Source organism: Rhodococcus sp. MEB041 (genome assembly GCF_030208955.1).
Lineage (GTDB): Bacteria > Actinomycetota > Actinomycetes > Mycobacteriales > Mycobacteriaceae > Rhodococcoides.
Genome location: NZ_JARVSZ010000002.1, coordinates 861,455 through 1,092,140, shown reverse-complemented (window position 1 = coordinate 1,092,140; position 230,686 = coordinate 861,455). Strand labels below are relative to the sequence as shown.

Annotated in this window: 209 protein-coding genes, 7 tRNA genes and 1 pseudogene (2 of these 217 cut by a window edge); 125 read left to right on the top strand and 92 right to left on the bottom strand. The window is 68.9% G+C overall.

What is annotated here, in order from left to right:
• Nucleotides 1-768, bottom strand: partial view of an LLM class flavin-dependent oxidoreductase gene (locus QRN16_RS09110; protein ID WP_285185751.1) — the 5' portion only. 258 nt of this gene lie to the left of the window's left edge; only the first 768 of its 1,026 coding nucleotides appear in the window; it begins with the start codon at nucleotides 766-768; its stop codon lies beyond the left edge, outside the window.
• Between the two features lie 82 nt (nucleotides 769-850).
• Here QRN16_RS09110 and QRN16_RS09105 point away from each other — a divergent pair, with 82 nt between their 5' ends.
• A complete protein-coding gene (locus QRN16_RS09105) occupies nucleotides 851-1,513 on the top strand; it encodes a GNAT family N-acetyltransferase (RefSeq protein ID WP_027505591.1) in 663 nt (220 codons plus the stop codon).
• Between the two features lie 19 nt (nucleotides 1,514-1,532).
• On the opposite strand, the gene QRN16_RS09100 is transcribed toward QRN16_RS09105, so the two are convergent.
• The 3 genes from QRN16_RS09100 to QRN16_RS09090 are packed head-to-tail and all read right to left on the bottom strand — an operon-like array spanning nucleotide 1,533 to nucleotide 4,399.
• Nucleotides 1,533-2,405: a sugar phosphate isomerase/epimerase family protein gene (locus QRN16_RS09100; RefSeq protein WP_056448610.1), complete on the bottom strand. Its 873-nt coding sequence runs from the start codon at nucleotides 2,403-2,405 to the stop codon at nucleotides 1,533-1,535.
• A 1-nt stretch (nucleotide 2,406) separates the two neighbouring features.
• Nucleotides 2,407-3,441: a Gfo/Idh/MocA family protein gene (locus QRN16_RS09095; RefSeq protein WP_027505593.1), complete on the bottom strand. Its 1,035-nt coding sequence runs from the start codon at nucleotides 3,439-3,441 to the stop codon at nucleotides 2,407-2,409.
• A 34-nt stretch (nucleotides 3,442-3,475) separates the two neighbouring features.
• Entirely contained in the window at nucleotides 3,476-4,399 is a 924-nt protein-coding gene (locus tag QRN16_RS09090; protein ID WP_285185746.1) for a sugar phosphate isomerase/epimerase family protein, read from the bottom strand.
• A gap of 161 nt (nucleotides 4,400-4,560) precedes the next feature.
• Here QRN16_RS09090 and QRN16_RS09085 point away from each other — a divergent pair, with 161 nt between their 5' ends.
• The gene (locus QRN16_RS09085) at nucleotides 4,561-5,562 is read left to right on the top strand and encodes a LacI family DNA-binding transcriptional regulator (protein WP_037185774.1); all 1,002 of its coding nucleotides are present in this window, start codon (nucleotides 4,561-4,563) and stop codon (nucleotides 5,560-5,562) included.
• Here QRN16_RS09085 and QRN16_RS09080 read toward each other — a convergent pair.
• Nucleotides 5,541-5,810 carry a WhiB family transcriptional regulator gene (locus QRN16_RS09080; RefSeq protein WP_027505596.1) on the bottom strand — a complete coding sequence of 90 codons (270 nt, stop codon included), beginning with the start codon at nucleotides 5,808-5,810 and terminating at the stop codon, nucleotides 5,541-5,543. The genes QRN16_RS09085 and QRN16_RS09080 overlap by 22 nt on opposite strands.
• A gap of 114 nt (nucleotides 5,811-5,924) precedes the next feature.
• Here QRN16_RS09080 and QRN16_RS09075 point away from each other — a divergent pair, with 114 nt between their 5' ends.
• A complete protein-coding gene (locus QRN16_RS09075; protein ID WP_285185744.1) occupies nucleotides 5,925-6,845 on the top strand; it encodes an MSMEG_6728 family protein in 921 nt (306 codons plus the stop codon).
• A gap of 3 nt (nucleotides 6,846-6,848) precedes the next feature.
• Here the strand turns inward: QRN16_RS09075 and QRN16_RS09070 are convergent, their stop codons facing one another.
• The 3 genes from QRN16_RS09070 to QRN16_RS09060 are packed head-to-tail and all read right to left on the bottom strand — an operon-like array spanning nucleotide 6,849 to nucleotide 10,715.
• On the bottom strand, nucleotides 6,849-8,600 hold the full coding sequence (locus QRN16_RS09070; RefSeq protein ID WP_285185740.1) for an ABC transporter ATP-binding protein: 1,752 nt from the start codon (nucleotides 8,598-8,600) through the stop codon (nucleotides 6,849-6,851).
• Nucleotides 8,597-10,300: an ABC transporter transmembrane domain-containing protein gene (locus QRN16_RS09065; protein ID WP_222638482.1), complete on the bottom strand. Its 1,704-nt coding sequence runs from the start codon at nucleotides 10,298-10,300 to the stop codon at nucleotides 8,597-8,599. Before QRN16_RS09065 ends, QRN16_RS09070 begins: the two co-directional genes overlap by 4 nt.
• 49 nt (nucleotides 10,301-10,349) lie before the next feature.
• On the bottom strand, nucleotides 10,350-10,715 hold the full coding sequence (locus tag QRN16_RS09060) for a PLD nuclease N-terminal domain-containing protein (protein ID WP_027505600.1): 366 nt from the start codon (nucleotides 10,713-10,715) through the stop codon (nucleotides 10,350-10,352).
• Between the two features lie 213 nt (nucleotides 10,716-10,928).
• Here QRN16_RS09060 and QRN16_RS09055 point away from each other — a divergent pair, with 213 nt between their 5' ends.
• Together QRN16_RS09055 and QRN16_RS09050 are read left to right on the top strand one after the other, a co-directional pair.
• Nucleotides 10,929-11,225 (top strand): hypothetical protein, encoded by a 297-nt coding sequence (locus QRN16_RS09055; protein WP_027505601.1) that lies wholly within the window; start codon nucleotides 10,929-10,931, stop codon nucleotides 11,223-11,225.
• Nucleotides 11,226-11,235: 10 nt separating this feature from the next.
• Nucleotides 11,236-11,961, top strand: coding sequence for a CDP-alcohol phosphatidyltransferase family protein (locus tag QRN16_RS09050; protein WP_222630079.1), 726 nt, complete (start codon nucleotides 11,236-11,238; stop codon nucleotides 11,959-11,961).
• Here QRN16_RS09050 and QRN16_RS09045 read toward each other — a convergent pair.
• Nucleotides 11,894-12,757, bottom strand: a complete 864-nt coding sequence (locus QRN16_RS09045) for a YhjD/YihY/BrkB family envelope integrity protein (RefSeq protein ID WP_285185733.1) — start codon at nucleotides 12,755-12,757, stop codon at nucleotides 11,894-11,896. The two genes, QRN16_RS09050 and QRN16_RS09045, sit on opposite strands and share 68 nt — an antisense overlap.
• Before the next feature lie 150 nt (nucleotides 12,758-12,907).
• Here QRN16_RS09045 and glgX point away from each other — a divergent pair, with 150 nt between their 5' ends.
• Entirely contained in the window at nucleotides 12,908-14,962 is a 2,055-nt protein-coding gene (gene glgX, locus QRN16_RS09040; RefSeq protein ID WP_285185732.1) for a glycogen debranching protein GlgX, read from the top strand.
• A gap of 36 nt (nucleotides 14,963-14,998) precedes the next feature.
• Here the strand turns inward: glgX and QRN16_RS09035 are convergent, their stop codons facing one another.
• From QRN16_RS09035 to QRN16_RS09020, 4 genes are read right to left on the bottom strand one after another with little or no spacing between them, the layout of a single operon-like run.
• On the bottom strand, nucleotides 14,999-16,126 hold the full coding sequence (locus QRN16_RS09035) for a TetR/AcrR family transcriptional regulator (protein WP_285185731.1): 1,128 nt from the start codon (nucleotides 16,124-16,126) through the stop codon (nucleotides 14,999-15,001).
• The gene (locus QRN16_RS09030) at nucleotides 16,123-17,232 is read right to left on the bottom strand and encodes a sulfate/molybdate ABC transporter ATP-binding protein (protein WP_285185730.1); all 1,110 of its coding nucleotides are present in this window, start codon (nucleotides 17,230-17,232) and stop codon (nucleotides 16,123-16,125) included. The genes QRN16_RS09035 and QRN16_RS09030 overlap by 4 nt, the downstream gene beginning before the upstream one ends.
• Nucleotides 17,229-18,050 carry an ABC transporter permease gene (locus QRN16_RS09025; protein ID WP_374198290.1) on the bottom strand — a complete coding sequence of 274 codons (822 nt, stop codon included), beginning with the start codon at nucleotides 18,048-18,050 and terminating at the stop codon, nucleotides 17,229-17,231. Before QRN16_RS09025 ends, QRN16_RS09030 begins: the two co-directional genes overlap by 4 nt.
• The gene (locus tag QRN16_RS09020; RefSeq protein WP_027505607.1) at nucleotides 18,047-18,439 is read right to left on the bottom strand and encodes a TOBE domain-containing protein; all 393 of its coding nucleotides are present in this window, start codon (nucleotides 18,437-18,439) and stop codon (nucleotides 18,047-18,049) included. Before QRN16_RS09020 ends, QRN16_RS09025 begins: the two co-directional genes overlap by 4 nt.
• Before the next feature lie 481 nt (nucleotides 18,440-18,920).
• On the opposite strand from QRN16_RS09020, the gene QRN16_RS09015 reads away from it, so the two are divergent.
• On the top strand, nucleotides 18,921-20,135 hold the full coding sequence (locus QRN16_RS09015; RefSeq protein WP_261769329.1) for a L,D-transpeptidase: 1,215 nt from the start codon (nucleotides 18,921-18,923) through the stop codon (nucleotides 20,133-20,135).
• A 4-nt stretch (nucleotides 20,136-20,139) separates the two neighbouring features.
• On the opposite strand, the gene QRN16_RS09010 is transcribed toward QRN16_RS09015, so the two are convergent.
• Nucleotides 20,140-20,889 (bottom strand): M23 family metallopeptidase, encoded by a 750-nt coding sequence (locus QRN16_RS09010; RefSeq protein ID WP_231476309.1) that lies wholly within the window; start codon nucleotides 20,887-20,889, stop codon nucleotides 20,140-20,142.
• Between the two features lie 515 nt (nucleotides 20,890-21,404).
• On the opposite strand from QRN16_RS09010, the gene QRN16_RS09005 reads away from it, so the two are divergent.
• Complete coding sequence (locus QRN16_RS09005; protein WP_285185729.1) at nucleotides 21,405-22,628, top strand: glycoside hydrolase family 183 protein; 1,224 nt, start codon at nucleotides 21,405-21,407, stop codon at nucleotides 22,626-22,628.
• A gap of 54 nt (nucleotides 22,629-22,682) precedes the next feature.
• On the opposite strand, the gene QRN16_RS09000 is transcribed toward QRN16_RS09005, so the two are convergent.
• Nucleotides 22,683-22,755 (bottom strand) — tRNA-His (locus QRN16_RS09000).
• Nucleotides 22,756-22,835: 80 nt separating this feature from the next.
• Entirely contained in the window at nucleotides 22,836-23,438 is a 603-nt protein-coding gene (gene orn / locus QRN16_RS08995) for an oligoribonuclease (protein ID WP_222630093.1), read from the bottom strand.
• 123 nt (nucleotides 23,439-23,561) lie between these two features.
• On the opposite strand from orn, the gene QRN16_RS08990 reads away from it, so the two are divergent.
• Nucleotides 23,562-25,136, top strand: a complete 1,575-nt coding sequence (locus tag QRN16_RS08990; protein WP_051613380.1) for a helicase HerA-like domain-containing protein — start codon at nucleotides 23,562-23,564, stop codon at nucleotides 25,134-25,136.
• A 4-nt stretch (nucleotides 25,137-25,140) separates the two neighbouring features.
• Here the strand turns inward: QRN16_RS08990 and cmrA are convergent, their stop codons facing one another.
• Both cmrA and QRN16_RS08980 read right to left on the bottom strand, forming a co-directional pair.
• Nucleotides 25,141-25,947, bottom strand: coding sequence for a mycolate reductase (gene cmrA, locus QRN16_RS08985; protein ID WP_222649391.1), 807 nt, complete (start codon nucleotides 25,945-25,947; stop codon nucleotides 25,141-25,143).
• Nucleotides 25,948-25,986: 39 nt separating this feature from the next.
• Nucleotides 25,987-27,999: an NADPH-dependent 2,4-dienoyl-CoA reductase gene (locus QRN16_RS08980; RefSeq protein WP_222649390.1), complete on the bottom strand. Its 2,013-nt coding sequence runs from the start codon at nucleotides 27,997-27,999 to the stop codon at nucleotides 25,987-25,989.
• 23 nt (nucleotides 28,000-28,022) lie between these two features.
• Here QRN16_RS08980 and QRN16_RS08975 point away from each other — a divergent pair, with 23 nt between their 5' ends.
• Both QRN16_RS08975 and QRN16_RS08970 read left to right on the top strand, forming a co-directional pair.
• On the top strand, nucleotides 28,023-29,354 hold the full coding sequence (locus QRN16_RS08975; protein ID WP_235578968.1) for an MFS transporter: 1,332 nt from the start codon (nucleotides 28,023-28,025) through the stop codon (nucleotides 29,352-29,354).
• Entirely contained in the window at nucleotides 29,351-29,947 is a 597-nt protein-coding gene (locus QRN16_RS08970) for a GyrI-like domain-containing protein (RefSeq protein WP_285185728.1), read from the top strand. The genes QRN16_RS08975 and QRN16_RS08970 overlap by 4 nt, the downstream gene beginning before the upstream one ends.
• Here the strand turns inward: QRN16_RS08970 and QRN16_RS08965 are convergent.
• Together QRN16_RS08965 and QRN16_RS08960 are read right to left on the bottom strand one after the other, a co-directional pair.
• A complete protein-coding gene (locus tag QRN16_RS08965; protein ID WP_285185727.1) occupies nucleotides 29,944-30,753 on the bottom strand; it encodes an alpha/beta fold hydrolase in 810 nt (269 codons plus the stop codon). The two genes, QRN16_RS08970 and QRN16_RS08965, sit on opposite strands and share 4 nt — an antisense overlap.
• Before the next feature lie 20 nt (nucleotides 30,754-30,773).
• Nucleotides 30,774-31,451, bottom strand: coding sequence for a TetR family transcriptional regulator (locus tag QRN16_RS08960; protein WP_056446144.1), 678 nt, complete (start codon nucleotides 31,449-31,451; stop codon nucleotides 30,774-30,776).
• 202 nt (nucleotides 31,452-31,653) lie between these two features.
• Here QRN16_RS08960 and QRN16_RS08955 point away from each other — a divergent pair, with 202 nt between their 5' ends.
• The 4 genes from QRN16_RS08955 (at nucleotide 31,654) to QRN16_RS08940 (ending at nucleotide 35,667) form a co-directional block, all read left to right on the top strand.
• On the top strand, nucleotides 31,654-32,775 hold the full coding sequence (locus tag QRN16_RS08955) for a ferredoxin reductase (protein WP_285185726.1): 1,122 nt from the start codon (nucleotides 31,654-31,656) through the stop codon (nucleotides 32,773-32,775).
• Between the two features lie 30 nt (nucleotides 32,776-32,805).
• The gene (locus QRN16_RS08950) at nucleotides 32,806-34,017 is read left to right on the top strand and encodes a fatty acid desaturase family protein (RefSeq protein ID WP_027505619.1); all 1,212 of its coding nucleotides are present in this window, start codon (nucleotides 32,806-32,808) and stop codon (nucleotides 34,015-34,017) included.
• 11 nt (nucleotides 34,018-34,028) lie between these two features.
• On the top strand, nucleotides 34,029-34,277 hold the full coding sequence (locus tag QRN16_RS08945) for a hypothetical protein (RefSeq protein ID WP_027505620.1): 249 nt from the start codon (nucleotides 34,029-34,031) through the stop codon (nucleotides 34,275-34,277).
• A 211-nt stretch (nucleotides 34,278-34,488) separates the two neighbouring features.
• The gene (locus QRN16_RS08940) at nucleotides 34,489-35,667 is read left to right on the top strand and encodes a winged helix DNA-binding domain-containing protein (protein WP_285185725.1); all 1,179 of its coding nucleotides are present in this window, start codon (nucleotides 34,489-34,491) and stop codon (nucleotides 35,665-35,667) included.
• Here QRN16_RS08940 and QRN16_RS08935 read toward each other — a convergent pair.
• Nucleotides 35,656-36,432 (bottom strand): helix-turn-helix transcriptional regulator, encoded by a 777-nt coding sequence (locus tag QRN16_RS08935; protein ID WP_027505622.1) that lies wholly within the window; start codon nucleotides 36,430-36,432, stop codon nucleotides 35,656-35,658. The genes QRN16_RS08940 and QRN16_RS08935 overlap by 12 nt on opposite strands.
• A gap of 66 nt (nucleotides 36,433-36,498) precedes the next feature.
• On the opposite strand from QRN16_RS08935, the gene QRN16_RS08930 reads away from it, so the two are divergent.
• Entirely contained in the window at nucleotides 36,499-38,064 is a 1,566-nt protein-coding gene (locus QRN16_RS08930; protein ID WP_285185724.1) for an AMP-binding protein, read from the top strand.
• Here the strand turns inward: QRN16_RS08930 and QRN16_RS08925 are convergent.
• On the bottom strand, nucleotides 38,028-38,447 hold the full coding sequence (locus QRN16_RS08925) for a DUF732 domain-containing protein (protein ID WP_285185723.1): 420 nt from the start codon (nucleotides 38,445-38,447) through the stop codon (nucleotides 38,028-38,030). The two genes, QRN16_RS08930 and QRN16_RS08925, sit on opposite strands and share 37 nt — an antisense overlap.
• Nucleotides 38,448-38,487: 40 nt before the next feature.
• Between QRN16_RS08925 and QRN16_RS08920 the strand changes: the two genes are divergently transcribed.
• Complete coding sequence (locus QRN16_RS08920) at nucleotides 38,488-39,126, top strand: YoaK family protein (RefSeq protein ID WP_027505624.1); 639 nt, start codon at nucleotides 38,488-38,490, stop codon at nucleotides 39,124-39,126.
• Between the two features lie 6 nt (nucleotides 39,127-39,132).
• On the opposite strand, the gene QRN16_RS08915 is transcribed toward QRN16_RS08920, so the two are convergent.
• Nucleotides 39,133-39,208, bottom strand: a tRNA-Arg gene (locus QRN16_RS08915).
• Between the two features lie 114 nt (nucleotides 39,209-39,322).
• Between QRN16_RS08915 and QRN16_RS08910 the strand changes: the two genes are divergently transcribed.
• The gene (locus tag QRN16_RS08910; RefSeq protein WP_261781470.1) at nucleotides 39,323-40,414 is read left to right on the top strand and encodes an XdhC family protein; all 1,092 of its coding nucleotides are present in this window, start codon (nucleotides 39,323-39,325) and stop codon (nucleotides 40,412-40,414) included.
• 146 nt (nucleotides 40,415-40,560) lie between these two features.
• Nucleotides 40,561-42,597: a bifunctional copper resistance protein CopD/cytochrome c oxidase assembly protein gene (locus QRN16_RS08905; RefSeq protein ID WP_285185722.1), complete on the top strand. Its 2,037-nt coding sequence runs from the start codon at nucleotides 40,561-40,563 to the stop codon at nucleotides 42,595-42,597.
• On the opposite strand, the gene QRN16_RS08900 is transcribed toward QRN16_RS08905, so the two are convergent.
• Together QRN16_RS08900 and QRN16_RS08895 are read right to left on the bottom strand one after the other, a co-directional pair.
• Nucleotides 42,594-42,995 (bottom strand): GtrA family protein, encoded by a 402-nt coding sequence (locus QRN16_RS08900; RefSeq protein ID WP_155957030.1) that lies wholly within the window; start codon nucleotides 42,993-42,995, stop codon nucleotides 42,594-42,596. The genes QRN16_RS08905 and QRN16_RS08900 overlap by 4 nt on opposite strands.
• Nucleotides 42,996-43,042: 47 nt before the next feature.
• Nucleotides 43,043-43,705, bottom strand: coding sequence for a TetR/AcrR family transcriptional regulator (locus QRN16_RS08895; RefSeq protein WP_222630196.1), 663 nt, complete (start codon nucleotides 43,703-43,705; stop codon nucleotides 43,043-43,045).
• Nucleotides 43,706-43,830: 125 nt separating this feature from the next.
• Between QRN16_RS08895 and QRN16_RS08890 the strand changes: the two genes are divergently transcribed.
• Nucleotides 43,831-45,369: an MFS transporter gene (locus tag QRN16_RS08890; protein ID WP_056445939.1), complete on the top strand. Its 1,539-nt coding sequence runs from the start codon at nucleotides 43,831-43,833 to the stop codon at nucleotides 45,367-45,369.
• Nucleotides 45,370-45,405: 36 nt separating this feature from the next.
• Here the strand turns inward: QRN16_RS08890 and QRN16_RS08885 are convergent, their stop codons facing one another.
• Complete coding sequence (locus QRN16_RS08885) at nucleotides 45,406-45,846, bottom strand: MarR family winged helix-turn-helix transcriptional regulator (RefSeq protein WP_027505630.1); 441 nt, start codon at nucleotides 45,844-45,846, stop codon at nucleotides 45,406-45,408.
• A gap of 73 nt (nucleotides 45,847-45,919) precedes the next feature.
• On the opposite strand from QRN16_RS08885, the gene QRN16_RS08880 reads away from it, so the two are divergent.
• The 6 genes from QRN16_RS08880 to QRN16_RS08855 all read left to right on the top strand — a co-directional run bounded on the left by QRN16_RS08880 (nucleotide 45,920) and on the right by QRN16_RS08855 (nucleotide 56,322).
• Nucleotides 45,920-47,734, top strand: coding sequence for an ABC transporter ATP-binding protein (locus QRN16_RS08880; protein ID WP_502943987.1), 1,815 nt, complete (start codon nucleotides 45,920-45,922; stop codon nucleotides 47,732-47,734).
• 137 nt (nucleotides 47,735-47,871) lie between these two features.
• Complete coding sequence (ssb, locus tag QRN16_RS08875) at nucleotides 47,872-48,318, top strand: single-stranded DNA-binding protein (protein WP_051613327.1); 447 nt, start codon at nucleotides 47,872-47,874, stop codon at nucleotides 48,316-48,318.
• Between the two features lie 142 nt (nucleotides 48,319-48,460).
• Nucleotides 48,461-50,140, top strand: a complete 1,680-nt coding sequence (gene ettA, locus QRN16_RS08870) for an energy-dependent translational throttle protein EttA (protein WP_027505632.1) — start codon at nucleotides 48,461-48,463, stop codon at nucleotides 50,138-50,140.
• A 154-nt stretch (nucleotides 50,141-50,294) separates the two neighbouring features.
• Nucleotides 50,295-55,160 carry an NAD-glutamate dehydrogenase gene (locus tag QRN16_RS08865; protein ID WP_285185720.1) on the top strand — a complete coding sequence of 1,622 codons (4,866 nt, stop codon included), beginning with the start codon at nucleotides 50,295-50,297 and terminating at the stop codon, nucleotides 55,158-55,160.
• Between the two features lie 62 nt (nucleotides 55,161-55,222).
• Nucleotides 55,223-55,654, top strand: a complete 432-nt coding sequence (locus QRN16_RS08860; protein ID WP_027505634.1) for an acyl-CoA thioesterase — start codon at nucleotides 55,223-55,225, stop codon at nucleotides 55,652-55,654.
• Nucleotides 55,651-56,322: a DUF8010 domain-containing protein gene (locus QRN16_RS08855; RefSeq protein ID WP_502943986.1), complete on the top strand. Its 672-nt coding sequence runs from the start codon at nucleotides 55,651-55,653 to the stop codon at nucleotides 56,320-56,322. Before QRN16_RS08860 ends, QRN16_RS08855 begins: the two co-directional genes overlap by 4 nt.
• Before the next feature lie 21 nt (nucleotides 56,323-56,343).
• Here the strand turns inward: QRN16_RS08855 and QRN16_RS08850 are convergent, their stop codons facing one another.
• Nucleotides 56,344-57,957 (bottom strand): glycoside hydrolase family 13 protein, encoded by a 1,614-nt coding sequence (locus QRN16_RS08850; protein WP_502943985.1) that lies wholly within the window; start codon nucleotides 57,955-57,957, stop codon nucleotides 56,344-56,346.
• 247 nt (nucleotides 57,958-58,204) lie between these two features.
• On the opposite strand from QRN16_RS08850, the gene QRN16_RS08845 reads away from it, so the two are divergent.
• A complete protein-coding gene (locus tag QRN16_RS08845; protein ID WP_222630235.1) occupies nucleotides 58,205-58,636 on the top strand; it encodes a cupin domain-containing protein in 432 nt (143 codons plus the stop codon).
• 10 nt (nucleotides 58,637-58,646) lie between these two features.
• Here the strand turns inward: QRN16_RS08845 and QRN16_RS08840 are convergent, their stop codons facing one another.
• Both QRN16_RS08840 and QRN16_RS08835 read right to left on the bottom strand, forming a co-directional pair.
• The gene (locus tag QRN16_RS08840; protein ID WP_285185719.1) at nucleotides 58,647-59,042 is read right to left on the bottom strand and encodes a globin; all 396 of its coding nucleotides are present in this window, start codon (nucleotides 59,040-59,042) and stop codon (nucleotides 58,647-58,649) included.
• 20 nt (nucleotides 59,043-59,062) lie between these two features.
• Nucleotides 59,063-60,016, bottom strand: coding sequence for a mechanosensitive ion channel family protein (locus QRN16_RS08835; protein WP_027505639.1), 954 nt, complete (start codon nucleotides 60,014-60,016; stop codon nucleotides 59,063-59,065).
• A gap of 236 nt (nucleotides 60,017-60,252) precedes the next feature.
• On the opposite strand from QRN16_RS08835, the gene QRN16_RS08830 reads away from it, so the two are divergent.
• Genes QRN16_RS08830 through QRN16_RS08820 form a run of 3 tightly spaced genes read left to right on the top strand, consistent with a single transcriptional unit; the run spans nucleotide 60,253 to nucleotide 61,738 of the window.
• Entirely contained in the window at nucleotides 60,253-60,975 is a 723-nt protein-coding gene (locus tag QRN16_RS08830) for an HNH endonuclease (RefSeq protein ID WP_285185718.1), read from the top strand.
• Between the two features lie 24 nt (nucleotides 60,976-60,999).
• The gene (ctaJ, locus tag QRN16_RS08825) at nucleotides 61,000-61,269 is read left to right on the top strand and encodes an aa3-type cytochrome oxidase subunit CtaJ (protein ID WP_027505641.1); all 270 of its coding nucleotides are present in this window, start codon (nucleotides 61,000-61,002) and stop codon (nucleotides 61,267-61,269) included.
• On the top strand, nucleotides 61,256-61,738 hold the full coding sequence (locus QRN16_RS08820; protein ID WP_222630258.1) for a DUF5130 family protein: 483 nt from the start codon (nucleotides 61,256-61,258) through the stop codon (nucleotides 61,736-61,738). Before ctaJ ends, QRN16_RS08820 begins: the two co-directional genes overlap by 14 nt.
• Before the next feature lie 82 nt (nucleotides 61,739-61,820).
• Here QRN16_RS08820 and pepN read toward each other — a convergent pair whose 3' ends face one another.
• Nucleotides 61,821-64,403: an aminopeptidase N gene (gene pepN, locus QRN16_RS08815; RefSeq protein WP_285185715.1), complete on the bottom strand. Its 2,583-nt coding sequence runs from the start codon at nucleotides 64,401-64,403 to the stop codon at nucleotides 61,821-61,823.
• 188 nt (nucleotides 64,404-64,591) lie between these two features.
• On the opposite strand from pepN, the gene QRN16_RS08810 reads away from it, so the two are divergent.
• Nucleotides 64,592-65,203 (top strand): DsbA family protein, encoded by a 612-nt coding sequence (locus tag QRN16_RS08810; RefSeq protein ID WP_027505644.1) that lies wholly within the window; start codon nucleotides 64,592-64,594, stop codon nucleotides 65,201-65,203.
• 39 nt (nucleotides 65,204-65,242) lie between these two features.
• On the opposite strand, the gene QRN16_RS08805 is transcribed toward QRN16_RS08810, so the two are convergent.
• Nucleotides 65,243-65,953 carry a DUF429 domain-containing protein gene (locus QRN16_RS08805; RefSeq protein ID WP_285185712.1) on the bottom strand — a complete coding sequence of 237 codons (711 nt, stop codon included), beginning with the start codon at nucleotides 65,951-65,953 and terminating at the stop codon, nucleotides 65,243-65,245.
• Nucleotides 65,954-65,969: 16 nt separating this feature from the next.
• Between QRN16_RS08805 and QRN16_RS08800 the strand changes: the two genes are divergently transcribed.
• Both QRN16_RS08800 and QRN16_RS08795 read left to right on the top strand, forming a co-directional pair.
• Nucleotides 65,970-66,467 (top strand): ribose-5-phosphate isomerase, encoded by a 498-nt coding sequence (locus QRN16_RS08800; RefSeq protein WP_027505646.1) that lies wholly within the window; start codon nucleotides 65,970-65,972, stop codon nucleotides 66,465-66,467.
• A gap of 39 nt (nucleotides 66,468-66,506) precedes the next feature.
• Nucleotides 66,507-67,304, top strand: coding sequence for an Fpg/Nei family DNA glycosylase (locus tag QRN16_RS08795; RefSeq protein WP_027505647.1), 798 nt, complete (start codon nucleotides 66,507-66,509; stop codon nucleotides 67,302-67,304).
• 112 nt (nucleotides 67,305-67,416) lie between these two features.
• On the opposite strand, the gene QRN16_RS08790 is transcribed toward QRN16_RS08795, so the two are convergent.
• The 4 genes from QRN16_RS08790 to QRN16_RS08775 form a co-directional block, all read right to left on the bottom strand.
• Nucleotides 67,417-68,232 (bottom strand): DUF1542 domain-containing protein, encoded by an 816-nt coding sequence (locus tag QRN16_RS08790; protein ID WP_285185707.1) that lies wholly within the window; start codon nucleotides 68,230-68,232, stop codon nucleotides 67,417-67,419.
• A gap of 37 nt (nucleotides 68,233-68,269) precedes the next feature.
• Nucleotides 68,270-69,286 carry an iron-containing redox enzyme family protein gene (locus QRN16_RS08785; protein ID WP_285185705.1) on the bottom strand — a complete coding sequence of 339 codons (1,017 nt, stop codon included), beginning with the start codon at nucleotides 69,284-69,286 and terminating at the stop codon, nucleotides 68,270-68,272.
• Between the two features lie 18 nt (nucleotides 69,287-69,304).
• Nucleotides 69,305-70,639, bottom strand: coding sequence for an EAL domain-containing protein (locus QRN16_RS08780; RefSeq protein ID WP_285185704.1), 1,335 nt, complete (start codon nucleotides 70,637-70,639; stop codon nucleotides 69,305-69,307).
• An 88-nt stretch (nucleotides 70,640-70,727) separates the two neighbouring features.
• The gene (locus tag QRN16_RS08775; protein ID WP_222649364.1) at nucleotides 70,728-71,561 is read right to left on the bottom strand and encodes a universal stress protein; all 834 of its coding nucleotides are present in this window, start codon (nucleotides 71,559-71,561) and stop codon (nucleotides 70,728-70,730) included.
• A 229-nt stretch (nucleotides 71,562-71,790) separates the two neighbouring features.
• On the opposite strand from QRN16_RS08775, the gene QRN16_RS08770 reads away from it, so the two are divergent.
• The gene (locus QRN16_RS08770) at nucleotides 71,791-72,207 is read left to right on the top strand and encodes an STAS domain-containing protein (protein WP_285185700.1); all 417 of its coding nucleotides are present in this window, start codon (nucleotides 71,791-71,793) and stop codon (nucleotides 72,205-72,207) included.
• Between the two features lie 55 nt (nucleotides 72,208-72,262).
• Here QRN16_RS08770 and QRN16_RS08765 read toward each other — a convergent pair.
• Nucleotides 72,263-72,336, bottom strand: a tRNA-Gly gene (locus tag QRN16_RS08765).
• A 192-nt stretch (nucleotides 72,337-72,528) separates the two neighbouring features.
• Here QRN16_RS08765 and QRN16_RS08760 point away from each other — a divergent pair.
• From QRN16_RS08760 to QRN16_RS08735, 6 genes are all read left to right on the top strand, one after another.
• A tRNA-Pro gene (locus tag QRN16_RS08760) sits at nucleotides 72,529-72,602 on the top strand.
• 115 nt (nucleotides 72,603-72,717) lie between these two features.
• Nucleotides 72,718-74,121 (top strand): trigger factor, encoded by a 1,404-nt coding sequence (gene tig / locus QRN16_RS08755; RefSeq protein ID WP_285185698.1) that lies wholly within the window; start codon nucleotides 72,718-72,720, stop codon nucleotides 74,119-74,121.
• A gap of 241 nt (nucleotides 74,122-74,362) precedes the next feature.
• Nucleotides 74,363-74,959 carry an ATP-dependent Clp protease proteolytic subunit gene (locus QRN16_RS08750; protein WP_051613384.1) on the top strand — a complete coding sequence of 199 codons (597 nt, stop codon included), beginning with the start codon at nucleotides 74,363-74,365 and terminating at the stop codon, nucleotides 74,957-74,959.
• A 79-nt stretch (nucleotides 74,960-75,038) separates the two neighbouring features.
• Nucleotides 75,039-75,704: an ATP-dependent Clp protease proteolytic subunit gene (locus QRN16_RS08745; RefSeq protein WP_027505653.1), complete on the top strand. Its 666-nt coding sequence runs from the start codon at nucleotides 75,039-75,041 to the stop codon at nucleotides 75,702-75,704.
• Between the two features lie 225 nt (nucleotides 75,705-75,929).
• A complete protein-coding gene (gene clpX, locus QRN16_RS08740) occupies nucleotides 75,930-77,210 on the top strand; it encodes an ATP-dependent Clp protease ATP-binding subunit ClpX (RefSeq protein ID WP_027505654.1) in 1,281 nt (426 codons plus the stop codon).
• Between the two features lie 108 nt (nucleotides 77,211-77,318).
• The gene (locus QRN16_RS08735) at nucleotides 77,319-77,588 is read left to right on the top strand and encodes an Rdx family protein (RefSeq protein ID WP_027505655.1); all 270 of its coding nucleotides are present in this window, start codon (nucleotides 77,319-77,321) and stop codon (nucleotides 77,586-77,588) included.
• Here QRN16_RS08735 and QRN16_RS08730 read toward each other — a convergent pair.
• Nucleotides 77,585-78,793, bottom strand: coding sequence for an acetyl-CoA C-acetyltransferase (locus QRN16_RS08730; protein WP_285185697.1), 1,209 nt, complete (start codon nucleotides 78,791-78,793; stop codon nucleotides 77,585-77,587). The genes QRN16_RS08735 and QRN16_RS08730 overlap by 4 nt on opposite strands.
• 45 nt (nucleotides 78,794-78,838) lie before the next feature.
• Nucleotides 78,839-79,660 (bottom strand): IclR family transcriptional regulator domain-containing protein, encoded by an 822-nt coding sequence (locus QRN16_RS08725; RefSeq protein WP_285185696.1) that lies wholly within the window; start codon nucleotides 79,658-79,660, stop codon nucleotides 78,839-78,841.
• Nucleotides 79,661-79,767: 107 nt separating this feature from the next.
• On the opposite strand from QRN16_RS08725, the gene QRN16_RS08720 reads away from it, so the two are divergent.
• Genes QRN16_RS08720 through QRN16_RS08710 form a run of 3 tightly spaced genes read left to right on the top strand, consistent with a single transcriptional unit; the run spans nucleotide 79,768 to nucleotide 82,562 of the window.
• A complete protein-coding gene (locus tag QRN16_RS08720; protein ID WP_285186138.1) occupies nucleotides 79,768-80,514 on the top strand; it encodes a CoA transferase subunit A in 747 nt (248 codons plus the stop codon).
• Nucleotides 80,511-81,155, top strand: a complete 645-nt coding sequence (locus QRN16_RS08715) for a CoA transferase subunit B (protein WP_027505659.1) — start codon at nucleotides 80,511-80,513, stop codon at nucleotides 81,153-81,155. Before QRN16_RS08720 ends, QRN16_RS08715 begins: the two co-directional genes overlap by 4 nt.
• Before the next feature lie 18 nt (nucleotides 81,156-81,173).
• A complete protein-coding gene (locus tag QRN16_RS08710) occupies nucleotides 81,174-82,562 on the top strand; it encodes an amino acid permease (protein WP_285185695.1) in 1,389 nt (462 codons plus the stop codon).
• On the opposite strand, the gene fdhD is transcribed toward QRN16_RS08710, so the two are convergent.
• Nucleotides 82,531-83,379, bottom strand: coding sequence for a formate dehydrogenase accessory sulfurtransferase FdhD (gene fdhD / locus QRN16_RS08705; RefSeq protein WP_285185694.1), 849 nt, complete (start codon nucleotides 83,377-83,379; stop codon nucleotides 82,531-82,533). The two genes, QRN16_RS08710 and fdhD, sit on opposite strands and share 32 nt — an antisense overlap.
• Before the next feature lie 164 nt (nucleotides 83,380-83,543).
• Here fdhD and QRN16_RS08700 point away from each other — a divergent pair, with 164 nt between their 5' ends.
• The 14 genes from QRN16_RS08700 to proB all read left to right on the top strand — a co-directional run bounded on the left by QRN16_RS08700 (nucleotide 83,544) and on the right by proB (nucleotide 101,381).
• Nucleotides 83,544-84,533, top strand: coding sequence for an iron-siderophore ABC transporter substrate-binding protein (locus QRN16_RS08700; RefSeq protein WP_222631375.1), 990 nt, complete (start codon nucleotides 83,544-83,546; stop codon nucleotides 84,531-84,533).
• A 40-nt stretch (nucleotides 84,534-84,573) separates the two neighbouring features.
• Nucleotides 84,574-84,954, top strand: a complete 381-nt coding sequence (locus QRN16_RS08695) for a dimethylamine monooxygenase subunit DmmA family protein (RefSeq protein ID WP_285185693.1) — start codon at nucleotides 84,574-84,576, stop codon at nucleotides 84,952-84,954.
• Complete coding sequence (locus QRN16_RS08690) at nucleotides 84,951-85,871, top strand: PDR/VanB family oxidoreductase (protein ID WP_222649359.1); 921 nt, start codon at nucleotides 84,951-84,953, stop codon at nucleotides 85,869-85,871. Before QRN16_RS08695 ends, QRN16_RS08690 begins: the two co-directional genes overlap by 4 nt.
• Nucleotides 85,868-86,839 (top strand): heme-dependent oxidative N-demethylase family protein, encoded by a 972-nt coding sequence (locus QRN16_RS08685; protein WP_285185692.1) that lies wholly within the window; start codon nucleotides 85,868-85,870, stop codon nucleotides 86,837-86,839. The genes QRN16_RS08690 and QRN16_RS08685 overlap by 4 nt, the downstream gene beginning before the upstream one ends.
• Before the next feature lie 18 nt (nucleotides 86,840-86,857).
• Nucleotides 86,858-88,912, top strand: a complete 2,055-nt coding sequence (locus QRN16_RS08680) for a S9 family peptidase (RefSeq protein WP_285185691.1) — start codon at nucleotides 86,858-86,860, stop codon at nucleotides 88,910-88,912.
• Between the two features lie 9 nt (nucleotides 88,913-88,921).
• Nucleotides 88,922-91,573 carry a valine--tRNA ligase gene (locus QRN16_RS08675; RefSeq protein ID WP_285185689.1) on the top strand — a complete coding sequence of 884 codons (2,652 nt, stop codon included), beginning with the start codon at nucleotides 88,922-88,924 and terminating at the stop codon, nucleotides 91,571-91,573.
• On the top strand, nucleotides 91,570-93,006 hold the full coding sequence (gene folC / locus QRN16_RS08670; protein ID WP_222647173.1) for a bifunctional tetrahydrofolate synthase/dihydrofolate synthase: 1,437 nt from the start codon (nucleotides 91,570-91,572) through the stop codon (nucleotides 93,004-93,006). The genes QRN16_RS08675 and folC overlap by 4 nt, the downstream gene beginning before the upstream one ends.
• On the top strand, nucleotides 93,003-93,401 hold the full coding sequence (locus QRN16_RS08665; RefSeq protein ID WP_027505665.1) for a DUF4233 domain-containing protein: 399 nt from the start codon (nucleotides 93,003-93,005) through the stop codon (nucleotides 93,399-93,401). The genes folC and QRN16_RS08665 overlap by 4 nt, the downstream gene beginning before the upstream one ends.
• A 46-nt stretch (nucleotides 93,402-93,447) precedes the next feature.
• A complete protein-coding gene (gene ndk / locus QRN16_RS08660) occupies nucleotides 93,448-93,861 on the top strand; it encodes a nucleoside-diphosphate kinase (RefSeq protein WP_056445877.1) in 414 nt (137 codons plus the stop codon).
• 433 nt (nucleotides 93,862-94,294) lie between these two features.
• Nucleotides 94,295-97,696: a translation initiation factor IF-2 N-terminal domain-containing protein gene (locus tag QRN16_RS08655; RefSeq protein ID WP_285185688.1), complete on the top strand. Its 3,402-nt coding sequence runs from the start codon at nucleotides 94,295-94,297 to the stop codon at nucleotides 97,694-97,696.
• A gap of 247 nt (nucleotides 97,697-97,943) precedes the next feature.
• Complete coding sequence (gene rplU / locus QRN16_RS08650) at nucleotides 97,944-98,255, top strand: 50S ribosomal protein L21 (protein WP_027505669.1); 312 nt, start codon at nucleotides 97,944-97,946, stop codon at nucleotides 98,253-98,255.
• A 104-nt stretch (nucleotides 98,256-98,359) separates the two neighbouring features.
• Nucleotides 98,360-98,623: a 50S ribosomal protein L27 gene (rpmA, locus tag QRN16_RS08645; RefSeq protein ID WP_027505670.1), complete on the top strand. Its 264-nt coding sequence runs from the start codon at nucleotides 98,360-98,362 to the stop codon at nucleotides 98,621-98,623.
• A gap of 188 nt (nucleotides 98,624-98,811) precedes the next feature.
• A complete protein-coding gene (gene obgE / locus QRN16_RS08640; RefSeq protein WP_027505671.1) occupies nucleotides 98,812-100,263 on the top strand; it encodes a GTPase ObgE in 1,452 nt (483 codons plus the stop codon).
• Nucleotides 100,260-101,381: a glutamate 5-kinase gene (gene proB, locus QRN16_RS08635; RefSeq protein ID WP_285185686.1), complete on the top strand. Its 1,122-nt coding sequence runs from the start codon at nucleotides 100,260-100,262 to the stop codon at nucleotides 101,379-101,381. The genes obgE and proB overlap by 4 nt, the downstream gene beginning before the upstream one ends.
• An 8-nt stretch (nucleotides 101,382-101,389) precedes the next feature.
• Here proB and QRN16_RS08630 read toward each other — a convergent pair whose 3' ends face one another.
• From QRN16_RS08630 to ectA, 5 genes and pseudogenes are all read right to left on the bottom strand, one after another.
• Nucleotides 101,390-102,568 carry an MFS transporter gene (locus tag QRN16_RS08630; protein WP_285185685.1) on the bottom strand — a complete coding sequence of 393 codons (1,179 nt, stop codon included), beginning with the start codon at nucleotides 102,566-102,568 and terminating at the stop codon, nucleotides 101,390-101,392.
• The gene (locus tag QRN16_RS08625) at nucleotides 102,565-103,344 is read right to left on the bottom strand and encodes a Sir2 family NAD-dependent protein deacetylase (RefSeq protein ID WP_027505673.1); all 780 of its coding nucleotides are present in this window, start codon (nucleotides 103,342-103,344) and stop codon (nucleotides 102,565-102,567) included. The genes QRN16_RS08630 and QRN16_RS08625 overlap by 4 nt, the downstream gene beginning before the upstream one ends.
• 136 nt (nucleotides 103,345-103,480) lie before the next feature.
• Nucleotides 103,481-103,879: an ectoine synthase gene (locus tag QRN16_RS08620; protein WP_027505674.1), complete on the bottom strand. Its 399-nt coding sequence runs from the start codon at nucleotides 103,877-103,879 to the stop codon at nucleotides 103,481-103,483.
• 43 nt (nucleotides 103,880-103,922) lie between these two features.
• Nucleotides 103,923-105,200, bottom strand: a complete 1,278-nt coding sequence (gene ectB, locus QRN16_RS08615; RefSeq protein ID WP_027505675.1) for a diaminobutyrate--2-oxoglutarate transaminase — start codon at nucleotides 105,198-105,200, stop codon at nucleotides 103,923-103,925.
• Between the two features lie 60 nt (nucleotides 105,201-105,260).
• A pseudogene (ectA, locus tag QRN16_RS08610) lies at nucleotides 105,261-105,764 on the bottom strand (diaminobutyrate acetyltransferase); the annotation flags it as partial.
• A gap of 320 nt (nucleotides 105,765-106,084) precedes the next feature.
• Between ectA and QRN16_RS08605 the strand changes: the two are divergent.
• Both QRN16_RS08605 and QRN16_RS08600 read left to right on the top strand, forming a co-directional pair.
• Complete coding sequence (locus QRN16_RS08605; RefSeq protein WP_285185684.1) at nucleotides 106,085-107,626, top strand: hypothetical protein; 1,542 nt, start codon at nucleotides 106,085-106,087, stop codon at nucleotides 107,624-107,626.
• Nucleotides 107,627-107,692: 66 nt separating this feature from the next.
• Entirely contained in the window at nucleotides 107,693-108,337 is a 645-nt protein-coding gene (locus QRN16_RS08600) for an SDR family NAD(P)-dependent oxidoreductase (protein ID WP_222649350.1), read from the top strand.
• Here the strand turns inward: QRN16_RS08600 and QRN16_RS08595 are convergent.
• The 4 genes from QRN16_RS08595 to QRN16_RS08580 form a co-directional block, all read right to left on the bottom strand.
• Nucleotides 108,320-110,068 carry an ABC transporter ATP-binding protein gene (locus QRN16_RS08595; RefSeq protein ID WP_027505676.1) on the bottom strand — a complete coding sequence of 583 codons (1,749 nt, stop codon included), beginning with the start codon at nucleotides 110,066-110,068 and terminating at the stop codon, nucleotides 108,320-108,322. The two genes, QRN16_RS08600 and QRN16_RS08595, sit on opposite strands and share 18 nt — an antisense overlap.
• A gap of 102 nt (nucleotides 110,069-110,170) precedes the next feature.
• On the bottom strand, nucleotides 110,171-112,258 hold the full coding sequence (locus QRN16_RS08590; RefSeq protein WP_285185683.1) for a RecQ family ATP-dependent DNA helicase: 2,088 nt from the start codon (nucleotides 112,256-112,258) through the stop codon (nucleotides 110,171-110,173).
• Entirely contained in the window at nucleotides 112,255-113,148 is an 894-nt protein-coding gene (locus QRN16_RS08585) for a PfkB family carbohydrate kinase (protein ID WP_222649347.1), read from the bottom strand. The genes QRN16_RS08590 and QRN16_RS08585 overlap by 4 nt, the downstream gene beginning before the upstream one ends.
• 11 nt (nucleotides 113,149-113,159) lie before the next feature.
• Nucleotides 113,160-113,912 (bottom strand): aspartate/glutamate racemase family protein, encoded by a 753-nt coding sequence (locus QRN16_RS08580; RefSeq protein WP_027505679.1) that lies wholly within the window; start codon nucleotides 113,910-113,912, stop codon nucleotides 113,160-113,162.
• Nucleotides 113,913-114,051: 139 nt separating this feature from the next.
• On the opposite strand from QRN16_RS08580, the gene QRN16_RS08575 reads away from it, so the two are divergent.
• The 10 genes from QRN16_RS08575 (at nucleotide 114,052) to QRN16_RS08530 (ending at nucleotide 125,077) form a co-directional block, all read left to right on the top strand.
• Nucleotides 114,052-114,465 carry an allophanate hydrolase-related protein gene (locus QRN16_RS08575; protein WP_027505680.1) on the top strand — a complete coding sequence of 138 codons (414 nt, stop codon included), beginning with the start codon at nucleotides 114,052-114,054 and terminating at the stop codon, nucleotides 114,463-114,465.
• 3 nt (nucleotides 114,466-114,468) lie between these two features.
• On the top strand, nucleotides 114,469-115,530 hold the full coding sequence (gene alc / locus QRN16_RS08570; protein ID WP_056445855.1) for an allantoicase: 1,062 nt from the start codon (nucleotides 114,469-114,471) through the stop codon (nucleotides 115,528-115,530).
• A complete protein-coding gene (gene allB, locus QRN16_RS08565) occupies nucleotides 115,527-116,876 on the top strand; it encodes an allantoinase AllB (RefSeq protein WP_285185682.1) in 1,350 nt (449 codons plus the stop codon). The genes alc and allB overlap by 4 nt, the downstream gene beginning before the upstream one ends.
• Before the next feature lie 45 nt (nucleotides 116,877-116,921).
• Nucleotides 116,922-118,238, top strand: coding sequence for an aspartate aminotransferase family protein (locus QRN16_RS08560; RefSeq protein WP_285185681.1), 1,317 nt, complete (start codon nucleotides 116,922-116,924; stop codon nucleotides 118,236-118,238).
• Complete coding sequence (locus QRN16_RS08555; RefSeq protein ID WP_051613385.1) at nucleotides 118,235-119,713, top strand: NAD-dependent succinate-semialdehyde dehydrogenase; 1,479 nt, start codon at nucleotides 118,235-118,237, stop codon at nucleotides 119,711-119,713. Before QRN16_RS08560 ends, QRN16_RS08555 begins: the two co-directional genes overlap by 4 nt.
• Nucleotides 119,710-120,396, top strand: coding sequence for a GntR family transcriptional regulator (locus tag QRN16_RS08550; RefSeq protein WP_231476313.1), 687 nt, complete (start codon nucleotides 119,710-119,712; stop codon nucleotides 120,394-120,396). The genes QRN16_RS08555 and QRN16_RS08550 overlap by 4 nt, the downstream gene beginning before the upstream one ends.
• Nucleotides 120,397-120,478: 82 nt before the next feature.
• Entirely contained in the window at nucleotides 120,479-121,663 is a 1,185-nt protein-coding gene (locus tag QRN16_RS08545) for a M24 family metallopeptidase (RefSeq protein WP_285185680.1), read from the top strand.
• Nucleotides 121,664-121,668: 5 nt separating this feature from the next.
• Nucleotides 121,669-122,895, top strand: a complete 1,227-nt coding sequence (locus tag QRN16_RS08540; RefSeq protein WP_027505687.1) for an aminotransferase-like domain-containing protein — start codon at nucleotides 121,669-121,671, stop codon at nucleotides 122,893-122,895.
• On the top strand, nucleotides 122,892-124,094 hold the full coding sequence (locus QRN16_RS08535) for a M20 family metallopeptidase (RefSeq protein WP_285185679.1): 1,203 nt from the start codon (nucleotides 122,892-122,894) through the stop codon (nucleotides 124,092-124,094). The genes QRN16_RS08540 and QRN16_RS08535 overlap by 4 nt, the downstream gene beginning before the upstream one ends.
• A complete protein-coding gene (locus QRN16_RS08530; protein WP_285185678.1) occupies nucleotides 124,091-125,077 on the top strand; it encodes a D-2-hydroxyacid dehydrogenase in 987 nt (328 codons plus the stop codon). The genes QRN16_RS08535 and QRN16_RS08530 overlap by 4 nt, the downstream gene beginning before the upstream one ends.
• On the opposite strand, the gene QRN16_RS08525 is transcribed toward QRN16_RS08530, so the two are convergent.
• On the bottom strand, nucleotides 125,012-126,358 hold the full coding sequence (locus tag QRN16_RS08525; RefSeq protein WP_285185677.1) for a YhgE/Pip domain-containing protein: 1,347 nt from the start codon (nucleotides 126,356-126,358) through the stop codon (nucleotides 125,012-125,014). The two genes, QRN16_RS08530 and QRN16_RS08525, sit on opposite strands and share 66 nt — an antisense overlap.
• 74 nt (nucleotides 126,359-126,432) lie before the next feature.
• On the opposite strand from QRN16_RS08525, the gene QRN16_RS08520 reads away from it, so the two are divergent.
• A complete protein-coding gene (locus QRN16_RS08520) occupies nucleotides 126,433-127,083 on the top strand; it encodes a TetR/AcrR family transcriptional regulator (protein ID WP_082544536.1) in 651 nt (216 codons plus the stop codon).
• Between the two features lies 1 nt (nucleotide 127,084).
• Here the strand turns inward: QRN16_RS08520 and QRN16_RS08515 are convergent, their stop codons facing one another.
• Nucleotides 127,085-128,188, bottom strand: coding sequence for an NADH:flavin oxidoreductase/NADH oxidase (locus QRN16_RS08515; RefSeq protein ID WP_285185676.1), 1,104 nt, complete (start codon nucleotides 128,186-128,188; stop codon nucleotides 127,085-127,087).
• Nucleotides 128,189-128,344: 156 nt separating this feature from the next.
• Here QRN16_RS08515 and QRN16_RS08510 point away from each other — a divergent pair, with 156 nt between their 5' ends.
• The 10 genes from QRN16_RS08510 to holA all read left to right on the top strand — a co-directional run bounded on the left by QRN16_RS08510 (nucleotide 128,345) and on the right by holA (nucleotide 137,928).
• Nucleotides 128,345-129,622 (top strand): glutamate-5-semialdehyde dehydrogenase, encoded by a 1,278-nt coding sequence (locus QRN16_RS08510; RefSeq protein ID WP_222638430.1) that lies wholly within the window; start codon nucleotides 128,345-128,347, stop codon nucleotides 129,620-129,622.
• Between the two features lie 19 nt (nucleotides 129,623-129,641).
• The gene (locus tag QRN16_RS08505; RefSeq protein WP_285186131.1) at nucleotides 129,642-130,559 is read left to right on the top strand and encodes an AAA family ATPase; all 918 of its coding nucleotides are present in this window, start codon (nucleotides 129,642-129,644) and stop codon (nucleotides 130,557-130,559) included.
• Nucleotides 130,560-130,562: 3 nt separating this feature from the next.
• Nucleotides 130,563-132,005 carry a vWA domain-containing protein gene (locus tag QRN16_RS08500; RefSeq protein ID WP_285185673.1) on the top strand — a complete coding sequence of 481 codons (1,443 nt, stop codon included), beginning with the start codon at nucleotides 130,563-130,565 and terminating at the stop codon, nucleotides 132,003-132,005.
• A gap of 58 nt (nucleotides 132,006-132,063) precedes the next feature.
• Entirely contained in the window at nucleotides 132,064-132,810 is a 747-nt protein-coding gene (gene nadD / locus QRN16_RS08495) for a nicotinate-nucleotide adenylyltransferase (protein ID WP_268788579.1), read from the top strand.
• A complete protein-coding gene (gene rsfS, locus QRN16_RS08490; protein ID WP_051613344.1) occupies nucleotides 132,807-133,262 on the top strand; it encodes a ribosome silencing factor in 456 nt (151 codons plus the stop codon). Before nadD ends, rsfS begins: the two co-directional genes overlap by 4 nt.
• On the top strand, nucleotides 133,259-133,900 hold the full coding sequence (locus QRN16_RS08485) for a histidine phosphatase family protein (RefSeq protein ID WP_056445828.1): 642 nt from the start codon (nucleotides 133,259-133,261) through the stop codon (nucleotides 133,898-133,900). Before rsfS ends, QRN16_RS08485 begins: the two co-directional genes overlap by 4 nt.
• Entirely contained in the window at nucleotides 133,900-134,622 is a 723-nt protein-coding gene (gene octT, locus QRN16_RS08480; protein WP_056445825.1) for a diglucosylglycerate octanoyltransferase, read from the top strand. The genes QRN16_RS08485 and octT overlap by 1 nt, the downstream gene beginning before the upstream one ends.
• A gap of 77 nt (nucleotides 134,623-134,699) precedes the next feature.
• Nucleotides 134,700-135,419 (top strand): ComEA family DNA-binding protein, encoded by a 720-nt coding sequence (locus tag QRN16_RS08475; protein WP_285185664.1) that lies wholly within the window; start codon nucleotides 134,700-134,702, stop codon nucleotides 135,417-135,419.
• A complete protein-coding gene (locus QRN16_RS08470) occupies nucleotides 135,416-136,942 on the top strand; it encodes a ComEC/Rec2 family competence protein (protein WP_285185661.1) in 1,527 nt (508 codons plus the stop codon). Before QRN16_RS08475 ends, QRN16_RS08470 begins: the two co-directional genes overlap by 4 nt.
• Nucleotides 136,939-137,928: a DNA polymerase III subunit delta gene (holA, locus tag QRN16_RS08465; protein ID WP_027505699.1), complete on the top strand. Its 990-nt coding sequence runs from the start codon at nucleotides 136,939-136,941 to the stop codon at nucleotides 137,926-137,928. Before QRN16_RS08470 ends, holA begins: the two co-directional genes overlap by 4 nt.
• A 137-nt stretch (nucleotides 137,929-138,065) precedes the next feature.
• On the opposite strand, the gene rpsT is transcribed toward holA, so the two are convergent.
• On the bottom strand, nucleotides 138,066-138,326 hold the full coding sequence (gene rpsT / locus QRN16_RS08460; protein ID WP_027505700.1) for a 30S ribosomal protein S20: 261 nt from the start codon (nucleotides 138,324-138,326) through the stop codon (nucleotides 138,066-138,068).
• 266 nt (nucleotides 138,327-138,592) lie between these two features.
• Here rpsT and QRN16_RS08455 point away from each other — a divergent pair, with 266 nt between their 5' ends.
• From QRN16_RS08455 to QRN16_RS08445, 3 genes are read left to right on the top strand one after another with little or no spacing between them, the layout of a single operon-like run.
• Nucleotides 138,593-140,257, top strand: a complete 1,665-nt coding sequence (locus QRN16_RS08455; RefSeq protein WP_197027785.1) for a circularly permuted type 2 ATP-grasp protein — start codon at nucleotides 138,593-138,595, stop codon at nucleotides 140,255-140,257.
• Nucleotides 140,257-141,228: an alpha-E domain-containing protein gene (locus QRN16_RS08450; RefSeq protein WP_027505702.1), complete on the top strand. Its 972-nt coding sequence runs from the start codon at nucleotides 140,257-140,259 to the stop codon at nucleotides 141,226-141,228. Before QRN16_RS08455 ends, QRN16_RS08450 begins: the two co-directional genes overlap by 1 nt.
• Before the next feature lie 8 nt (nucleotides 141,229-141,236).
• Nucleotides 141,237-142,067, top strand: coding sequence for a transglutaminase family protein (locus QRN16_RS08445; RefSeq protein ID WP_082544533.1), 831 nt, complete (start codon nucleotides 141,237-141,239; stop codon nucleotides 142,065-142,067).
• On the opposite strand, the gene QRN16_RS08440 is transcribed toward QRN16_RS08445, so the two are convergent.
• A complete protein-coding gene (locus QRN16_RS08440) occupies nucleotides 142,051-143,484 on the bottom strand; it encodes an AAA family ATPase (RefSeq protein ID WP_285185657.1) in 1,434 nt (477 codons plus the stop codon). The two genes, QRN16_RS08445 and QRN16_RS08440, sit on opposite strands and share 17 nt — an antisense overlap.
• A 191-nt stretch (nucleotides 143,485-143,675) precedes the next feature.
• Here QRN16_RS08440 and QRN16_RS08435 point away from each other — a divergent pair, with 191 nt between their 5' ends.
• Nucleotides 143,676-144,095: a hypothetical protein gene (locus QRN16_RS08435; protein WP_285185654.1), complete on the top strand. Its 420-nt coding sequence runs from the start codon at nucleotides 143,676-143,678 to the stop codon at nucleotides 144,093-144,095.
• Nucleotides 144,096-144,102: 7 nt separating this feature from the next.
• Here the strand turns inward: QRN16_RS08435 and QRN16_RS08430 are convergent, their stop codons facing one another.
• Nucleotides 144,103-144,684, bottom strand: coding sequence for a type II toxin-antitoxin system PemK/MazF family toxin (locus tag QRN16_RS08430; protein ID WP_222631571.1), 582 nt, complete (start codon nucleotides 144,682-144,684; stop codon nucleotides 144,103-144,105).
• Nucleotides 144,685-144,813: 129 nt separating this feature from the next.
• On the opposite strand from QRN16_RS08430, the gene QRN16_RS08425 reads away from it, so the two are divergent.
• From QRN16_RS08425 to QRN16_RS08415, 3 genes are all read left to right on the top strand, one after another.
• Nucleotides 144,814-145,818: an iron-siderophore ABC transporter substrate-binding protein gene (locus tag QRN16_RS08425; RefSeq protein ID WP_051613348.1), complete on the top strand. Its 1,005-nt coding sequence runs from the start codon at nucleotides 144,814-144,816 to the stop codon at nucleotides 145,816-145,818.
• Nucleotides 145,819-145,887: 69 nt separating this feature from the next.
• On the top strand, nucleotides 145,888-147,774 hold the full coding sequence (lepA, locus tag QRN16_RS08420) for a translation elongation factor 4 (RefSeq protein WP_285185649.1): 1,887 nt from the start codon (nucleotides 145,888-145,890) through the stop codon (nucleotides 147,772-147,774).
• Between the two features lie 28 nt (nucleotides 147,775-147,802).
• On the top strand, nucleotides 147,803-148,495 hold the full coding sequence (locus tag QRN16_RS08415; RefSeq protein ID WP_051613349.1) for a TetR/AcrR family transcriptional regulator: 693 nt from the start codon (nucleotides 147,803-147,805) through the stop codon (nucleotides 148,493-148,495).
• Between the two features lie 3 nt (nucleotides 148,496-148,498).
• Here the strand turns inward: QRN16_RS08415 and QRN16_RS08410 are convergent, their stop codons facing one another.
• Nucleotides 148,499-150,547 (bottom strand): glycoside hydrolase family 15 protein, encoded by a 2,049-nt coding sequence (locus QRN16_RS08410; RefSeq protein ID WP_027505707.1) that lies wholly within the window; start codon nucleotides 150,545-150,547, stop codon nucleotides 148,499-148,501.
• Between the two features lie 67 nt (nucleotides 150,548-150,614).
• Here QRN16_RS08410 and QRN16_RS08405 point away from each other — a divergent pair, with 67 nt between their 5' ends.
• The 6 genes from QRN16_RS08405 to QRN16_RS08385 all read left to right on the top strand — a co-directional run bounded on the left by QRN16_RS08405 (nucleotide 150,615) and on the right by QRN16_RS08385 (nucleotide 154,949).
• Nucleotides 150,615-150,854, top strand: coding sequence for a hypothetical protein (locus QRN16_RS08405; protein ID WP_037185709.1), 240 nt, complete (start codon nucleotides 150,615-150,617; stop codon nucleotides 150,852-150,854).
• Between the two features lie 117 nt (nucleotides 150,855-150,971).
• Nucleotides 150,972-151,061, top strand: coding sequence for an Ms4533A family Cys-rich leader peptide (locus QRN16_RS21805; protein ID WP_321163718.1), 90 nt, complete (start codon nucleotides 150,972-150,974; stop codon nucleotides 151,059-151,061).
• Nucleotides 151,062-151,181: 120 nt separating this feature from the next.
• A complete protein-coding gene (locus QRN16_RS08400) occupies nucleotides 151,182-152,201 on the top strand; it encodes a sulfate ABC transporter substrate-binding protein (RefSeq protein WP_285185645.1) in 1,020 nt (339 codons plus the stop codon).
• Nucleotides 152,202-152,203: 2 nt separating this feature from the next.
• Complete coding sequence (gene cysT, locus QRN16_RS08395; RefSeq protein ID WP_285185642.1) at nucleotides 152,204-153,106, top strand: sulfate ABC transporter permease subunit CysT; 903 nt, start codon at nucleotides 152,204-152,206, stop codon at nucleotides 153,104-153,106.
• On the top strand, nucleotides 153,103-153,906 hold the full coding sequence (gene cysW / locus QRN16_RS08390; protein WP_027505710.1) for a sulfate ABC transporter permease subunit CysW: 804 nt from the start codon (nucleotides 153,103-153,105) through the stop codon (nucleotides 153,904-153,906). The genes cysT and cysW overlap by 4 nt, the downstream gene beginning before the upstream one ends.
• Nucleotides 153,903-154,949 (top strand): sulfate/molybdate ABC transporter ATP-binding protein, encoded by a 1,047-nt coding sequence (locus tag QRN16_RS08385; RefSeq protein ID WP_051613350.1) that lies wholly within the window; start codon nucleotides 153,903-153,905, stop codon nucleotides 154,947-154,949. The genes cysW and QRN16_RS08385 overlap by 4 nt, the downstream gene beginning before the upstream one ends.
• A 1-nt stretch (nucleotide 154,950) precedes the next feature.
• Here QRN16_RS08385 and QRN16_RS08380 read toward each other — a convergent pair whose 3' ends face one another.
• From QRN16_RS08380 to QRN16_RS08360, 5 genes are all read right to left on the bottom strand, one after another.
• Nucleotides 154,951-155,433: a hypothetical protein gene (locus QRN16_RS08380; protein WP_222649326.1), complete on the bottom strand. Its 483-nt coding sequence runs from the start codon at nucleotides 155,431-155,433 to the stop codon at nucleotides 154,951-154,953.
• A 73-nt stretch (nucleotides 155,434-155,506) separates the two neighbouring features.
• Nucleotides 155,507-157,264 (bottom strand): GTP-binding protein, encoded by a 1,758-nt coding sequence (locus tag QRN16_RS08375; RefSeq protein WP_222630393.1) that lies wholly within the window; start codon nucleotides 157,262-157,264, stop codon nucleotides 155,507-155,509.
• Nucleotides 157,264-158,190 (bottom strand): sulfate adenylyltransferase subunit CysD, encoded by a 927-nt coding sequence (gene cysD, locus QRN16_RS08370; protein WP_222630395.1) that lies wholly within the window; start codon nucleotides 158,188-158,190, stop codon nucleotides 157,264-157,266. Before cysD ends, QRN16_RS08375 begins: the two co-directional genes overlap by 1 nt.
• Nucleotides 158,187-158,918: a phosphoadenylyl-sulfate reductase gene (locus tag QRN16_RS08365; protein WP_027505713.1), complete on the bottom strand. Its 732-nt coding sequence runs from the start codon at nucleotides 158,916-158,918 to the stop codon at nucleotides 158,187-158,189. Before QRN16_RS08365 ends, cysD begins: the two co-directional genes overlap by 4 nt.
• 70 nt (nucleotides 158,919-158,988) lie before the next feature.
• Complete coding sequence (locus tag QRN16_RS08360) at nucleotides 158,989-160,689, bottom strand: nitrite/sulfite reductase (RefSeq protein WP_056445789.1); 1,701 nt, start codon at nucleotides 160,687-160,689, stop codon at nucleotides 158,989-158,991.
• Nucleotides 160,690-160,987: 298 nt separating this feature from the next.
• Here QRN16_RS08360 and hemW point away from each other — a divergent pair, with 298 nt between their 5' ends.
• Entirely contained in the window at nucleotides 160,988-162,163 is a 1,176-nt protein-coding gene (gene hemW / locus QRN16_RS08355; RefSeq protein WP_056446332.1) for a radical SAM family heme chaperone HemW, read from the top strand.
• 7 nt (nucleotides 162,164-162,170) lie between these two features.
• Here hemW and QRN16_RS08350 read toward each other — a convergent pair whose 3' ends face one another.
• Nucleotides 162,171-162,476 (bottom strand): type II toxin-antitoxin system VapB family antitoxin, encoded by a 306-nt coding sequence (locus tag QRN16_RS08350; RefSeq protein WP_027505715.1) that lies wholly within the window; start codon nucleotides 162,474-162,476, stop codon nucleotides 162,171-162,173.
• A 107-nt stretch (nucleotides 162,477-162,583) separates the two neighbouring features.
• On the opposite strand from QRN16_RS08350, the gene hrcA reads away from it, so the two are divergent.
• The 7 genes from hrcA (at nucleotide 162,584) to era (ending at nucleotide 169,832) form a co-directional block, all read left to right on the top strand.
• Entirely contained in the window at nucleotides 162,584-163,627 is a 1,044-nt protein-coding gene (gene hrcA, locus QRN16_RS08345) for a heat-inducible transcriptional repressor HrcA (RefSeq protein ID WP_027505716.1), read from the top strand.
• A 73-nt stretch (nucleotides 163,628-163,700) separates the two neighbouring features.
• On the top strand, nucleotides 163,701-164,852 hold the full coding sequence (dnaJ, locus tag QRN16_RS08340) for a molecular chaperone DnaJ (RefSeq protein ID WP_027505717.1): 1,152 nt from the start codon (nucleotides 163,701-163,703) through the stop codon (nucleotides 164,850-164,852).
• An 18-nt stretch (nucleotides 164,853-164,870) separates the two neighbouring features.
• Nucleotides 164,871-165,632, top strand: coding sequence for a 16S rRNA (uracil(1498)-N(3))-methyltransferase (locus QRN16_RS08335; RefSeq protein WP_027505718.1), 762 nt, complete (start codon nucleotides 164,871-164,873; stop codon nucleotides 165,630-165,632).
• A 335-nt stretch (nucleotides 165,633-165,967) separates the two neighbouring features.
• Complete coding sequence (locus tag QRN16_RS08330) at nucleotides 165,968-166,987, top strand: PhoH family protein (protein WP_285186125.1); 1,020 nt, start codon at nucleotides 165,968-165,970, stop codon at nucleotides 166,985-166,987.
• Nucleotides 166,988-167,039: 52 nt separating this feature from the next.
• Complete coding sequence (gene ybeY / locus QRN16_RS08325; RefSeq protein ID WP_027505720.1) at nucleotides 167,040-167,603, top strand: rRNA maturation RNase YbeY; 564 nt, start codon at nucleotides 167,040-167,042, stop codon at nucleotides 167,601-167,603.
• On the top strand, nucleotides 167,600-168,937 hold the full coding sequence (locus tag QRN16_RS08320; protein ID WP_285185629.1) for a hemolysin family protein: 1,338 nt from the start codon (nucleotides 167,600-167,602) through the stop codon (nucleotides 168,935-168,937). The genes ybeY and QRN16_RS08320 overlap by 4 nt, the downstream gene beginning before the upstream one ends.
• Nucleotides 168,924-169,832, top strand: a complete 909-nt coding sequence (era, locus tag QRN16_RS08315; RefSeq protein WP_285185627.1) for a GTPase Era — start codon at nucleotides 168,924-168,926, stop codon at nucleotides 169,830-169,832. The genes QRN16_RS08320 and era overlap by 14 nt, the downstream gene beginning before the upstream one ends.
• 54 nt (nucleotides 169,833-169,886) lie before the next feature.
• Here the strand turns inward: era and QRN16_RS08310 are convergent, their stop codons facing one another.
• On the bottom strand, nucleotides 169,887-172,256 hold the full coding sequence (locus QRN16_RS08310) for an FdhF/YdeP family oxidoreductase (RefSeq protein ID WP_027505723.1): 2,370 nt from the start codon (nucleotides 172,254-172,256) through the stop codon (nucleotides 169,887-169,889).
• Nucleotides 172,257-172,395: 139 nt separating this feature from the next.
• On the opposite strand from QRN16_RS08310, the gene QRN16_RS08305 reads away from it, so the two are divergent.
• The 4 genes from QRN16_RS08305 to QRN16_RS08290 are packed head-to-tail and all read left to right on the top strand — an operon-like array spanning nucleotide 172,396 to nucleotide 174,946.
• Nucleotides 172,396-172,896, top strand: a complete 501-nt coding sequence (locus QRN16_RS08305; protein ID WP_056445781.1) for an SRPBCC family protein — start codon at nucleotides 172,396-172,398, stop codon at nucleotides 172,894-172,896.
• Nucleotides 172,897-172,954: 58 nt separating this feature from the next.
• Nucleotides 172,955-173,788: a DNA repair protein RecO gene (recO, locus tag QRN16_RS08300; protein ID WP_027505725.1), complete on the top strand. Its 834-nt coding sequence runs from the start codon at nucleotides 172,955-172,957 to the stop codon at nucleotides 173,786-173,788.
• The gene (locus QRN16_RS08295; protein WP_027505726.1) at nucleotides 173,739-174,545 is read left to right on the top strand and encodes an isoprenyl transferase; all 807 of its coding nucleotides are present in this window, start codon (nucleotides 173,739-173,741) and stop codon (nucleotides 174,543-174,545) included. Before recO ends, QRN16_RS08295 begins: the two co-directional genes overlap by 50 nt.
• A complete protein-coding gene (locus QRN16_RS08290) occupies nucleotides 174,542-174,946 on the top strand; it encodes a hypothetical protein (protein ID WP_027505727.1) in 405 nt (134 codons plus the stop codon). The genes QRN16_RS08295 and QRN16_RS08290 overlap by 4 nt, the downstream gene beginning before the upstream one ends.
• Before the next feature lies 1 nt (nucleotide 174,947).
• Here the strand turns inward: QRN16_RS08290 and QRN16_RS08285 are convergent, their stop codons facing one another.
• Entirely contained in the window at nucleotides 174,948-175,352 is a 405-nt protein-coding gene (locus QRN16_RS08285; protein ID WP_027505728.1) for a Fur family transcriptional regulator, read from the bottom strand.
• Nucleotides 175,349-175,696 (bottom strand): ArsR/SmtB family transcription factor, encoded by a 348-nt coding sequence (locus tag QRN16_RS08280; protein ID WP_027505729.1) that lies wholly within the window; start codon nucleotides 175,694-175,696, stop codon nucleotides 175,349-175,351. The genes QRN16_RS08285 and QRN16_RS08280 overlap by 4 nt, the downstream gene beginning before the upstream one ends.
• Nucleotides 175,697-175,898: 202 nt before the next feature.
• Between QRN16_RS08280 and QRN16_RS08275 the strand changes: the two genes are divergently transcribed.
• Nucleotides 175,899-177,284 (top strand): glycine--tRNA ligase, encoded by a 1,386-nt coding sequence (locus QRN16_RS08275; RefSeq protein WP_027505730.1) that lies wholly within the window; start codon nucleotides 175,899-175,901, stop codon nucleotides 177,282-177,284.
• A 3-nt stretch (nucleotides 177,285-177,287) separates the two neighbouring features.
• Here QRN16_RS08275 and QRN16_RS08270 read toward each other — a convergent pair whose 3' ends face one another.
• The 3 genes from QRN16_RS08270 to QRN16_RS08260 form a co-directional block, all read right to left on the bottom strand.
• A complete protein-coding gene (locus QRN16_RS08270) occupies nucleotides 177,288-177,719 on the bottom strand; it encodes an SRPBCC family protein (protein ID WP_027505731.1) in 432 nt (143 codons plus the stop codon).
• A 74-nt stretch (nucleotides 177,720-177,793) separates the two neighbouring features.
• On the bottom strand, nucleotides 177,794-178,516 hold the full coding sequence (locus QRN16_RS08265; RefSeq protein ID WP_285185618.1) for a hypothetical protein: 723 nt from the start codon (nucleotides 178,514-178,516) through the stop codon (nucleotides 177,794-177,796).
• Between the two features lie 88 nt (nucleotides 178,517-178,604).
• Complete coding sequence (locus tag QRN16_RS08260; RefSeq protein WP_285185616.1) at nucleotides 178,605-180,626, bottom strand: TPM domain-containing protein; 2,022 nt, start codon at nucleotides 180,624-180,626, stop codon at nucleotides 178,605-178,607.
• A 127-nt stretch (nucleotides 180,627-180,753) separates the two neighbouring features.
• Here QRN16_RS08260 and QRN16_RS08255 point away from each other — a divergent pair, with 127 nt between their 5' ends.
• From QRN16_RS08255 to dnaG, 7 genes are read left to right on the top strand one after another with little or no spacing between them, the layout of a single operon-like run.
• Entirely contained in the window at nucleotides 180,754-181,668 is a 915-nt protein-coding gene (locus QRN16_RS08255) for an ABC transporter ATP-binding protein (RefSeq protein WP_056445775.1), read from the top strand.
• Complete coding sequence (locus QRN16_RS08250) at nucleotides 181,665-182,456, top strand: ABC transporter permease (RefSeq protein ID WP_056445772.1); 792 nt, start codon at nucleotides 181,665-181,667, stop codon at nucleotides 182,454-182,456. The genes QRN16_RS08255 and QRN16_RS08250 overlap by 4 nt, the downstream gene beginning before the upstream one ends.
• Before the next feature lie 35 nt (nucleotides 182,457-182,491).
• Nucleotides 182,492-183,691, top strand: a complete 1,200-nt coding sequence (locus QRN16_RS08245) for a sensor histidine kinase (RefSeq protein ID WP_162246772.1) — start codon at nucleotides 182,492-182,494, stop codon at nucleotides 183,689-183,691.
• A complete protein-coding gene (locus QRN16_RS08240; protein WP_027505737.1) occupies nucleotides 183,688-184,296 on the top strand; it encodes a response regulator transcription factor in 609 nt (202 codons plus the stop codon). Before QRN16_RS08245 ends, QRN16_RS08240 begins: the two co-directional genes overlap by 4 nt.
• Before the next feature lie 46 nt (nucleotides 184,297-184,342).
• The gene (locus QRN16_RS08235; RefSeq protein WP_027505738.1) at nucleotides 184,343-185,032 is read left to right on the top strand and encodes a YdcF family protein; all 690 of its coding nucleotides are present in this window, start codon (nucleotides 184,343-184,345) and stop codon (nucleotides 185,030-185,032) included.
• Nucleotides 185,029-186,300 (top strand): deoxyguanosinetriphosphate triphosphohydrolase, encoded by a 1,272-nt coding sequence (locus QRN16_RS08230; RefSeq protein ID WP_222630427.1) that lies wholly within the window; start codon nucleotides 185,029-185,031, stop codon nucleotides 186,298-186,300. The genes QRN16_RS08235 and QRN16_RS08230 overlap by 4 nt, the downstream gene beginning before the upstream one ends.
• A 57-nt stretch (nucleotides 186,301-186,357) precedes the next feature.
• Nucleotides 186,358-188,283, top strand: a complete 1,926-nt coding sequence (gene dnaG, locus QRN16_RS08225) for a DNA primase (protein ID WP_056445766.1) — start codon at nucleotides 186,358-186,360, stop codon at nucleotides 188,281-188,283.
• Here the strand turns inward: dnaG and QRN16_RS08220 are convergent.
• Together QRN16_RS08220 and QRN16_RS08215 are read right to left on the bottom strand one after the other, a co-directional pair.
• Complete coding sequence (locus QRN16_RS08220) at nucleotides 188,280-188,516, bottom strand: hypothetical protein (protein WP_027505741.1); 237 nt, start codon at nucleotides 188,514-188,516, stop codon at nucleotides 188,280-188,282. The two genes, dnaG and QRN16_RS08220, sit on opposite strands and share 4 nt — an antisense overlap.
• 129 nt (nucleotides 188,517-188,645) lie before the next feature.
• Nucleotides 188,646-188,718, bottom strand: a tRNA-Asn gene (locus QRN16_RS08215).
• Nucleotides 188,719-188,885: 167 nt separating this feature from the next.
• On the opposite strand from QRN16_RS08215, the gene QRN16_RS08210 reads away from it, so the two are divergent.
• Nucleotides 188,886-189,779: a siderophore-interacting protein gene (locus tag QRN16_RS08210; protein ID WP_285185609.1), complete on the top strand. Its 894-nt coding sequence runs from the start codon at nucleotides 188,886-188,888 to the stop codon at nucleotides 189,777-189,779.
• Here the strand turns inward: QRN16_RS08210 and QRN16_RS08205 are convergent.
• The 8 genes from QRN16_RS08205 to treS all read right to left on the bottom strand — a co-directional run bounded on the left by QRN16_RS08205 (nucleotide 189,746) and on the right by treS (nucleotide 199,142).
• Nucleotides 189,746-190,300: a hypothetical protein gene (locus QRN16_RS08205; RefSeq protein WP_285185607.1), complete on the bottom strand. Its 555-nt coding sequence runs from the start codon at nucleotides 190,298-190,300 to the stop codon at nucleotides 189,746-189,748. The genes QRN16_RS08210 and QRN16_RS08205 overlap by 34 nt on opposite strands.
• Nucleotides 190,301-190,304: 4 nt before the next feature.
• Nucleotides 190,305-191,237, bottom strand: coding sequence for an SDR family NAD(P)-dependent oxidoreductase (locus QRN16_RS08200; RefSeq protein WP_051613353.1), 933 nt, complete (start codon nucleotides 191,235-191,237; stop codon nucleotides 190,305-190,307).
• Nucleotides 191,238-191,407: 170 nt separating this feature from the next.
• Nucleotides 191,408-192,514, bottom strand: a complete 1,107-nt coding sequence (locus tag QRN16_RS08195; RefSeq protein WP_222649315.1) for a GGDEF domain-containing protein — start codon at nucleotides 192,512-192,514, stop codon at nucleotides 191,408-191,410.
• Nucleotides 192,515-192,565: 51 nt separating this feature from the next.
• The gene (locus QRN16_RS08190; protein WP_056445758.1) at nucleotides 192,566-193,630 is read right to left on the bottom strand and encodes a YihY/virulence factor BrkB family protein; all 1,065 of its coding nucleotides are present in this window, start codon (nucleotides 193,628-193,630) and stop codon (nucleotides 192,566-192,568) included.
• 45 nt (nucleotides 193,631-193,675) lie between these two features.
• A complete protein-coding gene (locus tag QRN16_RS08185; protein WP_222649314.1) occupies nucleotides 193,676-194,710 on the bottom strand; it encodes an NAD-dependent epimerase/dehydratase family protein in 1,035 nt (344 codons plus the stop codon).
• A gap of 59 nt (nucleotides 194,711-194,769) precedes the next feature.
• Nucleotides 194,770-195,870, bottom strand: a complete 1,101-nt coding sequence (locus tag QRN16_RS08180; protein WP_285185601.1) for a GGDEF domain-containing protein — start codon at nucleotides 195,868-195,870, stop codon at nucleotides 194,770-194,772.
• Nucleotides 195,871-195,973: 103 nt separating this feature from the next.
• Nucleotides 195,974-196,921 (bottom strand): methionyl-tRNA formyltransferase, encoded by a 948-nt coding sequence (locus QRN16_RS08175; protein ID WP_285185599.1) that lies wholly within the window; start codon nucleotides 196,919-196,921, stop codon nucleotides 195,974-195,976.
• Between the two features lie 37 nt (nucleotides 196,922-196,958).
• Entirely contained in the window at nucleotides 196,959-199,142 is a 2,184-nt protein-coding gene (gene treS, locus QRN16_RS08170) for a maltose alpha-D-glucosyltransferase (RefSeq protein WP_285185597.1), read from the bottom strand.
• A 197-nt stretch (nucleotides 199,143-199,339) separates the two neighbouring features.
• Here treS and QRN16_RS08165 point away from each other — a divergent pair, with 197 nt between their 5' ends.
• Entirely contained in the window at nucleotides 199,340-200,080 is a 741-nt protein-coding gene (locus QRN16_RS08165; RefSeq protein WP_051613355.1) for a GAF and ANTAR domain-containing protein, read from the top strand.
• Between the two features lie 3 nt (nucleotides 200,081-200,083).
• Here QRN16_RS08165 and QRN16_RS08160 read toward each other — a convergent pair whose 3' ends face one another.
• Nucleotides 200,084-202,402 (bottom strand): sensor domain-containing protein, encoded by a 2,319-nt coding sequence (locus tag QRN16_RS08160; protein ID WP_285185593.1) that lies wholly within the window; start codon nucleotides 202,400-202,402, stop codon nucleotides 200,084-200,086.
• A gap of 223 nt (nucleotides 202,403-202,625) precedes the next feature.
• Nucleotides 202,626-202,699: transfer RNA gene (locus QRN16_RS08155), tRNA-Ile, on the bottom strand.
• A 67-nt stretch (nucleotides 202,700-202,766) separates the two neighbouring features.
• On the opposite strand from QRN16_RS08155, the gene QRN16_RS08150 reads away from it, so the two are divergent.
• The gene (locus QRN16_RS08150) at nucleotides 202,767-202,913 is read left to right on the top strand and encodes a hypothetical protein (RefSeq protein WP_197027787.1); all 147 of its coding nucleotides are present in this window, start codon (nucleotides 202,767-202,769) and stop codon (nucleotides 202,911-202,913) included.
• Between the two features lie 3 nt (nucleotides 202,914-202,916).
• Here QRN16_RS08150 and QRN16_RS08145 read toward each other — a convergent pair whose 3' ends face one another.
• The 4 genes from QRN16_RS08145 to QRN16_RS08130 all read right to left on the bottom strand — a co-directional run bounded on the left by QRN16_RS08145 (nucleotide 202,917) and on the right by QRN16_RS08130 (nucleotide 208,147).
• Nucleotides 202,917-204,746: a putative bifunctional diguanylate cyclase/phosphodiesterase gene (locus tag QRN16_RS08145; RefSeq protein ID WP_027505748.1), complete on the bottom strand. Its 1,830-nt coding sequence runs from the start codon at nucleotides 204,744-204,746 to the stop codon at nucleotides 202,917-202,919.
• 73 nt (nucleotides 204,747-204,819) lie between these two features.
• Complete coding sequence (locus tag QRN16_RS08140; RefSeq protein WP_285185591.1) at nucleotides 204,820-206,925, bottom strand: Rv1355c family protein; 2,106 nt, start codon at nucleotides 206,923-206,925, stop codon at nucleotides 204,820-204,822.
• Between the two features lie 22 nt (nucleotides 206,926-206,947).
• Nucleotides 206,948-207,670 carry a hypothetical protein gene (locus QRN16_RS08135; protein WP_051613357.1) on the bottom strand — a complete coding sequence of 241 codons (723 nt, stop codon included), beginning with the start codon at nucleotides 207,668-207,670 and terminating at the stop codon, nucleotides 206,948-206,950.
• A 69-nt stretch (nucleotides 207,671-207,739) separates the two neighbouring features.
• Nucleotides 207,740-208,147: a PAS domain S-box protein gene (locus QRN16_RS08130; protein ID WP_197027788.1), complete on the bottom strand. Its 408-nt coding sequence runs from the start codon at nucleotides 208,145-208,147 to the stop codon at nucleotides 207,740-207,742.
• Nucleotides 208,148-208,388: 241 nt separating this feature from the next.
• On the opposite strand from QRN16_RS08130, the gene QRN16_RS08125 reads away from it, so the two are divergent.
• Nucleotides 208,389-210,233 (top strand): putative bifunctional diguanylate cyclase/phosphodiesterase, encoded by a 1,845-nt coding sequence (locus QRN16_RS08125; RefSeq protein ID WP_285185588.1) that lies wholly within the window; start codon nucleotides 208,389-208,391, stop codon nucleotides 210,231-210,233.
• On the opposite strand, the gene QRN16_RS08120 is transcribed toward QRN16_RS08125, so the two are convergent.
• Complete coding sequence (locus QRN16_RS08120) at nucleotides 210,152-212,392, bottom strand: molybdopterin-dependent oxidoreductase (RefSeq protein WP_285185585.1); 2,241 nt, start codon at nucleotides 212,390-212,392, stop codon at nucleotides 210,152-210,154. The two genes, QRN16_RS08125 and QRN16_RS08120, sit on opposite strands and share 82 nt — an antisense overlap.
• Nucleotides 212,393-212,463: 71 nt before the next feature.
• Between QRN16_RS08120 and QRN16_RS08115 the strand changes: the two genes are divergently transcribed.
• Nucleotides 212,464-213,291, top strand: a complete 828-nt coding sequence (locus tag QRN16_RS08115; RefSeq protein WP_285185583.1) for a serine hydrolase domain-containing protein — start codon at nucleotides 212,464-212,466, stop codon at nucleotides 213,289-213,291.
• A 147-nt stretch (nucleotides 213,292-213,438) separates the two neighbouring features.
• A complete protein-coding gene (locus QRN16_RS08110; RefSeq protein ID WP_027505753.1) occupies nucleotides 213,439-213,942 on the top strand; it encodes a DUF3145 domain-containing protein in 504 nt (167 codons plus the stop codon).
• 68 nt (nucleotides 213,943-214,010) lie between these two features.
• On the opposite strand, the gene QRN16_RS08105 is transcribed toward QRN16_RS08110, so the two are convergent.
• The 6 genes from QRN16_RS08105 to aceE form a co-directional block, all read right to left on the bottom strand.
• Nucleotides 214,011-215,444: an acyl-CoA carboxylase subunit beta gene (locus tag QRN16_RS08105; RefSeq protein WP_222630462.1), complete on the bottom strand. Its 1,434-nt coding sequence runs from the start codon at nucleotides 215,442-215,444 to the stop codon at nucleotides 214,011-214,013.
• Between the two features lie 130 nt (nucleotides 215,445-215,574).
• Nucleotides 215,575-216,825: a KasA/KasB family beta-ketoacyl-ACP synthase gene (locus QRN16_RS08100; protein ID WP_027505755.1), complete on the bottom strand. Its 1,251-nt coding sequence runs from the start codon at nucleotides 216,823-216,825 to the stop codon at nucleotides 215,575-215,577.
• 8 nt (nucleotides 216,826-216,833) lie between these two features.
• Nucleotides 216,834-217,145, bottom strand: coding sequence for a meromycolate extension acyl carrier protein AcpM (gene acpM / locus QRN16_RS08095; RefSeq protein WP_027505756.1), 312 nt, complete (start codon nucleotides 217,143-217,145; stop codon nucleotides 216,834-216,836).
• Between the two features lie 191 nt (nucleotides 217,146-217,336).
• A complete protein-coding gene (locus tag QRN16_RS08090; protein WP_222647294.1) occupies nucleotides 217,337-218,254 on the bottom strand; it encodes an ACP S-malonyltransferase in 918 nt (305 codons plus the stop codon).
• Nucleotides 218,255-218,382: 128 nt separating this feature from the next.
• A complete protein-coding gene (locus tag QRN16_RS08085; RefSeq protein WP_081821256.1) occupies nucleotides 218,383-219,747 on the bottom strand; it encodes a PucR family transcriptional regulator in 1,365 nt (454 codons plus the stop codon).
• Nucleotides 219,748-219,782: 35 nt separating this feature from the next.
• Nucleotides 219,783-222,569, bottom strand: a complete 2,787-nt coding sequence (aceE, locus tag QRN16_RS08080) for a pyruvate dehydrogenase (acetyl-transferring), homodimeric type (protein WP_239533026.1) — start codon at nucleotides 222,567-222,569, stop codon at nucleotides 219,783-219,785.
• 370 nt (nucleotides 222,570-222,939) lie between these two features.
• On the opposite strand from aceE, the gene QRN16_RS08075 reads away from it, so the two are divergent.
• From QRN16_RS08075 to QRN16_RS21800, 4 genes are all read left to right on the top strand, one after another.
• On the top strand, nucleotides 222,940-223,362 hold the full coding sequence (locus tag QRN16_RS08075) for a DUF3052 domain-containing protein (RefSeq protein ID WP_027505760.1): 423 nt from the start codon (nucleotides 222,940-222,942) through the stop codon (nucleotides 223,360-223,362).
• A complete protein-coding gene (locus QRN16_RS08070; protein ID WP_204868236.1) occupies nucleotides 223,362-223,826 on the top strand; it encodes a peroxiredoxin in 465 nt (154 codons plus the stop codon). Before QRN16_RS08075 ends, QRN16_RS08070 begins: the two co-directional genes overlap by 1 nt.
• Nucleotides 223,827-223,857: 31 nt before the next feature.
• Nucleotides 223,858-223,929: transfer RNA gene (locus QRN16_RS08065), tRNA-Val, on the top strand.
• Nucleotides 223,930-223,933: 4 nt separating this feature from the next.
• Nucleotides 223,934-224,236 carry a DUF1272 domain-containing protein gene (locus QRN16_RS21800; protein WP_350310203.1) on the top strand — a complete coding sequence of 101 codons (303 nt, stop codon included), beginning with the start codon at nucleotides 223,934-223,936 and terminating at the stop codon, nucleotides 224,234-224,236.
• Nucleotides 224,237-224,305: 69 nt separating this feature from the next.
• Here the strand turns inward: QRN16_RS21800 and QRN16_RS08060 are convergent, their stop codons facing one another.
• Both QRN16_RS08060 and QRN16_RS08055 read right to left on the bottom strand, forming a co-directional pair.
• Nucleotides 224,306-225,463, bottom strand: a complete 1,158-nt coding sequence (locus QRN16_RS08060; protein WP_222630469.1) for an iron-containing alcohol dehydrogenase — start codon at nucleotides 225,461-225,463, stop codon at nucleotides 224,306-224,308.
• A gap of 106 nt (nucleotides 225,464-225,569) precedes the next feature.
• Entirely contained in the window at nucleotides 225,570-227,060 is a 1,491-nt protein-coding gene (locus QRN16_RS08055) for a CoA-acylating methylmalonate-semialdehyde dehydrogenase (protein ID WP_042575241.1), read from the bottom strand.
• 120 nt (nucleotides 227,061-227,180) lie between these two features.
• Between QRN16_RS08055 and QRN16_RS08050 the strand changes: the two genes are divergently transcribed.
• Nucleotides 227,181-228,086 carry a LysR family transcriptional regulator gene (locus tag QRN16_RS08050; RefSeq protein ID WP_285185569.1) on the top strand — a complete coding sequence of 302 codons (906 nt, stop codon included), beginning with the start codon at nucleotides 227,181-227,183 and terminating at the stop codon, nucleotides 228,084-228,086.
• Here QRN16_RS08050 and QRN16_RS08045 read toward each other — a convergent pair.
• Nucleotides 228,080-229,549, bottom strand: a complete 1,470-nt coding sequence (locus QRN16_RS08045; protein WP_027505769.1) for an MFS transporter — start codon at nucleotides 229,547-229,549, stop codon at nucleotides 228,080-228,082. The two genes, QRN16_RS08050 and QRN16_RS08045, sit on opposite strands and share 7 nt — an antisense overlap.
• A gap of 189 nt (nucleotides 229,550-229,738) precedes the next feature.
• On the opposite strand from QRN16_RS08045, the gene QRN16_RS08040 reads away from it, so the two are divergent.
• A protein-coding gene (locus QRN16_RS08040) for an amidase (protein ID WP_285185567.1) crosses the window boundary here: on the top strand, nucleotides 229,739-230,686 show its 5' portion. 432 nt of this gene lie beyond the right edge of the window; the window shows 948 of its 1,380 coding nt (coding positions 1-948); it begins with the start codon at nucleotides 229,739-229,741; its stop codon lies off the right edge, out of view.

The following is a 230,686-nucleotide window of genomic DNA, read 5'->3' as shown; positions in this document are numbered from 1 at the left end:
CTCCTGGTAGCGGGCACGCTGGCTCGGTGTGGCCGAGTCGGTCGGAATCACCACCAAGCCCTGCGAGACCCGACCACCGTTCCCCGCCGAGTGTGCCGAGCGGAAAGCCTCGATGTGGGAGAGCTGGATGCGGTCGAAGTCGTCGTCCTCCTCGGCCTTCACGACGCTGCTCGTCAGGAAGTTCATACCGTTCGCGCCGGCCCAGCGAGCCGACCCGAGCGACGCGCCGCCGTACCACATCCGGGACGCGAGACCGGGCGAATGAGGCTGTGCGCGTGAGGAATGCACCTCGATGCCGTCCATCCCCTCGAAGTCCGTCAGACGATCGCCTCGGATCGCGGCGAGGAGCCGCTCGACCCGGGCGTAGCTGAAGTCCTCCCGATCGGCGGTGTCGGGGTACAGCGCATCCCTGAGCCGGTCGAAGTTCATCGGCGGGCCCACGCTGACCCCGGGATTCAGGCGCCCGCCGGACAGGATGTCGACGGTGGCGAGGTCCTCGGCCAGCCGCACCGGGTTCTCCCACCCCAGCGGAGTCACGGCGGTGCCGAACTCGATCCGCGAGGTCCGCTGCGATGCGGCGGCCAGCACGGCGACGGGGGAGGAGATGCCGTACTGCAGGTGGCGATGCCGCAACCAGGCGCTGTCGAAGCCGAGACGTTCGCCCAGCTCGATGATCGCGAGCGTCGACTCGTGCCCGGCCGCGGGGTCGTCCCCGTCGAACAGTCCGATCGTGAGAAAACCCATCCTGCGCAGCGGTCTCGGGTGCATGGGTCCATGATCCCCCCGTGAGCCTTTCGCGCATCCCCGAGTACGCAAACCGCGCACGGGGGCGAAGCCCTATGATCACGCGATGACCGATCACGATCATGTTGCCGCTCGCCGAGAGATCACGTCCGCCCTACTGGCGGCCTTCGAACGTCGTCACGAGGTGCTCGACGTCATCGTCGAGGCCGAGACCCGGCCCGACGCCGTGGAGGCGATCGCCACCCTGCTCGGCACGTCACGGTTGGGCGGCGAGGCCGTCATGGGCATGTCGTTCGCCAGCCTCACCAAAGACGCCCGCCGGAGCAACGCCGCCGAGCTCGAGGACCTGGACAGTCGCCTGAACTTCACGTTGGCCGAGCGTCCCGCCAGCGCGGGAGAGACCCTGGTGCTGGAAGCGTTCTCGGACGACGACCGCGACCTGTTCGCCGCCCGCCTCGCGGACGTCGGTTCCGCGGGTGACGGATCCGGCGGAGCAGCCGGTGATCTGGACACCGAGCTGGCGGCGGCACGGGACCGCCTCGACTCCGAGCAGGCCGCGTGGTTCGTCGCACGCGAGGGCGCGGAGAAGGTGGGCATCGTCTTCGGCGAGCTCGCCGGTGGCGACATCGATCTCCGGGTGTGGATCCACCCCGGACACCGGAAGAAGGGCTACGGCACTGCGGCGCTGCGGAAGTCGCGCGCCGAGATGGCGGCGGTGTTCCCGGGGGTGCCCATGATCGTGCGCACCCCCGGGGTCCAGCCGTCCTGACACTTCTCGTGAGAGGCGATCAGGCCCGGTACTTCTCGACGTACCGGGTCATCGTCTCGAGCTGGTAGCGGGAGACGTCGTGGGCGTTCTCGTTCTCGGCGAACACACTCGACACCATGACGGTGTCGTTGTCGTAGAACCCGAGTGAGCCCAGGCCGCCGAAGAACTGGTCCCAGTCGACGTCTCCGTCGCCGATCTTCAGGTGCTGGTGCACCCGCACCGCGTTGCCGGGTGGGTTGGTGATGTACCGCAACCCGTGCGAACGGTGATGATCCATCGTGTCCGCCACGTGCACCAGACGCACCATGTCCCCGGCGGCGGCCATGATCGCCGGCAGGTCACCACCCATGTGGAACTGGTGGCACGCCACGATCACCATCCCGATGTTCGGGGAGTTGATCCCGCGGATGGTGCGGATCGCGGCGAGCCCGTCCTCGACGAAATCGTCCGGATGCGGATCGATCAGGACGTCGAGACCCTCGCGCTCGATGATGGGGACCAGTTCCTCCATCGACCGGTAGAACGCCCGCTCGGACTCCTCCGGCTTCTCCGGTCGACCGGAGAACTCGGTGTTCATCGTCGACACCCCGAGGTCGACGGTGATCTGGATGGCGCGTTTCCAGTAGCGGACGGCCGCCTCGCGGGCGTCCTCGTCGGGACCGGACCAGCGCAGCACCGGCAACACCGAGGCGATGCCGACGCCGGCGTCCGAGCAGGCCTTGCGGAACTTCGCGACCAATCCGTCGTCGGCCTTGGGATGGTTGAAGAACGGGATCATGTCCACGTGCGGCGTCAGCTGCAACCACTCGTACCCCAGATCGGCGACCACGGCGGGCAGCTCGAGCAGCGAATGCGAGTGATGAAACGGCGTCGGATCGAGCGCGATCTTCATCTCAGGCTCCGACGATGGACGAGCGCTGCACCATCTCGACGGCGACCGGGGCACCGGACTCGAGCGACTTCACGCCGGCCTCGCACACCGCGGCTGCAGCGTATCCGTCCCACGCTCCGGGGCCGTCGACGTAGTTGCCCGTCTCGGCGCCGGCCTTCACCGCGTCGACCCAGCGCTGGATCTCGGTGTCGTAGGCCTGGCCGAAGCGCTGCACGAAGCCGGGAGTGATGGTGCCGCCCCAGGTTCCGGGAGCGGACTTGCGGACGAGGCCGACGTCGAGACCGATCATCGCGCTGCCGTGCTCGGCCACGACCTCGGTGCGCACCTCGTAGGCGACGCCGGTGGTGACGAACACCTCGGCGTCGACGTGTCGACCGGACTCCGTGGTGAAGATGGCGATCTGCGGATCCCGCAGGCCCTGCGGTGCCGACGGATTGGCCGACGGGCTGATGATCTGCACCGACGTGATCTCCTCGTCGAGGAGGAAGCGCGTGACGTCCACCTCGTGCACCAGCGAGTCGCGCACGATCATCGCGCTGTCGAAGTGCGGCGGCACGGCGGGGTTACGGTGTGCGCAGTGCACCACCAGCGGACGGCCGAGCTCGCCGGAATCGATGAGTGCCTTGAGCTGGTCGTACTCGGTGTCGAAGCGGCGCATGAATCCGACCTGGATGAGCTTCTTGCCCAGCGCGGCCTCGGCTTCCACGACGGCGAGGGACGTGGCCACATCGGTGGTCAGCGGCTTCTCGCACATGACGGGCTTGCCGTGCTCGAGACACGCGAGAAGCTGCTTCTCGTGGGTCGGGCCGGGAGTGGCCAGGACGACGGCGTCGACCTCGGGGTCGGCGATCGCGTCGAGGGGATCCTCGACGACGCGGCAGCCGGGGATGGTCGCGGCGAGCTCGTGGGCCTTCGCGCTGACGTAGTCGTTGATCACGGCGACGCGGGCGCCGGTGATCTTCGAGGTGATGCGGGCGACGTGATCGGCACCCATCATGCCGACACCCAGGACCGCGATGCGGAGTTCGGTGGTCATCGTGTCAATCCGTTTCTGTAGGTGCGAAGTGTGGTCAGGCGAACGTGACGGCGGGAATGCCGCAGGAGCCCAGGTACTTCCGGGTGCGCTGCGCGATGGGCAGGGGAGCGTCGACGGCGCACGGGTACATGTCCTGCTCGACGATCGCGAAGATGTCCGCGGTGAGCTTGCCGTCGTCCGCGAGGCGCTCGATGGTCTTCAGGAGCGGGGGCATGTCCGGGATGCCGAGCGGCGGTTCCGTCATGGCGCCGAGCTTGACGGCCTCGCCGAACGGCAGATCCTCCGCTGCGACCCTGGCGCGGACCTCCTCGTTCACCTGCTTGAGGTGGAGGTACCCGATGCGCTCGGGTGCCCGCTCGATGATCGCGATGTTGTCACCGCCGCAGTAGCTGATGTGGCCGGTGTCGAGGCACAGGTTCACGAACTCGCTCGAGGTGCCGTCGAGGAAGCGGTACACGTTCTCCTCGGTGTCGACGTGGCTGTCGGCGTGCGGGTGGTACTGCGCCATGACGCCGTACTGCTCGAACATGCGCTTACCGAGCTCGTTCATGCCCTCGGTCTTCTTGCGCCACTGGTCCGCCGTGAGGTCGCGGTCCTCGAGCACCGCGCCGGTGGAGGGGTCACGCCACATCTCGGGGATGACGACGACGTGCTTGCCGCCGGCGGCGGCGGTCAGCTTGGCGACGTCCTCGATCTGAGTCCACACCGCGTCCCACGCGTCGTCCTGGTGGAGGTGTTCGAACACCGTGCCCGCCGACAGCTTGAGACCCCGAGAGCCCAACTCCGACAGCAGCTTCTGCGGATCAGTGGGCAGGTAGCCGTACGGGCCCAGTTCGATCCACTCGTAGCCCGACGCCGACACCTCGTCGAGGAAGCGGCCGTACGGGGTCTGCTGAGGATCCTCGGGGAACCACACTCCCCAGGAGTCGGGGGCGGATCCGACGCGAATCGTGCTCATGTCTCGGGGGTTCCTCTCGAAGAATGTCCGGCGCTCGTGCTGTGGCACTAACGCGCTTAAGTAACGCGCTTAAGCTACTATGAGGTGGATCACGCTTCCGTGTCAAGCCCCGTCCCAGAGGAGTGCCGGTGTCCACGCCGCCCCGCAGCCGCAAGACGACGATGAGTGACGTCGCCGCTCTGGCGGGAGTGTCCCGGACCCTGGTGTCGTTCGTCCTCAGTGGCAAACCGGGTGCGAGTGACGACACTCGCGACCGTGTCCTGGCCGCTGCGCGCGAACTCGACTATCGACCCGACAACGCCGCGCGACTCCTCGCGCGCGGGCGGAGCAGGACGTTGGGGGTCGTGATCGACGTGCGACAGCCGTTCCAGGCCGATCTCGTGACCCACATCTATCCCGTGGCCGAGGCGGCCGGGTACGAGGTGTTGCTGTCCGCGAGCGCGCCCGGCCGGGACGAGACGAAGGCGATCGAGGCGCTGCTCAGCCATCGCTGCGAAGGCGTGATCCTGCTCGGTCCGTCGTCCTCACCCGAGTACGTCGCGCATCTCGAGGAGCGGGCGGTGGTGGTCATGATCGGACGGGCCCTGCCCGCCACCGACTTCGACATCGTGCGCAGCGCCGACGACCACGGAGTGCGTCAGGCGGTCGACCACCTCGTCGGTCTCGGGCACGTGGACATCCACCACGTCGACGGTGGTACCGACTCCGGTGCGACCGAGCGTCGCGCCGCCTTCCGTGCCGCGATGGACGAGCGCGGTCTTCCCGCCGTGGTGTGGCCGGGTGCGCACACCGAGGAGGCGGGCAGTGCCGCCGGAACGCGCATGGTCGCCGAGCGGCGGGTGCCCACCGCGGTGATGGCCGGCAACGATCTGTGCGCGGTCGGACTGATGGACGCGTTCCACCGTGCCGGAATCGCTGTGCCCGATGATGTCTCGGTAGTGGGATACGACGACAGCGAGCTGGCGCACCTCTCGCGCATCGATCTCACGACCGTCCGGCAGGACGCCGAGGGTCTGGCCGCGACGGCGGTGCGGTTCGCCATCGCCCGCCTCGAGGACGAGAGCCTCGCGCCCGCCGAGCTGGTGGTCGAGCCGTCACTCGTCGTGCGCGGGAGTACCGGGCCCGTGCGCACGGTCGCGCGTCAGACGGCCCGGCGCACCTGACGCCGTTCGCGGGCGGTCAACCCGCCCCACACTCCGTACGGTTCGGCGGACTCGAGAGCCACTTCGCGGCACCGAGCGATCACCGGGCAGTGTGCGCACAGCCTCTTCGCGATCTCCTCGCGTTCGCGGGCAGCTCGTCGTCCCTCTCCGGCGGGGGAGAAGAACAGGTCGCTGCGCTCGCCGCGGCACACCGCGGCGAGACGCCACTGCCCGGAGTCGGTGGAGCTCGTCTCGACGGAGATCGTCATGACACACGATGCTGTCGCAGTGAGAGGGGTCGGCACAGGGTTCGACTCGAGCAGGTCGCAACTCCGCAGAGGCACCCTCGTTTCGACGCGGCCCTCGTCGGTCACCCTCTCGGGATGCAGACGTTCCTCCCCGATCCCGGCTTCGCCCGCAGCGCACAGCTGCTCGACGACAAGCGGCTCGGGAAGCAACGCGTCGAGACCTTCCAGATCCTGCGCGCCCTGGTGTGGCCCTCCTACGGGTGGAAGAACCACCCGGCGGTGGTGATGTGGCGGGGATTCACCCCGGCGCTCGTGGCCTACGGGATCGCGACCTGCCGGGAGTGGGCGGCCCGCGGGCGGGCGGAGGCCCTGGAGGCACGGCTCCTCGACTACAGCGACGGGCGTGCGTGGACGTACGACGAGTTGCGCGACGACGGCCGACTGCCGCCCTGGCTCGGTGACGACTCGGTGCACGCGAGCCATCGTCGCGCCCTGGCCGCGAAGGCGCCGCAGGCGTACCCGGCCGACTGGGCGGGGGCGATCGGGTACGTCTGGCCCGGATCCCTCTTCCCGCGCTGGCCCCTGACGGTCGGCGACACCACGCCCAGTGCCGTGGTGTCCTCGATGATCGAGATGGGCGCGCCCGCAGAGCTGTTCGACCCGGGTACGGAGGAGTGGTCCGCCCTGCGGGCCCTGCACCGTGGCCGATCCGCGCAGGTGCGGACGACGAGCCCCCGTCTGCTGACGGTCGCTGCAGCGCTGGTGCGGCCGGGCCGCACGGCTCTCCTGCTGGACACCGACCCGCTCGCTCCCGACCTCCCGCTGCCCGAACCGTCCGCCGAGCCGGGCGGCACGGTGTCGGCGTCCGTCGCGCGCGAGCCGACCCCCGAGGACGTCGAGGCGATGCGGGCAGAGGGCCGCGATCCCGGGCGTCTGCGCGTGTTCCGCCGTGGCGCGACCGTGCGCGATGCCGGGGAGTACGCGCTGGTGGTCACGTCCGGTGCCGCGGTGCCGGGCGAGCTCGCGGCTGTTCCGTCGCTCCGTCTGACGACGTGAGGACTAGCGCCCTCGCCACGCGGACCAGAGTTCGGAGTACCGGCCGCCGGCCTCCACCAGGTCCCGGTGCGGCCCCTGCTCGACGATGCGGCCGTGCTCGAGCACCACGACGCTGTCGGCGCTCGCCGCCTGGGTGAGGCGGTGGGCGACGACGATAGTCGTCCGTCCGCGAGTGGCGGCCCGGGCGGCCTCCTCGAGGTCGCGCGCGCCGGCGCTGCCGGCCTCGGCGGTGGCTTCGTCGAGGACGGCGACCGCCGGATCGGCCAGGACGATGCGGGCCAGTGCGATCTGTTGCGCGCGAGACGGAGTCAGCTCGACGCCGCCCTCGCCGACCACCGTGTCGAGACCGTCCTCGAGGGTGCTCACCCACGAGTGCGCGCCGACCGTCCGCAGCGCGTGTTCGACCGTCTCCCGATCCGCGTCCGGTGCCGCGAGCCGCAGATCGTCGATGAGCGGTCCGGCGAACACGTGCACCTCCTGGCTGACGATCGCGACGTGCCGGCGCAGTCGATCGGAGCCGATGTCGTCGAGCGACACCCCGCCCACCCGAACCGATCCGGAGTCCGCTCGCATCGAGCCCGCCACGAGCGCGGCGATGGTGGACTTGCCGGCGCCGGTCGAGCCGACCAGCGCCACCGTCGTGCCGTCGTCGATCCGCAGATCGATCCCGTGCAGGACGTCGTCGACCCCGTCGTAGGAGTGGCGGAGGTTCGTCACGACGACGGTGCCGTCCGCGGGCTCCGCCTCGGTCCCGGGGGAGCGGTCGTCGGGCAGATCGATGACGCCCACCAGTCGTGCGAGGGAGGCCCCGGCCGACTGTATGTCGTCGAACGAGTACAGCAGCATGCCGATCGGGTTGAAGAGTCGGTGGAACAGCAGTGCCGCCGCGGTGGTCTGACCGACGGTGACGGCGTCCTCGCGCACCAGGAGGAAGCCGACGGTGAGGATGGCCGAGAGGCCGACGCACTCGGCCCGGTTGCTGCGCGAGCCGAACCGGGTGAAGAGACGGAAGACGGTGACGGCGATGTCGCGAGCCTTGCCGGACGATGCGTCGATGCGCGCGAGGTGCTCACCCTCCATGCCGTACGCCCGCACGGTGCGGGCCCCCTGCATGCTGCTGACCAGAGACTGGGCGCGCTCGCCCATCGCGACGCGCTCGGCGGCGTACATCGGGGCGGACCGCGGCAGATACCAGTGCAGGGCCATCACGTACATCGGGATCGCGACCATGCCCGCGAGTCCCAGACGCCAGTCGAGCCCGAGCATCGTGATCAGACTGAGCAGGACCAGCAGCACGGCGGCGAGGATGTTCGGCACCACTTCGCCGAGCGATTTCGCCATCACCGCGATGTCGTCCCCGACGCGGGAGAGCAGGTCTCCCTTGCCGACTCGCTCCAGTGTGCTCACCGGGAGGTGGAGTGCGCGACCGAGGACGCGCTCGCGCAGCGAGGCCAACATCTTCTCGCCGAGCAGACTGACGGTGTAGGCGCCGATCCCGGTGAAGACACCGCCCGCGACCGCCGCGGCGCCGATGACCGTCACGACACCGACGATCGTGGACGTCGGTGCGCCCTCGGTCACCCGATCGACGAGCATGCCGAAGACGTACACGGGAATCAGCGCCATCGCCGCCGCGACCACGCCGATGGCGACGGTGAGCGCGACCGATCCCCGCCGCGCACGGAGTTCGCCGCGAAGGAACGTCCAGCATCGCCGTCCACTCGCGATGGGCAGCAGTGCGGTCGGTTCGGTCATCGCAGAACCGCCTCTCGGTAGCGCTCGTCCGTCTCCGCCAACCCGTGGTGGGTGCCGACGGTCGCGACGCGCCCCTCGTCGAGCACGACGACGCGGTCGGTGACCGCGAGGAGCGCGGGGCTGGTGGTGATGAGCACCGTCGTCTGGGTGCGGGCGTCGCCGTCGTGACGCAGTCCCGCGATGCCGGTGGCGATGGCGTGTTCGGTCACCGCGTCGACGGCGGTGGTCGGATCGTGGAGGACGAGTACCGGTGGCTGCGCCGCGAGTGCGCGGGCGAGGGCGACTCGTTGGCGTTGCCCACCGGACAGGCTGGCACCGCGGTCGGTCACCGGATGGTCGAGACCGCCGTCGTGCATGGCGACGATGTCGGTGACGGCGGAGGCGGTCACCGCGGCGTCGAGGTCGCTCCCGCGGTCCAGGGCGATGTTGGACCGCACCGTGCCGGCGAACAGATCCGACGTGTGCGGTTCCACCAGCACGGTGCGGCGGACCTCGGGGAGCGCGAGCTCGGTCACGTCGACGCCGCCGACCGTCAGCCGTCCGGTGACGTCGTCGGGCGACACCTGCCCGGAGAGGACGGCGGCCAATGCATCGGCGTCCTGCGGCCGGTAGGCGACGACGCCGACGATCTCACCGCGCTCGAGATGGAGGTCGAGATGCGTCAAGGTCCCGTAGGACAGGTCGTCGAGTCCGACGGACGAGGTGTCGGGGGACCGCGTACCGGTGGAGGTGACCACCGGGTCGGCGCCGAGAACCAATGCCAACCGGTCCGCTGATCCGCGGATGACCGCGAGGAAGCCGGGAAGTCGGGAGAGCGAACTCAGCGGCTCGATGAGGAACTGCGCCAGTCCGACGACAGTGATCAGCTCGGCGACGGAGATCCGGCCCTCGAGAGCGAGGAACCCGGCCGTGCCGGCCACGGCGGCGGACAGCAGCGCGCCCACCGTCGCCGAGACACCGAGATACACGCTGTTGCCACGGGCCAGACGCATCGTCGCGGCCAGTGCACGTCGGCTCGACTGCACGAACCGCCGGGACGCGACGTCCTCGGCGCCGATACCGCGAAGGGGCCGTACGCCGCTGACGAGATCGGTGGCGAGACCTGAGACGCGGGCCACCTCCGCCTGCTGATCGGTCGCGGCGCGGGTGAGGAACGGCGCACACAACTGGAGGAGAAGGAGAAGGACAGGCGTGCCGATGACGACGGCCAGCCCGAGCGGCACATCGATGACGAGAAGTGCCACCGCCGTGACGACGAGGGCGGTGACAGCGGCGGCGACCCGGGCGATGGCGTCGAGCGCCCACGAGGTCTTCTCGGCGTCCGAGGTGCTGACCGTCAACAGCTCGCCGGGGCCGAGATCGACCTGGACGCCGCGCGGGTCGAGCACGCGTCCCGCGACCTCCACGCGTAGCAGGTGTGCTTCCCGCTCGATCGCGACGACGATGATGCGGGCGCCGATGCGGTACGCGTAGGAGAGGACGACGAACAGGCCCGCCAGCCCCAGCAACGAGACGATCATCGCGGTGACGTCGCCGGTCTCGACCGCGCGGCCGATGATGAGACCGATGGCGACCGGCACCATCGTCTCGCAGAACTGGTGCACACAGAACAGGGCCGACGAACCGACGAGTCGCACACGGTGGCGCCGGGTGGTGCGGCGCAGGATGGCCCCGCCGGTCGACGGAGGTGCGTCATGCATTAGCCGACCCTAACCCACGTGGCCGACCGGTCGGGACGACGCGTACGCGTCAGTCGTGCTCGGGATTCCTGGTGCGACGGGCGGCGTCGCGCTGCTGCTGAGCGCGTTCCCGGCACCGACGCAGGAACTCCTCGTCGGACTCGGAGTTCGTCGCGACAGCGCGGCCGGGACGGACGTCGTACTCGGGGAAACGGGTCGCCCTCGGTCGGCGTCCCGCGTCGGGACCGCCCCAGATGCCGCCGCCGACGGGCCGGCCCGCCACGAGCCAGGCCACGGACCCGGCGAGAGGAAGGAACACGACGAGCAGGAGCCAGACCGTCTTCGGGAGGTGACGGATGCCACCTTCGTCGGCCGTGATGACGTCGATGAGGCAGAAGATCCAGAGCACGGCGACGATCAGGCCGAGATAGGGCACGGGCGCGTCCTCACGTAGAGCGGTTCACGTCCCGATTCACGAACCGCATGGTCTGTTGACGCGCTCACCCTAGCGCCCGACGTCGCCCTCGTCACTCCGTACGAGCCGTCGCGGGGGTAGGTGGTTCCGAATGCCCTCTGTGAGCGCCCACCGACCGGGTTTCCCCCGGCGGTCCGACGGGCATGCACGGATGTATCGACGAAAGGACAAGTCGTGGTCGCGCAGAACGAGAACGAGCAGCCGCAGGATTTCGCACGCACCACGCGTGCGCACGCCGGTGAGGCCATCACCGACAGCCGCGCATGGCCGGGCTACTTCCTGATGGCGCTGGGCTTCGTCGCGCTCGGACTGGGCCTGACCGCAGCGGGCGGCGGCTTCGAGGGATGGGTGCTGGTCGCCGGCATCGCCTGCCCGGTTCTCCTGCTCGCCGGCCTCGCCGTGGTCCTGCTCGAGCGCAAGCGCGTCAAGGCGGCCGAGGGCAAGTCCCTCACCGATCCCGGTGGTCACTGACCACGATCACGTGACGGGTTCCGATGCGTCGGAACCCGTCGTCACCGTGCCGAGAACTCGCACGCAGTACTTCCGTGCGTGGTCCGAGCTGCACGGAGGGTACGACGTGCACTCGTCGGCACTGGTGCACGGCTGGCTGACCATCACGTACGTTCTGGCCCGTCCGCTCGCTCGGGCGCGCGTCGCCCCCACCGCGGTCACCGCTGTGGGGGTTCTGTTCGCTGTCCTCGCTCTCGCCGTCGCGGGTTCCGGTCCGTGGGGCGCCGGCGCGGCGGCACTGCTTCTCGTCCTGTCGGCGCTGGTGGACAGCCTCGACGGCGCCGTCGCACTGCTCCGCGGTCGATCGACGGCATTCGGCTACGTTGCCGACTCGGTGGCCGATCGACTCTCGGACATGCTCGTCTTCGCGGTTCTCCTCGTGCTGGGAGCGCCCGCACCCCTGGTGGTCGCGGTCGCGCTGCTCACCCTGTTGCACGAGACGGCGCGGGCACGCGCGGTGTCCGCGGGGATGGCGTCGATCGGAGTCGTGACGGTGTGGGAGCGCCCGTCCCGCGTGATCGCCGTCGTGGTGACTCTCCTGGGAGCCTCGGTGGTGGACACCGGTCCGCTGTTCGGCACCATCGGTGCCGCCGTGTCCCTGATCCTCGCCGTCGTCGGCTTCAGTCAGATCAGCGTGTCGATCCATCACGCTCTGAGTGCGCTTCCCGCTCCGCGACCCGGTCGCACTCGAGAGTGAACACCCAGCCGATCAGCACGATGATGTGCAGCAGGAACAGCCACAGCACCGTGGCGACGGCCGCTCCGACGGGTTCGAGGCCGCCGAACGGGCCCGACCAGTCGATGGGTATCGCGAGGAACAGCACGTAGCCCTGCAGGAATCCCGAGACGAAGGACGCGGTGGTCAAGGCACCGATCGCGACGGCCGTACGCGAGAGGGTGGTCGGCGCGACCACCCGGTACGTCCATCCGATGGGTACGGCGAGCACCAGCCAGACGGTGACGAATCCGAGCCAGACGCGGAACGCTCCCGCGCCGATGCCGCCGTTCACCGAGGCGAGTGCGTTGCCCACCACGAGAACGGGGATGGTGAGCAGTGGCGTGACGATCAGGACCGGGAGCGCCGACGCGCGACCGCGCCAGCCGACGAACGATTCGCGCACGGGCTCGTAGACGAGCAGGGCCCGTCGCATGCCCTCGCCGTAGAAGGTGGCGGGCAGGATCGCGACCAGGCCGCCCAGCCACCCGAGGTGGGTCCCGGCGTCGAACAGGGTCCGCACCGCACCCGGGGCGCCCGCTGCGCCCGGCAGCTGTCCGGCGATGGCGTCTCCGTACCCGACGACGGTCTCCTCGCCCAGCAGCAGCGTGGTGAGGCGCAGACCCAACAGCAACATCGGCACGACGGCGATGCCGCCGTAGAACGTGATGCCCGCCGCCACCAGGGCCGTGTCGCGCGCCGCCAGCCGACGTCGCATTCCCGCCGCGACGGCCGTTCGTTCACGCACGATGCGTCGAGTCGTGCGGACGCCCGTCATGGGGCATGTCTACCCGGTGGCCCGTGCGCTCAACCTGCACCGTTTCGTCCGGGCGGTGCGCGGGTAAGAACGCTGGGACCCGCACGACTTCCGTGGGTGACTTCCGGTCCCTCCACGAGCTGGACCTACGACAGAGAACTGGTGCCATCAGTGACACGACAGCCTTCCACCCCCTACCCCCCGGGTGTCAGTCTTCGACCCGACGGGAGCGCGAACGTCGCGGTCTACACCGAGACGGCCGAGTCGGTGACCGTCGTCACGTACGACGAGAACGGTACCGAACTGTCGTCGACGACACTGCCGGAGTACACCGGCCACGTGTTCCACGGCATCGTCGAGAACATGTCCGTCGGAACGCGTTACGGATTCCGGGTCGACGGCCCGTGGGATCCGGCCGCCGGGTTGCGCCACAACGCCGCCAAGCTCCTCCTCGACCCCTACGCGAAAGCCGTTGCGGGGTCCGTGGAATGGGACGAAGCGGTGTTCTCCCACCATCACGACGAGCCCGAGACCCGCAACGACGCAGATTCCGCGCCCTTCATGCCGCGGTCCGTGGTCGTCGACGACTCGTTCGACTGGGGAGACGACGCCGCGCCGCGAATCCCGTTGTCCGAGTCCGTCGTCTACGAGGTGCACGTGAAGGGCTTCACCCAGCTCGACGAGAACGTGGACGAGGCCGTCCGCGGGACCTACGCGGGTCTCGCGCATCCGTCCGCCATCGAGCACCTGACACGGCTGGGCATCACCGCCGTCGAACTGCTGCCCACGCATCAGTTCGTCCAGGACTCGCACCTGCTCGAGGAGGGTCGCCGGAACTACTGGGGATACAACTCGATCGGCTTTCTCGCGCCGCACAACGAGTACAGCAGTGCGGGCGACACGGGTGGGCAGGTCACCGAGTTCAAGTCGATGGTCAAGGCGCTGCACGCGGCCGGCCTCGAGGTGATCCTCGACGTGGTCTACAACCACACCGCCGAGGGCAACCACCTCGGACCCACCCTGTCCCTCAAGGGAATCGACAACGCGTCCTACTACCGGCTGGTCCCCGAGGACCACAGCTCGTACTACGACACGACGGGAACGGGCAACAGCCTGAACGTCGGCCATCCCGCCGCACTCGCCCTCATCATGGACTCGTTGCGCTACTGGGTCACCGAGATGCACGTCGACGGCTTCCGCTTCGACCTCGCGAGCACCCTGACCCGTCAGGACGAGGACCTCGACCGACACAGCGCGTTCCTCGACATGGTGCATCAGGATCCGGTGCTCGCCCCGGTGAAGCTGATCGCCGAGCCGTGGGACACCGCCGGCTATCAGGTCGGCGGCTTCCCGGCGCGCTGGTCGGAGTGGAACGGTAAGTTCCGCGACGACGTCCGCGACTTCTGGCGCGGCGAGGAGGGTAGCCTTCCCGCTCTGGCGCAACGTATCTCGGGTAGCCCCGACGTCTACGAGAACGATCGCCGGCCCACCCTCGCGAGTGTCAACTTCATCACCGCGCACGACGGCTTCACTCTCGCCGACCTCACGATGTACGACGAGAAGCACAACGAGGAGAACGGCGAGGACAGCCAGGACGGGGAGTCCGACAACCGGTCGTGGGGATGCGGCGCGGAGGGTCCGACGGACGATGCGGACGTCAACGCGCTGCGCGATCGCCAGCGCCGCAACTTCCTCGGCACGCTGCTTCTCTCGGCCGGCGTTCCGATGCTCCTGGGAGGCGACGAACTCGCGCGCTCGCAGGGCGGCAACAACAACGCCTACTGCCAGGACAACGAGATCTCGTGGTTCGACTGGGCGGTCGCCGACGACGCACTCGTCGAGTTCACCACGGCGCTGATCACACTCCGCCGCGAGCATCCGGCGCTGCGTCCGGTGTGGTTCCGCCACGGCGAGGACGACACCACCACCGACACGAGCGGCGGTCGACCCGACACGATCGACTTCCAGCGCGCGGACGGCGTCGCGATGGGTGACGACGACTGGACCACCGGATCGAACAAGTCGATCGCCGTGCTGTTCAAGTCGTCGGCCGAGGACACCGTGTTCCTGTGGCTGATGAACGCCTCCGACACCCCGGTCGAGTTCACCCTGCGCGACGAGACGTGGTCGCTCACGATCTCGAGCGACCCCGAGCAGCAGGTGGGCGAGGACCCGACGTCATTGCTGGTACGAGACAGGTCGTTCACGCTGCTGCAGGCTCAGTAGCCGGTCGCGGCACGGCAGATCCGACGCGGGCCCCGATCACCGATGTGGTGATCGGGGCCCGCCGTCGTCCACACCCAGCATCGCGGTGATCACCGCGGCGAGCCGACGCTCGTCGACGTGCCGTGACAGGTCGTTCACCACGGTGAACGCTGCTTCGACGAGAACCGACGACTGTGCCCGCGAGCGTCCCGGCATCGTCGACGCGAGGAGGTGCACCCACTCTCCGCGCTCCTGGCGAGCCATCACGGTGAGCTCGCGTGCCGTCGCCGGACCGGTCGAGAGGCCGTGGCGCCGGAGTACCCGCAGTGCCGGCGCCCGCGTCGCGAGGGCCACGCGCCGCCGCGCCAGTCCGGCCAGCGCCTGGTGCGGCGTGTCCGACCGGGCGAGCACACGCGCCGTCTCGTCTGCCGCCCGGCGCGCGGCGCCGAGGCACACCTCGTCCAGCACCACGGTCTTGCCGCCGAACCAGCGGTACGTGCTCGATGCCGCGATGCCCACCGAGGAGGCGATGGCCGCCATCGTCACGTCGGCGGGCTCGTTCTCGTCGAACAGCGCCGCGGCCGAGCGCAGGAGTGCGTCCCGTCGCCCGACGGGCGGGACGCCGCGCGGGAGATCCGGATCGTCGACGGCGTCCGGCAGGTCCGCCGAGAGGACCGCGGCGCACGCGGAGTCGAGAACCTCGAGCACCGCGGCGGCGGGGACGGCGAGGCGGTGCGTCCCGATGCTGGAGAGGGTGGACAGCACCGCCCGAGTCGTGACGTCGGAGTCGCGAGAGGGCCGAAGGATCGGATCGGCACGACGTGCTGCCGCGGTGACGGCATCGAGAACCGTGGTCACCGAACCGATGTCGGGGTCGTGCAGATGCGGGCGGTCGCGGCGCAGCGTGCCGAGCGAGCGGCGCACGGTGAGGGCGCCGAGAGCGAGCGCGTGGTGATCGGCGGGAGCGCCCTCCCGAGCGATGCGCCGTTCGAGGCGTTCGACCGCGGTCAGATGCAGCGTGCGGAGCAGGTCGTACTTCGAGTCGAACCACCGATACACCGACGGCCCCGAGACGCCCGCGGCCGCCGCGACGTCGTCGATGCCGACGGCCGCGTAGCCGCGGGCGCCGAACAGATCCGCTGCCGCGTCGAGCAGTCGCCGCGGCCGTGGCGACCCACCGGTCACCGCGGTGTGGGCGCGCCGGGAGCCGCGGCGTGCAGTGCCACCTCGCCGGCCTTGACGACGAAGTGGACGCGACGGCCGGGCACGAGGTCGAGTTCGGTGGCCGCCGCGACGGTGACGTCGGCGTGCAGCGCGGGCAGACCCGCGGCCGCGGTGGACGTGATGCGGACCGACGAGCCGGTGGACTCCACGTGGCCGATCTGCACGGGCAGCACGTTGCGGGGGCTGCCCCGCGGTGGGTCGACGAAGACGGAGACGGCGGTGGGATGCAGCAGGGCCACCGCCGATGAGCCCGCGTCGAGAGGATCCGGGGCGCGGCCCTGCACGGCGACACCCGACGCGGTCGTGAGCGTGTCCGGAGCGGTGATGGTGCCCTCGATCGAGTTCACTCCGACGAGGGCGGCCGCGAACCGGGTACGCGGAGCCGTCAGAACGTCGCGGACGGTGCCGTGTTCGACCACTCGGCCGGCGTCGACGACGGCCACCTCACCGGCGAGCGTCAGGGCGTCGACCCGGTCGTGGGTCACCAGCAGGGTGGTGCGCGAGGTCTCGGCGAGTACCTCGCGGAGCACGCGGCGCATGGCCGGTGCGGACTCGGCGTCGAGCGCCGCGAACGGCTCGTCGAGCAGGAGCACGTCGGGGTCCGCCGCGAGTGCGCGGGCGAGGGCGACGCGTTGGGCCTGTCCGCCGGACAGTGCGCGCGGCCGCCGATCGGCGAGGTCTGCCGCGTCGACGGCCTCGAGCCATCGGCGCGCGAGTCGCTCGGACTCGGCTCGTCCGGCACCTCGTGCGCGGGGCGCGAAGGCGACGTTCGCCAGCGCGGACAGGTGTGGGAACAGCAGCGCGTCCTGGGCGAGGAGAGCCACCCGTCGGCGATGCGGCGGGACGTCGATGCGCTGCGCGCTGTCGGTGAGGGTGCGCGCTCCGATGCGGACCACGCCGTCGTCGGGCCGGACGAGTCCGGCCACCATCGACAGCAGCGTCGACTTCCCGGCACCGTTGGGCCCGAGGATCGCCACCACACCGCCCGACGGCACCGTGAGCGTGAGGTCGGCGCCGCGTGCTCGGTGACGGACGTCGAGTACGACCGAAGTGTCGGTGGGTGTCACAGCACGCCTGCCGGACGCCGACTGCGAGTGAGGATCACGATGACGATCGCGACGACGATGAGGACCAGCGAGAGGGCCACCGCCGCATCGGGATCCGTCTCGCGCTGGAGGTATATCTCGAGCGGGAGGGTGCGGGTGACGCCCTGGAGCGACCCGGCGAACGTGAGGGTGGCGCCGAACTCGCCGAGCGCGCGGGCGAAGGAGAGCACCGCACCCGACGCCAGCCCGGGCAGGACCAGGGGAAGGGTGACCCGCAGCAGGACGGTGCCGGGTGAGGCTCCGAGGGTCGCGGCGACGACCTCGTACCGCGTGCCCGCCGTGCGCAGTGCGCCCTCGAGACTGATCACGAGGAAGGGGAGGGCGACGAACGTCTGCGCGAGGACCACCGCGGTGGTGGTGAAGGCGATGTCGATGCCCCATGCCCGCAGGTGTTCACCCAGCAGTCCCTGCCTGCCGAACGCGTAGAGCAGGGCGAGCCCACCCACCACCGGGGGCAGGACGAGGGGAAGCAGGACGAGTGCGCGCACGACGGCGACGATCCGCCCGGTCGACCGCGCGAGGACCAGGGCCATCGGCACCCCCAGCAGGATGCAGAGGACAGTGCTGGCGGCCGCCGTGCGCAGGCTGAGCAGCAGCGCGGCCCGGGACGACTCCGAGGTGACGAGCGGAACGAAGCGAGCCACGTCGACCGAGAGCAGCATCGCCACGAGAGGGAGCACGACGAGCGCCGTGCCGAGTCCGGCCGGCACGAGGATCCAGGCGGGCGGACGCACCGCGTCGCGGTGGCCGCGCGTCCCGCCCGCGAGGCCGGAGATCACGGTGTCTCGACGATGACGGTGGTCGCCTTGACCACCGCGACGGCGACGCTGCCGGGTTCCAGTCCGAGTGTCCGCACCGATTCTGCGCTCATCAGCGACGTCACGGTGAACGCCCCGCACTGCATCTGTACCTCGGCCATCACCGTGTCGACGACCACCGAGGTGACGAGTCCGGCCAGACGGTTGCGCGCGGAGCTGACCGTGCCGCTCGGATCCGGCGGTGCGGCGGCGCGGGCCCGAGCGTGCGCCGCGAGCGAGGCGCCGTTCACGACGGTGCGTCCGGCCGAGTCCTTCGACGTCTCGACGACACCACTCTCGATCCACCGGCGGACGGTGTCGTCGCTGACACCGACCAGGGCGGCGGCGTCTCGGACACGCAGATCACTCATCGGGTCGCACGCCGGAACGAGACGGGGCGCGGCGCAGATGCGGACGACGTGGGACCGAGGGCGCGCATCCACGTGATGCTAGCGGCCGGGAACAGACTCGGGGGTGTCGGCGTTGCACAGCTCGACGGAGTCGGATCCATGCCCCGGGTACCACCCCTTTCGCCGCTACGAGCGGCCTTCTGCCGAGAGGCGCACGGCCGACCCCGTCCTCGATGCCGCCGAGTTCACGCTCGGCGGCATCGTGCTGTGCGGGGTCGCTTGTGACGCACACCAACAGCACCCGCGATCATCGAAACGGGACGCCCGGTCCGCATTCCCGCTGGCAGAGGCTCCGGACCGCTGGTGGGGAGCCGGGTCGATGCTCGATCGGTACTCGACCGTGACCGTGTTCCCCAGCTCCGGAGTGGTGAGAAATCCCAGGTGGATGGCATCATGTGCGTGATAGCTGATGGTTCGGGCGCAGGTGAGTGGAGTCGAGAGAATGACGATGTCGTGGGGTAGGACCCGTCGCGGGCGCTCGACTCTGGTGGCCGCGATGACGGTGCTCGCACTCTCCGCGGCCGGGTGCACGGCGGGGTCGGGTCAGACACCGACGGCGGCTCCCGCGCCGATCGACTCCAACCCGCTGTCGGAGCTCATGAAGCCGAAGGTGTCGTTGCCGGCGCCCGACGCGTCCGTCGGATTCTCCCCGAGTGCTCCGGTCGCGGTGACCGTGGCGGACGGCACCCTGTCCGAGGTGACGCTCACCGACGACGCCGGCACCCCTGTCCCCGGAGCCCTGTCCGAGGATCGGTCGTCCTGGACGAACAGCGAGGTGCTCGACTACAACGGCACCTACACGTTGCGTACGCGGGCCTACGGTCTGGGCGGTGAGGCGTCGTCCGTCTCGTCCTTCACCACCAGTTCGCCGGACAACGTCACCAAGCCGTACCTGCTGCCGTCCGAGAACGAGATCGTGGGCATCGGCCAACCGGTCGCCGTGCAGTTCGACGAGCCGATCCCCGACAAGATCGCCGCGCAGAACGCGATCACCGTCGTGACGGACCCGCCGGTCGAGGGTGCCTTCTACTGGGTCAACCAGAAAGAGGTGCGGTGGCGCCCGCAGAACTACTGGGCTCCCGGCACCCGCGTCACCGTGACGGTGGACGTCTTCGGTCGCGACCTCGGCGAGGGACTCTTCGGCCAGGAGAACGCGTCGTCGTCCTTCTCGATCGGTGACGCCGTCATCGCCACCGCGGACGACGCCACCAAGCAGGTGACGTTCTCCGTCAACGGAGTCGACGTCAAGACCATGCCGACGTCGATGGGCAAGGACAGCTCGCCCACCGACAACGGGGTCTACATCATCGGTGACAAGTTCGCGTCCATGGTCATGGACTCGTCGACCTACGGCGTCGCCGTGGACTCCGCGCAGGGCTACCGCACTCCGGTCGACTGGGCGACGCGAATGTCGTACAGCGGCATCTTCTTCCACTCGGCGCCGTGGTCCGTCGGATCACAGGGCTATTCGAACGTCAGCCATGGTTGCCTGAACCTGAGCCCGTCGAACGCGAAGTGGGTCTACGACAACACCAAGCGTGGTGACATCACCGTCGTGAAGAACACCGTGGGTGGAACGCTGTCGGGTACCGACGGACTGGGCGACTGGAACATCCCGTGGGACGAGTGGAAAGCCGGCAACGCCCAGTCCGTCTGAGCCGCTAGACCTTCAGGCCCAGAGCGGTGAGGTAACCGACCGGGTCCACGGCCTCGCCGCCGCGTCGCACCTCGAAGTGCAGGTGCGGGCCGTTGGAGTCGCCGGTACTGCCGACCGCGCCGATGGCCTGACCGGGAGCGATGGTGTCACCCACGGCGACATCGATGCGACTCTGGTGTCCGTAGAGGACCTCCGTGTCGCCCTTCTGGATCTTCACCAGGTTGCCGTACCCGTCGCCCGCGTCACCGGCCTGCGTGACGGTGCCGCCGGTGACCGCGTAGATCGTGGTGCCCTGCGCGGCTCCGAGGTCGATGCCCTCGTGGTTCTGCCGTCCGCCGCCGGTCGGGTTGTTGCGCCCGCCGTAACCGGACGTGACCTCGAAGGTGCCGGGCGTCAAGGGGAGTCGTGATCCGCCGACGCCCAGCGGGGCCGCCTGGAAGGGCGACGTGGCGTCCGGCGCGGCGTCGGGAGTCACCGGGGTGAGGGTGATGTCGCCGAGAACGAGCCCCGCGACCTCCTGCACCAGCACGCCCGTCGCGTCGAAGACGGCGGCGAGGATCGCCGCCTGCTGCTTGGCGCTCAGCGGAACACCGGGAATCTGGAACGCGGGCAGAGCGGGGAGCGGCGGAAGCGCGGGTGCTGCTGCGGCCGTGGGTGTCCCGGCGAAGAGCAGAGCTCCGGTGGCCGCGACGCCCACCATGGCGGCGGATCCCCAGCGACCACGGCGGCGCACCGGTGACGGCGATGCGTCCACGGTGTCCTGTGATGCGGTGTTCGAGTGTGATGTTCGGTGCACGAGCTACCTCCGTATGCGCCCACGGGCGTCGCCATTCGGTTGGCGCCGACCCGGGGGAGGAGTCCCGTCGCTGCTGCGCTGTCCACGGCGGTACGGCCGTCGACGTCCCTCTGTCCCGTACCGGTCTCACCGACCGGTACCGGACGAGCAGTCGCCCACGGCGCACCGCTCGGCGAAGTCGAATGCCCTTCCCTTGGCATTCACGTCCGTCGAGCGAACAACACGAGTAACACACGGCGCACCTTCCCCAAGAGCGCCACGGGTCACTCTACGGGACAGCAGTATCGCTCGGTAACACGAATGCTCAATTACACCAACGTAATTCGGTTGTGCCGGCCTACCTGCGAAAACACATACGTGTAATTCGGCGGTGGGGCCGTCCCGGTGCGGAGATCGGACCGTGTCCGGACTGGTACCTTGCGTTCGGGGGCGGGTTACTGCCGCGTGTGGCGCGACTGTGGGGGATGTTCTGTATGCGACGACAACGGGCGATGGCGGCTGCGCTGGCACTGGCACTGGTGGGGGGAGTGAGCCTGGTGCTCGCGCCCGTGGCGGCGGCCGAACCGTGTGGAGGACTGCCCGGTACCGGGATCGACGGAACAGGTTTTCCCGGTCAGCCACCTGCGGGACGGCAGGGTCCGGTGCCCGCCTACAACGGGCCGTCGACGTCCACCGTGGGGTGGGTGACCGGTCAGGAGAGTGTGAACCGGACGTTCGATCGTTTCGGAATCTCGGGGACCGATCTCGGCATCAGTTGGGACAACGGAGCCGGTCAGACCCTCATGGCGTTCGGCGACACCTTCGGGAACTGCGCGGTCCCGGGCGGGCAGTGGCGGCACAATGTTCTGTTGCGCAGCAACGACACCGACCTGTCGGACGGCATCACGTTCGCCGACGGTGTGCCCGGTGACGTGAACTCCGGTGCGGTGGTGGCCGGGAACGATCCGCGATTCGCGACCCAACTGCTCTCGGCTCTCGGGCTCTCACCTGTCGAGTACACGATCGTTCCCACGTCGGCGATCGCCGTGAACGGCGTGCAGTATCTGCACTTCATGTCGGTCCGCGAGTGGAGCGGCTCGGTGTGGTCGACGAACTACGCGGGAATCGCGACGTCGCGCGACAACGGGCAGACGTGGTTCCCCGAGCCCGGCACGATCCGGTTCAACAGCGGCGTGGCCGTCCCCGGTACGGAGCAGTTGGACGCCCGCTTCCAGCAGGCGGCGTTCGTCCGCGGCCAGGACGGGTTCGTGTACCAGTACGGGACACCGAACGGCCGTCTCGGTGCGGCCTACCTGGCCCGCGTCGCACCCGACGCGATGCTGGACCTCACCCGGTACGAGTACTGGAACGGTGGGTCCTGGACCTCCGACCTGGCCGCCGCCGCTCCTGTGGTCGGCCAGCCGGTCGGGGAGATGTCCGTCGCGTGGAATGCGTATCTCGGTCGCTACATCATGCTGTACGGCAACGACGTCGAGGGCCGCATCATGGCGCGGACCGCGTCGGCACCCGAGGGGCCGTGGAGCGCTCCCACCGCGCTGGTGGTGAACAACGACATCGGCAACTACCCGGGCGGTGGCCTCTACGCGCCCTACATCCACCCGAGGTCGGCCGGTGACTCGCTGTACTTCACGGCGTCGCAGTACTCGTCCTACAACGTCATCCTCATGCGGACGGACCTCGACGCGCTGCCCCGCTGAGCCCCACGCACGACGAAGGCCCCCGACTCGCGAGTCGGGGGCCTTCGTGTTCGGGGTGGACGACGGGACTCGAACCCGCGACAGCCAGGATCACAACCTGGTGCTCTACCAACTGAACTACGCCCACCATTGCTGCACACCCTGCGGCGATGCAGCGCGTTCGATACTAGCGTGACCGATACGCGGGAAGCCAATCGGTTCCCTGTGTCACGCGTCGCCACCGGTCAGCGTCGTCACGACAGCGCCGATCTCCTCGGTGGTCGGTCCCGGAGCCGCCACGAAGGCCGTCTGCCGGTAGTACTTGAGCTCCCGGATCGACTCCTCGATGTCCGCGAGTGCCCGGTGCGCGAGGCCCTTGGGAGGCTGACCGAAGTAGATGCGTGGGTACCACCGGCGGCACAACTCCTTGATGGAGCTGACGTCGATCATCCGGTAGTGCAGGTAGTCGTTCAGTTCCGGCATGTCCCGCGCGATGAAGCCGCGGTCGGTGCCGATCGAGTTGCCGGCGAGCGGCGCGGTGCCGGCGGGAACGTGCTGCCGGATGTACTCGAGCACCTTCTCCTGCGCCTGCTCCATCGTGACCGTCGACGCACGGACCTCCTCGGTGAGCCCCGACTTGGCGTGCATCTCGGTGACCACGTCCGGCATCGAGGCCAGTGCGTCGTCGTCGCAGTGGATCACGATGTCCACGCCGTCGCCGAGAACGTTGAGGTCGCTGTCGGTGACCAGGGCCGCGATCTCGATGAGCTTGTCCGAGCCCAGCTCGAGGCCCGTCATCTCGCAGTCGATCCAGACCAGTTTGTCGTTCACGCACATCCTCGGTATCCGTCGTGTCCATCGGTACCGCTGCCACAGTAGACCCGCACGTGTCGGTACCGGCGATAGAGTTCAGCCCGTACCGCCGGCGACACGAGAACGGGAGCACGAGTGACGATGACGGAACCGACGGAGGGTGGCCGCGCGGCCGCGATCGCAGCGGGGTACGCCACGGAAGGTCCCGCCATCGAACTCGGCAGTGTGGTGCTGGACGGCGTCGCGGATCCGACCGCACGGGTCCGGTTACCGCTGAAGATGGTGAACCGTCACGGCCTCGTGGCCGGCGCCACGGGAACCGGCAAGACGAAGACCGTGCAGGTGATCGCCGAACAGCTCTCCGCGGCCGGTGTTCCGGTGGTGCTGGCCGACGTCAAGGGCGACCTCTCGGGACTGTCCGCTCCGGGCGCCGACTCGGACGGCCTGCGCGGCCGGGCCGGCGAGACCGGCGCGGACGGGTGGGCGCCCACGGGATTCCCGGTCGAGTTCCTCTCCCTCGGTACCGAGGGTGGCGCGGTGCCGGTACGCGCGACCATCACGGCGTTCGGCCCGATCCTGCTCAGCAAGGTATTGCAGCTCAACGCGACTCAGGAGTCGACCCTCGGACTGATCTTCCACTGGGCGGACACGCAGGGGCTCGCGCTGCTCGACCTGAAGGATCTGCGTGCCGTCATCACGCACCTCACGAGCGACGAGGGCAAGGCCGACCTGAAGGGCATCGGCGGCGTCTCGTCGTCCACCGCCGGTGTCATCCTGCGGGCACTGGTGAACCTGGAGGCCGACGGCGGCGACACGTTCTTCGGTGAGCCGGAGATGCGGACGGAGGACCTGATCCGCACCGCACCGGACGGACGCGGCATCGTCACCCTCTTCGAACTCGGCGCTCTCGCAGCGCGTCCCGTCATGTTCTCCACGTTCCTGATGTGGGTGCTGGCCGATCTCTTCCAGACCCTGCCGGAGGAGGGGGACCTCGACGCACCGAAGCTGGTGTTCGTGTTCGACGAGGCACATCTGCTCTTCGCCGACGCGTCGAAGGCGTTCCTCCAGCAGGTCGAGCAGACCGTGAAACTGATCCGCTCCAAGGGCGTCGGCATCTTCTTCTGCACGCAGCTGCCGTCGGACGTTCCCGGGCCGGTGCTCTCCCAGCTCGGCGCGCGGGTGCAGCACGCGCTGCGCGCCTTCACCCCGGACGACCAGAAGGCGCTGACCAAGACGGTACGGACCTATCCCAAGAGTGCGGACTACGACCTGGAGGAGGCACTCACCACCCTCGGGACCGGCGAGGCGATCGTCACGGTGCTGTCCGAGCGGGGCGCGCCGACTCCCGTGGCCTGGACCAGGATTCGTCCGCCGCAGTCGCTGATGGACACCATCGGAACGGACGCGATCACGGCCGCCGCGACCGCCAGTCCGTTGTACGCGACGTACGGCACCACCGTCGACGGCGAGTCCGCGTACGAGTTGCTGAACGCACGGATGGCCCCCGAACCGACGCCGCAGCAGCCGGAGTTCCCGCCGCTGCCGCAGACCTACGACCTGCCGCCGCTGCCCGCGCCGGAGCCGGAAGGACCGTCGGCCGCAGAACGCATCATGGCCAACCCCGCCGTGAAGAGCTTCCTGCGGTCGGCAGCCAGTGCGGCCGGTCGCGAGATCTCACGGAGCATCTTCGGAACCGGACGCCGCCGTCGGAGGTAGAAGGTCAGGAACCGCCGAGCTTCTTGTAGAAGCTGCCGATGATCGGAGCGCTGATCGAGCGCGGACTGTACTGGCCCGCAACGGACATGCCCTTGCTGAGGATTCCGGGAACGATGCGCATCTTGTTCTTCTCGAGCCCGTCGAGAGACAGCCGTGCCGTGTACGCGCTGTCGATCCACAGGAAGTCCGGCACCAGCTTGTCGACGATGGAGGCGTCCGCGGGATCGGGCGTCTCGGTGCGGACCGGGCCGGGTGCGAGGAGCGTGCAGTGCACGCCGGTGCCGGCGAGCTCCGATCGCAACGACTCGGAGAACGTGTTCACGAACGCCTTGGTGGCGGCGTAGGTCGCATTGTTGGGGATGGCCATGTTGCCCGCGGCCGAGCCGGTGACGAGGATGCCGCCGGCGCCACGCTCGATCATGCCGGGCAGGACCGCCAGCGTGAGATCGTGCACCGCAACAGCATTGAGCTGCACCTGGGCGCGCTCGTAGGCGGGATCCAGCCCCGACACCGGACCGAAGGTGGCAATGCCGGCGTTGTTGCAGAGCACCGAGATGTCGCGGCCGGCCAGTTCGTCCGCCAGGGTCTGGCGTTGAACGGGATCAGACAGATCGTTCACGCGGACCTCGACGGTGACGCCGTGCGCGGCGGTCAGCTTCGCCGCCAACGCCTCGAGCAACTCGGCTCGACGGGCGACGACGATCAGCGAATGACCACGGGCGGCGAGTTCGGTGGCGAGTGCTTCTCCGATGCCGGACGACGCTCCGGTGACGACGGCACGGGACTCTGCGGTGGGTGCGGGGAGGCTCACGGTCACCGAGGCTAGCGTGACCCTTCGGAGCACGCGACGTCAGAGGGCGGCCGCGAGGCGGGTCCCTTGTTCGATCGCCCGCTTCGCGTCCACCTCCGCCGCCACGTCGGCGCCGCCGATGACGTCGACTACTGTTCCCGCAGCTGTGAGATCGTCCAGAAGATCGCGCACCGACTCCTGGCCGGCGCACACGACGATGGTGTCGACCTCCAGTGCGCGTGTCCGTCCGTCGACGGTGATGTGAAGTCCGTCGTCGTCGATCCGGTCGTACCGCACCCCCGACAACTGCGTCACGTTCCTGCTTCGCAGGGCAGCGCGATGCACCCAGCCGCTGGTCTTGCCGAGTCGCGTCCCGATCCGTCCCGCCGTCCGCTGCAGCAGGTACACCTCGCGAGCCGCGGGGGGAGCGACAGCGGTGGCCACGGCACCCGCGGCCGCCGGATCGTCGGTGACTCCCCATTCCCGACGCCACTCCGCGGTGTCCAGAGTCGAGGAGTGTTCCGTGGTGAGGAACTCGCAGACGTCGACACCGATGCCGCCGGCCCCGATGACGGCCACGCGCCTGCCGACGTCGCGGTGGCCGAGCACCGCCTCGGCGTACGTGACGACGCTGGGGTGATCGATGCCGGGAATGGACGGGATGCGCGGCGCCACACCCGTGGCCAGGACGACGCGATCGAAGTGCACGAGGTCCGCGGCGCCGGCCGTCGTGCCGAGCCGAACGTCGACCGTCGCTGCGGCGAGTGCGTGGGTGAAGTAGCGGACCGTCTCGGCGAACTCCTCCTTGCCGGGGATGCGCTGCGCGATCGCGAACTGGCCGCCGATCTCGTCGCGCGCCTCGAAGAGGGTGACGCGATGACCACGCTGCCCCAGTGCGACCGCGGTGGCGAGTCCCGCCGGGCCGGCGCCGACGACGGCGACCGTTCTCGCGGAGCGTGTCGGGGACAGCACGAGTTCGGTCTCCCGCCCGGCCCGCGGATTGAGCAGGCAGGACGCCTTGCGGTGGACGAAGACGTGGTCGAGACAGGCCTGGTTGCAGGCGATGCACGTGTTGATCTCGTCCCGTCGGCCGTTCCTCGCCTTGAGCAGCCAGTCGGGATCCGCCAGCATCGGGCGAGCCAGCGACACCAGGTGCGCGCTGCCGTCGGCGAGCAGGCGTTCGGCGACCTCCGGCATGTTGATCCGGTTCGCCGCCGCCACCGGCACCGTCACCACCTCGGTGAGGCGGCGGGTGAAGTCGATGAACGCGGCCCTCGGTACGGACGTCACGATGGTGGGCACGCGCGACTCGTGCCAGCCGAAGTCGGAGTCGAACAGATCGATCCCGGCTCCTTCGAGTTCGGTGGCGAGTGCCACGATCTCGTCCCACGTCTGACCGTTCTCGACCAGATCGGCCAGCGAGATCCGGAACGAGAGCAGGAAGTCCGGTCCGACCGCTGCTCTGATGCGACGCACGATCTCCACCGGAAGGCGGCGCCGGTTCTCGGCGGACCCGCCCCATCGATCGGTGCGACGGTTCGTCCTCGGTGCGAGGAACTGGTTGAGGAAGTAGCCCTCGCCGCCCATGATCTCGACGCCGTCGTAGCCTGCGCGCTGCGCCAGGCGCGCGCACCGGACGTAGTGGCTGATCTGCCGTTCCACGCCCCGATCGGTGAGGCCGCGGGCGCGGAACGGGGTGATCGGCGACTTCCCACCCGACGCACTCACCGAGAGCGGATGGTAGGAGTAGCGGCCCGCGTGCAGGATCTGCAGCACGATCCGACCACCCTCGCGGTGCACGGCATCGGTCACGTGTCGGTGGCGACGGGCCTCGAGACGGTTGGTCAATTTGGCCGCGAACGGCAGCAGCCAGCCGGTGCGATTGGGGGAGTAGCCCCCGGTGACGACGAGTCCCACACCACCTCGGGCGCGCTCGGCGAAGTACGCGGCGAGCTTCTCGACGTCCTTCGCCCGATCCTCGAGTCCAGTGTGGATCGAGCCCATCATCACCCGGTTGGGCAACGTCGTACGACCGACCGTGATCGGCGACAGCAGAACAGGGAAGTCGGTCATCTCGGCACCCTATGCTGCGAGACATGGTGGTCGTGGGCGCGCCCGGTGTCGTGACGAAGAAGCAGGTGCTGGCGTGGGGTTTCTGGGACTGGGGCGGCGCCGCCTTCCAGGCCGTGATCCTCACGTTCGTGTTCTCGGTGTACCTGACCGACTCGGTGGGTGCCGATCTGCCCGGCGGAGTGTCCGCCACGTCGTGGTTGGGGTGGTCGCTCGGCATCGCCGGAGTTCTGGTCGCGGTCCTGGCTCCCGTCTCCGGTCAGCGCAGCGATGCCAGAGGTCGCCGCAAACGGCTCCTCTTCGTACTGTCGACCGCGACCGTCGTGTGCATGGCGGCACTGTTCTTCGTGAAGGACGACTACCACTACCTGTGGCTGGGCCTGATCCTGCTGTCCGTCGCCTCGGTGCTCTTCGAGGTGGCGCAGGTGCCCTACACCGCGATGCTGCGTCAGGTCTCGACGCCCGACAATCTGGGTCGGGTGTCCGGATTCGGCTGGGCGATGGGCTATTTCGGTGGCATCGTCCTGCTGTTGATGTGCTATTTCGGGTTCATCGCCGGCGACGGTGACGAGCGCGGCCTGCTGGGCATCACCACCGAGGACGGCCTCAACATCCGGCTCGTGGCGCTGCTCGCGGCGGTGTGGTTCCTCGTGTTCTCGCTTCCCGTGCTCTTCGCGGTTCCCGAACTCCCCGTCACCGACCCCGAGGCGGCGGCCGCGCGAGCCGGCTACCTCGAGTCGTACCGCGTGCTGTGGCGCGACGTGTCCGAGCTGTGGCGCACCGACCGCCGCACCGTGTGGTTCCTCGTCGCGAGCGCTCTGTTCCGTGACGGTCTGGCCGGGGTCTTCACCTTCGGAGCGGTGTTGGCCGTCACCGTGTACGGCATCTCCAGTGCCGACGTGCTGCTCTTCGGGGTCGCCGCCAACGTCGTCGCCGCACTCGGCGCCGTCGTCGCGGGGCGTGTCGACGACGTGCTGGGGCCCAAGCTCGTCATCGTCGTCTCGCTCGTGTCGATGATCGTCGCCGGGCTGGTCCTGCTCGCCGTCTCGGGTCCCCTGATGTTCTGGATCTTCGGACTGATCCTGTGCCTGTTCGTCGGACCCGCGCAGTCGGCGTCGCGCACCTTCCTGACCCGCATAGTCCCGCCCGGCCGGGAAGGCCAGATGTTCGGCCTCTACGCCACGACGGGACGCGCGGTCTCGTTCCTCGCTCCGAGCCTCTTCGGACTCTTCGTCTTCCTCTTCGACGCGGATCGGGCCGGCATCATCGGCATCGTGCTGGTGCTGGCGGCCGGGCTACTGGCCCTGCTCCGCGTCGCGGCACCCGAGGGTGATCGGGGGAGGGACGCGGCGGCGTGAAGGTCGACCACAAGAAGGAGATCGCGACGTACAGTGCTCGACTCGGGGTGTTCGACGTGGTCGAGGTGCCGCCCCTGCAGTACCTCACGATCGACGGGGACGGTGATCCGAACACGACCGCCTGGACCGACGCGGTGTCGTCTCTGTATCCGCTCGCGTACGGCCTGAAGTTCCTCGGCAAGCGTGAACTCGGCAGAGACCACGTGGTGATGCCGCTCGAAGCGCTGTGGTGGGCGGACGACTGGGCGTCGTTCACCCGCGAGCGGGACCCGTCGCGATGGCGATGGACCGCGATGATCATGACCCCCGACTGGATCACGGCCGAGCATCTGGAGACCGTCCGCGAACAGAAGGCGGGCCCGCGGACAGGCGACGTGCGCCTGAGACGTCTCGACGAGGGGCTGTGCGTGCAGACGCTGCACGTCGGGTCCTACGAGGACGAGGCGCCGGTGCTCGCGCACATGCACGACGTCGTCGTCCCGGCGCACTCGCTCCGGATGACGGGACGTCATCACGAGATCTATCTCGGCGACCCACGGCGTGTGGTGGCCGACAAACTGAGAACGATTCTGCGACAACCGGTCACGCGCTAACGCGCGAGGATCTCGTCCGCCAGTCGGTCCGGATCGTCCTCGGGCACCCAGTGGCTGACACTCAACTCGACGAACTCGTACGGGCCGGTGACGTGCTGGGCACACCGCTCGGCGGCGGCGCGGCCGACCGCCGTGTCCTGGTTACCCCACACGTAGGTGGTCGGCACCTCGACGGACGGGAGATCCGCGAAGTCGCGCGTCATGGCGCGGTACCACTCCAGCGCGGCGGTGAGCGTGTCACGTCGGCCGACCACCGGAAGATGCTGCGAGACGATCGTCGGATCGGCGGCACCGGAGAACATGGCGATCAACCGGCGGGCGTCGTCCTCGAGCAGCAGGTCCTCCGCCTTGCCGGGCCGGCGGAAGAGAGTCATGTACTCGCTGCGCTCCTTCTGGTCCTCGTCTTCGCGGATCGCCCACCCGAAGGCGGCCGGGTGCGGGACGGACACTGCGGTGAGGGTGCGCACGCGATCCGGATGCAGCGCCGCGACGTACCAGGCGACGATCGACCCCCAGTCGTGCCCCACGAGATCGACTGCCGCGAAGCCCAGTTCGTCGAGCATTCCGATGACGTCGGCGACCAGCAGATCGATGCGGTAAGCGTCGGTACCGATCGGACGGGCACCGGGGGAGTACCCGCGCTGGTTCGGCACGACGACGTCGCGGCCCGCGTCCGCCATGCGGATCGCCACGTCGCGCCAACTCGCGGACGTCTCGGGAAAACCGTGCAGGAGAAGGGCCGGGCGGTCGCCGGGGGTTCCGTAGCGGTCCGCGTCGAAGGTCAGGTCACCGACTGAGATCTGCATGGGGAAAGGCTATCGGGTCCTCACGCTCCGAGGGCGGCTGCCGACGTCCGTGCGCCGCGGACGTTCCGAGGCTGCCACTGGCCCATTCCCAGCATGATCACGCGCAGCTGGGACAGCGCGCGTTCGACGATGTCGCGTTCGGCCGCGCCGGCGGGCGTCACCTCGACCAGGTCCACCACCGTCGCCAGCATCGTGTTGACGATGAGGTCGGCGACCATCTCGAGATCATCGCCGGGCCACGACGACAGGGCGGGGATCCGGGACAGGTCCTGAGTGAGCTCGTGCACGATCATTCGCAGCTCGGTCTCGATCGCGCGCCGGACCTCCACCACCCCGCCGGACCGCTCGCGGATCAGGAAGCGGAACTGGACGTCGTGTTCGCGGATCTCGCCCACCAGCAGTTCGAGCGACTCGCGCGCGTTGTCCGCGGACGGGTGACGACGGACGTCGCGCAGGATCTTGCGAAGGACGCGCATGCTGTCCTCGACGACCGCGACTCCGAGGTCCTCCATCGACGCGAAGTGGCGGTAGAAGGCTGTCGGCACGATTCCTGCCGCGCGCGTGACCTCCCGCAGGCTCACGCTGGAGAAACTGCGGTCCGCGATGGCGTCCAGCGTTCCGTCCACGAGTGCCCGCCGGGTGCGTTCCTTGCGTTCGGCCCTGCTGGCCGTCGTGGAACCTACGGAATTCTCGGACATTCCTCGACATTAACCGACATCGGTGTATGGGTGTGCACTTCCGCCGCGCGAGAGCCTGGCGGGTCACTGCTGCTCACGGTACGTGTCCGTCGTCACATTGGCCTTGAAAGTTGCCGGTACGGGCTGTCACACTCGGTTCCAGTGAACGAGTGTGCACTGGAGAAGTGATCCGGTCACCGGCCCGTCATTCGAGGAGGACGACTTGAGCATCGCCACCACCCCCACATCGCGCGGCCGTCGCAGTTCGCTGCTGTCCAGGTTGCGGCCCCGGTTGCTCGAGACGCTGACGACGCCGCACGCGGTCGATCGGTACCTCGAACTCGTCGACCCCATGATGACTGTCGACGACATGCGCGCCGAGGTGGTGGCCGTCCGTCACCAGACTCCCGACACCGTCACGCTGACGCTGCGCCCCACGTGGCAGTGGAAGGGGTTCTCCGCCGGCCACTTCGTGCAGATCGGTGTCGTGGTCGACGGCGTCCGGCACACGCGTTGCTACTCCCCGGCAGGTACCGCCGGAACCGACGACGACACGATCGAGCTCACCGTCAAGGCTCAGCCCGACGGCATCGTGTCCAATTACCTGGTCGCCTCGGCGAAGCCCGGTCTCGTGGTCAATCTCGCGCCGGCCACGGGCACCTTCGAGCTCCCGAGCCCGCGGCCGGACCACGTTCTGCTGATCAGTGGTGGAAGCGGCATCACCCCGGTGATGTCGATGCTGCGCACGCTGGTGCACGAGGGGTACGCCGGACGCGTGGCGTTCCTGCACTACGCCTACACGGAGAACGACGTCTGCTACCGCGCCGAACTCGACCGCATCGCGGCCGAGAACGACAACGTGGACGTTCTGTACGCGTACACCGATCAGCAGAACGGTGGTCATCTGCACGGATTCTTCGACACCGAGCATCTGAACGTCGCAGCACGCTGGCACGCCTCGGCGCAGACGTTCCTGTGCGGGCCGCCCGGGTTGATGAAGGGTGTCAGGTCGGTGTTCGACGAACTCGGACTCTCCGAGTCGTTGTTCTCGGAGGAGTTCGTCACCGCAGTTCCGGTCGTCGACGGGGATGCCTCGGGAACCGTGTCGTTCTCGGGTTCGTCCGTCGAGGCGGAGAACGACGGCGCCACCCTCCTGGAGCAGGCCGAGAATGCCGGGCTGACACCGGAATTCGGCTGCAGGATGGGAATCTGCTTCACCTGCACGGCAGTCAAGAAGTCGGGATGCACCCGCAACGTCAAGACCGGTGAGCTCGACTCCGATCCGGACAACGAAATCCAGCTCTGCATCTCCGTCCCCGTGGGCGACGTCGACATCGACGTCTGACCCATCCACATACTCGAAGAGGAGGTCACCATGTTCGGACTCTCACTGTCCTTTCTCCCGTTCATCGGTTCCAGCTCGGCGCCCGACACCGCGACGTCCGGCGTCGACGTGATGGACGAGCCGGGAACCGACGGACCTGTCGTCCTGAGCTACGAAGCCGTGGAGGAACTCGGACGCAAGCTCGACGACCTGCGCGCCCGCACCGTCGCGGATCTGGGTCAGGAGGACCGCGACTACATCTTCAAGATCATCAAGGCGCAGCGCGGACTCGAGGTCGCCGGTCGCGGACTGATGTACTTCGGCTTCTTCCCGCCGGCCTGGATCGCCGCCGTCAGCGCCCTGAGCCTGTCGAAGATCCTCGACAACATGGAGATCGGTCACAACGTCATGCACGGCCAGTACGACTGGATGCGTGAGCCGGGCCTGAACTCCAAGGTCTTCGAGTGGGACAACACCTGCCCCGGTGACCAGTGGCGCCACTCGCACAACTACATGCACCACACGTACACCAACATCCTCGACATGGACCGCGACATCGGTTACGGCATCCTGCGGATGGACAGCGCGCAGAAGTGGAACCCGTACTACCTGGGCAACCCGATCTACGCGTTCCTGCTCATGACCTTCTTCGAGTGGGGCGTCATGATGCACGACCTGGAGGCCGAGAACGTCATCCAGGGCAAGCGCAAGTGGCACGACGTCAAGCCCCTGCTCGAGGGCTGGTGGAAGAAGGCCGGACGACAGGTCCTCAAGGACTACATCGTCTTCCCCGCGCTGACCGGGCCGATGTTCGTCCCGACGCTGGTGGGCAACTTCACCGCCAACATCGTCCGCAACGTGTGGGCCTACTCGATCATCTTCTGCGGCCACTTCCCGACGGGCGTGCAGACGTTCACCGTCGAGGAGACCGCGCAGGAGACCCGCGGCCAGTGGTACGTGCGTCAGATGCTCGGCTCCGCGAACATCGAGGGTGGCGACCTGTTCCACATCATGTCCGGCAACCTCTCGCACCAGATCGAGCACCACCTCTTCCCCGACCTGCCCGCGCACCGCTACCCGCAGATCGCGCCCGAGGTCAAGGCGCTCTGTGAGGAGTACGGCCTTCCGTACAACACTGGTGGCTTCTTCCATCAGATCGGTACTGTGTGGGGCAAGATCTTCCGACTCGCCCTTCCCGACCGGTTCACCGGTGTGGACAAGGTGACCGGTGTGATCATCGAGCGCGAAAAAGCTGCAGCCTGAGAGGTAGTGCCATGGTCGGCAAGTTCGAACGCAACAAGGACACCGTGCAGGAACTGACCGAGTCCGCGGCGACCCACGTCGGACGCATCGCGGTCATCATCGCCACGGCAGTCCGCGACGTCACCCGCGAGATCGGTGACCTCGTCACCGACGGCATCGAGATGAGGGAAGCGTCGCGCCGGGCACAGTCCGACACGCGCACCTTCGAGGTGATCGAGGGGGACTTCGAGGAGTCGTCCAGGCGGTCGAACGGTCGCTGACCCGGAGCCTCACGACGGCGCCGCACCCATGACGGGTGCGGCGCCGTTGTCGTGTGGGGGTGCCGGCTCGGTCGTTGCCGTTGGGCTGGGCTTCGTGCACCGCGGTTCGTCCCGTGCACTCCCCATCGGGGGAGCACCACGCGAACTGCGCCGCGGGGTATGTGCGCCCGGCATGGGTGCGCACGGCGGCGGGGTCGGTCACACTGTCCCGATGAAGGTGACGGACAAGGAGCGGCGCAAGATCCTGGTGCACCGGCATGCCGTGGGTCTGGGGTCGTCGCTGACGCCCGAGGACGTGGTCCAGCGCATCGTCGCGCTCCACGCCACGGATGCGGCGAGCGTGTCGTTGCAGGTTCTGGCGCGATCGACCACCGCGACCCTGGACGACGTGCGCGACGCTCTGTACACCTGCCGCTCGCTGGTGCGGGTCATGGCGATGCGCCGCACCCTCTTCGTCATCGACAAGCAGTTCATGCCCGTCGTGCAGTCCGGTTCGAGCGCCGGGGTGGCCAGAACCCTGAGAACGCGTCTGGCGAAGCAACTCTCGACCCTGCCCACCGACCCGGTGATCGATGACGTGCCGGCGTTCCTCGACCATCTCGAGTCGGGTGTCGATGCGGCACTGGCTGCGTCGGGCACCGCGACGGGAGCCGAGTTGTCCACCGCCGTACCGGAACTGCGCACCGCGTTCCTCCCGACCACGGACAAGAAGTACGACGTCCGTCGCTACGTGACGTCGTCGCTGCTGACGTTGCTGTCGGCGGAGGGGCGCATCGTGCGCGTGGAACCGCGGGGAAACTGGACCTCGCGCCACCACACGTGGGCACCGGTGAGCGCGTGGTGGCCAGACGGTGTGCCGCCGATCGAGGAGGCGGATGCGCGAGTTCGCCTGGCGCGTACCTGGCTGGAGGCGTTCGGTCCGGCGACTCCCGAGGACCTCCAGTGGTGGACCGGATGGAACAAGGGTCACACCGTCAAAGCCCTCGCCGCTCTCGACGTCGAGGAGGTCGAGCTGTCGTCGGGTGGGGGAATCATGCTGCGCAGCAGCGACATCAGCGGTGCCGACGGGGGTGTGGCGCTGCTGCCCGCGCTGGATCCGACGCCGATGGGGTGGAAGGATCGGCGATGGTTCCTGCCGGACGAGTACCGACCGGATCTGTTCGACACGTTCGGCAACGTCGGCCCCACGGTGTGGTCGAACGGCCGGGTGGTCGGCGGTTGGGCCGTACGCGGCGCCGGTGAGGTGGTGTTCCGGTTGTTCGAGAAGGCCGACGAGGAGCAGGTCGCGGCGGAAGCTGTACGTCTCGAGGCCCATCTCGACGGCGCGTCCATCACCCCGACCTTTCCGACTCCGCTCGAGAAGGCGCTGCGGACAGGATCAGGGAACTAGGCCTGCACGCCGGGCGGCGTGCGCGGCTTCGTGTCTGGTCGACGCGTCGAGCTTGGCCATGATCGACTTCATGTAGCTCTTGACTGTGGACACGGTGAGGCCGAGCTCCTCGGCGATGGCGATGTTCGACCGGCCCAGCGCCACCAGCGACAACACGTCCCGTTCGCGGGCCGTCACGTGCGGAGCGGACGGTATCGGTGCGGCGGGTTCCAGGAAGGCGCGCATCGAGTCGAGCACGGACGTGAGCTCGGGTGCGTCCGACCGTGCCGCGACCGCCCGCAGCCGCGTGTACGTCTGACGGACGTCCTCGCGCAGCCGGTCGGCATCGCGCCGCGCCTCGTCGACGGCGAGGTCCTGGCCCAGAACCCCCGCTTCGAGGGTCAGCACGTCGAGCACGCGATCCCCGATGTGGCCGGCCGTGTGCATCGCGCCGTAGAGCACGCCGACGGCTGTCCGCCCGACGACGACTGGGGCGGCGATCATGGCGCGCAGGCCCTCGGCGGAGATGATGGCGTCGTATCGGTGGCTGATCTTCGGAGTCCGCATGTAGTCGTCGAGCGCGACGGTGCGATTGACCTGCAACACCTTGCCGCCGAGACCGTGACCTGCCTCGAGTTCGACACCGTCGAGCGCCCCGACGGACTGCCCGGCGAAATGGCGCAGCGTCAATCGCCGTCCCGCGGTCATGACTCCGCCGAAAGCGAGCGTGACGCCCGAACCGGCGCGCAACCGGTCCACGGCGGCGTCGAAATGTGTGTCGATCATGGTCTCCGTCTTCCTACCCTCTTCGGAGGGTATCGGGCCGCGAGTGTTCCGCGCCACACTCTCACCATGACGACCTTGACCGACGATGTCGCACGCCTGCTGGCGACCTACGGATCCGCCGACGCCGACCTCGCCGCCCTGCTGTGCGACGACCACGACCCGGCGGCGATCGCGTTCACCTTCATCGAAGGCGATCTCACGGCGCGCGACCTCACCTACGGCGAGCTGCACGAGCTGTCGGCGCGATTCGCGACGGGCCTCGCCGAGATGGGCGTCGGCCGGGGTGACCGCGTGGGAGTGTTGATGAGCAAGCGGCTCGAACTGGTCGTCGCCCTGCTCGGGCTCTGGCGACTCGGCGCGGTGCACGTCCCGCTGTTCACCGCCTTCGCTACTCCGGCGATCGCGATGCGCGTCGAGGCCGCGCAGGCGCGCGTCGTCATCACCGAGACCGACCAGCGCGAGAAGCTCGACTCGATCGAGGGCATCACGGTGATCGAGACGGGGGAGGGCTTCGACGCTCTGGTTCGTGAGCACGAGCCGATGGCGGCCTCGGTGGCCGTGGGCGGCGACGGTGTGATGATCCAGCTCTTCACCAGCGGCACGACGGGAAAGCCGAAGGGCGTGCCGGTGCCTGTGTCGGCGCTGGCGTCGTTCGTCGCCTACATGACCTACGGCCTCGACGTGTCCGAGGACGACGTCTTCTGGAACGCCGCCGACCCCGGCTGGGCCTACGGGCTCTACTACGCCATTCTCGGCCCGATGGCGATGGGCCGTCGCAGTCTGATGCTGCATGCCGGCTTCACCCCCGCGCTCACGGTCGCGGTGATGCAGAAGTTCGAGGTCACCAACTTCGCGGCGGCGCCGACGGTGTACCGGAGCCTGAGCAAGGACCCGTCGGTCGGTGGCATCACGTTGCGACGGGCGTCGTCGGCGGGGGAGCCGCTGACGCCGGACGTTCTGGTGTGGTCGGAGTCGGCGCTCGGCGTGCCGGTGCGTGATCACTATGGCCAGACCGAGCACGGGATGGTCATCGTCAACGCCTGGCACGACGCGGTGCGTGAGCCGCTGATCCCTGGTTCGATGGGAAAGCCGTTGCCGGGCTTCACCGCCGGAGTCGTCGAGGATCAGATCGGCTTCGAGGTGGCGGGCAGCCCGCTGATGTGGTTCACCGGATACGTCGACGCTCCCGACAAGACAGCCGAACGGTTCACGGAGGACGGGTCCTGGTACCTGACGGGCGATGCCGGACGAATCGAGAACGGCTCCTACTTCTTCTCCGCGCGTAACGACGACGTCATCATCATGGCCGGCTACCGGATCGGGCCCTTCGACGTCGAAAGCGTTCTCGTGGAACACCCGTCGGTCATGGATGTGGCGGTGGTGGGCCAACCCGACGACATCCGCGGAGAGGTGATCGAGGCGTACGTCGTTCTGGCGGAGGGCGTCTCGGGTACCGCCGAGTTGGAGTCCGAGCTGCAGCAGCTGGTGAAGTCCAACTTCGCCGCGCACGCCTACCCGCGCACGGTGCACTTCGTCGACGCACTGCCCAAGACGCCCAGCGGCAAGGTGCAGCGCTTCCTGCTGCGCCGGAGCCGTCAGCCGGGCAGCAGCGCTCGGAACTCGGGGCAGTAGGCGCCGATCGCGGTACCGACGATGGCGCCCGCGGCGCTCTCGTCCCATTTGCCGCGGCTGCCCGTCGTGACGGCGTCCACCTCGGCGATCACCGGCTGCCCCTGCTGCAGTTCGGCGCAGATGCCGCGTCCGAGAATCTTCATCGTCTCCGGGTCGGTGTACTCGATGGCGCCACTGTCCAACCCTGCGATGAAGAGGTCGTCCGCGGCGACGGTGTCGGGCCCCGTCGGCACGGAGGGACCGGCCACCGACGGCGTGCTGGGCGCCTCGGACGTCGAGGTCGCCGGAGCCGGGTCGTCGGCCGGGGGTGTCGCCGGGTCACCGCCGCACCCCGCCACGCTCAGAGTCGCGAGGAGGAGAAGGGTAGCGGCGCGGCGGGTCACCGGTGCGACGTTACCGCTCTCGTGGTGATCCAATGACCGCGTGAAGCGCACCCACGACCGCCGCCGCGATGCCCACGTGGCGCTGGGTCTCGCCGCTGTGGCGGGCTTCGTCGACGCCGTCGGCTTCCTCGCTCTCGGCGGCTTCTTCGTCTCCTTCATGACGGGCAACACCACTCGGGCGGCCGTCGAACTCACTGCGGGACATCTCGGTGCGGCGTCCGTCGGGCTCGTGGTGATCGTGTCGTTCGTGGGCGGGGTCGTCACCGGGTCGCTCGTCGGCGACCTCGCCGGCCGGCGTCGTAAGACCGTCGTCCTCCTGCTCGTCGCGGTACTGCTGGCGGCGGCCGGCGTCGTGCACCTCGGCGGCGGCGCGACCCTGGTGTCCGCTCTGATCGTGGCGGCAGCGATGGGCGCCGAGAACGCGGTGTTCGAGCGGGACGGCGGCATCAGCCTCACGTACATGACCGGGACGCTCGTGACAATGGCACGCACGATCGCCGCTCGGATCCAGGGGCGCAGCTCGGAATCCTGGGTCCGCCCGCTGTTGATGTGGGCGGCGCTCGCGGGCGGAGCGATTCTCGGCGCCGCGGCCTTCGCGATCGTCGGACTCGGCGCACCCGTGGTGGCGCTGATCGCGGTGCTCGTGGCTGCCGTCGTCGTCTTCTCGATGGGCGAATGAGCGCCGTGGTGCCCCCGGCAGGATTCGAACCTGCGACCAAGGGATTAGAAGGCCCTTGCTCTATCCCCTGAGCTACGGAGGCGTGCAACGGTGTCCGATGCGCCGTCGAGTGTAGCGAGGCGCTGCGCCCTGCCCGGGCCGGAGGTGCGGCTTAGACTTCTCGCTCCGAGGGAAGGCAGCAGGCGTGCAGGACGTGATGGACCAGGTGCTCGCGGCATGGCGCGCGGGGGAGTCGGTGGGCGTGGGCACCGTGGTGCGCACGTTCCGATCGGCACCGCGTCCGCCGGGTGCGTCGATGGCTGTGCTCGCGGACGGCAGAGTCGTCGGGTCGGTGTCCGGTGGCTGCGTCGAGGGCGCGGTGTACGAGGCCGCGCAGAACGGTGAGGCGGGTCTGCATCGCTACGGAGTCAGCGACGACGATGCGTTCGCGGTGGGTCTGACCTGCGGGGGCATCCTCGACGTCTTCGTCGAGACCGTGTCCCGATCGACCTTTCCGGAGTTCGGCGCGGTGGCGTCGGCGATCGCGGAGCACCGGCCGGTCGCGGTGGCCACTGTCATCGAGCACCCCGATGCTGCGCGGGTCGGTTCTCGCCTGGTCGTCGACCCGGTGGCGGCGTCCGGCACGCTCGGGTCGCCCCGCGCGAATGCCGCGGTGATCGACGACGCCCGTGGTCTTCTCGAAGCGGGCCGCACCGACGTCCTGCACTACGGCCCCGACGGTCAGCGGCGCGGCGAGGGAATGACGGTGTTCGTGAACTCCTTCGCGCCCCGTGCTCGCATGATCGTGTTCGGTGCGATCGACTTCGCGTCGGCGGTGGCGCGTCAGGGTGCGCTGCTCGGCTATCGCGTGACCGTCTGCGATGCGCGGCCGGTGTTCACGACAACCGAGCGATTCCCGACGGCCGACGAGGTGGTCGTCGAGTGGCCGCACCGCTACCTCGAGCGACTGCAGGCCGAGGGTGAGATCGACGAGCGCACCGTGATCTGCGTACTGACCCACGACCCCAAGTTCGACGTGCCGCTGCTCGAGGTGGCGTTGCGGCTGCCCCGCGTCGGCTACGTGGGTGCGATGGGGTCGCGGCGAACCCACGACGATCGGGTCGCGAGACTGCGCGAGGTGGGAATCGGCGACGACGAGCTCGCGCGACTGTCGTCCCCGATCGGGCTCGACCTCGGCGCCCGGACACCGGAGGAGACGGCGGTGTCGATCGCGGCGGAGATCGTCGCGAGGCGGTGGGGCGGGAACGGACGGCCGCTGGGGGAGCGCGAGGGACGCATTCACCACTGACGCCCCTCGCGAGTACGTCCGAACTGCTGCTGCAGCACGGAGAATCACGACGTTTCCGGCGTACTCGCCGGAGGGGTGACGTGTGAGTTGCGCGTCTACTACGTCCCGTAGGTGCTGCGATGCCGGTCACCTCCTACCCTGGAGGTATGGCAACGACTGAGGCACCGCGTTCCGCGACCGCGGAACCGGACGGTGGGGCGCGACGAGCCGGATCGGCAGGCGTGTTCGCGAGTGCCGGACTGATCGCCGCGGTGGTGGCCGGCCTGATCGTCGCGCTGTCCGCATCGCAGGCGTTGGTCCTGCTCGGCATCCCGGATCCGGGTCCGGTGACGACGTACGGTCTGCCCGCTGTGCGCGCGCTCGGGGAGGTCGCGGCCGTCATCGCCGTGGGCTCTCTGCTGCTCGCAGCCTTCCTCGTGCCGCCGCAGAGATCGGGCGTCCTCGACATCGACGGCTATCGCGCGCTGCGCACCGCGTCGTCGGCGGCAATCGTGTGGGCGGCCTGCGCGATCGTGCTGGTGCCGCTGACCCTCTCGGACACGTCCGGTCAGCCGGTGTCCGAGGCGCTGCGTCCCGAGAACCTATGGTCGGGCCTGTCGCAGATCGAGTTGGCCCGCGCGTGGCAGTGGACCGCGATCATCGCGATCGTGCTCGCACTCGGGACACGTGCCGTGCTGCGGTGGTCGTGGACGCCGATCCTGCTGGTGGTCGCGCTCGGCTCGCTCATGCCTCTCGCACTGTCGGGGCACTCGTCGTCCGGTGGATCGCACGACGTCGCCACCAACAGCCTCATCCTGCATCTTCTCGCCGCGTCGCTCTGGGCGGGCGGACTGTTCGCCGTCCTGGCGCACGCCCGTCGCGCCGGCGCGTACACCGATGTCGCGGCGCGCCGCTTCTCCGCGGTCGCCACGGTGGCGTTCGTGGTCATGGGTGTCAGTGGAGTGGTCAACGCCTTCGTCCGCGTCGAGCCCGCAGATCTGTTCGACACCACCTACGGCCGACTCGTACTCGCCAAGGTCGTCGCCCTGGTCGTCCTCGGCGTGTTCGGCTACACCCAGCGTCGACGGGCCCTGCCCGCGCTCGCCGCGGACCCGACGTCGCGCGCGAATCTCGTGCGTTTCGCCGGTGCCGAGGTACTGGTCTTCGCGGCCACGATCGGGCTCGCGGTCGGACTCTCCCGGACACCGCCCCCGCTGGGGAGCGCTCGGGAGCTGACGCTCACCGAGGCGGAGTTGGGGTACGACCTCACCGCGCCCCCGAGCCTCGAGCGTTTCCTCTTCGACTGGCGGTTCGACCTGATCTTCGGCACCGCCGCCGTCGTCATGGCCGTCGTCTACCTCCTCGGCGTTCGTCGACTGCGGGCCCGTGGCGACGCATGGCCGGTGGGTCGCACGATCGCCTGGGTCCTGGGCTGCGCGACGCTGCTGTTCGCGACGTCGTCGGGTGTCTACCGCTACTCGATGGCGATGTTCAGCGTGCACATGGGCTCGCACATGGTGCTGTCGATGCTCACCCCGGTGCTGCTCGCGCTCGGCGGCGGCGTGACCCTGGCCCTACGGGTGCTGCCTGCGGCCGGCCGGGACGGTGTGCCGGGACCGCGCGAGTGGATCCTCGAGGCCCTGCACAGCCCGGTGTCCCGGTTCCTCACCCAGCCACTGGTCGCGGCCGTCATCTTCGTGGGTGGCTTCTACGCGCTCTACCTCGGCGGCATCTACGGCGCGACCGTCGACTCGCACGGCGCCCACCTGCTGATGAACGCGCACTTCCTGCTGAGCGGCTACCTGTTCTACTGGGTCGTCATCGGCGTCGATCCGGCACCGCGTCGACTGTCGCCCGTGACCAAGCTGGCGATGGTGTTCGGATCGCTGCCGTTCCATGCCTTCTTCGGTATCGCGCTGATGAGCACCGAGACGGTGATGGGCCAGACCTTCTTCCGCGGCCTGTCGCTGCCGTGGAACTCCGACCTCCTGGCGGATCAGCGACTCGGCGGCGGCATCGCGTGGGCGACGGGCGAGATCCCGCTGATCCTCGTCATGCTGGCGTTGCTGGTGCAGTGGTCCAACACGGACCGGAAGGAAGCGGTCCGCACGGACCGGGCGGCCGATCGCGACGACGGTGCGGACCTCGCGGCGCACAACGCGATGTTCGCGGAGCTGGCGCGCCGCGAGCGTGAGCGCAGTTAGAAGACCAGACCGCGCAGTGCGAGGAAGCGGAGCCCGCCGACGAGGGCGGTGACCCCGACCAGGATCAGGGCCGACAACGCGGCGCCGGCGGTCGGCAGTGCGACGTCGAGCGCGGTCAGCGCTGCGGTGCTGGCGCCCAGACCGATGAGTGCCAGTCCGCCGCCCTCCCACTGCGCGGTGAACCAGCCCACCCGATCGGCGGCGTGGAACGTGAGACGGCGGTGCAGTTCGTTGGCGAGAACGGTCGACGCCACTGCTCCGACGGCATTGGCCACGATGGAACCCTCGCTGTGCATCGCGACGAACACGGCGACGTAGAGGACGTTGCTGAGCCCGCCGACCAGTGCGAAGCGGACCAACTGGGGGAACGCTCCGTCACTTCGCAGCGCCACCAGCATCGGATGCCCGGGGTGCGAGGGAAGCACGGGGGAGACCACGTTGTCGATCACGACGCCCTCCCGTGCAATCTGCTCTTGACGCTGACGATCTCGTCCGGTGTCAGCGCTCGACCCGGCAGGGGCACCGACCGATCCGGCACCGCCGCGAGGGAATCGATCACCAGGGCGAAATAGCGTCGCCAGTTGTCCTCGTCCACCTCGTCTGCAACCTCGGCGCCGGCCACGATCATCCGCACCAGGGTGAAGAGGTCGCCGGGCTGCACGTCCGGGCGGAGCTTCCCGGCCTTCTGGGCGCGCTGGATGAGAGTGTTGATGGTCGGTTCGAGCTTGGACCGGACTGCCGCGATGCGGTCGAGGCCGTCGTCGCACCCGAGGACGACGTGACCGAGACCACGGTCCGCGGCCATGTGTCGACACATGAATTCGAAGAAATCGACCATCGCAGCCCAGGGATCGTCGGCCTCCGCGGCCACCTCTGCGCGGCTGAGCACGTCGACCAGACGCTGCTCGAGGATGCCGTCGATGAGTTCCTGCTTGTTGGCGAACCGCCGGTACACGGTGCCCACACCCACCCCGGCGCGCGCAGCGACATCGTCGAGCGTGATCTCGAGACCCTTGCGTGCCAACAACTCTCGCGCACAGTCGATGATCTTGAGCTTGTTCCGCTCGGCGTCCGCTCGAAGCGGCTTCGCCGCTGTGGTGGGTTTCACAGTCCGTTTCGTCCTGGTTCGTCGGTTAACCGGAGGGCATACCTCCGCATCGCTGCTATCGTCTTGCTATCCGGAGCGTACGCCTCCGTATAGCTCCATTTCACGCCGTACCGAAGCGAGGATCAATGTCTTCCACCACATCCGACGTCGGAAACGTCCAACCGACGATTCGGTCGAGCGCGCACGACGCGCCCGACCGCACTCGCTGGCTCATCCTGGGCGTACTCGGCCTGGCCCAGCTGATGGTCGTGCTCGACGCGACCGTCGTGAACATCGCGCTTCCCGCCGCACAGCTCGATCTCGGCTTCGACAACGCGGACCGCTCGTGGGTGGTCACCTCCTACGCTCTGGCATTCGGCAGCCTCCTGCTGCTCGGTGGTCGACTCAGTGACCTCTTCGGTCGCCGCACCACGTTCCTCGTGGGACTCGTCGGCTTCGCGGTGATGTCCGCCGTCGGCGGCGCAGCCGTCAACTTCGGCATGCTGGTCGCGGCCCGTGCGGGACAGGGTGTCTTCGGCGCCCTGCTCGCTCCCGCAGCGCTGTCCCTGCTGACCACGACGTTCACGGATCCGAAGGAACGTGCGAAGGCGTTCGGCATCTTCGGCGCGGTCGCCGGTGCCGGCGGCGCCATCGGCCTGCTTCTCGGCGGTGTGCTCACGGAGTGGGCGAACTGGCGCTGGAGCCTGTACGTCAACTTGATCTTCGCGGGAATCGCGTTCGTCGGCGGCTTCCTCCTGCTGGCCAAGCACCGCGCCACCGAGCGTCCGGTACTCGACATCCCCGGCACCCTCACCGTGTCCGCGGCGCTGTTCTCCATCGTCTACGGATTCGCGCACGCCGAGTCCGACGGGTGGAGCAACGCGGTGACCATCGGTTTCCTCGCGGTCGGTGTGGTCCTGCTCGGTGTCTTCGTCTACCTGCAGACGCGGGCGACGCATCCGCTTCTCCCGCTGCGCATCGTGCTCGACCGCACCCGCGGCGGCGCGTACCTCGCGGTGTTCGTCATCGGTGCCGGCATGTTCGCCGTGTTCCTGTTCCTCACGTACTACCTGCAGAGCACGCTCGGCTACACGCCCATCACCACCGGGTTCGCGTTCCTGCCGATGATCGCGACCCTCGTGGTCACGGCCACCGTCGCGACGTCGGTCATCCTGCCGCGCTTCGGGCCTCGCGTTCTCATGTCCGCCGGCATGCTGATCGCGTCGGCCGGCATGGCCCTGCTGACCCAGATCTCGATCGACAGTTCCTACGCCGCGCACATCCTGCCGAGCCTGCTCGTCATGGGCGTGGGAATGGGCGCCACGATGGCCCCGGCCATGCAGGGCGCCGTGTCCGGAGTCTCGCCGGACGACGCCGGCGTCGCCTCCGCGACCGTCAACACGATGCAGCAGATCGGCGGATCCATCGGTACGGCGCTGCTCAGCACCATCGCGGCGACGGCAGCGACGAACTACGCGACCGACAACCAGGCGGCCGTGGCTCAGGCCGCGGATCCGCAGGCCGCCGCGACGCTGCTCCGGATGAACGCGGAGATCGCCAGCTACACCACGACGTTCTGGTGGGCGTCGGGCATCTTCCTCGCCGGCTCGGTGATGGCAGCGCTGCTCGTCCGCTCGGGCAAGCTGCCCGACGGACCCGAGGGTGCCACCGTCGTCGCTCACTGACGTACACAGTCACCGGATCCGGTGCAGAGAACCGTGTCAGACGCGGTTCTCTGCACCGGATTCGTCGTGGATGCGGGTGAGCAGGTCGGTGAGGGTCGCTCGGTCGTCCGCGCTCAGGCCGGCGAACATCGCCTCGGACGCGCTGCGCTGCGCCTGTGCGATGGTGTCCGCGAGTGCCCGCCCCTCGTCGGTGAGGTCGAGGAGAACCGCGCGACGATCGGTGGCATCGGCGTGCCGTGCGACGTAGCCGGCCGACTCCAGCGCGTCGACGACATCGGTTGCCGATCGGGGTGCGATGCGCAACCGTTCCGCCAGATCTCCGGGCCGAAGTGGTCCCGCCGCGCCGGACAGCACGCGCAGTGCCCGTCCGTGTGAGGGCGAGAGTCCGAAAGGTTCGAGTGCGGCCATGTGGCGGCGCCGCATCGACCTGGCCACCATCATGACCAGATCGGCCGGGTCCTTCTCGTGGGAATGCACGGGACGATACTAGCGTTGCAGCGGTCGACCTCATAATGAGGTAACCTCAGTTCTACCCGATCAGGGAGGTCATATGCGTTCCTCCACCACACCGCCAAGGCCGGTGCAGTCCCCCGTGACATCTGCGGACCACCAACCCGCACCGCTCGGGCGCGTCGTCGCCCTCTTCCGGCCCTATCGCGGCCGGGTCGCCGCGGTGAGCGCGGTCATCACCCTCAGCGCCGTCGTGGCACTGGGATCGCCGCTGCTCCTGCGCGACATGCTCGATCACGCCATCCCGAACGCCGACGTCACGCTGGTGACGATCCTCGCGGCCGGCATGATCGCGATCGCCGTCGTCACCAGCTGTCTCGGCGTCGCCCAGACCTGGATGTCCAACAGCATCGGGCAGGCCCTGATGCATCAGCTCCGCGTGCAGGTCTACTCGCACCTGCAGCGTCAGTCGCTCGGCTTCTTCGCGCGCACCCGCACCGGCGAGGTGCAGTCGCGCATCGCCAACGACATCGGCGGCATGCAGTCCGTCGTCACCAACACGGCCACGTCGATCGCTCAGAACGCGACCACCGTCATGGCCACCGTCGTCGCGCTCTTCCTGCTCGACTGGAAACTGGCCCTCTTCTCGCTCGCCATCCTGCCGGTGTTCGTCCGCATCGCTCGGCGGGTCGGCGACGAGCGTCGCCGTATCTCCACCGTGCGGCAACGCCTGCTCAGCGATCTGTCCGTCCAGGTGGAGGAGTCGCTCTCGGTGAGCGGCATCCTGTTGGGCAAGACGACCGGCGCGTCGTCGGTCCTCACGAATCGGTTCACCGAACGCTCGTCCGAGGTCGCCGACGTCGAACTCCGCTCGATGATGGCGGGCAAGTGGCGCATGGCGACCATGTCGATCAGCTTCGCCGCGATGCCGGCCCTGGTCTACTGGTTCGCCGGCATCACCATCGGCAACGGCAGCGCGTTGACGGTGGGAACGCTGGTCGCGTTCACCACCCTCCAGACTCAGCTGTTCCGCCCCACGATGATGCTGCTCAACACCGGCGTCGAGGTGCAGAGCTCCCTGGCTCTGTTCGGCCGAGTCTTCGAGTACCTCGATCTCCCGGTGGACATCGACGAACCCGCCGTACCGACGCCGATCGATCCGACGGCCCGACGCGGTGAGGTGCGCTTCCGCCACGTGGGCTTCGACTATCCGGGTGCGGCACATCCGACGCTCACGGACATCGACCTCACGGTCCCCGCCGGGAGCACCCTGGCGATCGTGGGAGCGACCGGCGCCGGCAAGACGACACTCGGGTATCTGACGGCGCGGCTCTACGATCCGACGTCCGGGTCGGTCGAGGTCGACGGTGTCGATCTCCGCGATCTCTCGCTCGCCGACGTGTCCGCGACGGTCGGGGTGGTGTCGCAGGAGACCTATCTCTTCCACGACACGATCCGCGAGAACCTCCGCTTCGCGCGGCCCGACGCCACCGACGCGGACATCGAGAATGCCGCTCGCACAGCGCAGATCCACGATTTCATCGCCTCGCTCGACGACGGCTACGACACGATGGTGGGGGAGCGTGGCTACCGGTTCTCCGGCGGCGAGAAGCAGCGCCTCGCCATCGCGCGCACCGTACTGCGCAACCCGCCCGTCCTCGTTCTGGACGAGGCCACCAGCGCTCTGGACACCACCACCGAACGTGCTCTGGCCGACGCGATCGACCAGCTCGAGCAGGACCGCACCACCATCGTGGTGGCCCACCGACTCTCCACCGTGCGGTCGGCCGATCGCATCGTGGTGCTCGATCACGGGCACGTCGTCGAATCGGGATCCCACGACGAACTCGTCGCCCGCGGCGGTGCCTACGCCGCACTGCTGGCGGCGTCCGGCGACTCGCTGGTCACTGCCTGACCACTCCTCCTGTCAACCCCCGCGGCGCTCCTGTGGACGGCCGTCCACAGGTGCTCGCGGGCCCTTCTGTCCGCGGTGCGAGCGGCGCAGAGTCGGGGGCGCGGTCGGTACCGGATCGACCGCGAGAGGGGGGAACGATGTACGAGTCGTATCTGACCGTGGTGGGCACCGTCATCACCGATCCGATCAAGCGCACCACGCCGTCCGGCGACGAGGTGCTCAGCTTCCGCGTGGCCAGCAATTCGCGCCGCATGGACCGCGAGAGTGGGGAGTGGCAGGACGGGGACACGCTCTACGCCTCGGTCAGCTGCTGGCGACGTCTGGTGTCGGGGGTCGGAGCGTCGCTGATGAAGGGCGATTCGGTCATCGTCTTCGGGCAGGCGCACACCAACGAGTACACGACCAAGGAGGGCGTGGGCCGAGCCGATCTCGAGATCCGAGCCACCGCGGTGGGACCCGATCTCGCTCGGTGCCACGTCAAGGTGGACCGGCCGCGTCAGGCGGCCGAGCGGCAGGAGTCCGGCGAGACCGTCGCCGAGGCCGCGGTGGACACGGCCGAGCCCGAGCCGGTGCCGGTGGGCTGACCGCGAACGGTTTCACGGGCACCGGTCGGTCCCGGTAGACTTCCGCGTCGAGCACATCTCCCAGTTGTCGGCCCCGTCGTCGGCATCTCAGCCGGCGCGATCCGCCCGGCACACACGCTGGTGAGCACATCGAGAGGAACTCGTGGCGGAATTCATCTACACCATGAAGAAGGTGCGCAAGGCGCACGGCGACAAGGTCATTCTGGACGACGTGACGATGAGCTTCCTGCCGGGAGCGAAGATCGGCGTCGTCGGCCCCAACGGCGCCGGCAAGTCTTCGATCCTCAAGATCATGGCCGGGATCGACCAGCCCGGAAACGGTGAGGCGTTCCTCGCGCAGGGCGCCACCGTCGGCATCCTCATGCAGGAGCCCGAGCTCGACGAGAACAAGACGGTTCGCGAGAACGTCGAGGACGGTCTCGGCGAGACGATGGTCCAACTCAAGCGGTACAACGAGATCGCCGAGCTGATGGCCACCGACTACTCCGACGAGCTGATGGAGGAGATGGGCGAGCTGCAGGAGAAGCTCGACCACGCCGACGCGTGGGAGATCGACTCGCAGCTCGAGCAGGCCATGGACGCACTGCGCTGCCCGCCGCCGGACGAGGGTGTGACCCACCTGTCCGGTGGTGAGAAGCGTCGTGTGGCGTTGTGCAAGCTGCTGCTGAGCAAGCCGGACCTGCTGCTGCTCGACGAGCCCACCAACCACCTCGACGCCGAGTCGGTTCTCTGGCTCGAGCAGCATCTGGCCGCGTACCAGGGTGCCATCCTGGCCGTGACCCACGACCGGTACTTCCTCGATCACGTCGCGCAGTGGATCTGCGAGGTCGACCGTGGTCGCCTCTATCCCTACGAGGGCAACTACTCCACCTACCTGGAGAAGAAGGCCGAGCGTCTCGAGGTCCAGGGCAAGAAGGACCAGAAGCTGCAGAAGCGCCTCAAGGACGAACTCGCCTGGGTCCGCTCCGGCGCCAAGGCTCGCCAGGCCAAGAACAAGGCACGTCTCGATCGCTACGACGAGATGGCGGCCGAGGCCGACAAGATGCGCAAGCTCGACTTCGACGAGATCCAGATCCCCAACCCGCCGCGCCTCGGCGACGTCGTGGTCGAGGTCAAGAGCCTCGACAAGGGCTTCGACGGCCGCGTGCTGATCAAGGACCTGTCGTTCACGCTTCCGCGGAACGGCATCGTCGGTGTCATCGGCCCCAACGGCGTCGGAAAGACCACGCTCTTCAAGACCATCGTCGGTCTCGAGGAGCCGGACGGCGGCGAGGTCAAGATCGGTCAGACGGTCAAGCTGAGCTACGTCGACCAGAACCGATCCGGCATCGATCCCGCCAAGACCGTGTGGGAGACCGTGTCCGACGGCCTGGACTTCATCACCATCGGTACGCAGGAGTTCCCGTCGCGGGCGTACATCAGCTCCTTCGGGTTCAAGGGTCACGACCAGCAGAAGGCGGCCGGAGTCCTGTCCGGTGGCGAGCGCAACCGCCTCAACCTGGCGATGACGCTCAAGCAGGGCGGCAACCTGATCCTGCTCGACGAGCCCACCAACGACCTGGACGTCGAGACGCTCGGTTCGCTCGAGAACGCCCTCGAGGAGTTCCCCGGCTGCGCCGTCGTGATCTCGCACGACCGGTGGTTCCTCGACCGGACGTGCACGCACATTCTGGCGTGGGAAGGTGGCTTCGGCGACAACGAGGCCGCTTGGTACTGGTACGAGGGCAACTTCGAGGGCTACGAGGCCAACAAGGTCGAGCGACTCGGTCCCGACGCCGCTCGCCCGCACCGCGTGACGCACCGGAAGCTCACGCGCGACTGAAATGTACTGGTAAGTAACCTATTTTCATCGCACGCCACGTCACCGCGGTGTTCGGCTCCCGGCCTCGCGAGGCTAGGGTCGGGAGCCGAACCCCACGGACAACGTCGCCCCGACCGGTGGATCCGCCGCTCGTGGTGATCGAAAGGCGACAGCGATGACTTCAGCGGGAGAGCACTCCGAGGCGGCAACGGCGCCGAACTCGGTGCTCGATCGGGCGGACGACCTCCGCGCGGTGTACTTCGGGCACGTCGATCTGGACGTGTTGCGGACCACCACGGGAGCCGACCCGACCGCGGTGGTGTACCGACATCTGGAGCTCGCCGAGCGTCGTGATCCCGGCGTCGCCTCTCTCGCCCTGCACCGCGGACCCGACAGCACCGTCGGCGTGGCCCTGCAGATCGTCACCGACGACATGCCGATGCTGGTCGAGTCGGTCACCGCCTGGCTCACCGGAGCCGGCATCGCGGTCGTCGAGGTGGTGCACCCGATCCTGCGCGTCGTGCGCGACGAGTCCGGCACGCTCCTCTCCATCCGAGGCGGAGCCACCCCGTCCGACGTCGAGACCGGCGATCTCGCGGACGGCAGCATCCTCGAATCGTGGATCCACGTGGCTCTGCACCCCGCGGCGAGCGAGGAGGCCTTCGCCTCGCTCGAGAGCTCGCTGGCCGACGTGCTCGCCGACGTCCGTCGCGTCGTCGACGACACCGAGGCCATGCAGCGTCGCCAGCTGGAACTGGCCGATCGTCTGGAACGACCACGCCGCGGAGACGCGGACGGAACCGAGTCCGTCACCCCCGAGGCGCGGCACGACGCCGCCCGCCTGCTGCGGTGGTTGTCCGAGGGCAACTTCCGCGTGCTCGGCAGCCGCCGGTACACCGCGACGGAGGCGGGTCTCGAACCCGTCGCCGAGTCCGCGCTGGGCATCCTGCGATCCGACGATCCGGGCGCCGTCGCGGGCTTCGACCTGCCGATCGACCGAGTGGTCGCTCGCGAGGACCTTCTCGTGCTCACCCGCGCATCGAGCTCCACGTCCGTGCACCGCGCCGTGCACCCCTACTTCGTCGGTGTCCACGATCTGGACGACGAGGGAAACACGGTGGGAGAGCACCGGTTCACGGGGCTGTTCACCATCTCCGCACTGCACGGCAACGTCCTCGACATCCCGGTCGTGGGTGACCGCGTGCGCACCGTCATCGAGCGCGCCGGGCACACCCTGTCGTCGTACTCCGGCCAGGCCATGCTCGAGTCGATCCAGTCCTTCCCGCGCACCGAACTCTTCTCGGCGGACAGCAGGTCGCTCTTCGACACCATCTCGGCCGTGGAGCGCAGTGCCCTGCGCCGCGAGGTGCTGCTCTTCCTGCGCCGTGACGGGTACGGCCGGTTCGTGTCGGCGCTGGTCTACCTTCCGCGCGACTCCTACACCACCCGCCTGCGTCTCGAGACCCGCAGGATCCTGCTGCACGAGCTCGGCGGTACCGACGTCGAGTACGAGGCACGCGTCTCGGACAGCCCACTCGCGTTGGTGCACTTCACTGTTCGCTTCGACGGACAGAGCGCGGACGCCGTCGACGTCTCGGACGCCAACCGCGACCGCATCCGGGCGCTGATCGCCGACGCCACCCGCACGTGGGATGACGCTCTGCGTGAGGCGGCCGCGGCCGACCCGTCGGTGTCGCCCGACAACGCGGCGCGCTATGCCGTCGCCTTCCCCGAGGCCTACAAGCAGGACTTCGACGCGGACCGGGCGCTCGTCGACATCGCTCGACTCGACGCGCTCGTCGGCGACGACATCGACATGTGCCTGTACCGCCCGCGCGACGCCGAGGCGGGTCACTGGCGTTTCTCCCTCTACGTGACCGGCAGCGAGGTCTCGCTGAGCCAGGTGCTGCCCGTCCTGCAGAGCCTCGGTGTGGAGGTGGTCGACGAGCGGCCGTACGCCGTGGTGCGCAAGGACGGAACGCGCTGCTGGATCTACGATTTCGGCCTGTCCGCGGAGCCCGAGGTCATCGAGGGCGCCGAGAACCAGACGAGTGTGGTCAGCCGACGATTCACCGACGCGTTCGCTGCCGTGTGGAACGGCCACGCGGAGGCCGACCGCTTCAACGAACTGGTTCTGCGGGCCGGTCTCGAGTGGCGCCGCGCGGTGGTGCTGCGGGCGTACGCGAAGTACCTGCGCCAGGCCGCATTCCCTTTCAGCCAGACCGGCATCGAGGGTGTTCTCCTCGCCAACCCGGTGACGGCTCGACTGATCGTCGACCTGTTCGACGCGCAGTTCGATCCCGCCTCGGCGTCCGAGGAGCGTGCCGACGAGATCGCGTCGGAGCTCGCCGAACTGATCGATCAGGTGGTCAGCCTCGACGCCGACAGGGTGCTGCGTGCCCTGTTCACCCTCGTGCGAGCGACGCTGCGCACCAACCACTTCGTCGTCGACGAGCAGGGTCGCGAGCGCGATTTCCTGTCCCTGAAGTTCGACCCTCGCGGCATCGACGTGCTGCCCAAGCCGCGCCCGCGTTTCGAGATCTTCGTGTACTCGCCACGCGTCGAGGGCGTGCACCTGCGCTTCGGCACGGTCGCGCGCGGTGGTCTCCGCTGGTCCGACCGGCGCGAGGACTTCCGCACCGAGGTGCTCGGACTGGCCAAGGCGCAAGCCGTCAAGAACGCGGTCATCGTGCCGGTGGGGGCGAAGGGCGGCTTCGTCGTCAAGCAGCCGCCGTCTCCGACCGGCGATGCTGCGACCGACCGCTCCGCGACCACCGCCGAGGGGCGAGCCTGCTACCGCATGTTCATCGCGGGGCTGCTGGACGTCACCGACAACCTCGACCGCGCCACCCGCGCCGCGATCCCACCGCAGCGCGTGGTGCGACGTGACGACGACGACTCGTACCTCGTGGTGGCGGCGGACAAGGGCACTGCCACGTTCTCCGATCTCGCGAACGAGGTGTCCGCCGAGTACGGCTTCTGGCTCGGTGACGCCTTCGCCTCGGGCGGGTCGGTGGGGTACGACCACAAGGCGATGGGCATCACCGCCAAGGGTGCCTGGGAGAGCGTGAAGCGTCACTTCCGCGAGTACGGCATCGACACGCAGTCCGACGAGATCACCGTGGTCGGTATCGGTGACATGAGTGGCGACGTGTTCGGCAACGGGATGCTGCTCAGTGAACATCTCCGCATCGTCGCCGCGTTCGACCACCGGCACATCTTCCTGGATCCCGCACCCGACGCGGCCGCCTCCTTCGCGGAGCGACGGCGACTGTTCGAACTGCCGCGCTCGTCGTGGGCGGATTACGACACCTCCCTGATCAGCAGGGGTGGCGGAGTACACGAACGCACCGTGAAGTCGGTACCGGTCAGCGCCGAGGTGCGCGCGGCTCTCGGACTGGCGGACGACGTCACCGCCCTGTCACCGCCCGAACTGATGCGCGCCATCCTCACGGCGCCGGTGGACCTGCTGTGGAACGGCGGCATCGGCACCTACGTGAAGTCGCGCACCGAGAGCGATGCCGACGTGGGAGACAAGGCCAACGACCCGGTGCGCGTGAACGGCGCGGACCTGCGGGCGCGCGTGGTCGGAGAGGGCGGCAACCTCGGGGTGACCGCGCTCGGCCGCATCGAGTACAGCGCCGCGGGCGGCAAGATCAACACCGACGCCGTGGACAACTCCGCCGGCGTCGACTGCTCCGATCACGAGGTCAACATCAAGATCCTGCTCGATTCCACCGTGACGTCGGGTGACCTGGCCGCGGAGGACCGGGAGTCCCTGCTGGCCTCCATGACGGACGAGGTGGGCGCCCTCGTTCTCGAGGACAACGTCGCGCAGAACGAGCTGCTGGGTGTCTCACGGGCACACGCCCCCGAACTGCTGGGCGTCCACGCTCGACTGATCGCCGACCTGGTGGCGTCGGGGCGGGTGGACAGGTCGCTCGACGCGCTGCCGACGAAGTCGGAGATCTCGCGACGCCTGCAGAACGGGCTGGGTCTCACCTCGCCCGAGCTGTCGACTCTCATGGCTCACGTGAAGTTGGCGCTGCAGGAAGACCTGCTGGCATCGGATCTGCCAGACAACGACGTGTTCGCCCCGCTCATGACGGACTACTTCCCGACGCCGTTGCGCGAACGTTTCGCCGGTGCCATCAAGGCGCATCCGCTGCGCCGGGAGATCGTGGCCACGCGGGTGGCGAACGAGACGGTCGACCACGGCGGCATCACCTACGCCTTCCGCCTCGCGGAGGACTCGGGAGTCGGGAGCACGGACGCGGCGCGAGCGTTCGCGGCGACGAGCGAGATCTTCGGTCTGCACGACATCTGGGCCGCGATCGCCGCGGCCGACATGCCCACGGACGCGTCCGACGAACTGGTGCTCGAGTCTCGTCGCCTCCTCGACCGAGGATCCCGCTGGCTGTTGTCGAACCGGCCGCAGCCCATCGCTGTCGGTGCCGAGATCACGAGGTTCGCGCGCAAGGTGCGGATCCTGGAATCGCAGCTCCCGACCTGGCTGAAGGGTCGGCAGGCACGCAGCGGACTCGACCGTGCCACGTCCGCCATCGAGAAGGGCGCGCCGGAAGAGCTCGCGCACAGAGTGTTCCGGCTCCTCGACGTGTTCTGCCTGCTCGACGTCATCGAGACGGCGGACATCGCGAACGAGGACGACGAGGTGATGGCGAGCCTCTACTACGCCCTCAGCGAGCACCTCGGCATCGACTGGCTGCTGTCTGCGGTGTCCACGCTCGAACGCGGCGACCGCTGGCACTCCCTGGCGCGGTTGGCGTTGCGGGACGACCTGTACTCGTCGCTGCGTGCCCTCACGCTCGACGTGACGGGCGGCGGCGAACCGGGGGAGACGGCGGACGAGATGATCGCCGACTGGGAGTCCACCAATGCCTCCCGGCTCGCTCGTGCCCGAGCGGCCCTCACGGAGATCGGCGAGTCCGGAACGCTGGATCTGGCGACGCTCTCGGTGGCGGCGCGGCAGATCCGCAGCATGGTGCGAGGGGCGGGTGCGCGGACCGACGTCTCGCGTTGACCACGCCCGGGGGGACGGGCGTGCCCGGCCCGGCGCCGCGCCGGGCCGGATAGGTTGGGGGAGTGACAGACGACGAGCTCATCGGCTTCCACTGCCCCGTCGAGGTGCGCTGGTCGGACATGGACGTGTACCAGCACATCAACCACGCACGCATGGTGACGCTGCTGGAGGAGGCCCGCATCCCGTGGCTCATGGCCGACGGTGTCCCCACCGCGACCCTGCGGAACAGTGCGGTGATAGCCGACCTGCACGTGCGCTACCGCGGCCAGTTGCGCCACGAGGACACGCCTCTCGACGTGTTCATGTGGGTGGAGCAGTTGCGGGCCGTCGACTTCACGGCGGGATACGAGGTGCGCCCGCACGGCGCACCGATGAGTACTCCGCCGGCCATCGTGGCGTCCACGCAGATCGCAGCCTTCGACATCGACACCCAGCGCCTGCGCCGGCTGTCCGGCGACGAGCGTGAGTACCTGCAGCGCTGGCAGCGGCCGTGACGGGTGCGCTGGCCGAGCGGTCGGTGACCGTCCCGGACTCGCGGGACCGGGACGATCTGTCGACCTTCCTGACCCACGCCGCGCGGCTCGACCCGGGCGCGGTGGTGCGCCTCCGGCGCCGCGGTGACAGTCACGTGGTCGCGTGGATCGAGACCGGATTCGACGTCCTCGCCGCCCGCGTGATCCGCGCCCGGGTGCTGCCGTCGGACGTCACCGTGGCCGCGGACGGGCTCCTCTCGGCGATGCGATCCGCCGGACCTGCACCGTTCGATCCCGGCTTCGGCATGGACTCCGCCTGGCGCGGTCCGGTGCCGCCGGACGCCGGGTGGACCCATGTGGACGACGTCCCCGGTCCGGTGTTCGTGGAGCTGGCCGAGCGTGGTGTCGCCCTGGCCCGCGAACACGGAACCGATCACGGCCCGCCCGTGTCGCTGCTCGATCAGGACGTGGTGACCGTCGAGGCCGACGGCGAGGCAGTGCCCGTGTCGATGCGCATGATCTTCGCGCTCAACGCCATGAAGTTCGTACCCACGGTGTCCGACTCGACGCGGAGTGCGGACGACGCGCGCGTCCGGGTGCGAATCGCTCGGTCGTGGATCCGGCTCGACGCCCGCTACGGATCGGTGTTCCGCAGCCGGGGCGCCACGATCCCGCTCATGGTGTCCTGACCGACCCGCACCGCGACTCGTTCAGACGAGCCAGGCCGCCGCGTCGGCCGGAAGCAGCCCGTCCTGCAGCGGTGTGCTGGCGAGCAGCAGCGCTCCCGGCGGCAGGGTGATGGGCTCGGACGTGGTGTTCAGCGCGCAGATGACGCCGCCGCGGCGCCGGAACGCCAGACACCCGGGAGGGCTCCCGTACCACTCGACTCCGGGCTCGCTGAACTCCGGACGCGCGGCCCGCAGGCTCAACGCCGTCCGATAGAGGCTCAGCATGGAGTCCACGTCCTCGAGTTGGCTCTCCACGGTCAGCGGGGCCCACTCGGCGGGAATCGGTAACCAGGTCTCCCGCGCCGTCGAGAACCCGAACGGCGGCTCGGTGCCCTCCCACGGCAGCGGGACGCGGCACGCGTCTCGTCCGCGTTCCTGGCCGCCGGATCGGAACCAGGCGGGATCCTGCAGAGCGGAGTCGGGGAGGTCCGCGTTGGGCAGCCCGAGCTCGGAGCCGTTGTAGACGAACACGACACCGGGGAGCGCCAGCAGGACCAGGGCCATCGCGCGTGCGCGCTGCAGACCCTGCTCACCTCCGCCGTACCGGGTGACCTCGCGGTCGACATCGTGGTTGGACAGGGCCCACGTCGGCGTGCCGCCGACACGGTCGACCGCGTCGAGCGAGTTGTCGACGGCATCCCTGATGGCCGAGGCGTCGAACGCGGACTCGGCCAGCCGGAAGTTGAAGCCCAGGGTGAGCTCGTCGGGACGGATGTAGCGACTGAAGCGTTCGTTGTCCTGGACCCACACCTCGCCGACCGTCATCGCGCCGTCGTACTCGTCCACGACCCGTCGGATGGCGCGGTGGATCTCGTGCACCCCGTCGTCGTCGAAACGGGGGTCCCCGTCCTCGTTGCGCATCAGCTCGTTCACGGACAGATCCATGTCCGGGAGATCCGCCGGCTTGGCCATGCCGTGGGCCACGTCGATGCGGAACCCGTCGACACCGCGGTCGAGCCAGAACCGGATCGTCGCCTCCAGGTCGGCGAGCACCTCGGGTTCGGTCCAGTTCAGATCCGGCTGCTCGGGCGCGAAGATGTGGAGGTACCACTGACCGGGTGTGCCGTCCGCCTCGGTGACGCGGTGCCACGCGGGACCGCCGAAGATGCTGGGCCAGTTGTTCGGCGGCTCGGAGCCGTCGCCCTTGCCGTCCCGGAACACGTAGCGGGCCCGCTCCGGGCTCCCGGGCGCCGCGGCCAGAGCGGCCCGGAACCATTCGTGCTGATCGCTCGTGTGGTTCGGGACCAGGTCCATCGTGACCTTCATACCTCGCGCGTGCGCCTCCGTCACCACGGCGTCCATCGTCTCGAGAGATCCGAACAGCGGATCGATGTCGCGGGGATCGGACACGTCGTATCCGTGGTCGACCATCGGCGACCGCATCACCGGACTGAGCCAGAGTGCATCGACGCCGAGCAGTTCCAGGTATCCGAGCTTGTCCCGGATGCCACCCAGATCACCGATCCCGTCGCCGTCGGAGTCCGCGAACGAGCGGGGGTAGATCTGGTAGAAGACGGCGTCGGACCACCAGGGGGCCGGGGCGGACGGGCCGTCGGCGGGGGACGGGCCGGCGGACGCGTCGATCGGAGTGCTCACAGGCGCAATAGTGCCAAAGGCCGAGCTGCGAGGGGCGGTGCGCCCGTCACCACGACCCCTCCGGCCTGCCCGGCCTCTCGTGGCGACCGGCCTCCGGCCTGCCCGGCTCCCACGAGAATCACCACGCGTCCGCTGTTCATGCCATGGGGAGGTCAAGAAAATCGGAACTATCGGCGTGAAAACTACCCAAAGTTTGTTTGGTGGGGTATTTTCAGGCGGAACTTCAAGCGACGGTAAAGGAACCTCCATGACGACTCCTGTATTCGAAGCCGTGAGTCTCGACTCCGTCGAGCTCCTGCCGGCTCCGATCGATCCTTCGTGGATCCTCGAGGGTGCTCCCGTCGCGCGCAGCGGTCAGTGGTCCTGCAGCCCGGACACCACCACGTCGTCGTGGGTCTGGGACTGCACCGCCGGCACCTTCAACTGGTACTTCGAGCAGGACGAGACCATCCACGTCATCGAGGGCGAAGTCGTCGTCCAGTCCGCGGGCAACGAGCCCCGCGTGCTCCGCGCCGGGGATGCCGCTCTCTTCTACGCCGGCACCTGGGCCGAGTGGCACGTGCCGCACTACGTGCGCAAGCACGCCATCCTGCGCCCGCACATCCCGCGTCCCCTGTGGTTCGCGATGCGTGTCGCCCGCAAGCTGCGGGGCAAGGGCCGCTCCGGCGCCCTCGGCTGAGCGCGCAGCACTACAGCGGCGAGTTCACCATCGAGTTCGCCGCCATCTCGATGTAGTCGACGAACTGCCGTCGATGCACATCGTCCATCGTGTCCGAGTCGATCGACGCCAGGGCCGTGTGCATCGCGCGCAGCCAGGCGTCGCGCTCGAACGGCCCGATGACGAACGGCGAGTGCCGCATCCGCAGACGCGGGTGGCCGCGCTCGTCCGAGTAGGTACGCGGACCACCCCAGTACTGCTCGAGGAACATGCGCATCCGGCGCTCCGCCGGGCCCAGGTCCTCCTCCGGGTACAGCCGCCGCAGAATCTCGTCCCGCTCGACCTCGGCGTAGAAGCGCGCGGTCAGGGTGCGAAACGTCTCCGCACCGCCGACCGCGTCGTAGAAGGTCTGTGCCGGCTCGGTCATGGCTCCATTGTTCTCCACGATCACGTGCTCATACTCGGGGCGGGTCCGAAGGGCCGCCCGTTGGGGTAGGGCGCCGCGATGCCGGACTCGTCGAAGGCGTCCAGGATCTGACGATGCAACTGGCGCTGCACGGCCCACTGCCGGCCGGGTCGGACCTTGATGGTCAGGCGCAGCGTCACCGTGTCCGACGTGACGGCGTCGACGCCGAGCATCTGCGGGGCCTCGAGAATGTCCTCCTGGAACTCGCCACGCTCGATGGACTCGCGCGCCGTGCGCTCGGCCACCTCGCACGCGACGTCGATGTCGGCGGAATGACTGACGGGGAGGTCCAACACCGCGACGGCGTGACCCTGGCTCATGTTGCCGACACGCAGCACCTCGCCGTTGCGGACGTACCAGAGCGTCCCGGAGATGTCGCGGACCGTGGTGACCCGCAGGCCCACGGTCTCGACCGTGCCCGATGCCTCGCCGAGATCGACGATGTCGCCGACTCCGTACTGGTCCTCGAGCAGCATGAAGATGCCGGAGAGGAAGTCGCGGACGAGGTTCTGCGCGCCGAAACCGAGCGCGACACCCACGATGCCTGCGGACGCGATGAAGGGGGCGACGTTCACACCGACGATGGAGAGCGCGGAGAGCACGAACCAGACCAGGATGCCGACGGAGACCGCCGACTTGAGCACCGAACCGATGGTGCGGGCGCGCTGGTTGCGGCGCTCGTTCAGGATGGTGGTGGTGACGCCGGCGGGGGCACGTTCGCGCAGCGGCCTCAGCAGGGGCGGTTTACCCGCAGCGCTGCGACCCGCGCCGGGTGAGCGGCTGGTGAACCGGTCGATCATGCGGTGCAGGATGTAACGCAGAACCACGGCGAGCAGGGCGTACCCCAGAACCTGGAGCGGGCGTTGGATCAGCCAGTCGCGACCGGTGTCGGAGAGCGAGAGGGCGAGGACGTCGTTCGGGTCGAAGGAATACACCCGAAAAGTCTACGGATCTCCTCGGCGCACGCCACCTGTCACCACCCGTCTCGGCACCCACCCCGCCACCCGTGCGGGGGGACACCCGGAGTTCACCGCGTGGCCGTCGGCCGGACCTCGAATGAGCGTGCGAACGGCACCGATTCGTGATGCACTGTGGTTGGTCTTCACGTGCGGGCGGTGGCTGTCGCAAACCAGTGGTAGTCGCGCCGCGCGCAGTGGTCACTGGAGGTGGCATGAAGAAGAGCGGGACTGTCGCGAAGGTTCGGGCCGGGCATCGACAACTGTCGCCCACCGACGCCGTGCAGGGCGGCGCGTCGGGGGCGCGACCCCAGTCCGAACACCCTGTCGTCTTCGGCGGCGCGTCGTTGCACGCCGTCACCGATCACTCCAGTCCGGCCGACGTCGACGGGCACCTCGATCACGAGGACGCCGTCCCCGCCTGGGTGAAGCGGCGCGTACTCCTCCTGAACGCCACGTTCGAACCACTCACCGCGCTGCCCATGCGGCGTGCCGTCGTCCTGCTGGTCTGCGAGAAGGCCGTCGTGGTGCACGACGACGACGACGGTCCCGTCGTCCACTCGGCGGACATCGCTCTGCAGGTGCCGTCGGTCATCCGCCTCCGCTCGTACGTGCGGGTGCCCTACCGGGCGCGCATCCCGATGACGCGGGCGGCTCTGATGCATCGGGACCGTTTCCGGTGCGCGTACTGCGGTTCCAAGGCCGAGACCATCGACCACGTGGTGCCGCGCAGTCGCGGCGGCGGTCACTCCTGGGAGAACTGCGTCGCGTGCTGCGCTTCCTGCAATCACCGCAAGGCGGACAAGATGCTCAGCGAGCTGGGGTGGACCCTGCGCGCCGCGCTGGTCCCGCCGAAGGGTCCGCACTGGCGACTGCTCGCGAGCATCAAGGAACTCGATCCCACCTGGCTGCCGTACCTGGGTGAGGGCGCGGCCTGACACCCGTCCACTAAGGTGATGGGCGTGAGCATCCTCGAAACCGCGCTGATCTTCGGACTGATTCCGTTGGCACTGTTCCTCGCGCTCTTCGTGTTCGCGAAGATCACGTCGACCGATCCCGCGCCGCGTCCCGCCCCCTACCGACTCGGGCAGCAGTGGGACCACGCCCCGGTGCTGTGGTCGGCCACGGACGAGGTGACGCCGTACTCGCAGCACGCTGCGCATTCGACACACGCCGAACTCACCGCGGGTTCGGCTTCGCTGGTAGGAGGCCGGGCAAGTGGCAAGTGGTGAACTCTCGACCCGTCGGATCGACGAGGAGAACCTTCCCGTCGGCCATGTGGTGACCGCGAGCGGTCGAGTCTCCGGTGTGCACCAGGTGGGCACCGTCAACCCCGACCTGTCCCCATTCGCGACCGACGAGCTGATCCAGCTCGACGAGTCGCTCATCGAGGCCACCCGCCGTACGGGCATCCGCTTCAACGTGCTGGTCGGTGACCTCGGCCCCGACACCGCCGCGGGTGCGGACGCCGCTCTCGCGGGAACGCCCGAGGCCGAGTACTCGGTGCTCATCGCCGTCTCACCGAACCAGCGCGCCATCGAGGTTCGTTCCGGTCGAGGCGTCGCCCATCTCGTCGACGACCGCATCGCGCAGCTCGGTATCACCGCGGCCACGGGATCCTTCCGTGACGGCGACCTGATCGACGGCCTCGTCGCCGCCGTGCGCGTCATGAGCGCGGCGATCACCGGCCCGTCCGCCTGACACGGCGCCACCCCGGCACAGAGACAAGGGCCCATCATCCGCGAGGATGATGGGCCCTTGTCCGTGCGCGAGTCAGGTGCGGTCAGGCACCGTCCGCCGCTCGAGCGGCGAGCGACCGCACCACGGACGCGCGACCCTCGACGACGAGGCGCGCGAGGGCCGGCGGGTGGTCGCCCGCGAGGAACTCGTCCGCCGCCGCCACCGACTGCTCACTGATGGACCAGGTCGGGTACAGACCGACGACGACGGTCTGCGCGACCTCGCTGGAACGACGTGCCCAGACATCGGAGATGGCGTCGAAGTAGCGGGAGACGAACGGCTCCAACAACTCTCCCTGGCCCGCACCGGGGAACGCGCCGATGATGGCACGCGCGGTGATGTTGGGTAGGGAGTCGTTGTCGATGACCGTGGTCCACGCCTCCTCCTTGACCGAGGCCTGCGGGCGGGCAGCTCGCGCCGCCGCCGCGTTGCGGGCACCGGCCGCGGTGTTGTCCTTCTCGGCCTCGGCGTCGATCACGGGTGTGTCGGACCCCGTGTCGATCGCGCCGCTGCGAGCCAGAGCGGTGACGAACCGCCAGCGCAGATCGGTGTCGACGGTGAGGCCGCCCAGATCCTGGCCGTCCACATCTCCGTCGAGCAGCGCCTGCAGCACTGTCGTGTGGCGCTCGGCCAGCACGGACGAGGCCAGCGCGTTGACGTAGGCCAGCTGATGATCCGACCCACCGTCGGCCGCGCGCGCCAGCTCGAGGAGGCGGTCGGCGAACTCGGGCCATCCCGTGGACTGCGCCCACCCCGGCTCGGCATAGCTGCCGAGCGCGGTCTGCGCCTGCAGCAGGAGCCGCTGCACGACTCCGACCTCGGTCTCGGAGGTGATGCCGCGCTGCACCAGTGCGACGAAGTCGCGTGCCTTCAGATCGGCCTGCCGGGTCATCTCCCACGCCGCCGACCACGCCAGGGTGCGGGGGAGCGACTCGGTGATGTCGCCGATGCGCGCGATGAGCGTCTCGAGCGAAGTCGGATCCAGCTGCAGCGAGCAGTACGTCAGGTCGTCGTCGTTGACGAGCACCAACCGACCGGCGGGCGTGCCCACCAGCGCGGGAACCTCGGTGCGCTCCTGCGGCTCGACGTCGAGCTCGACCCGCTGGGCGCGAGTGAGCGCGCCGGAGTCGTCACCGTCGTAGATGCCGACGGCGATGCGGTGCACGCGGCGCTCACCCTTGCCGGGTGCCGCGGCCCCCTGCACGACGGAGAAGGACGAGTAGTTGCCGTCGTCGTCGATCTCGAATTCCGGTGTCAGGGTGTTCAGGCCGGTGGTGCGCAGCCACTGATCACCCCAGTCCGACAGGTCGCGACCGGACGAGGCCTCGAGAGCCGACAGCAGATCCGAGAAGGTCGCGTTGCCGAAGGCGTGGTCGCGGAAGTAGCTGCGCAGGCCCGCGAGGAAGTCCTCGAGCCCGACGTAGGCGACGAGCTGCTTGAGGACGCTGGCGCCCTTGGCATAGGTGATGCCGTCGAAGTTGACCTCGACTGCGGCGAGATCGGGAATGTCCGCGGCGATGGGGTGCGTCGACGGCAACTGGTCCTGGCGGTAGGCCCAGCTCTTCTCGACGTTCGCGAACGTGGTCCACGCGCTGGTGTACTCCGTGGCCTCCGACTGGCAGAGCACCGACGCGAACGTGGCGAAGGACTCGTTGAGCCACAGGTCGTCCCACCACCGCATGGTCACGAGATCGCCGAACCACATGTGGGCCATCTCGTGCAGCACGGTCTCGGCGCGGCGCTCGTAGGAGTAGCGCGTCACCTTGGACCGGAAGACGTAGTCCTCCAGGAAGGTCACCGCGCCGGCGTTCTCCATCGCGCCCGCGTTGAACTCGGGCACGAACAGCTGGTCGTACTTGCCGAAGGCGTACGGGACACCGAAGTTACGGTGGTAGAACTCGAAGCCCTGCTTGGTCTCGGTGAAGAGGCGATCGGCGTCCATGTACTCCGACAGCGATGCGCGGCAGTAGATTCCGAGCGGAATGGTGCCGTGGTCGTCCGAGTAGGAATCGGTCCACTGCGCGTACGGGCCGGCGATGAGCGCGACGAGGTAGGTGCTCATCACGGGAGTCGTCTCGAACACGTGCGTCGTGGCACCGGACGCCTCGGAGGTCTCCGCGGCAGCCGCGTTGGAGATGACGGCCCAGTCCTTCGGTGCCGTCACCGTCACGTCGAAGGTCGCTTTGAGATCCGGCTGATCGAAACACGCGAACATGCGCTTGGCGTCCGCGGTCTCGAACTGGCTGTACAGGTAGACGGAGCCGTCCGACGGATCGACGAAGCGGTGCAGGCCCTCACCGGTATGGGAGTAGACGCACTCCGCGACCACGGTGAGCTCGTTGTGCTCCGCGAGGTCGGTGAGCGCGATGCCCGTCGACTCGTCGTAGGAGGAGACGTCGACGTCGGTTCCGTTGAGCGTCGCGGAGCTCACCGAGGCGGCGACGATGTCGACGACACTGGAGGCTCCGGCGGTCGCGTCGAAGGTGACGGTGGTGGTCGAGGAGAAGGTCTTCTCGCCCGGGCCACCGGCTCCGTCCGTCAGGTCGAGAGTGATGGAGTAGTGCGTGACCGTGAGCAGCGAGGACCGTTCCTCTGCCTGGTCCCTGGTCAAATTGGGGGCAACCACGTGCACCCTTTCTGTCGATTTCTTCTGCCACCGCCGAACTGCGGTCGCGGCTGTGTCCATCCCATCATGACGCCGGTCGCCGCGGGCGGGTAGAACAGGTGTGCAGAGTTCGTGTCACCGGCCCACTGTGCGGGACGCTCCGCAGACCAGCCGAACACCGAGCACTACCCGACGACGAAAGGACCGACGTGAGCGATAGCAAGGACGTGGCAGATTTCTGGTTCGACCCGCTCTGCCCGTGGTGCTGGATCACCTCGCGCTGGATTCTCGAGGTGGCGAAGGTTCGCGACATCGAGACGAACTTCCACGTCATGAGCCTGGCGGTCCTCAACGAGGGACGCGATCTTCCCGACGAGTACCAGGACATGATGAAGAAGGCGTGGGGTCCCGTCCGCGTCGCGATCGCGGCCGCGCAGGAGAAGGGCGACGAGATCCTCGCGCCGCTCTACACCGAGATGGGGACGCGAATCCACAACGAGGGCAACAAGGACTTCCCGGACGTGATCCAGAAGTCGCTCGCTGCACTGGACCTCCCGGCCTCGTTGGCCGAGGCGGCCGCGAGCAGTGAGTTCGACGACGCGCTGCGCAAGAGCCACCACGCGGGAATGGACAAGGTGGGCAAGGACGTCGGCACGCCGACCATCCACGTCAACGGTGTCGCCTTCTTCGGTCCCGTGCTGTCGAGGATCCCGCGCGGCGAGGAGGCCGGCAAGCTGTGGGACGCGTCGGTGATCTTCGCGTCGTACCCGCACTTCTTCGAGCTCAAGCGTTCTCGCAACGAGGACCCGCAGTTCGACTGAGTCGACCGCGCACCCCGTCGGTGATTCCGGCGGGGTGCGTCAGACCACGATGAGGTCGGGACGGCCGCGGCGATCGCGAGTGCCGTCCCCGAACTCCAGTGCCTCGCCGCCGAGCCAGCGGCGCGCGGACCAGGCGGCCGCCACCGCGTCGAGCACGTCGTCCATCGCGGGCCCGTCCTCGATCGCACTCGTGGCCTCCAGCAGCGCCGGCACGTCCACCACCACCGAGAGTGCTTGCAGCCGTTGCGCGATGCCGCGGGCTCGTTTCTTCGACGTGAAGCGGGTGGCGGGGGCGAGCGCCCGGAACGACGATTCCGGGTGCACCTCGATCACCCGCGCGATGTCTGGGTCGGCCGCGTCCCAGGCCCGGATGTGGTCGGTGAGGTACCAGGACTGCTTGCTGATGGCCTTGCCCGTGCGGGCGCGGGCGATCACGCAGGCGTCCTCCCAGGAGGCCGCCCACACCGCGTCGCGTACCGGCGTGGGGAAGAGCGACGATCGCGCCGGGCCCAGGAACGTCCGAACCTGGAGTTCGCTCGCTCGCACTCCGGCGTCGGGAACGGTCAGCGGCATGTCGACCCCGACGGCCGCGCAGTCCCGGGTGGTGTCCAGGACGGCCGCGACGGTGTCGACCAGGGTCAACGACACTCGTCCGTCGTGGAGGCGAGCCACCACCCACCGGCCCGCGGCGCCGTCCACCCCGGCGACGGGGCCCCACCCGCACGGTGGCGTCGGGGCGGAGGGGGGCACCTGTCAAACTCTAGCCATGCGCGTATACCTGGGTGCCGATCACGCCGGCTTCGAGTTCAAGAATCAGATCATCGACCACCTGCGGGAATCGGGACACGAGCCGATCGACTGCGGTGCGTTCACGTACGACGCGGTGGACGACTACCCGGCGTTCTGCATCGAGGCGGCTCGCCGCACGGTCGCCGACCCGGAGAGCCTCGGACTGGTGCTCGGTGGCTCCGGCAACGGTGAGCAGATCGCGGCCAACAAGGTCCCAGGCGCGCGGTGCGCTCTCGCCTGGAGCGTCGAGACGGCCCAGCTCGCGCGTCAGCACAACAAGGCGCAGCTGATCGGCATCGGCGGCCGCATGCACACGCTGCCCGAGGCGCTCGCGATCGTGGACGCGTTCCTCGAGACCCCGTGGTCGGGTGAGGAGCGCCACCAGCGCCGCATCGACATCCTGTCCGAGTACGAGCGCACCGGCGACGCGCCGGCCGTTCCCGGTGCACCCTCGGCCGACGGCGGCTCCGAATAAGAGGGTCCGCACCACAGCCCGAGTAGTCAGGTACCACCCATGCCCGAGGGGCACACTCTCCATCGTCTGGCGCGACTGCACCAGAAGCGTTTCGGCGGCCAGGTCATCGAGGTGTCCAGTCCGCAGGGACGTTTCGTCGACGGCGCCGAGTGGGTCTCCGGGCATGTCCTGAAGCGCGCCGACGCCTGGGGCAAGCATCTGCTCCACCGGTATGACAACGGGGCGATCGTCCACGTCCACCTCGGGCTGTACGGAAAGTTCGGCGAGCAGTCCGTTCCCATGAAGGAGCCCGTCGGCCAGGTGCGGATGCGCATGGTGGGGGAGGAGTACGGCACCGACCTGCGCGGCCCCACCCGCTGCGAGATCTTCGACGACACTCAGGTCGACGCGCTGGTGGCGCGCCTGGGTCCCGATCCGCTGCGCAAGGAGTCCGACCCGGAGAAGGCGTTCCACCGGATCCACAAGTCGGCCATGGCGGTCGGCGCGTTGCTGATGGAGCAGGACGTCATCGCCGGCATCGGCAACGTCTACCGGGCCGAGCTGCTGTTCCGGCACCGCGTGAGCCCGTTCCGCACCGGCAAGCACCTCGACCACGAGGAGTGGGACGAGATGTGGACGGATCTCGTCGAGTTGATGAAGGTGGGCGTGCGACGCGGGCGCATCATCACGCTGGACAAGGAACACGACTCGGGCACAGGGTCGCGTGGACCGGGACGCCCGCGTTCCTACGTCTACAAGAGGAACGGCCAGCCGTGCCTGATCTGCGGCACGACGATTCTCACCGCGGACATGAAGGGGCGCAACCTCTTCTGGTGCCCGACGTGTCAGGCGACGTGAGGTCGGTCGAGCACTGATCCGTCCGCACGAGTTCCGGGGGGCGCGCACCCGGTTCCGCTGACTGGACGGGGTGCACGGCACCGGGGGGTGTGCGGACCGGCGCCCGTGGAGGTCAGAAACCTCCGAAGTCGCCGCCGCCCCCGAAGTCGCCGCCGCCGCCGAAGTCACCACCACCGCCGAAGTCGCCACCACCGAAGTCGCCCCCGGCATCGCCGCCCATGTCGCCGCCACCGTCACCCGTGTCGCCGCCCATGTCGCCCCCGTCGTTCATGTCGGTCCCGTCGCCCTCACCACTGGCGAAGTTGTCCGCCCCGTAGCCCACGCCGGCCATCCCGGAGAACATCGCGGAGAACAGGAACATGGATCCCATGCCCCACGCGCCGGCCACGAGGGCGGGCTTCCACCACGGCTCGGAGTACCAGCCCGCAGGGACGGGGCGACCCGCCACGCGTCCGCCGGGGTAGTAGTTCGGCGTCTTCTCGGACGGTCCGGGGCTCGCGGTCACGGCCCGACCCTCGTAGTCGACGGTGCGTTCCTCGGTGACCTCGCCCGCGGACTTCTGTCCGACGATGGTGGGGACCTCGGGGCCGGGGTCCATGCCCATCGCCAGCCGGGCAGCGCGGATGTAGTAGAGCCCTTCCAGCGCAGTCTGTTTGGCCAGACGCGCCTGGGTGGGGGACTGCGCCTGATCGATCTGTGAGCCCGCGGCCGTGTAGCGCTCGGACGCGTCGGCCAGAGCCTGCTTGGAGGCAGTGTCCGAGCCCACCAGGTTGTACACCTGGCCGCCGAGGCGCTCGATGGCCTGACGCGCGTCGGCCTTGGCGTCGTCGAGCGACTCGAGACTCCGTCGGCCGGACCTGCGCTGGGACACGACGACGACGCCGACGACCAGAGCCACGACGACGATGATCAGGAGCAGAGGTTCCATGGTCCCAGTGTACGGAGAGTCCGGTTCCGGTCGCGGATCACGACGCGGGGCGCAGCGACTCCCGGCCGTTGCTCCACGCGTCCATGAGATGGTCCGCCAGGACGTTCTCGACATGGTCGATGGCGCGCATCCCGAAGACGACGTCCGCCTCGAGTTCCGGTTCGCGCGCGACGAGGTCGCCCACCACGTCGTGTCGCATGACCTGCTCGTGCACCGCGTCCGCCTCGACGTGCTCGGCGTAGAACGCGACACACTCGGCCGGGAACTCCAACCGCTGCAACGCTTTAACCAGCCGCTGCGATCCGGGTGAGGAGGTGATCTCGGTCGCGGCGAGGTGTCCGACGGCGGCACCTCGCAGCGATCGGTGCAGACCGAACATCGACATCAGGTTGACCGGTGCGAGGGTCGGTGCACCCACCCGGTCGAGGAAACCGAGGTAGGTCGCGTCGAGTCCCGCCGCTGCCAGGAGGTCGCGAAAGAGGTTCTGGTGCATCCGGCTTCCGCGCCCGCCGCCGAACTCGTCGAACTCGACGGCGACGTAGGAGGCCTTGGCCTGACCCTGCAGCCGCGGGATCGTCCACGCGTGGGGGTCGGCCTCCTTGAGGTGGTACAGCGATCGGTGCGCGAGGTACTCCCGCATCTGCTCGGCGGTGCCGGTGTCGCGGAGGTGGAAGGACGGGCCGGACCCGTCGACGTGCTCCGTCGACAACAGGTCCATCTCGTCGGCCGCCGAGCCGCCCACCGTCACGTGCGCACGGACGTCGGCGAGGAAGGCGCTCTCCATCTCGGCACGCAGACGCAGGAGGTCGGGATTCCACTCCCAGGCGTCGTCCACACCGGGGAGCCCGCGGTAGTGCAGTTCGTAGCAGAGGTACAACGCGAGATGAAGGTCGTCGCCGTAGGGATCGGCGTCCGTGACGGGGGCGACGACGCTGCCCGCGTCCGACGGGGACTGCACGAGTGCGGACAGGACGGCGGAGGACAGCGGCCCACGCGCCGTCGGCAGCGCGGCTGCGGTCGGCGGGGTCGAGGTGGTCGGGGTGTCGTTCAGCATCGCGGTCACCTCGTCCGACTACCCGTTTCGACCGTGTCCGAACATGCGTGGCGGTTGCTGGGGTCCGAAGACGGGCAGCGGACCCGATCCGGGTTCGGTCGGTACGGGCGTGGTGCGGCGGAGCAACAGGGTGGCCGCGTCGAGCACCAGTTCGCGGTCGTACGTCAGGCGGTAGTCGAAGACCGGGTCCGAGTCGGTCGATCCGCCGCCGTCCGCTTCGGCTCCGATGACGGCAGCGGTGAAGTGCGGGCTCACGACGATCACCGACAGTTCCCGCAACAGCGGGTCCGCGGCCGGCAGCCTCATGGCGTGCAGGCCGGGCACCGGCGGTGTGGTCGCGGCGCCGCCTCGTCCGAACAGGGCGACGAGCGTCCCGGACGCGGCGAGGTGCGCGGCCTGATGCATCTGCTCGGCGGACACCTCGAACGAGTGCGGAACCGTGGCCAGCACGATGGTCGACGGTCCGGTGGCCGCCGCGTGGAGCGCGAACTGGTCGATGATCGTGGAGAGCAGGGACAGACGCCCGCGGCGGATGCCACCGGTGGCCGCGGCGAGTGCGAAGGGCGTCGGCGCGGACGGCATGCGGTGGGTGAGCCCGACGGCGAAGGGGGAGTCCGACGGCAGGTCGGCGGCGGTCGGGCCGGCGTGTGGCTCACGGCGCGGCAACGGAGCGGGCGTGCCGAAGAGCCAGCCCTGGCCGAGAGCAGCGCCCATCTCACGCGCGAGATGCAGGTGTTCCTCGGTCTCGATGCCCTCGGCGAGGACCACCGCGCCCGTGCGGTCGGACTCCGCCGAGACCGCCGCGAGCACCCGCGCGGTGTCCGCCGTCGCCCGCTGCTGGGTGAACGTCATGTCCAGCTTGATGATGTCGGGCCGCAGGAACGGCAGCAGGGCCAGGCTCGCCGTCTCGGCTCCCACGTCGTCCACCGCCACGAGCCACCGTCGGTCGCGCACTCGTTCCACTGCCTCGAGCAGCGATGCGGGGTCGGCGAGCAGGTCACGTTCGGTGATCTCCACGACCACCGACAGTCGCGACGCCTCGGCGAGCAGAGCGGCCACCCCCGCGGGAGGCGCGAGGTTCATCGCGCTGGGTTCCATGTTGACGAACAACTGCAACCCGGTCGGCAGATTGGCCTCCAGCGCCCCTCGGAGCGCACTGACTCGGCACATCCAGTCCAGCTGACCGACGGTCCCGTGCGCACGCGCCGACTCGAACAGTGCGGCGGGTGACTCCCAGGGTGTGCCGACGGGGCCGCGGGCGAGGGCCTCGTAGCCGACCAGCGCGCGCGTCGAGAGGTCGACGACGGGTTGGTAGAGGGAGTGGACCGTCAGGCCTGCGGGGATCTCTTCCACGCCCGGTCCTCTCGTCGGCGGACCGAGTCCGCGTGCCTGCAGCATCTGAAACAGTAGGCCGATCACCCCTCGCGAGGGCGAGGACGGATCAGACGGGCGACGGCACGACGGTGACAGGGACGTCCACCGAGTGCATCACGGCTCGGCTGGTCGATCCCAGCAGGAGCGAGGTGAATCCACCCCGCCCGCGGCGACCCACGACGACGAGGTCCGCCTCGGCCGATCTGGCCACGAGTTCCCGCACCGGCCGGTCCTGGACCACCACGCGCTCCACCTCGACGTCGGGGTAGTCCTGCGACCACCCGGCCATCGTCTCCGCGAGGACGGCCTCCTCGTCCTCGGCAGACCGACCGCGGCCGCCGGGAACGTCGATGTCGCTCCACGCGTGCACGGCGATCAGCGATGCCCCACGTGACGAGGCGATCTCGAACGCCCAGCGGACGGCGGGCACGCTGTTGTCCGTGCCGTCGACGCCGACGACGACGGCGTGTCCCGTGCCCTCGTTCGGCGGCGTGTCCAGAGGCACCACGGTGACGGCGCACGAGGCGTGTGTCGCCACCGCCGTGCTCACCGACGCGGAGAGTCCTCCGGTGAACTCGCCGAGCCCCCGCGTCCCCACGACGATCATCGCGGCGTCCGTCGATCGTTCGACCAGTACTCCGGCGGGGGTGCCATGGTGGGTCTCGGTGGAGACCGACACGTCGGCCGCCACGGCCCGCGCCGCGTCCACTCCGTCGGCGAGAATGCGGTCGAGTGCACTCGCTGCAGTGTCGTCGACGTCCGCGAAGGCCGGCGCGGACACCGCCGTGACCAGCACGAGGGGCAGGCCGCGAGCGGTGCAGAGCCGCGTGGCCCATCGCACGGCCGCGAGCGCTGCGGACGATCCGTCGACTCCGACGACGACGGGGTGGGACACGGGCATGCAGGCCTCCAGCGGTTCGAACGGACGGTGCCGAGATGACCACAGTGTTCCCGACGCGAGGCGATGGCATGCCCGGAACAGGCAGTTGAGTCTGCAACGGCGTTATCTCGATGTGCTGTGAACGTTATCGGATCGTGATGCTCTGCACGCAGCCTCGTCACTCTGGCGGGCGAATCTAAGGCAGACGCCGAGGAACGAGATCGACGCACACGAACCGGGAGACACAGCAATGACCGCACACGGACTCGACACCCACTTCTCTTTCGACGCTGCCGATCTCACCGTCCTCGAATACGAACGCGGCGACGTCGCCGTGGTGTCGGTCGGCGGCGAGATCGACATGAGCACCACGCCCGAACTCCGCGAGGTCTTGGCACGCGTGGCCGCTCGCGGCCACGAGGACGTGGTTCTCGACCTGTCGGACGTCACCTTCCTGGGCAGCGCCGGCGCCGTCCTTCTCCTCGGCGCGGCGTCCTCGCTGTCGGTCCGTCCGATGGTGCTGGTGGCCACCGACCCCGCAGTGCGGCGCCCGCTCGAGCTCCTCGGCGTCTGCTCGCCGATCACCGTGTGCGGAAGCATCTTCGAGGCAGTGTCGCTGGTCACCTCGGCGCGCGACGGCGCCGGATTCCTGTCCGACGCCGGCTGACCCCCGAACACACGAGAGCCCCCCGATTCGGTGAATCGGGGGGCTCTCGCATTCGTGGAGCGGGCGACGGGAATCGAACCCGCGTAATCAGTTTGGAAGACTGAGGCTCTACCATTGAGCTACGCCCGCATGCCTGCGGCGGTGCTGGGATCGCCAGCTCCTGCCGCCTGCGTTGAGGAACTGTACCGAACGTCGCGCGCGATCGAGAAATCGGCCCGCCGTCGGCGCCTCCGCGGTACCGCCGTAGGATCGTCGGCGCACGTCGCTGTGGCCTTGCCGGTGCGAATCGCCACGATCGAGGGTGACGGCGTGCACGAGGAACGGGATGTGGCGCAGCTTGGTAGCGCATCCGCTTTGGGAGCGGAGGGTCGCAGGTTCGAATCCTGTCATCCCGACAGACGTCGGTCGCCGCGATCGAATGGTCCAGATCCACCTTCCCACCGGAACCACCCCGCACCACCACAGTCCGACACCGAGTCACTGCAGTCGAGCAGATGAAGGAGCACGTTCGTGAAGAGCACTGTCGAGCAGCTGAGCCCGACGCGAGTCCGTATCAACGTCGAGGTGCCCTTCGAGGAGCTGAAGCCTGATTTCGACCGCGCCTACAAGACGCTCGCGCAGCAGATCCGCCTGCCCGGGTTCCGGCCCGGCAAGGCGCCCGCGAAGCTTCTCGAGGCACGCGTCGGCCGCGCGAACGTCCTGAACCAGGTGGTCAACGACGCGTTGCCCGCCAAGTACAACGACGCGCTCAGCTCGACCGAGCTGAAGCCCCTCGGCCAGCCGGACATCGAGATCACCAAGCTCGAGGACGGCGAGGAGATCGTCTTCACCGCCGAGGTCGACGTGCGTCCCGAGATCACGCTGCCCGACTTCTCGAGCGTCACCGTCACCGTCGACCCGGTCGAGATCACCGACGAGGCCGTCGACGAGCAGCTGCTCTCGCTGCGTCAGCGTTTCGGCACCCTCACCGGTGTCGAGCGCGCTGCGCAGACCGGCGACTTCGTCTCCATCGACCTGTCGGCCACGGTCGACGGCGAGGACGTCGCGGAGGCCTCGACCGAGGGCCTGTCCCACGAGGTCGGCTCCGGCCAGCTCATCGAGGGTCTCGACGACGCGATCGTCGGCCTGTCCGTGGGTGACTCCAAGGAGTTCCCGACGACGCTGCTCGCCGGTGAGCACGCCGGCCGGGAAGCGCAGGTCACCGTGACGGTGAAGTCGGTGAAGGAGCGCGAGCTGCCCGAGCCCGACGACGAGTTCGCCCAGCTGGCGAGCCAGTTCGACACGTTCGACGAGCTGATGGCCGATCTGCGCGAGCGCGTGGCCCGCGTCAAGAAGGTCGAGCAGGCCGGGCAGATCCGCGACAAGGTGCTCGAGGCTCTGCTCGAGTCCGTCGAGGTCCCGGTTCCCGAGGCCTTCGTCAAGGCCGAGGTCGATTCTGCGCTGCACGACGCGATCCATCCGCTCGACCACGACGAGGACAAGCTCGCGCAGCAGCTCGAGGCCGCAGGCTCCTCGCGCGAGGAGTTCGACACGAACGCGCGTGAGAGTGCCGAGAAGTCCGTGCGCACCCAGCTGTTGCTCGACACCATCGCCGACGCCGAGTCGGTCCAGGTCGGACAGGAAGAGCTGACCCAGAACATCGTCTTCCAGGCACAGCGGTACGGCATCGCACCGGAGGAGTTCATCCAGCAGGTGCAGCAGGCCAACCAGCTGCCCGCACTGTTCGCCGACATCCGACGCAGCAAGGCACTCGCCGCGATCGTCGATCGCGTCTCCGTGACCGACACCGCCGGTGCGAGCGTCGACACCAAGGAGCTCTTCGGAGATCCCGAGGACGAGGCCACCGACGAGACCGAGTCGGCGGAGATCGAGTCGGCTGCGGACGATTCGTCTGCGGGCGAACAGCAGAAGTAACGCTCACAGCGAACGACGGCGGTTCCGGGACTCCGGGGCCGCCGTCCTTCGTTAGTGTCGGTGACAGAGAACGTGAGCGTTCCGTCCACAGGGAACGTTCGCGCTCACGGCGAGAAACTCGTTCAGGCGAGACCACATCGAGCACGAGAAGGCAGGTACCGTGACCACCACGAACCCGGCGACCAACACCGACCAGGCAGGGCCGTCCCGTCAGGCAGGGTCGATCGTGACCGCTCCGGCCATGACGTCCGCGACCGCCGGACTCAACCTCAGCGACTCCGTCTACGAGCGTCTGCTCCGTGAGCGCATCATCTTCCTCGGCACGCAGGTCGACGACGACATCGCGAACAAGCTGTGCGCCCAGATCCTCCTGCTCTCGGCAGAGGACCCCACTCGCGACATCGCGCTCTACATCAACTCGCCCGGCGGTTCCGTCTCGGCCGGCATGGCGATCTACGACACGATGAACTTCGCCGAGTGCGACGTCGCGACCTACGCGATGGGCCTGGCGGCGTCGATGGGCCAGTTCCTGCTCACCGCCGGGACCAAGGGCAAGCGCTACGCCCTGCCGCACGCCCGCATCATGATGCACCAGCCGTCCGCCGGAATCGGCGGCAGCGCGGCGGACATCGCCATCATGGCCGAGCAGTTCGCCCTCACCAAGCGCGAGATGGCCGAACTGATCGCACAGCACACCGGCCAGTCGTTCGAGCAGGTCACCGAGGACTCCGACCGCGACCGGTGGTTCACGGCGCAGCAGGCCCTCGAGTACGGCATGGTCGATCACGTCATCACACGCGCCGAGCAGGCCGGCGGCACCAGCGGAGCCGACAACTGATCGGACCGGACAGCGCAGCGCGCGACGCGCTCGCTCCTGTCGGTCGTCCGATCTCTTCACCCACACCCTTGGAGTACTGATGTCCCAGCTCTTCGATCCCCGTTCTCTCCCCGGCTCCAGCTCGCCCGCCGGGCCCGATTCCCGCTACATCCTCCCGTCCTTCGTCGAGCACTCCAGCTACGGCGTCAAGGAGTCGAACCCGTACAACAAGCTCTTCGAGGAGCGCATCATCTTCCTCGGCGTGCAGGTCGACGACGCCTCGGCGAACGACATCATGGCGCAGTTGCTCGTGCTCGAGGGTCTCGATCCCGACCGCGACATCACGATGTACATCAACTCGCCCGGTGGCTCGTTCACGTCGCTGATGGCGATCTACGACACGATGCAGTACGTGCGCGCCGATGTCGCGACCGTCTGCCTCGGTCAGGCCGCGTCGGCCGCCGCCGTGCTGCTCGCAGCGGGTGCCCCCGGCAAGCGTGCGGCACTGCCGAACGCTCGCGTCCTCATCCACCAGCCGTCCACCGGCGGTGTGCAGGGCCAGGTGTCGGACCTCGAGATCCAGGCTCGGGAGATCGAGCGCATGCGTCGTCTGATGGAGACCACCCTCGGTCGCCACACCGGCAAGGACGCCGACGTCATCCGCAAGGACACCGATCGCGACAAGATCCTCACGGCCGAGGAGGCCAAGGACTACGGGATCATCGACACCGTCTTCGAATACCGCAAGCTCTCCGCACGCAAGTGACGCCGGCCGGCCGGAGGCCGCTCCCGACACGCCCGGACGACGGGTCGTGGACGGGTGGCTCCGGCCGGTTCCGAGCCCCCGGACTGCATCGATTCACCCACGTCCGAGGGGGTGCGACGCCGCTCCGACATGCCTGCTCGGGTTGCGTCAGAAGTCGACCTCCGACCGCGAAGGCGGGTACGGTCGCACGCAGAGATTCTCTTTCACTAGTGAGGACTAACGCTCATGGCACGCATCGGTGACGGTGGTGATCTGCTCAAGTGCTCTTTCTGCGGAAAGAGCCAGAAGCAGGTCAAGAAGCTCATTGCCGGACCAGGTGTCTACATCTGTGACGAGTGCATCGATCTGTGCAACGAGATCATCGAGGAAGAACTGGCCGAGTCGAGCGAGGTCAAGCTCGACGAGTTGCCCAAGCCCGCGGAGATCCGCGACTTCCTGGAGAACTACGTCATCGGTCAGGACACGGCGAAGCGTCGTCTCGCCGTTGCGGTCTACAACCACTACAAGCGCATCCAGGCCGGCGACAAGGCCCGTGACGCCCGTGGTGAGACCGTGGAACTGGCCAAGTCCAACATCCTGATGCTCGGCCCCACCGGTTGCGGCAAGACCTACCTCGCGCAGACGCTGGCGAAGATGCTGAACGTCCCGTTCGCCATCGCCGACGCCACCGCGTTGACCGAGGCGGGGTACGTCGGTGAGGACGTCGAGAACATCCTCCTCAAGCTGATCCAGGCCGCGGACTACGACGTCAAGCGCGCCGAGACCGGCATCATCTACATCGACGAGGTCGACAAGATCGCTCGCAAGAGCGAGAACCCGTCCATCACGCGCGACGTCTCCGGCGAGGGTGTGCAGCAGGCCCTGCTCAAGATCCTCGAGGGCACACAGGCCAGTGTCCCTCCGCAGGGTGGACGCAAGCACCCGCACCAGGAGTTCATCCAGATCGACACGACCAACGTGCTCTTCATCGTCGCCGGTGCCTTCGCCGGGCTCGAGAAGATCGTGTCGGACCGCATCGGCAAGCGCGGCCTCGGCTTCGGCGCCGAGGTCCACTCCAAGGCCGAGATCGACACGCAGGACCACTTCGCCGAGGTCATGCCCGAGGATCTGATCAAGTTCGGTCTGATTCCCGAGTTCATCGGTCGCCTGCCGGTCGTCGCGTCGGTCACGCATCTCGACAAGGAGTCCCTCGTGACCATCCTGTCGGAGCCGAAGAACGCTCTGGTGAAGCAGTACACGCGCCTGTTCGACATGGACGGTGTCGAATTGGAGTTCACCCCGGACGCGCTGGACGCGATGGCCGAGCAGGCCATCCATCGCGGCACGGGCGCTCGTGGACTGCGCGCGATCATGGAGGAAGTGCTCAACCCGGTCATGTTCGACATCCCCAGTCGTGACGACGTGGCGAAGGTGGTCGTGACGGCGGAGACCGTGAACGACAACGTGCTCCCCACCATCGTGCCGCGCAAGCCGGACCGGCCGGAACGGCGCGAGAAGAGCGCCTGACCCCCTCAGCTCGATCGAGAGCCCCGACGACCGATGGTCGCCGGGGCTCTCGTGCGTCGGGGCTCTGGAGCGTCGGGGCTCTGGAACGTCGGGGGTAGGGTCGCCGCCATGCGCGTCGCGATCACGTACTGCACCCAGTGTCAGTGGCTCCTGCGAGCCGGATGGATGGCGCAGGAACTGCTGCAGACTTTCGGATCCGACCTCACCGAGGTGGCGCTGATTCCCGGCACCGGCGGAGTCTTCCGCGTCGTGGTGGGGGAGTCTGTGGTGTGGGATCGCAAGGAGCGCGGCGGTTTTCCCGAGATCACCGTCCTGAAGCAACTCGTTCGAGACGAGGTCGACCCGGAGCGCGACCTCGGGCACGCGGACCGTCCCTAGACGCGCTCGAACACCGCCGCGAGTCCCTGGCCGCCGCCGATGCACATCGTCTCGAGGCCGTACCGCACGTCTCGTCGCACCATCTCGTGAGCGAGGGTGGTCAGGATGCGTGCGCCGGTCGCGCCGACCGGGTGGCCGAGGGAGATGCCCGAGCCGTGCGGGTTGAGCCGAGGGTCGGCGGGGTCCATCGACCATTCGGTCAGCACCGACAACACCTGCGCGGCGAACGCCTCGTTCAGTTCGACGACGTCCATGTCGTCGAGGGTGAGGCCGAGCCGGCCGAGAACGGCGGCCGTCGCCGGGACCGGGCCGATGCCCATCGTCGCCGGCGCGACACCGGCCACCGCCCATCCGGCGAGTCGGACCAGAGGTGTCAGCCCCAGCGCTGCGGCCCTGTCCGCCGTGGTGACGAGGCAGAGCGCGGCGCCGTCGTTCTGACCGCTGGCGTTGCCGGCGGTGACCGTCGATTCCGGATCGATCGTCCCGCGGATCGGGCGGAGCCGGGACAGCGACTCGAGGGTGGTGTCGGCTCGGGGGTGCTCGTCGTCGGTGACGACGACGGGATCGCCCCTGCGCCGAGGCACCGTGACGGGCACGATCTCCTCGGCGAAGACGCCGCTCCGTTGCGCCGCGACGGCGCGCTGGTGGGACTGCACCGCGAAGGCGTCCTGGTCGGCGCGTGGCACACCGTACTGCTCGCGGAGGTTTTCTGCCGTCTCGATCATCCCACCGGGCACGGGAAAGTGTGTGCCGCCGGCCGTGATCCGGGCCCGTGCGAGCCTGTCCTGGAGGGGCACGGAGTCGGCGCCGACGCCCCACCGCACACCGTCGGTGTAGAACTCGGTGGAGCTCATCGACTCCACGCCGCCCGCGAGCACGACGTCGCTCACGCCCGTGGAGACCTGCATGCAGGCGTCGAGAACGGCCTGCAGCCCGGACCCGCAGCGGCGGTCGACCTGGCGGCCGGGGACGCCGATGCCGAGCCCCGCATCGAGTGCGGCGACGCGTCCGATCGCCGGTGCCTCGCCGTTCGGTGCGCCCTGCCCGAGGATCACGTCATCGATGTCGACGCCGGACAGCCCGGTGCGCGAGAGGATCTCGATGATCACGGCAGACGCGAGGTCCGCTGCGGGAACGGTCTTCAGGGCCCCGCCGAAGCGGCCCACGGGGGTGCGCAGCGGAGCGCAGATGACGGCGTCGAGCATGGCGTGGTCTCGTCTCGTGTGTCGGTGGTCGGGTGGGGGGAGAGGTCAGGAGGTGCGAGCTGCGTCCGACCGCGACGCGACGCGGGCGAGATCGGCGTCGATGGCGGCCGCGGTGCTCAGCAGCGCCGGCACGACGGTGGTTCTCAACTCGTCGAGCGAGTAGCGCGGCGCGGGCGTGCTGATGTTGACCGCGGCGGTGACGGCGCCGCCGTGCCCGTGCAGCGGCGCGGCGATCGAGCGGAGTCCGATCTCGAGTTCCTGGTCGACGATGCAGAAGCCCTGTGTCCGAACGAGATCGAGTTCGGCGCGCAGGCTCGACTCCGTCGTCACCGTCCGTCCCGTGAGGTCGCGGAGGTCGGTGCGCGCGAGAAGGTTCGCGAGAGCGTTCTCGTCGACACCGGCCCACAGGACTCTGCCCATCGAGGTGGCGTAGGCGGGGAAACGGGTGCCGATGGTGATGGACACGGTCATGATGCGGCTCACCGGGACCCGGGCGACGTAGACGACGTCGAGGTCGTCCAGGACGGACACCGACGAGGACTCGTGCACGCGCGCGGTCAAGGCCTCGAGATGCGGTCCGGCGATCTCGGGGAGCGAGAGCGACGAGAGGTACGAGTAGCCGAGATCGAGGACCCTCGGAGTCGGCGCGAAGGTGGTGCCGTCGGTGCGGACGTACCCGAGTTCGACCAGGGTGAGCAGGAAGCGACGGGCAGTGGCGCGGGTGAGATCGGTGGCTCGGGCGACCTCGGACAGCGTGCGACGGGGATGGTCCGCGTCGAAGGCCCGGATCACCGCGAGTCCGCGGGCGAGGGACTGCACGTGATCCGCGGCGGCAGCGCGGGTCTGCGGCGGTGCGGGCTCGGTCATGGGGTCCACTCCTCGTCGGCTCGGATGCGCGTGTCTCATTGAAGCACAGTGTTCGCATCGCGGACTTCTGTTCACTTGTCGAACGGTGCGTTAGGGTCAGGGTCATGATGAACAAGGTGGTGGTCTCGGCCGCCGAGGCGGTGGCCGACATCCCGAGCGGATCGTCGATCGCGGTGGGCGGATTCGGTCTGGTCGGTGTGCCGGAGCTGTTGATCGCTGCGCTGCTCGACCAGGGTGCGACCGATCTCGAGACCATCAGCAACAACTGCGGGACCGACGGCTTCGGGTTGGGAATCCTGTTGGAGCAGGGCCGGATCCGCAGGACCGTCAGCTCGTACGTCGGGTCGAACAAGGAGTTCGCCCGCCAGTACCTCGGCGGTGAACTCGAAGTGGAGCTGACACCGCAGGGCACGCTCGCCGAGCGGCTGCGAGCGGGCGGCGCCGGTGTCCCGGCGTTCTTCACCCCCGCGGGGGTGGGGACACAGGTCGCCGAGGGCGGGCTGCCACAGCGATACGACGGCGCCGGCGGGGTCGCTCTCGCCTCGGCCCCGAAGGAGACGCGCGAGTTCGACGGTGTCACCCATGTCCTCGAGCGCGGGATCGCCGCCGACTTCGCACTGGTGCACGCCTGGAAGGGTGATCGGTACGGCAATCTCGTCTACCGGGCCAGCGCCCGCAACTTCAACCCACCGGCAGCGGAGTCGGGGCGCATCACCATCGCCGAGGTGGAGCATCTGGTCGAGCCGGGGGAGCTGACGCCCGAGGACGTGCACACGCCCGGTATCCACATTCAGCGCGTCGTCGTCGTCGGGCCCGTGACGGTCGGGATCGAGCGCAGGACGGTGCGGTCATGACCCCGACTCCGCGCACACGGGACGAGATGGCGGCACGGGTGGCCGCCGAACTCGAGGACGGGCAGTACGTGAACCTGGGCATCGGTATGCCCACGTTGATCCCGGCCCACATTCCCCCCGACAGGACCGTGATCCTGCACTCGGAGAACGGAGTTCTGGGCGTGGGCCCGTACCCCACCGAGGACGAACTCGATCCCGAGCTGATCAATGCCGGCAAGGAGACCGTCACCGTGCTCCCGGGGGCCTCGTTCTTCGACTCGGCACAGTCCTTCGGCATGATCCGCGGCGGCGCCGTGGACGTCGCCGTCCTCGGCGCGATGCAGGTGGACAGCCGCGGTGATCTCGCCAACTGGATGATCCCCGGCCACATGGTCAAGGGGATGGGCGGCGCGATGGACCTGGTCCACGGAGCGCGACGCGTCATCGTGATGATGGAACACGTCTCCCGCAGCGGGGAGCCCAAGATCGTCGAGAGGTGCACGCTCCCGCTCACCGGTCGCGGCTGCGTGCACCGCATCATCACCGATCTGGCGGTCATCGACGTCACGGCGGACGGGCTCGAACTGATCGAGACCGCACCCGGTGTAGGGGTCGACGACGTCCTCGCGGCGACGGGCGCCGAGGTCCGCGTCCGGACGTAGCGTTACCGTTTCCTTCTCATGGTCGACTCACTCACCGACGGACTGAAGGTCCGCCACCTGACGATGATGGGCCTCGGCTCCGCGATCGGCGCCGGGCTGTTCCTGGGCACCGGCGCCGGCATCGCCGCCGCGGGACCCGCCGTCCTCCTGTCCTACGCCATCGCCGGCTTCCTCGTGATCCTCGTCATGCGCATGCTCGGCGAGATGGCCGCCGCCTCGCCGTCGTCGGGATCGTTCTCGACCTACGCCGAGATGGCGTTCGGCCGCACCGCCGGCTTCGTCACCGGCTGGCTGTACTGGTTCACCCTCGTCATGGTCATGGGCGCCGAGATGACCGGCGCCGCAGCCTTCATGGGTGCATGGTTCGGCGTGGATCCGTGGATCCCCGCCCTCGTGGCCATGGTCGTCTTCGCCGCGATCAACCTCGCGAAGGTGTCGAACTTCGGCGAGTTCGAGTTCTGGTTCGCCGCCATCAAGGTCACCGTCATCATCGGGTTCCTCGTCGTCGGGACGTTGCTGGTGTTCGGCCTGCTCCCCGGTTCGGACCCTGTCGGCGCCGCCAACTTCACCGGTCTCGGTGGGTTCGCGCCCAATGGCGTCTCGGGCATCGCCGCGGGGCTGCTGGTCGTGGCGTTCGCCTTCGGCGGCATCGAGATCGTGACCATCGCGGCGGCCGAGTCGAAGGACCCGGCCCTGTCGGTGGGGCGCGCGGTGCGCAGCGTCGTGTGGCGCATCAGCGTCTTCTACCTCGGGTCGATCCTGGTGATCACGTTGTTGCTGCCGTGGAACCGTCTCGACGAGGCGCAGTCGGCCGCGGAGAGCCCGTTCACGCTGGTGCTGCAGCAGGCGAACCTCTCCGGGGTGGTCGGCTTCATGGAGGCCGTCATCGTGCTGTCTCTGCTCAGTGCCTTCAACGCGCAGATCTACGCGACCAGCCGGATGATGTACTCGCTGGCGCTGCGGGAAGGCCGGAGGCCGGCCGGTGGTGGGCGGGAAGGCCGGAGGGGGCCGTTGGCGCGGGTGGATGCGTCGGGGGTCCCGCGTGCCGCGCTGCTCGTCTCGGTGTTCTTCGGCTTCGTGGCCGTGCTGCTGAACTATCTCGACCTCGACGGTCTGCTGACGTTCCTGCTCAACGCCGTGGGCGCGTCCCTGTTGGCGATCTGGGCGGTGACGGTGGCGTCGCAGCTACGACTACGACGCCGTCTGGAGGCGGCAGGTCCAATGCCCGTTCGCATGTGGGCGTTCCCGTACCTCAGCTGGGTGGCGCTCGCGCTCCTCGTGGGCCTGACCGTGCTCATGCTGACGGACGCGTCGTCCCGTCGTCAGGTACTCGCCACCCTCGCGGTGCTCGTGCTGTTGACCGTCGTCGGTCTGATCACCGGGCGTCGTCGGGCGGCGGCTCGCTGATCACACGGTGGGCGTGGGTGTAGACGTTCATACCGTCTCCGCGGAGGAAGCCGACGACAGTCAGGCCGGACTCGTCGGCGAGGTCGACGGCGAGCGACGACGGCGCGGACACCGCGGCGAGGATCGGGATCCCGGCCATGACGGCCTTCTGCGCGAGCTCGAAGGATGCGCGTCCGCTGACCATGAGCACCGTTCCCGTGAGGGGAACCCGTCCCTCGAGAACCGCCCACCCGATCACCTTGTCCACGGCGTTGTGTCGGCCGACGTCCTCCCGCACCGCGAGAAGCGTGCCGTCCGTGTCGAAGAGCGCGGCCGCGTGCAGCCCGCCCGTGGACGCGAAGATGCGCTGGTGCTCGCGGAGGGTGTCCGGGAGCGTGGTCAGGACGGTCGTCGTGACTGTCGCGCCGTCGGCTCCGGGGGAGTGGCGGGTCTTGAGCCGCACCGCATCGAGTGACGCCTTGCCGCAGACGCCGCAGGACGACGTCGTGTAGAAGTTCCGTTCGACCCCGGGGTCGGGTGGTGGGACGTGCGCTGCCAGAGCGAGATCGAGCACGTTGTAGGTGTTGAGCCCCTCGTCGTCGACACCGTCGCAGTACCGTGCGGCCAGAATGTCGTCGCGGCCGCCGATGACGCCCTCGGTGGCGAGGAACCCGTGCGCGAGTTCGACGTCGTGTCCGGGCGTACGCATGGTGACGGCCAACGCCTTGCCGCAGACGCGTAACTCCAACGGTTCCTCGGCGACCACGGTGTCGGGCCGTGACGAGCGGTGTGGTCCGCGGATGCGGACGACCGGTCGGCGGACGGTGGCGCGGCCCATCAGTGGTGGCTCTCGTGCAACGTGCTCATCACTCCATAGTGGACCCGCGTCGGCCCGGCGCGCGGACGGACCCGTGTCCGAGGCGGCGGTGCATAAGTTAGCCTTGCCTACACCAGGGGGGCTGGGTCCCCGCCGTCCATCGAAGGGACCACCTCACCATGGCCATGTCGGCCGGCGTCTCACGTCGTTCTTTCCTCCTCGGTGCCACCGGCGCGATCGTCGCGGTGGCCGCTGCGTGCAGCAGTTCGGACTCCGGCGGATCGCAGGACTCCGGCGCGACCGTGTCCACGAAGTACGGCGAGGTCAGCGTGCCGTCGGATCCGCAGCGCGTCGTCAGCGTCGGGTACAACGACCAGGACACCCTGCTCGCGCTGGGTGTCGTTCCGGTCGGAGTGTTCGACTGGTACGGCGACTACCCGTCCGCGACCTGGCCCTGGGCGCAGTCTGCGCTGGGGGGCGCCGCACCGGCGATCGTCGGGACCGCGTCCGAGGGCATCGACGTGGAGAAGGTGGCGTCGGCAGGCCCCGATCTCATCGTCGGTACCTATGCCGGTATCACGCAGTCGGAGTTCGACTCGCTGTCCCAGCTCGCCCCGACCGTCACCCAGCCGACCGGTTTCGTCGACTACGGCATTCCGTGGCGCGACCAGACCGCACTGCTCGGCCAGGCGCTCGGTCGGGCTGATCAGGCGAGCACGCTGATCACCGATCTCGAGCGCGAGTTCGCCGACACGGCTGCCGCCAACCCGTCGTTCGCCGGCAAGACGGTGCTGCTCGGAGCGCTGCAGGGGCCCGGACAGTTCGGTGTCTACGGCGCGCAGGACCCGAAGGTGCGCTTCCTCAACGAACTGGGCTTCGTGAATCCGCCGGTCGTCGACCAGGTGGGCGAGCGCAACTTCGCCACCGTGAGCACCGAGCAGTTGTCTCTCGCCGACGTCGACGTGCTCGTCTGGTACGCCGGTGGCGGCTTCGGTGACAAGCTTCGTGCCGAGCTGGCGGCCACTCCCGTCTACCAGCAGCTGTCCGCCGTCCAGGAGAATCGCGTGATCATTCTCGAGGACGAGGCGGCCGAGGCCATGGCGTGGAGCACCGTGCTCAGCCTGCCGTTCGCGTTGCAGGAGATCCCCGGTCGGCTGGCACCCCTCGTGCGCTGACACGCCCGGTCGCGGATCGGCCGGCGGTACTGTCGGCGGCGTGACCGTGCTGATCATCGGCGACGCCGACCGTCTGGACTCGGCCGGTGAGAGCCCGGGCCGATTCGCGGTGCGAGGTCCGGAGTCGGACGCGTGGTTCGACGCCGAGACGGACCGTGCGGTGGTCGGCTGGCGCTGTGTGCTGATCGGTTCCGCAGCCGATGTCGCGGTCTACCGCGAGCGGGCGCTGCGGGCGGGCGCAGAACCCGACGAGATCTCCGTCGTCGTCACGCAGGACGGCAGTGTCGACGTCTACTGCCCGGTGTGCGGAACGGTCGGACCGGCACCGCCCTGTGGGTCCTGCGGTGCGAATCTCGTGGTGACCGACCATGTCTCGAGCCGTCTCGCTGCTCGCCTCGGCGTTCCGGACGCCGCGTCGTGACACTGCGGGTGGTCCACTCGACCGCGGTCACTCCGGACGGTGCGGTGCGGCGCATCGACCTCGCGCCGCTGCGCTCGGGGGACGCGCTGCCGTCGTTCGTGCCCGGAAGCCACGTGGTGGTGCGCTGCGGCGACGACGCGTCCGCCCCGTACAACGCCTATTCCCTGATCGGGCCGCCGCACGCCCCGTCCCTCTACTCGTGCGCGGTACTCGCCGTCGGCGCCGGGTCGCGATGGCTGCAGAGCCGGCGCCCGGGTGACCTCGTCGAGGTCGACACTCCGCGCAGCACCTTCGCTCCGGTTCTCCGTGCGCGGAGGCACCTGCTGGTGGCCGGCGGGATCGGCATCACGCCGATCCTGTCCCTGGCGCGGTGGCTCGGGTCGACCGCCGAGGTGCACTACGTCCACCGGCCGGAACGCGGCGCGTTCGCCGAGGACGTGGCCACGTCGTGCGATGCGCGGATCAGCACCACCCGCGAGGACTTCACGAGCGGACTGGCGGACGCGCTCACCCGGCAGCCACTGGGAACTCACCTGTTCGTCTGCGGGCCACCCTCTCTCGTCGAAGCGACGCTGACTGCCGCGCGTGCGGTGGGCTGGCCGGAGAGCCGTCTGCACACCGAGGCGTTCATCCGCCCCGATACTCCTCGCCGGTCGTTCGTGCTCGAACTCGCGCGCAGCGGTCGCACCCTGCCGGTGTCGGCCGACGAGTCGGTGCTGGACGTCCTCGACACTGCCGCCGTGTCCGTCGACCGGCAGTGTCGTCACGGTGTCTGCGGTCGGTGTCGGACGCCCGTGCTCGCGGGCGCCGTCGATCATCGCGACCTGTTCCTGTCCGACGACGAACGCACACGGTCGGATTCGATGATGGTCTGCGTGTCCCGCGCCGCGGGGGACCGTCTGGTGGTGGACCTGTGACCGACCTACGGGCCTTCCCGTTCCCCTTCGACGGTGACACGTACCGGTACAGCACGAATCTCGAACCGGCGCGCACGGCTCATCGGACCGCCGCGGGCGGCTGGGGTGAGCACGTCGTCGAACCGGGCACCGACTATCGGGACGCGCTGGCCGAACGCGCCCGCATCCTCGCACGGGACCCCCGGCGAGCGGTGTCGTTGCCGCACATGGCGCCGGCCGGGTGGGACGCGCTCGAGACGGTGCTGACCGAACTGCACCGCAGCATGCCCGACGAGACGACGCTCGATCTCGACGACGGGCGTGTCCGTTTCTCGAACAGATTGTCCGGCACCAGCATCGACGTCGCCAGAGGTGACCCGAGCGTCGACCCACTGCTGCTGGCGGCGGGGGAGACCCCGGACGATCTGGTCCTGCTGGACACCCGCGGCGGCGAGCTGTTCGCCGACGCGGGCGTGGTGACGTTCGCGTCGGGGTGGTCCGTGAACTTCGCTCTGGGTGCGAGCTTCGAGGACATCCACGGTCCCGTCCCGCGTGTGCGGGAGGAAGGGGTCGTGGCGCGGGCGCGCGCGTTCCTCCTCGGGCTGGGTGCGGGATTGACCGTGCGGCGCACCAACTGGTCGCTCGGGGTCGATCATCGGCTCGACGCCTCTCTGGAGACGCGCGGGGAGTGGGCACGCGCGCGACGGCACCTCGAGACCGCGTCCGTCGACGAGGTCGGCCGGCGCCTCTGCCTGCGGGTCGAGGTGCAGCACCTGACGCGCCTCGCTCCGTCCGGTGCGATCCTCTTCCTCATCCGCACCCATCAGGCCTCGCTCGACGAACTCGCCGCGGTGCCCGGCTGGGCGGAGCGCGTCGTCGCGGTCACCGCGGAGCTGCCGCGTGACATGGCCGACTACAAGGGGCTGACCGCGCTGCGACCGGCGATCGACCGCTGGTGGCGGAGCAGACGTCGCGCGGTGCTCGGGTGATCGCCTAGGTTCGGGGGCATGACCGACGCGAGCGCTTTCCGGACTCCCGACGCCTACCTCGACCTTCCCCGCATCGCGGGCCTCGCACTGTCCGTCGACGGAGCGTCGCTCGTCACCACGATGTCCGAGCTGAATGCCGCACGGACGAAGTACGTCTCGAGTCTGTGGTCCATCGCGACAGACGGCACGTCGGCGCCGCGCCGGCTCACCCGGTCCGCCACCGGTGACTCCGCACCGACCTTCGCCGCGAACGGCGACCTGCTCTTCGTGCGAGCGGAGTCCGGTGACGACGACGCACCGTCCGGGGTGTGGGCGCTGTCCGCGCGGGGCGGAGAGGCCCGCAGAGTCGCGCACCGCGGCGGAGGGGTCGGGGGAGTCGTGGCCGCGTCCGACGCGCCGGTGTTCGCTGTCTCCGGTGAGGTTCTGGGCGACGTCGACCGTGACGAGACGCTGCGCGCGCTGCGGAAGGACAAGGCCGTCTCCGCGATCCTGCACAGCGGATATCCGATGCGGCACTGGGACAGCGACCTCGGTCCGGCGTCCACGCACGTCTTCGTGGGGAACCTCGGCGACACCGAGGACACCGACGTCGCACTGCGGACGGTGACGCCGCGACCCGGCGGTTCGGCGGGCGGCGGCGCGTACCGCGACACCTCCGTCGCGGTGGCTCCCGACGGCTCGTGGCTGGTGGCCACACGCAGGGTCGCGGGAGCCGATGCCACCACACGGCACGTGCTCGTCCGGATCGACACCTCGGACGGTGCCGACGCCGTGCTGGTCGACGACCCGGTGGCCGACGTCGGTGCCCCTGCCGTCTCGCCGGACGGAACGCGCGTCGCCTATGTGCGCGAGACACATCCGGAGCCGGATGCGGCGCCGCGGACCACGCTGCACGTCCTCGACCTGACGACCGGAATCCCGGAGCAGTGGGCGGCCGGGTGGGACCGGTGGCCGTCGTCGCCGGTGTGGTCCGCCGACGGGCGCAGCATCCTGGTGACGGCGGACGACGACGGCCGGGCACCGATCTTCGTCGTGACGCCCGACGCGGCCCGCCGCCTGACGCACGACGACCACGCCTACACCGACCTGCGCCCGGCTCCGGACGGTGATGTCGTCCACGCGCTGCGCTCGTCGTATCTCGTTCCGCCGCATCCGGTCCGGATCACGCTCGTCGACGGTGCGGTGACCGAGCTGCGATCACCGGCCGCCACGCCGACACTGCCGGGCACCCTCGAGGACGTCGAGACCACCGCCGAGGACGGCGTGCGGGTGCGCGCCTGGTTGGCTCTGCCCACGGGCACGTCCGCCGACTGGCCCGCGCCGCTGGTGCTGTGGGCGCACGGCGGACCGCTCGGATCGTGGAACGCCTGGTCGTGGCGCTGGAATCCGTGGATGCTGGTGGCACAGGGATTCGCCGTCCTGCTCCCCGATCCGGCACTGTCCACCGGGTACGGACAGGCGTTCGTGCAGCGCGGCTGGGGCCGATGGGGGACGGAGCCCTACACGGACCTGATGGCCGTCACCGACGCCGTCGAGCAACGCGAGGACATCGACTCCACGCGCACGGCGATGATGGGCGGCTCGTTCGGCGGCTACATGGCCAACTGGGTCGCAGGTCACACCGACCGCTTCCGGGCGATCGTCTCGCACGCCGGTCTGTGGGCGCTGGACCAGTTCGGTCCCACCACCGACGAGGCGTCGTACTGGGCGCACGAGATGACACCGGAGATGGCGTTCGAGAACTCACCGCACCTGGCCGTCGCGGACATCGTCACCCCGATGCTGGTGATCCACGGCGACAAGGACTATCGCGTGCCCGTGGGCGAAGCGCTGCGGTTGTGGTGGGAGCTGTTGTCCGAGTCCGGTTCTCCCGCCGACGAGAACGGGGAGACCGTGCACCGGTTCCTGTACTTCCCCGACGAGAACCACTGGATCCTCTCGCCGCAGCACACCGCTGTCTGGTACGGCGCCGTGCACGCCTTCCTGGCCGAGCACGTACTCGGACAATCCACTCCGATGCCCGAGATCCTCGCGGCGCGACCGGGCCGGACCGTCGATCCCGACGCGCACTAGAATCACCCGGTGACCAGATCGACGACAGCGCCCGACGAGAACCCTGCCGACCGCCTGCCCAAGGCCTGGAATCCCGGTGACGTGGAAGCAGGCCTCTACCAGGGATGGGTCGACTCCGGGTACTTCGTCGCCGATCCGGACAGCGCGAAGCCGGGGTACTCGATCGTGCTCCCGCCGCCCAACGTCACCGGCAGCCTGCACATGGGCCATGCCCTCGATCACACACTGATGGACGTCCTGTCCCGCCGCAAGAGGATGCAGGGCTACGAGGTGCTGTGGCTTCCCGGCATGGACCACGCGGGCATCGCCACGCAGTCGCTCGTGGAGAAGCAACTCGTCGCCGAGGGAACGTCCAAGGACGAACTGGGTCGGGACGCCTTCATCGAGAAGGTGTGGGAGTGGAAGCGTGAGTCCGGCGGCACCATCGGCGAGCAGATGCGCCGGATCGGTGACGGCGTCGACTGGAGCCGCGAGCGGTTCACGATGGACGAGGGCCTCTCGCGTGCCGTCCAGACCATGTTCAAGCTGCTCCACGATCGTGGCCTGATCTACCGCGCCGAGCGCCTCGTCAACTGGTCGCCGGTGCTGAAGACGGCGATCTCCGACATCGAGGTCAAGTACGAGGACGTCGAGGGCGAACTGGTCTCGCTGCGCTACGGATCGTTGAACGACGACGAACCGCACGTGGTGGTCGCCACCACTCGTGTCGAGACGATGCTCGGCGACACCGCCGTCGCCGTTCACCCCGACGACGAGCGCTACCGGGACCTGGTGGGAACGACGCTTCCGCACCCGTTCCTCGACCGCGAGATCCCGGTCGTCGCCGACGACTACGTCGACCCCGAGTTCGGCACCGGCGCCGTGAAGATCACGCCGGCACACGACCCCAACGACTTCGAGATGGGTCTCCGGCACAGCTTGCCGATGCCGTCGATCATGGACACGTCGGGCCGGATCGCCGACACCGGAACGCAGTTCGACGGTATGGACCGCTTCGAGGCTCGTGTCGCCGTGCGCGAGGCACTAGCGGAGCAGGGCCGCGTCGTCGCCGAGAAGCGTCCGTACGTCCACAGCGTCGGCCATTCCGAGCGCAGCGGCGAGCCCATCGAGCCGCGACTCTCCCTCCAGTGGTGGGTGAACGTCTCCACGTTGGCGGCCTCCGCCGGCGACGCCGTGCGCGACGGGCGCACCGTGGTGCACCCGAAGAGTCAGGAACCGCGGTGGTTCGCGTGGGTCGACGACATGCACGACTGGTGCATCTCGCGCCAGCTGTGGTGGGGGCACCGCATTCCCATCTGGTACGGACCCGACGGTGAGACGGTCTGCCCGGGCCCCGACGAGACGCCGCCCGAGGGCTGGGTGCAGGACCCGGACGTGTTGGACACGTGGTTCTCGTCCGGCCTGTGGCCCTTCTCGACGATGGGCTGGCCCGACCGCACTCCCGACCTCGAGAAGTTCTATCCCACCAGCGTTCTCGTCACGGGTTACGACATCCTGTTCTTCTGGGTCGCCCGCATGATGATGTTCGGCACCACCGTCGGCGACGAGCTGCCCGGTCCGGTGCCGTTCCGCGACGTGTTCCTGCACGGGCTGGTGCGTGACGAGTTCGGCCGCAAGATGTCGAAGTCGAAGGGCAACGGCATCGACCCTCTCGACTGGGTCGACCGATTCGGTGCGGATGCACTGCGTTTCACGCTGGCGCGCGGCGCCCATCCCGGCGGTGACCTCTCGGTCGGCGAGGACAACGCGCAGAGTTCGCGCAACTTCGCCACCAAGCTGTTCAACGCCACCAAGTTCGCGTTGATGAACGGCGCTGTGGTGCAGGATCTCCCGGCCCGCGAGACGCTCACGGACGCCGACCGCTGGATCCTCGACCGGCTGGCGACGGTGCGCGCCGAGGTGGACGACGCGCTGGACCGCTACGAGTTCGGCAAGGCGTGCGAGGCGCTGTACCACTTCGCCTGGGACGAGGTCTGCGACTGGTACCTCGAACTGGCCAAGGTGCAGTTCTCGTCGGAGAGCGCGGCGGAACCCACTCGTATCGTCCTCGGTGTCGTGCTCGACTCCATTCTCCGCCTGCTGCATCCGGTCGTCCCGTTCGTCACCGAGACGCTGTGGAAGGCGCTCACGGGCGGCGAGAGCATCGTGGTCGCACCGTGGCCGAAGGAGACCGGGGTCGGAGCCGATCCCGTCGCGTTGCAACGCGTGTCCGACATGCAGAAGCTCATCACCGAGGTGCGCCGCTTCCGCAGCGACCAGGGCGTGAAGCCGAAGCAGAAGGTCCCGGCGCGGCTGCTCGGGGTCGAGGAGGCGGACCTCACGGCACAGATCCCCGCGACCCGTGCGCTCGCCTTCCTGACGGAGCCGGAGGAGGACTTCGCCGAGACGGCGTCCATCGAGGTTCGACTCTCGCTCGGTACCGTCGTCGTCTCCGTCGACACGTCCGGCACCGTCGACGTGGCGGCCGAGCGCAAGCGCGCCGAGAAGGATCTCGCGGCCGCGGAGAAGGAACTCGCCGCCACCACGGCCAAGCTGGGCAACGAGGCCTTCATCGGCAAGGCCCCCGAGGCGGTCGTGGACAAGATCCGCGCACGGCAGCAGATCGCCCGCGAGGACGTCGAGCGCATCACCGCACGTCTGCGTGAGATGGGGCCGGCGTGAGCTATCCGGGAAACTCCGGGCCGGAGGGGGTGACGGGACCCTCGCCGGTCGATCTCGCCGAGTTCACGCTGGTGGAGTCCGAACTGGACCAGCGCTGGGGCGAGACGACCATCGAGCCGTCGCTCACGCGCATCAGTGCGCTGATGGACCTGCTCGGGTCCCCGCAGGCGAGCTACCCGTCCATCCACGTCGCGGGCACCAACGGCAAGACGTCGGTCACCCGGATGATCGAGTCGCTGCTGCGGGCGTTCCACCGGCGCACCGGTCGCACCACCAGCCCCCACCTGCAGTTGGCCACCGAGCGGATCGCCGTCGACGGGGTGCCGCTGACCCCTCGCCAGTACGTCGACACGTACCGCGACATCCTGCCGTACGTCGAGATGATCGACGCGCAGTCGGAGGCCGCGGGCGGGCCCAGAATGAGCAAGTTCGAGGTGGTGACCGCGATGGCGTTCGCGGCGTTCGCGGAGGCCCCGGTCGACGTCGCCGTCGTCGAGGTGGGTCTCGGCGGGCGGTGGGACGCCACCAACGTGGTGGACGCGCAGGTCTCCGTCATCACCCCGATCGGTATCGACCACATCGAGTACCTCGGTACCGATCTGGCCGGTATCGCCGCGGAGAAGGCCGGCATCATCAAGAAGGCCCCCGAACGGCTCGATCCGGTCGACACGGTGGCGGTTCTCGACGAGCAGCAACCCGAGGTCACCGACGTGCTGTTGCGGCGTGCCGTGGAGATGGACGCGGCGGTGGCCCGCGCCGGGTCCGAGTTCGTGGTCCTGGCCCGTCGCGTCGCGGTCGGCGGTCAGCAGCTCGAGCTCCGCGGCCTCGGCGGCGTGTACGACGACATCTTCCTTCCGCTCCACGGTGAACACCAGGCGCGCAACGCCTCGCTGGCGCTCGCGGCGGTCGAGGCGTTCTTCGGCGCGGGTGCCGACCACGGACTCGACGTCGAGACGGTGCGCGAGGGTTTCGCCTCGGTGGTGAACCCGGGCCGACTCGAGCGGGTGCGCAACGCACCGACGGTCTTCGTCGACGCCGCGCACAACCCGCACGGCGCCGCCGCACTCGCCGCGACGCTGACGGCCGAGTTCGACTTCCGCAAGCTCGTCGGCGTCGTGTCCGTGATGAAGGACAAGGACGTCGACGGCATTCTGCAGGCACTCGAACCCGTACTCGACGAGATCGTCGTGACCCACAACGGCTCCCCGCGCGGGCTCGACGTCGAGGCACTCGCCGACGCCGCCGTGGCCAAGTTCGGCGACGAGCGTGTCGTCGTCGCGGAGACGCTCCCGGACGCACTCGAGATCGCGATCGGCATCGCGGAGGACGTCGCGGACGAGGGTGAGGCCGTCTCCGGTGCCGGCGTCGTCGTCACGGGATCCGTGGTGACCGCCGGTGCGGCACGCACTCTCTTCGGGAAGGACCCGGTATGACAGTCCCCGAGGCGGGCCAGGTCCCGCCGCCCGCACGCGATCCGTGGAAGGGGTTCCGCGGCGTCTGCGCCGGCACCCTCGTCCTCGAGGCGATCGTCGTCTTCCTGTCCCTCCCGGTCGTCGCGACCGTCGGCGGCGGACTCACGTGGATCAGTGGGACGTACATCATCGCGCTGGGCGTGGTCATGCTGCTCGGTGCAGGACTGCAGGGTCGGTCGTGGGCTCTGTCCTTCGATCTCGCGCTGCAGGTCCTGGTGATCCTCGGCTTCTTCGCGCACCCGTCGATCGCCGTCGTGGGCGTGCTGTTCCTCGCCGTGTGGGTGTACCTGCTGTATCTGCGCCGCGATCTCCGCAAGCGCATCGCCGAGGGCCGGTTGCCGAGCCAGCGAGAATGACGCCGGTGCTCCGGGGCCGATCGAGGGTCCTCTAGGCTCAGCGCTCGTGACCGAACGCACTCTCGTACTGATCAAGCCGGACGGCGTCGAACGTCGCTACGTCGGCGACATCCTCGGCCGTATCGAGCGCAAGGGGCTCGACCTCGTCGCCCTGAAGCTCCTGACGGTGGACCGCGAGGTGGCGGAGAAGCACTACGCCGAGCACGCCGAGCGGCCGTTCTTCCCCGACCTCATCGAGTTCATCACCTCGGGACCGCTCGTCGCGGCGGTGCTCGAGGGTCCTCGTTCCATCGAGGCCTTCCGTCAGATCGCCGGTGGCACCGACCCCGTGGCCAAGGCGACGCCCGGCACCATCCGCGCCGACCTCGCGCTGGACGGACAGAAGAACCTGGTCCACGGCTCCGACTCGCCCGAGTCCGCTGCTCGTGAGATCGCGCTCTGGTTCCCCGAGCTCGGCTGACGCTCCACCTCGAGTCCCACCCCCGACCGCCGGGCCGCACCGCGAACCCCGCAGTGGCACGCGGCGGTCGGGGAGTGTGGGATACTGGCCTAGGTCGCGGCGCGCACCACGCGAACGTGACCGGATGACAATCACGGACCGAAGCCCGTCATCGCGAACACGCGCAGGCATCGATGCGAGTCTCCTTCTCGCACCGCCGACGCGTCCCGCTGAAGATCAGGTGCTCGGATCGGCCATCCGCCCAGGCAGTGCGGTGACAGTCGCCGACCGTTCCGGTCGACGACCTGACGCAGTGCGAACCCGCTTTTTCGTCGGATCGTCCGATCCCGCGAACGAACCATGACTCCCGCGTGGCCGCGTGCCATTCGACGGACGACGCCCGATCGGGCACCTCGACCGTGGATGTTCGCGCCCGGGAGCCCGAGGAGAACACGTGGCCGACACCGTGCCGCCCCAGGAGCCGCTCGATCAGGGCGCCCCCACCTTCCCCGAGCGCATCCGCGTTCACGCGCTCGCCAAGCTGCTGGGAGTGACCAGCAAGCAGGTCGTCGCCCAGCTGGCCGAGATGGGCGTCGACGTCCGCAGCGTCCAGTCCAGCGTCGTTCGTGACGACGCGCAGACCGTCGCCTCCGCACTGGGTGCTCCGGCGCTCGACGCCGCCGACGTGGCAGATCTGCCCGCTGCGGAGAGCGCACCTCCCGCCGCCGAGGAGACCAGCTCGGCGTCCACGGCCGACGAGAGTCCGGCGTCTCCCACCGAGCCGGACCTCTTCACGAACATCGAGACGGCCGAGGCGACGGCCCCGTCGTCCGCCGACCCCGCCACCGCGCCGCTGTTCCTGCAGCCCGAGGTCACCGAGGCGCCCAAGGCTCCTCGGACGCGGGCACGTCGCGCTCGATCCGCGCCGAAGAAGGCGGAGGTCGACGAGACCACGACAGCGGACGCACCCGAGGCCGAGGGCACTGCCGACGTGTCCACCCCTGTCGAGGTGTCCGCCCCCGCTGAGAGCACCCCCGCCGTCGAGACGGCGACCGAGTCCGACACCTCCTCGTCCGATGCCTCCGCGTCCGACGAGGGCACCGACGACGACGCGAACGAGCAGGACGGATCGTCCGGTCCTCGCCGCCGCCGCCGCGGCCGTCGTGGCCGTGGTCGCGGACGCGGTGACAACCAGAACGACGACAACCAGAACGACGATCAGAGCGACGACGACGAGTCGGACGAGTCCGCCGCGGATCGCTCCGATGCGCCTGCCGCCGAGGACGCGACGGCGGAACCGGTGACCACGGACACGGACGACGCCGCGGAGGGCGACGACGCCCCGAAGCGCTCCTCGAGCCGCCGCTCGCGCAGCCGTCGTGGGTCGCGGGCGGACACGTCCGCCGACTCGGACGCGCCCGAGACCACCGATTCGACCGACGCGTCGAGCACGAGCGACACCACTGCCGGCGAGACGGAACCGTCCGCGGAGGACACCGACGGTGCCTCCGGGGAGAACGACGGCGCCTCCGGGGACAACGACGACGACTCGACCGGGGACAGCGCGAGCCGTCGCCGGCGCCGCCGTCGTCGCCGCAAGAGCGGTGGCGAGAGCGCGGACGCCGAGACCACGACCGACGACGATCCGCCCAACACGGTGGTGCACGAACGCGAGCCACGTCAGCGCGCGGCCAAGTCCAAGGACGAGGTCCAGGGCATCACCGGGTCGACCCGGCTCGAGGCGAAGCGTCAGCGTCGCCGCGACGGTCGTGACGCCGGCCGTCGCCGTCCGCCGATCCTGACCGAGTCCGAGTTCCTCGCGCGCCGCGAGTCGGTGGACCGGACGATGGTCGTGCGCGAGAAGTCGCTGGCCGGGCACCCGGACCTGACCCAGGTCGCGGTGCTCGAGGACGGCGTTCTCGTCGAACACTTCGTCACCAGCACGGCCTCGGGCTCCATCGTGGGCAACGTCTACCTCGGCCGCGTGCAGAACGTGCTGCCCAGCATGGAAGCCGCGTTCATCGACATCGGCAAGGGCCGCAACGGTGTGCTGTACGCCGGCGAGGTCGACTGGGACGCCGCCGGTCTGGGCGGCAACAGCCGCAAGATCGAGCAGGCGCTCAAGCCCGGTGACCAGGTGCTCGTGCAGGTCAGCAAGGATCCCGTCGGGCACAAGGGCGCCCGGTTGACCACGCAGATCTCGCTCGCCGGCCGCTTCCTGGTCTACGTGCCCGGTGGCTCGTCCACCGGCATCAGCCGCAAGCTGCCCGACAACGAGCGCAAACGTCTCAAGGACATCCTGCGCGACATCGTCCCGTCCGAGGCCGGGGTCATCATCCGGACCGCGTCGGAGGGCGTCAGCGCCGAGGAGCTCGAGCGCGACGTCACCCGTCTGCAGGCGCAGTGGGCCACCGTCTCGGAGCGCTCGACGGGTGCCGAGGCGTCCAAGTCGTCGGCTCCGGTCACGCTGTACGAGGAGCCCGACCTCCTGGTCAAGGTGGTCCGCGATCTCTTCAACGAGGATTTCTCCAAGCTGGTCATCGAGGGCGACCGTGCCTGGTCGACGGTGCAGAACTACATCGAGACCGTCGCCCCCGACATGCTGCCCCGCGTCGAGCGGTACACCTCGGCGTCCAAGGACGTCGATGTCTTCGGTGCCTTCCGCATCGACGAGCAGCTGGCCAAGGCGCTCGACCGCAAGGTGTGGTTGCCGTCCGGCGGCACGCTGGTGATCGACCGCACCGAGGCCATGACCGTGGTCGACGTCAACACCGGCAAGTTCACCGGTGAGGGCGGCAACCTCGAGGAGACCGTCACCCGGAACAACCTCGAGGCGGCCGAGGAGGTCGTGCGGCAGATGCGCTTGCGCGACATCGGCGGCATGATCGTCGTCGACTTCATCGACATGGTGCTCGAGTCCAACCGCGACCTGGTGCTCCGTCGCCTGACCGAGGCCCTGGGCCGCGATCGCACACGGCACCAGGTGTCCGAGGTGACGTCGCTCGGACTGGTCCAGATGACGCGCAAGCGCATGGGTACCGGTCTCATCGAGGCGTTCTCCACGACGTGCGAGCACTGCCACGGGCGTGGGCTGATCATGCATCAGTTCCCCGTCGAGCCGGCCAAGGACGAGGGTGGGCGCTCCCACTCCCGCTCCGATCGGTCGCGGTCCGACAACTCCCGTTCGGACACCACCTCCCGCTCCGACAGCCAGGCCTCCGAGGGCGGCTCGCGTCGCAAGCGCGGCGGCCGGGACCGTTCGGAGAATCGAGTCGACGAGACGACGACGGCCGAGACCACCGAGTCCGAGTCGGGAAGCGACACGGCTGTGCGTCGTGCTCATCCCGTCGCTCTGGCCATGGCGGCGCACCTGCATCCGGACGATGTCGCCGAGGTGGCGGACACCGTGTCGGATCCGATCGAGGACGCGACGGCCGCCGTGGCAGCGGTGCGCGACGCCGCCGGCCGCAACGGCCGATCGGACTCGGCCGCCGAGGTGACCGAGACGTCGGACACGCCGTCGACACCCGATTCCGCCACACCCGAACCCGCGGCGCCGGAGACTGTCGCTCCCGAACCCACCGCCGCGACGCGTCCGCGCCGCAGTCGTCGGGTGTCCCGAGCGGCGTCCGCGCCGGCCGGGGACTCCGCCGGCACGGTCATCGTGGTGCCCTCGGCACCCGAGACGTCCACGGCAGCACCGACTTCCGACAGCGGCGACGAGGGCGGCGCTGCCGAACCCGTTGCAGTGACCGTCGGGGGCGGCGCCTCCGTGGAGCCCGTCGCACCGGTCCGGCGTCCGCGCCGTCGGGCAGCGGGTCGGCCGGCCGGACCGCCGGTGGACGACGAGGCCTGAGCTGCGGCCGAGCACCGGGCCCGGCGGTTTGACCGGGCCACGGGCTCTACCGTAATCTTGGACAGTCGCTGCCGGCGACGTGGCTCCGCCCTGTCCTCCGCGAGGTGAGCGGGCGCAGCCACCCGGACTTCGGTTCGCCGGCGCAAGAGTGTGACCAGCAGGGGCTGCGGAACCGCAGCCACGAGACCAGTCACGTCCCCGACCAGGGACGTGAGAACGCATCAAAGAAGCAAGGGGTAGCCCTCCGATGGCAACGTACGCGATCGTCAAGACCGGCGGAAAGCAGTACAAGGTCGCTGTAGGTGACCTCGTCAAGGTCGAGAAGATCGAGGGAGCGCCCGGAACGGCTGTCTCGCTTGCTCCTGTTCTCGTCGTCGACGGGTCCGAGCTGACCACCGGGGCCGACAAGCTGGCCGGCATCACCGTCACCGGTGAGGTCGTCGAGCACACCAAGGGCCCGAAGATCCGCATCCACAAGTTCAAGAACAAGACCGGATACCACAAGCGTCAGGGACACCGGCAGAAGCTGACCGTCCTGAAGGTCACCGGCATCAAGTAAGTCCTGATACCGGTCTCCATCCGGCGTCTCTGCGTCACCACGGCTCGTTCCACCAGGGCTCGTCCATCACGGCACCGGCTCCACCAACCCCGGGAGGGTTTCTCATGGCACACAAGAAGGGCGCGTCCAGCTCACGCAACGGTCGCGATTCCAATGCTCAGCGTCTCGGCGTCAAGCGCTTCGGCGGACAGTCGGTCAGCGCGGGCGAGATCCTCGTCCGTCAGCGCGGCACCCACTTCCACCCGGGTGTGAACGTCGGCCGTGGCGGCGACGACACGCTCTTCGCCCTCTCGGCGGGTGCAGTTCTCTTCGGCACCAAGCGTGGCCGCAAGACCGTCAACATCGTCCCGGCCGCCGCGGAGGCCTGATTCTCCTGCGGCGCCCGCGAGGTCCGGCTTCGGCCGTTCGCGCGACGTCAGTGCACGTTCCCGTCAGGGGCGGTTCGGAGGGCTCGTCCTCCGTCCGCCCCTGACGGCGTTTCACCCCTCGGCGCCCTGTCGGCCGCCGATCTCTCAGCAGTTCAGCATCATCTGCCTTTCGGAAGGACCCTCCACCCATGTCGCGTTTCGTCGACCGTGTCACCCTGCACGTCAGTGCGGGAAAGGGCGGTAACGGGTGCTCCTCCGTCCACCGGGAGAAGTTCAAGCCCCTCGGTGGTCCGGACGGCGGCAACGGCGGCCGCGGCGGCGACGTGGTCCTCGTGGTGGATCCGAGCGTGCACACCCTTCTCGACTTCCACTTCCACTCCCATGCGAAGGCAGGAAACGGCACGCAGGGGGCCGGCAGCAATCGCGACGGCGCCGTCGGCGAGGACCTGATCCTGGGTGTCCCGGACGGCACCATGGTTCTCGACAGCGACGGCCGGATCCTTGCCGACCTGGTGGGCGAGGGCACGCGTTTCGACGCGGCGGCCGGCGGTCGCGGCGGCCTGGGCAACGCCGCCCTCGCATCGCGAGCACGCAAGGCGCCCGGCTTCGCGCTGCTCGGCGAGGACGGGGTCGAGCGCGACCTGGTCCTGGAGCTCAAGTCCGTGGCCGACGTCGGTCTGGTCGGCTTCCCGAGCGCCGGAAAGTCGTCTCTCGTCTCCGTGCTCTCGGCCGCCAAGCCGAAGATTGCCGACTACCCGTTCACGACACTGGTCCCGAACCTCGGCGTCGTCTCGAGCGGCGACACCACGTTCACCGTCGCCGACGTCCCCGGCCTCATCCCCGGCGCCAGTCAGGGCAAGGGGCTGGGCCTGGACTTCCTGCGTCACCTCGAGCGCTGTGCCGTGCTCGCCCACGTCGTCGACTGCGCGACCCTCGATCCGGGTCGCGATCCCGTGTCCGACGTCGACGCTCTCGAGGCCGAACTGGCCGCGTACACGCCCGCCCTGTCGAGCGACGCCGGCCTGGGCGAGTTGGCCGATCGCCCGCGCATCGTCGTGCTCAACAAGGTGGACGTTCCCGAGGCGCAGGAACTGGCCGACATGGTGCGCGAGGACTTCGAGGCCCGCGGCTGGCCCGTCTTCGCCATCTCCGCGGTGAGTCGGGAAGGTCTGCGTCCCTTGACCTTCGCCCTCGCGGAGCTGGTCGCGCAGTACCGCATCGATCATCCCAAGGCCGTCGCGCGTCGGCAGGTCATCCGGCCCGTCGCCACCGACAAGGCGGGCTTCAGCGTCATCTCCGATCCTGACGAGCCGGGCGGCTTCATCGTGCGCGGCGAGCGCCCGGAGCGGTGGGTCATGCAGACGGCCTTCGACAACGACGAGGCCGTCGGTTACCTCGCCGACCGACTCGCTCGTCTCGGTGTCGAGGCGGAACTGGTCAAGCAGGGCGCGCAGCCCGGGGCGTCCGTGACCATCGGCGACGTCAGCTTCGAGTGGGAGCCGCAGACCCCCGCCGGTGTCGACGTCACCATGACCGGCCGCGGTACCGACTCGCGCATCGACCAGGTCGAGCGCATCGGCGCGCCCGAGCGCAAGCACGCCCGCCGTGTCCGTCGAGGGCTGGAGAGCGACGAGCAGTGACCGCGACGCAGCCGCACGGGAGTACGCGGGAGATCATCGCGTCGGCGCGCAGCATCGTCGTGAAGATCGGGTCGTCGGCTCTCACCAGCATGGAGGCCGGACTCGACCTCGCCCGGCTGGACGCGTTGGCGGATGCGATCGAGGCGCGGATGCGTGCCGGGTCCGACGTCGTCGTCGTGTCGTCCGGAGCGATCGGTGCCGGTATGGCGCCGTTGGGTCTCAAGCAGCGGCCTCGTGACCTGGCGACGAAGCAGGCCGCGGCCAGTGTCGGCCAGTTGGCGCTGGCACACGCGTGGGGCACCTCCTTCGGCCGCTACGGTCGGACCGTCGGTCAGGTGCTGTTGACGGCGGACGACATCGCCCGTCGGTCGAATCACCGCAACGCTCAGCGCACCTTCGACCGACTGCGCTCACTCGGCGCCGTGGCCGTCGTCAACGAGAACGACACCGTCGCGACGGCCGAGATCCGCTTCGGTGACAACGACCGTCTCGCAGCCCTGGTCGCGCACCTCGTCGGCGCGGACGCGTTGCTGCTGCTGTCCGACGTCGACGGCCTCTACGACGGCGACCCCCGCAAGGACCCCGACGCGACCTTCGTCCGCGAGGTCGCGAGTCCCGAGGATCTCGACGGCGTCGTCGCCGGATCGGGCGGCTCCCTCGGCACCGGCGGCATGGCGTCCAAGTTGTCCGCGGCCCGCCTGGCAGCGGACGCGGGTGTTCCCGTCCTGCTGGCGGCGGCGTCCGAGGCGGCCTCCGCCCTCAGTGGTGGACCGGTGGGGACCACGTTCACCGCGCGCCCGAACAGGTTGTCGGCCCGCCGATTCTGGGTTCGTCATGCCGCGGACACCGCCGGCGCCCTCACGCTCGACGACGGCGCCGTCACCGCGGTGATCGGCCGGCGACGCTCGTTGCTGTCGGCAGGAATCGTCTCGGTCAGTGGCTCGTTCGACTCCGGCGACGTGGTGACCCTGCACGGCGTCGACGGCACCGTGGTCGCGCACGGAGTCGTCGCGTACGACGCGGCGGAGCTCGCCGGCATGATAGGTCGCTCGACGGGCGATCTCGCCCCCGAGGCCCGACGCCCCGTGGTGCACGCGGACGACCTCGTCCCGGGCTGAGCGACCGGTCAGGCCGGAGCCGAGGCGGCGAGCACGCGCCGGAGTGCGAGGGCCAGCAGCGCCACCGCGACACCGGCCGCGACCATCGACCACAACGCCCAGCCGAAGCCGGTCAGCTCCGCGAGAGAGCCGAACGCGACGGGTGCCAGCAGCACCCCGATCCGGGCGATCAGCGACACCACTGTGAGGGCCGTGCCCGCGGTGATGCCGGGGAGTCGTCCGGCCAACCCGAACGCAGCGGGAAAGATCGGTGCCGCACCGAATCCCGCGACGGCGAACATCACCGGGGCGATCACGGGCGAGCTCACCACGGGTGCCGCCAGGAACGCGGCCGCGATGAGCAGTGCGCCGCCCATCAACACTGCATGGCGTCCGACGCGGTCCACCACGGCGTCACCGACGAGGCGTCCGACGAACATCGCGGACGAGAAGGCCACGACGGTGAGTCCCGCCAGTCCCGGCCCGGCCCCGAGATCGGTGGAGTAGATCGCACCCCAGGACTGCGGCACGTCCTCGACCAGGGCGCACACCAACACGAGCCCCCCGAGCAACGCCAGGGCGCCGGAGAACACGCGCCGTGACCCTCGGCCGGACTGTCGAGGGACGGTGTCGGGCACGGCGCGTCCGTCGGGAACCAGCGAGCGGTGAGCCACCAGCGCGAGCGCCAGCAGGACCCCACCGACGAGAGCGAAGTGGACGAGCACGGCGAGTCCGATCCCGGCCGCGGCGGCGCCCGTGAGGCCGCCGGTGACGGCCCCTGCGCTCCACGCCGCGTGGAATCGGTTGAGAAGCGAACGCCGCCGGTTCTTCTCGACGATCACCCCCTGCGCGTTCATCGCCACGTCCATGACGGCGTCGGCCCCGCCCAGGACGGCGAGAGCGAGTGCCAGTGCCCACCACGTCCCGGCGAGTGCCGGGAGTACGAACGCCAGGCACAGCACCGTCGCGGAGAGCAGGACGACTCGGCGACTGCCGAGCCGCCGGATACCGACGGCGGCGAGGGGAGTGGCGAGAAGGCCGCCGGTGCCGACTCCCGCGAGCGCCAGACCGAGCACCGACGCGTCGAGTTCGAGAGCATCGCGGATCGCAGGCAGGCGCGGGGCCCAGTTACCGAGCACCGCACCGTTGACGAAGAAGATCGCCGCGACGGCCCACGGGGCACCGCCGACGGTCCTGCCGTCCGTCACAGAAAGGACGCCAGGACCTCGGAGCAGCCGGCCTCGATCTTCTGGGCGGCGAACTCGTCCCCGCGGGTGCGTCCTCGGTTGACGATGAACACCGGGATGTCGTTCTTCCACGCGTGCCGGACGAAGCGCAGTCCGGACATGACGGTGAGCGAGGACCCCAGCACCACGAGCGAGCGCGCGGCGTCGACCATGTCGTAGGCGCTCCGGACGCGCGGCTTGGGCACGCTTTCACCGAAGTAGACGATGTCAGGTTTGAGGATGCCGCCGCACACCTCGCAGCCGACCATGCGAAAGTGGGCGGTGCTCTCGATGATCGCGTCGGCGTCCGGGGCGATCTCGACGCCGTCGGCACCGACGACGGACTCGATGAAGCCGGGATTGGCAGCGGTCAGACGTTCGTCGAGAGCCACGCGGGAGACGAGGCGATCACAGTCGAGGCAACGGACCCGGCCGTACACACCGTGCAGGTCGATCACCGAGCGGGAGCCGGCCTTGGTGTGCAGCATGTCGACGTTCTGCGTGATGACGCCGGAGACGGTACCCACGCGCTCGAGCTCGGCGAGGGCGCGGTGCCCGGCGTTGGGGCGGGTGGCGTCCATGTGGCGCCAGCCGACGTGGTTGCGAGCCCAGTAGTGACGTCGGAAATCGTCGTCGCCGATGAACTGCTGGAACGTCATCGGGTTGCGCGGCGGAGAGTCCGGGCCCCGGTAGTCGGGAATTCCCGAGTCCGTGGACATCCCGGCACCGGTCAGCGCGACGACGCGGCCGTCGGCCATCGCGTCCTGCAGAGAGAGGGCGCTGCGCGGCGACCGATCGAGAGAGCGTGGGGAAACCGAGGTCACGTCTCCAGAGTAGGTCGCCGCGTGGGCTGGGGTGGGGCGGCGGGGTGGGATGTCCGGTCGGCCCGTGGCGTCAGGCAGGAACCTCGATCAACGGGTAGACGCCGTTCTCGTCGTGACGCTCGTTGCCGACGACGGGCGGGTTGAACACGCACAGCATCCGCATGCGGGTCCGCGTCTCCACCGTGTGACGCTCGTGCCCGTTCAGCAGGTACATCGATCCCGGACCCAGGTCGTACGTCTCACCGGTCTCGCGGTCGGTGAGCGTGCCCTCGCCCTCGATGAGCCAGACGGCCTCGACGTGGTTGGCGTAATGGAAGTTGTTGACGGTGTTCGGCTCGATGGTGGTCTCGTGGAACGAGAACCCGACCTTGTCACCGCCCAGGACGATCCGCTTGGACCGCCACTGGCCGTCCTCGCTCGCGATGTCGCGCTCGGTTCCGGTGATGGCCTCGGTGGTGCGAACGATCATGTGGTCCTCCTCGTGCTGTGCAGACGTGCGGAACGCGATTCGGTCAGGAGCAGACGGTCGCGGTGGCGTCGGCCAGGATGCCGAGGCCGTGATCGAGATCCTCCTCGGTGATGGTGAGCGGCGGAAGCAGCTTCACCACCTCGTCGGAGGGTCCGGACGTCTCGGCGAGCAGGCCCTTGTCGTAGGCGAGCGCGGTGACCTTCGACGCCTTCTCCGCGTCGTCGAACACGAGACCCTGGACCATGCCGCGACCGCGGGTGCTCAGACCCTCGAAGCGGGCCGAGAGATCGATGAACGCGTCCTGGATCCGCTCGCCCTTGGCCAGGATCGACGCCTCGAACGCGCCGTCGGCCCAGTAGTGGTCGAGCGCGGCCTTGCTGGTGACGAAGGCCGGGCTGTTGCCGCGGAACGTGCCGTTGTGCTCGCCGGGACCCCAGACGTCGAGTTCCGGGCGCATGAGCGTCAGTGCCATCGGCATGCCGTAGCCGCCGATCGACTTCGACAGCGTGACGATGTCCGGCACGATGCCGGCGTCCTCGAAGGAGAAGAACGGCCCGGTGCGGCCGACGCCCATCTGCACGTCATCCACGATGAGCAGGATGTCGCGGCGCTTCAGCAGATCTGCGAGCCCGCGCAGCCACTCGGCACGGGCGACGTTGACGCCGCCCTCACCCTGGACCGTCTCGACGATGACGGCCGCGGGGCGGTTGATGCCGCTTCCCGAGTCGTCCAGCACTCGTTCCATCCACTGGAAGTCGTCCGTGGCACCGCCGAAGTAGTTGTCGAACGGCATCGGGGTCGCGTGGACCAGCGGGATGCCGGCGCCGGCGCGCTTCATGGAGTTGCCGGTGACGGACAGAGCGCCGAGCGTCATGCCGTGGAACGCGTTCGTGAAGTTGATGACCGAGGAACGGCCGGTGACCTTTCGCGCCAATTTGAGCGCGGCTTCCACGGTGTTCGTTCCGGTGGGTCCGGGGAATTGCACCTTGTAATCCAACCCGCGGGGCTCGAGAATGCGCGTGGTGAACGACTCGAGGAATTCGCGTTTCGCGACGGTGGACATGTCGAGACCGTGCGTGATGCCGTCCCGCATGATGTAGTCGACCAGTGCCTGCTTGAGCACGGGATTGTTGTGGCCGTAATTGAGCGCACCGGCTCCGGCGAAGAAGTCGAGGTAGCGACGGCCGTTCTCGTCGGTGATCCACGAACCCTGCGCGGTGTCGAACACTGCGGGCCACTGTCGGCTGTAGCTGCGGACCTGCGACTCGCGGGCCTCGAAGATGTCGGTGGTGGTGTCGGTCGGGGTGATGCTGGTGGTCATCGAGGTCCTTCGGGTGTGGTCGTCGGAAGTGTCGGCGAGCGTGCCGTCGAACGGGCCGACCGTGTAGAGGTCCTCCGGCTCGTGGCTGTCGGGAAAGTCCTTCGCTGCGAACAGATCTCGTCGGGTGATGGTGGTGTCGCGTCGTCGCGCCAGAGATGTGAAGAGGGCGATCGACGCGTCGTTGTCGGGGCTGATGGTGGTCTCGAGGAGGCGTGCTCCGCGTGGGGTGGTGCGGTCGATGAGGCCCTGCAGCATGCGCACGGCCAGGCCGTGCCCGCGCTGGTCGGAGTCGACCGCCACCTGCCAGACGAACAGGGTGTCGTCGGCGTCGGGACGGATGTATCCGGTGACGAAGCCGACCGGACGGTCGTCGGCGTCCACTGCCACGATCGAGGTGTCGGAGAAATCGCGGCACCACAGCACGTACGAGTAACTGGAATTGACGTCCAGTACTCGGGAGTCCCTCGCGATCTCCCACAATCGCGTCCCGTCGGCCACGCGTGGTGGGCGGAACGAGAAATCGATGTCGTCGGTCGGGGCGGCTCTCTGTAACACTGGCGTCATATTGCAGACGAACGTAACAAGGCTGACCGGACATGTCAGGCGCCCTCGTCGTCAGGCACGAGAATGGCACGCCTATCGCCAGTACGTTCGCCCCTTGTGAGTGTGGTCACACGACGATGCGTTCGTCGGCGACTCGGGGGCCTGCCGTGGCCCGCGGGAGGCGCGGGAACCCTCGCAGCGGCACCGCGGCGTGGGGCTGCTGTGACCAGTGTGAACAGGGTGATCAAGACTGAATGGTCTCGACGACGGTGAAATAAATGGTCAGAGCCCGGCGAGGCACCCACCGTTCCCGTTCGGTGATGGCTAATGTCCGGCACACTATGACTCCCACGGTCAGACTTCCCCGGCCCGCCCGACTGCGAGGCGCCGCTGCACGTGTCGGTGCAGCCAGCTCGACCCCCGTCGCGATGGTGCTCGCCGTTCTGCTCCCCACCGTGGCGGCCGGAGTGTTCTGGGTCTCGCAGACCGATCGCCCCGCCACCACCGGCACCGTTTCCGTCGCCGCCACTGCGGGCGGGTCCACGACGGACCCGCTCGCGTCGAGTCGGGCCGCCCTGACCAACACGGTCCTGCCGCTGCAGATCCTGAGTGGCGGTATGGCCGAGCTGTCCGACGGCAGCGTGGAGCTGGACGACGGCGCTCACCAGATGTCCGACGGCCTGCACCAGGCCCGCGACGGCTCGGCCGAACTCGCCGACGGCATGACCCAGCTCCGAGCCGGCCTCTGGCAGCTCGGTGACGGCTCGTCGCAGGTGAGCGGAGGAGTCGATCGCGTGGTGGGTGCGCTCACCGGCGTCGGAGCCGCGCAGGGCCAGATCGAACTGATCGTGCAGCAGACTCTCGACTCGCTCGCCGCGTCCACCGATCCGGGCGCCGCCGCGTCCGCGGATCAGCTGCGGCCGGTCCTCGACCTGCTGCGCACCCAGGGACTGAACGCCGGGGTGATGACCGACCTGCAGACGCTGCGCGACGGTGCGCGCACCGTGGCGTACCAACTCGACGACCCGTCCTCGGAGTTCGTCGACGGCATGGTGCGTGCCACCGACGGATCCGCGCAGCTGCGCGACGGCCTCGTCCTGCTCGACGACGGCGGGGTACGCCTCGTCGACGGCACCACGCGCCTGGTCGGGGGAGTCGGCCCGATGGAGACCATGTTCTCCACCCTGCGCACCAACGTGGAGAAAGCGTCCACCTCGCTGCCGGCAGCAGAGCGGATCGAACCCGACCCGGCCGGCGGCGGTACCTCGTACGTGGTGCAGTCCGCCTCGGACGCGTGGCCGTACCTCGCGGCGGCGTTCGCGCTGGTCGCAGCAGCGCTCGTCGGATTCTTCGTCCCGCGCGCCCGCGCCGCGGTCCTGGGGGCGGTGGCCACCGCGTCGACGATGGTGTTGGCCCTGACGTTCGCCGACACCGGCGCGAGTCTCTCGGGCTCGATGGTCTCGACCGTCCTGATCGGAGTCTGGGTCGCCGCGGTGGCCACCGCGGCCCGTGCACTGCGCACCGCACTCGGAGCCGTCCGTGCCGGAGTGGTGCTCGGGGTCCTCGGGCTCGTCCAGGTGGTGCTCGGCGGGCTGGTCCTGCGCGGGGTCGGTGGTCTGCCCGACACGGTCGGACTCTTCACCCCCCTCGGCCAACTGGTCCGGTCGTTGGAGAACGCCGCCGCGGGCGGAAGCGCCGTCACCTCGCTCGTGTCGGTGATCGCCGCACTGGTCACGGTGGCTGTATCGGTGGCCGTCCTGGCCGCGCATCGCACGATCGACGACGCGGAACCGGACGACCACGGCGCCGATGCGGCTGTCGAGAACGACGCCGACGAGGCCGACCGAACCGAGGACGACAGCGTCTCGTCCTCCGTACGCTAGGACCACCGGCCGGACGATCCCGCGGCAGGAATACCTGTCGGCGCCGGGTGGGCGGAGGAGCGTGACGTGCTGCTCGACGGAGCCAACGCACTGATCTACGGGGGCGGCGGTGTCGTCGGGAGCCGGCTGGCCGTCGCCCTGGCCCGCGACGGAGCGCGCGTGCACCTCGCCGGCCGCTCCCGGACGAAGATGCAGCACGTCGTCGACATCATCCGCGCGGACGGTGGCCACGCCGAGGCGGCCGTCATCGACGTGCTGGACGAGGTCGACGTCGACGAGTACGTGGACGTCGTCGCCGCCTGTTCCGGGAGTATCGACGTGTCGATCGACGTCATCATCCCTGGCCGGGCGTCGCGTTCGACCCACTCCGAAGCGTCGGCGCGTCGGCTCGATCGCACCGAGGTCGCGGATCTCGAACGTCCGGTCCTGGACGCGCTGCGTGCCCACTTCATCACCGCGCGGGCGGCCGCACGGCACATGGTGTGCCAGCACTCCGGTCTCATCCTCGTTCCGCGCTGCCTGCCGACCGCAGGCGACGCGGGGCTGGACGCGTCGTCGCTGGCCTCCGTCGTCATCGATCGGCTCGCCGCGCAACTTGCCGGCGACCTGGTCAGCACCGGGGTGCGCGTCACCGCCGTCGACACCGATCCGACGTCGGCCGACGAGACGGCCCGACGGCTGGTGGCCGCGGCGTCAGACGGCGATACGTAGCGCCTCGACGAGATCCCGGTACAGGGTGTCGGTGTCGAGCAGCTCGCGGTGCGTTCCCTTCGACCGGACACGTCCGCGCTCGAGCACGAAGATGGTGTCCGCGTCGATGACCGTCGACAGGCGGTGCGCGATGGTCACCACGGCACCGTGCACCGACAGGTCGCGGATGGCGTCGTGGATGGCGGCCTCGGTGATGCCGTCCACCTGCGCGGTGGCCTCGTCCAACAGCAGGATGTCCGGTGGGCGGACGATGGCACGCGCCAACGCGATGCGCTGACGCTCGCCGCCCGAGACCGCCGAGTCGCGCAACTCGGTGGCGAGACCGGCCGGCAACAGCTCGATCTTCTCGGCCAGCCGCACGCGTTCGAGTGCCGCCCACAGCTCGGCGTCGGTCGCGTCCGGGTGGGTGAGCCGGAGATTGTCGGCGATCGTGCCCGGCAGTGTGGGTGTGGCCTGCTCGACGTAACCGATGCGCGCGCGGATCTGACTGTGGGACAAAGCCGAGTACGGGACACCGTTCAGGGCGAGTTCGCCGTCCCGCGGTTCGAGGAAGCGCAGGATCAACGAGAACAGCGTCGTCTTGCCGGCGCCCGACGGCCCGACGACGGCGGTGTGGCCGCGCGACGGAATGCTCATGTCGATCGCGTTCACCGCGGCGCCCTCGTCGCCGTACCCGGCCGTGACCCGAGTGAGGGTGAGCGCCGAGACCTCCGCGCTCGCCGGCAGGTCCGCGACCGCGGTGGGCGCCTCCTTCTCGAGGTCCATCACCTGCACCTCACGAATGCGGGCCGCGGCGGCGATGCCGCGCTGCAGCTGCGAGACGTAGAGCGTGAGCTGGGCGACCGGGCCCACCAACTGGAACGCGTAGAGCAGGAACGCGACCAGGCTGGAGACGGCCAGCGCTCCCGAGCTCACCCGATACGCGCCCACGCCGAGCACTGCGATGATGGTGAGCTGGATCCCGGAACCGGTGATGGTCCACGCCCAGGCCTCGAGACGCACTGCCCGGATACCGTAGGACGCCGAGACGCGGGCCTCCTCGATGACCAGCTCGCTCGAACGACTCTCCGCCCGACTGGCCTTGACCGTGCGAACGGCGCGCAACGCGCCCTCCAGGATGCCGCCGAGCCGACCCATCGCCTCCTGTGCATTGCGTTGAGCGCGAGCCACCTTCGGCATGAGGAACCCGGCGGCGACACCGATGAGACCGATGCCGAGCAGAGCCGTCCCGAGGAGGGGGAGGTCGAGGGTCGCCATGAGCACGATGACACCCACGATCGCGATGCTGCCGTTGACGATCTCGACCAGCGCCCAGGACGACGCCTCGCGGAGCAGCATCGTGTCGGACGTGACCCGCGTGAGCATCTCGCCCGCGGGACGAGCGGTGACCGCCGGGATGGTGGCGCCGAAGAACCGCCGCACCATCGATGATCGCGCCTCGAGCACGACGCGTTCGGCCATGGTTCCCAGGAGCAGGCGTTGAGCCAGACCCACGATGATCCCCACGACGAGGAGCCCGACCAACAGGACGATGGCCGACCGCGTGGCGCCCGGGACGTCGAAGGAGTCCAGCAGTCGCTTGGTGACCAGCGGAGTGGCCAGGGACGACGCGGTGACCAGCAGACCGAGGAGCAGACCGAACCGGAACAACCGGCGATGCGGGCGGATGAAGGTCCAGAGGAGGCGGAGATTGGGGAGCCGACCTGGTGCATCGGGAGTAGCTGTCGTCACCTCGTCACACTAGTCGCGCGCCGACAGACACCCCTTCTGTCGATCCTCCGGCCTACCCGGCCGGCCTCCGGCCTACCCGACCACCCGCGGCCGGCCTCCGGCCTACCCGCGACCGATCAACGCGAACGGAAGCACCGCATCGGCCCCCGCCTGCCGGAGCGCCCGCGCCGCCATGGTGAGCGTCCACCCGGTGTCGGTGGAGAGATCGAGCAGCAGGACGGGTCCGCGATGCGCCGTCAGATCGGGTGCCTCGAAGGCGTCCACCAATGAGGCGACGCGGAACGCGGAGTTCGCGCCCGAGACGGGCCGGGCATCGGGCCGACGGTGCAGAACGCCCAGTGGCTCCAGCCTGCCGACCCTCGCCAGACGCTCCCCGAGGTCGTTCAACAGCGCCGGTCGGGAGTCGCTCTCCATGACCATCAGCCCGGTGGGCCGCTCGTCCCACGTCCACTCCGCGAGGACCTTGATGCACGCGGCCTCCAGCCCGTCGGGTGCCGGACCGTCCTCGCCGTCCGTCAGCGCGCGCAGGCGTGGTCCCCACACCGGGTCGGTGAGACGGCCGAGGATGCGGCCGGTCTCCGGGCCGTCGGTGATCTTCCCCGACAGCTCGACGCCGACCTTCTTCAGCCCCGTCGGCCACTGCTTGCGGATGGCGAGGTCCAGCCCGGGTCGATCGAGACGCCGCCGGGTCGACTCCACGTGATCGGCCGACACGTCCGCGGAGAGGTGCTGACCGGTGCAGTTGTCGCAGCGCCCGCACCGGTCCGCCTCCGCATCCCCGGTGAGGGACGGATCGTCGAGTTGCCGGCGCAGGAACGCCATCCGGCACTCGTCGGTGCTCTGGTACTCGATCATCGCGCGCTGCTCGGACAGCCGTGCCTCGTCGAGTCGTTCGTAGCGCTCCCGGTCGTAGTGCCAGTGTTCCCCGGTGCCGAGCCAACCCCCCTTGACCCGCCGGACGGCACCGTCGACGTCGAGGACCTTGAGCACCATCTCGAGCCGAGTGCGTCCGAGCTCGACGAGCGGTTCGAGAGCCTGGGTGGACTGGGCGCGCTCGGTGTCCAGCACCTCGAGCACCCGACGTACGACGTGCTCGCGAGGGAAGGCGACGGACGCGAAGTAGCTCCAGATCTCCCGGTCCTCCGGACCGGGCAGGAGGACGACGTCGGCGCGCTCCGTGGCGCGTCCCGCGCGGCCCACCTGCTGGTAGTAGGAGATGGGCGACGACGGTGCACCCACGTGCACGACGAACCCCAGATCGGGTTTGTCGAAACCCATGCCCAACGCCGAGGTCGCGACGAGCGCCTTCACACGGTTCTGCAGCAGATCCTGTTCCGCCGCTTCGCGTTCCGTCGGATCGGTCTGGCCGGTGTAGGCGGCCACCTCCATTCCTCGATCGCGCAGCAGCGCCGCGAGGTCGTTGGCTCCCGCGACCGTCAGCGAGTAGACGATGCCCGAGCCGGGCAGGGTCTCGAGATGGTCGGCGAGCCAGGCTATGCGCGCCGTCGGATCGGGGATGGTGACCACGGACAGGTGCAGCGACTCGCGCTGGAGACCGCCACGCAGGACGGTGGTGTCGGCCCCGCCGACACCGAGCTGTGCCGCGACGTCCTCGACCACCCGATCGTTCGCGGTGGCCGTGGTGGCGAGAACGGGGACCCCCTCGCGCAACTCGGCGATGAGCGACCTGATGCGGCGATAGTCCGGCCGGAAGTCGTGACCCCAGTCGGAGACGCAGTGCGCCTCGTCCACCACGACGAGCCCCGCGTCCGCGGAGAGCGAGGGCAGCACCTGATCGCGGAAGTCCGGATTGTTCAGCCGCTCCGGGCTCACCAGCAGCACATCCAGTTCACCGGCCGCGACGCGTGCGTGGACGTCGTCCCACTCGGTGACGTTGCCCGAGTTGATGGTGGCGGCGGTGACCCCGGCGCGCTCGGCCGCCGCGACCTGGTTGCGCATGAGCGCGAGCAGAGGCGACACGATGACGGTCGGTCCGAGCCCCTGCTCGCGCAGCAGGCGTGCGGCGATGAAGTACACGGCCGACTTTCCCCATCCTGTGCGCTGCACGACGAGTGCGCGTCGATGATGGACGACGAGCGCCTCGATCGCCGTCCACTGGTCCTCACGGAGAACGGCATCGGGGCCGGCGAGGTCGGTCAGCAGCTCCTGTGCGCGCTCACGGGTACTCATGCGTCACGCGTCCCGGCGAGGGCCCGGTCGACCTCGGTGACGGTGGGAGCCGAGGACCCCGCGCCGTCGCGCGTGGTGGCCACGGCCCCTGCCGCACACGCGCGCCGAACCGCGGCGGCGGGGCCGTCGCGCCACGCGGCGGCGAGCGTGCCGGCGAAGACGTCGCCGGCGCCCGTGGTGTCGACGGCCTCGACGGCGGGCGAGGGATGGGCGGTGACGACGCCGTCGGCGCCGTGATGGCGGGCACCGTCGGCCCCCAGCGTGGTGACCACGTGCGGAATGCGGGCGAGTGCGTCGACCCCCAGGGCTTTCTCCTCGTCGCGGTTGACGATCGCGACGTCGACGAGACCCAGCAGATCGTCGGAGAGCGGTTGCACCGGTGACGGATTGAGGAACACGAGCGTGCCGTTGGCCCGCGCGTGTCGCGCCGCCGCGACGACCGTCGCGACGGGCGTCTCGAGTTGGCACAGCAGGACGTCGGCTTCGGCGACGGCAGCCAGTTCCTCCGCCGTGAGCTCGGTCAGGGTCTCGTTGGCACCGCCCACGACGACGATGGAGTTCTCCGCGGCGTCGTCGACCGTGATGACAGCGACGCCACTCGCGCCCTCGACCTCGCGCAGCAGCGACGCGTCGACCTCGGCCCCGACGAGGGTCTCGCGCAGTTCGAGCGCGAAGGTGTCGGAGCCGACTGCTCCGACGAAGACCACCTCGGCGCCGGCCCGAGCGGCGGCGACCGCCTGATTGGCGCCCTTGCCGCCGGGGGAGGTGCGGAACGCGCTGCCGAGGACCGTCTCACCCGGTGCGGGCAGCGTGGGGGTGCGGGCGACGAGGTCCATGTTGATGCTGCCGACGATGGTGATGCGGGGACGTGCGGTGTCAGGATCGGCCATGGTGCACGACACTAACGGGTGGTTCGGACACCCGAGCCGTCTCGACGAGCGGGCGGCCAGTCCACGAACGACTTGCTCCGCGGCGGCGCGAACGTGCGCACCTTGGACGTGCGGAGACCCTGCCGGACCAGCCCCTCGGCGACGGTGATCGCCGCGGTCACCCCGTCGACGACGGGAACGTCGACCCTGGCCCGCACGGCGGCGTCGAGACCGGACATTCCGCCGCATCCCAGGACGATCACCTCGGCTCGGTCGTCGCGCACCGCGCGCTCCGCCTCGTCGACGACGGCGCGCACCGCCGCGTCGGGATCACGGTCGAGGTCGAGCACCCCGAGGCCGCTGGCGCGGACCGACGCGCAGCGGGTGTGCAGGCCCGCGACGAGCAGTCGGTCCTCGATCAGCGGGACCGTGCGATCGAGGGTGGTCACCACCGAGTACGAACGCCCCAGGAACATCGCGGTGCTCGCCGCGGCCTCGGTGATGTCGACGACGGGAACGTCGAGCAGCTCCTGCAGGCCCTCGCGGCCGTGCTCGCCGTAGCCGGCCTGCACGACGGCGTCGAACGGTTCCGCGTACGCGCGGACGGTCTCCATGACCGCGACGGCGGCGAGGTACGACTCGTAGTTGCCCTCCACCGACTCGGCCCCGAACGCCGGCGTCAGCGCGACCACGGTGGTGCCCGGCGACGCGATCTCGCGGGCGCGCGCACCGATGGCCTCGGTCATGGATCGCGTCGTGTTGACGTTGACGACGAGGATGCGCACGGCAGCTCCGGAGTTCGACGGGAACGGGGTTCGGCGTCGCTCAGAGTAGACCCGCTCCGCAGGCCGGAAGATATATCGCGAACTCGGTTACGTTGGCAGCGCACGAGCGTGAACCGAACGAGAGGACCGGACCCACACCATGGCCGAACTGTTCTGCAACGGAGGCGCCATGCGTGGCGGCAACCTGCACCACAACGTCTCCAGTCACACCTTCCTCGGCTCGGTGCGGACGGCGCCGAACTACCGGTTCTTCGCGGTGCGCGACGAGTTCCCCGGCCTGCTGCTGACCGAGACCGGTGGCGCCTCCATCGCCGGTGAGCTGTACGACGTCCCGATGGAGAACATCCGCACCGACTTCCTGCCGGAGGAGCCCGTCGAACTCGAACTCTCGGTCATCGAGCTCGCCGACGGACGGTCGGTGATGGCCGTGGTGCTGCGACCGGGCCTGGTCGACTCGCTGTCCGCCGAGCTCACCGAGATCACGGATCTCGGTGGGTGGCGTGCCTACCGCGGGCTTCCCGATCCGGACGAGACCGTCTCTGCGGGAGCATGAGTCGTGTCCGCCGCTGCTGACTTCCTCCTCTTTCCCGATCTCGCCTCGCGCGCTCTGGGCGGGTCGGTGAGCGCCGCCAACGACGAGTTGTTCGCGCAGCGCGAGAACCTGATCAAGCCGACGGCGCCGTTCTTCGATCCGTCGGAGTTCGGCCACAAGGGCAAGGTGTACGACGGCTGGGAGACCCGCCGCCGACGCGACGACGGGCACGACTGGGCTCTCGTGCGGCTGGGTGCGGCGGGCATCGTGCACGGCGTCGTCGTGGACACCGCGTTCTTCCGCGGCAACTATCCGCCGTTCGTGTCGGTCGAGGCCGCGTCCGTCGAGGGCTACCCCTCGGCCGAGGAACTGTCGACGGTGCAGTGGCACACCATCGTCGAGAAGTCGCGGGCCGACGGCGACACGGCGAATCTGTATCCCGTGACCGACACCCGTCGCTGGACCCACGTCCGGTTGTCGATCTATCCGGACGGGGGAGTGGCGCGGTTGCGGGTGCACGGCGAGGTGGTGCCCGACCCGCGGTTCCTGACCGGAACGGTCGATCTGCTGGCGGCGGAACACGGTGGGCGGCTCGTGGAGTGCTCGGACGCGTTCTACGCGTCTCCGGCCAACATCATCCTGCCCGGCCGTGCTCGGAACATGGGTGAAGGGTGGGAGAACTCGCGTCGGCGAGGCGGCGGAAACGACCACGCGACGTTCGCTCTCGCTGTCGCCGGGGTGCCGCGGCACGTGGAGGTCGACACGTCGTACTACGTCGGCAACGCCCCGGGCTGGGTGCGACTGAGCACCGTCGACGATCGGGTCGCCGACGTCGCGGATCCGTCCGCGTGGGCCGAGGTCCTGCCGCGCACGGCGGTCCAGCCCGACACGCGGCACCTGTTCCTTCTCGACGGCGCCCCTGCCGCAACACATCTGCGCCTCGACGTCTACCCGGACGGGGGTCTGTCCCGGCTGCGGTTGTTCGGCGATCCGGACGAGCGTGGCCGCGTCGACGCGCGCGCCGCCTGGTGGGACGGGCTTCCCGCCGAACACCGCGCACTCCTCGCCGAGCAGGCCCCGGCATGAGCGCGTGGGATCTCGCGTTCCGCGCGCGCCGTGCGGTCGTGACCGCGGCCGACGGTTCCCGTACCGAGACGGCGTGCACGGTGGGGGTGCGGGACGGCCGCATCGTCGCCGTCGTGGGTCACGACGATCCGGTCGATGCGGACGTCGTCGTGGACCTGGCCGACGACGAGGTACTGCTCCCGGGCCTGGTGGACACCCACGTGCACGTGAACGAGCCCGGTCGCACCGAGTGGGAGGGTTTCGCGAGTGCGACGGCCGCCGCGGCCGCCGGGGGCATCACGACCCTGATCGACATGCCGCTCAACAGTATTCCGTCGACGGTCTCCACCGACGCACTCGACGTCAAACGAGCGGTGGCCGAGCCCGAGGCTCGCATCGACGTCGGCTTCTGGGGTGGCGCCGTACCCGGCAACGTCCCGGACCTGCGCGCGATGCACGAGGCCGGTGTCTTCGGCTTCAAGTGCTTCCTGCTGCACTCGGGTGTCGACGAGTTCCCGCCTCTCTCGCCCGACGAGCTCGAGGAGGCGATGCGGGAGATCGCCTCGTTCGACGGACTGCTCATCGTGCACGCCGAGGACGCGCAGATCATCGCCGACTCCGAGAACGCCGGCGGCCGGGACTACGCAGGTTTCCTGGCGTCGCGACCGCGCGCCGCGGAGAACACGGCCATCGCCGACGTGATCGCCGCGTCGCGGCGGACGGGATGCCGCGTCCACATCCTGCACCTGTCGAGTGCCGACGCCGTGCCGCTCGTGGCGGCGGCGAAGAAGGACGGTGTGCGGATCACTGCCGAGACCTGCCCGCACTACCTGTCGTTCGCGGCGGAGGAGATCGCGGACGGGGCGACCCAGTTCAAGTGCTGCCCGCCCATCAGGGAGGCCGACAACCGGGACGCGTTGTGGCAGGCGTTGTCCGACGGCGTGATCGACACGGTGGTCACCGATCACTCGCCGTGCACCACGGAGCTCAAGCGGTTCGACATCGGCGACTTCGGTGTCGCGTGGGGCGGCATCGCCTCGCTGCAGGTGTCCTTGGCCGCCGTGTGGTCCGAGGCCCGTCGGCGTGGGCACTCTCTCGCCGACGTCGTCGGGTGGATGTCCGCGGCGACGGCTGCTCAGGTCGGACTGGAGAGCAAGGGCGCGATCGCGGTGGGCAAGGACGCCGACCTGGCGGTGTTCGCACCGGACCAAGAGTTCGTCGTGCACGCGGAGGATTTGAGGCACAGGAATCCGGTGAGTGCGTACGACGACCGCACGGTGACGGGCTGTGTGCGCTCGACCTGGCTCGCCGGACGACGCATCGATTTCGACGGTCCACCGCAGGGAAGGCTGCTGACGTGCGGCTGATTGCAGATTGTTGACAATCGGACGATCGTCCTCGACAGTGAGGGCATGACTGCAGCAGCATTCGTGCCTCGAACAGCCGACGCCTCCACCAGTGCTCACACCGCTCGGCTGTCGCCCGCCCTGAAGCAGGCCACACCCATCGTCGTGGATCACGCGTCGGGAAGTTGGATCACCGGGACCGACGGGCGCCGCTACCTCGACTTCACCACGGGTATCGGCGTGACCAGCACCGGACACTGCCATCCGCGCGTGGTCGCGGCGGCGCGCGAGCAGGTCGGCAAGATCATCCACGCGCAGTACACGACCGTCATGCACACGCCTCTGCTCGAGTTGACCGAGAAGCTCGGCACCGTCCTGCCGGTCGGCCTGGACAGCGTGTTCTACGCCAACTCGGGGTCCGAGGCCGTCGAGGCGTCGATTCGTCTGGCGCGCATGGCCACCGGCCGCCCGAACATCATCGCGTTCCACGGCGGCTTCCACGGTCGCACCGTCGCCGCGGCGACACTCACCACAGCCGGGACCAAGTTCCGGTCCGGCTTCGCTCCGATGATGGGCGGCGTCCACATCGCGCCGTTCCCGTACGCGTTCCGGTACGGCTGGGACCTCGACACCGCGGTGACCTTCGCCTTGCGCGAGCTCGACTACCTGCTGCAGACCGTGTCCGCCGTCGCCGACACCGCGGCGTTCATCATCGAGCCGGTCCTGGGCGACGGTGGTTACCTTCCCACCCCGCCGGCGTTCCTGGACGGACTCCGAGAGCGAGCCGATCGGCACGGCATCGTGCTCATCGTGGACGAGGTCCAGGCGGGAGTGGGCCGCACGGGGAAGTTCTGGGGTCACCAGTTCTCCGATTCCACCCCGGACGTTCTCATCACGGCCAAGGGTCTCGCCAGCGGCTTCCCGATCTCCGCGATCGCCGCCTCGACCGCCCTCATGAGTACCGCCCTGCCGGGATCGCAGGGCGGCACCTACGGCGGGAACGCGGTGGCCGCGGCGGCCGCCGTCGCCACGCTCGACGTGGTCGAGGACGAGGGCCTGGTGGAGAACGCCCGTCTGCGCGGGGAGCAGCTTCTCGGAGGACTGCGTGAGATCGCGGCTCGGCACGACGAGATCGGAGATGCCCGCGGGCTCGGTCTGATGGCGGCATTCGAGTTCGTCGACGACGCCGGGGACGCCGATCCGGGCGCCGCGCTCGCTCTGCAGAAGGCAGCTCTGGACCGCGATCTCCTGTTGTTGACGTGCGGTGCGCTGGGCAACGTGGTGCGCATCATCCCGCCCCTCGTGGTGACGCGGGACGAGGTCGAGCTGGGACTCGAGCGCATCGCGGAGGCGTGCGACGCGGCGCTGGGAGTTCGGTCGTGACGACGACGGTCGACCGACCCGTGCCGGTGGCCGATCGCAGCATTCTGATCGGTGGTCGATGGCGGGACGCGGTGGACGGCCGCACGTTCGACGTCGAGAACCCTGCCACCGGCGAGACCATCGCGCGCGTCGCAGACGGGGGGCCTGCCGACGCCGCTCTGGCGCTCGATGCCGCGAGCGCCGCCCAGTCTGCGTGGGCGGCGACGTCGCCGCGGGAGCGGAGCGTCGTGCTGCGCCGTGCGTTCGACCTCGTGGTCGAGCGGACGGAGGACCTCGCCGCCGTGATGACCGCCGAGATGGGCAAGCCGCTCGCCGAGGCGCGCGGCGAGGTCGCCTACGCAGCCGAGTTCCTTCGCTGGTTCTCCGAGGAGGCCGTCCGCATCGCCGGCGATCACACCCTGACCGGCGACGGGTCGACGCGCATGGTGGTCACACGAGTACCGGTGGGACCGTGTGTGCTGGTGACGCCCTGGAACTTTCCGCTGGCCATGGGTGCCCGCAAGATCGGGCCCGCTGTGGCCGCCGGATGCACCATGGTGTTCAAGCCGGCCGAACAGACACCGCTCACCTCGCTCGCTCTGGCCCGCATCTTTCAGGAGGCCGGACTGCCGGACGGCGTCCTCAACATCGTCACGACCTCGGACGCGGGTGGCGTCGTCGAACCGTGGTTGCGCAGCGGTGTGGCTCGGAAGCTGAGTTTCACGGGCTCCACCGCCGTCGGCAGGCTGTTGCTCGGCCAGGCGGCGTCCACCGTCATGCGGACGTCGATGGAACTGGGCGGGAACGCGCCCCTCGTCGTCTGTGCGGACGCCGATCTGGGGACGGCGCTCGACGGAGCCATGATCGCCAAGATGCGCAACATGGGGGAGGCCTGCACCGCCGCCAACCGGTTGTTCGTCCATCGGTCCGTCGTCGACACCTTCGCGGAGCAGCTGACCGCGCGGATGGCCGAGCTGACCGTGGGAGACGGTGCGCACGAGGGTGTCCGGGTCGGCCCGCTGATCGATGCGGAGGGCCGCGCGAAGGTGCAGCGCCTCGTCGACGACGCGGTGAGACGCGGGGCGCGAGTCCTGACCGGCGGTGCCACGCCGGAGGGGCCGGGATACTTCTACCCTCCGACGGTGCTGGTGGACGTTCCACCCGACGCCGAGATCGTGCACACCGAGATCTTCGGGCCGGTCGCCGCGATCATCACCTTCGACGACGAGGACGAGGTGGTGCGCATCGCCAACGACACCGAGTGGGGTCTCGTGGGCTACGTGTTCACTCGTGACGTCGACCGGGCCTTCGATCTGGGCGAGCGTCTCGAGGTGGGCATGGTCGGTCTCAACACCGGGCTGGTGTCCAACCCCGCGGCACCCTTCGGCGGGGTCAAGCAGTCCGGACTGGGACGTGAGGGCGGGCGTCTCGGCATCGACGAGTTCCTCGAGGTGAAGTACTTCGCCGTGCCGCGTCGGCCGGGGCGGACGCTGTGACGGCCACTCGACGGCTGACGCCTCTCGACGCCCGCACCACGTCGATCGTCATCGCGGACCAGTTGCGCGAGCGCATCATCGACGGATCGTTCGCACCGGGGGAGCAGGTCCACGAGGCGACGGTCGCGACCGAACTCGCCGTCTCCCGCGGACCCGTTCGCGAGGCGCTGCAGCGGCTGAGTCAGGAGGGGCTGCTCGTCTCCTTCCGCAATCGCGGCGTCTTCGTCGTCGAGCTGGGTGAGTCCGACGTCGCCGAGATCTACCAGGCGCGCGCGGCCATCGAGATCGGTGCCGCGTTCACCGTTCTGCGGCGTGGTGACTCCGGACGCGTCGCGGACGCGTTGTCGCGCATCGTGGTCGAGATGCAGCCGGCCATCGACCGGGGCGACTGGCGGTCGGTGGCGGAGCGGGATCTCGCGTTCCACACCGCACTGGTCGCGGCGACGGGCAACAGCCGGATGGGCCGGATGTACGCGACGCTCGCCGCCGAGGCCCGCATCTGCATGGCCAACCTCGAGACCGCGTACCACCGGCCCGACGCGTTGATCGAGGAGCACACGCTGCTCGTCGATCTGCTGCGAGCGCAGGACTGGGCCCGGCTCGAACCTGCTCTGCGCGAACACATGGACACCGCCGTGCACGATCTGACGGCGTCGCTACGTGAGTCGGCGGAGACCGCGTAGTCACTCGCGCTGCGCCCGTGGGTGCGAGCACCTACGCTCGCTCCAGAAACCCGGATAACCTCGAAACTGTCAGGGGTACAGCATGATCGACACGATCAGTACGGCCGAACACAGCTCCCGCCTCGCTGCCGTGCGTGCCGTCATGGCCGAGCGGGGTCTCGCGGCGCTCATGATCACCGATCCGTCGAACATCTACTATCTGACGGCCTACAACGCCCTGTCGTTCTACACCCCGCAGGTGCTCTTCGTGCCGGCCGAGGGCGACATGCTGTTCTTCGCCCGCACCATGGACGCGCACGGCGCCTCACGCACGTCGTGGCTTCCCGACGACCAGGTGTTCGGCTATCCGGAGACCCTGGTCCAACGGCCGGACACCCATCCCTTCGTCTGGGTGGCCGACACGCTGCGCGGACTGAGCCTGGTCTCGAACTTCGAGCACGGCCAGGTGGGGCTCGAGATGGACTCCTACTACTTCAGCCCGAAGGCGTTCGAAGCACTCGTGAAGTGCCTGCCGGAGTACCGGTTCGTCGATTCGCGTGAGCTGGTGAACTGGGTGCGATCGGTGAAGTCGGACACCGAGATCGAGCTGATGCGCGGGGCGGCGGCGATCTGCGAGAGCGCCATGGCGACCGCGATGGACGCGATCGCCGTCGGTGTGCGCCAGTGCGACGCCGCCGCGGCGATCTCCGCGGCGCAGGTGCGCGGCACGGACGACTTCGGCGGCGACCACCCGGCCATCGTTCCGATGCTGCCCACCGGTGAGGGTGCGGACACCCCGCATCTCACCTGGACCGACCGGCCGTTCCGGGACGGGGAGTCGACCGTGGTGGAACTGACCGGGGTGTTCCGCCGCTACCACGTCCCGATGGCGCGGACGGTCTCGCTCGGGCGACCGGACCCGCGCATGGCCGGTCTCGCCGCCGCCACCGACGACGCACTCGGAGCCGTGCTCGCGGAGATGAGGCCCGGAGTGCAGACCAGTGACCTCGCGGCGACGTGGAACCGTGAACTGGGCCGGGCGGGATTTCACAAGCCTTCCCGCATCGGGTACTCGATCGGCATCGCGTACGCGCCGGACTGGGGCGAGCGCACCATCAGCCTGCGCAGCGACGACGCCACGATCCTGCAGCGCAACATGACGTTCCACGTCATCGGCGGTATGTGGCTCGACGGTTACGGATACGAGGTGTCCGAGTCAGTGGTGGTCACCGACACCGGTATCGACACCTTCACCGCCTACCCGCGATGCCTGACAGTCAAGGAGTGACGGACATGCACGCACAGACGTACGAGACGACCACGCTTCCGTGGGCGCTGCGCACCGATCACCTCGTCGGGTCGATGATCGACTCGTCGACCTCGCTGCTCGCCGCGCAGAAGCACGACATCGTGCGCTTCGCCATGGGATCGCCCGCCGCCGAGGCGGTTCCGCACGCGGCGATGGCGGAGATCGCGGGCCGGGTCCTGACCGCAGATGCCTTCGACTACGGTGCGACAGAGGGTGATCCGGCTCTGATCGAGCAGCTGGTGGCCTTCTGCGACGCCTTCGGTGAACCGACGTCTCCCGATCGGTTGGTCATCACGTCGGGTGGCATGCAGGGGCTCGATCTCGCGTGCACGCTGTTCGTCGACCCCGGCGATCTGGTGATCGTCGAGAGCCCGACGTACACGAACGGCACCGCGACCGTGCTCAGCTACGGTGGCGACATCCTCGAGGCGCCGATGGATTCCGACGGGCTGATCGTCGAGGCGCTTCCCGAGTCGGTCGCCCGCGCGGGCCGACTGCCCACGATGATCTACACCATCCCGACGTTCCAGAATCCGTCCGGGACGACCATGTCGCTGCCGCGCCGACTGGCGCTCCTGGAACTCGCCCGCGAGTGGGGCGCCGTGGTGCTCGACGACGACCCCTACGGCCACCTCCGCTTCCAGGGAGATCCGGTTCCGAGCCTGCGAGCGCTCGCTCCCGACGACCCGCTCGTGTTCTCCGTACGCACGTTCTCGAAGCTCATCGCCCCCGGTCTGCGCGTCGGGTGGGTGGACGCGGACCCCGCCGCTCGCCGGTTGATCATCAACGCGAAGCAGGCGATGGACACGTGCACCAACGTGCCGAACCAGCGGATCGTGGCCGAGTTCCTGCGACAGGGACTGCTCACCGAGCACCTGGCGTCCCTCGCGGACATCTACCTGCCCCGCAAGATCGCGATGCAGACGAGCCTGGAGCGGCACCTCGGTGGGAGGGTGCGCACCACCGATCCCGAGGGCGGTTTCTTCCTGTGGGTCACGCTGGTGGGTGACGACGCCGCTGTGGACACGCGGCGGCTGTTCGAGATCGCACTCGCGCACGGTGTCGCCTTCATCCCGGGTCCGGCGCTGTCCGCGAACGGCCTCTTCGGCGATGCGATGCGACTGTGCTTCGCGTCCTCGACGCCCGAGCGCATCGACGTCGGGGTGCAGCGGTTGGCGGGTGCGCTGGACGCGGCCCGAGCCGAACTGTGACGGCGGCAGACCTCCAGCAGGATCGCGCGTCGACCGACGTCGCGACGGTCGAGCGGATCACGAGAGCGCTGATCGACGCCGGTCCCGACGAGTCCGCCGTGGTGGCCGAGATCTGCCGCATCGCAGAGAGTCTCGGTCTGCAGACCGTCGTCACCGACGCGTCGCCGGGGCGGCCGAACGTCGAGGTGGTCCTTCCCGGCGAGCCCGGCCCGGGCCTGCTGTTCCTCGGGCACTCGGACGTGGTGCCCGCCGGGGAGGGCTGGAGCGGGAACCCGTTCCGCTCGCGGGTGCACGACGGTCGGATCGTGGGACGCGGCGCCTGCGACATGAAAGGTGGTCTCGCCGCGGTACTCGCCGCGATGGGGTCACTGGCCCGGCGCGGTGTGGTCCCGGCGCGCACCGTGACACTCGCCTGCGTGGTGGACGAGGAGGACACGGGCCTGGGCATCCGGGCATGGGTGTCCGACCGTACCGACCAGACCGGCCGGCCTCCGGCCTTCACGGTCGATGGCGGCCGGCCTCCGGCCTTCACGGGATGCGTCGTGGCGGAACCCACGGCCGGCACCGTGATCGTCGGGTGCCGCGGAGCGGCGAACATCGTGCTCACCGTCACCGGTCGGAGCGCGCATGCCGGCCGGCCCGAGAACGGTCGCAGTGCCGTGGTCGCGGCGGCCCGCGTCGTGGGCGAGATCGACGGGCTGCACGCGGAACTGGCCACCGTGCCGCACCCGGTGCTCGGCGCCGCGTCGTGGAACGTCGGCCGGATCGACGGTGGGACCGGACCGTCGATCGTCGCGGGCCGCTGCCGGCTGGAGATCGATCGTCGCCTGCTGCCGGACGACGACGTGGACGCCGTCGTCGCGGACCTGCTCCGCCGGGCCCGCCTCGTCACGGATCTGGACGTCGACGCGTACGTCGAGATGGAGATGCCGGGATTCCTCACCGACGAGTCGAGCCCGCTCGTCGAGTCGGCGCTGGCGGCGCTGCGCTCCACGGGTGCGCCGGACCCGTCGACCGCGGTGTGGACGGCGTCCTGCGACGGGGGGTTCGTCGCCCGTGACCTCGGAGTGCCCACCATCGTGCTGGGTCCCGGTGATCTCGAGGCGCAGGCCCATCAGCCCGACGAGTCCGTGGACCTGCTCGAGGTCGCTCGCCTCTCCCGGGCCTACGCTCGACTGATGACGGAGCAGCGACCGTGAGCCCCTCCCGCACGAACGGCGGAGCGAGGCCGATCATCACCGTCCTGCACGACGGACTCCTTCCCGACCGGGTGCAGGAACTCGACACCTCGTACGAGGTGCGGCATGCCACCGCCGACACGTTCGGCGATGCGGTTGACGGCGCGCAGGCGGTCCTGCTGTGGGACTTCTTCTCGTCGGCGCTCCGGGACCAGTGGTCGCGCTGCTCCGCACTCGAATGGGTGCACGTCGCCGCAGCAGGGGTGGACAAGCTGTTGTTCGACGACCTCGCGGCGTCCGACGTCGTGGTGACCAACGCGCGCGGGGTGTTCGACGTGCCGATCGCCGAGTTCGTGCTCGTGTCCGTGCTCGCTCTGGCGAAGGACGTGCGCGGCACCGTCGAACTCGGCCGACAGGCGCGATGGTTGCGCCGGGAGACCGAGAACATCGCGGGGCGTCGAGCTCTGGTGATCGGAACGGGCAGTATCGGCCGGGCCACGGCGCGCATGTTGCGTGCCGTCGGTATGGACGTCGCCGGGGTCGGACGGACGGCTCGCACGGGTGATGCGGATTTCGGAACCGTCCACGCCAGTACGGATCTCGCGTCGGTGGTACCCGGCGCCGACTACCTCGTTCTCATCGCACCGCTGACACCGTCGACACGGGGCATGGTCGGCCGCGACGTTCTCGCGGCGGCCGATCCCGGGGTGCGCGTGATCAACGTGGGTCGTGGCGAACTGCTCGACACCGACGCGCTGGTGGACGCTCTGCGCAGCGGCCACGTCGGGGGAGCTGCCCTCGACGTGTTCGACACCGAGCCGCTGCCACCCGAGCACGTGCTGTGGACCCTCGACCACGTGCTGCTGACCGCACACATGAGCGGTGACACCGTGGGGTGGCGCGACCGGCTCTACTCCGGTTTCGCCGAGAATGCCGAACTATTCGCGGCCGGCCGACCGCTGCGCAACGTCGTCGACAAGTCCCTCGGGTTCGTCGCCGGGTGACCCGGTGACCGCGGGCGTCCGGTCGTATCCCTTGCGGTCGTAGATCGCGATCACCAGAGCGCCGAGGACCAGGCCGATGACGAGCCCGAGCAGCGTCATGCCGAGTCCGTGGGCGAGACCCGAGTTCCAGCGTGAGTCGAAGTAGAGGATCGAGCGCACGGCGAGATACACCTGATGCATCGGTTCGAATTGCGCGAGCCACCCGAAGAGCGCAGGTGACGCCTGGATCGGGATGGTGGCGCCGGCGGACGGCAGGCCCAGGATCACGAAGACGACGAGGTTGAGGATCAGCCCCGGAGTGCCGAAGATCGACAGCACCGACACCGCGGTGATCCCGACGGCCGAGATCGCCAGCACTCCGAAGAGCCACAGGCCCAGCGCATTCGGGATCGGCATGCCCAGTGCGGTGGCGATCGCGACGTAGAGACCGGACACCACGAACCCGATCACCACCATCGTGAGCCATTTCGCGGCGAGCACGCGCAGGCGACTGTCGGTGGATCGGCGACGCTGCAGGAAGGTGGGGCCGAACTCGAGCGGCACGAAGCCGAGTGCGCCGTCGACGAGAGCGCTGGCGATCATCGCGCCGGTGAAGCCGGCGAGCACGAGCAGCAGGGCGTAGTAGAAGGCGGACAGCCCGAGCCCCGTGCCGTCCGGAAGTGGGTCGTAGGGAGTGACGACGATGTCGACCGGCGCAGCCAGTGTGAGGGCCGCGGCCCCGGAGAAGGTGGCGCCCGCGGGCAGTGCCTCGGTCACTTGCGTCGTGAGTCGTTCTCCCAGAGTGCCGTTCGCGGAGTCGAGCGCCGTGTCGCCGATGGTGGTCATGAGGGAGGAACCGAGTGTGCCGGCACGCGGATTGGTCATGATCGTCACGATGGGTCGCTCGATGTCGCCCGCCACGGCGGAGGCCTGCGTCAGGATCGACACTCGTTTGGTGAAGTCGCTCGGCACGACGATCGCGCCGTAGACGTCGCCGTTCGCGAGGAGGTTCTGCGCCTCCGCGATACCGACCTGCTTCAGATCGATCTTCTCCGCGTCGATGCCGTCCGCGATGCCCTGGCCGATCTGCTGCCCCAGGTTCGCCTGCTCACCGTTCGGCAGCACGTCGCCCTCGTCGCTGACCACCAGTGCCACCGGGAAGTGGCGGAGGTTCTCCTTGGGGTCGAGGATGCCGCCGAGGTACAGCGCCGCGAGCAGCGACATGACGACGGAGACCGCGACGACCGGCAGCACCCAGGTGGTGGGGCGCCGGAATGCGGGCGCAGCGGCTTCGGGGGACATGGCGGGCCTTCCGTCGGCAAGTTCTCGGTGACCGATACACATCTGTATCGTCTCGTTCGATACGATAGTGCATCATGGCGGCGACTTCAGGCAACGTGACCGCGAGAACAGGCAGGACCGCCACTCGCAGCAGAGCACAGACTCGCGAGCGAGTGCTGGACGGCGCCCTCGAGGTGTTCGTCGAACGGGGTTTCGGGCGATCGACCCCGGAACAGATCTGCGAGCGAGCGGGATTCACTCGCGGAGCGTTCTACTCGAACTTCTCGTCGATGGACGAGGTCTTTCTCGAACTGTGGACGCGACAGGCGTCGGGACTGATCACGCGGGTACGCGGAGTGGTCGACGCCCTGGAGTACGACGCGTCCGACGGGCGGTCCTTCGAGGAGATCGTCGTGGCAGCGCTGAGCGGACTGGTCGGCGACGTGTCGTGGCACGTACTCATGGCGGAGTTCGGCGCCCACGCGGCGCGGAACCCGGGGCTGGCGGCCGTGGTGACCGGGCACCGGGCCGCGCTCCGTGACGCCCTGCGTCCCATGATCGTTCACGGTCTCGCGACCCACGGGCGCGAGGTGGCGGTGGACGACGACACCCTCGGTCGGGGTGTCGTCGCCGCCTACGAAGGAGCGATGGCCCAGGCGATGATCGAGCCGGCCAACCCGGTACCCGCGCGACTCGCCCTCGAGCTCGTGGCCGCGGTCATATGGTCGTTCTCGCGCGAGCGCTGACTCAGAACGCCCGCTCGTACTGCGGAGGTGTGGCCGGGGTGATGTCCGAGCCGAGCTCGCGTGCCGCACGACGGGCCCAGTAGGGGTCGCGCAGCAGTTCGCGCGCCAGGAACACGGCCACGGCCTCGCCGGACCCGATGATGTCCTCGGCCTGCTTGGGCTCGGTGATCAGTCCGACAGCGGCCGCGGGGATGCGCGTCTCGCTCTGGATGCGCCGGGCGAACGGCACCTGGTAGCCGGGTTCGACGGGGATGGACGCCTTCGCGACGTTGCCACCCGTGGAGACGTCGACGAGGTCGACACCATGATCCTCGAGCTGCTGGGTGAGCAGGACGGTCTGGTCGGGCGTCCAGGCCTCGGAGTCGACGCCACGCTCCTCGCCGGTCCAGTCGGTCGCGGACACGCGCACGAAGACGGGCTTGTCGGCCGGCCACACCTCGCGGATCGCGTCGACCACGCGCAGGGTCAGGCGGATACGACCCTCGAAGCTGCCGCCGTACTCGTCGGTCCGGTGGTTGCTGGCCGGGGACAGGAACTGGTGCAGCAGGTAACCGTGCGCCGCGTGCACCTCGGCCACGTCGAAGCCGGCGGCCAGCGCGCGTACCGCGGCGGAGCGGAAGTCGTCGACGACCTTGTCGATGTCCGCGGTCGTCATCTCGCGCGGAGCCGGGTAGTGGCCGAACTCGACAGCGCTGGGTCCGACCGTCTCCCAGGCGAGGGAGTCGTCCGCCGCCAGCGGCTTTCCACCACGCCACGGTGCGTCGGTGGACGCCTTGCGACCGGCGTGGGCCAACTGGATCGCGGGCACACTGCCGTGCTGCCGGATCTCGGTGACCACCTCGGCCAACGCGTTCGCCTGCTGGTCGTTCCAGATGCCGAGGTCCCACGGCGTGATGCGGCCCTCCGGGCTCACCGACGCCGCCTCGGTCATCACCAGGCCGACGCCGCCGACGGCACGCGAGACGAGGTGAGTCCGGTGCCACGGTGTGACCGCGCCCGTCGAGGGTCCCTCCGCGTCCGCCGAGTACTGGCACATCGGCGACATCCACACCCGGTTGGGGAAGGTGACCTCACGCAGGGTCAGGGGCTCGAACAGCAGGCTCACAGTCATCTCCTCGTCTCGTCCTACACGCGCGCCGTCCACGACGACAGCGCTCAGGATGAACGAACAATCGGGCCGGGCGATCATTCCCGTCGGCCGGATCGTCCCGGGTGCGCTCGGGCGTACGGGCTGGTGGGAGCGTGACCTACCCTGGACGGCGTGACTGCCACCACCAGCGCCGAGGTGTCCACCCCCGATGCTCTCGAAGCGGACGTGCACGCCGCTGCTGCCCGCGCCCGGGTCGCCGCGCGCGCGCTCGCTCTGCTGACGACCGCGCGCAAGGACGACGCGCTGCACGCCGCGGCGGACGCCGTCCTGGCCTCCGCCGACGCGATCCTCGCCGCCAACAGCGAGGACCTCGCACTCGCCGAGGCGTCCGGCACCCCGCCCTCGCAGCTCGACCGACTGCGGCTGACCCCCGACCGCATCGACGGCATCGCCGCCGGACTGCGCCAGGTGGCGTCTCTGCCGGATCCCGTGGGGGAGCTCCTCGAGGGTCGGACCCTGCCCAACGGACTCGAGATCCGGCAGCTCGCGGTGCCGCTCGGCGTCGTCGGCATGATCTACGAAGCCCGGCCCAACGTCACGGTCGACGCGTTCGGGCTCACTCTCAAGTCGGGCAACGCCGTCCTCCTGCGGGGGTCGTCCTCCGCCGCGCGATCGAACGCCGCGTTGGTGGGCGTTCTGCGGGCGGCCCTGTCGGCGCTGGACCTTCCCGCCGACGCCGTCCAACTCCTGTCCAGCGAGGATCGCGCGACGGTCACGCACCTCATCCGGGCTCGCGGACTCGTCGACGTCGTCATCCCGCGCGGTGGGGCCGGCCTCATCTCGGCGGTGGTGCGCGACGCGACGGTGCCCACCATCGAGACCGGTGTCGGCAACTGCCACGTCTACGTGCACGCGTCCGCGGACCTCGACATGGCCGAGCGCATCCTGCTCAACGCGAAGACACGTCGAGTGAGCGTGTGCAACGCCGCAGAGACGGTGCTGATCGACGCCGCCGTGGCCGACGTGGCGGTGCCGCGTCTGGTGCAGGCGTTGTCGGACAACGGCGTACGTGTCCACGGCGATCTTCCCGGTCTCGTTCCGGCCACCGAGAACGACTGGGCCGACGAGTACCTCTCCGACGACATCGCCCTCGCCGTCGTCGACGACCTGGATGCCGCCGTCGCGCACATCGACAGGTACGGCACGGGACACACCGAGGCGATCGTGGCATCGGATCTCGCTGCCACGCGTGCGTTCTCGGCTCGGGTGGACGCAGCGGCCGTCATGGTCAACGCCTCCACCGCGTTCACCGACGGTGAGCAGTTCGGCTTCGGAGCCGAGATCGGCATCTCCACCCAGAAGCTCCACGCCCGCGGCCCCATGGGGCTGCGGGAACTCACCTCGACCAAGTGGATCGTACAGGGCGACGGGCACATTCGGCCGGCCTGACCCGCTCCACCACACTCGAATCACCGACCGTCTCGAACCATCCGAAGGGCCCGGCGTGACGCAGACGTACTCCGACATCGTTCCGTTCTTCTCCGACGTCGACGACGTGGCGACCCGCCTCGCCGCCACGGGGTACCTCGCCGACAAGGCGACCGCCACGGCGGTGTTCCTCGCCGATCGTCTGGGCAAGCCGCTGCTCATCGAGGGCCCGGCAGGCGTCGGCAAGACGGAGCTGGCTCGCGCCGTCTCGCAGGCCGCGGGAGCCGAACTGGTCCGCCTGCAGTGCTACGAGGGCGTCGACGAGGCGCGGGCACTGTACGAGTGGAACCACGCGAAGCAGATCCTGCGCATCCAGTCGAGTTCCGGCGCGGGGTGGGACGAGACACGCCACGACGTGTTCTCCGAGGAGTTCCTGCTGTCGCGGCCCCTGCTCACGGCGATCCGTCGATCGGATCCCACCGTGCTGCTGATCGACGAGACCGACAAGGCGGACATCGAGATCGAGGGCCTGCTCCTCGAGGTGCTCAGCGACTTCGCGATCACCGTGCCGGAGCTCGGCACCATCTCGGCGACCAGGCGGCCGTTCACGGTGCTGACCTCCAACGCGACACGCGAGTTGTCGGAGGCGCTGAAGCGTCGCTGCCTGTTCCTGCATCTCGACTTCCCGGACGCCGACCTGGAGCGGCGCATCCTGGCCAGCCGGGTCCCGGAGCTGCCGGAGGCGATGGCCGAGCAGATGGTGCGCATCGTGCAGGTGCTGCGGGACATGCAGTTGCAGAAGCTGCCGTCGGTCGCCGAGACCATCGACTGGGGCCGCACCCTGTTGGCTCTGGGCATGGACGAGGTGAGCGACGCGGCCGTGCGGTCGACGCTCGGCGTCATTCTCAAGCACCGCTCCGATCAGGACCGCGCCGTCGCCGAACTCCGACTCGGCTGACCCGTGACCGGGACGGTGGACATCTCCGGCATCCCCGCACACCTGGTGGGGTTCGTGGAGGCGCTGCGTCGCCGCGGTATCGACGTCGGCCCGTCGGAGACGGTCGACGCGGGCGCGGTGCTGGCCGTTCTCGACATCCTCGATCGGGAGGTGGTGCGGGAGGGTCTCGCGTGCGCGCTGGTGCGCCGACCCGGCCATCGACCCGCGTTCGACGCGCTCTTCGATCTGTGGTTCCCGGCCGCGATCGGTGCGCGGACCGCCGACGAGGAGAACACGGTCGGCCCGCCTCTCGCCGAGGACGGCACCGTCGATCTCGACGCTCTGAAACACGTGCTGGCGGAGCTGCTCGCGGACGGTTCCGCGGAGGCCATGGCGCAGGTCGAGCGCCTGGTGGGTCACATCGTCGAGACCTACGGCAAGTACAGCTCCAGCCGCGGCGAGTCGTTCTCGGAATACCAGACGCTGCGCACGGTGGAGCCGTCGACGCTGCTGGCGAAGATTCTCGACGGACTGATCGGCCGCGCCAGCGGTCCCGGTGCACCCACGACCGGCGAGTTCGAGTCCGAACTGGCCCGTCGGACGGCCGCGGTCCGCATCGCGGAGTTCCGGTCGATGATCGAGAAGGAGACCCGTCGCCGCACCGCCGAGGTGCTGGGCAAGGAACGGGTGGCGTCCTACGGCGTCCCGCGCCTGGCCGAGGACGTCGACTTCCTCCGCGCGTCCGAGTCGGAACTGGCGGCCCTCCGCAAGAACGTCGCTCCGTTGGCGCGGCTCCTGGCGAGCCGACTGGCGGCCCGTCGACGGCGGTCGCGAGCGGGGTCGATCGACCTGCGGCGCACCCTGCGCAAGTCCTTGTCGACGGGCGGCGTCCCCATCGACCTGGTCAACCGCAAGCCCCGTACCGCGCGGCCCGAACTGGTGATCTTCTGCGACGTCTCGGGATCGGTCGCCGGCTTCAGCCAGTTCACCCTGCTGCTCGTGCACACGTTGCGCGAACAGTTCTCCCGAGTGCGTGTCTTCGCTTTCATCGACACCGCCGACGAGGTGACCCGGTTCTTCGACGCCTCGGCCGGACGCGCGTCTCTCGCCGAGTCGATGTCGCGCATGATCGCGGAGTCGGAGCTGATCACCTACGACGGCCATTCCGACTACGGCCACTCCTTCGAGACCTTCACCGCGCATCACCTCGATGCCATCGGTCCTCGGGCGTCGCTGTTGATCCTGGGCGATGCCCGCACCAACTACCGCGATCCGCGCACCGAGTCCCTCGCCCGCATGGTCACCGTCGCCCGGCACGCGCACTGGCTCAACCCCGAGCCGAAGGCGCAGTGGGGGACCGGTGACTCGGCCGCCGACGTCTATCGGCGGGTGATCTCGATGCACGAGTGCCGGTCGGCGGCGCAACTGGCCGAGGTCGTGTCGCGGCTCCTTCCCACGGGATCCTGACGTCTCTCGGTTCGGCCGAATCCTCTGTTCGGGGCAGGTCCACGTAGAGTCGTCACTCGTGCAGGAACCGACGACGCCGCCCGAGGGCCGACGCCCGCGACGTCTCGGCGTCATGGGTGGCACGTTCGACCCCATTCACCACGGGCACCTCGTGGCCGCCAGTGAGGTCGCCGACCGGTTCCAGCTCGACGAGGTCGTCTTCGTTCCCACCGGCCAGCCCTGGCAGAAGCAGGACCGGACGGTGAGCCCGGCGGAGGATCGCTACCTCATGACGGTCGTCGCCACCGCGTCGAACCCTCGCTTCTCGGTCAGCCGCGTCGACCTCGACCGTGCCAAGCCGACGTACACCGTCGACACGCTTCGCGATCTCGCCGACCAGCATCCCGGTGACCAGTTGTTCTTCATCACCGGGGCCGATGCTCTCAGCAGCATCATCGGCTGGCAGAACTGGCAGGAACTGTTCGAGCTGGCCCGCTTCGTCGGCGTGTCCCGCCCCGGGTACGAACTGGGTGCCGACCATCTGGCCGAGTACCTCGATCGGTTGCCGAAGGACGTCCTGACCCTCGTGGAGATCCCGGCCCTGGCCATCTCGTCCACGGAATGTCGACGGCGTGCCGCCGAGAACCGTCCCGTCTGGTACCTCGTGCCGGACGGCGTCGTCCAGTACATCTCGAAGCGGGACCTGTACCGACCCGCCGGGGAGGAGCGTCACGACGGCATCGCGACCGTCTCCGAGCCCGCACCCCAGCACACCGGCACTTCCGCCACCACCGCATCAGCCCTACCAGGAGAGAACACCACGTGAGCGCTACACCCGAGGCCATCAGGGTCGCCAGCATCGCCGCACTCGCGGCGGACGAGAAGCTCGCCGCCGACGTCATGGCCCTCGACGTCTCCGACCAGCTGGTCATCACCGACTGCTTCGTCATCGCGTCGGCACCCAACGAGCGCCAGGTCAACGCCATCGTCGAGAACATCGAGGAGAAGCTCCGCGAGGCGGGCAGCCAGCCCGTTCGTCGTGAGGGCACCCGCGAGGGCCGATGGGCACTGCTCGACTACGTCGACGTGGTCGTCCACGTGCTCCACAACGACGAGCGTCACTTCTACGCCCTCGAGCGTCTGTGGAAGGACTGCCCGGTCCTCGAGATCGAGGGTCTCGGAGCCACGGACACCTCGACGCAGTACGGCACCGACGATCACGGTGTCGACGACGCCCTCGACCACGGTGTCGATCGCGTCACCGAACCGGACGAGTGACGTCCGTTCGACGGTTGGTGCTGCTCCGGCACGGTCAGACCGAGTACAACGCGGCCTCGCGCATGCAGGGTCATCTCGACACCGACCTGACCGAGCTGGGTCGCACGCAGGCCGAGGTCGCCGCTCGAGCGTTGGCATTGCTGCAGCCACACCGCATCGTCTCGTCCGATCTGCGACGGGCACACGACACGGCGACCGCGCTCTCGACGGCCACGGGTGTTCCCGTCGAGCTCGACGAGCGGCTCCGCGAGACGCACCTCGGTGACTGGCAGGGGCTGACGCACCTCGACGTCGACGACGTCTCACCCGGCGTCCGCGAATCGTGGCGCGCCGACGCCGAGTTCCGTCCGCCCGGCGGCGAGTCGCGCGTGGACGTCGCCGAGCGCTCGATGCCGCTGATCCAGGAGCTGCTGAAGGACCCGGAGTGGACCACGGCGCCCGTCGTCGTGGTCGCCCACGGTGGAACCATCGCCGCGCTCACGGCCGCACTGCTCGATCTGCCGGTCGACCGGTGGCCGGTGCTCGGGGGACTGGGGAATGCCAGCTGGGTGCAGGTCGCCGGACACGGAACGGACGACGTCTCCTGGCGCCTGGACGTGTGGAACGCGACGGCCGCCGTGGCAGGTGACGTTCTCTGATGTCCGCCGCGGATCGCCCGGTCCTGCTCGTCCTCGCGGATTCGCTCGCGTACTACGGTCCCGAGGGCGGTCTGCCGGCCGATCATCCCCGCATCTGGCCCACCCTCGTCGCGCGCGAACTGGGGTGGGACGTCGAGCTCGTTGGTCGCATCGGCTGGACCTGCCGCGACGCCTGGTGGGCACTCACCCAGGATCCCCGTGTGTGGGCGTCGATACCGCGTGCCGGGGCGGTGGTCCTCGCGACCGGCGGGATGGACTCGTTGCCGTCACCTCTGCCGACGGCCCTGCGGGAGCAGATCCGCTACGTCCGACCGCCCATCCTGCGGCGCGGTGTGCGCGCCGCCTACGGGTGGCTGCAGCCGCGGCTGTCACACCTGGGCCGTCCGGTGGCCCTGCCACCGCATCTGAGTGTCGACTACCTCGAGCAGATCCGCGCCGCCCTCGCGGCAGTGCGTCCGGAGATACCCGTCATCGCGACGCTCCCGTCGGTGCATCGATGCGACGCCTACGGACGAGTGCACACCGGCCGCGAACCAGCGGTGCGCGCGACCACGGCATGGGCGGTGGGACACGATCTCCCGCTCGTCGACCTCAAGGCGGCCGTCGAGGAGAACATCGTGTCCGGGAACGCGAATCCCGATGGTATTCACTGGGGTTGGGACGCGCACGAGCGCGTGGCCGAGTCCGTCGTCGCTGCCGTGCGCGCCTCCGCCCGCATCTGATCCACAGGGTCGTGGCCGTCCACAGGTGAGCCCGGCGGCGGCTCGTCTCGTCCTGGCCCGGGCCTACCGTCGCGGGCATGGCACCCGAGATCGCTGCTCCCGAGCCGGCCGACCCCGACGGCGGCCGGTCCGACGCGGTGCATCGCCGCGCGGGTCTCGTCGGCTCGCGCTTCCGGATCGATCCGGGGTCCCGCGGCGTCCGTGCCCTCGCCGTGGCCGCCGTCCTTCTCGTGGGCGCCGTGGGGGCAGTGGTGATGCGAGATTCTCCGCAGGTCACCGCGGTGCCGCCGCTTCCCCCTCTGATCACCGAGTCCGAGACGCCGACGACGTCGGCACCGGAATCCGCGGGAGTCGTGGTCAGCGTGCTCGGCGCTGTGATGCGCCCGGGACTCGTCACCGTTCCCGCCGAGTCCCGCATCGCCGATGTCGTCGCGGCCGCGGGTGGGCGCCGGGACGACGCGGACCTCTTCGGGCTCAATTGGGCGGCGAAGGTGTCGGACGGTGACCAGGTGGTGGTGGGGTCGACGACGGGGTCGGTACCGCTCGCTCCGGCGCCCGTGTCCGTGGCCGGTGAGGGGTCGTCCGATGCCGGCGGGAAGGCCCCGGGTCTGGTGTCGCTGAACGAGGCGACGGAGGCGGAGCTCGATGCCCTGCCCGGTGTCGGTCCGGTGACCGCGGGCGCGATCGTGCAGTGGCGCACCGAGAACGGCGGCTTCACGTCCGTCGATCAACTGTCCGAGGTGAGCGGCGTCGGCCCCGCTCGGCTCGAGAAGCTGACGCCCCTGGTCACGGTGTGACCGACGTACCGGCCGTGGATCTGCGGCTCGTCCCGAGTGCGGTGGGGGCGTGGGCTGCGACCGTGGTGGCCGTCGGCGCGGGGTGGCGGCCCGCGGCAGTGCTGGCCGCGGTGTGCGTTCTCGTGGCGGTCGTCGGCTGGTGGTGCCGGCGTCGGCACGGCTGGGGATCGGTGGTGATGCTCGTCGTCGTGGCGGCCTGCTGCGTCACCGCGGCGTTCGCGGCGATGTCGTCCCTGCGGATGCACGAGGTGACGACGGGCCCGGTCCGCGAGGGCGCGCTGCGCGGTGCGTACGCGACGGTCGAGGGCGTCGTCACGGACGATCCACGTCCGATCACGGGCTCGTTCGCGGATCAGGTGCTCGTGCCGATACGAGCGAGCCGAGTGACGCTGCGCGGCACCGTCGTCGATGGGTCGGCCCGGATCACCGTGTTCGCGCCCCCGGATCCGTGGCGGGCACTGGAACCGGGTGTGTCGGTGACGTTCCGGGCGCGGCTCGCGGCTCCCGATCGTGTGGGCGCGGTGGATGCCGTCGCACGTGCCACCGGGCCACCCGAGGTGGGGAGCGCGCCGGCCCTGCTCCGGTGGTCGGGCGTGGTGCGACGTGCTCTCGCGGAGGCCGCTGCCATCGCTCTGCCACGTGAGGAGGCGGGGCTGCTCCCCGGGATGGTGGTGGGTGACAGGTCGGGACTCGACGTCTCCGTCCAGGACTCGTTCACGGCGGCCGGAATGTCCCACTTGACGGCTGTCTCGGGCGCCAATTTTTCTTTCATCATCGGGTGTGTCGTCCTCGGCTCTCGGCTGCTCTCGGCCGGGCCTCGAACCACCGCGGCGCTCGCGGGAATCGTCCTCGTCGCGTTCGTCGTGGTGGCGAGACCGTCACCCAGCGTCCTGCGTGCGGCGGTCATGGGTGTGCTGGGTCTGCTGGCAGTGATGACCGGCCGCCGTCGCCATGTGATGCCGGCCCTGTGCACCGCGGTGCTGGTGCTGCTGGCCGTCGATCCGGGACTGGCGGTGTCGTGGGGGTTCGCGCTGTCGGTGACCGCGACGGTCGCTCTCGTGCTGCTCGCCCCGGTGCTGACGGCGATGGTGAGCCGCGCCGACGCACCGCCCGGTCGCCGACGTCCGGTGCTCGACGCCGTGGCCGTGGCGCTGGCGGCGCACCTGGTGACCGCACCGCTGGTCGCCGCCATGGCTGGAACGTTCTCCGTCTACTCGGTGGCGGCGAACGTGCTCGCCGCACCCGTCGTCGGGCCGGTCACCGTGATCGGCGCGCTGGCGGCCGTGGTGGCCGTCGTGAGCGTGGAGGCCGGGGCCGTCGTCGCCGGGGTGGCGTGGGTGCCGCTGCGGTGGTTGCTGGCCGTGGCCGCGTACACGGCGGACGCTCCCGGTGCGACGGTGCTCACTCCGACCGGGCCGCGGGGCGCCGCCGTCGTCGGGGGATGTGTCCTCGTCGCGGCGGGCGCGGCGGTGATGGTCCGGCGTCGGTGGCTGTCGGCGCACCGTGGCACCATCGACCGGTGAGTTCGACAGCGAGCAGCACCCGTCCCGAGCCCCTGCACCTCGTCCTGGGCGACGAGGAGCTCCTCGTCGAGCGTGCGGTGTCGTCCATCGTGGCCGCGATGCGCGCGGCAACGGTGGGGGCCGGGGCCGAGGTGCCGGTCGACCGTCTGCGGGCGGGGGACACGACGGTCGCCGAGCTCGCGGAACTGCTCAGCCCCTCCCTCTTCGCCGAGGATCGCGTGGTCGTCTTCGAGGCGGCCGCGGAGGCCGGTAAGGACGCGATGACGCTGGTTCTCGACGCCGCGGCGACGCCGGTGGACGGTGTGGTCCTGGTCGTTCTGCACTCCGGTGGAGGCCGGGCCAAGGCCATGGTGGGGGCGCTGCAGAAGTCCGGTGCCGTGGTCCACGAGTGCGCGAAGCTGTCCAAGGCGTCGGAGCGCGTCGACTTCGTGCGGGCCGAGTTCCGCTCCCACTCGGAGACACGCGTCGCTCCCGATGCCATCGCCGCGCTCGTCGACGCGGTGGGGTCCGATCTCCGCGAACTGGCCGCCGCGTGCTCGCAACTGGTGTCGGACACGGCGGGGAAGGTCGATGTCGCGGCGGTCCGCCGCTATTACTCGGGCCGTGCGGAGGTCACGGGCTTCGACATCGCCGACAAGGCCGTGTCGGGTGACCGTGCCGGCGCCCTCGAGGCACTGCGGTGGGCGATGTTGGGCGGCACACCGCACGTGCTGCTCGCGGACGCACTGGCCGAGGCCGTCCACACGGTGGCGCGGGTCGGTTCGGCGGGCCGCGGCGATCCGTTCCGGATGGCGTCCGAACTGGGGATGCCGCCGTGGAAGATCAAGAAGGCGCAGGCGCAGGCCCGCATGTGGGATCCGCAGCGCATCGCCGAGGCACTGCAGGTGGTGGCAGCGCTCAACGCGGACGTCAAGGGCCAGGCCGCCGATGCGGACTACGCGGTGGAACGCGCCGTGAACGTGGTGGCGGGGCTGAGTTCGCGCTGACAGCGCCGCCCAGGCACACGACTACGCCCCGGGCATCGTGCTCGCCCGGGGCGTAGTGCTGACAAGCTACTGCACAGGAACTCTCGAGAAGAACTGCACAGGGACTCTCGAGAGGAGCCGCGAGGGCTCGGGAGAGATCAGAGCTTGTTGAAGGCCAGCGACAGTGCCGACTTCTTGTTGGCAGCCTGGTTCTTGTGGATGACGCCCTTGCTGGCTGCCTTGTCGAGCTTGCGGCTCGCAGTCAGCAGGATCTCCTCGGCCTTGGCCTTGTCGCCGGCTTCGGTCGCCTCACGGAAGGAGCGAATCACGGTGCGGAGCGACGACTTCACCGACTGGTTGCGCAGGCGCTGACGCTCGTTGGTAGCGATTCGCTTCACCTGGGACTTGATGTTGGCCACGCGTAGTTATCCTTCGTCTCTTCTCGGTCCGGGACGGCTGACTCCGGGGAACACTCTCGAGCCGTACGTGCAGTGCTTGTGAAAGCTGGTGACGGTGGGTGCGCACGAGCGTGCCCACGTCCGACGTACGAGACTACCAGCGTCGGTCCGGTAACCCAATTCGGTGATCTCGCTGCAGGGAGTCGGTGTGCACGTGACTCGTGAGGTTGCATGGAATTAACGTGTCCACCGTGCTCCAGGGGTGCCTGTGAGGCAGCATGGCGACCATGAGTCCCCGATCAAGCGCTGCACCACAGGCGAAGAAGAGCCGTTCGCAGTCGCAGTCCTCGTCCGGGCCGAGCGTCTTCGACGGTTACCGGGACATCGGGAAGTACGGACTGGCGTTCGACGAGATGTTCGACGGCGACGGCGGGCTGCGTGGACCGTACAAGGGAATCCACAAGGCGCTCGCGCCATCGGACGCCGCGGAACTGGACGCCCGCTCGGACGCCCTCGGCCGCGCCTTCGTCGATCAGGGCATCACGTTCGCGCTCGAGGGGCAGGAGCGTCCGTTCCCTCTCGACCAGGTGCCCCGGGTCATCGCGGCGTCCGAGTGGAACAAGCTCGAGCGCGGGATCAAGCAGCGGGTCAAGGCACTCGAGTTCTTCCTGGCGGACATCTACGGGGAGCAGGAGATCCTGCGTGACGGCGTGGTCCCGAAATCTCTGGTGACGTCGTGCGAACACTTCCACCGCGAGGCGTTCGGCATCGTGCCGCCCAATGGTGTGCGCATCCACGTCGCCGGTATCGACCTGATCCGGGACGCCGAGGGCACGTTCCGTGTCCTCGAGGACAACCTGCGCTCGCCGTCGGGGGTCTCGTACGTGATGGAGAACCGCCGCACCATGGCGCGCGTGTTCCCCGACCTGTTCGCCAGCCACCGGGTGCGTGCGGTCGGTGACTACGCCACGCACCTGCTGCGCGCCCTGCGTGCCGCTGCCGCGATCAACGAGGCGGACCCCACCGTCGTCGTCCTCACACCCGGCGTCGCGAACTCTGCGTACTTCGAGCACTCCCTCCTCGCCCGGCTGATGGGCGTCGAGCTGGTCGAGGGCCGCGACCTCTTCTGCCGCGACAACGTCGTCTACATGCGCACCACCGAGGGCGAGCGCCAGGTCGACGTGATCTACCGCCGCATCGACGACGACTACCTCGACCCCATGCAGTTCCGACCCGACTCCGTTCTCGGTGTGGCCGGACTGGTCAACGCCGCACGTGCCGGCAACGTCGTCATCTCCAGCGCCATCGGCAACGGTGTCGGCGACGACAAGCTCACCTACACGTACGTGCCGACCATCATCGAGTACTACCTCGGCGAGAAGCCGCTCCTGGCCAATGTCGACACGTACCGGTGCTGGCTGCCGGACGAGTGCGAGGAGGTGCTCGACCGTGTCGACGAACTGGTGATCAAGCCCGTCGAGGGCTCCGGCGGATACGGCATCGTGTTCGGTCCGGACGCGTCGCCCAAGGAACTGGCCACGATCAGCAAGAAGATCCGGGCCGATCCGCGCGGATGGATCGCGCAGCCGGTGGTGCAGCTGTCGACGGTGCCCACCAAGATCGGTGACCAGCTCGCGCCGCGGCACGTCGACCTGCGGCCGTTCGCCGTGAACGACGGTGACGACGTGTGGGTGCTGCCCGGCGGACTGACCCGAGTGGCGCTGCCCGAAGGCTCCCTGGTGGTCAACTCGAGCCAGGGCGGCGGCAGCAAGGACACGTGGGTGCTGGCCGGCCGCGCCACCAAGGAGGACGAGCGTGAGCTCGGCGGGGCGGAGATCGTGTCCGAACCCCCGTCGTCACCCACCGCGGAGCAGGGCCCCGAGCTCAACAGCCAGCAGATTCAACAGCAGCAGCAACAGCTGACCCACTCCCCGAAGGACGGTGCCCGCTGATGTTGGCTCGTAACGCCGAATCGCTGTACTGGATCGGCCGCTACGTCGAACGCGCCGACGACACCGCGCGCATCCTCGACGTCACGGTGCACCAGCTGCTCGAGGACGCGACCGTCGATCCCGACCACACCTCCCGAGTGTTGCTGCGAGTGTTGGGGTTCGAGCTCCCCGACGAGCGCCTGGACGTGTGGTCGTTGACGGAACTCGTCGCGTTCTCCCGCGAGGGCAACGGCTCCATCGTCGACTCGTTGTCGAGCGCCCGCGAGAACGCTCGCGGCGCACGCGAGGTCACCTCGAGCGAGATGTGGGAATGTCTCAACACGACGTACAACGCACTGGGTGAACGCATTCGAGCGTCGAAGCGTCTGGGCCCCCACGAGTTCCTGGGGTTCATCGAGGAGCGCGCCGCGATGTTCGCCGGGCTCGCCGACTCGACGCTCAGCCGCGACGACGGCTACCGGTTCCTGCTGCTCGGTCGCTCCGTGGAACGCATCGACATGACCGTCCGCCTGCTGCTCGCCCGTGCCGGCGACCGACCGTCGTCGCCGGCGTGGGTCACGGTGCTGCGGTCGGCCGGTGCACACGACACGTATCTGCGTACCTACCGTGGCGCTCTCGACGCTCAACGCGTCCTGGAGTTCATGCTCCTCGACCGGCTGTTCCCGCGCTCGGTGTTCTACGCACTGAGCGAGGCCGAACACTCGCTCGACAGCCTCGACCATCACCCCGACATGCGCGTCGGATCCCGTGCCGAGGCGCAGCGACTTCTCGGCCGCGCTCGCAGTGAACTCGAGTTCCTGCAGCCGGGTGTTCTGCTGGAGGACCTGCAGGACCGTCTGATGTCGTTGCAGGAGACCTGCCGCGAGGTGGGTGAGGCGATCTCCAAGCAGTACTTCCACGCAGCGCCCTGGGTCGCCTGGACGGACGCCGGAAGCCGAACGGACGAAGCACAATTGGAGGGTGAACTGTGAGCTGGCGGATGCGCGTCGTGCACACCACGGGGTACAACTACGACGCACCGGTCACGTCCTCGTACAACGAGGCGCGACTGACGCCGCGGAGCGACACCCGGCAGAACGTCATTCTGAACCGCGTCGAGACCGATCCGGCGACGAGGTCGTACCGGTACACCGACTACTGGGGCACCGCGGTCACGGCGTTCGATCTGCACGCTCCGCACACGTCCCTCGAGGTGGCCGGGTCCTCCGTCGTCGAGACGGACGCGTTCGTCCCGCCGGACGAGACCCTCGACTGGGAGGACCTGGCCGCAGACCCCGTGGTGGACAGGTTCAACGAGCTGCTCGGCCACAGCACCTACGTCCCTCGGAACCGTCAGCTGACGTCCGTCGCGAAGAAGTTGGCGAAGGATCTGGGGCCGTACGACGCCGTGGTGGCCGTCTGCGACTGGGTGAACCAGGAGATGTCCTACGTTCCCGGCACCACCGGGGTGCACACGTCCGCGGTGGAGGCGTGGGCCGAGAAGAAGGGCGTCTGCCAGGACTACGCACACCTCACGCTGGTGTTGCTCCGCAGTATCGGCATTCCTGCCCGCTACGTCTCGGGCTACCTGCACCCGAATGCCGAAGCGGTGGTGGGTGACTCGGTCGAGGGTCAGTCACACGCGTGGATCGAGGCGTGGACCGGATCGTGGTGGGGCTACGACCCGACCAACGGTGTGCCGGTGAACGAACAGCACGTCTCGGTGGGTATCGGACGCGACTACGCCGACGTGCCACCCCTCAAGGGAATCTTCTCCGGTGGCGGCTCCACGGAACTCGACGTCGTCGTGGAGATCACCCGGCTGGCCTGACGCCGGATCCGCCCAACAGCGAGCGCGTCAGTCTCTGACGCTCGTCCACGCAGGCGGTGAGCACCGCGGCGACGTCGTCGTCGGTGATCACCGTCGTGTGCCCGTCGGCGCCATGGTCGTCGCGTTCGATCGCGGCCACCACGGTGCGGCGCACGAGTTCTCGGACGTACGAGGCGGTTCCACCCTCGGTCGCCTCCACCAGCGGTGTGAGATCGGCTGCCACGTTCACGGCCGACAGGTAGAGCCGTGCCAACCGTTCGCGACCGCGGGTGTCGGGCAACGGGATCTCGACCGCGAGGTCGATACGGCCGGGCCTGTCCCGGACCGCTCGCTCGATGGAGTCCGGTCTGTTGGTGGTCAGGACGAACGTGACGTCCGCGTCGCCGTCCATGCCGTCCATCGCGTCGAGCAAGGCGAACAGGAGCGAGTTCACACCCGTTTCCTCGCGCTCCCAGGCGATGAGATCGACGTCCTCGACCACCACGACCGACGGGCTCAGGCGGCGTGCAAGGGTGGTGGCCTCGGCGATGTGCCGCATCGCGGACCCGGTCAGTACGATCACCGTGCTCATCGGCACCAGTCCCAGCAGGTGACGGACGGTGTGGGTCTTGCCGGTTCCGGGCGGTCCGTACAGCAGTAGTCCGCGGCCCACATGCTGGCCGGCCTCGCGGAGCCGCGCCGCGGAGGACCCGACGGTGACGAGATGGCGAGTCATCGCCTCGAGGGTGCCGTCGGGAAGGATCAAGTCCTCGCCCGCGACGGTGGGCCTCGCCATGAACCTCACGAGGCCGTTGCCGCGTCCACCGTTCCCTCCCAGGGTCAGGACCTGCCCGCGCATGACGTCGTGGTCGGTCATGAGCGAGAGGAGGGCGTCCAGCGTGCTCGCACCGGCGTCTCGATCGCCGGACAGCACCTCGATCTGGAGTGGGGCCTGGTGGGCCGGGTCGGGAATGTGGAGCGCGACCGCCACGGGAATACCGCCGGGAGAGTGGGTGTCGAGCAACCCGAACACCGGGACGGACATCGTCGACGCGGGACCGACGTCCACCGACCGGTACTCGACCGGTGCGCCGCGACAACTGCCACCGCGACGGCAGGAACTCAGCATGGCGACGAGATCGTCGTGGTACCGCTCGTGGCCACGAACCGACGACCACCGTTGTGCCGCAGATGAAGTCGACTCCTCCGGGCGGTCATCGGCATAGGCCTCGACGGCGAGGACGAGGGTCGCGGCCTGATAGGCGGGGAGTGAGCGGCGATGCGAGATCACCGCATCCGGAGGCGCCGCCAGGTGCGAGAAGATGTGCAGCGCAGGCTCTTCGAGCGGACCGGTGTCGAGTGTCCGGGCGCGATGGGAGAGATGGGACAGGGCTCCGCTGACGATGTCGAGGGAGTCCGGGGAATGCGTGAGGGTCACAGTGAACGCACTACCAGTGCGGATGGTTCGAAGGAATGTGACGCAGGATGTGGCGCCCGTGAGAATGGGGAAGAAGGGGGCGGAAATAACATCCGCACAGAGACGGTAGCACCGCGGCATGGATGTGCGCCAGAGTCGGCCGGAGCTGACGACCCTCGCGGCGTCCGGGCGGAGGTGATTCACTGGAGATTATGTCGGCCTCCGGATGGTTCCTCGTCGCCCTGATCGTTCTCGTCGCCGCCGTGCTCGCGTTCCGACTTCTCGGACGCGCCGCATCCGGCAGGCCCACTACCTCCGGCGACGTCGGAACGGTCGGGTTGGACGACGGTGCTCGCGCCGAGATTCATCGACTGCTGGCCGCCGACAGGAAGATTCAGGCGATCAAGGTCTATCGGGAACGAACTGGAGCCGGACTGCGCGACGCGAAGGTGGCGGTCGAGTCCCTCGAACGCGGTGAGTCCCTCACGCCGGGCCCGGCGCGGTGGGACGACCTCGTTCCACGCCTCACGGCACTGAAGAACGAGGGACAGGCGATCGCCGCGATCAAATTACTCCGCGAGCGGACCGGGTTGTCGCTGCTCGAGGCCAAGAACGCCGTCGATCGACTGTGATCCGAGTTCAGTGCCAGGAGAAGTCGGAGCGCAGGCGCTGTGCCACAAGGTCGAAACGATCACGGGGGAGGACGGCTCCCTCTCGTCGGATCCCGCCCTCGGGAACGTCGAGCACGCGGTCGAGACGGACCCAACTCGGGCGTCCCTGCGCGTCCCACGGCCCGCCGCCGAGGCCGAGCCAGTCGCGGTCGCCGTCGTGCTTGCTCTGACTCGAGAGCATGAGGCCGAGCAGAGTGGAACCGTCGCGGCCGACCACGAGCACCGGTCGATCCTTGCCCTGCGACGGATCCTCCTCGTAGGCCACCCACGTCCACACGACCTCGCCCGGGTCCGCGGCGCCGTCCAGCGCGGGGGAGTACTCGATGCGCCGTGCGCGCATGGCGGTGGGAACCGAGGTCGACGTCACGGGCCGTCCCGACGGTGCTCCGGTGGGTGACGTGCCACCGGCACCGGACGCGCCGATGCGTGAACCCAACGACTGCGTCACCTTGTCGAGGGCGCCGGACCGCTGCAGCTGCCGGAACAGGCGCGGGCCTTCCGCCACTGCGAGTCGTCCCAGTTTCTTGCCGATCGACGCCAGAGTTGCCATGCCGACCAGGCTACCGAGACCCGAGGACGTAGCTCACCACCGTGAGTGAGGTTCGGCTACCCTAAGTCCGATTTCGGGAGATTCCCGATGTGGAAGAGGGTTGTCGTGAGGCGTGGAAGTGTCGGACGTGTGGGTTACCGCACGGTGGTGGCCGTCGGACTGAGTGTCCTGGCGCTGGTGTCGGCGTGCTCGTCCGACACCGAGAGCGGATCGACCGAGGGGTCGGTGACCGTGACTCACGCCTACGGCGAGACCGTCGTGCCGGCCGATCCGCAGCGTGTGGTCTCGGTCGGACTGACCGAGCAGGACACCCTGCTGGCTCTCGGCGTCGTTCCCGTCGGTGTCACGGAGTGGTACGGAGAGCAGCCGGACGCGACGTGGCCCTGGGCTCACGATCTGCTGGGTGACGCCCGGCCCGAGGTGCTCACCCAGGACGACGGCATCCAGTTCGAGAAGGTCACCGCCCTCGAACCCGACCTCATCATCGGCACCAACGCCGGCATGACGCAGGACGACTACACCCGGTTGAGCGCCATCGCCCCGACCATCGCCCACAGCGACGTCGATTCCCCCTACTTCGAGCCGTGGGATCAGCAGACCCGCACCATCGGAGCCGCGCTCGGCAAGCCCGACGAGGCGGAGGCGCTCGTCGAGAACGTCCGCACCCGGTACCGAGAGGCTGCCGAGGCCCACCCCGAGTTCGCGGGGAAGAAGGCCGTCCTCCTGCAGAACGCGATCTACGACGGCAACGCCATCGCCTATCAGGACGGTCTGAGCACGGACTTCCTCACCTCGCTCGGGTTCGAGATCCCGTCCGAGCTCGACGCCTTCGTCCAGGAGGAGGACGCCCAGGCGTACATCCCGTTGGAGAACCTCTCCGTGCTCGACACCGCCGACGTGCTGCTCTGGGCCACCGAGTCCCCGGAGGACCGCGCGACCCTCGAGGCCGACCCGGTGTACTCGTCGTTGCAGGAGGTGCGGGAGAACAGGCTCGTCTTCACCGACGCGATCACGGCCGGCGCCATCTACTTCACCTCGCCGCTGAGCCTGCCGTACCTGCTCGACTCGCTCGTACCGGCATTCGAGAGCACCCTCGCGGGTGCCGGAGCGGCCACCACCACGGCCCCCGCCTGACCCCTCCGGCCTGCCCGCCCCACCTGCACGACCGGCCTCCGGCCTGCCCGGGACCCCGGCCGTGGTGACGTGCAGATATTCTGTACGTCACCACGGCCGTCTCGTCAGGAGTACCCCATCACCAATTTTGCGGACACGACGTTCACGGATCCCACCAGGATCCGTAACTTCTGCATCATCGCCCACATCGACCATGGCAAGTCGACGCTGGCCGACCGCATGCTGCAGCTCACCGGTGTCATCGACGACCGGTCGATGCGCGCGCAGTACCTCGATCGCATGGACATCGAGCGTGAGCGCGGCATCACCATCAAGGCGCAGAACGTCCGCCTGCCGTGGAAGGTGGGGGACACCGAGCACGTCCTGCACCTGATCGACACCCCCGGGCACGTCGACTTCACCTACGAGGTGTCGCGCGCACTCGAGGCGTGCGAGGGTGCCGTGCTCCTCGTCGACGCTGCACAGGGCATCGAGGCGCAGACGCTCGCCAACCTCTACCTGGCACTCGAGAAGGATCTGACGATCATTCCGGTGCTGAACAAGATCGACCTGCCCGCGGCCGACCCCGACCGCTACGCCGCGGAGATCGCCCACATCGTCGGCTGCGAGGCGGACGACGTGCTGCGCGTCTCGGGCAAGACCGGCATGGGCGTCGAGGCATTGCTCGACGAGGTGGTCCGTCTGGTGCCCGCGCCGGTCGGCGACGCCGACGGCCCCGCACGCGCCATGATCTTCGACTCCGTCTACGACGCGTACCGCGGCGTGGTGACGTACGTGCGCGTGGTGGACGGCAAGATCCTGCCGCGCGAGAAGGTCACCATGATGTCGACCGGTTCGACGCACGAGCTCGTCGAGGTGGGCATCGTCTCGCCGGACCCCAAGGCGACGAAGGGCCTCGGCGTCGGTGAGGTGGGCTATCTCATCACCGGCGTCAAGGACGTGCGTCAGTCGAAGGTGGGAGACACCGTCACCAGCGCCCGCAACGGCGCGACCGAAGCGCTCACCGGATACCGCGAGCCACGGCCGATGGTCTACTCGGGTCTCTACCCGGTGGACGGGTCCGATTACCCCAATCTGCGCGACGCCCTCGAGAAGTTGCAGCTCAACGACGCCGCCCTCACCTACGAACCGGAGACGTCCGTCGCTCTCGGGTTCGGGTTCCGCTGCGGATTCCTCGGTCTGCTGCACATGGAGATCACCCGCGAGCGCCTCGAGCGCGAGTTCGGGCTCGACCTGATCTCGACCTCGCCCAACGTCGTGTACCGGGTGGAGATGAACGACGGCGCCGAGCACATCGTCACCAACCCGTCGTACTGGCCGGAAGGCAAGGCGCGCGCGGTGTTCGAGCCGATGGTCAAGTGCACCATCATCTCGCCGAGCGAGTTCATCGGGTCCATCATGGAGCTGTGCCAGAGCCGCCGCGGTGAGCTCGGCGGCATGGACTACCTGTCGGAGACCCGCGTCGAGCTGCGCTACACCATCCCGATGGCCGAGATCATCTTCGACTTCTTCGACATCCTCAAGTCGCGCACCCGCGGATACGCGAGCCTCGACTACGAGGAGATCGGCGAGGAGTCGGCCAACCTGGTGAAGGTGGACATCCTGCTGCAGGGCGAGGCCGTCGACGCGTTCTCGGCCATCGTGCACGCCGACGCGGCCGGTGCCTACGGCAACAAGATGACCACCCGACTCAAGGACCTGATCCCGCGCCAGCAGTACGAGATCCCGATCCAGGCGGCGATCGGGTCGAAGATCATCGCGCGCGAGAACATTCGTGCGATCCGCAAGGACGTCCTGGCGAAGTGCTACGGCGGTGACATCAGCCGTAAGCGCAAACTGCTCGAGAAGCAGAAGGCCGGCAAGAAGCGGATGAAGACCATCGGTCGTGTCGACGTGCCACAGGAGGCGTTCGTCGCTGCCCTGTCCACCGACGCGTCCGCGGACAAGAAGAAGTAGGTCCGCGGTCGCTCCCGCGGGGACACCCATGACCAGGACCCCGCCGGCCGGCACCGGGTCCGCCGCCGACGACGATCCGCCGTCGCTGGCCGACGCGGACCTGCTCCGTACTCCGCCGGCGACGCCGCGCGGAGTGCGCACGCGCGCTGCGCTCGTCGCGGCGGCGCGGGTGGTGTTCGAGCGTGCCGGGTACCTCGACGCCCGTCTCGTGGACATCACCGCCGAGGCTCGCTGCTCGTCCGGCACGTTCTACACCTACTTCGCGAGCAAGGAAGAGATCTTCGCGGCGGTGCTCGAGGTGTCGCAGGACGACATGATGCACCCCGGTACCGAACACGTGCCGGACGACGGTGATCCGGTCGCCGTCATCGAGGCGAGCACGCGCGCGTACTTCGAGGCGTACGAACGCAACGCGAAGCTGATGGAACTGCTCGAACAGGTGGCGGCCATCGACATCCGGTTCCGGCGGCTCCGACGCAACCGTGCCGACGCGTTCGTCCGTCGCAACGCGCGCAGCATCGCCGGACTCCAGCGACGAGGCCTGGCGGACAGCGGCGTGGATCCCGTCGTCGCATCACTTGCGTTGTCGGGCATGATCTCCCGGCTGGCGTTCACCCATTTCGTGGTGGAGCCGTCCCTCGGCGAGCCGCCGACGTGGTCGTCGGATCAGCTGGTGCACGCGGCGACGCGCCTGTGGGTCAACGCCCTCCGACTCGACTGACCGTCAGGAGTGCGGGTGGCCGTGGGCGGGCTGGAACTGCCCGGCCTGCGCTGCCTCCTCCGCCCGGATGACGTGCACCACGGCGTTGATCAGCGCGAGGTGGGTGAACGCCTGCGGGAAGTTGCCCAGGTGCCGGCCCGTCTTCGCGTCGATCTCCTCCGCATAGAGCTTCAGCGGGCTCGCGAACCCGAGCAGCCGTTCGCACAGTCGCTTCGCGCGGTGCAGTTCGCCGATCTCGACCAGTGCGGACACCAACCAGAACGAGCAGATGGTGAAGGTGCCCTCCTCGCCGGAGAGCCCGTCGTCCGTGGTGTCGACGCGGTAGCGCAGTACCAGGCCGTCCTCGGTGAGCTCGTCGGCGATGGCGAGCACCGTCGCCCGGACGCGCTCGTCGTCCGAGGGCAGGAACCGCAGGAGCGGCACCAGCAGTAACGAGGCGTCGAGTGAGTCGTCGCCGTATCGCTGGGTGAAGACTCCGCGCGAGTCGACGCCGTGCTCGAGAACGTCGGCCTTGATCTCGTCGGCGATGCTCGACCATTCCTCGGCGTACGCCTTCTCGCCGTGCAGCACAGCAAGTTTCGCTCCGCGGTCGAGCGCCACCCAGCACATCACCTTGGAGGACGTGAAGTGCTGCGGTTCCCCACGTACCTCCCAGATGCCCCGGTCGGGCTCGCGCCAGTGCTCGATCGCTTCCTCCACCTGACGCTTCAGCAAGGGCCACAGCGACTCCGGAACATTCTCCCGCGAGCGCACGTGCAGGTAGACGGAATCGAGCATCGTGCCCCAGATGTCGTGCTGCACCTGGTTGTAGGCACCGTTACCGATGCGCACAGGGACGGCTCCGTCGTACCCGGACAGGTGTCCGAGCTCTTCCTCCTCGAGCGTGCGTTCGCCGCCGATGCCGTACATCACCTGCAGCGGAACGGGTTCGCCGTCCGGGCCCGACGTCACGTCGGAGATGAAGGCGAAGAAGTCGTTGGCCTCGCGATCGAGGCCGAGCGTGTACAGACCCCACAGGGCGAAGGTGGAGTCGCGTACCCAGGCGTACCGGTAGTCCCAGTTCCGCTCTCCGCCCGGCGTCTCAGGCAACGACGTGGTGCTCGCGGCGAGCAGCGCGCCGGTCGGTGCGTACGTGAGACCCTTGAGGGTGAGCGCGCTGCGCTGCAGGAACCCGCGCCACGGATGGTCGGGAAAGCGGCCGATGGTGATCCACTGGCGCCAGCACTCCGCCGTCTGCCACATCTTCTCGGCTGACTCCTCGAAGGTGCGGGGAGGATCGAGCGTCGACCACGACAGCGCGACGAAGACGTTGTCGCCCTCCGTCATCCGAGTCCGGGCGCGGGCCTCTCGCCCCTCGAGGCCGATGCGCAGATTGGTGGTCAACTTGAGGGTGGGTTCGGTGCCGTCGCCCGCCGTGGCGGTGGCCGTCGCCTCCTCGTAGACGTTGCCGGTGTACTCCCACACGGCAGGCTTGCGGTGGTAGTCGAACGCGGGCTCACAACTCATCTCGAGCTCGACCGTTCCACTGACGCACTTCACGCTGCGGATGAGGCAGTGCTCGGCGTCCCAGTCGGACGGGGCCCGGCGGTGCGTGCGGGAGCGCTCGTCCGTGTTGTGCCACTTGCCCATCACCAGAGCGTCGCGGACCACCAACCATCCGGTCTCGGTCTGCCACGTGGTCTCGACGATCAGACCGCCCGGGAGATAGCGCCGCGCCGCGGGCACGTTCTGACCGTAGGGGCCGATGCGGAACTGCCCGGCACCGCGATCGAGCACCGCTCCGAAGATGCTGGGGGAGTCCGGTCGCGGAATGCACATCCACTCCACCGCACCGTTGCGAGCGATCAGACACGTGGTCTCGCAGTCCGACAGGAAGGCGTAGTCGTCGATCGGCGGAAACGTCGTGCGATGCGGCAGCCAGGTCTGGGCCGTGCCGGGAACGGTGTCGAGCGCGCCGCCCTCCTCGGCCGGCTCGGCCGCGCCGGGGCCGAAGACGGCTTCCCCCGCGCTGGCGACGCGGGGGACCACGGACTGTTCGTCGAACGGGCTCATCCGCCCATCATGAAGCCGTCCGGCGCCCCAGTCCACCGCGGAGAGCGAGGGACTACTGTCGTGAGGTGTGAACGCAGTGGCCACGTGGTGGGACGGAGTCGAACTCTGGATCGCCGGGTTGCCGTTCGTGCCCCAGGTCGCCGTCGTCCTGCTGGTGGTCGTGCCGGCAGCGGCACTCACCGCGTACGTCGTCGACATCGTGTTGTCTGCGCTCTTCGATGCCAGGCGGCGCTACTTCCGCCGGACGCCCGCCGACCGGGATCCCGCAGCCGTGACCACCGGCAACTCCGACCCCCGAGAGAAGTGACACCGTGCCCCGCTCCCGTGTGACCCTGGCCCTCATCGCGCTGATCGTGCTGGTGATCGTCGCGTGGCTGTTGACTCGGTAGCAGGCTCTCTCCGACTTTCTGCTAAATTCTCGGCTGTGTCCGACGCAGCCCCGCACCCGATCCGCCATGAACTGGCGCTGATCGCTGTCGGCATGCTCGCGGTCGCTGACGTCGACTGTCGCTGACCCCACACGGCGCGCCCTCACCGATTCCGGCGCGTTCCGCTCGTCAGTTCCGTCCATCACCGCTGTTCATGTCCGTGCCGCCGCGCCCTTGCGTGTGCCGCACTCCTCGAGAGGTCCACCGTGTTCCCATCACGTCGTGTCCGCCTGCTGTCCGCCGCCGCCGTCGCGGCCGCCCTCACCCTGACCGCGTGCTCCACCGGGTCCTCCGACACCGTCGGTGAGACCGCCGCGTCCACGTCCGGTCCGTCGCTCACCCTCGTCGGGTACGCCGTGCCCAAGAACGGGTGGGATGCCATCGGCGCCGCGTTCGCCTCCACCGAGAACGGTGACAACGTCACCATCAACGCCGACTACGGCGCCTCGGGCAACCAGTCGCGCAAGGTCGCCGACGGCGCACCTGCCGACATCGTCAACTTCTCGGTCGAGCCCGACGTCACCCGACTGGTGAAGGCCGGCAAGGTCGACGAGGCCTGGAACCAGAACGCCTACGGTGGCGTGCCGTTCGGCTCCGTGGTGTCCATCGTGACGCGACCGGGCAACCCGAAGAACATTCGCACGTGGGAGGACCTGATCCGCCCCGACGTGCAGGTCATCAGCCCCAGCCCGCTCAGCTCCGGCTCGGCGAAGTGGAACTTGTTGGCGCCGTACGCCTCCGTGAGCAACGGCGGCCAGGATCGACAGGCCGGCCTGGACTACGTCACCGAACTGGTGAAGCACTTCCCGGTGCAGCCCGACTCCGGCCGCTCCGCGTCCGAGGCGTTCCTCCAGGGCCAGGGCGACGTCCTGCTCAGCTACGAGAACGAGGCGCTGTTGCTCGAGGGGCAGGGTCAGCCGGTGGAGCACATCGTTCCGGACCAGACCTTCCGCATCGACAACCCCGTCGCGGTCGTCAACTCCAGTGCGAATCTCGAGCAGGCCAACGCGTTGAACGACTACCTCTACACCGCGGAGGGCCAGAAGATCTGGGCCGACAGCGGTTTCCGTCCCGTCGACCCCGCAGTCGCCGCCGACTACACCGACAAGTTCCCGACGCCGCAGAAGCTGTACACCATCGACGATCTCGGTGGCTGGGCTGCGGTGGACAGTGACCTGTTCGGCGAGAACGGTGCCATCAACGCGATCTACAAGGCATCGAGCTGACCATGACGACAGAGGTCGCCGGTCGGCGAAAGTTCCTCCCTCGCCGGCCGGCCTCCGGCCTTCCCGCCCGTCGCCGGCCGGCCTCCGGCCTTCCCGCCTCTCGCCGGCCGGCCTCCCATCTTCCCGGGGGATCGCTCACGCTCGGAACCGTCGTCCTGTGGCTCTCAGTCATCGTCCTGCTGCCCCTGGCGGCCGTGCTGAGTCGCTCCCTGTCCGACGGACCCGCCGAGTTCTGGGACGCGGTCACCGATCCGCGGGCGCTGGCCACTCTGCGCGTGACGGTGCAGGTCTCGGTGGTGGCGGCGCTGATCAACGTGGTGATGGGCACCGTCATCGCCTGGGTGTTGGTGCGAGACGACTTCCCGGGCAAGTCCGTCGTCAACGCCCTGATCGACCTGCCGTTCGCCCTGCCCACCATCGTCGCGAGCCTGGTGCTCCTGTCGCTGTACGGACCGATGAGTCCGGTGGGCATCACGTTGAACGCCACCAAGGCCGGTGTCGTGCTCGCCCTCGCCTTCGTCACGCTGCCGTTCGTCGTCCGCGCGGTGCAGCCGGTCCTCATCGAGCTCGACCGGGAAGTGGAGGAAGCGGCCGCCTCGCTCGGTGCGAGCAATCTGGTGATCTTCCGGCGGGTCGTGCTGCCGGTGCTGCTGCCGTCGATCCTCTCGGGTGCCGGACTGGCCTTCTCGCGGGCACTCGGCGAGTTCGGATCGGTCGTCCTCATCGGTGGCAACATTCCCGGCGAGACGCAGATCGCGTCGCAGCTCATCCGCGAGCAGATCGAGACCGATCAGCCCGTCGACGCGGCCGCGATCTCGGTGGTGCTGTTGCTCATCGCCTTCGTGGTGCTGTTCGTGCTGCGCATCTCCGGTAGCCGCCTCGCCCGGCGGGAGGAGCAGAAGTGAAGCTGTCCACCGGAACTCGACTGAGCCTCCGTACGGTCGCGCTGCTCTATCTGGCCGTGCTGGTGGTGTTCCCGCTGGGTGCGATCCTGTACCGCACGTTCGAGAACGGCATCGTCTCGTTCTTCCAGCTCATCACCACACCGGCCGCACAGTCGGCGTTGCAGTTGTCGCTGATCATCGTCGCGATCGTCGTGCCGCTGAACGTGGTGTTCGGCGTCGTCACGGCCCTGGCTCTCGCGCGCGGCAACTTCCGTGGCAAGGGTCTCGTGCAGGCGGTCGTCGATCTCCCGTTCGCGGTGTCCCCGGTCATCGTGGGTGTCGCGCTCATCCTGCTGTGGGGTGCCGGCGGCTGGTTCGGCTTCCTCGCCGAGTGGGGCATCACGATCATCTTCGCGCTGCCCGGCATGGTGCTGGCCACCATCTTCGTCACGCTGCCGTTCGTGGTGCGCGAGGTGGAACCGGTGCTGCACGAGATCGGGCAGGAGCAGGAGGAGGCCGCGGCCACGCTGGGCGCGACGTCGTGGCAGACCTTCTGGCGCATCACACTTCCCGCCATCCGCTGGGGGCTGACGTACGGCGTCGTCCTGACGGTCGCCCGCGCGCTCGGCGAGTTCGGTGCCGTCATCATCGTCTCCACCAACCTGCCGGGCATCTCGCAGACGCTGACCCTGCTGGTGAACGCCAGGTACGAGGACTTCAACCAACCGGGCGCGTACGCCGCGTCGACACTTCTCATGGTCGTCGCCGTCATCGTGTTGTTGCTGATGACGGTTCTGGACCGCAAGCGAACCAAGGAATGAGCACCGTGACGACGACGACCACGACGACAGAGAAGCGCACGGGCGGCATCGAGATCTCCGTCCGGGGAGCGCGGAAGAACTACGGCGACTTCGCGGCCCTCGACGACGTGTCCCTCGACATCCCGTCCGGATCGTTGACGGCGCTGCTGGGGCCCAGCGGGTCGGGCAAGTCGACACTGTTGCGGTCGATCGCCGGACTCGAGGAGCTGGACTCCGGCGTGGTGGTCATCGCCGGCGACGACGTCACCACCGTCAGTCCGCAGAAGCGCGACATCGGATTCGTCTTCCAGCACTACGCCGCGTTCAAGCACCTCACCGTGCGCAAGAACGTCGCCTTCGGGCTCGAGATCCGCAAGCGGCCCAAGGCCGAGATCGACGAGCGCGTCGATCAGCTGCTCGACATCGTCGGCCTCTCGGGTTTCCAGACGCGCTTCCCGGCGCAACTGTCCGGTGGACAGCGTCAGCGCATGGCCCTGGCCCGCGCGCTCGCCGTGGATCCGCGGGTGCTGCTGCTCGACGAGCCGTTCGGTGCCCTGGACGCCAAGGTGCGGGCCGATCTCCGCACGTGGCTCCGTCGACTGCACGACGAGGTGCACGTCACCACGGTGCTCGTCACGCACGATCAGCAGGAGGCGCTGGACGTCGCCGACCGGATCGCGGTCATGAACAAGGGCCGGATCGAACAGGTGGGCGCCCCTCGCGATCTCTACGACACCCCGGCGAACGATTTCGTCATGTCCTTCCTCGGCGAGGTGTCGCGGCTCAACGGCCAGCTGGTCCGTCCGCACGACATCCGGGTCGGCCGCACACCGGATCTCGCGAACGCGCAGCAGACCGGCACGGCCGAGAACGCGGGGGTGTTGCGGGCGACCGTCGAGCGTGTCGTGCACCTGGGCTTCGAGGTGCGGGTGGAGCTGCGCAACGGCGCCACCAACGAGCTGTTCTTCGCGCAGATCACGCGCGGCGACAACGAGGCGCTGGGGCTGCAGAGCGGGGAGACCGTGTACGTGCGTGCCACGCGCGTGCCGGTGATCCCCGGCTGACTCACGCGCGTTCGACGCACCCCGACCGGACACACACGGTCGGGCCACGGAACGCCGGATCACCGCATCGCGTGACCATCGCCAGCACGTCGCCGGCGTGGATGTCCGACGGCAGGTCGAGCGCGGGGCACACGCAGCGCCCCGACCGGGTGCAGAGGCAACACGGAACCGGTCGGCACACCGGATGGCGCGAGGCGAGGCGGACGGACACCGGGGCGACACCCGAGTCGGCACCGGTCGTGACGACGCGGAGGAGCCCTCGGTACACGTCCACCGACCGGACTCGGGTCACCGTGACCACCGCGGTGCCCGCTCGGACGGCCACGGCGTCGCCGTACTCGTCGCACAGATCGTCGAGGAACGTCTCGGCGCGCCCGTCGCTTCGGACACACAGCCTGCCCCCGTGGGTGTGAATCTCCCCGGGCCACAGCGCACGAGCATCGTCCGGAGACGACAGCGACGGCAGTAGTTCACGCAAGGTCATGACTCGACCCTGCATGCTCCACTGCCGTCGTCGGCGGTTCCTGACGTCGTCTCGACGCGGGGGCGTCTCTTCCTTACGCGTTCGATGCGCGCAGCACGGCTGCCGCGACCTCGGCCGGCGTCGCGGTGTCGTCGGCATCGACGTGGTGATCGGTGACCGGGATCCCGGCCGCAGCGATCTCGACTCGCGCGGCAGCGAGATCCTCGCCGTCCGCCGACGAGATGGGCACGATCGCGACCACTCCGGCATCCGCGAACAACCGGGCCAACCGGGCGAGTTGCACCGTCGCGGCGCGGGTTCCGGCTGCGGCGTCGATGTCGAGGACTCCGCGGACGTTGTCACCGCCGACGATGTAGGCGGTGCGACCGGAGGCGGTCAGTGCGTCCTCGAGCGCGACGGCGACCGCGGCCTTGTGCGAGGACGGGTGGCCGGTGAGCCAGATCGTCGCACCGTGCTGACCGGTACGGCGGACACGCTCGTCGCGGGTGATCGACGACGGAACCCAGGACGGGGTGTCCGAGCGGTCGAGCACCGCGCGGGACCCCTCGATGATGCCCGCGGCCACGGTGTCGTTCGTGTGCTCGTCCAGCAGGATGAACGCACCGGAGTCGCGGTTGTCCGCGTAGTCGTCGGTCACGATCACCGCACTGGTCCGCAGCGTCACCCGTGCGATGTCGTTGAGCGACAGGTTCTCCGAGCCGGGATGCTCGTCGAGCGTCTCCGGATCGAGTCGCGAGTGGATGCGCTGCACCGTCGCGCGCACCGTGGTGGTGGTGTGCTTGATCGCCAGTCGGTCGCCGACACCGAGAGGTGCCTCCGCCAGCCAGCACACGGTGGCATCGAATTCCCGTGCGAGCGTGGGCAGGTGGGCGTCGGGCTCGCCACTGACCAGGACGTCGCCGCGGGCCACGTCGATGTCGTCGGCCAGTTCGACGGAGACGCTGAGCGGAGCCACGGCGACGTCGCGGGCGTCGTCCAGCGTGTCGAGCGCCGTGACCACACTGCGCGATCCGGACGGCAGCGCGACGATCGAGTCGCCGATCTGCACGGTGCCGGCGGACAGCCGGCCGGTGTACCGACGGCGTTCGCCGTCGGTGGGGCGAGAGACCCACTGCACGGGCAACCGCAGCTCCGTGGCGACCGGTGCGGGAGCGACCAGGTCGATGCTCTCGAGGTGATCGAGCAGAGTGGGGCCCGTGTACCAGGGCATGGTCGAGGACGGCCGAACGACGTTGTCGCCCAGCTTCGCCGCGATCGGGATGACCAGAATCTCCGTGCCGAGGCGGGCACCGAGGTCGGCGAGCTCGCGCTCGACGTCACGGAAGCGGGACTCGTCGAAGTCGATGAGATCCATCTTGTTGACGGTCGCCACCAGGCGGTCGACACCCACGAGCGTCGCGATCCGGGCGTGACGACGCGTCTGCCGCAACACGCCGGCGCGGGCGTCCACGAGCAGGATGGCGACGTTCGCGTTGGAGGCTCCCGTGAACATGTTGCGCGTGTAGCGCTCGTGTCCCGGGGTGTCTGCGAGGACGTAGCTGCGACTCGGCGTGGAGAAGAAGCGGTAGGCGACATCGATGGTGATGCCCTGCTCGCGCTCGGCACGCAGACCGTCCGACAGGGCGGCGAGGTCGGCCACGCCCTCCTCGTCGGTCACGGCGTCGAGGTGATCGAGCGGAAGACTGTCCGTGTCGTGCAGCAGCCGCCCGATGAGGGTGGACTTGCCGTCGTCGACGGAGCCGGCCGTGGCGATGCGCAGCAGCTGACGCGGGGCGGTGGGAGCCGGGGACACCGGAACGTCCGACACCGGAAGCGGATTGGTGATGGTCATCAGAAGTACCCCTCGCGCTTGCGATCTTCCATCGCGGCTGTGGACGTGCGGTCGTCGGCGCGGGTCTCGCCGCGCTCGGACACGGTGGCCGCGGAGATCTCCGTGATCACCCCGGCGATGTCGGTGGCGTGCGAGCGCACGGCGCCGGTGATGGTGAGGTCGCCCACCGTGCGGTAGCGCACCATCTCGACGGCAGCGGTCTCGTGCTCGGTCGGGGAGGTGAACTCCGAGGTGGCGAGCAGGATGCCGTCGCGCTCGAACACCTCGCGCTCGTGGGCGAAGTAGATGGACGGCAGTTCGAGCTGCTCGAGCTCGATGTACCGCCAGATGTCCAGCTCGGTCCAGTTGCTCAGCGGGAACACGCGGACCTGCTCACCGCGCTTGATGCGGCCGTTGTACAGCGACCACGGCTCGGGGCGTTGGGCCCGCGGATCCCACTGGCCGAACTCGTCGCGGAAGCTCAGCACACGCTCCTTGGCGCGCGCACGCTCCTCGTCGCGCCGCGCACCACCGAAGGCGGCGTCGAACTTGTTCTCCTCCAACGCGTCCAGCAACGTCCGGGTCTGGAGACGGTTGCGTGAGCCGGAGGACCCGCCGACCTCGCGGACGCGACCGGAGTCGATCGACTCCTGGACGGACGCGACGACGAGGCGATGGCCGCCCTCCTCGAGTCGTCGGTCGCGGAACTCGATGACCTCGGGGAAGTTGTGTCCGGTGTCGACGTGCATCACCGGGAAGGGAACGGGGGAGGGGCGGAACGCCTTCTCCGCCAGGCGGAGCAGGACGATGGAGTCCTTGCCCGCCGAGAACAGCAGTACGGGTCGTTCGAGCTCGGCCACCACCTCGCGGATGATGTGCACGGACTCGGCCTCGAGTGCCCGGAGCTCGTCGACGTGGGTGACGTCCACGCTCGTGGCGGCTGTCATCGGGTTCCTTCCTCGGTCGAGTGCAGTCCGCACTCGGTCTTGGTGCTGCCGGCCCAGCGACCGCTGCGCGGGTCCGCTCCGGGAGCGGGCTTGGCCGTGCACGGTGCGCACCCGATCGACGGGTAGCCCTCGTCGACGAGCGGGTTCACGAGGATGCCGTGCTCGTCGATGTAGGACTGCATCTCGTCGTCGGACCACGCCGCGATCGGGTTGATCTTCACCAGGCCGAACGCCTCGTCGAAGGAGATCAGCGGCGAGTTGGCGCGCGTGGGTGCCTCGACGCGGCGGATGCCGGTGACCCAGGCGCTGTAGTTCGCCAGCTCACGCTTCAGCGGCACGACCTTGCGCAGTGCGCAGCAGCGTGCGGGATCGCGGGCGAAGAGATCCTTGCCCTCGAGCCTGTCCTGCTCGGCCACCGACACGGTCGTCTTCGCGTCGATGACGTTGACCCCGTAGACCGACTCGACGGCGTCACGAGTACCGATGGTCTCGGCGAAGTGGTAGCCGGTCTCCAGGAAGAGCACGTCGACACCCGGATGCACCTGCGCGGCCAGATGGACCAGCGCGCCGTCCTGCATGTTCGACGCGACGATGTAGTCGTCGCCGAAGGTGTCCTCGGTCCAGCGCATGAGCTCGTCCGCCGAGGCGCCGTCCATCTCCCGCGCACCCCGCTCGGCGATGGCGCGGAGCTCGGACTCGGTCAGGTGGCGATGGGTGGCGACGCTCATGAGACAACCTTTCGCGGGCGGACGGTCCAGGAGACAACGCGAGGGCGGGACACGCGATTCCCGTGCTCGCTCACTGCAGATCCGCGTCGTCGGCGCGTACGGCCCACTGCGCGAACCGCTCGCCCTCGTCGCGCTGCTTGACGAAGTTGCGGACGACCCGGTCGATGTAGTCGCCCAGCTCGGCGCTGGTGACCTTGTGCTGGCGCAACTTCCGGCCGAAGGCACTGTCGAAGCCGAGGCTTCCACCGAGATGGACCTGGAAGCCCTCCACCTGTCCGCCGTCACCGTCGTCCACCAGTTGGCCCTTGAACCCGATGTCGGCGACCTGTGAACGAGCGCACGAGTTGGGGCAGCCGTTGATGTTCACGGTGATGGGGACGTCGAGTTGCGCGTTGACGTCGGCCAGCCGCTGCTCGAGTTCGGGGACGAGCACCTGCGAACGCTTGCGGGTCTCGGCGAAGGACAGCTTGCAGAACTCGATGCCGCTGCACGCCATCAGGTTCTTGCGCCAGATGGACGGCCGCGCCGGCAGACCCAGCGCGTCCATCTCGGCGATGAAGTCCTCGAGCTTCTCGTCGGAGATGTCCAGGACGATGAGCTTCTGGTACGGGGTGAACCGGATGCGATCCGACCCTGCCCGCGCGGCCGCGTCGGCGACCTTCGTCAGGATCGTGCCGGACACGCGGCCCGCGATGGGGGCGAGTCCGACGGCGTTGAGGCCGTTCTTCAGCTTCTGGACCCCGACGTGGTCGACGGGCCGGGTCGGCTTCTCCGGGGCGGGGCCGTCGAGAAGCGGCCGCTTCAGGTACTCGGTCTCGAGCACTTCCCGGAACTTCTCCACGCCCCAGTCCTTGACCAGGAACTTCAGCCGCGCCTTGTTGCGCAGACGCCGGTACCCGTAGTCACGGAAGATCGAGACGACGCCTTCCCACACGTCGGCGACCTCGTGCAGCGGCACCCAGACCCCGAGCCGCTGCGCGAGCATGGGATTGGTGGACAGACCGCCGCCGACCCAGACGTCGAGGCCGGGACCGTGCTCGGGATGGTTCACCCCGATGAAGGCGATGTCGTTGACCTCGTGGACCACGTCCTGCTGGCCGGAGATCGCGGTCTTGAACTTGCGGGGGAGGTTCGAGTACTCCGGCCGGCCGATGTAGCGCTCGACGATCTCGTCGATGGCGGGCGTGGGATCGAGGACCTCGTCGAGCGACTCGCCGGCGAGCGGGGAGCCCAGCACGACGCGCGGGCAGTCGCCGCACGCCTCGGTGGTCTTCAGACCGACCGACTCGATGCGGCGCCAGATCTCGGGGACGTTCTCCACCTCGATCCAGTGGTACTGCACGTTCTCCCGGTCGGACAGATCGGCGGTGTCGCGGCCGAACTCCTGCGAGATCTCACCCAGAGTGCGCAACTGCAACGCGCTGAGTGCGCCGGCATCGCAGCGGATGCGCATCATGAAGTACTTCGCTTCGAGCAGGTCGATGTTCTCGTCGCCCGTGAAGGTGCCGTCGTAGCCCTGCTCGCGCTGGGTGTAGAGCCCCCACCAGCGGAAGCGCCCGCGCAGATCGGCCTTGTCGATGCTGTCGAAACCCTGCTTGGAGTAGATGTTCTCGATCCGCGCGCGGACGTTGAGCGGGTTGTCGTCCTTCTTGCTCTGTTCGTTCGCGTTGAGCGGTTCCCGGTAGCCGAGTGCCCACTGGCCCTCGGACCTCCGCTTGGCGGGACGGGTCGACCGTGCGCGCGGCGCAGCGGTGTCGGGGGTGTTCGTCATGGGCGCTCCAAGGTCGGGCGCCGAACAGGAAGGGGTGTCTCGGAGGGCTGGTCCGCACACCTCGTCCCTGACCGGCCGGGGGGTGTGCGGGCTGGCGGGAGGGTCAGACGAGCGGCCTCAGACAGCTGCAGACGCGTGCGAGATCGACGTGGCGCCGAGCCACGAGCATGATCTCCACGACTGTCATGAGCCCCATTCTGCCACGACGCGGGTGCCTCCCCCGACCAGGGCGTCGACGAGGAGGGAGGAGGACACTGGTCCGGTGATCCCCGTTCCACTCGCTCCTCCCGCTGTCGGTGTGCTCGCACCCGAGTCGTTCGTCGATCGTCCGGCCGCGCCGTTCGGCCTCTACCTCCATGTGCCGTTCTGCGCGACGCGCTGCGGTTACTGCGACTTCAACACCTACACCGCCGGGGAGCTCGGAACGTCGGCGTCACCGCAGTCCTGGCTCGACGGGGTGCGCCGCGAGCTCGACCTCGCCGCGGCGACGTTCGCGCGGGAGTCGGGCAGCGTGCCCAGCGTCGACACCGTGTTCGTGGGCGGCGGAACGCCGTCGCTGCTCGGTGCCGACGGCCTCGCCGATCTCCTCGGTGCCGCGCGCTCGTCCTTCACGTTCTCGGCCGATGCCGAGGTGACGACGGAGTCGAATCCCGAGTCGACGTCGCCGGCCTTCTTCGACGGAATCCGCGCGGCCGGCTACACACGTGTGTCGTTGGGCATGCAGTCGGCGGCACCGCACGTGCTCGCGATCCTCGACCGCACCCACACCCCGGGACGCGCCGGGGACGCGGCACGGGAAGCGGCGGCGGCCGGGTTCGACCACGTGAACCTCGACCTCATCTACGGAACGCCGGGAGAGAGTGACGACGACCTCGACGCGTCGTTGACGGCGGTGCTCGACGCCGGTGTCGACCACGTGTCCGCGTACGCGCTCATCGTCGAGGACGGGACGGCCCTGGCGAGACGGGTGCGCCGGGGCGAGCTCCCGGCTCCGGACGACGACGTGCTGGCGTCGCGCTACGAGCGGATCGACGCGCGTCTCGGCGCGGCCGGCTTCGGGTGGTACGAGGTGTCCAACTGGGCGCGGGGCGACGGTGCGGAGTGCCGGCACAACCTGGGGTACTGGGACGGCGGTGACTGGTGGGGCATCGGTCCCGGCGCACACAGCCATGTGAACGGGACGCGGTTCTGGAACGTCAAGCATCCGGCGCGATACGCGGAGACGCTGGCGAACGGGGCGCTGCCGATCGCGGACAGCGAATCTCTCACGAGCGACGAGCAACACATGGAACGTGTCATGTTGACCGCGCGGCTGCGGGCGGGAATGGCCGCTGGTGATCTGTCGACGGACGAGGTGGCCCGTGCGGACTCGATCGCGTCCGACGGACTGCTCGTCCGTCTGGGCGATCGGTACGTCCTCACCGACCGTGGGCGGTTGCTCGCCGACGGGGTCGTGCGCGACATTCTCGAGTGAGTGCCGCTCAGGCCCCGATCGCGTCGTAATCGAACACCCGCGCGTGCAGGACGACACGGTTTCGCAGCGCAGCCCGCACCGCCCGGTGCAGGCCGTCCTCGAGGTACACGACGCCGTGGTAATGCACGGCATGGGGAAACAGGTCCCCGTAGAACGTGCTGTCCTCGGACAGCAGACGGTCGAGTTCGAGCACCTTCGTGGTGGTCACGATCTCGTCGAGGCGCAACTGACGTGGCGGAATCTTGGACCAGTCGCGGAGCGACAGACCGTGCTCCGGATACGGCTTGCCGTCGCGCACTCCCTTGAAGATCACACCGGTCACAGTAGTGACTCGGGCGAGCGGAATGGGGCACCCGCGCGTCGCCGACTAGAATCGGCTGGTCCCGCACAGCCACCGGTCCCGAGCGTAGGAGGGTTGCGATGTCGAGTACGGAGGATCGACGTTTCGAGGTCCTGCGTGCCCTGGTCGCCGACTATGTCGCGACGCAGGAGCCCATCGGATCGAAAGCACTGGTCGATCGACACAATCTGGGAGTGTCCAGCGCTACCGTGCGCAACGACATGGCCGTGCTGGAGGCCGAGGGCTACATCACGCAGCCGCACACCAGCTCGGGTCGTATCCCCACAGACAAGGGCTACCGGCAGTTCGTCGACCGCATCGCCGACGTCAAGCCGCTCTCCGCGGCGGAGCGACGGGCGATCCTGCAGTTCCTCGACACCGGCGTCGACCTGGACGACGTGCTGCGGCGCGGTGTTCGCCTGCTCGCCCAGCTGACCCGTCAGGTCGCCGTCGTGCAGTACCCGACCCTGTCCGCGTCGTCGGTCCGCCATCTCGAGGTGGTGGCCCTGACGCCGGCGCGACTGTTGCTGGTGCTCATCACCGACTCCGGCCGCGTCGATCAGCGCATCGTCGAACTCGGCGACGTCATCGACGACGAGGACCTCTCGCGTCTGCGGTCGCTGCTCGGCGGCGCGCTGGAGGGCAAGCGTCTCGCCCTGGCGTCGGCCGCGGTGGCCGAACTCGCCGAGACGGCGCCCGAGGATCTGCGCGACGCCGTGGTGCGCTCGTCGACCGTGCTGGTCGAGACGCTCGTCGAACACCCGGAGGAGCGGCTCGTGCTCGGGGGGACCGCCAACCTGACGCGCAACGCCGCCGACTTCGCCGCGCTCAGTGGGTTCCCGGGGTCGTTGCGCTCCGTGCTCGAGGCGCTGGAGGAACAGGTCGTGGTGCTCAAGCTCATCGCGGCGACCCAGGACACCGGCCGAGTGACCGTCCGGATCGGCGAGGAGACCATGGCCCCGGAGATGCGGGGCACCTCGGTGGTCTCCACCGGCTACGGCTCGGCGGGCAACGTGCTGGGCGGTATGGGTGTGCTCGGCCCCACTCGCATGGACTACCCGGGAACGATCGCGTCGGTCGCGGCTGTTGCTCGATACATCGGAGAGGTGCTGGCCGAACGATGACGGCCGGTGCACTCACCTGCCCCACCCGAACTTTTCCCGACCCACCTTCCACCAAGAGGATATGAGTACACACGTGGCACGCGACTATTACGGAACTCTGGGCGTCGACAACAAGGCGTCGGACCAGGAGATCAAGCGCGCGTATCGCAAACTCGCGCGTGAGTTCCACCCCGACGTCAACCCCGACGAGTCGGCCCAGGCCCGCTTCAAGGACATCAGCTCCGCGTACGAGGTGCTGTCCGATCCCGAGAAGCGACGCATCGTCGATCTCGGTGGCGATCCGCTCGAGAGTGGCGGCGGAGGCGGAGCAGGCGGCTTCGGCGGTGCCGGCTTCGGCGGCGGACTGGGCGACGTGTTCGAGGCGTTCTTCGGCGGCAACGGCGGCGGCACCCGCGGACCCCGCGGTCGCGTCCAGCCCGGCTCGGACTCGCTGCTGCGCACCACGCTGACGCTGGAGGAGTGCGCCACCGGCGTCACCAAGCACATCGCCGTCGAGACGGCCGTGCTGTGCGACGTGTGCACCGGTTCCGGGACCAACGGCGACTCGACGCCGGTCCGCTGTGAGACGTGCAACGGTGCCGGCGAGGTCCAGTCGGTCCAGCGGTCGTTCCTCGGACAGGTCATGACGGCGCGTCCGTGCCCCACCTGCCGCGGCGCGGGCGAGACGATCCCCGATCCCTGCCGCAAGTGTGGCGGCGACGGGCGCGTGCGTGCCCGCCGCGAACTGGCCGTGAAGGTGCCGGCCGGTGTCGGCAGCGGGATGCGCATCCGCCTCGCGGCGCAGGGCGAGGTCGGCCCCGGCGGCGGTCCCGCCGGTGACGTGTACGCCGAGGTGGTCGAGAAGTCGCACGACGTGTTCGTCCGCGACGGCGACGATCTGCACTGCACCATCCGCGTGCCGATGGCGGACGCCGCCCTGGGCACGTCCGTCAGCGTCGACGCGATTCTCGACGGTCCCACGACGATCACCGTCGACCCCGGCACGCAGCCCGGCTCGGTGCAGGTCCTGCGCGGTCACGGCATGCCCAAGCTGCGCAGCGGTGTCCGCGGCGATCTGCACGCGCACCTCGAGGTGGTCGTCCCGGCCCGCCTGGACTCCACGGAGACCAAGTTGCTGCAGCAACTGCGCACTCACCGCGAACGCGACAACGCCGAGGTGGTCACCACCGCATCGCAGCACACCGGGGGACTGTTCTCCCGTCTGCGCGACGCCTTCAGTCGCTGATCGGGCGGGGGACCACTGGTGGCGGCGACCGTCTACTTCCTCGATCCGCTGCCGTCTCCGGGGGAGTCGGGCGCGTTGGACGGGGCCGAAGGTCGGCACGCGGCCACGGTGCGCCGGACGACCGTCGGTGAGCGGCTGGTGCTGTCGGACGGCCGCGGCTCGCTCGCGGCCGTCGAGGTCACCGGCGTCGAGAAGGCCCGGCTCTCGTTCACGGTGCTCTCCGTCACCACCGCGGAGCCGCCCCGGCCCACGGTGACCGTGATCCAGGCGCTCCCGAAGTCGGAGCGCTCGGAACTGGCCGTCGAGACGGCGACCGAGGCGGGTGCGGACGCGATCGTGCCGTGGCAGTCGCTGCGCTGCGTGTCGCGATGGGACGGCCCGAAAGCCGTCAAAGGTGTCGCGAAGTGGCGGAACGCTGCCTCCGCGGCCGCCAAGCAGGCGCGGCGTGCCTTCGTTCCCGACGTCGCCGACCTGCACGACACTCGGATGGTGCGCAGCCTGGTCGAGGGCGTCGTCGCACGTGGGGGCATCGTGGTCGCGCTGCACGAGGCTGCGCCCGGGGCCTTCGCGGACCTCCCGTTCCGCGGCGCACCCGAGGTGGTGCTCGTCGTCGGACCCGAGGGCGGTCTCGACGACACGGAGATCGACATGCTCGTCGGTGCCGGCGCGACGCCCGCGCTCCTGGGGCCGACCGTCCTGCGGACATCGACCGCGGCGGCCGTGGCGTTGGGCGCGCTCGGCGTCCTGACCGATCGCTGGGACGGCGCGCCCCCTGCTTGATCTGCGGCGCGGGCCGCTGGTGCACGTGCTCCGGTTTCCGCAACCCGCTCCTGTCGCGACCGGAGCAGGTTGTTGCAACCGGAGCACCTGGCGCCGCCCGGCCCGTGTGCGGGAAGGGGCAGCTACGAGGGTTGCGCGCGACATACTGGAATGCGCTTCTCGGGGGAGACGTTAAAGTGGTGAGAGGTTCGCGGCGAACCGAGTATCGAAACCCGAGAGAAGGCCATAGCCACCACGTGAGTGACAACATCCCTTTCGTCGGCACCAGAGGTGACGATGCGCAGGACACCACTCGTGCGTCCCGCGCGCAGAAGCGGCAGTCCTCACGCCCGGTTCTGACCGAGGCGCGTGTGACCGAGTCCATCGAACTCGACCCCGCCGTGATGTTCCCTCTGCTCGGGTCCGCCGACGGTAACCTCCGGGCGCTCGAGCAGGTGCTCTCCGCCGAGATCCACGTACGCGGCAACGTCGTCACGTTCGAGGGGGCACCGTCCGACATCGCCGTCGGCAAGCGGGTGCTCACCGAGCTCGCCGCCGTCGTGGTCGCCGGCGGACCGGTCACTCCGGACGCGGTGCGGCGCACCGTCGCGATGCTCAGCCGCGGCGTGAGCGAGTCTCCCGCCGAGGTGCTGAGCCTGGACATCCTGTCCCGACGCGGCAAGACCATCCGGCCCAAGACACTGAACCAGAAGCGCTACGTCGACGCGATCGACTCCAACACCATCGTGTTCGGCGTGGGTCCCGCCGGAACGGGCAAGACCTATCTGGCCATGGCCAAGGCGGTGCAGGCTCTGCAGGCGAAGCAGGTCAGCCGCATCATCCTCACGCGCCCGGCCGTCGAGGCGGGGGAGCGACTCGGGTTCCTCCCCGGCACACTGCACGACAAGATCGATCCGTACCTGCGTCCGCTCCACGACGCGCTGCACGACATGATGGACGTCGAAGCCATCCCGAAGCTCATGCAGGCGGGCATCATCGAGGTCGCACCGCTGGCCTACATGCGTGGCCGCACGCTGAACGACGCGTTCATCATCCTCGACGAGGCGCAGAACACCACGGCCGAGCAGATGAAGATGTTCCTGACCCGCCTCGGCTTCAACTCGAAGATCGTCGTCACCGGTGACATCACGCAGGTGGATCTCCCCGGCGGATCGCGCTCGGGACTGCGTGCCGCCACCGAGATCCTGGTGGACATCGACGACATCCACTTCGCCAAGCTCGACAGCAGCGACGTGGTCCGGCACCGACTGGTCTCCGACATCGTCGACGCCTACGACCGTTTCGACGCCGCGGACGCCAAGTCCGCCAACCGCGCTGCGCGTCGCAGTGGCGGTCCCCGCGCCGCGCACCACTGATGTGGGCGTGCACGGGCACGGGGGCGTCGCCGCGCACTAGTACGGTGTTCGCATGAGCATCGAGGTCTCCAACGAATCCGGGATGGACGTCGGAGAAGAGGATCTGATCGCGGTCGCGCGCTACGCCATCGCGCAGATGGACGTGCACCCGGCAGCCGAGCTGTCCATGGTCCTCGTCGACTCCGCCACCATGGCCGATCTCCACATGCGCTGGATGGACCTGCCGGGTCCCACCGACGTGATGTCGTTCCCGATGGACGAGCTCGAGCCGGGCGGTCGCCCGGACTCACCGGACCCCGGTCCGTCGATGCTCGGAGACATCGTGCTGTGCCCGTCGTTCGCGGCGGACCAGGCCGAGAAGGCCGGGCACCCGCTCGAGCACGAACTCGCACTCCTCACCGTGCACGGTGTGCTGCACCTCCTCGGCTACGACCACGCGGAGCCGGACGAGGAGAAGGAGATGTTCGGCCTGCAGAACAGCATCCTCGAGGACTGGTACGAGAGTCTGCGCCAGGCCGAGCGCGACGCTCTGTCGGCTGCGCGGGACGCGAAACTGTTGGGCAGCACCGGCTTCGCGAATCCCCGGACCGATGCCGGTGGTGAGTCGACCCGGTGACCAGCGCTCCGGCACTGATCGTGCTCGCGGTTGTCCTCGTCCCTCTCGGTGGCCTCTTCGCCGCCATCGACTCCGCCGTCAACACCGTCTCCTCCGCACGCGTCGAGGAGATGGTGAAGGAATCTCGGGGCGGGGCGAGCGAACTGCTCCGCATCCTCGAGGACCGTCCGCGGTACGTCAATCTGATGGTGCTGCTGCGCATCCTGTGCGAGATCGGGTCCACGGTTCTGCTCGCCGGAGCGTTGCTGGACCTGCTCGCGCCGGCGCAGGCGCTGGCCATCGCCGCCGGCGTCATGGTGGTGGTCGACTACGTCGTCATCGGCGTGGGGCCCCGCACACTCGGCCGCCAGCACGCGTACTCCATCTCGCTGGGGTCGTCCTACCCGCTGCGCGCCATCGGCATCCTGCTCGGCCCGGTGAGCCGGTTGCTCATTCTCGTCGGCAATGCGATCACGCCCGGCCGCGGCTTCCGCAACGGTCCCTTCGCCTCCGAGATCGAACTGCGGGAACTGGTCGACATGGCGCAGGAGCGCGGCGTGGTCGCCGACGACGAGCGCCGCATGATCCAGTCCGTGTTCGAGCTCGGCGACACCTCCGCACGCGAGGTGATGGTGCCGCGCACCGAGATGGTGTGGATCGAGCGTGACAAGTCCGCCGGACAGGCGACCACCCTCGCCGTGCGGAGCGGGCATTCGCGGATCCCGGTGATCGGCGAGAACGTCGACGACATCCTCGGCGTCGTCTATCTCAAGGACCTCGTGCAACAGACGTACACGTCGTCCGACGGTGGCCGCAGCGTGCGTGTCGACGAGGTCATGCGTCCCGCGGTGTTCGTCCCGGACTCCAAGCCGCTGGACAGCCTGCTGGCCGAGATGCAGAGGGACCGCAAGCACATGGCCGTCCTGGTGGACGAGTACGGCGGTGTCGCCGGCCTCGTCACCATCGAGGACGTGCTCGAGGAGATCGTCGGCGAGATCGCGGACGAGTACGACACCGACGAGGTGGCCCCGATCGAGGAACTCGAGGACGGCCGCTTCCGGGTGTCGTCCCGGCTTCCTCTCGAGGATCTCGGCGAACTGTTCGACATCGAGATCGACAACGACGAGGTGGACACCGTCGGCGGCCTGCTGTCCTACGAGATCGGGCGCGTCCCGCTGCCGGGTGCCCGTGTCGAGGCACACGGGTTGATCCTGGTGGCCGAGGGCGGCTCCGATGCGCGCGGACGAGTGCGCGTGAGCACCGTGACCGCCGAGAAGCTTCCCGAACCGGACTCCGACGACGAGGACGCCGAGTCGCCGGACGAGAGAGACGAGATCGACCATGACCGAGACTGACGATTTCCACTCCGGGTTCGTGTGCTTCGTCGGACGGCCCAACACCGGCAAGTCCACTCTGACGAATGCCCTGGTGGGGGCCAAGATCGCCATCACGTCCTCTCGGCCCCAGACCACACGCCACACCATTCGGGGCATCGTGCACCGGGACCACGCGCAGCTGATCCTCGTGGACACCCCGGGCCTGCACCGGCCGAGGACCTTGCTCGGGCAGCGTCTGAACGACCTTGTGCGCGACACCTACTCGGAGGTCGACGCCATCGGTCTCTGCATCCCGGCGGACGAGAAGATCGGCCCCGGCGATCGCTGGATCCTGGAGCAGGTCCGCCACAACGCGGGCAGGACAGCGCTGGTCGGTCTGGTGACCAAGATCGACAAGGTCTCCAAGCAGCGCGTCATGGAGCAGCTGATCGCCGTCTCCAACCTGCTCGGTCCCGACTGCGAGGTGGTCCCCGTGTCCGCCGCGTCCGGCGAGCAGGTGGAGGTCGTCGTCGACGTCTTCGCGAAGGTGCTGCCGCCCGGGCCTGCGTTCTACCCCGACGGTGAGCTGACGGACGAGCCGGAGGAGACCCTCATGGCCGAGTTGATCCGGGAGGCAGCGCTCGAGGGAGTGCGCGACGAGCTCCCGCACTCCCTCGCCGTGGTCATCGAGGAGGTCGGGCCCCGCGAGGGGTCGGACACGATGCTGGACGTGCACGCCATTCTCTACGTCGAACGTCAGTCGCAGAAGGCGATCGTCATCGGCAAGGGTGGGGCCCGACTGCGCGACGTGGGCACCGCGGCTCGCGGTCAGATCGAGAAGCTGCTCGGCACCCGCATCTACCTCGACCTCCGCGTCAAGGTGGCCAAGGACTGGCAGCGCGATCCCAAGCAGATGGGCAAGCTGGGCTTCTGACCCCGCGCTACCGTGCCGCGATCGATCGTCGCGACACGGTAGCCGGGTGCAGGTTCAGGACAGGTGCTCAGGCTCCGTCTGGGTCTTGTGGTGCTCGTCGGAGCGCATGGCGTCCTGGCCGCCGTGCCCCACTCCCGGGCTGCCGGCCCTGGCCGGACTCAACGAGACGACGATCGACTTCGACGTGGGGCAGTTGCTGTCGGTCGCCGACGAGTCCAGCGGAACCAGCGGGTTGGTCTCCGGGTAGTAGGCGGCTGCGGACCCCTTGGGCGTCTGGTACTCGACGATCCGGAAGTTCTCGGCGACGCGCACCACGTCGTCGTCGTCCCACTTGGTGGTGATGTCGACGAAGTCGCCGTCCTTCATGCCGAGTTCCGCGATGTCGCCGCGGTTGACGAACACGACGCGGCGGCCGCCCTCGATTCCCCGGTACCGGTCGCTGAGTCCGTAGATCGTGGTGTTGAACTGATCATGGCTCCGGAACGTCTGCAGCAGAAGATGTTTCGGCGGCACCTGCAGAGCCTCGATGGGCGAGACGAAGAACTCGGCGAGGCCGGACTCCGTCTGGAAGGTCCGCGAGTCCCGCGGCGGGTGGGGGAGGACGAAGCCTCCGGGGCGCCGAGCGTTGACCTCGTAGCCCTGGCATCCCGGAACCACCCGCGAGATGTGCTGACGGATGGTGCGGTAGTCGTCGCGCATGCCCTTCCAGTCGAGACCGTAGCGGTCGCCGATCGTGGCTTCCGCGATCTGCGTGATGATCTCGACCTCGGACTTGACGTGCGGGCTCGGCGGATCGAGCGGACCGCGGGAGGAGTGCACCGAGCACGTCGAGTCCTCGACGCTGATCCACTGCGGCCCGCTGGCCTGGATGTCCTTCTCGGTGCGGCCCTTGGTCGGCAGGATCAGCGCCACGTCCCCGGTGACGAGGTGCGAGCGGTTGATCTTCGTCGAGATGTGCACCGTCATGTTCGTCTTGCGCATGGCATCGAAGGTGACGGTGCTGTCCGGCGTGGCCTGGGCGAAGTTGCCGCCGAGACCGAGGAAGAACTTCACCTTGCCGTCGCGCATCCCGCGGATCGAGTCGATCGTGTCGAGACCGTTCTCGCGGGGCGGATCGAAGCCGAACTCGCTCTCGAGTGCGTCGAGGAAGTGCTTCGGTACCCGCTCCCAGATGCCCATCGTGCGGTCGCCCTGCACGTTCGAGTGACCGCGCACGGGCAGCACACCCGCGTTCGGCTTACCGATGTTGCCCTGAGCGAACGCGAGGTTGGTGATCTCCTTGACGGTGTTCACGGCGTTGCGGTGCTGCGTGATGCCCATGGCCCAGCAGAAGACGGTGGCCTTCGAGTCGCGCAGGAGCTTCGCTGCGTCTGTGATCTGGGCTCGGGAGAGACCGGTGACCGTCTCCACCTCGTCCCAGTCGACCGCCGAGACGTGCTGCTTCCACAGATCGAAGTTGTTGGTGTACTTCTCGATGAACTCGTGATCGAGGGCGTCCCACTCGACCAGCAGCTTGCCGATGGCCTGGAAGAGCGCCAGGTCGCCGTTGATGCGGATCGGCAGGTGCATGTCCTCGAGATCGGTGCCGGGTCCCACCATGCCGCGCGGGGTCTGCGGATTCTTGAAGTTGATGAGGCCGGCCTCGCGCAACGGGTTGATCGCCAGGATCTTGGCGCCGTTCTGCTTGGCCTTCTCCAGCGCGGACAGCATGCGCGGGTGGTTGGTGCCCGGGTTCTGTCCGGCCAGGATGATGAGGTCCGCGCCGTACACGTCGTCGAGCACGACGCTGGCCTTGCCGATGCCCATCGACTCCTGCAGAGCGAACGACGTGGACTCGTGACACATGTTGGAACAGTCCGGCAGGTTGTTGGTGCCGTACGCGCGAACGAAGAGCTGGTACACGAACGCGGACTCGTTCGACGCGCGGCCCGACGTGTAGAACGTGGCCTCGTCCGGGTGCAGCGAGCGCAGCTCCTCGCCGATGAGGTCGAATGCCTCGTCCCACCCGATCGCCTCGTAGTGGGTGCCGCCCGACCGCTTGACCATCGGGTGCGTGATGCGTCCCTGCTGACCGAGCCAGTGCTCACTGTGCGAGTCGAGGTCGGCGATGCTGTGGCGCGCGAAGAACTCCGGGGTGGCGCGGCGCTTGTCGGCTTCCTCGGCGACGGCCTTCGCGCCGTTCTCGCAGAACTCCGCGGCGTGACGGTGACCCGGATCCGGATCGGGCCACGCGCAGCTCATGCAGTCGAAGCCCTCGGCCTGGTTCAGGTCGAGCAGGGTCCGTGCTGTCCGCACCGGGCCCATGCGCTCGAGCGAGCGCTTCATCGAGACGGCGACGGCGGTCGGACCGGCGGCATGCGTCTTCGGCTTCTCGATCGACAGGTCGGCCTCGTCGTAGTCCCGAGAGTCGTGTGTGCGTGTCATCGATCCGTCACTCCTTCATGTCGCGCGTGCCCCTCTGGTCGAGGGTAGTGCGCGGCGCCGACACGACCGGTCGGACGACGCGCTTCCACTCCTGTCTACCCGCGCCGACGATTCCGTACCCGTCGCCTAGCGTGAGGCCATGACGAGAACTCGCACCGTGTCCGATCACGTCGACGTCGCGGCATCGCCCGACGAGGTCTACGCACTGGTCAGCGATCCGACGCAGACGCATCGGTGGAGCCCCGAGAACACGGGAGCGGTGGTGGACGAGCCGCGCCGTGGAGGTACCTACGAGGGTATGACGTTCGTCGGCCGCAACAAGCGCGGCCGGGCGACGTGGAGCACGCGGTGCGTGGTGACGGCCGCCGATCCCGCACGGCGGTTCGCGTTCCGGGTCGAGGTCATCGGACCCGGCAAGCCGATCGTCCGCGCACGGAACGCGAGCTGGGAGTACAGCTTCGCACCCGTGGACGGCGGCACCCGCGTCACCGAGACGTGGACGGACGATCGGCCGTGGCCCGACGCGGTGGCCGCGCTGTTCGACAAGGTGGCCACCGGGGGCAGTTCCTTCGCGTCCTTCCAGCGCCGCAACATCGCGCGGACGCTGGCGAATCTGCAGGCCGAGCTCGGCGCTCCCTGACCTCGCCCGGTCGTCCTGCGTGGGACAATGACATGGTGCCGGCGAGCAGAGGTGGAGTGTGAGGTCGTATCGCGATCATGCCGTCGTCCTGCGCCAGCACAAGCTCGGTGAGGCCGACCGCATCGTCACGCTCCTCACCCGCCGCCACGGACTGGTGCGCGCAGTAGCGAAGGGCGTGCGCCGCACGACGTCGAAGTTCGGCGCCCGGCTCGAGCCGTTCGCCTACATCGACGTGCAGCTGTATCCCGGTCGCAACCTCGACATCGTGACCCAGGTACAGACCGTCGAGTCGTTCGCGTCCGACATCGTCGCCGACTACGGCCGCTACACCACCGGGTGCGCCGTCCTCGAGACCTCCGAGCGACTGGCGGGTGAGGAGCATGCTCCGGCGCCTCGTCTGCATCACCTGACCGTCGGCGCGCTGCGCACCCTGGCCTCCGGGGCTCGCGACTCGGAACTGGTGCTGGACGCGTTCCTGCTGCGGGCGATGAACTTCGCCGGGTGGGCTCCGTCGCTGGACGAGTGCGCGACGTGCGCTGCGCCCGGTCCGCATCGCGCGTTCCACGTCTCCGCCGGGGGAGCGGTGTGCACCCACTGTCGCCCCGCCGGGTCCAGCACACCCTCGGTGGGTGTGCTCGACCTGATGTCGGCCCTGCAGAGCGGCGACTGGGCGGGTACCGAGGCGTCGACCGACTCGATGCGCGTGCAGGCGAGCGGTCTGGTGGCCGCGCACCTGCAATGGCATCTCGAACGGCAACTGCGGACGCTCCCGTTCGTCGAACGCAGTGGCGGGTCCGGGACCGCCGGGTCCGCACCTGCCGGAGAAACTCCGGTCGGGCAGGATGAGACCCGTGATCCGTCGAAGTCCACGCGAGCAGCCCACCCGGCGTGAGGTCCGCGCGCCCGATCCGCACCCGTCCGGTGCCCGCGCGCCGATCCTGCAGCCGGAGCTGATTCCCCGCCACGTTGCGCTCGTCATGGACGGCAACGGGCGCTGGGCGCAGGATCGCGGACTGCCCCGCACCGCCGGTCACGAGCGCGGCGAGGCCGTCCTCATGGACACGGTCTGCGGATGCATCGACATCGGTGTGCGGTGGCTGTCCGCCTACGCGTTCTCGACGGAGAACTGGCGTCGCAGCCCGGACGAGGTGAAGTTCCTCATGGGCTTCAACCGCGACGTCATCCGCCGCCGCCGCGACGAGATGCACGAGATGGGGGTGCGCGTCCGCTGGGCGGGGCGCCGACCTCGTCTGTGGCGCAGCGTCATCAACGAACTCGAGACGGCCGAGGAGCTCACGAAGGACAACACCGTCATGACGCTGACGATGTGCGTCAACTACGGCGGCCGCGCCGAGATCGTGGACGCAGCCCGCGAGATCGCCCGTCGCGCAGCAGCCGGACAGCTCGATCCCGACAAGATCTCCGAGGCGTCCTTCGCGAAGTACCTCGACGAACCGGACATGCCCGACGTCGATCTCTTCCTGCGGCCGTCCGGCGAGCAGCGCACGTCCAATTTCCTGATCTGGCAGTCCGCGTACGCGGAGATGGTGTTCCAGGAGAAGCTCTTTCCCGATTTCGATCGCCGCGACCTGTGGGCCGCGTGCGTCGAGTACGCCTCGCGTGACCGCAGATTCGGTGGTGTGAAATGACGGAGCAGGACATCGTGGCGGCCCTGCAGGACCGGGCCCGGCTGGCACTCGGACAGTTCGCGGACGTGTCCGTGGGCGACGACGGATCGCTCGGGTTCAGCTACGCGGGCGCACTCTGCTCGCTGCGTGCGGTCGCTCTGAGTCCGGGACTCGAGGTGCTCGCTCTGACGGCCGTGCTGGCCTGGGACCGTCCGTCGTCGGGAACGCTGCGGGCGCGAGTGGCGGTGCGCAACAGCGAGTCCCAGTTCGGCTCGATCTCGCTCACGACGCACGGGTCGCAGGCCGACGTCGTGATGCGCTACACGTTCCCGGCGTCGGGTCTCGACGACGAACCACTCATGACGATGCTCGTCCTGGTGCTCTCGGGTGTTGAGAAGGCGCGCGTCGGCCTGGTGCCGTGACTCATCGCGCGGCGCACTCGCTGCAGGTGCCGAAGATCTCGGCGGTGTGGCTGACGTCGCTGAAACCGTGCTTCGACGCCACCGACTTGGTCCAGCGCTCCACGGCGGCACCTTCCACCTCGACGGTGAAGCCGCAGTCGCGGCACACCAGATGGTGGTGGTGACCGTCGGAGCACCGGCGGTAGACGGACTCACCGGAATCGGTCCGCAGGACGTCTATGGTGCCGGCGTCCGCGAGGGCCTGCAGGGTGCGGTAGACGGTGGTGAGGCCGATACCGTCGCCACGCTTGCGCAGTTCGTCGTGCAGCTCCTGCGCCGACCGGAACTCGTCGACGGTCTCCAGCAGTTCGGAGATGGCGCTGCGCTGCTTGGTCGAGCGCACACCGATGGTGCGGGGAGCGGTCACGAGTGGTTCTCCTCCTGAGCGTGGGCGACGGCGTCGACGACGATGTGGGCGAGGTGGTCGTCCACCAGGCGGTACAGGACCTCGCGTCCGGCACGCTCACCGCGGACGACGCCCGCGGCCTTGAGGACACGCAGGTGCTGGCTGATGAGGGGCTGCGTGACGCCCAGTGCACCGACCAGCTCGTGCACACACCGCTCCGACTCGCGCAGTTGCAGCACGATCGCGATGCGCACCGGAGCGGCGAGTGCACGCAGCAGGTCGCCCGCGCCGCCCAGCACGTCCTTGGACGGCAGCGGAACGGGGCTCGGAGCCGCGGGAGGGACCACCGTGTCGTCGATGCTCATGAAGGTCCTCCTGCACTGTGGGGTGGTGCTTAATGGAAACAGTAACCACTTTCGACATCTACTCTGATATGCGCGGACGTGCATGTCAACTCACCGGTGCTCGAAGGCCGGGACGTCGCCGGATAGTCTGATGTGTCGCGAGCAGAGGGACACCCCCTCGCTCGGCAGTACTACCGACCACCCGAGATGGAGAGCTGGCCCCGTGGCACCGAAGTCCAAGATCGATACCGTCGCCAACCTGGCCAAACGCCGGGGACTCGTCTACCAGTGTGGCGAGATCTACGGCGGAACCAAGTCGGCCTGGGATTACGGCCCCCTCGGCGTGGAGCTGAAGGACAACATCAAGAAGCAGTGGTGGCGCAACATGATCACCAGCCGCGAGGACACGGTGGGTCTCGACTCGTCCGTGATCCTGCCGCGCGAGGTGTGGGAGGCGTCCGGCCACGTCGAGACGTTCTCCGACCCGCTGGTCGAGTCGCTCCACACCCACAAGCGCTACCGCGCCGATCACCTGCTCGAAGCGTACGAGGAGAAGCACGGCCACCCGCCGGAGAACGGACTAGCCGACATCCGTGATCCCGAGACCGGGGAGCCCGGTTCCTGGACGGAGCCGCGCGCATTCTCCGGACTGCTCAAGACGTTCCTCGGACCTGTCGACGACGAGGCCGGACTGCACTACCTCCGCCCCGAGACGGCGCAGGGCATCTTCGTCAACTTCGCCAACGTGCTCACCACGTCGCGCAAGAAGCCGCCGTTCGGCATCGGCCAGATCGGCAAGAGCTTCCGCAACGAGATCACGCCCGGCAACTTCATCTTCCGCACCCGCGAGTTCGAGCAGATGGAGATGGAGTTCTTCGTCAAGCCCGGCGAGGACGAGCAGTGGCACCAGTACTGGATCGACTACCGCATGAAGTGGTACACCGATCTGGGCATCGACCCGGAGAACCTGCGCCTGTACGAGCACGCGCAGGAGAAGCTGTCGCACTACTCCAAGCGCACCGTGGACATCGAGTACCGCTTCGAGTTCCAGGGCAGCGCGTGGGGCGAGCTCGAGGGCGTCGCCAACCGCACCGACTTCGACCTGTCGACGCACTCGAAGCACTCGGGCACCGACCTGAGCTTCTACGACCAGGCCAACGACGAGCGTTACACGCCGTACGTCATCGAACCTGCTGCGGGACTGACTCGTTCGCTCATGGCCTTCCTCGTCGACGCGTACCACGAGGACGAGGCGCCCAATGCGAAGGGCGGCGTGGACAAGCGGACGGTGCTGCGACTCGATCGTCGTCTGGCGCCGGTCAAGGCCGCCGTGCTCCCGCTGAGCCGCAACGCCGACCTGACGCCCAAGGCCAAGGACCTCGCGGCGACTCTGCGACAGAACTGGAACGTCGAGTTCGACGACGCCGGCGCCATCGGTCGCCGCTACCGTCGCCAGGACGAGATCGGCACCCCGTTCTGCATCACGGTCGACTTCGACACGCTGGACGACCATGCGGTCACCATCCGCGAGCGCGACAGCATGGCACAGGAACGGATCGCCCTCGATCAGGTCGAGGGCTACCTCGCCACCCGCCTGCTGGGCTGCTGACCGCTACTTCTGCAGAGCAGCGGTCATCTGCTCCTCGGTCTCTTTCCCGACCCGCTCGAAGGCGATGCCGGCGAGCGGGTCGGCCAGTTTCGCGAGGCCGTTGAACTCGATGTTCGCGTGATAGGTGATCTCGGTGGAGGTCGGGCCGGCTTCGTTCAGCGTGATGTCGTCGGTGCTCGTAGCCGTCTTGTTCGTGCCCTTCAGGACGATGTGGCCGGGCTCGTCGACCTCGAGACGGTAGGTCAGCTCGGTCGAGATGCCGTACAGCTTCGACGTGTTGTTCCATTCCGTGCCGACTGCGACCGGTCCGGGCGTGGACTGCGTGCACTCCACGGTGCCCGGATCCCATTCGGTGGCGTTCGCGAAGTCGCGCAGGTACGCGGCCACGTCCGCCCGTGATCGGGTGACGGTGAAGGTGCGGGTGACATCGACCATGGCGTGTCGGACTCCTGAGCTCGAGGATGCGTACCGGGCAGGGATGCCCTCGTCGGACTCGGTCCAATCTGGAGCTACCTGGCGCATGCGCGCTGCTGGTACTCCACCAACTGGCGCTGCACCGACACGGGTACCGGGATGCGGGTGTAGACCGGCACACCGTCACCCACTGCGATCCACGCGGGGAACACGAAGGGCTTCCTGGCGTCCGCGATGACATGCGGTTCGCAGGACGCCGTCGACAGCGTGACCGGGACGTCGATGCTCGCTGTTCCCGACGCCAGCGTGACCGGCACCTCCTCGCTGCTCAGCGCGTAGAGGAGGCTGCCGCGAATCTCGTCGAGGCGCAACGGGTCGTCACCGCCTCGGCGATCCAGGGTGAGCACCGCCGACAGAGGCGCCGCGGGGTCCGCCGGTGGAGGGCCGGGAACCAGGGTGACCGCGACGATGTCGGCGAGTTCGGCGGCGGCACATTCTTCGGCGTGGATTCGGTTCAGGGTGTCGTTCTGCGACGCGAGCGGCACCTCGACCGCGATGTCGTCACTCGTCTCGACGACCGCTGCCGCCGGTTCCGCTCCGACATCGCACAGCGCTGTTCCGTACGGCACGGTGACGTCGATGCGGGAGCCGCGGTCGAGCGTGATCTCGCGAGGTGTCGCGTCGACCGTCTCGAAGCCGGGAGAACGCAGTGCGACCGACCGGACGGTGACCGGCTGCTCCGACGCGCCTGTGAGCGTCACCTGAAGCTGTCCGCCCACCGCGTCGTCGTCGCGGCTCCGGTAGGCGGATGCGCTCACGGGGGCACGGACCTCCGGCGGCGGCGGTGCGCAGCCGACGAGGAGAGTCAGGGCAAGGGCGCTCGCCGCGACCCGGGCGGTCACCGGCTCAGAAACGTCCGCCGGACGAGCGTCCGATGCGTCCCGAGCTGCCGGAGCCACCGAACGAGCGCGGGCCGCCGCCGAATCCGCCGTAGCCACCGCCGCGACGGTTCCCGTACGAGCGGCCCCCGGAGAAGCCGCCGCGCAGCACGCTGTCGATGAGCACGCCGGTGAGGACGCCGCCCGCCGAGGACGAGCCGCCGTACCCACCGCTGTGCCGAGGGCGCTGTGTCGCCTCCCAGTCGGCGACGTCCGCCTGAGCGAGGTGCGACGCCTGCGCGGCGAGGGACAGGGCGGCCCCGGCGTGCTGCAGAGCGCGTGGCGCGTCCGTGGCACCCAGCTGCTGGGCGGCTTGGACGTGCCGTTCGGCCTCGGCGAGCCGCGTGCGTGCCTGGACCTTCACCGCGCCGCTGCGGGCGCCGATGTACTCGCTCGCGGCCCGCACCTGTGCCTGCGCCGACGCGAGGTCCCGGTCCAGTCGAGCGCGGGCATGGTCGTCCTGTTCCTTGCTCTGTGTGGCGACGGCGAGTGCGGAGTCGAGTTGCGCGTCGGCCGCGACGAGGGCGTTCATACTGCCCAGCGGATCCTGAGTGCCGCGGGTCCGTGCCTGATCCAACGCCTCGGCGACGGCGGCCCGTGCCGCGGTGAGTGGGTCTCCGCCGTGCGAGGCGAGGCGGTCCGCCGACGCGATGTCGGCTTCCGCGTCGGCCATCGCCGCGTCGAGCCCGGAGCGCGCGGCCTCGATGTCGGCGTCGGCGTGCTCGACGGCGTCGAGCAGCGATCGGGCGCGCGACAGCGCACTCTCCGCGGTGCGCACCGCGGCCACCACCGGTCCCTGGTGACCCACCGGTTGCGCGGCGGCATCACGCCCCTCGTCGATGCTCGCGTCGGCGAGCTCGAGCTGTTCCTTCGCCAGGTCGACGTTGTTCGCCACCGGCGCGAGGACGGAGCTGTCGTACCGCCCCGCGAGGCTCGTCATGGTCGCCGCCGCCGCGTCCAGCCGCGCCGTCTGCTCCACCTGCCCGCGCGTGAGCGCGTCGAGACGGGAGTCCGCGTCGATCAACAGGTTCCGGATCTCGTCGAACTCGGCGACCTTCTCGTCGAGGTGCCGGTCCGCGTCACTGCACGAGGTGATGATCGACAGGAGCATCTGGCGCCGCTCGTCGGGCGACTCGGGGATCGCGTCGTCCAGACGCTGCCTCGTCTCGAACGCGGCCGCGAGCGCGCGGCGGGCGCGGTCGAGAGCCTCGACGAACGGGCGAGCCGCGGCCTGTCCCAGTTCGCCGACGGCAGTGGACAACTCGTCGGCACTGGCCCGGATCGCCTCGTCGGTCTCCACCAGCAGAGCGCGGGAACGCTCGTCCAGGACGTCGAGCGGGAGAGCGGCGAAGGCCGCGGGGTCACTGCCGTCCAACTGCTCGGCGGCCTCCAGTGCATCGGCTCGCCGCCGCCGTGCGCGCAGCCGAGTGAAGGCGAAGGCGCCCAGTACGAGGACGAGGATCACGCCGACGGCGACCCAGAGACCTGCCGATCCCGAGCCGGTGGTCGACGCCGCCTTGCCCAGGCCGGTGGCTGCCGCCGTCGCCGCGCCCGCCCAGTTCTCCTCGCGCAGCGCCGGTTCGATCGAGGCCTGCTCGAGTTCGGAGATCTCCGAGTCCGAGATGCTCGACAGTGCCTGGGGAACGTTCAGGACGTACGAGCGGGCCTGCGTCGCGACCGCCATGAGCACATCACGGTCCCCGAAGTCGCTGGTGGACGCCGTGCGCTCACCCCACGAGGTGGCAGCCTGGCCCGAGAAGTCGTCGACGAAGACCACCCAGAGCCGGAAGCCCTGCTCGTCGTAGAGGGTGTCGACGGCGGACTGCACCTCGGACACCTCACCGGCATCGAGTGCGCCGGCCTGATCGGTGACCTGCTCGGGCACTCGGAACGGTTCCTCGGCGGAGGCGGGCACGCCCACACCGACCACGGCGAGGACGAACAGGATCGCGGTGGTGGCGGCACGCAGGAGCACTCGGACCCGGGTCATGGTGGGAACCTACCGGGAGCGTGGCCGAACGGTGCGAACGAGGACGAGAGACCCGTGACAACTGTCATGCCGCGGTCGTGACGCACGAACGAGGGTTCGTCCCTCGCATCGGAGCAGTGTTCTTCTCATGACCACACCAGCGATTCACCTCGACCATTTGCGGAAGTCGTTCGCCGGGCCGGGCCACACCCGTGTCCAGGCCGTCGACGACCTGTCACTCGTCGTCCACCCGGGCGAGATCGTCGCGTTCCTCGGGCCCAACGGCGCCGGCAAGACCACCACGATCGACATGATGCTGGGCCTCGGTCGACCCGACGAGGGCTCCGTCGCCCTCTTCGGCGGATCGCCCGAGGACGCCGTCGCGACGGGCCGCGTGTCGGCGGTGATGCAGAGCGGGGGACTGCTCAAGGACATCACCGTCGAGGAGACCGTTCGCCTCATCGGCACCCTGTACTCGTCCACCCGGCCCGTCTCGGAGGTCCTGGCACGCGCAGGCATCGCGGACATCGGGGGCCGGATGGTGGGGAAGTGCTCCGGCGGTCAGCAGCAGCGGTTGCGGTTCGCGCTCGCCCTGCTCCCGGATCCCGATCTCATCGTGCTCGACGAGCCGACCACGGGCATGGACGTGGAGGGCCGACGTGAGTTCTGGGCCGCCATGCGCGAGGACACCTCGCACGGACGCACGGTCCTGTTCGCCACGCACTACCTCGACGAGGCGGACGCCTACGCCGACCGCATCGTGCTGCTGCGCGACGGGCGCATCGTGGCGGACGGCACCGCGGCCGAGATCAAGAACGTGGCGTCCGGCCGGCGGGTCTCGGCGATCCTGCCGGGCGCGCGGGCAGCCGATCTGCTGGCCGTTCCCGGCGTCGACGACGTCGAGATCCACGGTGACCGGCTCACCGTCCACGCGACGGACTCGGATGCAGTCGCTCGATACCTGTTCGCACACACCGCAGCTCGCGAGGTGGAGATCGTTCCCCACACTCTCGAGGACGCGTTCCTGACCCTCACCACCGACACCACCGGGAGCCTCGCATGACCGCCACCGATTCGACCACCACCACCACTGTCCGGACGCTGCCGGCTCGGGGCGGATTCAACGCCGGCTTCCTCGCACTCGAGATGCGCCGGATGTTGCGGAACCGCCGCACCGTCGTCTTCGCACTCGTCGTGCCGCCGATCTTCTTCCTCATCTTCGGGCTGCAGGGTGATCTGAAGACCGAGTCGGCAGGATCGGCGAACGTCACCGGCTACGTCATGGTGAGCATGGCCCTCTACGGCGCGATGCTGGCCACCACGAGTGGCGGCGCCATGGTCTCGATCGAACGCGGACTCGGATGGAGCCGTCAGCTGCGGCTCACCCCGCTGACCCCCACCGCGTACATCGCGGTGAAGGTCGTCGTCGCCATGGCGCTCGGGCTCGTGTCCGTGGCCGTCGTCTTCGCCGTCGGTGCGGCGACAGGCGCGACTCTTCCCGCCGCGGCATGGGTGGAGTGCTTCGTGCTCGCCTGGATCACCTCGATCGTGTTCGCGGCGTTCGGCCTCTTCATGGGGTACCTGCTGCCGTCGGAGAACGTGATGCAGATTCTCGGACCCGGTCTCGCTGTGCTCGCGTTCGCCGGTGGTCTCTTCGTCCCGGCGAGTGGATGGTTCGCGACCGTGGCGAAGTTCGTCCCCACCTACGGGGTGGCCACGTTGGCGCGGTCGCCGCTCGGGGACACCTCGTGGACGTCGCTGGTGGAGGCGCTCGTCAACGTCGCGGTGTGGACGACGATCTTCGTGATCGGCGCGATGACGATGTTCCGCAAGGACACCGCCCGCGTATGACACGTCCGGACACCAGGGGGTCTAGCGTGGCGGCGGTGAGCAGGACCACCGCCGCCGCGCTCGGCCGTCGTCAGGGCCTCGTGCAGTCACTTCGGTCGCATTTCGTCATCGAGCCGCGCGAGGTGAACGTCGACGACAGCGAGGGGACGCGACTGCGCGCCGCCGTGCGCCGAGGCTGGGTCTTCAGTGCGGTGTGGCTGGCCTACCTGATCTATCCGGTACGGGCGGTGTGGAGTTACGACGGGCCCGTCCACTGGCAGGTGGCCGCAGCGCTGTGTCTGCTCGCCTTCGCCGCGGTGTTCCTGGGTGGTTTCCGCGACTTCCGGGGACGGCTGCATGCCGAGGCGCAGGTGCGGGTGCCCCGACAGTGGGCTGTGGTGGTGGCGCTGATGCTGCTGCTGGTTCCGGTCGCTCCCGCAGCCGGTGACTCCGTGTTGACGGGATGCGTGTTCGTGGCGGTTCTCGCCGTCATGACCCTTCCTCGCCGGTCGGGTCTCCTCGTGCTCGCTGCGAACGTCGCCGCGGTCGAGGTGCTTCCCCGTGTCGTCCCGAGTTGGACCCCGGACGATTCCGCCGGGTTCACCGTGGCGGTGGCCGCGTTCGCCGCCTGGGGAATCAGCCAACTCGTCGCTCGCAACATCCAGCTGACCGAGGCGCGCCGCCGCCTGTCCGACCTGGCCGTGGTCGAGGAGCGCGAGAGAGTCGCTCGCGACGTCCACGACATCCTCGGCCACTCGCTGACCGTCATCACCATGAAGGCCGAGCTGGCCGGGCGACTCGTCGAGGTGGATCCGGCGCGTGCCGCCGTCGAGATCGCCGACGTCGAGAGCCTCTCGCGCGCAGCGCTCGCCGACGTGCGATCGACGGTGGGCGGGCTGCGTCACCTGCGACTCGACACCGAGATACGGGGAGTGCGCAGCGCCGTCGAAGCGGCAGGGATGACACTGCACATCGAGGGGTCGGTGCGTGACGTGGCGGAGGAGTTCCGTGAGCTGTTCGCCTGGGCGCTCCGGGAAGCGGTGACGAACGTAGTGCGTCACAGCGGCGGAACCGAATGCCGGGTGCGACTCGACGCCCGCCGGATCACCGTCGCGGACAACGGCATCGGGCCGCAGGGCGAGTCCACGGGCACCGGCCTGCGGGGACTCACCGACCGCGCGGACGCCCTCGGCGCCGCCGTCCGGGTCGCACGGGGAAGTGACGGCGGGTTCACTCTCACGGTGACGGCGCCGTGACGATCCGACTCCTGCTGGCCGACGACCAGGCCCTGGTCCGCGGCGCTCTGGCCGCCCTGTTGGGACTCGAGCACGATCTCGACGTCGTCGCGGAGGTGGGGCGCGGCGACGAGGTGGTGCCCGCAGCGCTCGAGCACCGTCCCGACGTGGCGCTTCTCGACGTCGAGATGCCCGGGGGAGACGGCATCGCGACCACCGCCCTGCTGCGGGCGGCAGTCCCCACGTGTCGCGTGCTCGTGGTCACCACCTTCGGACGGCCCGGGTACGTGCGGCGGGCCATCGACGCCGGTGCCGGCGGATTCGTGGTCAAGGACACGCCCGCTCGCCAGCTCGCCGAGGCGGTCCGGCGGGTCCACGCCGGGATGCGCGTCATCGACCCGGCACTGGCGACGGAGACACTGACGGCCGGGAACTCGCCCCTGACACCGCGGGAGCGGGACGTCCTGTCCGCGGCGCGCTCCGGGACCACCGCCGGGTCCATCGCCGCCGCACTGCACCTCTCCGAGGGCACGGTGCGGAACCATCTCTCCGCCGCCATCGGGAAGACCGGTGCCACCACGCGCGCCGAGGCCGTGCGCATCGCGGAGGACAACGGGTGGTTGTGAGGCGCGCCGGACCGATCTCCGCGGGTGCGGCTGGCAGAATCGACGTGTGAGTACCGACTACCGCTACGACGACCCGTACGTGCCGCAGCCCGATCGTCTCGGCTTCGGCGGCACCGTCGCGCGCTGGCTCCGTCGGCTCGTGGCGGGCGTGGTCCTCGTGGGAGTGCTCCTCGTCGGTGGGACCGCTGTGCGGGTGTGGCAGGTGGCTCGGATCGACGATCACACGCCGTCGGACGCCATCGTCGTGCTCGGCGCGGCCCAGTACGACGGCGTCCCCTCGTCGGTCTTCGAGGCGCGACTCGAACAGGCGTCGGCGCTGTTCTCCAGCGGGGTCGCTCCGCTGATCGTGACGGTCGGTGGCAAGCAGGTGGGCGACAACTACACCGAGGCGGCGTCGGGTCGGAACTACCTGATGGACCAGGGTGTTCCGGGCGAGGACATCGTCGCCGTCGAGGAGGGGTCGGACACCCTGCTCAGCATCGAGGCCGTCGCGGCGGAGTTGCAGTCGCGAGGACTGACCGACATCACCCTGGTGAGCGATCCGTGGCACTCGCTGCGCACCCGCACCATGGCGCGCGACGCCGGTCTGGACGCGTGGACGTCGCCCACCCGCCAGGGCCCCGCCGTGTTCACCCGCGAGTCGCAGATCCACGGGATCGCCAGGGAGACAGCGGCTCTGCTGTGGTACCAGCTGACGCACTACTCCGCGGACTTCCAGTACACGGCCAGCCAGTGACGCAGTACGACGCGGCGGACCTCGAACGACTGGTGGCGGAGGGGCCGAAGACGGCCGCGCTGGTGCTCACCGAGACACCCGGCGATTCGCGAGGACACTTCGCCCGTGATCGCGCCCGGGTGCTGCACTCGGCCGCGTTGCGACGCCTCGCCGACAAGACTCAGGTCACCGGTCCCCGTGAGGGCGACACGCCCCGCACCCGATTGACGCACTCTCTGGAGGTCGCCCAGATCGGGCGCAGCATCGCCGACGGCATCGGGTGCGACCCCGATCTGGTGGAACTGGCCGGGCTGGCCCACGACATCGGCCACCCGCCCTACGGCCACAACGGCGAGCGAGCTCTCGACGAGGTGGCCGAGTCCTGCGGCGGGTTCGAGGGCAACGCTCAGAACCTTCGGATCCTCACGGTGCTGGAACCGAAGGTCCTCACCGAGGACGGCGCCAGCGCCGGGCTGAACCTCACTCGTGCCTCGCTCGATGCCGCGATCAAGTACCCGTGGCTGCGGCCGCGGCCGGGCGCGAAGTTCGGCGCCTACGACGACGACGCCGACACCCTCACCTGGATCCGCGAGGGCGCACCCGAGGGTCGTCAGAGCCTGGAGGCGCAGGCGATGGACTGGGCCGACGACGTCGCGTACTCGGTGCACGACGTGGAGGACGGCATCATCGCCGGGCGCATCGACCTCCGGTCGCTGGCGGACCCCAGCGAGCAGTCGGCCCTCGCCGAGATGTCGGTGAGCGAGTTCCGCGGCTTCGACCGTGACCACATGCGCGAGGCCGCTCAGCGGTTGTCGGAGATGCCGGTGGTCACCGATGCGTCCGGCTACGACGGCACTCTCGTCCGCTCGGTGGCGCTCAAGCGGATGACGAGCGAACTGGTGGGCCGATTCACCACCGCCGCCATCTCCAGCACCCGGGAGGCGGCCGACGGCAGGCCTGTGCGGCGCTACGAGGCGGATCTCTCCGTGCCGTCGCTGGTCCGAGCGGAGGTGGCGTTGCTCAAGACGATGGCGCTGCGTTACGTGATGTCCGACGCCGGGCACCGGCTCCGGCAGGACCGTCAGCGCGATCGCATCCACCGCGTCGCGGCCTGGCTGCTGTACTCGGCGCCGGCCTCGCTCGATCCGATGTTCGTTCCCGTGTGGAACGCCGCCGCGGACGACGCCCAACGCGTCCGCGTCGTGGTGGATCAGATCGCGTCCTACACGGAGTCGCGGCTCGAACGGGTGGACAAGAGCAGCCTCGGAGCGCAGGCGTCCTGGGGTTAGCGGGTCCGGGTCGGTACGGCGGGGGAGCCGTGTCGGACCCGGCACTAGACTGGGCTCGTGGCCGGCCGGATACCTGAACGCGATGTAGCCGCCATTCGCGAACGCACTCGCATCGAGGACATCGTCGGCGAGTACGTCGCACTGAAGGCTCCGCGAGGCGATTCCATGAGCGGGCTCTGCCCGTTCCACGACGAGAAGAACCCGTCGTTCCACGTCCGGCCGAATCACGGTACCTTCCACTGCTTCGGCTGTGGTGAGGGCGGCGACGTGTACACGTTCCTGCAGAAGATCGAGCACATCACGTTCGTCGAGAGCGTCGAGCAACTCGCGGATCGGCTGAGCTACTCCATCTCGTACGAGGGTGGCGGCACCTCGGTCCAGCGTGATCGTGGGACCCGGTCCCGCCTCGTCGCGGCCAATGCGGCAGCGCAGCAGTTCTACGCCGAGCAACTCGGATCACCCGAGGCGCAGGCGGCGCGGGACTACCTGACGCAGCGCAACTTCGATGCCGCCGCGGCACAGGAGTTCGGGTGCGGGTTCGCCCCGAGTGGGTGGGACACGCTCACCAAGCATCTGCTGAACAAGGGCTTCGAGTTCAAGGAACTCGAGGCGGCCGGGCTGTCCCGCGAGGGCAAGCGGGGTCCGATGGACCGGTTCCACCGTCGATTGCTGTGGCCCATCCGCAACCTGTCCGGTGACGTCATCGGCTTCGGCGCACGCAAGATCTTCGACGACGACACGATGCCGGGAAAGTATGTCAACACCCCGGAGACGTTGCTGTACAAGAAGTCTCAGGTGCTGTTCGGCCTCGATCTGGCGAAGAAGGACATCGCCAAGGGGCATCAGGCCGTCGTCGTCGAGGGCTACACCGACGTCATGGCCATGCACCTGGCGGGAGTCAAGACGGCGGTCGCCTCGTGCGGTACCGCTTTCGGTGACGAGCACCTCGCGCTCCTGCGTCGCCTGCTGATGGACGACAAGTTCTGGCGCGGCGAGATCATCTACACCTTCGACGGGGACTCCGCCGGTCAGGCCGCCGCGATGAAGGCCTTCTCGGGAGACCAGAAGCTCGCCGGCCAGACGTTCATCGCGGTGGCTCCGGACGGGATGGATCCGTGCGACCTGCGCCTCGAGAAGGGGGACGCGGCAGTACGTGATCTCGTCGCGCGTCGTACCCCGCTCTTCGAGTTCGCCATTCGCGGCGCTCTGTCCGAGTGCGATCTCGACACCGCCGAGGGGCAGGTCGAAGCCCTGCGCCGCACCGTGCCGATGGTCGCGCAGATGAAGGACCGTGCGCTCCGCGACAACTACGCGGCTCGGCTCAGCGGCTGGGTGGGCTGGATAGACGAGCGCATGGTGGTCAACCGGGTGCGCGAGGAAGCGGCCAAGATCGCGAAGGGTGGCGCTCCGGCGCCGCTCCGGCGGCCGGTGCGCAGTACTGAGACCGAGAAGGCTGCGCCGGTCGGACCGGCCCATCCGGCGCGCAACGACCCCACGCTGTGGCCGCAGCGCGAAGCCCTCAAGGCAGTCATGCAGCACCCCGGTATCGCCGGGTCCGTGTTCGATTCGCTGCCCCCCGAGACGTTCGGGCACCCGGCGTACGCCGCGGTGTCCGAGGCGGTCCGCGAGGCCGGTGGAACGGCCGCGGGGCTCGGGGGCGGGGAGTGGCTCGACGCCGTCGGCAAGAAGGCGGAGCCGAAGGGATTGCGCTCCCTGGTCACGGAACTGGCCGTCGAGGCCATGCCCATCTCCGACGAGGCGACCCCGCGCTACATCTCGGGGGTGCTCGCGCGTCTGCAGGAGGTGTGGGTCGGCCGGCAGGTCGCGGAACTGAAGTCGAAGCTGCAGCGCATGTCACCCATCGAGAAGCCGGACGACTACAACGCGCTGTTCGGCGACCTCATCGCGCTCGAGCAGTACCGCCGCAGCCTGTTGGAGCAGGCCGTCGGCAGCACCACGGACGCGGAGTTCCCCGCCGTCTAGAGCTTGTCGTGCGGGATGTAGAGCTGAGTGTCGTCGACCTGCTTCATCGGCTCGAGCTTCGGCTGCGTGCTGAGGGTGTCGGCCAACTTCTGGCGTCCGGCCGACACGACCTTCTTCGTCGCGGGGCTCGACGCCACCGCCTTCGTCGCGCGGCTGATCTGTTCGTAGCGCGCACGCCCCGCCTTGGTGCCGAGCACGTATCCGGCAGCGATGCCGGCCAACATTCCCATCATGTGAGCGTGAGTCCTTTCGAGACGTCTGATTCCATCCTGCCCGACGTGACCGGGCACGGCGAACTCCCCGGGGCGGGTGCGGCGAAACGAGAAGAGCCCGTGACCGACGACGGTCACGGGCTCTGCATGCTCCCCCATCTGGACTTGAACCAGAAACCCTTCGATTAACAGTCGAATGCTCTGCCAATTGAGCTATGGGGGAATGTTCGTGGCTCCGACAGCACCCTCTCGGATGCATCCTCGCCGAGAAGAGACTCTAACCCATGGCACCCGTCGACCACCAAATCGCCTCGTCCTGGCACCACCACACCCGGCCTTGTCAGGGTAACCTAACTCGGAACGACGACCTCGACTGCGGGAGCACCGACGATGACCGACGACACGGAGCCGACCTTCTACTGGGCCGAGGTGGTGGACCGGACGACACTGAGCCCCAACCTCGTTCGCCTCACCTTCGGCGGGGAGGACCTGCGCCGGTACCGCCCGGCCGGTGTGGCGGACGAGTGCGTCGCGCTCTACTTCCCGGCTCCCGGCGACGCTCGGCCGCCGGCCATGCAGTGCGTCGACGGGGTGTGGTGGTACCACGACGACGCCGCCCGTCCCGAGGGCCGCAACTACACGGTGCGCCGGGTGACGGACGCCGGTGAGCTGGTGATCGACTTCGTCGCCCACGACGGCGGGGTGGCCGCCTCCTGGGCGCTGTCGGCGCGACCGGGCGACGTCGTGGTCGTCACTCCACCGCGGCACTGGTTCGCGCCGCCGGCGGACACCGCGTGGTTCCTCCTCGCGGCGGATCTCGCCGGGCTTCCGGCGCTGGGCCGAGTGCTCGAGGAGTTGCCCGCGAACACTCGGGCCCATGCGATCGTCGAGGTTCTCGACGAGGCCGACGTGCAGACGTTCGAGTCGGCGGCCGAGGTGACAGTGCAGTGGTGCGTCGGGTCCGGTAACGGGCACGGTCCCGGAGTGCTGCCGGACGCGGTGCAGGCGTGGGAGTTCCCGCCGGGCGAGGGTTACGTTTTCTTCGCGGGGGAGGCCGCGGACTCGCGTGCCGTCCGCAAGTACGTGCGCCGCGAGCAGGGTATGGGCGTCGACCGTTTCGACATCATCGGCTACTGGCGCGTGCGAGCCGAGCAGTGGCTCGCGAAGTACACGGCGGTGGAGAAGGAGGTGTCCGCCGTCTACGTGGGCGCGCTTCAGGAGGGCCGTTCGGAGTCCGAGGCGGCCTTGATCTACGACGAAGCGCTGGAGAAGGTGGGTCTCTGACGCACTCCTCGGCGCGCGAACTCCAGGAGCACCGCACCCGAAGCGACCCCTGCCACGATGTCGATCCACATCCGGTCCGACCCGGCGACGGCCAGGACGAAGCCGAGCACCCCGAGAACGGTCAGCAGCGCGCCCAGGACGTCGAACAGTCGCAGGTGCCACAGGCGCGCCAGGACGACGAAGTGCACGCCGACCACGACGGCCACCCAGGCGACCCCGGCCTCGGGCAGTCCGAGAGGCCCCGCCACGACGCGGATGCCGACGAAGAGCAGCACCACCTCGGCGAGCACGATCACGGCGTAACCGCGTCCGAACGGTGTGACACCCGCGGGCACCGTGGCCACGGGATTGCGCGCGATTCCCACAAGAACGGTGATCGCGGCCGCCGCAGCGGCCACACAAAACACAATACGCAGGAGTGTCGGCGACGACGCCGAGTTGACCACCACGAACACGAGTCCGAACACGGCGCCGATGAGGGATCCGAGCTTCTGTGGGGGCAACCGGCGTCGGGTGGTCATGGACTCAGTGTGGACGGTCTCCGGTCCGCGCGGTCACTTTCCGCGGGGGAGGTGCGGTCCTGGAGTGGAATACATTGCCCTCCGAATCGTCTTTGGGCTCGCGTGCGATGCCGAAACGCCACATCAACGGCCCGACGAGTCGATCGAAGACCGCCGGGACCAGCGAGTAGCCCGCCGACGCGAACTTGTTGACGAGGCCGAACACCGCATCGGCGTCCCGCTCACGCTGTGGGCGCCGGACGACCGCCGCGACGGCACGGGCGATGACCTCGGGCTCCGCGACGGGGGGAGGCGGCGACCCCGCTCTGCCGACGACGGTGGCGGCCTGCTCGTAGATCGGCGTGTTCACGGCACCGGGTGCGACGGCGCTGACGTGGACGCCGGGATACTGCCGAACCTCCTGCTGGAGAACACGGGTGAGGCCGCGCAGCCCCCATTTGGACGTGACGTAGGTGCCCATCCACGGCACCGCGATACGGCCCAGCAACGAGCCGATGACCACGAGGTGGCCGTGCTCCTGGTCGCGGAACACCGTGAGCGTCGACCGTGCGACGTTCGCGGACCCGAGCAGGTCGACCGACACGGCGTGATCGAACACCTCTGCCGGGGTGTCGAGGAACGTCCCGTAGGACATCACCGCGGCGGAGTGCACGCAGACGTCGAGGCGGCCGAACTGCTCGACGACCTCGGTGACGACCTTGGTCACGTCGTCGCCGCGCACCACGTCGACCGGCTTGACGGCCACCGCGGCGGCGCCGCGTTGCAGGCATTCGTCGGCCACGGCGGCCAGACCGTCACGGCCACGGGCACACACGACGATGGACCAGCCGCGCTCGGCGTAGAGGTGGGCGGTGGCGCGACCGATACCGCTGGACGCGCCGGTGATCAGGATCGTCCCGGCGGATCGACGATCGGTGGGAGAGATGGACTGGGTCATGGATCACCTCGAGTATCGACGCGCTGCCGACGTCGGCGCGCGTCCGGAGAGTCGACGGCCGAGACCGTCGATGGTGACGCCAGTTCTCGACGCCGTCGACGCCGCGGATGTGACCGGCGGCGTCCCAGAGCAGTACCCCGAATTCGGAGTCACGAGCAGGACGAGACCGATCAACGCCGATATTTCTCGCGATACATCGCGTTGTCCGCCCGCCTCATCAGTTCGTCGAGGTCCGGGCCGACGCCGCCGGGGGCGGGGTTCCACACCGCGACCCCCGCACTGACGGAGAGCTGCGCGGCGCCGAGCCCGTCGAGGGCGGTCGCCCCGAGATCGAGGACCTCCTGTTCGCCGACCCCTGGGAGGACGACCACGAACTCGTCGCCGCCGACGCGGGCGATCAGATCGTCGGAGCGAAAACTTCTGTGGAGAATGCCGGACAGTCGTACCAGCGCCGTGTCGCCCGCGTCGTGGCCGGCTCGGTCGTTGATCTCCTTGAGACCGTCGAGATCGAGATAGAGGACACCGACGGGCACGGCATCACGTTCGCAGTCGGCGAGCGCGGGCGAGGCGCCCCGCGCGAGACCGCGCCGGTTCAGCAGCCCCGTCAGGTCGTCTCGGTGAGACAGCGAATCGGCTCGAGCGCGTGCTCGATCCACCGACCTGTAGCGCTCCCACAGCAGACCGATGGTGCGGATCCGCACGTAGTGGATCAACCCCGCCACCAGAACGGTGCGCACGATCGCGGCCGCGAAGGTGCGCACCCCGACGTCTCCGATCCCGTTGACCGAGGCAAGGGCGATCCAGGCCAGTACGCCCCCGGTGACGACGACGACAACGTGCCATCGTCGTTGCAGCAGCGCGGCGGCGGCGACGATGGAGAGCGCGAGTCCGAAGGCGGGGAAACCGGAGTCCGCATCGGCGTTGCCCAGAACGGGACTGGCGATGATCAGGGCTGCGGCGACGAACGTCACGACGTCCGTGTGACGGTAGAACCACACGGCCCGCGGCGTGTGCAGTGCCCAGAACGTCGTGGCCGCGAGCGCGGCGACCAGCAGGTTGTAGGACTGAACCCACCAGTGGACCGCGTAGTGGGGGTCCGTCACCACCCACAGGAACACCGCTCCGTACAGAACGGTGCTCAGCACGCAGATCGCGGCGAGGCCCTGGACGACCACCACGTCCGATCGCACCGGATCGCCGTCGTGGGCGCTGTCGCGCCACTGCCGACGCGCTCGGCGTGCGGACGCCACCAGCGCGCCCGCCCCCGTGTCACTCACTCGCGCAGACCGCCCTCGCTCCGGGCTCCCATGGCCCGTGTTACCACCACGCTACCGGGCGGACGAGTCCTCGCCGTGGGAGAGGCGCAGGGCGCGACCACGTTCGACGTGTTCGCGATCGGTCTCCTCGTTCTTCTCCGAGACGCGCGTGTCGCGCGGTGGAAGCTGCAGATGGTCCTCGGCCTCGATGCCGGCCTGGAGTTGGCGGCCGCGTTCCAGCTCGGAATCGAGTTCCGCCCCGAACAGCAGAGCGAGGTTCGTGATCCAGAGCCACAGCAGGAAGATGATCACGCCGGCCAACGAGCCGTAGGTCTTGTTGTAGCTGCTGAAGTTCGCGACGTAGAAACCGAAGAGCACGGACGCGAGGATCCACACGACGATGGCCATGCCGGCCCCTGTGCTGATCCATCGGAACTTCGGCTGCTGCACGTTGGGTGTGGCGTAGTAGAGGATCGCGACGGCCAGGACGATCAGCGCGAGGACGACGGGCCACCGCGCGATGTTCCACACCGTCAGTGCGGTGTCGCCGGCACCGATCGCGTCACCCACGGCCGTGGCGACGGGACCGCTGACGGCCAGCATGAGTCCCGCTGCGGCGATGCAGATCAGGCCGACCAGAGTGACGACCAGCATGACCGGTCGCAGCTTCCAGATCGGTCGGCCCTCGTCCACCTCGTACATCCGATTCATGGCGCGGCCGAACGCGCCCACGTAGCCGGACGCCGACCAGAGGGCGCCGGCCAGACCGATGATCAGGGCGAGTCCGGCGGTGGGCGCCTGCACGAGCTGCTCGACCGGTCCGCGCAGTGTGTCGACGGCGGACGAGGGCCCCAGGTCGGACACGATGTCGAGCACCGCGGTGACGGTGCGCTCGCCCTGCCCGAACACGCCGAGAAGGGACACGACGGCGAGAAGAGCCGGGAACAGCGACAGCACCGCGTAATACGTGAGAGCAGCGGCCAGATCGGTGCACTGGTCCTTGGAGAACTCGCGCGCGGTCTTGCGCAGGACGTAGAAGAACGACGGCTTGGTGAGATCGGTGGGTGAATCGGGCTTCCGAGGATCGTCCGGGTCCGCGTGGGCCGGGTCGTCACCCGTCGTCTGCTCTCGGGTCATGGACTGCGGACTACCCGCACTCACCCGACGCAAACCGCCGCCGGGTCACGCGGACAGCGGCGGGGTCGGGGCGTCCTCCACCTCGTGCACGCCGCGGACGAACTCGGCGAGAGCGTCCTGCGCGGTGTGTCGAGGCGCCCACTCCAGCAGGTCGCGGGCGCGACCGGAGTCCATGATGGGAAGCCGCAGCACCGCGTCGAACAGGCCGGGGTCGGTGGGAACGAGGCGTGCGGTGAACAGAGCATCGAGGGCGAGTCGCACCGCGGACGCGGGCAGAGGGATCAACCGCGCGCGGAGAATTTCCGCGAAGGTGGCCGGGGTGATGACGGGGTCCGCCGCGAGGTTGAACGCGCCCGACACCTCGCGCACCGCCGCCGCGGCGAATGCTCGTCCGACATCGCGGGAGTGCACTCCCTGGAACACCAGATCCGCGATGTCAGGGAAGACCGGGACGAACGCGGGTCGCACCAGCCGGGCCGGGATGAAGGGTCCGCCGAACAGTCGACGCTGTTCCGTGGACGCCGACGCCTCGAAGACGAAGGCCGGGCGCATCCGGACGACCCGGAGGTCGGGATTCCGCGTCTCCACCCGGTCGAGCACACGCTCGAGATACGACTTCTCGCGCGTGTAGGCCGCGCCCTGCCAGCCGTGCGTCGGCCAGTCCTCGGTCACCCGAACGTCTTTCGATCCCGGGGAGTAGGCACCGACCGACGACGCGTGCACCAACGCGCTCACTCCGGCCGCCGCCGCGGCGTCGAAGACCCGCATCGCGCCGACGACGTTGACGTCCCAGGTCTGCACCGGATCGCGCGACGGCTGGAACTGCCACGCCAGGTGTACGACGACGTCGACTCCGTCGAACAGCGGAACCAGGTCGTCCCGTGCGATGTCCGCCTCGACGAACGTCGTCCGTGCGGGAGCCCACGCCGGACGACCGTTCGTCGGCACGGGCGAGCGCCGCGCGATCGCACGGACTGCGGAGACCGCCGGGTCGACGACCAGCGCGTCGACGACCGAGGTCCCGAGGTTTCCCGTCGCTCCGGTCACGGCCACGACGAGCCCACTGCGTTGTTCCGGCATGTCGTGGCGATACCCGTGCGTCGGGGAGCCAAACGGGTATCCGGCTCCCGCGTCGCCGTTCAGCGCCGTGACTTGACCCGATACATCGCGTTGTCGGCGCGCCTCGTCAGGTCGTCGAGATCCGGCGCGTGTGGTCCCGGACTCCACACTGCCAGTCCGACACTGACGGACACCTCGGTGGTCATCGAGAGATCGCGGATGGACGCGCCCAGATCCAGCGCCACGGTCCGGTCCGTGTCGGGGAGGACCACGACGAATTCGTCACCGCCGACGCGGGCGACGATGTCACTGCCGCGGAACGCGGTCCCCAGCATCTCGGCGAGTCGTACCAGTACGGCATCTCCGGCATCGTGCCCGAGGGTGTCGTTGACATCTTTGAGACCGTCCACGTCGAGGTAGAGAACGCTCACGGGCCGAGACTCTCGTCGGCACCGATCGAGTTCGGTCGCCGCACGTCGCTGGAGGCCGCGACGGTTCGCCAGGCCGGTGAGATCGTCGACGTGCGACAGGGAGTCGGCCGCGGCACGTTGCTCGTCGACCATCCGATACTTCTCCCACAGCAGGTCGATGGTCTTCATGCGGAAGTAGTGGATGACCGCGACGACGAGAACGGTTCGCAGCACCGACACCGCGAAGGTCTGCACGCTCACGTCCGTGCCGTGAGCCACCGCCAACGCCGTCCACGCGCACACCGCCAGCGTGGTGAACGTGACGATGTGGGCGCGACGTTGGAGTATTCCGGCGAAGGCCACGATGGCCAGAACGAGTCCGAAGGCCGGGTAAGCAGACCCCGCGCTGGCATAGGCGAGGACCGGACTGCCGACGACGAGAATCGCGGCCACCAGGGTGACCGCGTCCGTGTGCCGGTAGAAGATGGCGGCACGCGGGGTGTGCAACGCACACCAGGTGATTGCGGCGGTCACCGTGACCCCGAAGGTGTAGGTCTTCGACCACCAGGAGAACGCGTAGTCGTCGGCCGTCGTCATCCAGACCACGACAGCGCCGAACAGGAGCGTGCAGAGTGCCGTGATGGTGGCGAGTCCTTCGACGATGACGAGGTCGGAGCGCACCGGATCACCCGCGCGTGCCGTGGATCGCCACACCGTCCGTGAGTGCTGCGCACGGTCCGTCCACGAACCGGGACCGGTGATTCTCGCCATGTAGACCGTCCTCGTGACCAGCCCCCGTCACCCGCTTCCAGGTGAAATGTACCCGACCCGACCCGTTCGTGATCCCGTTCGCCCGACCTGCCGGAACCGAACGTCAGGGAGCGTCGGTGAGGTACCCGCCGCCGCGGGGGAAGTACTCCGCAGCAGGGATCGTGCGGTCGTCGTCCTCGGTGCGCACCGCGTCGATCACGAGCGCTCGGTTACGGCCGAGGTGGGCGTTCGGGCCGGAGACGATCGCCATGCCGTCACCCTCGTGGATGAAGACGCGACCGGGTGTACCGCCGTAGATGCCCTGCGACACATGCGCTTCGACGATACGGATCCGACGGCCACGGTGATGGGTCCACGCGTTGGGGTAGGGGTCGGACTGAGCGCGGACCAGACGGTCGATGTCCTCTGCCGGCCACGTCCAGTCGATACGGCTGTCGATGTCCGCACGCTTGTGGAAGAACGTCCGCTGCGAGAGGTCCTGCGGGGTCCACACCGCGGTGCCGCTCTCGATCGCGCCGAGTGCCTCGAGCAGTACCTCGGGAATGAGGTCGATGGTCGCCTGCACCAACTGGGTCGCGGTGTCGCGCGGGCCGATCGGAACGGACCGCTGGATGACGACGTCGCCGGTGTCGAGTTCGTCGTCCATACGGTGCGCGGTCAGGCCGGTCTCGGCCGCGCCGCTGATCAGCGACCAGATCACGGGGGAGAAACCCGTGAACCGGGGCAGCAGTGAGTCGTGCAGGTTGAGGGTGCCGTGCGGCGGCATGTCGTAGATGGACCGGGGCAGCTTGGTGCGCCAGTTGTTCGCGACGATGATGTCCGGCTTCGCCTCCTCCAACGCGACGCGCAGCGCATCGTCCGGAGTGAGGGCGAGGTGGACCGGCACGTCGTGGGCGCGTGCCAGATCTTCCACGGAATCCGACCAGATCGACTCGTACGAGTGCTCACTGGGAGGATGGGTGACGGCCAGGACCACCTCGTGATCGGACTCGATGACCGTCCGAAGCGTCGTGTGTCCCCAGGTCTGATAGCCGAACATCGCCACTCGCATGCTGGTTAGCCTAACCTTCCCCGGCCACCTCTCGGCATCAGCCCCTGAGCATCACCGGGACGCCCTGGTAGGGCTGCAGGGTCATCGGGAAACTGCCCAGCTCGTCGACGACGGCGATGTCCTGGTCGGTGAACAGGTCCACCACCGTGGCCCCGCCGGTGAGGTGCTTCGACTGCACCGTCGCGTGGATCTCGTCGCCCGTGAAGTTCAGCACCGTCGCCGAGATGGATCCGTTGCCCAGCTGGTGCACCAGGACGAGCAGCCCCTTGTGCGACACGGACGGGACGTCGAGCTGGGTGGCCGTCGCGATGCCGTACCTCGTCCGCACATCGAGGATGCGGGACAGCTGACGCGCGAACGACGTCGAGTCCTTCATCTGCTTCGGCAACGAGCCGTAGAGACTGCGGCCACGGGGGATCCCGGACTCCGACCGGGTGGCGTCGGGCGAGGTGTTCATGAGGTCGTGAGCCCCACGGTTGATCCAGCGGGTGTCGCCCTCACGGATGAGATCGGCGACCTCCTCCGCCGGCACCGGGAGGATGCCGGTGAGGTCCCAGCCGGACAGCGCGAACACGCCCGGTTGCAGCGCGTTGTACATGGCCAGCATGAGATGGGCGCGCTTGACCGTCTCGATGTCGGTGTCGTCCATCCGGTCGAGGTCGCGGATGCCCAACGACGCCGTGATGACCGACGCGGTGGTGCAGGCGATCCCGTTGTTGGTGAACGTGCGGTTGTACGGCGCCCACCGGCCGGTGAGTCGTTCGCACAGTTCGGCGCGGATCTGGTCACCCAGATCGCCGCCCTTGATCACGTCGCCGCCGTACGAGAACTCGTCCTCACGGTGCAGGGTCGCGAAGTGCACCAGCTCGAAGGTCATCTCGTCGTGATTCTGCAGCGCGTGCACCAGCGAGGCGGTGTCCACACCGTGGTCCCGCGCCAGATTCATGGTGAGCCTGAGGAACTCGGTGTTCCCCATGACGAGCGCGTGGTGATAGGCGGGGCGGTTGATGAAGTCGTAGGACAGATCGGCGCCGCTGCTTCCCATCGCCTTGATGTCGTCGATGGTGAGGTTCAGCTCCTGGAAGGTGAAGCCACCCATCTTGCGCACCACACTGGAGATGAGGTGATTGGCGGCCTCCGAGAGCGGGTGGCCCTCGGACCATCCCGGACCCTCGGTCCGGCGCTCGACTCCGAGGAATCCGTTGGCGTCGAGACGCAGTGCGCCGGCGCCGAGGTCTGCGATGGAGTGGCAGGCGTCGCCGATGACGAGGCGCATACCGGCGAACGAGGGATCGAGCCAGTTGATGGAGGGCTGACCCGCCTTGAAGTAGTGCAGGTACACCCAGCGGCGCTCGACCCCGTCGACTCCGCGGATGACCGGCGTGGCACTCCAGTTGGTCTCCTTGACGCCCATCTCGTAGAAGATGACGCGCTGGAGCTGGCCGACGATGTACCCGGCACGAGCGAGATTGGCCTCGGACTCGGCGTCGATGTTCACCGAGTCCTGGCCCGCCTTCACGCGGGGGAGCAGGTGCCAGTCCTGCGGCTCGATCTCCACCATGTGGTAGATGCCGGGGTAGTCGGAGACGTTCATCTCCGCCAATCGGAAATCGGCACCCTTGCCGGTGTGTCCGGGGACGATGTCGTCGATGACGATGCCCTCGTAGGCGGACGCGACGACGCACAGCCGCCGGAACTCCTCCTCGGAGCCGAACGCCGGGTCGATCTGCATGCTGACGCGGTCGAAGTGGCCGTCGACCGACGGTGTGGCATGCCACCCGTGCAGTCCGCCGGCCTCCTTGACGGGGCCGGTGTGCACTGCCGTGATGCCGATGTCCGAGAACACCTGCCACAGGGCCTCGTCGCCGAGCGTGCCGAGAAAGCTCTGTCCTGGAGCCGCGATGAGCGAGATGGGGTACGCGGTGAACCACACGGGTGCGCGCTCGACGGCTCCGCGCGGATCCGGCGACGCGTAGGGGTTCTGCCACATGCTGCCCTTGCCGGACAACTGTTCCGCGATCAGCTTGGCATCGTGCAGCATCGACCGGTCGACGAGCCACGACACGTACTCGGGATTGGAGGCGTCGGCGTCACCCTGGGGCAGCGCGCCCGCAGTGCGGTACGCACGACGCACCGACGGCTTCAACGGGCGAGGCCTGGCCGGGTAGAAGCTCTCGTCGTACGTGATCTCGCTGGGTTCGTGCTGAACTTCCGGATCCACTGTTCCTCCGATGTGACGGGACGCGCGGACATCTTCGATGGGAAGCTCCCACAGGCGTGCCTGGTCTGCATGCCGTCCGGGGAACTACCCGAGGGTCGACGAACCGAAACGCCGACCGCACCTCAGACTACGCACGGACCGACGGAGTGTGCCGAACACGCCTCGGTGGATCGGCGGGCGTGTGATCGAATGGTGCAATGGACACGGAAGGGCGGGCCGAAGGTGGCCTGACACCCGAACGACTCGGTGAGATCGTCGGCTCGCTGGGTCGACGCATCGAGGACACGGACGAGCTCGGCGAGTTGCTGCAGCGGTCGGTGGATCTCGCGCACGACGTCATCAGAGGCGCCGACAGTTGCGGCGTGACAATCGATTACGACGGCACCACGTACACGGCGGTCTACACCGACAGAACCACCCTCGCGGTGGACGAGATGCAGTACGAGACCGGCGAGGGTCCATGCCTCGAGGCGTCCCGTACCGACACCACGATCGTCGTCGACTGCGACAGCACCGAGCAGCGGTGGCCGGAGTTCGCGGCCGCGGCGCGCACCGAGGGTGTGCACTCGTTCCTCGCCTCGCCCATCAGGACTCTCGACGGCGTGATCGGCTCGTTCAACCTGTACGGCTCGTCCGCCGACGCCTTCGACGACATGGACGCCGACATCCTGGACAGCCTCACCACCACGGTGGGACGGGCCATCGGAGAGCATGCTCGCTACACCGACGCCACCACCACGGTGAGCGGACTGCGCGATGCCATGGCGCGACGCGCCCCCATCGAGCAGGCCAAGGGCATTCTGATGGCTATGCGCGGTCTCGACGCGGACGCGGCGTTCGACGTGCTCTCGCGTGAGGCGCAGCGCCGGAACGTGCGAGTTCGCGAGGTGGCCGCCGACTTCGTGCGCGATGCCACCAGGACCGATCCGGCCGGCTGACGGTCAGCCGGCGCGTCGCTCCAGCAGCATCGAGGTGACCTCGTTCGCGCTGGCCGGGTGGGCGAGCCAGAAGCCCTGGGCCAGATCGCAACCACTGTCCCGCAGACGGTCGAACTGGGCCTGTGACTCGACACCCTCGCCGACGACGGCGACGTCGAACGCGTGTGCCAGGGACACGATGGCGGACACGATGGCCTCGGGCTGCTTGCCCGGCATGGCCTGGATGTACGTCTGATCGATCTTGAACGCCTCGATGACGGGATACCGGCTGAGGTAGGTGACGGAGCTGTGGCCGCTGCCCAGATCGTCCAGGAGGATGGACACGCCCATCTCGTGCAGTTCGGTGAGGGCGTCCCGCACCTGCGCCGTGTCCGCGAGCCACACCGTCTCGGTGATCTCCAGGCCGAGTCGGCCCACCGGCAGACCGGAACTGGCGAGGATGCGGGCGACGCTGGCCACGAACTCGGGCTGGCGAAGCTGCAGGGCACTGACGTTGACCCGCACGCCGACGTCCGAGATGGCCTGCCACTCCGCCGCCTGCACGCACGCGGTGTGCAGAGCCCACAGGCCGAGGGTGTTGATCTGGCCCGTGCGCTCGGCGATCCGGACGAAGGTCTCCGGGCTCACCGAGCCGAGGGTGGGGTGCTGCCACCGCGCGAGTGCCTCCACGGCGGTGATGCGGCCGGTCGCGATGTCGAAGATGGGCTGGTACGCGAGCGTCAGGATCTGGCTGTCGAGAGCCGACCGGAGATCGGCCGACAGAGCCAACTGGTTGCGGCGGTGCTCTCGATCGTCGGTGTCGAACACCGCGACGTTCCCGCGACCGGTGTCCTTCGCGCGATACATCGCCACGTCGGCGCGGCGGATGAGCTCGTTGCCGGGCACGGTGTCGTCCGCCAACGCGACGCCGATGCTCGCGGTGATGCGCAGTTCGTTGCCGTCGACGACGATGGCCGCCCGCACGGCGTCCGCGTAGGCCTGCGCCACGGCGATCGACTCCTCCGGACCGGAGAGGTTCTCGCAGACCGCCACGAACTCGTCGCCGCCCAGGCGAGCCACGGTGTCGCCGGGGCGCGATGCCCGGGTGAGGCGGTTGCCGATGGACACCAGAGCCGAGTCGCCCGCCTCGTGCCCCAGCCCGTCGTTGATGGACTTGAAGTCGTCGAGGTCGATGAGCATGACGGCCGTCGTGGTGGCCCTCGCGACGCCCCGCTCGACGGCGGACTCGATGCGGTCGTACGCCAGTGCGCGATTGGGGAGCCCCGTCAGCGGGTCCCGGAGGCTGCGGTAGCGCAATTCGCTCTCGACGCCGACACGATGCACGGCTGCGGACACGACGTCGGACACCGTGTCGAGGGCGCCGGTGTCGAGCATCGGATTGTCCGGGACCAGAATCGGCGGCCCCGCCGTCGTGATGTCGATGATCGGCACGGACGACCCGGTGGCGGACGAGAGATAGCGCGAGTCGACCCCGAGGACGGTCAACACACCCCACGGCTGGCCGGTGCCGTCGATCGGCACGGCGACCGCGTTCTCGACACCACCCGCGACGAGGGCGGCGACGTCGAACCTGGACTCGTGCGCGTCCCCGGACCACACGATCCGGGTGGCCGATCGGCTGGCGAACGCGGTGATCGAGGAGGGCCCGGTGGCGCACAGATCGTGCGGTGCGTCGTCCCCCGTGGCGGCGACGATCTCGAGAGTGGCAGGCAGGTCGTGCGCGCGGGTGATGACGGCGCACCGCGCCCCGTACAGCGTCACGACGGCGTCGGTGGCCGCCGACAGAAGGTCGTCGAGCCGGCCGCGCAGAGCGAGCCTGCTCAGCTCGGCGACGACCCGCTGCTCGGACGCCCGGAAGGTCGACGCGTCCAGAGCCTTCTGCAGGAGATGGTCGTCGGCATTCTGTGCAGAGGCGTCGCGATGGATCGAGACGACCAGGGACGAGTCGTCGTCGTGGCCGCGTACGGCGAATGCTGAGGTGGACACCGCGAGCCTTTCTCCTGTGAGGTGATGCACCAGTTCTGTTCGGCCGAGCCAAGTTCCGTGGAGCTGGACAGCCGAGAGGATGTCCGTGAGCGTCGTGGGGGGAGTGGGGACGACGACGGCGTCCACGGTCGGATCGTCCGGCGGCCCGTGCTCACCGCCGTCGAGTCCGAGAGTCCTCGACGCCTCGGGATTCGCGTGGACGATCCGGCCGTCGGACGTGGACACGAGCACCACGTCGGGGGAATGGTCGAACACCGTCGCGAGACCGAGTCGCGAGGACATGAAGGCCTCCGACAGCGTCGGGCGCGGGTCTGATCCATCCTCGTCGGGCATCATCGTCGTTCCTCACGGCTCTGCCGTCGGTCCTGCCTCTCTCGTCACCGTTCGGAGTCGACGAACAGACGGGTAGCCGGGTCGATCGCTTCGAAACAAACCTAGAGTTCAAAATATAGCAGACGAACAGCCGAAACGACGGTGTGTGCGTGTCGGGACAACGGTGTCCCGGCGAGGGGGACGTCCTGGCCTGACGACCGAGGTGCGGGAAGGCGAAGGGTCCGAGTGGGGCGGGCGGGGCTCGAACCCGCGACCAATGGATTATGAGTCCACGGCTCTAACCGACTGAGCTACCGCCCCCGGCGCTGACGCGCGCTCACGATACCTGGGCGGGATTGTCGACGGCGGCCGCGGGTACGCGTGCCGCATGACCGAACCGAACGGCGACTCGCCCGTGTCCGACGAACCCTCGACCTCCTCGGAGAGGCCCTACGACTCCTCGCGCGACCCCGACGCGGACCCGTCGGAACTGGACGACGCGGCCGGAACGCAGCCCGATCAGGCGGAGGGCTGACGTTCAGCTCGGTGTGAGCGTTCCGACTCGCAGCATCTCGAGGACGACGTCGGCGGGCTGGGGGCGGGCGTAGAGGTACCCCTGCGCGCGCGAGCACCCCAGTTCCAGCAACACGGCACGGGCGTCGACGTCCTCGAGCCCCTCCGCGATGAGGTCGAGGTCGTAGGCCCGAGCGAGGGCGGTGACGGCCTCGACGATCGCGCGGTCGTCCCTACTGGTCGCGAGGTGGGTGACGAACTCGCGATCGATCTTGACGGCGTCGACCGGCAGCGTCTTGAGATGCGAGAGCGAGCTGTACCCGGTGCCGAAGTCGTCGATGGCCACGCGTACCCCGAGTGCACGGATGTCGCGCAGAGCCCGTGCGGCCAGGACGATGTCGTGGACCACCGCCACCTCGGTGATCTCGATGCACAGGTACTGCGGCTCGAGGGAGTACCGGGACAACGCCTCTCGTACGGTGTGCACGAAGTCGAGCGAGACCAACTGTGCGGGTGACACATTGACCCGCAGTGCGATGTCCAGTGTTCCCAACGTCGAGCGCCACGACGCGTACGTTCTGCACGCGGTGTGGAGCACCCACCGTCCGAGGTCGGTGGCCAGGTTGACGGCCTCGGCGATGGCGATGAACTCGACGGGCGGCAGCATGCCCCGGGTGGGATGCTGCCACCGCACCAGGGCCTCGACCGCGGTGATGCGGTCGGTCGTGAGGTCGATCTCGGGTTGGAAGTACAGGAGCAGTGACTCGCCCTCGATCGCTGCGCGCAGATGCAGCTCGATGTCGTTCTGCAACTCGTTGCGTTCGCGGATCTCGGAACTGAACAGCGAGACCTGATTGCCCCCGGCCGTTTTGGCGGCCAGCGCAGCCTGGTCGGCGTCCGCGATCACCGAATCGACCGTACCGCTGCCGGGGATGCCCAGTGCGACACCGATACTGGCGGTACGTGAGACGTACTCGCCCGCCATGTCGACCCGTGCGGTCACCACGGTGAGAATGCGGCAGGCCTCGGCGTACGCGTCGTCCTCCGTCATCGGACCGGGAAGAACGACCACGAACTCGTCGCCGCCCCACCGTGCGAGAAGAGTGTCCGCGTCCGAATGCCGCTGCAGCCGTGCACCGACCGTGCGGAGGAACGTGTCACCGGCCGAGTGCCCCAGGAAATCGTTCAGGGCCTTGAGGCGATCGAGGTCGAAGTAGAGCACCGCGAATGCGTCACCGCCCCCGGCGAGTCGAGCGGACAGCAGCTCCGAGACACCCCGCCGGTTGAGCAACCCCGTCAACGCGTCGTGCGTGGCGGCCCACCGCAGGTGCTCCTCGGCGTCGATCCGAGCCTGCAGTTGGGAGAAGAGGGTGGCGATCGCTTTCAGCGCCTCGACCTCCTCGTCGGACCACTCGCGGTCGCCCGACGCGACCAACCCCAGGGTTCCGGTCGTCGTGTCGCGGGTGACGAGCGGGACCGATGCCATCGAGATGCTCTGGTAACCCGAGGCACTCTCGACGCGTCGGCGGTAGTCCTCCATGGCGGGATCGGGGCGGAAGAGCAGCGGCTCCTTGAGGTGCTCCGTCGCGGCGAACACGGGGTCGGCGTCACGAAAGGTGACGGTCCCCAGTGGGTCGGGATCAGGGACGTCGGTACGCGCGGGCCACTCCGCCACCATCACGGTGGCACGGCGTTGCGCGTCGTGATGCCGGAGATAGGCGGCGTCCACGTCGAAGTAGTCGACGAGATTCGAGAGGACCTTCTCGTAGCCCGCACCGACCGTGGCGGCGTTGACGCCGATCAGATGGGTCGCCACCCGGGTCACCAGCACGTCGAAGCTCGGACGGCGCTCCAACGTCGGGTCTCCTCCCGTGGCTGCGGAGCGCTGGACTGCACTCGTTCAGCCGACTGTACCGCGAAGAGTGCCGTCAGCGAGGTCGACGCCGACTTCGAACGGCGGGAATTGCGCAGTGAGACAGTCGCAATACGAGGCCGACCGTTTTGTCTCGCGGCTGACCAGCGGTATCGAGGAAGCGGTGACGCAGTGCGCGTAGTCGCTCGGCGTAACGCGGGGACAGAGCGTCGAATTCGTGCTCCTCCGAGGCGTAGAGGAACACGGGAGACACGGGATGAACTGCCAGACCGTGCAACTCGGCCGTGATCCACGCACGTTCCACTGCACCGCCGGCGACGACGTGATCGCGGCCGGTGGTTCCCGGCGCGAACACGACGAGTACCGCGGACGTGGTCGCCATCCGAGCGCGCGTGTCGTCGCCCAACGCCGTGCCGGTGTCCCAGTCCGCGAGAAGACGCATCACGTCGGGTCGTCGGGCGACGTCGAGCTTGACCAGGTCGGTGGCGTCGAGGGCCAGAGTGGCGACATCGATACCGGTGTCCGGGTCGTCGTCTCCGGGCCACCGCAGTTCGGACATCATCTCGGCGTGCAGCGTGGTGGTGAGGTAGCGGAGTCGGTCCGATTCCGCCAGGATCTCGCCGATCTCGGACAGCGCCGCCCGACCCGTGATCACGATCGCTGAGCCGTCCTCCGCTGCAGCCGCCGCGCGCAGGTCGCGCACGACCTCGTCGGCCAGTGCGGTCGGTGTGCCCGGATGACGGTTCGTCGAACGCCGCATCATGGCCTCGTGGAGGGGAGCGAGGGCAGTGTCCGGCCTTCGCGCCAGTGTCAGGTCGACGCGTACGCGACCGTCCCCCTCGTCGACGACGGTCGGCACCGCCGTGAGTCCGGCTCGGGCCGCGGCGACCCGAGCGTTGAACACCGCGGCGCCCAGGGCGATTCGGCTCCCGCGGTGCGCGACATCGAGACCGGTGGTGCGCAGAGGATCGAGCGTGATCGTGACGACGTCGTCGGACGTGGTCACGATCCACGGCTGAACGTTGCCGCCGGACGGTGCGCGCCGAGCGGCCTCCACCATCGAGTCCACGACCGAGGTCGGTGTCGTGGGCGCCGTCGTCGGTGCCGGCTCGTCGATGGGGTCCCGGGCGCTCTCGGTCGTTCCGAGGGTGTCGAGAGCGCCGTCGACGTCGACACGGGTGCGACCGGACGGTATGGAAAGGCCCAACACGATGCGCCGCACCACCGCTGCGACCGTCGCCCCTCCCAGAGCGACGTCGCTCCCTAGCTGCGGCCACGTCGAGATCGTGCGGTCGACTTCGACCATGGACGCGGCGAACCGCGCGGACACGTCGGATGCACCGAGGATCGACATGACGTGGGGTGCCTTGTCGCGCGTGCTGAGACCGCTGAGGGCGCCCGACGAGAGAGTGCCGACGGCGCCGTGGAAGATCGGACGATCGGGCTCGAGATCGAACCGTTCCACGTCGAGAAGTCCGCGGTCGCTGGTCTCCATGATCACCGGGATGCGATGCCGCTTGGCGGCTTCACGCAGCAGGACCTTCACGTCGAGGGAATCGCATTCCTCGACGACGATGTCGAGGCCGTCCAGGAAGTCGTCGACCGTGTCGGCGGTGATGCCGCGTGCTTCGACGCGCACGGACAGGTAAGGGTCCAGCTCGGCGATGCGCCGGGAGACGATGTCGGTCTTGCTCTCGCCCAGGTCGAGAACGGTCGACGGGATCCGGTTGAGGTTGGAGAGCTCCAACTCGTCGAAGTCGGCGACCCGCAATTCCCCGCACAGTCCCTCGAGGGCCAGGGTGTGCGCGACCGCGTGCCCCACGCTGAGACCCACGACGCCGATCTTCGCCGCGCCGAACCGGTCCTGCTCCTCGGCAGTGATCTTGTTGCGGTTGCGGTCGAGCCGGAGCCGCCGGAACCCGCGAGGCCCGAGAACGCGGACGAGCGTGCGGCGCCACGGATAGTGCACCCAGCGAGGGGATTCGTCCAGAACGTCGTCATCGGGCCGGGGGACCAGCGCGGACAGTCCCCGTGCCTGGGCGTCGAGTGTGTCGAGAACGACGGTCACACCGTCGCCGAGCAGAGACTCGACGACCGCTCGATCGTTCTCCGAGTGTGGATCGAGAACGAGTGCAGCAGAGCCTGTCAGCGCATCGGTCACGAGTCGCTCCTTCGTGTCGGGCCTATGTCGTTCCCGTGGACCAGGTGTGGACCAGTTGCGCTGCCGCGTCGTCGATCCGTCGAGCGTGATGCGCGTGAGCGGTCTCTCGGAACGTGTTCAGATCCCACCAGAGGGCCCTCGTGCTGTAGCGGTCGTCCGGATACGGCGTGGGGTCGATCGTATCGGCCACCACGGCCCCCGACTTCTGCCACATCGACACGGCATGGTCCGCAGCGGTGGAGAGTGCGAAACGCACCCCGAGCAACGAGCACGCCAGCGGCCCTGCGTGCGCGATCATGTCGACGAGACGCTTGTCCCGTGGCGCTGCACGATCCACCCAGCCCGATTTGAGCTCGATGACTCCCTCTCGCAGACGGTCGTTGACAGCGTCTCGCAAGACGTTCCGCGCCAACGGGTTCCGTTGCCACTCCAGGTCGGCGTGCGTCTGACGGGCGTGCTCGTACGGACCCTGGACGCGGATGCCGGCGAGCATGCGCCCGGACGCATCCAGGGCGCACAGGAAGATGGTCGTGTTCCGCCCGTCGCGGATGGTGTCGTACTCGAGGGCGACGGACACGTCGTGCCGCTCGTAACTGATGCGAGCACCTTCGAGGTAGCGACGCCACAGATCCGGGCGGGAGGTGGGAGAGGTGGCGACCACGGTGCACTCGAACACCGGATCGTCGTAGTACCCGAAGGCGTGTGTGGGGCGTGTGTGCGTGGTCGAGAGTGGCGGGGCCGTCATGGTCTGGCGCTCCTGTACTCGGGATGGTCGTCCACCGGGGTTCAGCGGTCGTGCCTCCGGCCCGGCGAGTCAGGCCGCGGGGGCGACCGGCGTCGACTCGACGAGCAGGTATCGACGGTCCCCGACCTGTACCCGGGAGAGTTCGAGATCCACCTCGACGGCCCCACCGTCCTTGCGGACCAGCCGGAGCCGAGCGTCGGCCGAGCCGTCGAGGGCGGCAAACGCCCGCGCGGTCGCATCGGCGAGGGCCTCGGTGTCGGCAGGATGGAGCACTGCGGACGATCCGAGCAGCGCGAGCTCACCCGAGTCGTAGCCGAGCAGGTTGCTGCACGCGGAGTTGTAGAACGCGAGAGCGCCGGAGCCGTCGTGCACCGTCGTCGCCCGGTCGGACCGCACGACTCGGTAGTACAGGGACGAGAGGTCAGGGGCAGCCGTGACCGAGCTCGCTGACGTATTCATCGATACCAGGTCCGACATGGGACCGATAGTGGCACAGTGACTTACGGTTCTGCCACGGTGCAACTGAGGCAAAACCGGTAAAGAGTCGGTTTTTATGTGTGATGTCATGAGTTGCAGGTCACTGCATTTTCGGATCAGATGTTGATCAGAATGCGCGGAAGATGCCTCGAGCTGCGAGTACGACACGCTGCATCGACCGGGCGGGGTGGTGACGGCCGTGCGGGGGCATCGGGCCGATCAGGGGATTTCAGGAGAAGTCATGGATCGGATGGAAGGTCGGACGAGTGTCCGGCGGCCCCTCAACACGCTCGTGTCCGAGTTGGCGACGCGGTTGCTCGGTGCCGACTCCGCGAACGTCGTCGAGGCGTACCGGGCGCTGCTCCGAGACCTGTCCACCGATTTCGGGATGGACACGTGCTTTCTCCGGCACAACGACGAGCGCATCGACGCGTCGATTCTCGTCGCGGAGTGGCCCCCGCGGCCCGTCGTTCCCGACCCGGATCCGTTGGGCGTCGTGTACTTCGACAGAGCGGATCCCGTGTTCGCCCGGTCGCGCAGCCAGACCGAGGTCGAGATCTACAGGCCGAGCGATCAGCCCGAGAACTACCGCGACCGGGTGAAGGACGCATCAGGGGTTCCGGCGACCACGATGGTCGCGGTACCCCTGGTCGGCGACGGCCGCACCCTGGGCGTCCTGGGTTTCGTTCGATTCGCCGACCGCGAGTGGACCGCGGAGGAGCTCGAGGCCGTCACTGCGGTCGGAGCGATGCTCGCCCAGGTGCAGAGGCGCGTGGCCGCGGAGAACGAACTGCGCCACACCGCGATGATCGACGAACTGACCGGGCTGATGAACCGTCACGGGCTGACCGAGCTGCTCGACGGGCGCGCCGGCGACGGCACCGCGGTGGGCGTGCTGTTCGTGGACATCGACCGGCTGGCCGCTCTCAACGACTTCCTCGGCCATCGCATGGGTGACGAGTTCCTGCGCACCGTCGCGGACCGCATCCGCCGCCGACTGCCGGACGGGGACGTGGTGGCGAGGCTCGGCGGGGACGAGTTCGTCGTCGTCCTCGGTGGTGCGCCCACGGCCGAGGACGGTGCGGAGCGTGCGGAGATGGTCCGGTCGGTGGTCGCCGAGCCGATGGTGGTGGGGGACGACAGGGTGACCCGCACCGCGAGTATCGGCGTGGCCGTGGGAACCGCGGATCCGTCGGAGATGCTGCGCCGGGCGGATCAGGCGGCGCTGCACGTGAAGTCGTCGGGTGGCAACGGCGTCGTCCTCTACTCGGACGAGATCGCGGCGACCAACGACCTCCGGACCGACGTCGAGCTGACGCTGGGCCATGCCATCTCCCACGACCGGTTGGTGCTGCACTTCCAACCCGAGGTGGACCTGCGTTCCGGTGAGATCACCGCAGTGGAAGCTCTCGTCCGCTGGCCGCATCCGACCCGCGGCATGCTCGGGCCCGACGTGTTCGTGCCCATCGCCGACGCGGCGAACCTCGCCCCGGAACTCGGGCGCTGGGTCATCGATGCGGCGTGCCGGGCGTATGTGAGCTGGCGGGACGCCACGGGTCGCACCGACCTGGTTCTGCGCGTGAACATCTCACCGGTCCACCTCGCCGTGCGCGACTTCGCGCAGGAGGTGGCGGACGTCCTGCGGACCCACGGGATCGACCCGGCCTGCTTCTGCCTGGAGCTGTCCGAGGTCGCGGTGGTGGATTCGGTGGCGCGATCGGGCGCAGCCCTCACCTCCCTGCGCGACAGGGGAATCAGGACGGCCATCGACCACTTCGGTGTCGGCTACTCGTCACTGCTGCATCTCAAGAGGTTGCCGCTCGACGTGCTCAAGATCGACAGGCACTTCACCGACGGGCTCGGCGTGGACGGCGACGATCGTGCGCTCGTCTCGGTCATGATCGGACTTGCTCGGTCACTCCGGCTCGACGTCGTCGCCAACGGAGTCGAGACGTCCGCGGCGGCGCGCACTCTGGTCGAGCTGGGCTGCCACCGCGCGCAGGGTCACGCCATCTGTCCGCCCGTCGACGAACCCACCCTCCGCTCGCTGCTCGTCGACGGGACCCGGCTGCTCGACGTGTCCTGATCGTCGGTCCTGACGAGCCGGAGCGTCACCGGGACACCGTTGAGGACGGCATTTCCCGCGACGCCCTCGACGCGGTCCGGATCGGTGAGGTCGTTGACGCTCGGTCCGCGGACGTCGCGGGCCACCGTCAGTCGCACACCGTCGCGGTCATGCCCGAAACCGTGCGGGATGCTCACGACGCCGGGCATCACCGAGTCGCTCGCCGTCACCTCGATGCGCACGGAGCCGGCGGCGGACACGACCTCGACGGTGTCCCCGTCGGCGATGCCGAGACGGTCGAGATCGGCGGGATGTGCCAGCAGACCGTGGCGCGGCTTGCCCTTCACGAGACGCGGCGCGTTGTGCATCCACGAGTTGTTGCTGCGAACGTGGCGGCGCCCGATCAGGAGCAGTTCGCCGTCCGCGGACGGCGTCGCGGCGAGTAGAGCGCTCCGCAGTCTGTCGATGTCCGGGGTGATCACGTCGTGCATCAGACCGATACGCCGATCGCGGGTGAGCAGCTTGCCCGGCAGACCGGGACGCAGCGGACCGAGGTCGGTGCCGTGCGGGTTCTTACGAAGTGTCCGCAGAGTGACCCCGCGAGCGCGCAGCAGCAGGAGTTCGACCGTTCGGGCGGGGGACAGCCGAGTGCGCACCTCACGGACCACGGCCGCGGCGTTCACCCGACCCAGGGTCCGCGCACGCGTTCCGCGGCGGCGGACGGCGGCGTAGCGCAGACTCAGATCGCGGAAGATCTCCCAGTCGTGGCGCGCGTCGGCCTCTTTCGGCAGGACGGCCGGATTGAACTTGGCGGTGTTCCGCACCGCGAACGTCGAGAAGATCAGGTCGTAGTGGTCCCGCTCGAGGGCCACCGTGGACGGCAGGATGATGTCGGCGTGGCGTGAGGTCTCGTTGACGTAGATGTCGAAGGACACCATGAAATCGAGCCCGGCGAACGCGTCGTCGAGCCGGGGGCCGCCCGGCATCGACAGCACCGGGTTGCCCGACGCCACCACCATGGCGCGGACGCGCCCGGGCCCGTCGGTGGTCATCTCGTCCACGAGGGTCGACGCCGGGAGCTCGCCACTGAACTCGGGCAGATCCCGCACCCGGCTGCGCCACTTGTCGAAATGACCGCGGCCGGTGATCTTGTTCGCGATCAGGTCGACGGCCGGATCGGTGAACAGCACGCCGCCGACCCGGTCGAGATTGCCGGTCAGGATGTTCAGGACGTGCACTGCCCACTGGCACACGGTGCCGAACTCCTGGGTGGAGACACCCATCCGGCCGTAGACCGCGGCCGATCCGGCGCTCGCGAGATCGCGTGCCAGCGTGCGGATCACGTCGGCGTCGATACCGGTGAGAGGTGCCACGGCCTCGGGCGTGAACGCCGCCACCGCCTCGGTCACACCCTCGACGCCGTCGACGTACGGGGCGGGGGTAGCGGCGCCGTCGGCCAGGACGACGTGAACGAGCGCCAGCAGCAGATGAGCATCCGTGCCGGGACGGATGAAGTGGTGGGTGTCGGCGACGTCCGCCGTCTCGGTGCGCCTCGGGTCGATCACCACCATGCGCCCGCCACGTGCGCGCAGTTCCTTCACCCGCTTCCCGAAATCGGGCACCGTCATCATGGATCCGTTCGACGCCATCGGGTTGGCGCCCAGGACGAGGAAGAAGTCGGTGTTGTCGATGTCGGCGATCGGCTGACGGAGCTGATGCCCGTAGAACAACATGTTGGTCAGCTGGTGCGGCAACTGGTCCAGCGACGTGGCGGAGTACCGGTTGCGGGTGCGCAGCATCGACAGGAACGGGATGCCGTGGGTCATGGCGCCGAGACTGTGCACGTTGGGGTTGCCCGCGTAGACACCCACGGCGTCGGCGCCGTGCTCGTCACGGATGGCGGACAGGCGTCGGGCCACGAGGTCCACCGCCTCGTCCCACCCGATCTCGCGCCACCCCGACTCGGTGCGCTGCAGCGGTCGGCGGACACGGTCGGGGTCGTTCAGGATGTCGACGAGCGCAGTCGCCTTGGGGCAGATGTGTCCGCGGGACAACGGATCCTTCTTGTCCCCGCGGACGGACTGCACACCCTCGTCGGTCACCGTGTACTCGAGTCCGCACATGGCCTCGCAGAGGGTGCAGGTGCCGTGGGCGGTGCGGGTGGTTCCAGCCGAGGTCATTCCACGCACGCTAGTCGCGTGTACCCGGACGCATCGAGATTCTGTGACGAGTGTGAATTACAGTCGGGCTCGTGGTCACCGGCAACGCATCCGAGATTCTGTCCTCACTCACCGACTGGCCGGTCCCGGCGGTGTCGGCCGCGGTGATCACCGACTGTCCCGACGTGGCCGCGCGGCACGGTGATCGGGATCGCGTGCAGGAACTGGCCTCGGTCACCAAGCTCCTCGTCGCCTACGCGGCGCTCGTCGCGGTGGAGGAGGGTGCCGTCGAGCTCGACGAGGCGGCGGGACCCGAAGGATCCACTGTCCGACACCTTCTCGCCCACACCTCGGGAGTCGCGTTCGACGATCGACGGCCCACCACGGCGCCGGGGACGAAGCGCATCTACTCGAGCGCCGGCTTCGAGATCCTGGCGGAGCACGTGACCGAGCGCTCCGGCATCGAGTTCGGGGAGTACCTGTCCGCCGCCGTGCTCGAACCGTTGGGTATGACCTCGACCGAGCTGCACGGGTCGGCCGGCCACGGAGCCCGGTCCAATCTCCGCGACATGGAGGCGTTCGCGGCAGAACTGCTCGCACCGACGCTCGTCTCCGGCCAGACCGTCGACGAGGCGACGAGCGTGCAGTTCGAGGGACTCGGAGGCATCCTCCCCGGGTACGGGTCGCAGCGACCCAACGACTGGGGTCTGGGCTTCGAGCTCCGTGATCACAAGTCGCCGCACTGGACGGGGGAGACGAACTCGGCGCGCACGTTCGGGCACTTCGGGCAGTCGGGAACGTTCCTCTGGGTGGACCCCGAAGCCCGCGTCTCGTGCGTCGTGCTCGCCGACCGCGCCTTCGGGGACTGGGCCAAGCCGTTGTGGACCGCGTTGGGTGACACGGTGCTCGCGGGCGTGTGACCCGCCGCGACACGCCGCCGGAACCCACCCGACACACCGAACGACTGGTGTAACAGGGGTAACTCGAGGCACACTGGTAGAAGCCGTACATCAGCAGACGCGTCAGGCCGTTGGGGAAGACGTCCCTCGTCGAAGCTGGAGGCAACGGTGAACGCACTGAACCAATTCGCGGACTCGACCACGGGTGTCGTCTACATTCACTCGTCGCCGGCCGCGCTGTGCCCGCATGTCGAATGGGCGCTGTCCGATGCGCTCGACTGCCGAGCAAATCTCAAGTGGACCGCGCAGCCCGCATTCGACGGTCAACTGCGGGCCACCACCAACTGGACCGGCCCCGTGGGCACCGGCGCCCGGTTGGCCAGCGTGCTGCGCTCATGGCAGATGCTGCGTTTCGAGGTCACCGAGGACCCCAGTGAGGGTGTCGACGGCGAACGCTTCGCGCACGTGCCCGGCCTCGGCCTGTGGCACGGCGCCACCAGTGCCAACGGCGACGTCATGGTGGGCGAGCAGCGACTGCGGTCGATCCTCGAACAGGGACGCGGCGACGTGTACGCGCAGCTGGATCACGTTCTCGGTACCGCCTGGGACGCGGAGCTCGAACAGTTCCGTCTCGGTGGAGTCGGTGGAGAGGTCACCTGGCTCGCGAGTTAGTGGGCCTCCGGCCCCGTGAGCCTTTTGCGCATCCAGGGATGCGCAAAAGGCTCACGGGGCGACGCCACTCAGAGCGGGATGTTCTTGTGGCGACCACGGCGCGCCGGGGCGTCCGCCAGCGCGCGGGTGAGAGTGCTGCGGGTGGCGGCCGGATCGATGATCGCGTCCACGACGCCGATGCCCACGGCCCGCTCGACACCACCGGCGATGGCCTCGTGCTCGGCCGTCAGACGGTCGTGCAGCGCCTCGCGCTCGTGATCGGGCGCCGCTGCCAGTGCCTTCTTGTGCAGGATGCCCACGGCCGCCTTGGCGCCCATGACCGCGACCTCGGACTCCGGCCAGGCGTAGACGGCCGTTGCTCCGAGAGCCCGTGAGTTCATCGCGATGTACGCGCCGCCGTAGATCTTGCGGGTCACCAGTGTCACGCGGGGCACGGTGGCCTCGGCGAACGCGTGCAGCAGCTTGGCACCGCGGCGGACCACGCCCTCCCACTCCATGCTGACGCCTGGCAGGTATCCGGGGACGTCCACGACGACGACGAGCGGGATGCCGAAGGCATCGCACAGGCGGACGAAGCGGGCGGCCTTCTCGGCGGACTCGGAGTTGAGGCACCCACCGAGGCGGATCGGGTTGTTGGCGATGACACCGACCGAGCGACCGCCGAGGCGGCCGAGCCCGGTGACGATGCTGCGCGCCCAACCACCCTGGAACTCCTCGAAGGACGACTCGCCCTCGACGTTGTCGAGGAGCTCGTGGACGACCGGGTGCACGTCGTACGCGCGGCGGTTCGACGCGGGCAGGAGTGCCTTGAGATCGGTGTCGCCGTGCTGGGCGGCGGCCAGGTCGAACTCGCCCTGCTCACTGAACATCGACACGAGCCGACGTCCCCGTGCGAGGGCGTCGAGTTCGTCGTCGGCGACGATGTGGCAGACGCCGGACTTGCGGAAGTGGGTGTCGGGCCCACCGAGCGAGGCCATGTCGACCTGCTCGCCGGTGACGCTGCGCACCACGTCGGGACCGGTCACGAAGACCCGGCCCTCGGGGGCCATGATCACGACGTCGGTGAGCGCGGGGCCGTACGCGGCGCCGCCGGCGGCGAATCCGAGCACGACCGAGATCTGCGGAACGGTGCCCGACGCACGCACCATGGCCTCGAAGACCAGCCCGACGGCGTGCAGAGCCTCGACGCCCTCGGCGAGACGGGCCCCACCGGAGTGCCAGATGCCGACGATGGGCGCTCCGGAGTCCAGGGCCTCGTCGATGGCGGAGACGATGTGCTTGCAGCCGTCGACTCCCATGGCGCCGCCCATGACGGTGGCGTCGGAGCAGTAGGCGATGGTGCGGACTCCGTCGATCTCACCCGAGGCGGCCAGCACACCGGACTTGTCACGGTCGTGCAGCGGGGTGGTCGTACCGGAGTCGAAGAGCTTCTCGAGACGAGCGAGGGGGTCGCGCGGGTCACGCGACGAGGAGTGGCGGGTGTGCGGAGCGAGGACGGTCATCGTGTTCTCCCCTTCATACTGCCGCTCCCGGCAGGGGAGTGGTGGTGCGGGCGAAGATCCGGCGACCGCGGTCGCCGGACCTCCGCCCTCGTGCGCGTACGACTGTCACGCCGTGACGGCTGCGGAGCCGTCAGTGGCGTCCGAAGGCGAGCGCAACATTGTGCCCACCGAATCCGAACGAGTTGTTCAGTGCGTATTCGATCTCGCCGCGACGGGCCTCGCCCGACACGACGTCGAGGTCGATCTCCGGATCCTGGTTGTCCAGGTTCAGCGTGGGCGGAACGATCCCGTCCCGGATGCTGAGCACTGTCAGGATCGACTCCAGGGCGCCGACAGCGCCGATGGAGTGCCCGAGGGCCGACTTCGGTGCGTACACCGATGCGTGGTTGCCCACCGCAGCGTTGATCGCGGTGGCCTCGGCCGTGTCCCCGATGGGAGTGGCCGTGGCGTGGGCGTTGACGTGCGAGATGTCCTGCGCCGTCAGTCCCGCCGTCTCGATGGCCCGGCGCATCGCACGCGCCGCACCGGTTCCGGCCGGATCGGGAGCCACCAGGTGGTACCCGTCCGAGGTGATGCCGGCGCCGAGAAGGCGAGCATGGATCGTCGCGCCGCGAGCCTTGGCGTGCTCCTCGCTCTCGATCACCATGAGCGCACCGGACTCGCCGAAGACGAAGCCGTCACGATCCTTGTCGAACGGCCGCGAGGCCGCCTGCGGATCGTCGTTACGTGTGCTCATGGCACGCATCATCGAGAAGGCCGCGATCGGTACCGCGTCGATGTGTCCCTCGACCCCACCCGTGACCATGATGTCCGCGTCGCCCATGACGATCATCCGCCATGCGTGAGCGATCGCTTCCGATCCCGACGAGCATGCCGACACCGGTGTGATGACACCGGCGCGTGCACCCAGGTCGAGCCCCACGACAGCCGACGGTCCGTTCGGCATGATCATCTGCACGGCGAGCGGGGACACCTTGCGGTACCCGCCCTCGCGCATCTTCTTGTCGGCGTCGAGCAGTGCGTCTCCGCCGCCCAGGCCGGTGCCGATAGAGACGCCGAACCGCTCCGAGTCGACCTCGGGGCTGCCGGCGTTCTTCCACACCTCCTTGCCCAGGACGTATGCCATCTGCTCGACGTAGCTCATGCGTCGTTGCTCGACGCGAGAGAGAAGAGTCGATGGATTGACGGCCAGATGGCCGCCGATGCGAACCGGAAGGTCGAACTCGGTGACGAAATCGTCCTCGAGCACGTCGATGCCGCTCTCCCCGTTCAGCAGTCCCTTCCACGTCGCGTCGACGTCACCGGCGATGGAGGTGGTCACCGCCAGGCTGGTCACGACGACGTTGCGGAAGCCCCCGTTGGCTGTGCTGGGCGTGGTCACGGTCGTGCTCACTCGCCTGCGGAGTCGCTCTGGTTGTCGAGCTTCGCCTTGATGGCCTCGGCGGCCTCGGGGTTCTCGGCTTCGAGCTTCTGGATGTAGTTCACGGCGTCGCCGACGGTGCGGAGGCTGGCGAGATCCTCGTCGGGGATCTTGACGCCGTACTTGTCCTCGGTCTGCACTGCGATCTCGACCATGGAGAGGGAGTCGATGTCCAGGTCGTCGACGAACGACTTCTCGACGGTCACCTCGGACGGCTCGATGCCGGTGACCTCTTCGATGATCTCGGCGAGTCCGGCGATGAGTTCTTCCTGCGTGGCCACGGAGTGGCTCCCTTCGTGTAAGGAACTGTGCACACGGCGCGACTGTGCGCCGGTGCGGATGCTGTCTCGACGAACGCTCGTTCTCGAGTCGGGCCGGCTACGTACCGGCCCCGCTCACCTCACGACGTGCGGTGAGCGATGCGCATCCCCGGCCCGGTCCGTGACGGACCGGCGGGGTTGCGCGCAGTAACCTAACCGACCGATACCGGGGCGGTGAGGCCGGAGACGTCCTCCGGAGTCTTGAGGGCGACCGTCGGGGTGCCGCGCATCTCGCGCTTGGCGATCCCGACGAGGGTGCCGGCCGGCGGGAGCTCGACGATCGAGGCGACCTCGGCCGCGCGCAGCGTCGCTGTGCACAGATCCCACCGGACGGGCCGGGTGACCTGGCCGGCGAGCTTGGCCAGTGCGTCCGCGCCGGAGGTGATCTCGCGGCCGTCGAGGTTGGAGAGCAGGCGACGCGTCGGATCGGACGGCGTGATGGAGGCAGCTGCGGCGACCACGGCGTCCTGCGCGGGTGCCATGAAGCGCGTGTGGAACGCGCCGGCGACGGGCAGCGGGCGAATGCGTGCCTTCTCGGGCGGGTTCGCGGCGAGCTCGGCGAGGTCGGTGAGGAGACCGGCGGCCACGATCTGGCCGGCGGCGTTCCGGTTGGCGGCCTCGAGGCCGAGCTCGGTCAGACGCTCGAGGACCGCGTCCTCGTCGCCACCGAGTACGGCGGACATGCCGGTCGGAGCCAGTGCGCAGGCCTTGGCCATCTCGGCGCCGCGGATCGCGGCGAGAGCGACGGCGTCGTCGGCGGAGATGACGCCCGCGACGGCGGCTGCGGCGAGTTCACCGACGGAGTGGCCGGCGACGACCATGTTCTCCGGCAGTCCGTGCGTCCGCTCGATCTCCTCGAAAGCGAGGAGCGCAGCGGCCACGACGAGCGGCTGGGTCACGGCGGTGTCGGTGATCTCCTCCGCCGTGGCGGTGGTTCCGAGCCGCGTCAGGTCGAGGCCCGACGCCTGCGACCAGAGGGCGAGACGATCCGCGGCCCCGGGGAGTCCGAGCCACGGCACGAGCATGCCGGGTGTCTGAGAGCCCTGTCCGGGCGAAAGCACTGCAATCACGGAACTAAGAAAACACTGTGAAGGCCGTTTCAGGAGATGTTCTACGCGATGAACCTTGTCGGTCGTATTTGTCAGAACCCTACAAACGCCCTGCAGGATGGGTCGCATCGTTCCTGGCGCAAGATCCGTTACTGTATGAGATTCCCAAATGTTCCGGCTGTGACTGTTGTTATCGGTGATGGGCTTTCGTTATGGGATTGCGACAGGCGACCCACTGTTGCCGCGATTCTCAGGACGTACGCATCACGGGCATTGGTCGGATCCCGACCAGTCACCTCCGCGATTCGCTTGAGCCGATATCGCACAGTATTTGGATGAACAAACAGTGACCTGGCACACGTCTCGACCGCTCCGCCGCAATCGAGATACGCATCGAGCGTGTCCGAGAGTGCCGATCCGGCAGCCTGGAGCGGCTGGACGATGAGCTCGTTGAGCGACGTGACCGCCGCCTGATCGCCCAGCAACGCTCGTTCCGGTAGTAGTTCACCCGCGTGCACCGGCCGCGGTGCTCCCCGCCATCCGACCACCGCCTGCATCCCCGCGAACGCCTCCACGGCACTCGAGTGCGCGGCGCCGAGGGTGCGGGTCGTCGGGCCGATGACCACCGGGGTGTCGGAGAAGTTGCGCATGAGGTCGTCGAGGAAGGCGGCACTGGTCGGGTCGCCGGAAAGATGACCGGAGACCACCATGACCAGACGCGTGCCCTGCACGACGGCGAGCGCGGCGCGATGGTGGCGCTGCGCCACCGTGTGCACGGTCCCGACGACGGAGACGCCCTGATCCGGTGGAGGCGATCCGACGAGCACGGTGGCCGGCGCGGTCGCGTCCCAGTTGAGGGTCGCGGCACGCGAGAGCATGTCCGAGCCGGTGTCGCCGCGGACGACGGCGTCCACCACGAGGGCCTCGAGCCGGGTGTCCCACGCGCCACGCGACTCGGCCGCGCTCGCGTACACCGACGCGGCGGCGAATCCGAGCTCGCGCCCGTAGCGCAGCACTGCTTCCGTGAGCGCGACGAGTTGCTGATCGTTGCGCGCCAGGGCCGGGAGCCACTGCTCGAAGAACTCCATGGCGACCCGCACCATGTCGACGGTCTGCCGCAGAGTCAGGCGCCGCGCCAGATCCTGCGGGATGACCTGGAACGCGTCGAGGCTGAAGCGGATGTCGCTGTCGGGGTTCTGCAACCACTCGAGGAAGTTGACGACGGCCGTCTGCACGAGCATCTGCACACTCGCGCGCTGCGACGCATCGAGGTCGCTCACGAACGGCAGCTGATCCTGCATCTGGGTCAGCGCCTCGGTGGAGAGCCTGCTGGAGAACTGTTTCACCCGTCGCAGCAGTGCATCGGGAAGCGGGACTCGTTGTTGTCTCGCGCGGATCGCGCCACCGGGTCGGTGGGCCTCCGCGGCGGCGCGGCGGAGCTCGCGGCGTTCCCGGACACGCTCCGATTCCCCCTCCGGCGAACCGTCGGGGGAATCGGGAGCGATGTCGGCCATGGCCACGAACTTACGCGGCGTGCCTGGTGCAACTGTCAGGCGACGCCCGGATCGGCCGTGGAGATCGGAGCGGCCAGGACGTCGTCGATCTGGTAGCGCTCGGCTGCCTCGACGGCCTTGTCCTTGTCCACCTCACCGGAGCGGGCGAGCGCGGACAGCACGGCGACGACGATCGACTCGGCGTCGACGTTGAAGTGCCGCCGTGCCGCGGTGCGGGTGTCGGAGAAGCCGAACCCGTCGGTGCCCAGCGTCGTGTAGTGGCCGGGAACCCACTGACGGATCTGATCCGGAACAGCACGCATCCAGTCCGACGCGGCGACGAAGGGTCCCTCCGCCTCCTGCAGCTTGCTGGTGACGTACGGGACGCGCGGCTCGTCGCCGGGGTTGCGCAGGGCCTCGGTCTCGGCGTCGACACCGTCGCGGCGGAGTTCGCCCCAGCTGGTCACCGACCAGACGTCCGCGGACACGCCGTAGTCCTCGGCGAGGAGTTCCTGCGCACGCAGCCCGGACGGCATGCCCACACCGGAGACCAGGATCTGCGCCTTCGGGCCGTCGGCCTTGCCCTTCTGGAACAGGTAGATGCCCTTCAGCAGACCCTCGACGTCGAGGTTCTCCGGCTCCGCCGGCTGGCGGTACGGCTCGTTGTACAGAGTGATGTAGTAGAAGATGTTCTCTCCACCGAATCCCTCCACACCCTCGGTGCCGCCGTACATCCGGCGCAGACCGTCCTTGATGATGTGCGCGATCTCGAACGAGAACGCCGGGTCGTACGCGACGGCCGCCGGGTTGGTCGCCGCGAGCAACAGCGAGTGTCCGTCGGCATGCTGCAGGCCCTCACCGGTGAGGGTGGTGCGGCCGGCGGTGGCGCCGAGCACGAAGCCGCGGGCCATCTGGTCGGCAGCGGCCCAGAGGCCGTCGCCGGTCCGCTGGAAACCGAACATCGAGTAGAAGATGTACAGCGGGATCATCGGTTCGCCGTGAGTGGCGTACGACGTGCCGACGGCCGTGAAGGACGACGTCGAGCCGGCCTCGTTGATGCCCTCGTGCAGGATCTGGCCGGTGACGTTCTCCTTGTAGGCGAGCATCAGTTCCGAGTCGACCGAGGTGTAGAGCTGGCCGTTGCGGTTGTAGATCTTGAGCGACGGGAACCACGAGTCCATACCGAAGGTGCGGGCCTCGTCGGGGATGATCGGCACGACGCGATGGCCGATCTCCTTGTCGCGAAGAAGTTCCTTCATGACGCGGACGAGCGCCATGGTCGTCGCGACCTCCTGCTTGCCGGAACCCTTCATGATCGACTTGTAGGTCGAGTCGGGCGGCATGGGCAGCGGCTTCGCCGACGTGCGACGCTCCGGGACGTATCCGCCCAGGGCCTTGCGGCGATCGAGCATGTACTGGATCTCGGGGGAGTCCTCGCCCGGGTGGTAGTACGGGGGCAGGTACGGATCCTTCTCGAGCTCCTCGTCGGAGATCGGGATGTGCTGGATGTCGCGGAACGCCTTGAGGTCGTCCAGCGTCAGCTTCTTCATCTGGTGGGTCGCGTTGCGGCCCTCGAAGTGCTTGCCCAGCGTGTAGCCCTTGATGGTGTGCGCCAGGATCACCGTCGGCTGGCCCTTGTGCTCCATCGCGGCGGCGTACGCGGCGTGGACCTTGCGGTAGTCGTGGCCACCGCGCTTGAGGTTCCAGATCTCGGCGTCGCTCAGATCCTTGACCAGTTCCTTGGTCCGCGGATCGCGACCGAAGAAGTTGTCGCGGACGTAACTGCCGTCGTTGGCCTTGTACGTCTGGAAGTCGCCGTCGGGCGTGGTGTTCATCAGGTTCACCAGCGCGCCGTCGCGGTCCTTGTGCAGGAGCGTGTCCCACTCGCGGCCCCACACGACCTTGATGACGTTCCAGCCGGCGCCGCGGAAGAACGACTCCAGTTCCTGGATGATCTTGCCGTTGCCGCGCACCGGGCCGTCGAGGCGCTGCAGGTTGCAGTTGACGACGAAGGTCAGGTTGTCCAGACCCTCGGTGGCAGCCACGTGAGCGAGGCCTCGCGACTCCGGCTCGTCCATCTCGCCGTCGCCGAGGAACGCCCACACGTGCTGATCGGTGGTGTCCTTGATGCCGCGGTCGGCGAGGTAGTGGTTGAAGCGCGCCTGGTAGATGGCGTTCATCGGGCCGAGGCCCATCGACACCGTCGGGAACTCCCAGAAGTCCTGCATCAGACGCGGGTGCGGGTACGACGGCAGGCCGCCGCCCTGATCCGCGTGGCTGTACTCCTGGCGGAAGCCGTCCATACGCTCGGCCGGAATGCGACCCTCGAGGAACGCGCGGGCGTAGATGCCGGGGGAAGCGTGGCCCTGGATGAAGATGTGGTCACCGCCGCCCGGGTGGTCCTTGCCGCGGAAGAAGTGATTGAAGCCCACCTCGTACAGAGCAGCGGACGAGGCGTACGTGGAGATGTGGCCACCGACGCCGACGCCGGGGCGCTGCGCTCGGTGCACCATGATCGCGGCGTTCCAGCGGATCCAGGCGCGGTAGCGGCGTTCCATGGACTCGTCGCCGGGGAACCACGGCTCGTTCTCGGTGGGGATGGTGTTGACGTAGTCGGTCGACGTCAGCGCGGGAATGGACACACGCTTCTCGCCGGCACGCTCGAGCATGCGCAGCATCAGGTAGCGGGCGCGCTGCGGCCCGGAGCGCTCGAGGAGCTGGTCGAAGGATTCCATCCACTCGTCGGTCTCGTCACTGTCGATGTCCGGAAGGTACGACGCCACCCCCTCTCGGATGACGCGAACACGGCCGTCCGTGCTCGCCTTCCTGGCGACAGCGCCCATCGCGGCGTCTGCCGCGTCGGTGCGCTCTTCCTTCGTCGATTCCGACAACGTGTGTTCTCCTCGATGTGGCGGGAGCATGGTGTGCTCCCGGTCCAGTGCGAGCCGGTCCTGTGACGCCGGCCCGCTGTGCAGCTTCACGGTGATCTGGGTCAATCTCGGGTGATCGAGGTCAATCCTGCCCCATCGGACCCCGCTTGGTGCAGGTGGTTCCCGATTGGGTAAGCGTGAAATCAATGCAACGGAAAAACGCGCAGATCGCCGCGTCGGCTTGCGCCGGGGCGCCCGACCCTGTTCGCTTTGACTACTGCACACTTTGCTGTATCGCCCGGTCGGTCTCGATCGGGTTCACGACTCGAAGGAGGACACGACCGTGGTCGCCGCGGCGGACGCCCAGAACTATGCCCAGAAGCTCGGAGTCACCCGCGACATGGTCGTGCAAGAGTTGGGTTGGGACGAGGACACCGACGACGACTTGCGGGCCGACGTCGAGGAGATGATCGGCGGCGAGACCGTCGACGAGGATTCCGACGAGGTGGTCGACGTCGTGCTGCTGTGGTGGCGCGACGGGGACGGAGACCTGGTCGACGCCCTCATGGACGCCATCACCCCCCTCTCCGACGACGGTTTCGTGTGGGTCCTCACTCCCAAGACAGGCCAGTCCGGCCATGTCGAGCCCAGCGAGATCGCCGAGTCCGCACCCACCGCGGGCCTCACCCAGACCTCCACCACGAACCTCGGTGCGTGGATCGGCAGTCGGCTGGTGCAGCCCAAGGCTCAGCCCACGAAGCGCTGATGACGCTCGAGGTGGGAGTCGAGGCTCCCGACTTCACGTTGAAGGACCAGAACAACCAGCCCGTCACGCTGTCGGACTATCGCGGCACCAAGAACGTGCTGCTGATCTTCTTCCCGCTCGCGTTCACCGGCACGTGCCAGGGTGAACTCTGCCGGGTGCGCGACGAGCTGCCGAAGTTCGAGAACGACGACACCGCAGTGCTCGCCGTCTCGGTCGGTCCGCCTCCCACGCACAAGATCTGGTCCGCCGAGCAGGGATACACGTTCCCGCTCCTGTCGGACTTCTGGCCGCACGGCGCCGTGGCGCAGCAGTACGGCGTGTTCAACGAGGACCTCGGGTTCGCCAACCGCGGCACCTTCCTCATCGACACGTCCGGAGTGGTGCGGTTCGCCGAGATGATGGGTCCGGGCGAGGCCCGTGACCAGGGGGCTTGGGAGAAAGCCCTCGCCACGCTAGATTCTTGAGCGCGTTCCCCGGCTCGGTCGGGGAACGACGGGGCGTATAGCTCAGCGGTAGAGCTCTGGTTTTACACACCAGCGGTCGGGGGTTCGAACCCCTCTGCGCCCACATCATGGACATGCGGCCCAACTGCGAACGGTGCGACGTGGATCTGCCCCGGTCGTCCGTCGACGCCCATGTCTGCACCTACGAGTGCACTTTCTGCACCGCCTGCGTCGACCGACTGTCGAACGTCTGCCCCAACTGCGGTGGCGGCTTCACCCCTCGCCCCATACGCCCTGCCCGCGAATGGCGCCCCGGCTTGTCGGTAGCCCTGCGTCCCGGTTCTACGGTGCGAGTGCACACGCCGTACAGCGAGGCCGAGTTGGACGAGTTCGTGGACCGGGTGAAGGGTGTGCCGCCGGCTGAGCGGTGAACGGGGCTGACCGCCGGGCGCAGCGCGCGGCGGACCAAGCAACCCGGCGGAACAAGCAACCGGGTGGCGTCAGAACACCTGCCGGTACAACTCCTCGATCTGCTGCGCGGTGGGGACGACCGGGTTGTTGTTCGGCGAGCCCGAGGCAAGTGCCTGCTCCGCCATCAACGGGACGAGCTTCTCCCACTTGTCCGCATCGAGACCGTGCGCGCTCGGGGATGGCACTTCGACCGTCGCGCAGAGGTTCTCGATGTAGGTGACCAGTGCTGCCGAGGCCACGTCGTCGCCGTCACCCTCATGTGCGGCGCCGAGTTGCCGCGCGCACTCCGCGTACCGCTCCGGGGCGCCGGGGATGGAGAACGCGGTGACGGCGGGCAGCAGCATCGCGTTCGACAAGCCGTGTGCGACATGGAAGTGGCCACCGATGGGTCGGCTCATGCCGTGCACCAGACACACGCTGGCGTTGGAGAACGCCATCCCGGCCTGGGTGGACGCGGCCATCATCGCGGCGCGCGCCTCGGCGTCGTCCCCGTCGGTGTACGCGCGTACGAGGAACCGTCCGATGGTGCGCATGGCGTTGAGGGCCAACGCATCGGAGATCGGGTTCGCCTTCTTGCTGACGTACGCCTCGATGGCGTGGGTCAACGCGTCGACACCGGTGTCCGCGGTGAGGCGTGGCGGCATGGACATCGTGAGTTCGGGGTCGACGACGGAGGCGATGGGGAGGAAGGACAGGCCGGGGCACAGCATCTTCTCGTCCGACTCGCTGTCGGTGATGACGGTGAACTGCGTTGCTTCCGAACCGCTTCCGGCCGTGGTCGGGATGGCGATGATGGGCAGCGCCGGTCCGGTGTACGGGCCGGGTGCCTTGTAGTCGCGCATGACGCCGCCGCCCTTGCTCAGCACCGACAGTGCCTTCGCGGTGTCCATGGGGCTCCCGCCGCCGAAGCCGATGACGGCGTCCGCGTCGTGCGCTGCGACGGCGGCGACCCCGGCGGTGAGGGAGTCGGTGGTGGGGTCGGGAACCGTCTCGGCGAACAGCGCGCCGGTCTTGCCGGCGGCCGCGATGATGCCCATGACGCGGTCCGCTGCACCCGTGCTGACCATGAACTTGTCGGTCACGAGGAGGGGGCGCTCGACTCCGAGGTCGTCGAGTACCTGGCCGAGGTCCTCGACGGCGCCGGGTCCCATACGCAGGAAGCGGGGAAAGGAAATGGATGTCGACATCGTCGTCGTGCTCCTTCTCGTGGTCGGGCGGTGCGTGATGCGGAAATGCCGATGCCGCACCGCCTCCCGAACTGCGGAGAGACGATGCGGCGCGGCGTGGACCTGACTAGTCGTTCTCGGGGAATCCGAGGTTGATGCCGCCGTGGCTCGGGTCGAGCCAGCGGGAGGTGACGGCCTTGGCGCGGGTGAAGAAGTGCACGCCCTCGGTGCCGTGGGCGTGGGTGTCGCCGAAGAGGCTGTTCTTCCAGCCACCGAAGCTGTAGTAGGCCATGGGAACCGGGATCGGCACGTTGATGCCGATCATGCCGACCTCGACCTCGTTCTGAAAGCGTCGAGCGGCGCCACCGTCGTTGGTGAAGATGGCGGTGCCGTTGCCGTAGGGGTTGTCGTTGATCAGCTGCAGCGCCTCGTCGTACGTGTCGACGCGGACGACGGAGAGCACCGGTCCGAAGATCTCGTCGGTGTAGATGCTCATCTCGGGGGTGACGTGGTCGATGAGGGTGGGTCCGAGCCAGAAGCCCTCGTCTCCGCCGTCGGCCTTCACGGTGCGGCCGTCGACGACGATGGTGGCGCCGGACTCCTCGCCCGCGTCGACGTAGGAGGCGACCTTGTCGCGGTGCGCCTTGGTCACCAGCGGGCCCATGTCTGCGCCGCGGGTGCCGTCGCCGGTCTTGAGCGGGGTGGTGCGCTCGGCGATCTTGGCGACCAGCTCGTCAGCGATGTCGCCGACCGCGACGAGGGCGGAGATGGCCATGCAGCGCTCACCGGCGGAGCCGAAGCCGGCGTTGACCATGGCGTCGGCAGCGAGGTCGAGGTCGGCATCGGGGAGCACGATGGCGTGGTTCTTGGCGCCGCCGAGGGCCTGGACGCGCTTGCCGTGCGAGGTGCCCGTGGCGTAGACGTACTGCGCGATGGGGGTGGAGCCGACGAAGCTGATGGACTTGATGTTGCGGTTCTCGAGCAGCTCGTCGACGGCCGTCTTGTCACCCTGGAGAACGTTGAAGACGCCGTCGGGCAGGCCCGCTTCCTTCCACAGCTCGGCGATCCAGATGCTCGCCGTCGGGTCCTTCTCGGACGGCTTGAGCACGACGGTGTTGCCGGCGGCGATGGCGATGGGGAAGAACCACATCGGCACCATGGCCGGGAAGTTGAACGGGCTGATGATGCCGACGGGTCCGAGCGGCTGGCGCAGGGAGAAGACGTCGACTCCGGTGGAGGCGTTCTCGGTGAAGCCGCCCTTGAGCAGATGCGGTATACCGCAGGCGAATTCGACGACTTCCTGGCCGCGGCTGATCTCGCCGAGCGCGTCGGAGAGGACCTTGCCGTGCTCGGCGGTGATGATCTCGGCGAGTTCGCCCTTCTTCGCGTTGAGCAGCTCGCGGAAGTTGAAGAGGATCGCGGTGCGCTTGGACAGCGAGGTGTCGCGCCAGGCGGGGAAGGCGGCGGTGGCCGAGTCGATGACGACGCGGGCATCCTCGACGGTGGCGAGAGCGAGCTCGCCGGTGACCTGACCGGTGGCCGGGTTGGTGACGGGGGAGGTCTTGTCGGAGGTGCCGGCGAACGGCTTGCCGTCCACCCAGTGCGTGATCGTGTTCACGGAGATTCCTTCGGTCGAGTGCTGGCCTGTGACCTGAGTCTCCCTAGCAGAATTGCGTCTGTCAAAGGCCAAAGGCGCACTCTCGCGTGCAGATCTGCACGTGGTGGGTACGCTCACGGCATGTTCTCCGCCGATCACCTCCGCTTCTTCCTGGAGGTCTCGCGCCACGGGCGCCTCAACGACGCCTCGCGAGTGCTGGGTGTCGACCACACGACGGTGGGCCGCCGCATCACCAGTCTGGAGAAGGCGGCGGGCCATCGACTCTTCGATCGCACGCCGTCGGGCTGGCGGCTGACGGAGGCGGGGCGGCGCCTCGTGGGCTACGCGGAGACGGTGGAGTCGACGCTGATCGCGGCGTTCGAGGACCAGACGACGTCCGTGGGATCGCTGACCGGCTCCGTGCGGATCGCCGCCCCGGACGGTTTCGGTGCCTTCGTGCTCACGCCGCAGCTGACGCGGCTGCGCCGGGACCACCCTCGACTCGACGTCGAGCTGGTCACCGCCACGGAGCACGACGCGCTGAGCACCCGCGGCTTCGACGTCGCCGTGAGCCTGGAGCGGCCGTCACCGCGATTCATGTCATCGCGGAAGCTGGCGTCGTACGAGCTCAAGCTGTACGCGTCACCGTCCTACCTCCGCGCCGCGCCCGCACTGGAGAGCCTCGACGACCTGCGTCGGCACGTCCTCATCTGGTACGTCGACGCGCTGTTGGACGTGGTGCCGCTGCGCATCCTCGACGCCATGCACCTCGACGGTCGACCGCAGTTCCAGACCAACAACATCACCGGGCACTGGCTCGCGGCCCGCCACGGGCTCGGGATCGCACCGTTGCCCAACTACATCGGCGAACCGGACGACCAGCTGGTCTGTGTGTTGCCCGACGAGTTCGCCGTGCGCCGCGACTACTGGACCGCGATGCCTCGCGACCTCACGCGACTGGCGCGGGTGAAGGCCGTCGACGAACTACTGCGATCGATCGTCGCCGACGACGTGCACCTGCAGGCACCGGATGCGGACGATCAGTGAGCCCGTCGCGGTAGTGCGAAGACCAGGACGAACGCGAGCACGGCGAATCCGGCGCTGACTCCCATGGCGTGCGCCGCGCTGTCGGTGAACGCCGTCGCGACGGCGTCCTCACCGGGGCCCATGACGTTCAGCGAGCCGAAGAGGACGCTGCCGATGATGGCGATGCCGATCGCGCTGCCGACCCGCTGCATCGTCGAGATGACACCGCTGGCGGCGCCCGCGTCGGGCCGATCGACCGTCGCGACGATGAACTGCGCATTGGGAGCGATGAAGGCGCCGTTGCCCAGGCCTGCGATGAACAGGGGCAGCAGCAGCTTCCAGTTGGTCAGGGCCGACGCATCGGTGAACAGCAGGACCAACCAGGCCCACACGAGTCCCAGGGTGACGAGGGCCGTGCCGAGCACCAGGACATTGCGGCCGAGACGTTCGGCCAGCCTGTTGGACTGCGACGACGAGATGATGCTGCCGATCGCGAACGGGATCGACACCACGCCCGAGGCGAGGGCCGAGTTGCCGAGACCGGTCTGCCACAGGATCGAGATGGTGAAGAAGATCGACGTGAAGGCAGCGAAGTAGACGAGGGCGAGAATGACCCCGCCGGTGAACGCGGGCCGGGTGAACAGTCGCGGCGGGACCAGGGGGGTGCGGCCGGCACGCGAGTAGCGCACCTCCCACGCGCCGAACAGCCCGATGAGCACGATGCCGGCGCCGAGTGTCACGTACGTCCATGTCGGCCATCCGGTGTCCTGGCCCTCGATGAGGGGGACCAGGATGGCGACGAGACCTGCCGTGACGAGTGCGAGACCAACCCAGTCGATACCGCGCGCGGGGGCGTCGGGGGAGTCGATCTCGGAGCGGGTCGGCAAGATCTTCGCGGCCAGGATCAAGCCGATGAGTCCGAACGGCAGGTTGACCCAGAAGACCAACCGCCATCCGCTCTCGCTGCCGGCGGCCTCGATGATCAGACCGCCGATGATGGGGCCCAGTGCGGACGAGACGCCGATGACGGCGCCCATGATGGCGAAGGCCTTGCCCCGCATCTGCGGCGGGAACAGCAACTGGATGTAGGCGGTGACGGCGGGGACGAAGATGCCGCCCGCGAGTCCCTGCACGATGCGCGCCGCGACCAGCTGCAGATCGTTCTGCGCGAGTCCACACGCGAGGCTGGCCACCGTGAAAAGGGCGAGTCCGGTGAAGAACACCCACTTGTGGCCGATGCGGTCGCCCACCCGACCCGCCGGGATCAGTGCCAGGCCGAACGCGAGCGCGTATCCGGAGATGATCCAGGACAGGGTGGCCTCGGACGCGTCGAGGCTGGTGCGGATGGTGGGGAGCGCGACGTTGACGATGGTCGTGTCGAGCAGGGCGATGAACATGCCCATGAGCAGGACGATCAACGACTGCCAGGCGCGTCGGGAGACCGCGGGGGCCGCGTTGTCGGCCGAGGTGGAAGTGGTGGACACCCGAGAAACCTTTCGCACAGGACAGTAACTGACGACCGTATTCGGTGAAGACGTGAGTCTCGGACCGGTCGTGGCCGCATTCTCTAGAGTTGCGTGCACCACGGAGCGCGGCGCACGGGGTGCAGCGTTCCCCGCGGGACGCGCACGCAATCACCGCTTCGCCGGTGACGGAAGCGAGGGGGATCTTCGATGACACATGCGTTCACGGGCGATGCGTTGGGGCGCGACGACGCGGTGGGGCTCGCGCTGCGAGTGCGCAGGCGCGAGGTCTCCGCCGCGGAACTGGCGTCGGCGGCACTGTCGCGCATCGAGAAGATGGCCGAGTTGGACGCGCTGGTGGGGCCACCACTGACGACTCCCGTCGTCGGCGACCAGGCGGGGCCGTTCGCGGGTGTGCCGACGCTGATCAAGGACAACAGCGACGTCCGAGGGCTGCCGACGGGCCAGGGCTCCGAGATCATCCGTGCTCGTCCCGCGGACCGGCACGGTCCCGTGGCCCGCGAGATGCTCTCGATGGGGTTCGGTGTCATGGCCAAGACGACGCTGCCGGAGTTCGGTCTCAGCGCGTCGACCGAGTTCCCGACCCGGCCGCCCACCCGGAACCCCTGGAACACCGAGTACTCGACGGGCGCGTCCTCGGGCGGATCCGCGGCGCTGGTGGCGGCGGGGGCGGTTCCCCTCGCACACGGCAACGACGGCGGCGGCTCGATCCGGATCCCAGCGGCCTGCACGGGGCTCGTGGGCCTCAAGCCGTCGCGCGGCAGGTTCGTGCTGCCGGCGCTGGAGAAGCTGCTGCCCGTCGCGATCGTCTCCGAGGGCGTGCTGACGCGCAGTGTCCGTGACACCGCCGCGTTCTGGGCCGCGGCCGATCACGCGAGTGCACGACGCCTGCGACCGATCGGCACCGTGACGGGCCCGTCGGCGCGGCGACTGCGGGTCGGTGTGATCCGGCAGTCGCCCGCGGGCGGCCCCACCGACGTCGAGACGCTCGCCGCGCTGGACGCCGCCGCCGCGCTCCTCGAGCGCCTCGGTCACACGGTGGACGAGATGACCACCGTGCCGATCGACCCACGCTTTCCCGAGGACTTCGTCGAGTACTGGTCGTTCCTCGCCTACGTTCTGCAGAAGACGACGCCG

Coding starts and splice junctions, on each gene's coding strand:
- QRN16_RS09105 (WP_027505591.1), top strand. CDS start 851: ATGACCGATCACGATCATGTTGCCGCTCGCCGAGAGATCACGTCCGCC.
- QRN16_RS09100 (WP_056448610.1), bottom strand. CDS start 2,405: ATGAAGATCGCGCTCGATCCGACGCCGTTTCATCACTCGCATTCGCTG.
- QRN16_RS09095 (WP_027505593.1), bottom strand. CDS start 3,441: ATGACCACCGAACTCCGCATCGCGGTCCTGGGTGTCGGCATGATGGGT.
- QRN16_RS09090 (WP_285185746.1), bottom strand. CDS start 4,399: ATGAGCACGATTCGCGTCGGATCCGCCCCCGACTCCTGGGGAGTGTGG.
- QRN16_RS09085 (WP_037185774.1), top strand. CDS start 4,561: ATGAGTGACGTCGCCGCTCTGGCGGGAGTGTCCCGGACCCTGGTGTCG.
- QRN16_RS09080 (WP_027505596.1), bottom strand. CDS start 5,810: ATGACGATCTCCGTCGAGACGAGCTCCACCGACTCCGGGCAGTGGCGT.
- QRN16_RS09075 (WP_285185744.1), top strand. CDS start 5,925: ATGCAGACGTTCCTCCCCGATCCCGGCTTCGCCCGCAGCGCACAGCTG.
- QRN16_RS09070 (WP_285185740.1), bottom strand. CDS start 8,600: ATGACCGAACCGACCGCACTGCTGCCCATCGCGAGTGGACGGCGATGC.
- QRN16_RS09065 (WP_222638482.1), bottom strand. CDS start 10,300: ATGCATGACGCACCTCCGTCGACCGGCGGGGCCATCCTGCGCCGCACC.
- QRN16_RS09045 (WP_285185733.1), bottom strand. CDS start 12,757: ATGACGGGCGTCCGCACGACTCGACGCATCGTGCGTGAACGAACGGCC.
- QRN16_RS09020 (WP_027505607.1), bottom strand. CDS start 18,439: ATGAGTGATCTGCGTGTCCGAGACGCCGCCGCCCTGGTCGGTGTCAGC.
- QRN16_RS09015 (WP_261769329.1), top strand. CDS start 18,921: ATGACGATGTCGTGGGGTAGGACCCGTCGCGGGCGCTCGACTCTGGTG.
- QRN16_RS09005 (WP_285185729.1), top strand. CDS start 21,405: ATGCGACGACAACGGGCGATGGCGGCTGCGCTGGCACTGGCACTGGTG.
- QRN16_RS08990 (WP_051613380.1), top strand. CDS start 23,562: ATGACGGAACCGACGGAGGGTGGCCGCGCGGCCGCGATCGCAGCGGGG.
- QRN16_RS08980 (WP_222649390.1), bottom strand. CDS start 27,999: ATGACCGACTTCCCTGTTCTGCTGTCGCCGATCACGGTCGGTCGTACG.
- QRN16_RS08975 (WP_235578968.1), top strand. CDS start 28,023: ATGGTGGTCGTGGGCGCGCCCGGTGTCGTGACGAAGAAGCAGGTGCTG.
- QRN16_RS08965 (WP_285185727.1), bottom strand. CDS start 30,753: ATGCAGATCTCAGTCGGTGACCTGACCTTCGACGCGGACCGCTACGGA.
- QRN16_RS08960 (WP_056446144.1), bottom strand. CDS start 31,451: ATGTCCGAGAATTCCGTAGGTTCCACGACGGCCAGCAGGGCCGAACGC.
- QRN16_RS08950 (WP_027505619.1), top strand. CDS start 32,806: ATGTTCGGACTCTCACTGTCCTTTCTCCCGTTCATCGGTTCCAGCTCG.
- QRN16_RS08945 (WP_027505620.1), top strand. CDS start 34,029: ATGGTCGGCAAGTTCGAACGCAACAAGGACACCGTGCAGGAACTGACC.
- QRN16_RS08940 (WP_285185725.1), top strand. CDS start 34,489: ATGAAGGTGACGGACAAGGAGCGGCGCAAGATCCTGGTGCACCGGCAT.
- QRN16_RS08935 (WP_027505622.1), bottom strand. CDS start 36,432: ATGATCGACACACATTTCGACGCCGCCGTGGACCGGTTGCGCGCCGGT.
- QRN16_RS08930 (WP_285185724.1), top strand. CDS start 36,499: ATGACGACCTTGACCGACGATGTCGCACGCCTGCTGGCGACCTACGGA.
- QRN16_RS08910 (WP_261781470.1), top strand. CDS start 39,323: ATGGACCAGGTGCTCGCGGCATGGCGCGCGGGGGAGTCGGTGGGCGTG.
- QRN16_RS08905 (WP_285185722.1), top strand. CDS start 40,561: ATGGCAACGACTGAGGCACCGCGTTCCGCGACCGCGGAACCGGACGGT.
- QRN16_RS08900 (WP_155957030.1), bottom strand. CDS start 42,995: ATGCTGGTGGCGCTGCGAAGTGACGGAGCGTTCCCCCAGTTGGTCCGC.
- QRN16_RS08890 (WP_056445939.1), top strand. CDS start 43,831: ATGTCTTCCACCACATCCGACGTCGGAAACGTCCAACCGACGATTCGG.
- QRN16_RS08880 (WP_502943987.1), top strand. CDS start 45,920: ATGCGTTCCTCCACCACACCGCCAAGGCCGGTGCAGTCCCCCGTGACA.
- ssb (WP_051613327.1), top strand. CDS start 47,872: ATGTACGAGTCGTATCTGACCGTGGTGGGCACCGTCATCACCGATCCG.
- QRN16_RS08865 (WP_285185720.1), top strand. CDS start 50,295: ATGACTTCAGCGGGAGAGCACTCCGAGGCGGCAACGGCGCCGAACTCG.
- QRN16_RS08845 (WP_222630235.1), top strand. CDS start 58,205: ATGACGACTCCTGTATTCGAAGCCGTGAGTCTCGACTCCGTCGAGCTC.
- QRN16_RS08840 (WP_285185719.1), bottom strand. CDS start 59,042: ATGACCGAGCCGGCACAGACCTTCTACGACGCGGTCGGCGGTGCGGAG.
- QRN16_RS08830 (WP_285185718.1), top strand. CDS start 60,253: ATGAAGAAGAGCGGGACTGTCGCGAAGGTTCGGGCCGGGCATCGACAA.
- QRN16_RS08800 (WP_027505646.1), top strand. CDS start 65,970: ATGCGCGTATACCTGGGTGCCGATCACGCCGGCTTCGAGTTCAAGAAT.
- QRN16_RS08795 (WP_027505647.1), top strand. CDS start 66,507: ATGCCCGAGGGGCACACTCTCCATCGTCTGGCGCGACTGCACCAGAAG.
- QRN16_RS08790 (WP_285185707.1), bottom strand. CDS start 68,232: ATGGAACCTCTGCTCCTGATCATCGTCGTCGTGGCTCTGGTCGTCGGC.
- QRN16_RS08785 (WP_285185705.1), bottom strand. CDS start 69,286: ATGCTGAACGACACCCCGACCACCTCGACCCCGCCGACCGCAGCCGCG.
- QRN16_RS08775 (WP_222649364.1), bottom strand. CDS start 71,561: ATGCCCGTGTCCCACCCCGTCGTCGTCGGAGTCGACGGATCGTCCGCA.
- QRN16_RS08770 (WP_285185700.1), top strand. CDS start 71,791: ATGACCGCACACGGACTCGACACCCACTTCTCTTTCGACGCTGCCGAT.
- QRN16_RS08750 (WP_051613384.1), top strand. CDS start 74,363: ATGACGTCCGCGACCGCCGGACTCAACCTCAGCGACTCCGTCTACGAG.
- QRN16_RS08745 (WP_027505653.1), top strand. CDS start 75,039: ATGTCCCAGCTCTTCGATCCCCGTTCTCTCCCCGGCTCCAGCTCGCCC.
- clpX (WP_027505654.1), top strand. CDS start 75,930: ATGGCACGCATCGGTGACGGTGGTGATCTGCTCAAGTGCTCTTTCTGC.
- QRN16_RS08735 (WP_027505655.1), top strand. CDS start 77,319: ATGCGCGTCGCGATCACGTACTGCACCCAGTGTCAGTGGCTCCTGCGA.
- QRN16_RS08730 (WP_285185697.1), bottom strand. CDS start 78,793: ATGCTCGACGCCGTCATCTGCGCTCCGCTGCGCACCCCCGTGGGCCGC.
- QRN16_RS08725 (WP_285185696.1), bottom strand. CDS start 79,660: ATGACCGAGCCCGCACCGCCGCAGACCCGCGCTGCCGCCGCGGATCAC.
- QRN16_RS08720 (WP_285186138.1), top strand. CDS start 79,768: ATGAACAAGGTGGTGGTCTCGGCCGCCGAGGCGGTGGCCGACATCCCG.
- QRN16_RS08715 (WP_027505659.1), top strand. CDS start 80,511: ATGACCCCGACTCCGCGCACACGGGACGAGATGGCGGCACGGGTGGCC.
- QRN16_RS08710 (WP_285185695.1), top strand. CDS start 81,174: ATGGTCGACTCACTCACCGACGGACTGAAGGTCCGCCACCTGACGATG.
- fdhD (WP_285185694.1), bottom strand. CDS start 83,379: ATGGGCCGCGCCACCGTCCGCCGACCGGTCGTCCGCATCCGCGGACCA.
- QRN16_RS08700 (WP_222631375.1), top strand. CDS start 83,544: ATGTCGGCCGGCGTCTCACGTCGTTCTTTCCTCCTCGGTGCCACCGGC.
- QRN16_RS08680 (WP_285185691.1), top strand. CDS start 86,858: ATGACCGACGCGAGCGCTTTCCGGACTCCCGACGCCTACCTCGACCTT.
- QRN16_RS08665 (WP_027505665.1), top strand. CDS start 93,003: ATGACAGTCCCCGAGGCGGGCCAGGTCCCGCCGCCCGCACGCGATCCG.
- rplU (WP_027505669.1), top strand. CDS start 97,944: ATGGCAACGTACGCGATCGTCAAGACCGGCGGAAAGCAGTACAAGGTC.
- rpmA (WP_027505670.1), top strand. CDS start 98,360: ATGGCACACAAGAAGGGCGCGTCCAGCTCACGCAACGGTCGCGATTCC.
- obgE (WP_027505671.1), top strand. CDS start 98,812: ATGTCGCGTTTCGTCGACCGTGTCACCCTGCACGTCAGTGCGGGAAAG.
- QRN16_RS08625 (WP_027505673.1), bottom strand. CDS start 103,344: ATGGCCGACGGCCGCGTCGTCGCGCTGACCGGTGCCGGGATGTCCACG.
- QRN16_RS08620 (WP_027505674.1), bottom strand. CDS start 103,879: ATGATCGTTCGCACCACCGAGGCCATCACCGGAACCGAGCGCGACATC.
- ectB (WP_027505675.1), bottom strand. CDS start 105,200: ATGACCACCAGCATCACCCCGACCGACACCACCACCGACATCTTCGAG.
- QRN16_RS08605 (WP_285185684.1), top strand. CDS start 106,085: ATGACTCCCACGGTCAGACTTCCCCGGCCCGCCCGACTGCGAGGCGCC.
- QRN16_RS08590 (WP_285185683.1), bottom strand. CDS start 112,258: ATGAGTACCCGTGAGCGCGCACAGGAGCTGCTGACCGACCTCGCCGGC.
- QRN16_RS08585 (WP_222649347.1), bottom strand. CDS start 113,148: ATGGCCGATCCTGACACCGCACGTCCCCGCATCACCATCGTCGGCAGC.
- QRN16_RS08575 (WP_027505680.1), top strand. CDS start 114,052: ATGGCCGAACTGTTCTGCAACGGAGGCGCCATGCGTGGCGGCAACCTG.
- allB (WP_285185682.1), top strand. CDS start 115,527: ATGAGCGCGTGGGATCTCGCGTTCCGCGCGCGCCGTGCGGTCGTGACC.
- QRN16_RS08560 (WP_285185681.1), top strand. CDS start 116,922: ATGACTGCAGCAGCATTCGTGCCTCGAACAGCCGACGCCTCCACCAGT.
- QRN16_RS08545 (WP_285185680.1), top strand. CDS start 120,479: ATGATCGACACGATCAGTACGGCCGAACACAGCTCCCGCCTCGCTGCC.
- QRN16_RS08540 (WP_027505687.1), top strand. CDS start 121,669: ATGCACGCACAGACGTACGAGACGACCACGCTTCCGTGGGCGCTGCGC.
- QRN16_RS08525 (WP_285185677.1), bottom strand. CDS start 126,358: ATGTCCCCCGAAGCCGCTGCGCCCGCATTCCGGCGCCCCACCACCTGG.
- QRN16_RS08520 (WP_082544536.1), top strand. CDS start 126,433: ATGGCGGCGACTTCAGGCAACGTGACCGCGAGAACAGGCAGGACCGCC.
- octT (WP_056445825.1), top strand. CDS start 133,900: ATGTCCGCCGCGGATCGCCCGGTCCTGCTCGTCCTCGCGGATTCGCTC.
- QRN16_RS08475 (WP_285185664.1), top strand. CDS start 134,700: ATGGCACCCGAGATCGCTGCTCCCGAGCCGGCCGACCCCGACGGCGGC.
- QRN16_RS08455 (WP_197027785.1), top strand. CDS start 138,593: ATGAGTCCCCGATCAAGCGCTGCACCACAGGCGAAGAAGAGCCGTTCG.
- QRN16_RS08450 (WP_027505702.1), top strand. CDS start 140,257: ATGTTGGCTCGTAACGCCGAATCGCTGTACTGGATCGGCCGCTACGTC.
- QRN16_RS08445 (WP_082544533.1), top strand. CDS start 141,237: ATGCGCGTCGTGCACACCACGGGGTACAACTACGACGCACCGGTCACG.
- QRN16_RS08435 (WP_285185654.1), top strand. CDS start 143,676: ATGTCGGCCTCCGGATGGTTCCTCGTCGCCCTGATCGTTCTCGTCGCC.
- QRN16_RS08430 (WP_222631571.1), bottom strand. CDS start 144,684: ATGGCAACTCTGGCGTCGATCGGCAAGAAACTGGGACGACTCGCAGTG.
- QRN16_RS08415 (WP_051613349.1), top strand. CDS start 147,803: ATGACCAGGACCCCGCCGGCCGGCACCGGGTCCGCCGCCGACGACGAT.
- QRN16_RS08410 (WP_027505707.1), bottom strand. CDS start 150,547: ATGAGCCCGTTCGACGAACAGTCCGTGGTCCCCCGCGTCGCCAGCGCG.
- cysT (WP_285185642.1), top strand. CDS start 152,204: ATGACGACAGAGGTCGCCGGTCGGCGAAAGTTCCTCCCTCGCCGGCCG.
- QRN16_RS08385 (WP_051613350.1), top strand. CDS start 153,903: ATGAGCACCGTGACGACGACGACCACGACGACAGAGAAGCGCACGGGC.
- QRN16_RS08380 (WP_222649326.1), bottom strand. CDS start 155,433: ATGACCTTGCGTGAACTACTGCCGTCGCTGTCGTCTCCGGACGATGCT.
- QRN16_RS08375 (WP_222630393.1), bottom strand. CDS start 157,264: ATGACCATCACCAATCCGCTTCCGGTGTCGGACGTTCCGGTGTCCCCG.
- cysD (WP_222630395.1), bottom strand. CDS start 158,190: ATGACAGCCGCCACGAGCGTGGACGTCACCCACGTCGACGAGCTCCGG.
- QRN16_RS08365 (WP_027505713.1), bottom strand. CDS start 158,918: ATGAGCGTCGCCACCCATCGCCACCTGACCGAGTCCGAGCTCCGCGCC.
- QRN16_RS08360 (WP_056445789.1), bottom strand. CDS start 160,689: ATGACGAACACCCCCGACACCGCTGCGCCGCGCGCACGGTCGACCCGT.
- hrcA (WP_027505716.1), top strand. CDS start 162,584: ATGTCGAGTACGGAGGATCGACGTTTCGAGGTCCTGCGTGCCCTGGTC.
- ybeY (WP_027505720.1), top strand. CDS start 167,040: ATGAGCATCGAGGTCTCCAACGAATCCGGGATGGACGTCGGAGAAGAG.
- era (WP_285185627.1), top strand. CDS start 168,924: ATGACCGAGACTGACGATTTCCACTCCGGGTTCGTGTGCTTCGTCGGA.
- QRN16_RS08310 (WP_027505723.1), bottom strand. CDS start 172,256: ATGACACGCACACACGACTCTCGGGACTACGACGAGGCCGACCTGTCG.
- QRN16_RS08305 (WP_056445781.1), top strand. CDS start 172,396: ATGACGAGAACTCGCACCGTGTCCGATCACGTCGACGTCGCGGCATCG.
- QRN16_RS08295 (WP_027505726.1), top strand. CDS start 173,739: ATGAGACCCGTGATCCGTCGAAGTCCACGCGAGCAGCCCACCCGGCGT.
- QRN16_RS08290 (WP_027505727.1), top strand. CDS start 174,542: ATGACGGAGCAGGACATCGTGGCGGCCCTGCAGGACCGGGCCCGGCTG.
- QRN16_RS08280 (WP_027505729.1), bottom strand. CDS start 175,696: ATGAGCATCGACGACACGGTGGTCCCTCCCGCGGCTCCGAGCCCCGTT.
- QRN16_RS08270 (WP_027505731.1), bottom strand. CDS start 177,719: ATGGTCGATGTCACCCGCACCTTCACCGTCACCCGATCACGGGCGGAC.
- QRN16_RS08260 (WP_285185616.1), bottom strand. CDS start 180,626: ATGACCCGGGTCCGAGTGCTCCTGCGTGCCGCCACCACCGCGATCCTG.
- QRN16_RS08255 (WP_056445775.1), top strand. CDS start 180,754: ATGACCACACCAGCGATTCACCTCGACCATTTGCGGAAGTCGTTCGCC.
- QRN16_RS08250 (WP_056445772.1), top strand. CDS start 181,665: ATGACCGCCACCGATTCGACCACCACCACCACTGTCCGGACGCTGCCG.
- QRN16_RS08220 (WP_027505741.1), bottom strand. CDS start 188,516: ATGATGGGAATGTTGGCCGGCATCGCTGCCGGATACGTGCTCGGCACC.
- QRN16_RS08210 (WP_285185609.1), top strand. CDS start 188,886: ATGACCGACGACACGGAGCCGACCTTCTACTGGGCCGAGGTGGTGGAC.
- QRN16_RS08205 (WP_285185607.1), bottom strand. CDS start 190,300: ATGACCACCCGACGCCGGTTGCCCCCACAGAAGCTCGGATCCCTCATC.
- QRN16_RS08200 (WP_051613353.1), bottom strand. CDS start 191,237: ATGACCCAGTCCATCTCTCCCACCGATCGTCGATCCGCCGGGACGATC.
- QRN16_RS08190 (WP_056445758.1), bottom strand. CDS start 193,630: ATGACCCGAGAGCAGACGACGGGTGACGACCCGGCCCACGCGGACCCG.
- QRN16_RS08185 (WP_222649314.1), bottom strand. CDS start 194,710: ATGCCGGAACAACGCAGTGGGCTCGTCGTGGCCGTGACCGGAGCGACG.
- QRN16_RS08180 (WP_285185601.1), bottom strand. CDS start 195,870: ATGGCGAGAATCACCGGTCCCGGTTCGTGGACGGACCGTGCGCAGCAC.
- QRN16_RS08175 (WP_285185599.1), bottom strand. CDS start 196,921: ATGCGAGTGGCGATGTTCGGCTATCAGACCTGGGGACACACGACGCTT.
- QRN16_RS08165 (WP_051613355.1), top strand. CDS start 199,340: ATGGACACGGAAGGGCGGGCCGAAGGTGGCCTGACACCCGAACGACTC.
- QRN16_RS08160 (WP_285185593.1), bottom strand. CDS start 202,402: ATGATGCCCGACGAGGATGGATCAGACCCGCGCCCGACGCTGTCGGAG.
- QRN16_RS08150 (WP_197027787.1), top strand. CDS start 202,767: ATGACCGAACCGAACGGCGACTCGCCCGTGTCCGACGAACCCTCGACC.
- QRN16_RS08135 (WP_051613357.1), bottom strand. CDS start 207,670: ATGACGGCCCCGCCACTCTCGACCACGCACACACGCCCCACACACGCC.
- QRN16_RS08130 (WP_197027788.1), bottom strand. CDS start 208,147: ATGTCGGACCTGGTATCGATGAATACGTCAGCGAGCTCGGTCACGGCT.
- QRN16_RS08125 (WP_285185588.1), top strand. CDS start 208,389: ATGGATCGGATGGAAGGTCGGACGAGTGTCCGGCGGCCCCTCAACACG.
- QRN16_RS08120 (WP_285185585.1), bottom strand. CDS start 212,392: ATGACCTCGGCTGGAACCACCCGCACCGCCCACGGCACCTGCACCCTC.
- QRN16_RS08105 (WP_222630462.1), bottom strand. CDS start 215,444: ATGACCGTCCTCGCTCCGCACACCCGCCACTCCTCGTCGCGTGACCCG.
- QRN16_RS08085 (WP_081821256.1), bottom strand. CDS start 219,747: ATGGCCGACATCGCTCCCGATTCCCCCGACGGTTCGCCGGAGGGGGAA.
- aceE (WP_239533026.1), bottom strand. CDS start 222,569: ATGGGCGCTGTCGCCAGGAAGGCGAGCACGGACGGCCGTGTTCGCGTC.
- QRN16_RS08070 (WP_204868236.1), top strand. CDS start 223,362: ATGACGCTCGAGGTGGGAGTCGAGGCTCCCGACTTCACGTTGAAGGAC.
- QRN16_RS21800 (WP_350310203.1), top strand. CDS start 223,934: ATGGACATGCGGCCCAACTGCGAACGGTGCGACGTGGATCTGCCCCGG.
- QRN16_RS08060 (WP_222630469.1), bottom strand. CDS start 225,463: ATGTCGACATCCATTTCCTTTCCCCGCTTCCTGCGTATGGGACCCGGC.
- QRN16_RS08050 (WP_285185569.1), top strand. CDS start 227,181: ATGTTCTCCGCCGATCACCTCCGCTTCTTCCTGGAGGTCTCGCGCCAC.